Annotated in this window: 218 protein-coding genes, 1 tRNA gene and 3 pseudogenes (2 of these 222 cut by a window edge); 115 read left to right on the top strand and 107 right to left on the bottom strand. The window is 67.5% G+C overall.

The window, feature by feature from the left end; translation table 11 throughout:
• The 8 genes and pseudogenes from B9N97_RS02800 to B9N97_RS02770 all read left to right on the top strand — a co-directional run.
• A protein-coding gene (locus B9N97_RS02800) for a hypothetical protein (RefSeq protein ID WP_085083061.1) crosses the window boundary here: on the top strand, nt 1-455 show its 3' portion. Its footprint begins 19 nt before the window's first position; 455 of the gene's 474 nt are visible here — the last part of the coding sequence; the start codon falls outside the window, past its left edge; the stop codon is at nt 453-455.
• Nucleotides 452-817 (top strand): hypothetical protein, encoded by a 366-nt coding sequence (locus B9N97_RS36935; RefSeq protein WP_432264180.1) that lies wholly within the window; start codon nt 452-454, stop codon nt 815-817. Before B9N97_RS02800 ends, B9N97_RS36935 begins: the two co-directional genes overlap by 4 nt.
• Nucleotides 699-1,873 (top strand): annotated as a pseudogene (gene selA, locus B9N97_RS36930) (L-seryl-tRNA(Sec) selenium transferase). The gene B9N97_RS36935 and the pseudogene selA overlap by 119 nt, the downstream one beginning before the upstream one ends.
• A complete protein-coding gene (locus tag B9N97_RS02790; protein ID WP_244560517.1) occupies nt 1,870-2,379 on the top strand; it encodes a GTP-binding protein in 510 nt (169 codons plus the stop codon). Before selA ends, B9N97_RS02790 begins: the two are co-directional and overlap by 4 nt.
• A gap of 11 nt (nt 2,380-2,390) precedes the next feature.
• Nucleotides 2,391-2,564: a SelB domain-containing protein gene (locus B9N97_RS02785; protein ID WP_167393172.1), complete on the top strand. Its 174-nt coding sequence runs from the start codon at nt 2,391-2,393 to the stop codon at nt 2,562-2,564.
• A gap of 7 nt (nt 2,565-2,571) precedes the next feature.
• Nucleotides 2,572-2,664 (top strand) — tRNA-Sec (locus B9N97_RS02780).
• Between the two features lie 246 nt (nt 2,665-2,910).
• Nucleotides 2,911-3,105 (top strand): hypothetical protein, encoded by a 195-nt coding sequence (locus tag B9N97_RS02775; RefSeq protein ID WP_085083057.1) that lies wholly within the window; start codon nt 2,911-2,913, stop codon nt 3,103-3,105.
• Between the two features lie 211 nt (nt 3,106-3,316).
• Complete coding sequence (locus B9N97_RS02770; RefSeq protein ID WP_085083055.1) at nt 3,317-3,661, top strand: hypothetical protein; 345 nt, start codon at nt 3,317-3,319, stop codon at nt 3,659-3,661.
• 18 nt (nt 3,662-3,679) lie between these two features.
• Here the strand turns inward: B9N97_RS02770 and B9N97_RS02765 are convergent, their stop codons facing one another.
• Genes B9N97_RS02765 through B9N97_RS02740 form a run of 6 tightly spaced genes read right to left on the bottom strand, consistent with a single transcriptional unit; the run spans nt 3,680 to nt 9,253 of the window.
• Complete coding sequence (locus tag B9N97_RS02765) at nt 3,680-4,504, bottom strand: quinoprotein dehydrogenase-associated SoxYZ-like carrier (protein WP_085083053.1); 825 nt, start codon at nt 4,502-4,504, stop codon at nt 3,680-3,682.
• A 36-nt stretch (nt 4,505-4,540) separates the two neighbouring features.
• Nucleotides 4,541-5,476, bottom strand: coding sequence for a quinoprotein relay system zinc metallohydrolase 2 (locus B9N97_RS02760; RefSeq protein WP_244560516.1), 936 nt, complete (start codon nt 5,474-5,476; stop codon nt 4,541-4,543).
• The gene (locus tag B9N97_RS02755; RefSeq protein WP_085083051.1) at nt 5,473-6,327 is read right to left on the bottom strand and encodes a triphosphoribosyl-dephospho-CoA synthase; all 855 of its coding nucleotides are present in this window, start codon (nt 6,325-6,327) and stop codon (nt 5,473-5,475) included. Before B9N97_RS02755 ends, B9N97_RS02760 begins: the two co-directional genes overlap by 4 nt.
• On the bottom strand, nt 6,324-7,298 hold the full coding sequence (gene mch / locus B9N97_RS02750; RefSeq protein WP_085083049.1) for a methenyltetrahydromethanopterin cyclohydrolase: 975 nt from the start codon (nt 7,296-7,298) through the stop codon (nt 6,324-6,326). The genes B9N97_RS02755 and mch overlap by 4 nt, the downstream gene beginning before the upstream one ends.
• Nucleotides 7,298-8,203, bottom strand: coding sequence for an NAD(P)-dependent methylenetetrahydromethanopterin dehydrogenase (locus B9N97_RS02745; protein WP_085083315.1), 906 nt, complete (start codon nt 8,201-8,203; stop codon nt 7,298-7,300). The genes mch and B9N97_RS02745 overlap by 1 nt, the downstream gene beginning before the upstream one ends.
• 33 nt (nt 8,204-8,236) lie before the next feature.
• Nucleotides 8,237-9,253: a beta-ribofuranosylaminobenzene 5'-phosphate synthase family protein gene (locus tag B9N97_RS02740; RefSeq protein WP_085083313.1), complete on the bottom strand. Its 1,017-nt coding sequence runs from the start codon at nt 9,251-9,253 to the stop codon at nt 8,237-8,239.
• 298 nt (nt 9,254-9,551) lie between these two features.
• Here B9N97_RS02740 and B9N97_RS02735 point away from each other — a divergent pair, with 298 nt between their 5' ends.
• From B9N97_RS02735 to pqqA, 10 genes are all read left to right on the top strand, one after another.
• Nucleotides 9,552-10,808, top strand: coding sequence for a formylmethanofuran dehydrogenase (locus B9N97_RS02735; RefSeq protein ID WP_085083047.1), 1,257 nt, complete (start codon nt 9,552-9,554; stop codon nt 10,806-10,808).
• Entirely contained in the window at nt 10,802-12,469 is a 1,668-nt protein-coding gene (locus B9N97_RS02730; RefSeq protein ID WP_085083045.1) for a formylmethanofuran dehydrogenase subunit A, read from the top strand. The genes B9N97_RS02735 and B9N97_RS02730 overlap by 7 nt, the downstream gene beginning before the upstream one ends.
• Nucleotides 12,469-13,380, top strand: a complete 912-nt coding sequence (fhcD, locus tag B9N97_RS02725; protein ID WP_208621120.1) for a formylmethanofuran--tetrahydromethanopterin N-formyltransferase — start codon at nt 12,469-12,471, stop codon at nt 13,378-13,380. The genes B9N97_RS02730 and fhcD overlap by 1 nt, the downstream gene beginning before the upstream one ends.
• Nucleotides 13,377-14,132: a formylmethanofuran dehydrogenase subunit C gene (locus B9N97_RS02720; RefSeq protein ID WP_085083043.1), complete on the top strand. Its 756-nt coding sequence runs from the start codon at nt 13,377-13,379 to the stop codon at nt 14,130-14,132. Before fhcD ends, B9N97_RS02720 begins: the two co-directional genes overlap by 4 nt.
• Nucleotides 14,133-14,190: 58 nt before the next feature.
• The gene (locus tag B9N97_RS02715) at nt 14,191-15,369 is read left to right on the top strand and encodes an ABC transporter substrate-binding protein (RefSeq protein WP_244560515.1); all 1,179 of its coding nucleotides are present in this window, start codon (nt 14,191-14,193) and stop codon (nt 15,367-15,369) included.
• A gap of 13 nt (nt 15,370-15,382) precedes the next feature.
• The gene (locus B9N97_RS02710; protein WP_143266322.1) at nt 15,383-16,357 is read left to right on the top strand and encodes a PQQ-dependent catabolism-associated beta-propeller protein; all 975 of its coding nucleotides are present in this window, start codon (nt 15,383-15,385) and stop codon (nt 16,355-16,357) included.
• 117 nt (nt 16,358-16,474) lie between these two features.
• Nucleotides 16,475-16,654, top strand: a complete 180-nt coding sequence (locus tag B9N97_RS02705) for a hypothetical protein (protein ID WP_085083039.1) — start codon at nt 16,475-16,477, stop codon at nt 16,652-16,654.
• Nucleotides 16,655-16,691: 37 nt separating this feature from the next.
• Nucleotides 16,692-17,084 carry a hypothetical protein gene (locus B9N97_RS02700; RefSeq protein WP_085083037.1) on the top strand — a complete coding sequence of 131 codons (393 nt, stop codon included), beginning with the start codon at nt 16,692-16,694 and terminating at the stop codon, nt 17,082-17,084.
• A gap of 314 nt (nt 17,085-17,398) precedes the next feature.
• A complete protein-coding gene (fae, locus tag B9N97_RS02695) occupies nt 17,399-17,926 on the top strand; it encodes a formaldehyde-activating enzyme (RefSeq protein WP_280174727.1) in 528 nt (175 codons plus the stop codon).
• 458 nt (nt 17,927-18,384) lie between these two features.
• The gene (gene pqqA, locus B9N97_RS36880; protein ID WP_085083035.1) at nt 18,385-18,465 is read left to right on the top strand and encodes a pyrroloquinoline quinone precursor peptide PqqA; all 81 of its coding nucleotides are present in this window, start codon (nt 18,385-18,387) and stop codon (nt 18,463-18,465) included.
• Nucleotides 18,466-18,538: 73 nt separating this feature from the next.
• On the opposite strand, the gene B9N97_RS02685 is transcribed toward pqqA, so the two are convergent.
• The 3 genes from B9N97_RS02685 to B9N97_RS02675 are packed head-to-tail and all read right to left on the bottom strand — an operon-like array spanning nt 18,539 to nt 21,428.
• Nucleotides 18,539-19,375, bottom strand: coding sequence for a RibD family protein (locus tag B9N97_RS02685; RefSeq protein WP_208621118.1), 837 nt, complete (start codon nt 19,373-19,375; stop codon nt 18,539-18,541).
• Nucleotides 19,372-20,280 (bottom strand): RimK family alpha-L-glutamate ligase, encoded by a 909-nt coding sequence (locus B9N97_RS02680; RefSeq protein WP_085083033.1) that lies wholly within the window; start codon nt 20,278-20,280, stop codon nt 19,372-19,374. Before B9N97_RS02680 ends, B9N97_RS02685 begins: the two co-directional genes overlap by 4 nt.
• A complete protein-coding gene (locus B9N97_RS02675; RefSeq protein ID WP_085083031.1) occupies nt 20,277-21,428 on the bottom strand; it encodes an ATP-grasp domain-containing protein in 1,152 nt (383 codons plus the stop codon). The genes B9N97_RS02680 and B9N97_RS02675 overlap by 4 nt, the downstream gene beginning before the upstream one ends.
• A gap of 141 nt (nt 21,429-21,569) precedes the next feature.
• Between B9N97_RS02675 and B9N97_RS02670 the strand changes: the two genes are divergently transcribed.
• The 5 genes from B9N97_RS02670 to B9N97_RS02650 all read left to right on the top strand — a co-directional run bounded on the left by B9N97_RS02670 (nt 21,570) and on the right by B9N97_RS02650 (nt 27,392).
• On the top strand, nt 21,570-22,343 hold the full coding sequence (locus B9N97_RS02670; RefSeq protein WP_085083303.1) for an ABC transporter ATP-binding protein: 774 nt from the start codon (nt 21,570-21,572) through the stop codon (nt 22,341-22,343).
• A complete protein-coding gene (locus tag B9N97_RS02665) occupies nt 22,340-23,155 on the top strand; it encodes an ABC transporter permease (protein WP_085083029.1) in 816 nt (271 codons plus the stop codon). The genes B9N97_RS02670 and B9N97_RS02665 overlap by 4 nt, the downstream gene beginning before the upstream one ends.
• Nucleotides 23,156-23,557: 402 nt before the next feature.
• Entirely contained in the window at nt 23,558-25,396 is a 1,839-nt protein-coding gene (locus tag B9N97_RS02660; RefSeq protein ID WP_085083027.1) for a methanol/ethanol family PQQ-dependent dehydrogenase, read from the top strand.
• Between the two features lie 120 nt (nt 25,397-25,516).
• The gene (locus B9N97_RS02655; protein ID WP_085083025.1) at nt 25,517-26,044 is read left to right on the top strand and encodes a c-type cytochrome; all 528 of its coding nucleotides are present in this window, start codon (nt 25,517-25,519) and stop codon (nt 26,042-26,044) included.
• 7 nt (nt 26,045-26,051) lie between these two features.
• Complete coding sequence (locus B9N97_RS02650) at nt 26,052-27,392, top strand: quinoprotein dehydrogenase-associated putative ABC transporter substrate-binding protein (RefSeq protein ID WP_085083023.1); 1,341 nt, start codon at nt 26,052-26,054, stop codon at nt 27,390-27,392.
• 9 nt (nt 27,393-27,401) lie between these two features.
• Here the strand turns inward: B9N97_RS02650 and B9N97_RS02645 are convergent, their stop codons facing one another.
• Nucleotides 27,402-28,043: a hypothetical protein gene (locus B9N97_RS02645; protein ID WP_244560514.1), complete on the bottom strand. Its 642-nt coding sequence runs from the start codon at nt 28,041-28,043 to the stop codon at nt 27,402-27,404.
• A gap of 66 nt (nt 28,044-28,109) precedes the next feature.
• Between B9N97_RS02645 and B9N97_RS02640 the strand changes: the two genes are divergently transcribed.
• Genes B9N97_RS02640 through B9N97_RS02620 form a run of 5 tightly spaced genes read left to right on the top strand, consistent with a single transcriptional unit; the run spans nt 28,110 to nt 31,818 of the window.
• Complete coding sequence (locus B9N97_RS02640) at nt 28,110-28,640, top strand: DUF3280 domain-containing protein (RefSeq protein ID WP_085083021.1); 531 nt, start codon at nt 28,110-28,112, stop codon at nt 28,638-28,640.
• A 24-nt stretch (nt 28,641-28,664) separates the two neighbouring features.
• On the top strand, nt 28,665-29,135 hold the full coding sequence (locus B9N97_RS02635) for a dihydroneopterin aldolase (protein ID WP_085083019.1): 471 nt from the start codon (nt 28,665-28,667) through the stop codon (nt 29,133-29,135).
• Nucleotides 29,111-30,496, top strand: coding sequence for a DUF6513 domain-containing protein (locus B9N97_RS02630; protein ID WP_085083017.1), 1,386 nt, complete (start codon nt 29,111-29,113; stop codon nt 30,494-30,496). Before B9N97_RS02635 ends, B9N97_RS02630 begins: the two co-directional genes overlap by 25 nt.
• 3 nt (nt 30,497-30,499) lie before the next feature.
• The gene (locus B9N97_RS02625; protein WP_208621117.1) at nt 30,500-31,084 is read left to right on the top strand and encodes a DUF447 domain-containing protein; all 585 of its coding nucleotides are present in this window, start codon (nt 30,500-30,502) and stop codon (nt 31,082-31,084) included.
• Nucleotides 31,081-31,818 (top strand): (5-formylfuran-3-yl)methyl phosphate synthase, encoded by a 738-nt coding sequence (locus B9N97_RS02620; protein ID WP_085083015.1) that lies wholly within the window; start codon nt 31,081-31,083, stop codon nt 31,816-31,818. Before B9N97_RS02625 ends, B9N97_RS02620 begins: the two co-directional genes overlap by 4 nt.
• Here B9N97_RS02620 and fdhF read toward each other — a convergent pair.
• The 10 genes from fdhF to B9N97_RS02570 form a co-directional block, all read right to left on the bottom strand.
• Nucleotides 31,778-34,549: a formate dehydrogenase subunit alpha gene (gene fdhF, locus B9N97_RS02615; protein ID WP_085083013.1), complete on the bottom strand. Its 2,772-nt coding sequence runs from the start codon at nt 34,547-34,549 to the stop codon at nt 31,778-31,780. The genes B9N97_RS02620 and fdhF overlap by 41 nt on opposite strands.
• Nucleotides 34,550-34,559: 10 nt before the next feature.
• Complete coding sequence (locus B9N97_RS02610; RefSeq protein ID WP_244560513.1) at nt 34,560-36,335, bottom strand: NAD(P)H-dependent oxidoreductase subunit E; 1,776 nt, start codon at nt 36,333-36,335, stop codon at nt 34,560-34,562.
• Nucleotides 36,336-36,510: 175 nt separating this feature from the next.
• Nucleotides 36,511-37,548, bottom strand: coding sequence for a class II fructose-bisphosphate aldolase (gene fba, locus B9N97_RS02605; protein WP_085083011.1), 1,038 nt, complete (start codon nt 37,546-37,548; stop codon nt 36,511-36,513).
• A 17-nt stretch (nt 37,549-37,565) separates the two neighbouring features.
• Nucleotides 37,566-39,632, bottom strand: coding sequence for a transketolase (gene tkt, locus B9N97_RS02600; RefSeq protein ID WP_208621116.1), 2,067 nt, complete (start codon nt 39,630-39,632; stop codon nt 37,566-37,568).
• A gap of 38 nt (nt 39,633-39,670) precedes the next feature.
• Nucleotides 39,671-40,546, bottom strand: coding sequence for a phosphoribulokinase (locus B9N97_RS02595; protein WP_085083009.1), 876 nt, complete (start codon nt 40,544-40,546; stop codon nt 39,671-39,673).
• Nucleotides 40,547-40,560: 14 nt separating this feature from the next.
• Complete coding sequence (locus B9N97_RS02590; protein WP_085083007.1) at nt 40,561-41,673, bottom strand: class 1 fructose-bisphosphatase; 1,113 nt, start codon at nt 41,671-41,673, stop codon at nt 40,561-40,563.
• A 46-nt stretch (nt 41,674-41,719) separates the two neighbouring features.
• Nucleotides 41,720-42,640: a CbbX protein gene (cbbX, locus tag B9N97_RS02585; RefSeq protein WP_085083292.1), complete on the bottom strand. Its 921-nt coding sequence runs from the start codon at nt 42,638-42,640 to the stop codon at nt 41,720-41,722.
• Nucleotides 42,637-43,374 (bottom strand): ribulose-phosphate 3-epimerase, encoded by a 738-nt coding sequence (rpe, locus tag B9N97_RS02580; protein ID WP_085083005.1) that lies wholly within the window; start codon nt 43,372-43,374, stop codon nt 42,637-42,639. The genes cbbX and rpe overlap by 4 nt, the downstream gene beginning before the upstream one ends.
• Entirely contained in the window at nt 43,364-43,804 is a 441-nt protein-coding gene (locus B9N97_RS02575; RefSeq protein ID WP_085083003.1) for a ribulose bisphosphate carboxylase small subunit, read from the bottom strand. The genes rpe and B9N97_RS02575 overlap by 11 nt, the downstream gene beginning before the upstream one ends.
• Nucleotides 43,805-43,817: 13 nt before the next feature.
• On the bottom strand, nt 43,818-45,314 hold the full coding sequence (locus tag B9N97_RS02570) for a form I ribulose bisphosphate carboxylase large subunit (protein WP_280174726.1): 1,497 nt from the start codon (nt 45,312-45,314) through the stop codon (nt 43,818-43,820).
• Nucleotides 45,315-45,437: 123 nt separating this feature from the next.
• Between B9N97_RS02570 and B9N97_RS02565 the strand changes: the two genes are divergently transcribed.
• The gene (locus tag B9N97_RS02565; protein WP_244560512.1) at nt 45,438-46,385 is read left to right on the top strand and encodes a LysR family transcriptional regulator; all 948 of its coding nucleotides are present in this window, start codon (nt 45,438-45,440) and stop codon (nt 46,383-46,385) included.
• Between the two features lie 10 nt (nt 46,386-46,395).
• Here B9N97_RS02565 and B9N97_RS02560 read toward each other — a convergent pair whose 3' ends face one another.
• Nucleotides 46,396-47,163, bottom strand: a complete 768-nt coding sequence (locus B9N97_RS02560) for a DeoR family transcriptional regulator (RefSeq protein WP_085082998.1) — start codon at nt 47,161-47,163, stop codon at nt 46,396-46,398.
• A gap of 274 nt (nt 47,164-47,437) precedes the next feature.
• Here B9N97_RS02560 and deoC point away from each other — a divergent pair, with 274 nt between their 5' ends.
• The 8 genes from deoC (at nt 47,438) to B9N97_RS02520 (ending at nt 56,722) form a co-directional block, all read left to right on the top strand.
• Entirely contained in the window at nt 47,438-48,109 is a 672-nt protein-coding gene (gene deoC, locus B9N97_RS02555; RefSeq protein ID WP_085082996.1) for a deoxyribose-phosphate aldolase, read from the top strand.
• Between the two features lie 186 nt (nt 48,110-48,295).
• On the top strand, nt 48,296-49,342 hold the full coding sequence (locus tag B9N97_RS02550; protein ID WP_085082994.1) for an autoinducer 2 ABC transporter substrate-binding protein: 1,047 nt from the start codon (nt 48,296-48,298) through the stop codon (nt 49,340-49,342).
• A gap of 85 nt (nt 49,343-49,427) precedes the next feature.
• Nucleotides 49,428-50,930: a sugar ABC transporter ATP-binding protein gene (locus B9N97_RS02545; protein ID WP_085082992.1), complete on the top strand. Its 1,503-nt coding sequence runs from the start codon at nt 49,428-49,430 to the stop codon at nt 50,928-50,930.
• 12 nt (nt 50,931-50,942) lie between these two features.
• Nucleotides 50,943-51,920, top strand: coding sequence for an ABC transporter permease (locus B9N97_RS02540; RefSeq protein WP_085082990.1), 978 nt, complete (start codon nt 50,943-50,945; stop codon nt 51,918-51,920).
• Between the two features lie 12 nt (nt 51,921-51,932).
• Nucleotides 51,933-52,925: an ABC transporter permease gene (locus B9N97_RS02535; protein WP_085082988.1), complete on the top strand. Its 993-nt coding sequence runs from the start codon at nt 51,933-51,935 to the stop codon at nt 52,923-52,925.
• 38 nt (nt 52,926-52,963) lie between these two features.
• Complete coding sequence (locus B9N97_RS02530) at nt 52,964-54,049, top strand: aldose 1-epimerase family protein (RefSeq protein ID WP_085082986.1); 1,086 nt, start codon at nt 52,964-52,966, stop codon at nt 54,047-54,049.
• A gap of 15 nt (nt 54,050-54,064) precedes the next feature.
• The gene (rbsK, locus tag B9N97_RS02525; RefSeq protein ID WP_085082984.1) at nt 54,065-54,988 is read left to right on the top strand and encodes a ribokinase; all 924 of its coding nucleotides are present in this window, start codon (nt 54,065-54,067) and stop codon (nt 54,986-54,988) included.
• Nucleotides 54,989-55,069: 81 nt separating this feature from the next.
• On the top strand, nt 55,070-56,722 hold the full coding sequence (locus B9N97_RS02520) for an FGGY-family carbohydrate kinase (RefSeq protein ID WP_085082982.1): 1,653 nt from the start codon (nt 55,070-55,072) through the stop codon (nt 56,720-56,722).
• A gap of 3 nt (nt 56,723-56,725) precedes the next feature.
• On the opposite strand, the gene B9N97_RS02515 is transcribed toward B9N97_RS02520, so the two are convergent.
• From B9N97_RS02515 to B9N97_RS02500, 4 genes are all read right to left on the bottom strand, one after another.
• Nucleotides 56,726-57,712, bottom strand: a complete 987-nt coding sequence (locus tag B9N97_RS02515) for a LysR family transcriptional regulator (protein ID WP_085082980.1) — start codon at nt 57,710-57,712, stop codon at nt 56,726-56,728.
• Nucleotides 57,713-57,897: 185 nt separating this feature from the next.
• The gene (locus B9N97_RS02510; protein ID WP_085082978.1) at nt 57,898-58,593 is read right to left on the bottom strand and encodes a hypothetical protein; all 696 of its coding nucleotides are present in this window, start codon (nt 58,591-58,593) and stop codon (nt 57,898-57,900) included.
• Between the two features lie 146 nt (nt 58,594-58,739).
• Nucleotides 58,740-60,065, bottom strand: coding sequence for a solute carrier family 23 protein (locus B9N97_RS02505; RefSeq protein WP_085082976.1), 1,326 nt, complete (start codon nt 60,063-60,065; stop codon nt 58,740-58,742).
• A 475-nt stretch (nt 60,066-60,540) separates the two neighbouring features.
• Nucleotides 60,541-61,659, bottom strand: a complete 1,119-nt coding sequence (locus B9N97_RS02500) for a hypothetical protein (protein WP_244560511.1) — start codon at nt 61,657-61,659, stop codon at nt 60,541-60,543.
• 659 nt (nt 61,660-62,318) lie between these two features.
• On the opposite strand from B9N97_RS02500, the gene B9N97_RS02495 reads away from it, so the two are divergent.
• The 3 genes from B9N97_RS02495 (at nt 62,319) to B9N97_RS02485 (ending at nt 67,545) form a co-directional block, all read left to right on the top strand.
• On the top strand, nt 62,319-63,080 hold the full coding sequence (locus B9N97_RS02495; protein WP_085082974.1) for an alpha/beta hydrolase: 762 nt from the start codon (nt 62,319-62,321) through the stop codon (nt 63,078-63,080).
• Between the two features lie 5 nt (nt 63,081-63,085).
• Nucleotides 63,086-64,255 (top strand): efflux RND transporter periplasmic adaptor subunit, encoded by a 1,170-nt coding sequence (locus B9N97_RS02490; protein WP_085082972.1) that lies wholly within the window; start codon nt 63,086-63,088, stop codon nt 64,253-64,255.
• 101 nt (nt 64,256-64,356) lie between these two features.
• Nucleotides 64,357-67,545 carry an efflux RND transporter permease subunit gene (locus B9N97_RS02485; protein WP_085082970.1) on the top strand — a complete coding sequence of 1,063 codons (3,189 nt, stop codon included), beginning with the start codon at nt 64,357-64,359 and terminating at the stop codon, nt 67,543-67,545.
• Between the two features lie 112 nt (nt 67,546-67,657).
• Here the strand turns inward: B9N97_RS02485 and B9N97_RS02480 are convergent, their stop codons facing one another.
• From B9N97_RS02480 to B9N97_RS02470, 3 genes are all read right to left on the bottom strand, one after another.
• On the bottom strand, nt 67,658-68,353 hold the full coding sequence (locus B9N97_RS02480; RefSeq protein ID WP_244560510.1) for an RES family NAD+ phosphorylase: 696 nt from the start codon (nt 68,351-68,353) through the stop codon (nt 67,658-67,660).
• A complete protein-coding gene (locus tag B9N97_RS02475) occupies nt 68,350-68,745 on the bottom strand; it encodes an MbcA/ParS/Xre antitoxin family protein (protein WP_085083286.1) in 396 nt (131 codons plus the stop codon). Before B9N97_RS02475 ends, B9N97_RS02480 begins: the two co-directional genes overlap by 4 nt.
• 159 nt (nt 68,746-68,904) lie before the next feature.
• Complete coding sequence (locus B9N97_RS02470; RefSeq protein WP_085082964.1) at nt 68,905-69,993, bottom strand: LacI family DNA-binding transcriptional regulator; 1,089 nt, start codon at nt 69,991-69,993, stop codon at nt 68,905-68,907.
• A gap of 142 nt (nt 69,994-70,135) precedes the next feature.
• Between B9N97_RS02470 and B9N97_RS02465 the strand changes: the two genes are divergently transcribed.
• The 5 genes from B9N97_RS02465 to B9N97_RS02445 are packed head-to-tail and all read left to right on the top strand — an operon-like array spanning nt 70,136 to nt 76,272.
• On the top strand, nt 70,136-71,164 hold the full coding sequence (locus B9N97_RS02465) for a TRAP transporter substrate-binding protein (RefSeq protein ID WP_085082962.1): 1,029 nt from the start codon (nt 70,136-70,138) through the stop codon (nt 71,162-71,164).
• A 48-nt stretch (nt 71,165-71,212) separates the two neighbouring features.
• Entirely contained in the window at nt 71,213-73,108 is a 1,896-nt protein-coding gene (locus B9N97_RS02460) for a TRAP transporter large permease (RefSeq protein WP_085082960.1), read from the top strand.
• A 36-nt stretch (nt 73,109-73,144) separates the two neighbouring features.
• The gene (locus B9N97_RS02455) at nt 73,145-73,684 is read left to right on the top strand and encodes a VOC family protein (RefSeq protein WP_085082958.1); all 540 of its coding nucleotides are present in this window, start codon (nt 73,145-73,147) and stop codon (nt 73,682-73,684) included.
• A gap of 12 nt (nt 73,685-73,696) precedes the next feature.
• On the top strand, nt 73,697-74,977 hold the full coding sequence (locus B9N97_RS02450) for a ribulose-bisphosphate carboxylase large subunit family protein (protein WP_085082956.1): 1,281 nt from the start codon (nt 73,697-73,699) through the stop codon (nt 74,975-74,977).
• A 5-nt stretch (nt 74,978-74,982) separates the two neighbouring features.
• A complete protein-coding gene (locus B9N97_RS02445) occupies nt 74,983-76,272 on the top strand; it encodes a four-carbon acid sugar kinase family protein (protein ID WP_085082954.1) in 1,290 nt (429 codons plus the stop codon).
• A 172-nt stretch (nt 76,273-76,444) separates the two neighbouring features.
• Here B9N97_RS02445 and B9N97_RS02440 read toward each other — a convergent pair whose 3' ends face one another.
• From B9N97_RS02440 to B9N97_RS02410, 7 genes are read right to left on the bottom strand one after another with little or no spacing between them, the layout of a single operon-like run.
• A complete protein-coding gene (locus B9N97_RS02440; RefSeq protein WP_085082952.1) occupies nt 76,445-76,792 on the bottom strand; it encodes a RidA family protein in 348 nt (115 codons plus the stop codon).
• 31 nt (nt 76,793-76,823) lie between these two features.
• Entirely contained in the window at nt 76,824-77,591 is a 768-nt protein-coding gene (locus B9N97_RS02435) for a transporter substrate-binding domain-containing protein (RefSeq protein WP_085082950.1), read from the bottom strand.
• A gap of 26 nt (nt 77,592-77,617) precedes the next feature.
• On the bottom strand, nt 77,618-77,965 hold the full coding sequence (locus tag B9N97_RS02430) for a RidA family protein (protein WP_085082948.1): 348 nt from the start codon (nt 77,963-77,965) through the stop codon (nt 77,618-77,620).
• A gap of 19 nt (nt 77,966-77,984) precedes the next feature.
• Nucleotides 77,985-79,112, bottom strand: coding sequence for an NAD(P)/FAD-dependent oxidoreductase (locus B9N97_RS02425; protein WP_085082946.1), 1,128 nt, complete (start codon nt 79,110-79,112; stop codon nt 77,985-77,987).
• Between the two features lie 13 nt (nt 79,113-79,125).
• Entirely contained in the window at nt 79,126-80,601 is a 1,476-nt protein-coding gene (locus B9N97_RS02420) for an FAD/NAD(P)-dependent oxidoreductase (RefSeq protein ID WP_085082944.1), read from the bottom strand.
• Nucleotides 80,598-80,900: a (2Fe-2S)-binding protein gene (locus B9N97_RS02415; RefSeq protein WP_085082942.1), complete on the bottom strand. Its 303-nt coding sequence runs from the start codon at nt 80,898-80,900 to the stop codon at nt 80,598-80,600. The genes B9N97_RS02420 and B9N97_RS02415 overlap by 4 nt, the downstream gene beginning before the upstream one ends.
• A complete protein-coding gene (locus B9N97_RS02410; protein ID WP_085083284.1) occupies nt 80,881-82,014 on the bottom strand; it encodes an NAD(P)/FAD-dependent oxidoreductase in 1,134 nt (377 codons plus the stop codon). Before B9N97_RS02410 ends, B9N97_RS02415 begins: the two co-directional genes overlap by 20 nt.
• Nucleotides 82,015-82,360: 346 nt before the next feature.
• Here B9N97_RS02410 and B9N97_RS02405 point away from each other — a divergent pair, with 346 nt between their 5' ends.
• The 16 genes from B9N97_RS02405 (at nt 82,361) to B9N97_RS02335 (ending at nt 99,462) form a co-directional block, all read left to right on the top strand.
• Nucleotides 82,361-83,314, top strand: a complete 954-nt coding sequence (locus B9N97_RS02405) for a LysR substrate-binding domain-containing protein (protein WP_085082940.1) — start codon at nt 82,361-82,363, stop codon at nt 83,312-83,314.
• Nucleotides 83,315-83,562: 248 nt separating this feature from the next.
• Entirely contained in the window at nt 83,563-84,612 is a 1,050-nt protein-coding gene (locus tag B9N97_RS02400; protein WP_085082938.1) for an ABC transporter substrate-binding protein, read from the top strand.
• 63 nt (nt 84,613-84,675) lie between these two features.
• The gene (locus B9N97_RS02395) at nt 84,676-85,752 is read left to right on the top strand and encodes an ABC transporter ATP-binding protein (protein ID WP_085083282.1); all 1,077 of its coding nucleotides are present in this window, start codon (nt 84,676-84,678) and stop codon (nt 85,750-85,752) included.
• Complete coding sequence (locus B9N97_RS02390; RefSeq protein ID WP_085082936.1) at nt 85,749-86,678, top strand: ABC transporter permease; 930 nt, start codon at nt 85,749-85,751, stop codon at nt 86,676-86,678. Before B9N97_RS02395 ends, B9N97_RS02390 begins: the two co-directional genes overlap by 4 nt.
• The gene (locus tag B9N97_RS02385) at nt 86,675-87,475 is read left to right on the top strand and encodes an ABC transporter permease (protein ID WP_085082934.1); all 801 of its coding nucleotides are present in this window, start codon (nt 86,675-86,677) and stop codon (nt 87,473-87,475) included. The genes B9N97_RS02390 and B9N97_RS02385 overlap by 4 nt, the downstream gene beginning before the upstream one ends.
• Nucleotides 87,476-87,831: 356 nt before the next feature.
• Nucleotides 87,832-89,718 (top strand): right-handed parallel beta-helix repeat-containing protein, encoded by a 1,887-nt coding sequence (locus B9N97_RS02380; protein ID WP_085082932.1) that lies wholly within the window; start codon nt 87,832-87,834, stop codon nt 89,716-89,718.
• Between the two features lie 479 nt (nt 89,719-90,197).
• Nucleotides 90,198-90,587, top strand: coding sequence for a DUF983 domain-containing protein (locus B9N97_RS02375; RefSeq protein WP_085082930.1), 390 nt, complete (start codon nt 90,198-90,200; stop codon nt 90,585-90,587).
• 24 nt (nt 90,588-90,611) lie between these two features.
• A complete protein-coding gene (locus B9N97_RS35475; RefSeq protein WP_167393170.1) occupies nt 90,612-90,752 on the top strand; it encodes a hypothetical protein in 141 nt (46 codons plus the stop codon).
• 320 nt (nt 90,753-91,072) lie between these two features.
• Complete coding sequence (locus B9N97_RS02370) at nt 91,073-91,882, top strand: ABC transporter permease (protein ID WP_085082928.1); 810 nt, start codon at nt 91,073-91,075, stop codon at nt 91,880-91,882.
• A 112-nt stretch (nt 91,883-91,994) separates the two neighbouring features.
• Nucleotides 91,995-93,011 (top strand): ABC transporter substrate-binding protein, encoded by a 1,017-nt coding sequence (locus tag B9N97_RS02365; RefSeq protein WP_085082926.1) that lies wholly within the window; start codon nt 91,995-91,997, stop codon nt 93,009-93,011.
• A gap of 25 nt (nt 93,012-93,036) precedes the next feature.
• A complete protein-coding gene (locus B9N97_RS02360; protein ID WP_244560509.1) occupies nt 93,037-93,888 on the top strand; it encodes an ABC transporter ATP-binding protein in 852 nt (283 codons plus the stop codon).
• 158 nt (nt 93,889-94,046) lie between these two features.
• On the top strand, nt 94,047-95,402 hold the full coding sequence (locus B9N97_RS02355) for an enolase-like domain-containing protein (protein ID WP_085082922.1): 1,356 nt from the start codon (nt 94,047-94,049) through the stop codon (nt 95,400-95,402).
• Nucleotides 95,399-96,550 (top strand): Gfo/Idh/MocA family protein, encoded by a 1,152-nt coding sequence (locus B9N97_RS02350; RefSeq protein ID WP_085082920.1) that lies wholly within the window; start codon nt 95,399-95,401, stop codon nt 96,548-96,550. Before B9N97_RS02355 ends, B9N97_RS02350 begins: the two co-directional genes overlap by 4 nt.
• A gap of 75 nt (nt 96,551-96,625) precedes the next feature.
• Nucleotides 96,626-97,786 (top strand): dihydrodipicolinate synthase family protein, encoded by a 1,161-nt coding sequence (locus B9N97_RS02345; protein WP_085082918.1) that lies wholly within the window; start codon nt 96,626-96,628, stop codon nt 97,784-97,786.
• Nucleotides 97,787-97,800: 14 nt separating this feature from the next.
• A complete protein-coding gene (locus tag B9N97_RS02340) occupies nt 97,801-98,667 on the top strand; it encodes a sugar phosphate isomerase/epimerase family protein (protein WP_085083280.1) in 867 nt (288 codons plus the stop codon).
• A gap of 105 nt (nt 98,668-98,772) precedes the next feature.
• Nucleotides 98,773-99,462 carry a TetR/AcrR family transcriptional regulator gene (locus B9N97_RS02335; protein ID WP_085082916.1) on the top strand — a complete coding sequence of 230 codons (690 nt, stop codon included), beginning with the start codon at nt 98,773-98,775 and terminating at the stop codon, nt 99,460-99,462.
• Nucleotides 99,463-99,504: 42 nt separating this feature from the next.
• On the opposite strand, the gene B9N97_RS02330 is transcribed toward B9N97_RS02335, so the two are convergent.
• The 12 genes from B9N97_RS02330 to B9N97_RS02280 all read right to left on the bottom strand — a co-directional run bounded on the left by B9N97_RS02330 (nt 99,505) and on the right by B9N97_RS02280 (nt 112,482).
• Nucleotides 99,505-101,085: an MFS transporter gene (locus B9N97_RS02330; RefSeq protein ID WP_085082914.1), complete on the bottom strand. Its 1,581-nt coding sequence runs from the start codon at nt 101,083-101,085 to the stop codon at nt 99,505-99,507.
• Nucleotides 101,082-102,233 (bottom strand): HlyD family secretion protein, encoded by a 1,152-nt coding sequence (locus B9N97_RS02325; protein ID WP_085082912.1) that lies wholly within the window; start codon nt 102,231-102,233, stop codon nt 101,082-101,084. The genes B9N97_RS02330 and B9N97_RS02325 overlap by 4 nt, the downstream gene beginning before the upstream one ends.
• A gap of 187 nt (nt 102,234-102,420) precedes the next feature.
• Entirely contained in the window at nt 102,421-102,792 is a 372-nt protein-coding gene (locus B9N97_RS34690) for a hypothetical protein (protein WP_143266320.1), read from the bottom strand.
• Entirely contained in the window at nt 102,732-103,085 is a 354-nt protein-coding gene (locus tag B9N97_RS02320; protein WP_085082910.1) for a hypothetical protein, read from the bottom strand. Before B9N97_RS02320 ends, B9N97_RS34690 begins: the two co-directional genes overlap by 61 nt.
• Before the next feature lie 200 nt (nt 103,086-103,285).
• Entirely contained in the window at nt 103,286-105,943 is a 2,658-nt protein-coding gene (gene adhE / locus B9N97_RS02315; protein WP_244560508.1) for a bifunctional acetaldehyde-CoA/alcohol dehydrogenase, read from the bottom strand.
• 109 nt (nt 105,944-106,052) lie between these two features.
• On the bottom strand, nt 106,053-106,778 hold the full coding sequence (locus B9N97_RS02310; protein WP_085082906.1) for a helix-turn-helix domain-containing protein: 726 nt from the start codon (nt 106,776-106,778) through the stop codon (nt 106,053-106,055).
• 153 nt (nt 106,779-106,931) lie between these two features.
• Entirely contained in the window at nt 106,932-107,342 is a 411-nt protein-coding gene (locus tag B9N97_RS02305) for a response regulator transcription factor (protein ID WP_085082904.1), read from the bottom strand.
• A 140-nt stretch (nt 107,343-107,482) separates the two neighbouring features.
• The gene (locus B9N97_RS02300) at nt 107,483-108,181 is read right to left on the bottom strand and encodes a response regulator transcription factor (protein ID WP_244560507.1); all 699 of its coding nucleotides are present in this window, start codon (nt 108,179-108,181) and stop codon (nt 107,483-107,485) included.
• Nucleotides 108,171-109,742 (bottom strand): PAS domain-containing sensor histidine kinase, encoded by a 1,572-nt coding sequence (locus B9N97_RS02295; protein WP_244560506.1) that lies wholly within the window; start codon nt 109,740-109,742, stop codon nt 108,171-108,173. Before B9N97_RS02295 ends, B9N97_RS02300 begins: the two co-directional genes overlap by 11 nt.
• A gap of 73 nt (nt 109,743-109,815) precedes the next feature.
• Nucleotides 109,816-110,895: an apurinic/apyrimidinic endonuclease family protein gene (locus tag B9N97_RS02290; RefSeq protein ID WP_085082900.1), complete on the bottom strand. Its 1,080-nt coding sequence runs from the start codon at nt 110,893-110,895 to the stop codon at nt 109,816-109,818.
• 82 nt (nt 110,896-110,977) lie between these two features.
• Nucleotides 110,978-111,652 (bottom strand): hypothetical protein, encoded by a 675-nt coding sequence (locus tag B9N97_RS02285; RefSeq protein WP_085082898.1) that lies wholly within the window; start codon nt 111,650-111,652, stop codon nt 110,978-110,980.
• Between the two features lie 11 nt (nt 111,653-111,663).
• Nucleotides 111,664-112,482 carry a helix-turn-helix domain-containing protein gene (locus tag B9N97_RS02280; protein WP_085082896.1) on the bottom strand — a complete coding sequence of 273 codons (819 nt, stop codon included), beginning with the start codon at nt 112,480-112,482 and terminating at the stop codon, nt 111,664-111,666.
• Between the two features lie 725 nt (nt 112,483-113,207).
• On the opposite strand from B9N97_RS02280, the gene B9N97_RS02275 reads away from it, so the two are divergent.
• Nucleotides 113,208-114,380, top strand: coding sequence for a plasmid replication protein (locus tag B9N97_RS02275; protein ID WP_085082894.1), 1,173 nt, complete (start codon nt 113,208-113,210; stop codon nt 114,378-114,380).
• Between the two features lie 63 nt (nt 114,381-114,443).
• Here B9N97_RS02275 and B9N97_RS35470 read toward each other — a convergent pair whose 3' ends face one another.
• A complete protein-coding gene (locus tag B9N97_RS35470) occupies nt 114,444-114,680 on the bottom strand; it encodes a hypothetical protein (protein ID WP_167393169.1) in 237 nt (78 codons plus the stop codon).
• Between the two features lie 91 nt (nt 114,681-114,771).
• On the opposite strand from B9N97_RS35470, the gene B9N97_RS35465 reads away from it, so the two are divergent.
• Both B9N97_RS35465 and B9N97_RS02265 read left to right on the top strand, forming a co-directional pair.
• Complete coding sequence (locus B9N97_RS35465; RefSeq protein WP_167393168.1) at nt 114,772-116,133, top strand: sel1 repeat family protein; 1,362 nt, start codon at nt 114,772-114,774, stop codon at nt 116,131-116,133.
• 34 nt (nt 116,134-116,167) lie between these two features.
• Nucleotides 116,168-117,271: a TAXI family TRAP transporter solute-binding subunit gene (locus B9N97_RS02265; RefSeq protein WP_085082890.1), complete on the top strand. Its 1,104-nt coding sequence runs from the start codon at nt 116,168-116,170 to the stop codon at nt 117,269-117,271.
• 25 nt (nt 117,272-117,296) lie between these two features.
• Here the strand turns inward: B9N97_RS02265 and B9N97_RS02260 are convergent, their stop codons facing one another.
• The 6 genes from B9N97_RS02260 to B9N97_RS02235 form a co-directional block, all read right to left on the bottom strand.
• A complete protein-coding gene (locus B9N97_RS02260) occupies nt 117,297-118,100 on the bottom strand; it encodes an ATP-binding cassette domain-containing protein (protein ID WP_085082888.1) in 804 nt (267 codons plus the stop codon).
• On the bottom strand, nt 118,097-119,428 hold the full coding sequence (locus B9N97_RS02255; RefSeq protein ID WP_085082886.1) for a sugar ABC transporter permease: 1,332 nt from the start codon (nt 119,426-119,428) through the stop codon (nt 118,097-118,099). Before B9N97_RS02255 ends, B9N97_RS02260 begins: the two co-directional genes overlap by 4 nt.
• On the bottom strand, nt 119,428-120,486 hold the full coding sequence (xylF, locus tag B9N97_RS02250) for a D-xylose ABC transporter substrate-binding protein (protein ID WP_208621113.1): 1,059 nt from the start codon (nt 120,484-120,486) through the stop codon (nt 119,428-119,430). Before xylF ends, B9N97_RS02255 begins: the two co-directional genes overlap by 1 nt.
• 247 nt (nt 120,487-120,733) lie before the next feature.
• Nucleotides 120,734-122,056, bottom strand: a complete 1,323-nt coding sequence (gene xylA / locus B9N97_RS02245) for a xylose isomerase (protein ID WP_085082884.1) — start codon at nt 122,054-122,056, stop codon at nt 120,734-120,736.
• Entirely contained in the window at nt 122,053-123,504 is a 1,452-nt protein-coding gene (gene xylB, locus B9N97_RS02240) for a xylulokinase (protein ID WP_085082882.1), read from the bottom strand. Before xylB ends, xylA begins: the two co-directional genes overlap by 4 nt.
• Nucleotides 123,505-123,546: 42 nt before the next feature.
• Nucleotides 123,547-124,605 (bottom strand): LacI family DNA-binding transcriptional regulator, encoded by a 1,059-nt coding sequence (locus B9N97_RS02235; protein WP_085082880.1) that lies wholly within the window; start codon nt 124,603-124,605, stop codon nt 123,547-123,549.
• Between the two features lie 300 nt (nt 124,606-124,905).
• On the opposite strand from B9N97_RS02235, the gene B9N97_RS02230 reads away from it, so the two are divergent.
• Nucleotides 124,906-126,765 carry a DEAD/DEAH box helicase gene (locus tag B9N97_RS02230; protein WP_143266316.1) on the top strand — a complete coding sequence of 620 codons (1,860 nt, stop codon included), beginning with the start codon at nt 124,906-124,908 and terminating at the stop codon, nt 126,763-126,765.
• 66 nt (nt 126,766-126,831) lie between these two features.
• On the opposite strand, the gene B9N97_RS02225 is transcribed toward B9N97_RS02230, so the two are convergent.
• Nucleotides 126,832-127,797: a LysR family transcriptional regulator gene (locus tag B9N97_RS02225; protein WP_085082878.1), complete on the bottom strand. Its 966-nt coding sequence runs from the start codon at nt 127,795-127,797 to the stop codon at nt 126,832-126,834.
• A gap of 125 nt (nt 127,798-127,922) precedes the next feature.
• On the opposite strand from B9N97_RS02225, the gene B9N97_RS02220 reads away from it, so the two are divergent.
• From B9N97_RS02220 to B9N97_RS02210, 3 genes are all read left to right on the top strand, one after another.
• Nucleotides 127,923-128,762, top strand: coding sequence for a hypothetical protein (locus tag B9N97_RS02220; protein ID WP_085082876.1), 840 nt, complete (start codon nt 127,923-127,925; stop codon nt 128,760-128,762).
• Nucleotides 128,763-128,806: 44 nt separating this feature from the next.
• Nucleotides 128,807-129,391 (top strand): YceI family protein, encoded by a 585-nt coding sequence (locus B9N97_RS02215; RefSeq protein ID WP_085082874.1) that lies wholly within the window; start codon nt 128,807-128,809, stop codon nt 129,389-129,391.
• Nucleotides 129,392-129,655: 264 nt separating this feature from the next.
• Nucleotides 129,656-130,657, top strand: coding sequence for a glutathione S-transferase family protein (locus B9N97_RS02210; protein ID WP_085082872.1), 1,002 nt, complete (start codon nt 129,656-129,658; stop codon nt 130,655-130,657).
• A gap of 4 nt (nt 130,658-130,661) precedes the next feature.
• Here the strand turns inward: B9N97_RS02210 and B9N97_RS02205 are convergent, their stop codons facing one another.
• Nucleotides 130,662-131,756, bottom strand: a complete 1,095-nt coding sequence (locus tag B9N97_RS02205; RefSeq protein WP_085082870.1) for an NnrS family protein — start codon at nt 131,754-131,756, stop codon at nt 130,662-130,664.
• Between the two features lie 140 nt (nt 131,757-131,896).
• On the opposite strand from B9N97_RS02205, the gene B9N97_RS02200 reads away from it, so the two are divergent.
• From B9N97_RS02200 to B9N97_RS02190, 3 genes are all read left to right on the top strand, one after another.
• Nucleotides 131,897-132,613: a Crp/Fnr family transcriptional regulator gene (locus B9N97_RS02200; protein WP_085082868.1), complete on the top strand. Its 717-nt coding sequence runs from the start codon at nt 131,897-131,899 to the stop codon at nt 132,611-132,613.
• Nucleotides 132,614-132,701: 88 nt separating this feature from the next.
• Nucleotides 132,702-132,950, top strand: coding sequence for a DUF1858 domain-containing protein (locus B9N97_RS02195; protein ID WP_085082866.1), 249 nt, complete (start codon nt 132,702-132,704; stop codon nt 132,948-132,950).
• A gap of 253 nt (nt 132,951-133,203) precedes the next feature.
• Nucleotides 133,204-133,614: an ester cyclase gene (locus B9N97_RS02190; RefSeq protein WP_085082864.1), complete on the top strand. Its 411-nt coding sequence runs from the start codon at nt 133,204-133,206 to the stop codon at nt 133,612-133,614.
• 7 nt (nt 133,615-133,621) lie between these two features.
• Here the strand turns inward: B9N97_RS02190 and B9N97_RS02185 are convergent, their stop codons facing one another.
• The 3 genes from B9N97_RS02185 to B9N97_RS02175 form a co-directional block, all read right to left on the bottom strand.
• Nucleotides 133,622-134,101, bottom strand: a complete 480-nt coding sequence (locus B9N97_RS02185) for a MarR family winged helix-turn-helix transcriptional regulator (RefSeq protein ID WP_085082862.1) — start codon at nt 134,099-134,101, stop codon at nt 133,622-133,624.
• Nucleotides 134,102-134,436: 335 nt separating this feature from the next.
• On the bottom strand, nt 134,437-136,188 hold the full coding sequence (locus B9N97_RS02180) for a nitric oxide reductase activation protein NorD (protein WP_085082860.1): 1,752 nt from the start codon (nt 136,186-136,188) through the stop codon (nt 134,437-134,439).
• Between the two features lie 41 nt (nt 136,189-136,229).
• Complete coding sequence (locus tag B9N97_RS02175; RefSeq protein WP_085082858.1) at nt 136,230-136,472, bottom strand: CbbQ/NirQ/NorQ domain-containing protein; 243 nt, start codon at nt 136,470-136,472, stop codon at nt 136,230-136,232.
• Here B9N97_RS02175 and B9N97_RS02170 point away from each other — a divergent pair.
• Nucleotides 136,429-137,349, top strand: a complete 921-nt coding sequence (locus B9N97_RS02170) for a c-type cytochrome (RefSeq protein ID WP_244560505.1) — start codon at nt 136,429-136,431, stop codon at nt 137,347-137,349. The genes B9N97_RS02175 and B9N97_RS02170 overlap by 44 nt on opposite strands.
• 375 nt (nt 137,350-137,724) lie before the next feature.
• Here B9N97_RS02170 and B9N97_RS02165 read toward each other — a convergent pair whose 3' ends face one another.
• Both B9N97_RS02165 and B9N97_RS02160 read right to left on the bottom strand, forming a co-directional pair.
• On the bottom strand, nt 137,725-138,228 hold the full coding sequence (locus tag B9N97_RS02165; protein WP_085083274.1) for a hemerythrin domain-containing protein: 504 nt from the start codon (nt 138,226-138,228) through the stop codon (nt 137,725-137,727).
• A gap of 154 nt (nt 138,229-138,382) precedes the next feature.
• On the bottom strand, nt 138,383-139,045 hold the full coding sequence (locus B9N97_RS02160) for an FmdE family protein (protein ID WP_244560504.1): 663 nt from the start codon (nt 139,043-139,045) through the stop codon (nt 138,383-138,385).
• A 141-nt stretch (nt 139,046-139,186) separates the two neighbouring features.
• Between B9N97_RS02160 and B9N97_RS02155 the strand changes: the two genes are divergently transcribed.
• Nucleotides 139,187-139,636 (top strand): hypothetical protein, encoded by a 450-nt coding sequence (locus B9N97_RS02155; RefSeq protein WP_085082854.1) that lies wholly within the window; start codon nt 139,187-139,189, stop codon nt 139,634-139,636.
• Nucleotides 139,637-139,894: 258 nt separating this feature from the next.
• On the opposite strand, the gene istB is transcribed toward B9N97_RS02155, so the two are convergent.
• Both istB and istA read right to left on the bottom strand, forming a co-directional pair.
• On the bottom strand, nt 139,895-140,626 hold the full coding sequence (gene istB / locus B9N97_RS02150) for an IS21-like element helper ATPase IstB (RefSeq protein WP_085082852.1): 732 nt from the start codon (nt 140,624-140,626) through the stop codon (nt 139,895-139,897).
• The gene (gene istA / locus B9N97_RS02145; protein WP_085082850.1) at nt 140,613-142,133 is read right to left on the bottom strand and encodes an IS21 family transposase; all 1,521 of its coding nucleotides are present in this window, start codon (nt 142,131-142,133) and stop codon (nt 140,613-140,615) included. Before istA ends, istB begins: the two co-directional genes overlap by 14 nt.
• A 256-nt stretch (nt 142,134-142,389) precedes the next feature.
• On the opposite strand from istA, the gene B9N97_RS02140 reads away from it, so the two are divergent.
• From B9N97_RS02140 to B9N97_RS02125, 4 genes are all read left to right on the top strand, one after another.
• Entirely contained in the window at nt 142,390-143,025 is a 636-nt protein-coding gene (locus tag B9N97_RS02140) for a TetR/AcrR family transcriptional regulator (protein ID WP_244560503.1), read from the top strand.
• 314 nt (nt 143,026-143,339) lie between these two features.
• On the top strand, nt 143,340-143,609 hold the full coding sequence (locus B9N97_RS02135) for a hypothetical protein (protein WP_085082846.1): 270 nt from the start codon (nt 143,340-143,342) through the stop codon (nt 143,607-143,609).
• 208 nt (nt 143,610-143,817) lie between these two features.
• Nucleotides 143,818-144,333, top strand: a complete 516-nt coding sequence (locus B9N97_RS02130; RefSeq protein ID WP_085082844.1) for a DUF2249 domain-containing protein — start codon at nt 143,818-143,820, stop codon at nt 144,331-144,333.
• Between the two features lie 110 nt (nt 144,334-144,443).
• Complete coding sequence (locus B9N97_RS02125) at nt 144,444-145,346, top strand: SDR family oxidoreductase (RefSeq protein WP_085082842.1); 903 nt, start codon at nt 144,444-144,446, stop codon at nt 145,344-145,346.
• Nucleotides 145,347-145,394: 48 nt separating this feature from the next.
• On the opposite strand, the gene B9N97_RS35460 is transcribed toward B9N97_RS02125, so the two are convergent.
• Nucleotides 145,395-145,547, bottom strand: coding sequence for a hypothetical protein (locus B9N97_RS35460; RefSeq protein WP_158282005.1), 153 nt, complete (start codon nt 145,545-145,547; stop codon nt 145,395-145,397).
• A 209-nt stretch (nt 145,548-145,756) separates the two neighbouring features.
• On the opposite strand from B9N97_RS35460, the pseudogene B9N97_RS02120 reads away from it, so the two are divergent.
• From B9N97_RS02120 to ubiV, 5 genes and pseudogenes are all read left to right on the top strand, one after another.
• A pseudogene (locus B9N97_RS02120) lies at nt 145,757-146,179 on the top strand (VOC family protein).
• Between the two features lie 112 nt (nt 146,180-146,291).
• A complete protein-coding gene (locus B9N97_RS02115) occupies nt 146,292-146,738 on the top strand; it encodes a hemerythrin domain-containing protein (protein WP_085082840.1) in 447 nt (148 codons plus the stop codon).
• A 101-nt stretch (nt 146,739-146,839) separates the two neighbouring features.
• A complete protein-coding gene (ubiT, locus tag B9N97_RS02110; protein ID WP_085082838.1) occupies nt 146,840-147,517 on the top strand; it encodes a ubiquinone anaerobic biosynthesis accessory factor UbiT in 678 nt (225 codons plus the stop codon).
• A gap of 6 nt (nt 147,518-147,523) precedes the next feature.
• Complete coding sequence (gene ubiU / locus B9N97_RS02105) at nt 147,524-148,522, top strand: ubiquinone anaerobic biosynthesis protein UbiU (RefSeq protein WP_085082836.1); 999 nt, start codon at nt 147,524-147,526, stop codon at nt 148,520-148,522.
• Nucleotides 148,523-148,535: 13 nt separating this feature from the next.
• Nucleotides 148,536-149,447, top strand: coding sequence for a ubiquinone anaerobic biosynthesis protein UbiV (ubiV, locus tag B9N97_RS02100; RefSeq protein WP_085082834.1), 912 nt, complete (start codon nt 148,536-148,538; stop codon nt 149,445-149,447).
• A gap of 180 nt (nt 149,448-149,627) precedes the next feature.
• Here ubiV and B9N97_RS02095 read toward each other — a convergent pair whose 3' ends face one another.
• From B9N97_RS02095 to B9N97_RS02060, 8 genes are all read right to left on the bottom strand, one after another.
• Complete coding sequence (locus B9N97_RS02095; protein ID WP_085082832.1) at nt 149,628-149,792, bottom strand: twin-arginine translocase TatA/TatE family subunit; 165 nt, start codon at nt 149,790-149,792, stop codon at nt 149,628-149,630.
• Nucleotides 149,793-149,810: 18 nt separating this feature from the next.
• Entirely contained in the window at nt 149,811-150,821 is a 1,011-nt protein-coding gene (locus B9N97_RS02090) for an FAD:protein FMN transferase (protein WP_085082830.1), read from the bottom strand.
• Nucleotides 150,821-151,354 carry a nitrous oxide reductase accessory protein NosL gene (locus B9N97_RS02085; RefSeq protein ID WP_085082828.1) on the bottom strand — a complete coding sequence of 178 codons (534 nt, stop codon included), beginning with the start codon at nt 151,352-151,354 and terminating at the stop codon, nt 150,821-150,823. The genes B9N97_RS02090 and B9N97_RS02085 overlap by 1 nt, the downstream gene beginning before the upstream one ends.
• Nucleotides 151,354-152,178 (bottom strand): ABC transporter permease, encoded by an 825-nt coding sequence (locus B9N97_RS02080; protein WP_085082826.1) that lies wholly within the window; start codon nt 152,176-152,178, stop codon nt 151,354-151,356. Before B9N97_RS02080 ends, B9N97_RS02085 begins: the two co-directional genes overlap by 1 nt.
• Complete coding sequence (locus B9N97_RS02075; RefSeq protein WP_085082824.1) at nt 152,175-153,101, bottom strand: ABC transporter ATP-binding protein; 927 nt, start codon at nt 153,099-153,101, stop codon at nt 152,175-152,177. The genes B9N97_RS02080 and B9N97_RS02075 overlap by 4 nt, the downstream gene beginning before the upstream one ends.
• Nucleotides 153,098-154,462 carry a nitrous oxide reductase family maturation protein NosD gene (locus B9N97_RS02070; RefSeq protein WP_085082822.1) on the bottom strand — a complete coding sequence of 455 codons (1,365 nt, stop codon included), beginning with the start codon at nt 154,460-154,462 and terminating at the stop codon, nt 153,098-153,100. Before B9N97_RS02070 ends, B9N97_RS02075 begins: the two co-directional genes overlap by 4 nt.
• 78 nt (nt 154,463-154,540) lie before the next feature.
• The gene (gene nosZ, locus B9N97_RS02065; RefSeq protein WP_085082820.1) at nt 154,541-156,490 is read right to left on the bottom strand and encodes a TAT-dependent nitrous-oxide reductase; all 1,950 of its coding nucleotides are present in this window, start codon (nt 156,488-156,490) and stop codon (nt 154,541-154,543) included.
• A gap of 86 nt (nt 156,491-156,576) precedes the next feature.
• Nucleotides 156,577-158,922 (bottom strand): NosR/NirI family protein, encoded by a 2,346-nt coding sequence (locus B9N97_RS02060; RefSeq protein WP_085082818.1) that lies wholly within the window; start codon nt 158,920-158,922, stop codon nt 156,577-156,579.
• Nucleotides 158,923-159,241: 319 nt separating this feature from the next.
• Between B9N97_RS02060 and napE the strand changes: the two genes are divergently transcribed.
• Genes napE through B9N97_RS02030 form a run of 6 tightly spaced genes read left to right on the top strand, consistent with a single transcriptional unit; the run spans nt 159,242 to nt 164,045 of the window.
• Nucleotides 159,242-159,469: a periplasmic nitrate reductase, NapE protein gene (gene napE, locus B9N97_RS02055; protein WP_085082816.1), complete on the top strand. Its 228-nt coding sequence runs from the start codon at nt 159,242-159,244 to the stop codon at nt 159,467-159,469.
• 15 nt (nt 159,470-159,484) lie between these two features.
• Nucleotides 159,485-160,030, top strand: coding sequence for a ferredoxin-type protein NapF (gene napF, locus B9N97_RS02050; protein WP_085082814.1), 546 nt, complete (start codon nt 159,485-159,487; stop codon nt 160,028-160,030).
• Nucleotides 160,017-160,328 carry a chaperone NapD gene (locus B9N97_RS02045; RefSeq protein WP_085082812.1) on the top strand — a complete coding sequence of 104 codons (312 nt, stop codon included), beginning with the start codon at nt 160,017-160,019 and terminating at the stop codon, nt 160,326-160,328. The genes napF and B9N97_RS02045 overlap by 14 nt, the downstream gene beginning before the upstream one ends.
• 55 nt (nt 160,329-160,383) lie before the next feature.
• Nucleotides 160,384-162,876 carry a periplasmic nitrate reductase subunit alpha gene (gene napA / locus B9N97_RS02040; protein ID WP_109075756.1) on the top strand — a complete coding sequence of 831 codons (2,493 nt, stop codon included), beginning with the start codon at nt 160,384-160,386 and terminating at the stop codon, nt 162,874-162,876.
• Nucleotides 162,877-162,891: 15 nt separating this feature from the next.
• Nucleotides 162,892-163,377: a nitrate reductase cytochrome c-type subunit gene (locus B9N97_RS02035; RefSeq protein WP_085082807.1), complete on the top strand. Its 486-nt coding sequence runs from the start codon at nt 162,892-162,894 to the stop codon at nt 163,375-163,377.
• Complete coding sequence (locus B9N97_RS02030; protein WP_085082805.1) at nt 163,374-164,045, top strand: cytochrome c3 family protein; 672 nt, start codon at nt 163,374-163,376, stop codon at nt 164,043-164,045. The genes B9N97_RS02035 and B9N97_RS02030 overlap by 4 nt, the downstream gene beginning before the upstream one ends.
• A 103-nt stretch (nt 164,046-164,148) precedes the next feature.
• Here the strand turns inward: B9N97_RS02030 and B9N97_RS02025 are convergent, their stop codons facing one another.
• Both B9N97_RS02025 and B9N97_RS02020 read right to left on the bottom strand, forming a co-directional pair.
• Nucleotides 164,149-165,024: a ParB/RepB/Spo0J family partition protein gene (locus tag B9N97_RS02025; protein WP_244560502.1), complete on the bottom strand. Its 876-nt coding sequence runs from the start codon at nt 165,022-165,024 to the stop codon at nt 164,149-164,151.
• Nucleotides 165,014-166,027 carry an AAA family ATPase gene (locus tag B9N97_RS02020; RefSeq protein WP_085082800.1) on the bottom strand — a complete coding sequence of 338 codons (1,014 nt, stop codon included), beginning with the start codon at nt 166,025-166,027 and terminating at the stop codon, nt 165,014-165,016. The genes B9N97_RS02025 and B9N97_RS02020 overlap by 11 nt, the downstream gene beginning before the upstream one ends.
• A 321-nt stretch (nt 166,028-166,348) precedes the next feature.
• Between B9N97_RS02020 and B9N97_RS02015 the strand changes: the two genes are divergently transcribed.
• Nucleotides 166,349-167,101 (top strand): SDR family NAD(P)-dependent oxidoreductase, encoded by a 753-nt coding sequence (locus tag B9N97_RS02015; RefSeq protein WP_085082798.1) that lies wholly within the window; start codon nt 166,349-166,351, stop codon nt 167,099-167,101.
• A 13-nt stretch (nt 167,102-167,114) separates the two neighbouring features.
• Here B9N97_RS02015 and B9N97_RS02010 read toward each other — a convergent pair whose 3' ends face one another.
• Nucleotides 167,115-168,050, bottom strand: coding sequence for an IS110 family RNA-guided transposase (locus B9N97_RS02010; protein ID WP_085083272.1), 936 nt, complete (start codon nt 168,048-168,050; stop codon nt 167,115-167,117).
• Nucleotides 168,051-168,536: 486 nt separating this feature from the next.
• A pseudogene (locus tag B9N97_RS02005) lies at nt 168,537-168,722 on the bottom strand (transposase); the annotation flags it as partial.
• Nucleotides 168,723-168,995: 273 nt separating this feature from the next.
• Here B9N97_RS02005 and B9N97_RS02000 point away from each other — a divergent pair.
• Nucleotides 168,996-170,702, top strand: coding sequence for a methyl-accepting chemotaxis protein (locus B9N97_RS02000; protein ID WP_085082794.1), 1,707 nt, complete (start codon nt 168,996-168,998; stop codon nt 170,700-170,702).
• Between the two features lie 262 nt (nt 170,703-170,964).
• Here B9N97_RS02000 and B9N97_RS01995 read toward each other — a convergent pair whose 3' ends face one another.
• Nucleotides 170,965-171,291: a hypothetical protein gene (locus B9N97_RS01995; protein ID WP_085082792.1), complete on the bottom strand. Its 327-nt coding sequence runs from the start codon at nt 171,289-171,291 to the stop codon at nt 170,965-170,967.
• Between the two features lie 73 nt (nt 171,292-171,364).
• Here B9N97_RS01995 and B9N97_RS34665 point away from each other — a divergent pair, with 73 nt between their 5' ends.
• Complete coding sequence (locus tag B9N97_RS34665) at nt 171,365-171,646, top strand: hypothetical protein (RefSeq protein ID WP_143266315.1); 282 nt, start codon at nt 171,365-171,367, stop codon at nt 171,644-171,646.
• A gap of 79 nt (nt 171,647-171,725) precedes the next feature.
• On the opposite strand, the gene B9N97_RS01990 is transcribed toward B9N97_RS34665, so the two are convergent.
• Nucleotides 171,726-172,103 (bottom strand): type II toxin-antitoxin system VapC family toxin, encoded by a 378-nt coding sequence (locus B9N97_RS01990; protein ID WP_085082790.1) that lies wholly within the window; start codon nt 172,101-172,103, stop codon nt 171,726-171,728.
• Nucleotides 172,100-172,342, bottom strand: a complete 243-nt coding sequence (locus B9N97_RS01985; protein ID WP_085082788.1) for a type II toxin-antitoxin system Phd/YefM family antitoxin — start codon at nt 172,340-172,342, stop codon at nt 172,100-172,102. The genes B9N97_RS01990 and B9N97_RS01985 overlap by 4 nt, the downstream gene beginning before the upstream one ends.
• A gap of 590 nt (nt 172,343-172,932) precedes the next feature.
• Between B9N97_RS01985 and B9N97_RS34660 the strand changes: the two genes are divergently transcribed.
• The 4 genes from B9N97_RS34660 (at nt 172,933) to B9N97_RS01970 (ending at nt 175,146) form a co-directional block, all read left to right on the top strand.
• Nucleotides 172,933-173,136 carry a hypothetical protein gene (locus B9N97_RS34660; protein ID WP_143266314.1) on the top strand — a complete coding sequence of 68 codons (204 nt, stop codon included), beginning with the start codon at nt 172,933-172,935 and terminating at the stop codon, nt 173,134-173,136.
• Nucleotides 173,137-173,231: 95 nt separating this feature from the next.
• Nucleotides 173,232-173,594 (top strand): site-specific integrase, encoded by a 363-nt coding sequence (locus B9N97_RS01980; protein WP_085082783.1) that lies wholly within the window; start codon nt 173,232-173,234, stop codon nt 173,592-173,594.
• 41 nt (nt 173,595-173,635) lie between these two features.
• Nucleotides 173,636-173,914, top strand: a complete 279-nt coding sequence (locus tag B9N97_RS01975) for a helix-turn-helix domain-containing protein (protein ID WP_167393167.1) — start codon at nt 173,636-173,638, stop codon at nt 173,912-173,914.
• Nucleotides 173,911-175,146: a type II toxin-antitoxin system HipA family toxin gene (locus B9N97_RS01970; RefSeq protein ID WP_085082779.1), complete on the top strand. Its 1,236-nt coding sequence runs from the start codon at nt 173,911-173,913 to the stop codon at nt 175,144-175,146. The genes B9N97_RS01975 and B9N97_RS01970 overlap by 4 nt, the downstream gene beginning before the upstream one ends.
• Before the next feature lie 217 nt (nt 175,147-175,363).
• Here the strand turns inward: B9N97_RS01970 and B9N97_RS01965 are convergent, their stop codons facing one another.
• Nucleotides 175,364-175,708, bottom strand: a complete 345-nt coding sequence (locus B9N97_RS01965; RefSeq protein WP_085082777.1) for a TraK family protein — start codon at nt 175,706-175,708, stop codon at nt 175,364-175,366.
• Between the two features lie 367 nt (nt 175,709-176,075).
• Between B9N97_RS01965 and B9N97_RS01960 the strand changes: the two genes are divergently transcribed.
• From B9N97_RS01960 to B9N97_RS01950, 3 genes are all read left to right on the top strand, one after another.
• Nucleotides 176,076-176,369 carry a plasmid mobilization protein gene (locus tag B9N97_RS01960; RefSeq protein ID WP_085082775.1) on the top strand — a complete coding sequence of 98 codons (294 nt, stop codon included), beginning with the start codon at nt 176,076-176,078 and terminating at the stop codon, nt 176,367-176,369.
• A 72-nt stretch (nt 176,370-176,441) separates the two neighbouring features.
• Nucleotides 176,442-177,017, top strand: a complete 576-nt coding sequence (locus tag B9N97_RS01955; protein ID WP_158282009.1) for a transposase — start codon at nt 176,442-176,444, stop codon at nt 177,015-177,017.
• Nucleotides 177,018-177,119: 102 nt separating this feature from the next.
• On the top strand, nt 177,120-177,305 hold the full coding sequence (locus B9N97_RS01950) for a hypothetical protein (RefSeq protein WP_244560501.1): 186 nt from the start codon (nt 177,120-177,122) through the stop codon (nt 177,303-177,305).
• Between the two features lie 35 nt (nt 177,306-177,340).
• Here the strand turns inward: B9N97_RS01950 and mnhG are convergent, their stop codons facing one another.
• The 9 genes from mnhG to B9N97_RS01905 all read right to left on the bottom strand — a co-directional run bounded on the left by mnhG (nt 177,341) and on the right by B9N97_RS01905 (nt 185,965).
• Nucleotides 177,341-177,685, bottom strand: coding sequence for a monovalent cation/H(+) antiporter subunit G (gene mnhG, locus B9N97_RS01945; protein ID WP_085082769.1), 345 nt, complete (start codon nt 177,683-177,685; stop codon nt 177,341-177,343).
• Entirely contained in the window at nt 177,682-177,963 is a 282-nt protein-coding gene (locus tag B9N97_RS01940; protein WP_085082767.1) for a K+/H+ antiporter subunit F, read from the bottom strand. Before B9N97_RS01940 ends, mnhG begins: the two co-directional genes overlap by 4 nt.
• Nucleotides 177,960-178,448: a Na+/H+ antiporter subunit E gene (locus B9N97_RS01935; protein WP_085082765.1), complete on the bottom strand. Its 489-nt coding sequence runs from the start codon at nt 178,446-178,448 to the stop codon at nt 177,960-177,962. The genes B9N97_RS01940 and B9N97_RS01935 overlap by 4 nt, the downstream gene beginning before the upstream one ends.
• Nucleotides 178,445-180,076, bottom strand: a complete 1,632-nt coding sequence (locus B9N97_RS01930) for a monovalent cation/H+ antiporter subunit D (RefSeq protein ID WP_085082763.1) — start codon at nt 180,074-180,076, stop codon at nt 178,445-178,447. The genes B9N97_RS01935 and B9N97_RS01930 overlap by 4 nt, the downstream gene beginning before the upstream one ends.
• Nucleotides 180,073-180,417 carry a Na+/H+ antiporter subunit C gene (locus B9N97_RS01925; protein WP_085082761.1) on the bottom strand — a complete coding sequence of 115 codons (345 nt, stop codon included), beginning with the start codon at nt 180,415-180,417 and terminating at the stop codon, nt 180,073-180,075. Before B9N97_RS01925 ends, B9N97_RS01930 begins: the two co-directional genes overlap by 4 nt.
• A complete protein-coding gene (locus B9N97_RS01920; RefSeq protein ID WP_085082759.1) occupies nt 180,417-183,398 on the bottom strand; it encodes a monovalent cation/H+ antiporter subunit A in 2,982 nt (993 codons plus the stop codon). The genes B9N97_RS01925 and B9N97_RS01920 overlap by 1 nt, the downstream gene beginning before the upstream one ends.
• Before the next feature lie 50 nt (nt 183,399-183,448).
• On the bottom strand, nt 183,449-183,952 hold the full coding sequence (locus B9N97_RS01915; protein ID WP_244560500.1) for a PTS sugar transporter subunit IIA: 504 nt from the start codon (nt 183,950-183,952) through the stop codon (nt 183,449-183,451).
• On the bottom strand, nt 183,949-185,043 hold the full coding sequence (locus B9N97_RS01910; RefSeq protein WP_085082757.1) for a universal stress protein: 1,095 nt from the start codon (nt 185,041-185,043) through the stop codon (nt 183,949-183,951). Before B9N97_RS01910 ends, B9N97_RS01915 begins: the two co-directional genes overlap by 4 nt.
• 67 nt (nt 185,044-185,110) lie before the next feature.
• Nucleotides 185,111-185,965: a universal stress protein gene (locus B9N97_RS01905; RefSeq protein ID WP_085082755.1), complete on the bottom strand. Its 855-nt coding sequence runs from the start codon at nt 185,963-185,965 to the stop codon at nt 185,111-185,113.
• 167 nt (nt 185,966-186,132) lie between these two features.
• On the opposite strand from B9N97_RS01905, the gene B9N97_RS01900 reads away from it, so the two are divergent.
• Both B9N97_RS01900 and B9N97_RS01895 read left to right on the top strand, forming a co-directional pair.
• Nucleotides 186,133-187,746 carry an MASE1 domain-containing protein gene (locus tag B9N97_RS01900; RefSeq protein ID WP_085082754.1) on the top strand — a complete coding sequence of 538 codons (1,614 nt, stop codon included), beginning with the start codon at nt 186,133-186,135 and terminating at the stop codon, nt 187,744-187,746.
• Complete coding sequence (locus B9N97_RS01895; RefSeq protein ID WP_085082752.1) at nt 187,736-188,356, top strand: response regulator transcription factor; 621 nt, start codon at nt 187,736-187,738, stop codon at nt 188,354-188,356. Before B9N97_RS01900 ends, B9N97_RS01895 begins: the two co-directional genes overlap by 11 nt.
• Before the next feature lie 36 nt (nt 188,357-188,392).
• Here B9N97_RS01895 and B9N97_RS01890 read toward each other — a convergent pair whose 3' ends face one another.
• From B9N97_RS01890 to B9N97_RS01865, 6 genes are all read right to left on the bottom strand, one after another.
• Nucleotides 188,393-190,777 carry a xanthine dehydrogenase family protein molybdopterin-binding subunit gene (locus B9N97_RS01890; RefSeq protein WP_085082750.1) on the bottom strand — a complete coding sequence of 795 codons (2,385 nt, stop codon included), beginning with the start codon at nt 190,775-190,777 and terminating at the stop codon, nt 188,393-188,395.
• On the bottom strand, nt 190,774-191,271 hold the full coding sequence (locus B9N97_RS01885) for a (2Fe-2S)-binding protein (protein ID WP_244560499.1): 498 nt from the start codon (nt 191,269-191,271) through the stop codon (nt 190,774-190,776). Before B9N97_RS01885 ends, B9N97_RS01890 begins: the two co-directional genes overlap by 4 nt.
• On the bottom strand, nt 191,268-192,137 hold the full coding sequence (locus B9N97_RS01880; RefSeq protein WP_085082748.1) for an FAD binding domain-containing protein: 870 nt from the start codon (nt 192,135-192,137) through the stop codon (nt 191,268-191,270). Before B9N97_RS01880 ends, B9N97_RS01885 begins: the two co-directional genes overlap by 4 nt.
• 17 nt (nt 192,138-192,154) lie before the next feature.
• Nucleotides 192,155-193,654, bottom strand: a complete 1,500-nt coding sequence (locus B9N97_RS01875) for a CoA-acylating methylmalonate-semialdehyde dehydrogenase (protein ID WP_085082746.1) — start codon at nt 193,652-193,654, stop codon at nt 192,155-192,157.
• A gap of 63 nt (nt 193,655-193,717) precedes the next feature.
• Nucleotides 193,718-194,389 carry a CoxG family protein gene (locus B9N97_RS01870; RefSeq protein WP_085082744.1) on the bottom strand — a complete coding sequence of 224 codons (672 nt, stop codon included), beginning with the start codon at nt 194,387-194,389 and terminating at the stop codon, nt 193,718-193,720.
• A gap of 201 nt (nt 194,390-194,590) precedes the next feature.
• Entirely contained in the window at nt 194,591-195,289 is a 699-nt protein-coding gene (locus B9N97_RS01865) for a TetR/AcrR family transcriptional regulator (protein ID WP_158282010.1), read from the bottom strand.
• Nucleotides 195,290-195,684: 395 nt separating this feature from the next.
• Here B9N97_RS01865 and B9N97_RS01860 point away from each other — a divergent pair, with 395 nt between their 5' ends.
• Nucleotides 195,685-196,899 carry an MFS transporter gene (locus tag B9N97_RS01860; protein ID WP_158282011.1) on the top strand — a complete coding sequence of 405 codons (1,215 nt, stop codon included), beginning with the start codon at nt 195,685-195,687 and terminating at the stop codon, nt 196,897-196,899.
• A 67-nt stretch (nt 196,900-196,966) separates the two neighbouring features.
• Nucleotides 196,967-197,281 carry a DUF1330 domain-containing protein gene (locus B9N97_RS01855; RefSeq protein ID WP_085082738.1) on the top strand — a complete coding sequence of 105 codons (315 nt, stop codon included), beginning with the start codon at nt 196,967-196,969 and terminating at the stop codon, nt 197,279-197,281.
• A gap of 233 nt (nt 197,282-197,514) precedes the next feature.
• On the opposite strand, the gene B9N97_RS01850 is transcribed toward B9N97_RS01855, so the two are convergent.
• The 3 genes from B9N97_RS01850 to B9N97_RS01840 all read right to left on the bottom strand — a co-directional run bounded on the left by B9N97_RS01850 (nt 197,515) and on the right by B9N97_RS01840 (nt 200,850).
• Nucleotides 197,515-197,763, bottom strand: a complete 249-nt coding sequence (locus B9N97_RS01850; protein WP_085082736.1) for a thioredoxin family protein — start codon at nt 197,761-197,763, stop codon at nt 197,515-197,517.
• A 52-nt stretch (nt 197,764-197,815) separates the two neighbouring features.
• Nucleotides 197,816-199,276: a permease gene (locus tag B9N97_RS01845; protein WP_085082734.1), complete on the bottom strand. Its 1,461-nt coding sequence runs from the start codon at nt 199,274-199,276 to the stop codon at nt 197,816-197,818.
• Nucleotides 199,277-199,509: 233 nt separating this feature from the next.
• A complete protein-coding gene (locus tag B9N97_RS01840; RefSeq protein WP_085082732.1) occupies nt 199,510-200,850 on the bottom strand; it encodes a ferredoxin reductase family protein in 1,341 nt (446 codons plus the stop codon).
• A gap of 360 nt (nt 200,851-201,210) precedes the next feature.
• On the opposite strand from B9N97_RS01840, the gene B9N97_RS01835 reads away from it, so the two are divergent.
• Both B9N97_RS01835 and B9N97_RS01830 read left to right on the top strand, forming a co-directional pair.
• The gene (locus B9N97_RS01835) at nt 201,211-201,843 is read left to right on the top strand and encodes a 3'-5' exonuclease (protein ID WP_085082730.1); all 633 of its coding nucleotides are present in this window, start codon (nt 201,211-201,213) and stop codon (nt 201,841-201,843) included.
• 415 nt (nt 201,844-202,258) lie between these two features.
• Nucleotides 202,259-203,011, top strand: coding sequence for a FadR/GntR family transcriptional regulator (locus B9N97_RS01830; RefSeq protein WP_244560498.1), 753 nt, complete (start codon nt 202,259-202,261; stop codon nt 203,009-203,011).
• A 12-nt stretch (nt 203,012-203,023) separates the two neighbouring features.
• On the opposite strand, the gene B9N97_RS01825 is transcribed toward B9N97_RS01830, so the two are convergent.
• The 8 genes from B9N97_RS01825 to B9N97_RS01790 are packed head-to-tail and all read right to left on the bottom strand — an operon-like array spanning nt 203,024 to nt 211,190.
• Nucleotides 203,024-203,722, bottom strand: a complete 699-nt coding sequence (locus tag B9N97_RS01825; RefSeq protein WP_085082726.1) for a histidine phosphatase family protein — start codon at nt 203,720-203,722, stop codon at nt 203,024-203,026.
• A gap of 10 nt (nt 203,723-203,732) precedes the next feature.
• Nucleotides 203,733-204,494, bottom strand: a complete 762-nt coding sequence (locus tag B9N97_RS01820) for an SDR family NAD(P)-dependent oxidoreductase (RefSeq protein WP_085082724.1) — start codon at nt 204,492-204,494, stop codon at nt 203,733-203,735.
• Between the two features lie 35 nt (nt 204,495-204,529).
• Nucleotides 204,530-205,222, bottom strand: a complete 693-nt coding sequence (locus B9N97_RS01815; RefSeq protein ID WP_085082722.1) for a nitroreductase — start codon at nt 205,220-205,222, stop codon at nt 204,530-204,532.
• Complete coding sequence (locus B9N97_RS01810) at nt 205,219-206,847, bottom strand: acyl-CoA synthetase (protein ID WP_085082720.1); 1,629 nt, start codon at nt 206,845-206,847, stop codon at nt 205,219-205,221. The genes B9N97_RS01815 and B9N97_RS01810 overlap by 4 nt, the downstream gene beginning before the upstream one ends.
• Nucleotides 206,848-206,899: 52 nt before the next feature.
• Nucleotides 206,900-208,102, bottom strand: coding sequence for a CaiB/BaiF CoA transferase family protein (locus B9N97_RS01805; protein WP_085082718.1), 1,203 nt, complete (start codon nt 208,100-208,102; stop codon nt 206,900-206,902).
• Complete coding sequence (locus B9N97_RS01800) at nt 208,099-208,890, bottom strand: SDR family NAD(P)-dependent oxidoreductase (protein ID WP_085082716.1); 792 nt, start codon at nt 208,888-208,890, stop codon at nt 208,099-208,101. Before B9N97_RS01800 ends, B9N97_RS01805 begins: the two co-directional genes overlap by 4 nt.
• On the bottom strand, nt 208,887-210,068 hold the full coding sequence (locus B9N97_RS01795) for an acyl-CoA dehydrogenase family protein (RefSeq protein ID WP_085082714.1): 1,182 nt from the start codon (nt 210,066-210,068) through the stop codon (nt 208,887-208,889). The genes B9N97_RS01800 and B9N97_RS01795 overlap by 4 nt, the downstream gene beginning before the upstream one ends.
• 45 nt (nt 210,069-210,113) lie before the next feature.
• Complete coding sequence (locus B9N97_RS01790; protein WP_085082712.1) at nt 210,114-211,190, bottom strand: phosphotransferase family protein; 1,077 nt, start codon at nt 211,188-211,190, stop codon at nt 210,114-210,116.
• A gap of 372 nt (nt 211,191-211,562) precedes the next feature.
• On the opposite strand from B9N97_RS01790, the gene B9N97_RS01785 reads away from it, so the two are divergent.
• From B9N97_RS01785 to B9N97_RS01755, 7 genes are all read left to right on the top strand, one after another.
• The gene (locus B9N97_RS01785; RefSeq protein WP_085082710.1) at nt 211,563-212,729 is read left to right on the top strand and encodes an acetyl-CoA acetyltransferase; all 1,167 of its coding nucleotides are present in this window, start codon (nt 211,563-211,565) and stop codon (nt 212,727-212,729) included.
• Between the two features lie 63 nt (nt 212,730-212,792).
• Complete coding sequence (locus B9N97_RS01780; RefSeq protein ID WP_085082708.1) at nt 212,793-214,001, top strand: ABC transporter substrate-binding protein; 1,209 nt, start codon at nt 212,793-212,795, stop codon at nt 213,999-214,001.
• A 52-nt stretch (nt 214,002-214,053) separates the two neighbouring features.
• Nucleotides 214,054-215,220, top strand: a complete 1,167-nt coding sequence (locus B9N97_RS01775; RefSeq protein ID WP_085082706.1) for an iron-containing alcohol dehydrogenase — start codon at nt 214,054-214,056, stop codon at nt 215,218-215,220.
• 61 nt (nt 215,221-215,281) lie between these two features.
• The gene (locus tag B9N97_RS01770; protein WP_085082704.1) at nt 215,282-216,085 is read left to right on the top strand and encodes an ATP-binding cassette domain-containing protein; all 804 of its coding nucleotides are present in this window, start codon (nt 215,282-215,284) and stop codon (nt 216,083-216,085) included.
• Nucleotides 216,078-216,815, top strand: a complete 738-nt coding sequence (locus tag B9N97_RS01765; RefSeq protein WP_085082702.1) for an ABC transporter ATP-binding protein — start codon at nt 216,078-216,080, stop codon at nt 216,813-216,815. The genes B9N97_RS01770 and B9N97_RS01765 overlap by 8 nt, the downstream gene beginning before the upstream one ends.
• 18 nt (nt 216,816-216,833) lie before the next feature.
• A complete protein-coding gene (locus B9N97_RS01760) occupies nt 216,834-217,721 on the top strand; it encodes a branched-chain amino acid ABC transporter permease (protein WP_085082700.1) in 888 nt (295 codons plus the stop codon).
• Nucleotides 217,722-217,765: 44 nt separating this feature from the next.
• Entirely contained in the window at nt 217,766-218,689 is a 924-nt protein-coding gene (locus B9N97_RS01755; RefSeq protein WP_244560526.1) for a branched-chain amino acid ABC transporter permease, read from the top strand.
• 39 nt (nt 218,690-218,728) lie between these two features.
• Here the strand turns inward: B9N97_RS01755 and B9N97_RS01750 are convergent, their stop codons facing one another.
• Complete coding sequence (locus tag B9N97_RS01750; RefSeq protein WP_085082696.1) at nt 218,729-220,243, bottom strand: B12-binding domain-containing radical SAM protein; 1,515 nt, start codon at nt 220,241-220,243, stop codon at nt 218,729-218,731.
• Nucleotides 220,244-220,625: 382 nt separating this feature from the next.
• Here B9N97_RS01750 and B9N97_RS01745 point away from each other — a divergent pair, with 382 nt between their 5' ends.
• From B9N97_RS01745 to B9N97_RS01730, 4 genes are all read left to right on the top strand, one after another.
• Complete coding sequence (locus tag B9N97_RS01745; RefSeq protein ID WP_085082694.1) at nt 220,626-221,015, top strand: DUF4280 domain-containing protein; 390 nt, start codon at nt 220,626-220,628, stop codon at nt 221,013-221,015.
• A 582-nt stretch (nt 221,016-221,597) separates the two neighbouring features.
• Nucleotides 221,598-223,451 carry a hypothetical protein gene (locus tag B9N97_RS01740; protein ID WP_085082692.1) on the top strand — a complete coding sequence of 618 codons (1,854 nt, stop codon included), beginning with the start codon at nt 221,598-221,600 and terminating at the stop codon, nt 223,449-223,451.
• Nucleotides 223,452-223,512: 61 nt separating this feature from the next.
• Nucleotides 223,513-224,634: a ferritin-like domain-containing protein gene (locus B9N97_RS01735; protein ID WP_244560497.1), complete on the top strand. Its 1,122-nt coding sequence runs from the start codon at nt 223,513-223,515 to the stop codon at nt 224,632-224,634.
• Between the two features lie 11 nt (nt 224,635-224,645).
• On the top strand, nt 224,646-224,773 hold the 5' end (the start) of the coding sequence (locus B9N97_RS01730; protein WP_085082690.1) for a hypothetical protein. 1,003 nt of this gene lie beyond the right edge of the window; the window shows 128 of its 1,131 coding nt (coding positions 1-128); it begins with the start codon at nt 224,646-224,648; its stop codon lies beyond the right edge, outside the window.

The following is a 224,773-nucleotide window of genomic DNA, read 5'->3' as shown; positions in this document are numbered from 1 at the left end:
GCCGGCTGGTCGATGCCGTGGTCCGCACCCGCCGGGTTCTGGACGCGGCGCGTCGGAACACGACCGACCATTTCGGCGAGGGCTCCCGCGACAGCCGCAAGGTGACGATGCTGAAGGACATCCGCGACCTGCACGACCGCATCATCCGGCCCATCGCCGACTCCCGGCAGCCGATCGTCCGCGAGGTCGGCACGGTGTGGTTCCAGGAGGACATCGACCTCGTGCACGAGATGCCGCGCGCCATCGTCCATTTCACCTCGCTCGACACCGCGGAGGATGCTCCGCGTGCCTATATGACCTTCCATGTGGGAGAGGACGGAACGACATCGGTATCCGAGAATTTCCTGACGCCGGTGAAGACGACCGACGTGCGGACCTGCCGTCTGGACGATCTCGACAGCGAGACCGTCGCCGGGATGATCGACCGGTTCCTGGCCAAGGCGATGCAGGGATGAGCGCCGACCTGACCCTCTCGACATTGCGCAAGCTGCCGCAGGTGCAAAGGCTGATCGACGACGAACGGTCGGCGGCGCTGGTCGCCGCCCACGGACGGACGCCGGTGCTGCAGGCGCTGCGTGCCGAACTGGATGCTCTGCGCACGGCATTGCGCTCCGGCGCCGCTGAGGACGACGCCACAAACCCCGGAAGCCCTCATCGCCGCCGCGGCCGGCCGGCTGGAGCGGGAGGGCGCGCCGGTGCTGCGCCGCGTCGTCAACGCCACCGGAATCGTCCTGCACACCAATCTGGGCCACGCCCCGCTGGCGCCGGAGGCGATGGCCGCCGTCACCGCCGTAGCGGCGGGCTATATGAACCTTGAATACGACCTGGACAGCGGACGGCGCGGTTCGCGCTATCACGGCGTCACCGGCCTGATGTGCGAGCTGACCGGCGCCAAGGCTGCCCTGGTGGTGAACAACAACGCCGCCGCGGTCCTGCTGGCGCTGGCCGCACTGGCCGCGCCGGGGGAGGCGGTGGTCTCGCGTGGCGAATTGGTGGAGATCGGCGGCTCCTTCCGCGTGCCGGACGTGATCGCGCAGAGCGGCGCCCGGCTGGTCGAGGTCGGCACCACCAATAAGACCCGTGCCGCCGATTACGACCGTGCCATCGGCCCAGACACCCGTGTGCTTTTGAAGGTCCATCCAGCAACTACCGCATCCAGGGTTTCACCGCGGCTCCAGCCCGCCGGGATCTGGCGGCTCTGGCCGACGCCAATAGCCTGATCGCGATGGAGGATCTGGGCAGCGGCAGCTTGGTCGACCTCCCCGCCCACGGCCTGCCGGCGGAGCCGACGGTGCAGGAGGCCCTGCGATCCGGGATGCATCTGGTCACCTGCAGCGGCGACAAGCTGCTGGGCGGACCGCAGGCCGGGCTGATCCTCGGCCGCGCCGACCTGATTGCGCGGCTGAAGGCGCATCCCCTACTGCGGGCCCTGCGCACCGACAAGTTGACCCTGGCAGCCCTGGAAGCGACGCTGAAGCTCTATCGCGCGCCGGAACGGGTGGCGGGCAGCGGCCCCGGCCATGTGCCGGTGCTGTCGATGCTTGCCGCTCCTCTGCCGGTCCTGGTGGAGCGGGCGGAACGGCTGTGCGCCATGCTGGCCGAACTACCCGGCCTGTCCACCGACCTGCGCGACGGTGAGGGCTTCGCCGGGGGCGGCACCCTTCCAGAAGCGCCGATTCCCACATGTTTGGTCGCCGTCCACGGCGCGGCGGTGGCAGTTTCCGAACTGGCGCGGCGGCTGCGCACCCATCGCCCGGCCGTGGTCGGCTTCATCCGCGACGACCGGCTGATCTTCGATATGCGCACCGTCGCGGACGGCGAGCTTGCGGACATCGCAGGCGCCTGCCGCGCGGCACTGGCGGCCGGCCCATGAGCACAGCCCCCGGCAGCACCGCCCCCGGCAAGACCATCGTCGTCGGCGTCATCGGCCATGTTGACCACGGCAAGACGGCGCTGGTGGGCACACTGACCGGCGTCGGTACCGACCGGCTGGCGGAGGAGAAGCGACGCGGCATCTCCATCGCGCTCGGCTTCGCCCATCGCACGGCGGCGGCCGGGACATTGGCCTTCATCGACATGCCCGGCCACGAGCGCTTCGTCCGCACCATGATCGCCGGAGCGACCGGCATCGACGCCGCTCTTCTGGTGGTCGCCGCCAACGAAGGCGTCAAGCCGCAGACCATCGAGCATCTCGCCATCGCCCGCCTGATCGGCGTGCGGCGGGGTGTCGTCGCCATTTCCAAATGCGACCTCGTCGGCAAGGCGCAGGCCGCGGCGACCGCCCAGGCGGTTCGCCAACTGCTGGACGGAACGCCGCTTGAGGGGAGCTGGCGGCCGAACGGGTCGCAGCCGCGCTTTCAGGGAAGGCCGACGGGCTGACGCTGGGCGAGTTGACCAAGCTGCTGGGCATCACCCGCAAGTTTGGGGTGCCGCTTCTGGAACATCTGGACAGGATCGGCGTATCGCGGCGGCACGGCGACCGCCGCATTCTGGCCGCTGCACCGGCTCCTAAGGCCGATACCCAAAAGATCGATGGCGACGGAATCCCGGTGTCCACATCCTGAGCCTGCCGGAGGCGATAAGGGTCTGGTGGCCCTCACGGTCTTCAAAACCGCTGGTTCGCCAACAGCGAACGGTGGGTTCGATTCCCATCCGCCTCCGCCACTTCCTTTTCCTGAAGCCGCGAGGACGGTGCCGATCACCGGTCCCCTGCCCCTGAATCGCGCCGCGACGATCTGGACGGCTCCGGTGTTCACACAAAGTTGACTTTCCATAAACCTGCACCTTGACTCCGGCCCAGGATTTGTGTGCAGTGCAACATAAATCCCCGTGAATGAACCTGGACGGCCGCCGCCGAATTCGAGGCGCCCAACCGAGGTCGCCCCAACATCCATGACGGCTGGAGATGTCATGATCGAGTTGTTCCTTGTGGTCTGCCTCGTTTCCGACCCCGACCGCTGCAGTGTCGAACGCCCCGCATTCCAGGAGCCGTTCGTCAATGTGATGGCCTGTTCGCGCAACGGCATGTTCCGGGCCGCCGAATGGGCGGAACAGCACCCGAAATACACCGTCCGCCGTTGGAAATGCGGACCGCGCCAGATCTGACGCGATTGACCCGGCAGGGGGTGGGTGGAGTTCGACCGATGCCGCAAAGCGCCCGGGGACGGCGCCGCTCGGCCCACCCCGAAAGACACCCACCCCTTTTGAGTGGCCCAATTCCATCCGCATCCGTGATTGTTATATAGGGCAATCATTGCTGAACCATGGGACCGTCCTCCCGGCACGCCCCCATGGGTAAGATGGGAGATTTCCGGTCATGCCTGTTCGCATTGCGTTTGTCCTCGCGGCGGCCCTGCTGTCGGCGGGTCCTGCAGCCGCCAGCCCGGCGAACGACTATCCCACGGCGGCGCGGGCCGATTACGTGATCGCCTGCATGGCGTCCAATGGCCAGTCACACATCGTGATGGAGAAATGCGCCTGCAGCATCGACGCCATCGCCGACCGCATCACCTACGACGACTACACCGCCATCGAGACGGTGAAGGTGATGGCCGACCAGCCGGGCGAGCGCGCCGGGATCTTCCGCAGCTCGGGCTGGGCCAAGGACCTGATGGACCGCTTCCGTCAGGCCCAGGTCGCCGCCGACCGCCAGTGCTTCTAAGAGGATAACGTCCGGACGCTACAGCGCCGGCTCATCCTTGCCGCTTGCGGCTGCCAGTGGAACGGTGCGGGTGAATGTGGCGCCCTTGGTGTCGTGGGCGACCACCTCCAGGCTACCGCCTTCAACCGGAACGAAACTGAAGCGGAGATTCGGATCCTCGCTGATGGAGATGTCGGTGTCCGCCTCCAGCACCGTCTGCCCGCCGACGCGGATGGCGATGGATTGGACATAGTGGGCCGGGATGTAGGTGCGGCTGATCTGATCGAACTGCAGCCCGCTGCTGTTGGGATGGCTGATCATGACCTGGGCCGTGGCCGGGCTGCCGGGGGTCAGCGTCTCCGGCAATTTCACCTTGATGCGGCCGAGGCGCGCCATAGCCTCCTGCGGGTCCTTGACGGCAGGGGCGGAACAGCCGCCGGCCGCCTTGACATAGGCTTCCGTCATCAGCAACCGGCCGTCCTCGGTCTCTCCCACGGCATGGACGTTGGTGTATTCGTTGACGCGCACGCGGGTCTCGATGCCGCTGCCGGCGCTGGCCGGGCCGAAACGGAAGGTGGCCGCCAGCGGCACCGGGTTCTTGTCGACCAGCAGCGACAGTGTCTTCAGGCGAAGCGACGGTTCGACCTCGACCCGCACCGGCACCAGCGCCGCGTCATAGGCACGGGCCGGGGCGTCGATGCGGATGCGGTCGCCGGCCTCCTCGATCGGGCGATCCTTGAAATACATGTCGTGCAGCACGTCCCAGCGCACTCCGTCGTCCGCCGCATCGCCGGCGGCGAGCACAGGCGTGGAAAAGACGACCAAAAGCCCCATCAGCGGCCCCGATAGCGGATATCGCGTCATCGCTCCCTCCCTGAATTTGTCCCGTGTCGTCCGCTCCTATTCCCATTCCAGCTCGGCGAAGGTCGCCGTGACGTTGCGCGGGTTGTATGCATCGAACAACAGCCAGCGGTCCCGTTCATCCTCCGCCACACCTGCAACGGCATCCTGGATGCTGCCGCCGGCCTTCAGCACCCGCCGCACCCCGTCCACCAAAACCGTCAGGTAACGCCGCTCAGCGTCCAGCGCGCCCGGCCAATCGACGGCTGCAGGACCATGTCCGGGAACGGCACGCACCGCCGGCACCCGCTCCAGCCTGTCGATCACCCGCAGCCAGCCAAGCGCATTGCCGTCCACCGCCGGAAGATGGTCGACGAACAGCAGGTCGCCGGCGAACAGCGTCCCCGTATTGCGGTCGAAGACGGTCAGGTCGTTGTTGGTGTGCGCCGTGGGATAGGCCGTCAACACGATGATGCGGTTGCCGAGATCGATCCGCACCTCTTCGGAAACCGGCCGGTCCACCCGGACAGGGGCGATGCCGGCCGCCGCATCCGCCCCCAGTTCGTCGGCAAGCCGCTGCCGATAGACCTCCTGCCGGGCGGCCAGCGCATCCCGGAGATTGGCATGGCCGGCGATCGGCACGTCGGCGAAGGCGGCGTCGCCGAAGACATGGTCGGGGTGCATGTGGGTGTTGATGACGACCACCGGCTTCTTGTCGGTTCGGGCGGCGATGGCCTCGCGCAGGCGTCGCCCCAACTCCGGTGTGCCGCCGGTGTCGATGACAGCCACCCCGTCGTCGCCGACGATGAAGCCCATGTTGGCAGTGTCGCCATGGTTGTCCGGCGCCGGTTCGGCAATGACGCCCTGGTGGACGAAGACTCCGGGCGCCACTTCCGTCACCGCCAACGGCTCCGCCGATGCGGACGTGGTGAACGCCATGAGGCACAGCATGGCGGCCAGCGTTAGAAAACCGCCGATCTCCAGGCTGGTCGTCATGCCCGTGTTCCTGTCTGGTCTTCTTCGCGCTTCTCCAGCAGATGGGCGAAGAGGCTGGCGACGGTGAGGTCGGCGGAGGTGCCGGGGTTGATGCCCTGCCATTTCAACCGTGCATCGAAGACGAACATATGCTCGCGCCGAAGGGCTGCCGATGATGACCCTGCCACCTGCCTGCGCACCTCGCGGGCTTCGGTCAGCACGGCCGCCGCCAGCGTCTCGCCATGTTTGCGCAGGATGTGGCTGTCGAGGAAGGGGGTCAGGAATTCCAGGTAAACGGCTTCGGCGAGTGAGACAGCATCGGCGTCCGCCAGCGACCGGGCGCAGGTGACCCCGATGTCGAAGACGTCGCGGTAGCCGTCGGCATATTGGGCGGCGATGCGGTCGCGCGACCGGGCGGCGGCCATGGCCTCGCGCAGGTTCACCGTCGCCGGGCCGGCAACGTCATGCTCCGGCGCCTGGCCCAGCCCGCCGGGCGATGCAAGGCGGATCGCTTCGAATGCAGCCTTGGCATCGTCCACCGTCAGCACCGCCAGCACATCGCCTACCCTGTCTTGCAGAGGGCGCGCGGCCGGCAACTCGGCGGCGCGGGCCAGCGGGGCACACAGAAGCAGGATACCAAGGTTGGTGTTACAGCCCACCGCCGCGCGGGTCGCCTGCACCGACCGCAGGATGCGTTCACCAACCGGGGCATGCGCCCGTGCGATCTCCGGCGCCGCGGCCTCCGCCGACAGGAGGAAGTCCTCCACCGTCATGCCGTGGCCGGCGGCGTGCACATGGACGTTGCCGGGCTTCAACGCCATCACCTCCGCCCGGCACACGGTCATGAACAGCTCTGCAACTGCGGTGCTCATCCCCCGGTCCCGCTGAAGGAGCGGTCGAGCATGTCCGGTGCAAGGCGTCCGCCATGGAAGCTGCGCCCACTGTCGAGCGCCGTCACCACCACGCGGGCCGGCGCGAACAGCAGCGGATCGATCGCGTAGAAATCCTTGTTCACCGCCGCGAACACCTCGGCAAAGGGACGCCCGTAGTCGCGGGATTCCGAGCTGGGAAGGCGTTGCGCCAGATCGGCGGCGGCATCCTCCGGCCCGGTAACGAAAAGCTGAACGGTGCCGCCGAACAGGATGGCGTCGTTGGTCCGCCCCATCGCCTCAACGAAGCCCTTGCCGGGCGGCGGCAGGGGGGCCACGCCGACGCCGTCGGCGACATGCTCCAACGGGAAGCCCAGCGCGTGCACCTTGTGCATTGCCACCTCCAGCACGCGGGCGACGATCTGCACCGTGCCGGCGAGGCTTGCCGTCGGCGTCAGCACCAGCGTCAGCCGATCCGGCGCCACCCCGCAGTCGGCCGCGATCCGCTCGACCAACGGGGCCGGCGGGGCGGCTCCGCTTTCCAGCACCAGCACGGCGTGATCGCCGCTGTCGCCATAGCCCAGCTCGTCGAACAGCGTCTCCTTGCGGGCAAGGGCGCGGCCGGGGCCGGAGCCGAGCGCGAAGAAGGAACCGTCCTCGTCCTTGTGCGACAAGCTCCAGCCGGCATATTGGCTGCCCAGGCAGGCGAGCACCGGATCGGTGCTGTGCACCGCCACCTGGAATGGCCAGCGGTCGGACTGGGTGTCGGCCTGGAGCGTCACCCGGCCCAAACCGCCCATGCACAGCTCGGCGATGCGCCGACCGGCCTCCAGCCCGCCGGAGCGGGCGATCCCGCCATCGACGATCGTTGCGCCGGCCAAATTGTCGATGCCGAGCCGCAACTGTGCCGCATCGGCGACCAGGGCGGCGGCGAGCGGGCCGGCAAGGGCCGACAGGCTGGGGCGCTGCTGCATCACTTGGCCTTTCCCGCAATGGTCCGCGCCGCGTCCATCGCGTCCTGGAAATCGAAGGCGACGGCGGAACCGCCGGTCTGCATCCGCTCCAGCAGATGGTGCTGGACCTTGAACTTGACGTTGCCGATGGCGAGCGCGCCGATGCCGACGGCGCCGGAATGGCCGGGCACCGGTGTGCCGTCATCCTGCACGCCGACGCCCTCCACCCCGGCCGGCGGCACTGCGTTGATGTCGGCCGCCACGCGCAGGCGCCTGGCCGCCCGCAAATCGTCGGCCGTCAGCACCGTGACCCCGGCCTTGCCGCAGGCGAGCACGACCTCCGCGCGCTCCATCAGCGCCGCCTTGCCGCCGGTGGAGGTGTCGGCGCAGGACAGCGTGACGCCATAGCGCCGGCCGAACTCCTCCGCCTTGCCCTGCACGGCCGAAACGCCGCGGTGGCTGACCAGGGTGACGTTGCCGCCGGCCTGTGCGGCGATCAGTCCGGCGATGCCGCCGACGACGCCGGTGGCGCCATAGACCTGGACATCCAGTCCGGCGAGGCCATCGGCTCCCGACCGCCGCAGGGCGCGTTCGACCACGGCGACCATGGCGGCGGCAGTGGTGAAGGCGCCGGACGGGTCGGCGAAGACCGAGATCAGGAAGGGCGGGAACATCGCCTTGCGCGCGACGGCGAGCATGTCCAGCGCCATGGCCGCGTCGCGCCCGCCGATGAACAGGCCGGTGCGCACCGCGTTCTTCGGGTCGCGGGAGAACATGGCGTCCTGGGTCAGCGCCTCGACCTGTGCGGTCTCGATGCCGGTGTAGGGGACCACCGTGTCGATGCCGGCATCCACCGCCATGTTGACGTCGAACGGGCTGACATTCGCCAGCGGCGTGATCATGTGCAGCACGTAAGGGGCGCTCATGCCTGCCTCCATTTCAGTCGTTCAGCGGTCAGCTCATTCGCCTGCGGCGCGCCGGATCGGAGATGCCAGCTCCGCCTCGTCCGACAGGTTCCGCACCGTCGCGCCGACATTCCGCCCGCGGCAGACCATCACCTCCAGCGGGGAACCGGCCCAGCGCTCGCGCATCTCGCCGGCCAGCCGTTCCGCCAGCGCCGCATTGCCGACGATGGCGAAGCAGGTCGGTCCCCAGGAGCTTTGGCCCACTCCGGCAATCCCCTGCGCCTCCAGCCAAGCCAGCGCCTCGGCCACCAAGGGGCTGGTGAAGCGCCCGCCCTGGGCCGGGGCGAAATGGTCGCCGACCGTCCGCTGAAGCTCGCCGATGGCCTGCCCGAACCGCTCCACATCGCTTTCGGCCAGCGCCGGCAGTGCAACCATCAGCATCAGCCGGCAGAGATGCGCCGCGGCGTCGGGCGGAAAGGGCGGCAGCCGACGGAAGGCCTCCACTTCCGGTGCTCCGTGAAGCCCATGGCCGCCGCGATGGAGCAGCAGCAGGATGCGCCAATCGTCGGGGAAGGGCGCCCGCGCGATCACCGGCGGTGCGGCGTCCAGCCCGCCCCGGCCGCCGTCCAGCAGCACCCCACCCTGCTCGAAGGCGGCCAGTCCGATGCCGGAGCGTGCTCCACGCTCTAACGCGCGGGCCAGATCGCGGGCGGCGGTGCCCCGCCCCTCCAGACAGGTGAGCGCCGTGGCGACCGCGAGATCCGTTTGGGTGCCGGAGCCCAGGCCGACATGGGACGGAATCGCCTCCTCCACCGTCACGGCGACGGCATCCGGCAGGCCCGCCTCCCGGCCCAGCCGTTCGATGCTGCGACGGACGCGGTCGGAGGATGGCCCGCTGACCGTCAGCCGGTCGGCCGGGCGGACGCGCAGGACGATGGCCGGCCGGTCGATGGCGATGCCGAGACTGCCGAAGCGGCGCCCCAACCCACCATTGAGATCGACGAAGCCGGCATGCAGGCGCGCGGGCGCACTGACCCATACCTCCCCTATCCGATTGCGCTGGTGGCTCATCTGCATTCCCTTTGCGCGGCTCATCGCACAATGTTAGCGTTACGAACAAAATTGTCCGTAGCGCGAACGAGTATCCACGCGCGGTAACCCAAACGGGGCACGGATATACAGGGAGGAAAACGGGCATGACCGGACCGCTCCGCCTGTCAAAGATCAGACATGGCCGACGATCGTCGGCTCAATTCCGGGCTTTATGCTTGGACGTCTCCCGGCGAAGACCTCCGCTCTTCTCGAACCACCCGGATTGACTGCGTTTTCACGCGAAAGCGACTTTTCCGCTCAGCCGATTTGGGGGGCCATGACCTTCCACCCCGACATTCTCTGTCCATTCTGCGGCCTCGGCTGCGGTGACATCGGGATCGACCTGGATGATTCCGGCATCGCCCCCCGGCCCAGCGGCTGCCCGCAAGCCGACCGGCTGTTCCGCCGGTCCGCGGCGGTGCCGACCGACGCCCGCATGAGCGGAACCGCCGTTTCCATGGACGATGCCATCGCCGAGGCGGCCCGGCTGCTTGCCGAAAGCCACGCACCGCTGATCGCCGGGCTGGCAACCGATGTGGATGGCGTCCTCTCCGCTTTGACCCTGGCCGAACGCATCGGGGCGACGGTGGACCATGAGCGATCCGACGCGCTGTTCCGCAATCTGGCGGCATTGCGCCGCTTCGGCTGGTCGACCACAACGCTGGCGGAACTGCGCAACCGTTGCGACCTCGTCCTCGTCGTCGGCCCGGACCCGGCTGCCGCCTTTCCGCGCCTGTGGGAACGGTGGGTGGTTCCGGAACCGGCGTTCGTACCCGATGGAGCGCGAAGCGTCGTCTTCCTGGGTGGGGAGCCGCTGCCGGAGACGGCACAACTCCTGGGCGGACAAATCGAAACGGTCGATCCGGGGGCCAGAGACCTCGCCATGCTGGTCACCGGCTTACGGACGGCGCTTGCCGGTCGGGCAGCGGCCGGCGATCCGATGACCGAACTGGCGGCCCGCCTGCGTGCCGCCCGCTATACGGTGGTAATCTGGGCGGCAGGGCTGTTCCAGGGGCCGCAGCCGGACATGATCGTGGAGGGTCTGGTCCGGCTGATCCGTACCGTGGACGGCACCACCCGCTGTTCCGGCCTGCCGCTGTCCGGTGCCGACAACCTGATCGGCGCCAATCAGGCCTGTGGCTGGCGCACCGGCTTTCCTTTGCGCACCGGCTTCGACGCCGGGTTACCGCTGCACGATCCGGAACGGTTCGACTGGCGCCGCCGCCTGCAGGATGCCGACGTGACCTTGTGGATTTCCGCCTTCCGTCCGGAGATGCCGGAGTTCAGCACGAACGGCACGGTCATCATACTGGCGCCGCCGGAGATGACCATAACGCCGGAACCGGCGCTATTCATTCCGGTGGGAACGCCGGGCATCGATCATGCCGGCGACGTGTTCCGCGCCGACAGCGTGGTCGCCCTGCATGCCGGGATGTTGATCGACCGCGGCCTGCCCAGCGTTGCTGGGGTGATCGGCCGCATCCTGGCGGCACTGGACCAAACCGCGAAAGTCAAGGAGACCGCCGGATGCTGACGAAGCTTGCCGGCGGACGGCTGTTCGACCCGGCCAATGGCCGGCATGGCGAGGTCGCCGACCTCTGGCTGCGGGACGACCGCGTCACCGCCAATCCGGGGCCGGGAGCCACGCCTGACAGCGTGTACGATGTGACCGGCAAAGTGGTGATGGCCGGCGCCATCGACATCCACAGCCACATCGCTGGCGGCAAGGTCAACCTCGCCCGCATGCTGATGGGGGAGGAGCACGACCGGCACCGCTTCACCGGCAGCGCCTGCGGCTGCGGTGGGGGCAGCGGCATCGCCACCCCCTCCACCCACACCACCGGCGCCCGCTACATCGAGATGGGGTTCACCGCCGCCTTCGAGCCGGCGATGCTGGGATCCAACGCCCGGCACGCGCATCTGGAGATGAGCGACATCCCCTATATCGACACCGGCGGCTATCTGGTGCTGGGAAACGACGATTTCCTGCTGGACTTGATCGCCACCAACGCCGGGCAGGCGGCGGTCAACGATTATGTCGCCTGGATGCTGACGGCGACTCAGAGCCTTGCCGTCAAGGTCGTCAATCCCGGCGGCATCAACGCCTTCAAGTTCAACGCGCGCAAGCTCGACCTCGACGAGGCGGGGCCGCACTACGGCGTCACGCCGCGCACCGTCCTGACCGTGCTGGCCCGCGCGGTGTACGAGTTGGGATTGCCGCACCCGCTGCATGTCCATGGCTGCAACCTCGGCATCCCCGGCAATGTGGCGACGACGCTCGACACCATTCAGGCGGCGTCGGGCCTGCCCATGCACATGACGCACATCCAGTTCCACAGCTACGATACGGCGGGCGACCGCAAATTCTCCTCCGGCGCCGCGGCGCTGGCGGAGGCGGTGAACAGGACGCCGACGCTGTCGGTGGATATCGGGCAGGTCATGTTCGGACAGACCGTGACCGCGTCGGCCGATACCATGGCGCAGCGCCACACCGCCCCGCTGGCCCATCCGCGCAAATGGCTGGCGATGGACATCGAATGCGAGGCGGGATGCGGCGTGGTGCCCTTCCGCTATCGCGACAAATCCTATGTCAACGCCCTGCAATGGGCGATCGGGCTGGAGCTGTTCCTGCTGCTCGACGATCCGTGGCGGGTGTTCCTGACCACCGACCACCCGAACGGCGCGCCCTTCACCTTCTATCCGGAGTTGATCCGGCTGCTGATGGACCGCGATTACCGCTTGGCGAAGCTGGCGGAGATCCATCCCGACGCGCCGGCCCACACCACGCTGGGCTCGATCACCCGCGAATACACCCTGGCCGAGATCGCCATCATGACACGCGCGGCGCCGGCCCGCATCCTGGGGCTTGCCGACCGCGGCCATCTGGCGCCGGGCGCCTCTGCCGACGTGACCGTCTACAGCGACTTAGCAGACCGCCGCGCCATGTTCGAGCGCCCCGATCTGGTGTTCAAGAGCGGCAAGCTGGTGGTGCGCGACGGCGCGCTTGTGGCGATGGCGCAGGGCTCCACCCATGTCGTCCGTCCCGGCTTCGATGAACTGATCGAGCGCCGCATCGCCCGCTATTTCGACGAGCGCATCGGCTTGGCCATCAAGCATTTCCGCATCCAGGACGCGGAAATCCGCCACGGCGCCGGGCCGCAGCTTCACCCCTGCAAGCGGCGGGAGGTGCCGTGATGGCGGAGATGCGGATCAACGGCGTGCGCATCGAGGACACGTTTGCAGAAGCGTTTCCGATGACCTACACGCGGCTGGTCATCACCGCCGATACGCCCGCCTGGGTGGATGCGGCGACGTCCAGCCTGACCGGATTCGCCACCTCCGTCATCGGCTGCGGTTGCGAGGCGGCGGTGGAGCGCCTGCTGACGCCGGAGGAGACGCCGGACAGCCGGCCGGGTGCGGCGGTGATGATCTTCGGCATGTCCAGCGGCGACCTCGCCAAGCTGGTGGTCAACCGTGTCGGGCAATGCATCATGACCTCGCCGGGGTCGGCCTGCTATGCCGGGCTTCTCCAGGGGGCCAAGCGCATCCCGCTCGGCAATGGACTGCGCTACTTCGGCGACGGGCACCAGATCTCCAAGAAGTTCGGCGATCGCCGATTCTGGCGCCTGCCGGTGATGGACGGGGAGTTCGTCTGCGAGGACAGCGTCGCCGTGGCCAAGGGGATCGGCGGCGGCAACTTCCTGATCCTGGCCGCCAGCCACCGCCAGTGCCTCGCCGCGGCGGAGGCGGCGGTCGCGGCGATCCGGCCGCTGCCGGGCATCATCCTGCCCTTTCCCGGCGGCGTGGTACGCTCAGGATCGAAGGTCGGGTCGAAATACAAGGCGCTGATCGCCTCCACCAACACGCGCTTCTGCCCGACCCTGCGGGCGGTCGAACCGGAAACGCTGCTGTCCCCGGATGTCGAGGCGGTGCTGGAACTGGTGCTGGACGGCACCGACGAGGCCGCGATCCGCACCGGCATGCGGGCCGGCATCGCAGCAGCCGCAGCCGGCGGCCCGGCGGCCGGCGTACTGGCGATCACCGCCGGCAATTACGGCGGAAAACTCGGGCCGCACCACTTCCACCTCCACGAGGTGATGGCATGAGCGGTCTGACCCTGACCTTCCGCGGCGATGCCGGGACAATCGTGGACATGTCATCCCTGCTGCCGGACCGGCTGGCCGGCCAGACGGCGGAGGACATTGCCGGGCTGCCGCTTCCCTGCGGCGGGGGGGTGACGACGGTCGGCGAGATGTTCGAGCTTTCGACTGGCGACGCGGCTGAAGCAATGCTCATCCGGCCGGGGGAGGCCGTCCTGCACCGCATCGGCGCCGGCATGGCGTCCGGCCGCATCCTGGTGGAGGGAGACGTCGGCAGTCACGCCGGAGCCGGAATGAGCGGCGGCCTTCTGCGCATCACGGGCAATGCCGGCGACGCGCTGGGAGGCGCCCTGCCCGGCCTGCCGCTGGGGATGCGGGGCGGGCTGATCAGCGTCGGCGGCAGTGCCGGGGACCGCGTTGCCGAGCGGATGCGGCGGGGGATCGTCCTCGTCGACGGCATGGTCGGTGTCTATGCCGCCGGTTTCATGATCGCCGGGACGCTGGCAGCCGGCGGGGGATGCGGTCCGCATCCGGGCTTCGGTATGCGCCGCGGCACGCTGCTGATGGGCCGGCGGCAGGATGCGGTGCCCGACGGGTTTGCCGATGGCGGCACGCGTGACTGGCTGTTCCTGCATCTGCTGCGGCGCGGATTGGAGGGGACCGGAAGCTGGTTCGAACGTGCGGGCACCACCCGCGCCCATCGGTTCATCGGCGACCTTGCGGAAGGAGGGCATGGTGAGATTCTGGCGATGGTCTGAACGAAGAACCGACTTATGGAGGCGCCGCCTTGCGGCTTTGGTCCTGCCGGTCATCGGGTTGACGGCCCTTGCGGCACCAGCCACTGCCCAGGGGACCGGTCCGCAGGACGGCGGCGCCAAAGTGATGCTGATCGGCTATCTCGCCCGCCAGGAGGACCCGCGCACGCCGCTGAGTTTCCTGGAGCCGGTCGCGACCGACGAGGGGCTTCAGGGCGCCCGGCTGGCACTAGCCGACAACAACACCACGGGCCAGTTCCTCAACCAGAGCTACCGGCTGGTGGAACAGGCCCTGCCGCAGGACGGCGACATCTCCGCCGGCGTGAAGGCGCTGGCCGAAGAGGGGGTGCGGTTCGTGGTTGCCGACCTGCCGGCCGACGCGCTGCTCGCCGCCGCCGACCGGCCGGAAGCCAAGTCCATGCTGCTGTTCAACGCGCGCGCCACCGACGACGCGCTGCGCAACGAACAGTGCCGGGCCAACATCCTTCACACCGCCCCCAGCCGGCGCATGCTGGCCGATGCGCTGGCACAGTATCTCGCCTGGAAGAAATGGACGCGGTGGAGCCTGCTGGTCGGCCGCGATCCCGGCGATGCGCTCTATGCCGAGGCCGTCCGTCGCGCGGCCAAGCGCTTCGGCGGCCGGATCGTCGACGAGAAGTCCTGGACTTTCGACACCGGAAACCGGCGCACCGACACCGGCGTCACCACCATCCAGTCGGACATCCCGCTCGCGACCCAGGGGCCGGATTATGACGTGCTGATCGTCGCCGACGAAGCCGGCGATTTCGGCGACTATCTCGATGGCCGCACCTGGTATCCCCGACCGGTCGCCGGCACCCAGGGGCTGACCTCCACCGCGTGGTCGCGGGTGAACGAGCAGTGGGGCGGCACCCAACTGCAAAGCCGGTTCGAGAAGCTGGCCGGCCGCTGGATGACTCCGCGCGACTATGCCGCCTGGCTTGCCGTGCGCAGCATCGGGGAGGCCGCGGCCCGCACCAACGCCACCAGCTTCGACGACCTGACCGCCTACTTGCACAGCCCCGATTTCGAACTGGCCGGCTTCAAGGGCGAAGCGCTGTCCTTCCGCGCCTGGAACGGGCAGATGCGCCAACCCATCCTGATCGCCGGGCCAAGGATGCTGGTTTCAGTGTCACCACAGGAGGGATTCCTGCACCCGGTGACACCTCTCGACACGCTCGGCGACGATGCGCCGGAAAGCAAATGCCGTCTCAACCGATAGGGCGGACCACACCATGCGATTCCTGATGTCCTGCACCATGCTGCTTCTCGCCGGTCCGGTCCTGTTGGCCGAGCCCGTGTTTGCCGAAACCATCTTCGTGTCCAACGAAAAAGACAACCAGATCGCCGTGGTCGACGGCGACAGCCTGCAGATCAAGAACAAGATCAAGGTCGGCCGCCGGCCGCGCGGCATCACGCTGAGCGCCGACGGAACGCAGCTCTATGTCTGCGTCGGCGACGACAACCGCATCGACGTGGTGGACATCGCCAGCGGCAAGGTCGTCCACACCCTACCCTCCGGCCCCGATCCGGAGTTGTTCGTGCTGTCTCCGGACGGCAGGAAGCTCTATGTCGCCAACGAGAACGACAACATGGTGACGGTCATCGACGTCGCCGACCGCAAGGCGATCGGCAACATCCAGGTCGGCGTCGAGCCGGAGGGAATGGGAATCAGCCCGGACGGCAAGATCCTGGTCAACACCTCCGAAACCACCAACATGGCGCATTTCATCGACACGGAGAAACACACCGTCATCGGCAATGTGCTGGTGGACAGCCGTCCGCGCGTCGCCCGCTTCACCGACGACGGCAAACAGGTCTGGGTGTCGAGCGAGATCGGCGGCACAGTCAGCGTGATCGATCCGGCGGCGCTCAAGGTCATCAAGAAGATCAGGTTCGAGGTGAGAGGCGTCCGGCGCGAAGCCATCCAGGCCGTCGGCATCCAGATGACCAAGGACGGAAAACGGGCCTTTGTGGCGCTGGGACCGGCCAACCGGATCGCAGAGATCGACACCGACAGCTTCGAGGTGAAACGCTATTTCCTTGTCGGACAGCGCGTCTGGAACCTCGCCTTCTCGCCCGACGAGAAACGGCTCTACACCACCAACGGCATCAGCAACGATCTGTCGGTGATCGACCTGGAGCGCAACAAGGTGATCAAGAGCATCCCGGTCGGCGGCGCACCATGGGGAATCGTCGTCAAGCCTTGAGGCGGCCCAGGCGATGCGGAGCATGACGGAACCCACGGCCGGACCTGCCGGTTGAGGCAAGAGGCCGGGTGCGTCGGCGACCGTCGACGGCGGCCCGGCCTCTTGGGAGGTGAAATCATGGAGAAGCATCCAGAAGAACAGCCGCCGACGCCCGGCAAGAAGAGTGTTCTGAACGACAAGGCCGAGTTCGAGAAGGACGAGGGCAAAGACACCGTATCGCATATGGGCGATGAGAGCGGCAAGGACAGGGCCGACCGGCCGCCGGATGCCGCGCGCGGCACAACCAAGCGGTCATGACCTCCTTGCCACGATTGTCCATTTCCGGAGACATGCGATGAAATCCTTCAAGACACTGCCCCTGAACAGCCTTGCATGCGCCGCCGGCCTTGCCGTCGGCATCGCCATCGCCGCGCTGCCGGCCTCCGCCCAGTCGTCAGGGAACAGTTCGACAGGCAGCACTGCGACCGGCAACAGCGCGACCGGTACCAATTCGTCCGACAGCACCGGACAGCTGCCGCCCAACTCGCTTCCCGCCGAGCGCAATGGAGCTATCGGTGGTGCGCCGGTTCCGCAGGGCAGTTCCGGCTCCTCAACCGAGGGTGCCACGTCGCCCACCGGACAGCTTCCCAAAGACTCTCTGCAAAAAGAACGGCAGGGTGCGATCGGCGGGCATTCGGTCACCCAGGGCGGCTCCGGCCAGTCGGATGACAAGAAGGACAAGCAGTAACCGGCACCTCTCGCCCGGCTTTATGACATGATCGCGGCCGCTGCCACCGAAGATGGGGTAGCACTGTCCGAAAGGCCGTGCCATCCCGGCCAGGACCAGGGAAGCGGGAAGGCGGCGGCTGCGATTTCAAGTTACTCCGAACCTCTTTTGAGAGTTTGTTGGCAAAACAAACAAGATGCCATAATGGCTGCCGTGACCGACGCCGTGCCCGCAGGTATCCAGTGATCAGTCATGCTGGATCGGCGCGACCGGCGTGCCCCGCATGACCTGCGGCGGTCCTCCAATGATTTCAAAATGCATGGGAGAAAGCGGCGATGGGCATGTGGCAGGGGTCATCCCCGAAAATCAATCGTGTGCTGGTGGGCGAATCGCTGGTCGGTGACGGCAATGAGGTCGCCCATATCGACCTGATCATGGGACCGCGCGGCAGCGCCGCGGAGACCGCCTTCTGCAACGCGCTGACCAACAACAAGGACGGCTTCACCAGCCTTCTGGCGGTCATCGCCCCCAATCTGCAATGCAAGCCCTCGACCATCCTGTTCAACAAGGTGACGATCAAGGGTGCCGAGCAGGCTGTGCAGATGTTCGGCCCGGCCCAGCATGGCGTCGCCAAGGCGGTCGCCGACTGCGTCGCCGCAGGAACCATCCCGCAGGACGAAATCGACAACATCTTCATCTGCGTCGGCGTCTTCATCCACTGGGAGGCCAAGGACAACGCCAAGATCCAGGATTACAACTACCGGGCCACCAAGGAAGCGATCGAACGCGCGGTGTCGGGATACCCGACCCTCAAGGATCTGCAGAACCAGAAGGACTCGGCGAAGCATCCGTTCGCCGCCTGACCGGGGCCGATGCCCCGCCTTGCCGGATGTCGGCAGCGGCCGGCGGTCGTGACGCGACCGCCGGCCGCTGTCCGTCGTGATCGACCTGAAAAACGGGGTGGATGCGGCGCCCGACCGACCGACGGGGAAGGACGGAATACCTTCAGCCTTCCAAGCATTTGACAGTCCGTAACGTGGCAGGCAGCGTTACGGACGATCCGCAGCACGCTGGATAGACTTTTAGGAAAATAAATCTTTCTTTCAATACCGCGCCAAATCAGCAGCCATTGCGTAGAATTATTCCAGTTCTAAGAAACACCGCTTCCGGCATTCCTTTTGCGCCGCACAAAGAACTAGCCATAATTATCACGACGCTATCCGTTCGGGTTATGGTCGCTTCGGCGCGGCACGGGTAGAATTTCCTAATGGGCTTCCCCGGCAATCCTGCCTGATCGCCCATTCCAGCGGAGGAATCGGACATGAAGACTTGGCGCAAGCCGACGATTGTCGAGATTTCGGTCGGCACCGAGATCAACGCCTACGCCTGTGCCGGTTTGTAACCGGCGCATTTGAACGGCAAGGGTGACCCTTCCCTCAAACATCCGTCCACGCTTTCCACTCAGCATCTTCCACTCAGGCCGGCTGCGGCTCGAAATGGGCGAAGAACTGCCCGGTTCCGTCAGGAGCGCTCGCATCATAATGCAGCGCGCAGAGCCGCAGCCGGCCGGCATCGCCCAATTCCGGGCCTGACAGCATGCTGTGAAAGCTCTCCCCACCAAGCAGGCGATGCGCGGTGGTGAGATACAGCCGCGAAAGCCGTCTGTCCCGCACCATGGTGTCGAGCATCCGCGGTCCGGTCAGCAGATAGAGGCTGCGGAAGCCCATGTTGCCCAGTTCGCGGACCAATGGTCCACCCTCCACAGACATTCCGGTTCCTGCGATCAGCACCTCGTATCCGGCAGCGCGCCAGCGGGCGACCCGGTCGGGCGGCGCCCCGCCACCGGTTGCGATGAGCACGCGCTGACCATGGCGCGCCGGCGAGTCCGGCATCGAGAATTCCAGGCTGGCGCTGGCGACGACCACGGCCGGCTGCGGCGGAAGGCCGTTGTCGGCACGCCATTGCGCAAGCTCCCGCGTTGCCTCCTGTGTGCCGACCTGCAGAACATCATCCAGCCGCCCAGCCGCGAGGTCGCGCAGATAGCCGCCATGGGTGACGAGACAATCCGCCTGCGCCTGAAGTTCGAGGAACAGGCGGAAGTCGTTGCCGCTGACCAGCCCGGCCGGCAGCCGGCTTTCCCCGGTCGCGGGATCGCGCAGCGCGATGCGTCCGTCGAGACTGCCGACGAAGCTGGCATAGACGAAGGGGGCGGCGGCACTTCCCCGCTCATGCAGGCGGTGGGCGAGATAGGTGCCGGGAAGTGCGATCTCCTCCGGTTTGCCGGGATAGAGCCGAAGCATGCGTGCGGTCACCGCAGCCCTCCCGACGCGCCGGCATCGACCCGGCGAAGGAAATCGGCGGCAAGCGCATCGGCGATATCGACCTTGCTGACCGACTGCAATCCCTGCCATGCGGGCATCGAGTTGACCTCCAGCACCAGCCAGCGGCTTTCGTCGCCGGGGGCGGGAATGAGATCGACGCCGGCATAGTCCGCGCCGACCGCGGCGGCGGCCCGCACCGCCAGATCGGCGACGGCGCCTTCGGGGATCAACGCCTCGCAGCTGGCACCCTGATGGACATTGGTGATCCAGCTGCGGCCATGGCGGATCATCGCCGCCACCGCAACACCGCCGACCACGAAGACCCGGCAGTCGCGCCATTCGCCCTCCCGGTGAGGCGGCACGAAGGGCTGCAGGTAATAGACGCCGGCGACGGCTTCTGGCTCCGGCACCTCGTCCGGCCGCGACAGGCGGCGCAGGCCGCGCCCCTGGGCGCCGAACAGCGGCTTCAACACGCAATCCGGCGAGTCCGCCACCGCGGCGCGTGCCAGTTCGGCGGACTGGACGGCCACGGACAGCGGCGTCGGCAGGCCGGCATGGGACAACAGGAAGCTGGTGGTGCTCTTGTCCACACAGCGTTCGATGGCGCCCGCCGCGTTGTAGACCGGCACTCCCAGACGATCCAGCGCATGGAGCACCCCCAGCCGCATGGTCACCTGTTCGAAGCTGCCCTGCCCGACCACGCGCACGAAGGCCCCGGACGGCAGCGCATCGCCGAAGCCCGGCAGCAGAAGCCCCGTCTCGGTGCGTCCTACGGCGAAGCCGCAGCCGTTCAGCGGGACGCGCCGGCATTCGACTCCCCGGCGCGTGATCGCCCGCTCCAGCCGCGCCGCATGCCAGTCGGCCCCGTCGGTGAACAAAGCGACCACACCGGTCATGCTGCCTCCGCCAAAGCATGGTGCAAATACAGCTCACGCGCGCGCCGGCCGGCAAGGCGCCTGGCCTCCGGCAGGTCGGCCGCGTCGGCAATCACGGTGCAGAGCGGAGCGCCCGCAGGAATGCGCGCGGGCGTGCGCGGACGGTCGGCAGCCCAGTCCGGCCAGCACAAGCCGTCCTGCAGCAGGATCGGCGCGGTGCTGTAAACCACCATGGCGGCACGGCAGCCGGTGAGCGGCGGCAGTTTGGCCGGCAGCCTCCCGGCACAGGCGGCCAGATGCAGACCGAAAAGACTGGGCATTGGCGGCCGGTCGAACAGGTCGAGCGTCGCACCCGGCCGCGGATTGATCTCCAGCAGGCACCAGCCGGCCGGTCCTGCCAGGAAATCGGCGCTGTTGAGCCCGACCAGCCCCACCGCGGCAGCGATCCGCGACACTGCATCGATCATCGCCGCGGCGGTCCCGCCGGAAGCCGGCATGGGGCCGACCGCTCCACCATAGCGGTAGGGTTGGCCGGGAGCCGGCGCCACCCATTGCCGGCTGAAGCCGATTGGCAGCACACGGTGGCCATTGGCCAGGAACAGCAGGGACGCCGGACGCCCGGCGCTGCGGCGCTGAGCATAATGGCCGGCCGTCAATCGCGAGGAGGCCGGCCGGATGTGAGCACCACCGCTAGCGCCCGCACGCTTCATCAACCAACCCCCGGCGTCGGCCGGCGGCGCCGTGGCGACCTCCGGATGCGGAATACCGAGGCTGGCGAGCAGGTCTGCAAAGGCGAACGGATCCTTCAACCGCGCCACCGTTTCCGCCCGGTTGCCGATCACCGGCCGGCCGCGTGCAAGTGCCGTCAGCAGTTCAGGCCTATCTTCGAACCCGGTGCCATAGACAAGCGGCAGCCTGCAAAGATCCGGCGCGGCCAGCGCCCGTTGCAATGCCGCGGCGGGAATGCGCAGTTGCCGTGACGGCAACGTCAGGCACGGGTCGGCCAGGGCGGTTGTATCGGTATCGGCAAACAGGTCCACCGCAGCGACGCGCAGCCCGTCGCGGCAAGCGCTGGCCACCAGCGCCCGCGCCGACAGCGCCACCACCACGAATTCCGGGACTGCCGTCGCGGTCAAGCTCCGCTCCCCTTGCGAAAGCATCTTGAACATTCATTCGCAATCCCAACAATCATGCGCAGCAGCCATATTTGCAATGACCCTTCCGAACAACGGCCCGTGCCGTCCACCTGACGCTGTTCGGGTACGGGGCAGGGCACCCGCCTGGGGGAAGACTGGATGTATGAAGCCGCAATGCCTGCGGACCCTCCGTCGATTCCCGCGATCCACGGCCCTCCCGCCCTGGCCGTGGAGGAATTGAGCCACAGTTTCGGCAAGCGGGTGGCGCTGGACCACGTGTCCTTCGCCGTGCCGCCTGGCGGCTTCACAATGCTGCTCGGCCTCAATGGCGCGGGAAAGACCACACTGTTTTCGCTGATCACCCGGCTCTATTCCAACCGCACCGGCGCCATCCGCATCTTCGGCTTCGACCTGCGGCGCCAGCCGACCCGCGCGCTGGAGCGGATCGGCGTGGTGTTCCAGCAGCCGACGCTCGACCTCGACCTGACCGTCCGTCAGAACCTGCGCTACCATGGTGGCCTGCACGGAATGGCGCCATCCGACTGCGAAGCCCGTGCGCGGGAGGAGCTGGCCCGCATCGGACTGGCCGAGCGCGCCGACGACAAGGTCCGGGCATTGTCCGGCGGGCAGCGGCGACGGGTGGAAATCGCCCGCGCGCTGCTGCACCGGCCGAACCTGCTGCTTCTTGACGAGCCGACGGTCGGGCTGGACACCGAGTCGCGCCGCCAAATCCTTGGCCATGTCCGTGCGCTCTGCCGTGAGCAGGGGCTGGCGGTCCTGTGGGCCACCCATCTGCTGGACGAGGCGAGGGACGAGGATTCCGTCGTCATCCTGCATCAGGGACGGCTGCGCGCGTCCGGCAGCGTGCGCGCGGTCTGTGCCGAGTCGGGCAGCGCCACTCTGCCCATCGCCTTCGCCGCCTCGACGACCGGGGAGCGCCGGCCATGAGCGCCGCCACCTATTGGTGCTGCCTGCGCAGCATCATCGTGCGCGAGGGGCTGCGCTTCCTGCATCAGCGCGAACGCTTCTTCGCGGCGCTGGTCCGGCCGCTGGTCTGGCTGGCGATCTTCGCCGTTGGCTTCCGCGCCGTGCTGGGCGTGTCGATCATCCCGCCCTACGAGACCTACATCCTCTATGACGAATATGTCGTGCCCGGCTTGGTCGCGATGATCCAGCTGTTCAACGGCATGCAGAATTCCCTCTCGATGGTCTACGACCGCGAGATGGGGAGCATGCGGACGCTGCTGGTCAGTCCGCTGCCGCGCTGGTACCTGCTGGTCGCCAAGCTGCTGGCCGGCGTCGCGGTGTCGATCGCACAGGTCTATGTCTTCCTCGGCATCGCATGGCTGTGGGGGGTGGAGCCGCCGCCGCTGGGCTATCTCGCGGCACTGCCGGCATTGCTGCTCAGCGGGCTGATGCTGGGGGCGCTCGGCCTGCTGCTGTCGTCCTTTGTGAAGCAGCTGGAGAATTTCGCCGGGGTAATGAACTTCGTGATCTTCCCGATGCTCTTCGCTTCCTCAGCCCTCTATCCGCTCTGGCGCATCAGGGAAGGCAGCCCGACGCTGTACCAGATCGCCGCCTGGAACCCGTTCACGCAGGCGGTGGAACTGATCCGCTTCAGCCTGTATCTCCGAGTCGACGTGACGGCGTTGCTTTGGGTGACCGGCTGTCTGGTGCTGTTCCTGGGCGCCGCGGTTCTGGCATACGATCCCGGTCGCGGCTTCTGGGCACGAAGGGGCGGCCCGGCCGAACAGGCCTGAACTTCGGAACGGCAGCTTCACAGCATATCAACTTTCGAAGTAATCCTTTTCCTCATACCTGCCCTCTATTTCGATTCTTCCAAAAACTTTCGCACGGCGGCGGAAAATAATCTTCACAGCCTGTCTTTGTTTGAGCACACTGAATATCAGTTTCGCCAACATAGTGCGGGGCAGTTTAGAACCCCGCCAACGCCCGTGCTCCGGCATTTTGATCCGGCGCACCCGCGATGCCGAAGCAGTGTGAAATCGGAGCGTCGGGAGCCCATACCGCCCGACGCCCGCCGGTTGACGTCACGCATCGATTATCGAGGGAGAATACCCTCTCGAAGACCGCACTTACACAAGCAGCTGCCTGCCGCCGCAAAGTCCCTGGGACCACCGCCAAAAAACGGGAGGAAACACATGAACCCCTTTGTGCGCTGTCTGCTCGTCACCGCCGCGATCCAGGCGGCCACCGCCACGGTCGCCGTCACCGGCGCTTTCGCCAACGACGACACCATGAAGAACCAGAAGGATCCGGCCAATTGGGCGCTGCAGCTCGGCAACTATGCCGGCCAGCGCTACAGCACGCTCGACCAGATCACCCCCAACAATGTGAAGAACCTGCGGCCGGTGTGGCAATTCTCCACCGGCGTGCTCCGCGGCCACGAAGGCGGTCCCATCGTCGTCGGCGACACGATGTACATCTCCACCCCGTTCCCCAACATCGTCTATGCGCTCGACCTCAACGACAACGGCCGTATCAAGTGGAAGTATGAGCCCAAGCAGGATTCGTCGGTCATCCCGGTGATGTGCTGCGACACCGTCACCCGCGGCGTGGCGGTGGCCGGCAACAAGCTGTTCCTGGGACAGGCCGACAACACGCTGGTGGCGCTGGACACCGAAACCGGCAAGGTTCTGTGGTCGGCCAAGAACGGCGACGCCACCAAGGGCGAGACGCTGACCGCCGCCCCGCTGGTGGTGAAGGACAAGGTCTATGTCGGCATCAGCGGCGGCGAGTTCGGCGTGCGCGGCCACCTGACGGCCTACGACATCAACACCGGCAAGCAGGTGTGGCGGGCCTATTCGACCGGTCCCGACAAGGACGTGATGATCGACCCGCAGAAGACGATGATGCTCGGCAAGCCGATCGGCGAACCGGATCTCGGCATCAAGACCTGGCCGGCGGACCAGTGGAAGATCGGCGGCGGCACCACCTGGGGCTGGTACACCTACGATCCCGAACTGAACCTGATTTATTACGGCACCGGCAACCCGGGAACCTGGAACCCGACGCAACGCGCCGTCGACAAGGACCGGGCCAAGAGCGACAACAAATGGTCGATGACCATCTTCGCCCGCGATGCCGACACCGGTCAGGCGAAATGGGTGTTCCAGAAGACGCCCTTCGACGAATGGGACTATGACGGCGTGAACGAGAATATCCTGGCCGACATCAACATCGGCGGCCAGCAGCGCAAGGTCCTGGTCAACATGGACCGCAACGGCTTCGGCTACACGCTCGACCGCAACACCGGCGAGCTTCTCGTTGCGAAGAAGTTCGATCCGACCGTCAACTGGGCGAGCGAGATCGACATGAAGACCGGCCGCCCGAAGGTGAACGACAAATACAGCACCTTCGCCCAGGGCGAGGACCATAACTCCACCGGCATCTGCCCGGCGGCGCTGGGATCCAAGGACCAGCAGCCGGCGTCCTACTCGCCGGACAGCGGCCTGATCTATGTGCCGACCAACCACATCTGCATGGATTACGAGCCGTTCAAGGTCGAGTATTCCGCCGGCCAGCCTTATGTCGGTGCGACGCTCAGCATGTATCCGGCTCCGAATTCGCATGGCGGCATGGGCAACTTCATCGCCTGGGACCCGGCGGCCGGCAAGATCGTCTGGTCGAAGCCCGAACGCTTCGCGGTGTGGAGCGGCGCCCTGTCGACCAAGGGCGGCGTCGGCTTCTACGGGACGCTGGAAGGCTATCTGAAGGCGTTCGACCTGAAGGACGGCAAGGACCTGTACAACTTCAAGACCTCGTCCGGCATCATCGGCAACGTCAACACCTACATGCACAAGGGCAAGCAGTATATCGCCGTGCTGTCGGGTGTCGGCGGCTGGGCCGGCATCGGGCTGGCGGCCGGACTGACCGGCGAGCAGGAAGGCCTGGGCGCGGTCGGCGCACACAAGGCGCTGGGCGAATACACCCAGCTGGGCGGCACGCTGACCGTCTTTGCCCTGCCCGACAACCAGTGATGTACCGGCAGTGATGAGCAGGCAGTGATGCACAGGCGGGCGCCGGCTCCCAGGAGGGCCGGAGCCCGCCCTTTCCAAGCTGATGGTGCCTACGCAAAGGCAGTGGGGAGAAAGAGCAAGATGCCCAAATACCTGATCGGGCTGTGCGCCGCCGTCGGGTTCACCGCGACCCTGACCCTCGGTACCGCATTCGGCCAGCAGGATACCGCACAGAAGACAACCCAGAACCAGACATCGCCGGATGGAAAATCGACCCAGGAGGCGAAGGTCGCCAATCCGGAAGACCTCGTGGATGACCAGGGCGTGCCGCTCTACATGGTCAAGGACGGCAAGGTGGATAAGGGGACCTACAACGGCTATCGGCGCTATGCCTCGTCCTGCCATGTCTGCCATGGACCGGACGGGCTCGGCTCGTCCTTCGCGCCGGCGCTGGTCGATTCGCTCAAGCGGATGGACTATTGGCAGTTCACCGACGTGGTGACCAACGGCCGCACCAACATGGGCGCCACCGGCGACAAGGTTATGCCGACCTTCGGCTCCGACCCGAACGTGATGCTGAACCTCGCCGACATCTACCGCTATCTCAAGGCTCGTTCCGACGACAAGCTCGGCCGTGGCCGGCCCGAGCGGATCAAGTCGGCATCGTGAGCCCGGCATGACCCGCCGCCCTGCCCTTCCCCCCTATGCCCTGCTGCTGGCCGTCGCGCTCTGCGCGGCGGCTGTGCCCGCCCGGGCCGCGGCTGTGCCGGCGGAGGGCATTCCGACCGACGTGCTGCGCGTCTGCGCGGATGCCAACCTGCTGCCCTTCTCCAACGACCGTGGCGAGGGGTTCGAGAACCGGATCGCCCGGCTGATCGCCGACGATCTGAAGGTAAAGCTGGCCTTCACATGGTGGCCGCAGACCATCGGCTTCGTCCGCAACACGCTGCGCACCCGCCAGTGCGATCTGGTGATGGGGACCGCGGTCGGCGAAGAGCTGATGCAGAACACCAACCCCTATTACCGGTCCACCTATGCGCTGGTCTACCGAAAGGATTCCGGGATCACCGCCAAGTCCCTGGCCGATCCGTCCCTGCAAGGGGCGCGGATCGGCGTTGTCGCCCGCACGCCGCCATCCACCGTGATGCTGCGCCATGGGCTGACCAACCTGGAGCCCTACCAGCTCGACACCGATACGCGCGCCCACCATCCGGCGCAGCGGGCGGTGGAGGACGTTGCGGCGGCACGCACCGACGCGGCTATCGTCTGGGGCCCCATCGCCGGCTATTTCGCCGCCCGGCAACAGGTGCCGATGGCGGTCGTGCCGCTGATGGACGAGCCGGGAACCACGCCCTTCCAATACATGATCTCCATGGGCATCCGCCCGGACGAGCCGGACTGGCGGCATTGGCTGAACGACTTCATCATCCGCCGCCAGGACGACATCGACCGCATCCTCGCCGAATATCATGTCCCGCTCGCCAATGCCGACGGCACAATCCGGGCGGAGGTGGCCGAGCCGGACGGCTATCGCATGGCCGATTACCGGGCTCCCACCCCGCCTGGTCTGCGCGGCGCAGAAACGGTGGGTCCGGCGGAGGTCGAGCAGCTGGCGAAGGACGGCGCCATCCTGATCGACGTTCTGCCGACACCGCCGAAGCCCGAGGGGCTGACGTCCGAAAGCCGCTGGGTGCCGCCGCCGCATCGCAGCCTGCCCGGCACGCATTGGCTGCCGAATGTCGGCTATGGCGCGCCGTCTGCGGAGCAGGAAACCTATTTCCGCACGAACCTTGAGAGGCTGACCGCCGGCGACCGCAAGCGCCCGCTGGTGGTCTTCTGCCAACCGGATTGCTGGATGAGCTGGAACGCAGCCAAGCGCGCGGTCGCCCTGGGGTATCAGGCGGTCAAATGGTATCCGGCCGGCACCGAAGGCTGGAAGGCGGCGGGACACGAGCTGGTCACTGTCGAACCGGAACCCCCGCCGGATTCGCAGCCGATATCCAAGGTGGCGAACTGAGCAATGGGCTCAGGACAGAAGCGCCGACAGCATCCGGGCGATCTGGCCGAGCCGCTGTTCGATCAGGGCCGGCTGCTCGCACACCGCGCCCTGCGCCCGCCGGCGGTCGTCAAGGATGCGGCGGTCCCAGGCGATGGCATCCTTGATCTCCTTCGCCCGGGCCGGATCGTCCGACGCGGCATCGAGATCGCGCAAGGCCACGGCAATGCGCTCGCGCAAGGCCCGCTGGTGCTGGGCATAGCGCTCGATGGATGCGATGGCGGCGCTGCGCCGGCGGTCCAGCGTCTGAAAGGTGCCGGCGAAAGCCAGGGTGATCCGATGGTCCCGCTGTTCCTGCTCAGCCCCCTGCTTCTCCGGACCGGCAAGGGCCTCTGCCTCCGGCTCCAGGGTGGCGGGGTCGACGCTGTCGTCGGACGCCCGCCGGACCAGCGTGGCGACCGCCGGATCACGCTGCCACACGTCCCCCAGCCCGTCGATCGACGGACCGTCCCAGATGGACGCGGGCGACAGGCTCGGGACCAGGATCTGCTGACAGGGCCAATCGGGATTCTTCGGGTCCTGCGCCCAGCCGGCGGCAGGCAACCCGACGATCACGGCCGTGGCCAGAACCGCGGCGAGGGCGGTTCCAAGGGTGGAGGAATATCGTTGCATGGCAAGAATGATGGCCTCGCCAACGATTGGACGCAATCGGAACCGGTGCGCAAAAGGGGATGCCCGATGGATCATGTGGGGAGGTGGACCGGAGCCGCTATCATCGCACTGGTGACACTGGTTCTGGCGGCATTCGCGGCTGCGGCACCCGCATCGGCACGGACGCTGGTCCTGGATCTCGAACTGGAGGACAGCAGCGGCGAAGCGCCGTCGGCGGATCATGCGGAACGGCTGAAGCGGGTCAGCGCCGAATTGCGCCACGCGCTGGACGCCAAAGGTTACGACGTGATCGGCGATGCCGCCACGGCGCAGTTGACAGCGAAGCTGGTGCCGCCGGGGACGGCGATCCGCTCATGCAACGGCTGCCAGTTGGACATCGCGCGTGCCGCCGGTGCCGATCTGGTCGTCCATGGCATCGTCCGCAAGGTCAGCAGCCTGATTCTGTGGATCGGACTGGTCGTCGAGGATGTCGCCACCGGGCGCGTGGTGACGACGGCACGCGGCGACATCCGCGGCGACAACGAGACCTCCTGGTCGCGCGGCATCGGCTGGCTGGTCGACCATCGGCTGGCGGACCATGCGCCGGGAAAACGCTGAGCAGGCGGCGGGGAGGAGCGAGAAATGCCTGACGAGTCCCAGAGCGGCTACAGCAGCATCATGAATGTCCTGCGACCACCGCCGCCACGTACCGCCGCGGTGATGCGACGCTACGATCTGGTGCTGCGCGACTATGTCGGCGAGTTCCGCATCGGCGTCTGGGATCACGAGAAGACCCGGACCCAGCGCGTGCGCGTCAGCCTGACCGTTACGGTGGAGGTGCCGAACCGGCCCTTCGTCGACGACCTCGACGCCGTCGTCTCCTACGAATACCTGATCCAGGGGGTCGAGGCCTTCACGCGAAGCCCCCACATCCAGCTTCTGGAGGTTTTGGCCGAAAAGCTGCTGGCGCTGTGTCTGTCGCCGCCGCAGGCGGTGTTCGCCCGGGTTCAGGTGGAAAAGCTGGAGATCGTCCCCCAGGCGGCCGGTGTCGGGGTGGTGCTGACCGGCGCGCGGGACCCGGAGGCGGCATGGCACGGCACATCCTGTTCCTGACCGGCTCGCTGGCGGAGGACCGGCTGCGGCAGGTGCTGGATTCGCTCGCTCCCCTGCCCTTCGAGGCGACCATCGTCAACCTCGGCGTCAAGGTCGCGGCCCTCGCCACCACGGAGATCGTCCTGCGTCGGCTGGAGTCCGCGCAGGGGGCCGACCTGCTCCTGCTGCCGGGCCGCTTCCGCGGCGATCTTGACGTTCTCGCCGCCCATTTCGGCACAGCGGTTGAGCGCGGCCCCGATGAGCTTGAGGATCTGCCGCAATATTTCCAGCGGCAAGCCCGCCCACTCGACCTCAGCCACCACGACACCCGTATCTTCGCCGAGATCGTGGATGCGCCGTCGCGCGACACCGGCGCCATCCTCGCCAAGGCGGCGGAGCTTCGCCGTGACGGCGCCGACGTCATCGACCTCGGCTGCCTCCCCGACACTCCCTTCCCGCATCTGGAAGAGGCGATCGGCGCGCTGCGGGATGCCGGCTTTACCGTCAGCGTCGATTCCCTGAATGCGGACGAGTTGCGCCGCGCCACTCTGGCCGGCGCCGATTATCTGCTCAGCCTGACCGAGGAGACGATCCCTCTCGTCGACGAGGGAGACGCCGTGCCGGTGCTGATCCCCACCACGCCGCCGGACCTCGACAGCCTGGGGCGCGCCATCGACGCCATGAGCAGCCGCGGTCGACGTTTCCTGGTCGATCCAATCCTGGAGCCGATCCACCACGGCTTCACCGACTCCCTGCTGCGCTACCGCACGGTGCGCGAGCGCTGGCCCGGCGCCGAGATCCTGATGGGCATCGGCAATGTGACCGAGCTGACCGACGCCGACACGCCGGGCGTCACCGCCGTGCTTATGGGCGTGATCTCCGAACTGCGCATCGGCAATGTGCTGGCGGTGCAGGTCAGCCCGCATTGCCGGCGCGCCATCCGCGAGTTCGACGCGGCGCGGCGCCAGTTCTTCGCCGCCCACGCGGCGCACAGCATGCCGCGCGGCTTCGGCACCGGGCTGCTGTGCCTGCGAGACCGCCGGCCCTTCGTCCGCAGCGCCGAACAGATCGCCGAGACCGCGGCGCAGATCCGCGACCCCAATTACCGGGTGGAGGTCAGCGATAGGGGCATTCACCTTTACAACCGCAACGGCCACCATCGCGCCACCGATCCCTTCGACCTGTTCCCGAAGCTGGATCCGGGGATCGATGCCGGCCATGCCTTCTATCTTGGGGTGGAACTGGCGCGGGCGCAGATCGCGTGGCAGCTCGGCAAGCGCTATGCCCAGGACAGCGAGTTGCGCTGGGGGGTGGCGACCGACGAGCCGCAGGACGATCCCACCGGCTTTCACGCCGCCGGCCCGACCAAGCGAAGCAATTGAGCCATGCCCCTGATCCGCGAGACCATCATCACCACCACCGGCGCAGACGGGCAGCCCCATGTGGCGCCGATGGGGGTGACCGTGGAGCCGGACAGCGGCGGGGAGCGCTTCATCTTGGCCCCCTTCCGGCCGTCGCGGACACTGGACAATCTGTTGGGCCGGCGCTGTGCCGTCGTCAACCACACCGACGACGTGCGGGTGTTCGCCGGCTGCATCAGCGGACGCCGCCGCGACTGGCCGACCGTTCCGGCAGAGCGGATCGACGCGCCCCGTCTGGCAGACTGCCTGTCGCACGAGGAGATCACCGTCGTGAGCGTGGAGGACGACCCGGTACGTCCTCGCTTCCACTGCCGCGCCGTTCATGCCGCGGCGCATACCCACTTCCGCGGCTTCAATCGGGCGCAGGCGGCGGTGATCGAGGCGGCGATCCTGGTCAGTCGGCTGCACATGCTGCCCATGGACAAGATCGCACGGGAGGTCGACTATCTGTCCATCGCCATCGGCAAGACCGCCGGCCCGCATGAGCTTGAGGCCTGGGATTGGCTGATGGCCCGCATCGCCGCTCACCGCGCGGGAGAGGACACATGACCGGATGGCTGGCCAGCGTCGCGGACGCGGCGGAAATCGCTCTGATCCTGCCGGCGGGACCCGACATCCTGGACCTGAAGGACCCCGCCGCTGGGGCGCTTGGCGCCTGGGATGCGGAGGATATCACCCGCGTGGTGCGGGATCTGGAAACCATGCCGGGGCGGCCACGGCTGAGCGCCACCATCGGCGACCAGCCGATGCGGCCCGACGCCGTGGTTCCGGCGGCACGCCGGATCGCGGAAACCGGCGTGGATTTCGTCAAGATCGGCTTCGCGCCCGATGGCGCTCCCGACCGCTGCATCGATGCGCTGGCATCGCTGGCGGCGGAGGGGGTCAAGCTGGTCGCCGTGCTGTTCGCCGACCTGTGGCCCAGCGATCCCTGCTGCCTGCCCGTCGACAGGCTCGCCGCCGCCGGTTTTCGCGGGGCGATGCTCGACACCGCCGGCAAGCGCCATGGCCTGCGCCACCATTGGCAGGATGACCAGTTGGGATCCTTCGTGTGCTGCGCACGGGCGCACCGGCTGCTGACCGGGCTGGCCGGGTCGCTGCGGGTCGCAGACATCCCGGCGCTGAAGGCCCTGTCGCCCGACTATCTCGGCTTTCGCGGTGCGCTCTGCGGCGGGGAGCGGACCGCCGGCATCGACCCGCAGGCGGTGACGCGGGTCGCCGCCTGCATGGTCGGTGCTCCTGCAGCTACTCCGCCGCCTCGGCAACCTGAGCCCGTTCGATCTTGATCGCGCAGTATTTGAACTCCGGGATCTTGCCGAACGGGTCGAGCTGCGGGTTGGTCAGCACGTTCGCCGCCGCTTCCGCATAGGCGAAGGGGATGAAGACCAGCCCAACCGGCATGCGGTCGTCGATGCGCGCCTTCAGCCGGATCGTGCCGCGGCGGCTCGACACCAGCATATAGTCGCCGCTCCTCATCCCGGCGCGGGTGAGGTCGTGCGGGGAGACATAGGCGACCGCCTCCGGTTCAACTGCATCCAGCACGCTCGACCGCCGGGTCATCGACCCGGTGTGCCAATGCTCCAACTGGCGCCCGGTGGTGAGCACCAGCGGGTAGTCGAGATCCGGCGTCTCCGCCGGGTTGATCGGCCGCGCCGGCACGAAGCGCCCGCGGCCGGTCTTGGTGGGGAAGCCGTTGCCAAAGACGATGTCGTGGCCGGGCTCGTCCGGACCATCGACCGGATAGGTGACGGAGCCCTCGCGCTCCACCCGCTCCCAGGTGATGTTGGCGAGCGACGGCATGGCGCCGACCATCTCCGCGAACACCTCCGACACATGGCTGTAGTTCCAGTTCAGACCGAGCCCGCGCGCCATGTCCTGGATGATCCACAGATCCTGCCGCGCCTCGCCCGGCAGCGGCACCGCCGCACGGCCCATCTGGACCTGCCGGTTGGTGTTGATGACGGTGCCGTCCTTCTCCGGCCAAGCCGAGGCCGGAAGCACCACGTCGGCGTATTTCGCCGTCTCGGTCAAGAAGATGTCCTGCACCACCAGATGATCCAGCATGGCCAGCGCCTCGCGGGCGTGGGTCACGTCCGGATCGGACATCGCCGGGTTCTCGCCCTCGATGTAGAGGCCCTTGATCCGATTGTCATGGATGGCGTCCATGATTTCGACCACGGTCAAGCCGCGCTTGCCGTCCAGCTTGGTGCCCCAGTAGTTCTCGTAGAAGGACTGGACCTCCGGATCCTCGACCGACTTGTAGTCGGGGTAGAACATCGGGATCAGGCCGGCGTCGGACGCGCCCTGGACGTTGTTCTGGCCGCGCAGCGGGTGCAGGCCGGTGCCGGGGCGGCCGATCTGGCCGGTGACCAGCGACAGCGCGATCAGGCAGCGGCTGTTGTCGGTGCCGTGGATGTGCTGCGACACGCCCATGCCCCAGAAGATGATCGATGCCTTGGACCGGGCGAACAGCCGCGCCACCTCGCGCAGGGTGGCGGCGGGGATGCCGCAGACCTTCTCCATCTCCTCCGGCGGATAATCCTTGACCGTCTCGGCCAGCGCCTCGAAATCCTCGGTGTTAGCCTGGACATACTGGCGGTCGTACAGCCCCTCCGCGATGATGGTGTGGAGGATGGCGTTCAGCATCGACACGTCGCGGCCCGGCGTGAACTGCAGCATATGCGTGGCGTGGCGCGCCATGGCGAGCCCGCGCGGATCCATGACGATCAGCTTCGCCCCGCGCTCCGCCGCGTTCTTGAAGAAGGTCGCGGCGACGGGATGGTTCTCGGTCGGGTTGGCGCCGATGATGACGATGACCTCGGCATCCTCCGCCGCCATGAAGGGCGCCGACACCGCCCCCGACCCGACACCCTCGATCAGCGCCGCCACAGACGAGGCATGGCAGAGCCGGGTGCAATGGTCGACGTTGTTGGTGCCGAAGCCGGTGCGCACCAGCTTCTGGAACAGGTACGCCTCTTCGTTCGACCCCTTGGCCGACCCGAAGCCGGCCAGCGCGTTGCCGCCGCGCTCGTCGCGGATCTTCTTCAGACCCCCGGCCGCCACCGCCAGAGCCTCGTCCCAGCTCGCTTCGCGGAAATGGGTGAAGGGGTTCATCGGGTCGATGTCGACGTCATGCTTCGACACGCCCTCCTTGCGGATCAGCGGCACGGTCAGGCGGTCGCCGTGATGGGCGTAATCGAAGCCGAAACGACCCTTCACGCAGAGCCGGTTCTGGTTAGACGGGCCATCGCGGCCATCGACCGCAACGATTTTGTGGTCCTTGATCTTGTAGGTCAGCTGGCAGCCGACGCCGCAATAGGGGCAGACCGAGTCCACCTCGCGGTCGGGCGCATTGGTATAGACACCCTTCTCGTCCACCAGCGCCGCCGGCATCAGCGCGCCGGTCGGGCAGGCCTGCACGCATTCGCCACAGGCGACGCAGGTCGATTGGCCCATCGGGTCGTCGAAGTCGAAGATGATCTTTTCCAGATGCCCGCGCGCCGCCATGCCGATGACGTCGTTGACCTGGACCTCGCGGCAGGCGCGGACGCACAGGTTGCAATGGATGCAGGCGTCGAGCTGGACCGCCATCGCCGGGTGCGACATGTCGTCGGTCTTGTTCGGCCGGTCCACGGTGGGGAAGCGGCTGCCGGCGATCTCGACCTTGTCGGTCCATTTCCAGAAGGTGGAGTTGGGATCGTGCGCGGTCTCCCGCTCCGGCTGGTCGGCCAGCAGCAGTTCGAAGACCAGCTTGCGCGAGGACTTTGCCCGCTCCGACGCGGTGCGCACGGTCATGCCGGGCTTGGGCTTGCGGATGCAGGAGGCGGCGAGCACGCGCTCCCCCTCGATCTCCACCATGCAGGCGCGGCAGTTGCCGTCCGGGCGATATCCCGGTTCCGGCCGGTGGCAGAGATGCGGGATCTCGGTGCCGACACGGGTGGCGACCTGCCAGATCGTCTCGCCGTTCCGTGCCGTGACCTCGGTGCCGTCCAGGGTGAACGTGATGCCGTTGGACATGTCGGTCTCCTTACCCCTGGGCCCCGGCCGCGCCTTGGGCAGTGCCCCGACGCGACACGAAGTCCTCACGGAAATGCTTCATCACCAGCTTGATCGGATTCATCGCCGCCTGCCCCAGGCCGCAGATCGAGGCATCGCCCATGACGGTGGCGAGCGCCGCCAGCAGCTCCTCGTCCCATTCGGGCTCGCTGATCAGGCGCACGGCCTTCTCGGTGCCGACGCGGCAAGGCGTGCATTGGCCGCAGCTCTCATCCTCGAAGAATTTCAGCAGGTTGAGCGCCACGTCGCGCATGTTGTCCTTGTCGGACAGCACGACGACGGCGGCCGAGCCGATGAAGGACCCATGCGGTTCCAGCGTGCCGAAATCGAGCGGGATGTTGGCCATCGATGCCGGCAGGATGCCGCCGGATGGGCCGCCGGGCAGATAGCCCTTCAGCGTGTGGCCGTTGGCCATGCCGCCGCAATACTGGTCGATCAGTTCCAGCAGGGTGATGCCGGCCGGGGCCAGCTTGACCCCCGGCTCCTTGACTCGGCCGGAGACCGAGAAAGTGCGCAGCCCCTTGCGCCCGTTCGCGCCATGGCTGGCGAACCACGCGCCGCCCTTCTCCAGGATCTCGCGGACCCAGAACACCGTCTCGATGTTGTTGATCAGGGTCGGACGGCCGAACAGGCCGACCACCGACGGGAAGGGCGGCTTGTGGCGCGGAAGGCCGCGCTTGCCCTCGATGCTTTCCAGCATCGCCGATTCCTCGCCGCAGATATAGGCGCCGGCGCCGCGCCGCAAATGGATGCGGGTGTGGCGGGCCAGGCCGGCGGCCTCGACCTTCGGGATCTCGCGCAGCAGGATCTCCCGGCATTGCGGGTATTCGTCGCGCAGGTAGATGTAGACGTCGGTCGCCTCCACCGTCCAGGCGCCGATCAGCATCCCTTCCAGGAAGCGGTGCGGGTCGCGCTCCAGGTGGAAACGGTCCTTGAAGGTGCCGGGCTCGCCCTCGTCGCCGTTGATCGCCATCATGCGCGGTCCCGGCTCCGCCCGGACATAGCGCCATTTCAGGCCGGTGGGGAAGCCGGCGCCGCCCAGGCCGCGGATGCTGGAATCCTCCAGCATCTTCAGCACGGCATCGACATCGCGCGCGCCGTCCAGGCATTCGGCCAGCATCTTGTAGCCGCCGCCGCGGATATACTCGTCGAAGCCCAGATAGTTGGGAATTTCGGGGTGGGTATGGCCGTGGGCGACGGCGTCGAGCACGCTTTCGACCGTGGCGTTCTCGTGCGGGGCGTGGCCGATCGCCACTACGGGCGCGTTGTTGCAGCCGCCCATGCAGGGGGCGCGCACGACGCGGACCTCGCTCTCGTCGACGCCGGCCTTCAGCGCATCATGGAGCTGTTCAGCCCCGGCAAGCGCGCAGCTCAGCGAGTCGCAGACGCGGATGGTGAGTTTCGGCGGTGCCGGCTCGCCGTCCATCACGATGTCGAAGTGGGCGTAGAAGGACGCGACCTCGAACACCTCGACCAGCGCCAGCCGCATCTCCTTCGCCAGTGCGGCGAGGTGACGGGCATGCAGGCAGCCGTAATGGTCCTGCAGCAGGTGGAGATGTTCGATCAGCAGGTCGGCCTGACGGGAACGGTCGCCGAGAAGCGACCGCACTTCCTCAAGGCTGACGGGATCGACCTGACGGCCCTTCTGCTGGTCGCGGGTCTTGCGCCGGCCGGAGCCGGGGTGGATACTGCGGGCAGGAACGCCGCCCGGCGGCTTTGCGCTGATGATCGGAGGGAATGCGGTCACGGCGTTTCTGGCCTCTGCTGGATGGTCCGCGCTTCTGGTTGTCGCGATCCGAGTTCCTGGTGTCTCGTATACCAGATGCCACGGTAACGCATCCTTTGCTGAAAGTCAGCATACTAAATCATCGTCGCTTTCCGCTGGATGGGAATGTCGGGTGGGGTGACGGGATGATGGTGGATCAGGCGGCGCGGGCGGCCATGCGTTCCAGCGGAAGCGGGATGATCCGCTCTGCCTGCCCGGCCGTCCCGAAGGCCTCGAACCGCTCGCGGCAGAGGGCGCGGGCAGCCTTCGTCGCTTCGGCCAGGAACTTGCGCGGATCGAACTCCTCGGGCCGCGTCATCATCGCGCGGCGCAGGCTGCCGCTCATGGCGAGGCGGATGTCGGTGTCGATGTTGACCTTGCGCACCCCGTTGCGGATGCCTTCGCGGATTTCCTCCACCGGCACGCCATAGGTCTCGCGGATGCAGCCGCCATAAGCGCGGATGATCTCCAGCCATTCCTGCGGCACGCTGGAGGACCCGTGCATCACCAAATGGGTGTCGGGGATGCGGTCGTGAATGGCACGGATGCGGTCGATGGCCAGCACCTCGCCGTCGGGGCGACGGCTGAACTTGTAGGCGCCGTGGCTGGTGCCGATGGCGATGGCGAGCGCGTCCACCCCCGTCCGCGCCACGAAGTCCGCCGCCTGCTCCGGATCGGTCAGCAATTGGTCGCGCGACAGCGTACCCACGGCGCCGGAGCCATCCTCCTCCCCCGCCCGGCCGGTCTCCAGCGAGCCGAGACAACCCAGCTCGCCTTCCACCGAAACGCCGACGGCGTGCGCCTGCTCCACCACCTGCCGGGTGACGCGGATGTTGTAGTCGTAGCTTGCCGGCGTCTTCATGTCGTCCAGCAGCGAGCCGTCCATCATCACGCTGGTGAAGCCGGAACGGATCGCCTGCTGGCAGACGGCCGGGCTGGCACCATGGTCCTGGTGCAGACAGACGGGGATGTGCGGCCACATCTCCACCGCCGCCTGCACCATATGGCGGAGGAAGGGCTCGCCGGCATATTTGCGCGCGCCGGCGGAGGCCTGGAGGATCACCGGGCTGGCGCAGTCGTCCGCCGCCTGCATGATCGCCTGGATCTGTTCCATGTTGTTGATGTTGAAGGCCGGCACGCCATAGCCATGCTGGGCCGCATGGTCGAGGAGCTGTCGAAGGGAGATCAGGGCCATCGCGGGAGGTCTCCGGTTCAGAATTTGGAGGAGAGGAGGCGCTGGGCGCGGTCGGCAACCGCGTCCGCAGTGATGCCGAAATGGTGGTAAAGGTCACCGGCGGGGGCGGATTCGCCGTAGCGGTCGAGCCCGACCACGTCGCCGTCCAGCCCGACGGTGGCTCGCCAAAGACCGGTCGCTCCGGCCTCAACCGCCAGCCGGGGAACGCCATCGGGCAGCACAGCCCGGCACCATGCCGAGTCCTGCCGGTCGAAGACTTCGCAGCAGGGCATGGAGACGACGCGGGCGGCGACGTCGCGGCCGGCGAGCAAGCGACGCGCCTCCATCGCGATGGGCACCTCAGATCCGGTGGCGATCAGCACCACATCGGGCTTCTCGTCATCGGCCAGAATATAGCCGCCACGGGCCGCATCACAGGTCCGGTCCGTGCCGGATTGAGCCGGCAGGGTCTGGCGCGACAGCAGCAGGGCGGTCGGTCCGTCCGCCCGCTCGACCGCCGCCCTCCAGGCGACGGCGGTCTCCAAAGCGTCGCAGGGGCGCCAGACATCGAGGTTCGGCATCAGGCGGAGACTGGCGGCCTGCTCCACCGGCTGGTGAGTCGGGCCGTCCTCGCCCAGGCCGATGCCGTCATGGGTGAAGACGTAGACAACGCGCAGCCCCATCAGCGCCGACAGGCGCAGGCCGTTGCGGGCATAGTCGGAGAAGACCAGGAAGGTGCCGCCAAAGGGAATGACGCCGCCATGCAGCGCCATGCCGTTCATCACCGCGGCCATGCCGAACTCCCGCACGCCGTAATGAAGATGGCGCCCGCCGCTGCCCGGCCAATCGGTGAGATTGGAACCGGTCAGATCCGCCGATCCGCCAAGCAGTTCGGGCAACAGGCCCGCGAGAGCCTGGATGGCCTGCTGGGACGCCTTGCGCGTCGCCATTGGTTCCGCCCGTTCCGCGACGGCGGCGATCCAGGCATCGGCCGACACGGCGAAGCTTTCCGGCAGCTCGCCACGCATGCGCCGCAGGAACTCGGCCGCCGCCTGCGGGTGGGCCTCGGCATAGGCGTCGAAGCGGGATTGCCACTCCGCCTGCGCCGCCGCGCCGCGCCGCCGGGCATCCCAGCCGGCGCGCACCTCGTCCGGCAGCTCGAAGGGTGGGGACGTCCATCCCAGCGCAGCCCTGGTCGCCGCGACCTCGCCGGCGCCCAGCGGTGCGCCGTGCACGTCGGCGGATCCCGCGCGGTTGGGCGAGCCGCGGCCGATCACCGTCCGGCAGCAGATCAGCGTCGGCTTGCCACAAGGGGTCAGCGCCTCGTCGATGACGGCATCCAGCGCGTAAGCGTCATGGCCGTCCACCTCGCGGAGCACCCGCCAGCCATAGGCCTCGAACCGCCGCGGCGTGTCGTCGGCGAACCAGCCGGTGACGGGACCGTCGATGGAGATGCCGTTGTCGTCATAGAACACCACAAGCTTTTCCAGCCCCAACGTGCCGGCCAGCGAACAGGCCTCGTGGCTGATCCCCTCCATCAGGCAGCCGTCGCCGACGAAGCAGAAGGTCCGGTGATCGACGATCCGGTGCCCCGGCCGGTTGAACTCCGCCGCCAGCAACCGCTCGGCCAAGGCCATGCCGACGGCATTGGCGAGGCCCTGCCCCAGCGGCCCGGTGGTCGTCTCCACCCCAGGCGTCACGCCATATTCCGGATGGCCTGGCGTGCGCGAGCCAAGCTGCCGGAAGCGCCGCAGTTCCTCCATCGGCAGATCGTAGCCGGTCAGGTGAAGCAGCGCGTAGAGCAGCATGGAGCCGTGCCCGTTCGACAGCACGAAGCGGTCGCGGTCGGGCCAGCGCGGGTCGGCCGGATTGTGGCGCAGATGGCGGCGCCACAGCGCCTCGGCAATGTCGGCCATCCCCATCGGCATGCCGGGATGGCCGGAATTCGCGGCTTCCACCGCATCGATGGCGAGAATGCGTAGTGCATTCGCCAGCAGGCAGCGGCCGGAGCCGTGGCCCGGGCTGTCGTTGGGATTATCGGCTGCCGGCAAGGCAAGCCGATCCTGTTCGCGGACCTCTTGGGCCGCGGTCCTCGACGCAGTCATGGCTGGTGTCCTCCCCGGTTTCGGTTTCCCGGCGCTGCTCAGAACGCCTTCTTCTTGCGGTCGGCGAGTTGCCAGATCATCGGCGTGAAGATCAGCTGCATGGCCAGCGCCATCTTGTCGCCCGGACAGACGATCGTGTTGGGCCGGGTCATGAAGCTGTCCTTCAGCATCGACAGCAGATAGGGAAAGTCGATGCCCTTCGGCCGGGTGAAGCGGATGACCAGCATGCTCTCGTCCGACGTCGGGATGTCGCGGGCGATGAAGGGATTGCTGGTGTCCACCGTGGGAACACGCTGGAAATTCACGTCGGTACAGCTGAACTGCGGGCAGATGTATTTCACGTAGTCGGGCATGCGCCGCAGGATGGTGTCGACGATGGCCTCTTCCGAATAGCCGCGCATGTTGCGGTCGCGGTGGATCTTCTGGATCCATTCGAGGTTGACGATGGGGACCACGCCGATCTTCAGGTCGGCATGGCGGGCGAGGTCGAAGCGGTCGGTGCGGACGCAGCCGTGCAATCCCTCGTAGAACAGCAGGTCGGTGCCGGACTCGATTTCCTCCCACGGTGTGAAGGTGCCGGGATCCTGGCCGTAGGGTTCGGCTTCCTTCTCGTCATGCAGGTATTTGCGGGTCCGGCCGCCGCCGGTCTCGCCATAGCTGCGGAACAGGTCGTCCAGCTCTTCGAACAGGTTGGCGTCGGGGCCGAAATGGCTGAAGGTGGAATGGGGCTCCTCCTGCGCCTCGGCGACCTTGGCGCGCATCTCCCGCCGGTCGTAGCGGTGGAAGCTGTCGCCCTCGACGATGGCGGCGGAAACACCCTCCCGGCGGAAGATCTGCTGGAAGGTGCGGGTGACGGTGGTGGTCCCGGCGCCGGAGGAGCCGGTGACGACGATGATCGGATGACGGACCGACATTATATGTTCCCCCCTCAACCAAGTGCCGCGGACTCGGGCGCCAGGAACAGCGACCGGCTGCCGAACAGCGGTGCATGGAAGGACAGCTCCTCCCCCCGGTCATAGGCGGCGTGGTAGGCGACCAGCCGCTCCACCTCCGTCTTCGAGCCCAGGATCACCGGCACGCGCTGATGCAGGGCCATCGGCTTGATATCGAGGATGCGCTGCCGTCCGGTGCTTGCCGCCCCGCCCGCCTGTTCCACCAGCATGGCGATGGGGTTCGCCTCGTAGAGAAGGCGCAGCCGTCCCGGCTTGTGGGTGGGGCGGGCGTCGCGGGGATAGAGGAAGACGCCGCCGCGGATCAGGATACGGTAGACCTCCGCCACCAGGGACGCGATCCAGCGCATGTTGAAATCGGCCTCGCGCGGGCCGGAGCTGCCCTTGATGCATTCCTCGACATATTGGCGCACCGGCGGCTCCCAGAATCGGGCGTTGGAGCTGTTGATGGCGAATTCGCAGACATTGTCGGGAATGCGCATGTCGGGATGGGTCAGGGTATAGGCGCCGATCTCGCGGTCCAGCGTAAAGCCGTGCACGCCCTCGCCGAAGGTGGCGATGATCATGTCGGCCGGGCCGTAGAGGGCGAAGCCCGCCGCCACCTGCTCGGTACCGGGCTGGAGGAAATGCTCCACCTCCGGCTCATCGACTCCGTCGGGCGCCTTGAGGATGGAGAAGATGGTGCCGACCGTCAGATTGACGTCCACGTTCGACGAGCCGTCCAGCGGATCGAAGGCCAGGAGATAGCGGCCGCGCGGATATTCGCGGGGGATGCGGTAGGGCTCCTCCATCTCTTCCGACGCCATGCCGCAGAGCTTGCCGCCATACTCGCAGGTGCGCAGCATGATCTCGTTGGCGATCAGGTCCAGCGGCTTCTGCGTCTCGCCATGGACGTTGACGCCGGGTTCGGGGGCTGGAGCGGCAGGCCGGCCGGCGGACGGCGCAAGCGACCCGCGGGCGGCGGCGCTGGCGATGAACTTACACGCGGTCTGCACGTCGTTGAGCAGGGCGGTCAGGTCGGTGTCGGCCCCGCCGCGGCGGCGCTGGTCCTCGATGATGAATTTGCTGAAGGTCGTGTGACGGTGCGGCATCGGTTCCCCCTCTCTCGGTGTTTTGTGCGGCCGGCTTTTTGCCAGCCTATTGTGTGAAGACGCGGCTTTGGCGGATGTCCTCCTCGGCGATGGTCAGCAGGTCGGCGGCGGCAATGGCGCTGCCGCGCGCTTCGAACAGGCGGTTGGCCTGCCGCAGGCGGGCGCGATCGAGCGCGTTGCGGATGGAGCGGGCGTTGGCGAAGCGCGGCTGGGCCATGCGGCGGCGGATGTAGTCGCCCATTGCCCGCTCCGCCTCCGGCGCAAAACGGTACTGCATGCCGGCCGTCATCAGCCGGGCGATCTCCAGCAACTCATCCGCCTCATAGTCGGGGAAATCGACATGGTGGGCGATGCGCGACGCCATGCCGGGGTTGGAGCGGAAGAAGATGTCCATGCGGTCGCGGTAGCCGGCGAGGATCACCACCAGGTCGTCGCGATTGTCCTCCATCACCTGCAGCAGGATTTCGATGGCCTCCTGGCCGTAATCGCGCTCGTTCTCCGGCCGGTAGAGATAATAGGCCTCGTCGATGAACAGCACGCCGCCCATGGCGCGCTTCAGCACCTCCTTCGTCTTGGGTGCGGTGTGGCCGATATACTGGCCGACCAGATCATCGCGGGTGACGCTGACCACATGATCGCGCCGGATATAGCCCAGCCCATGGAGAAGCCCGGCCATGCGCCGCGCCATCGTCGTCTTGCCGGTGCCGGGATTGCCGGTGAAGCACATGTGCAGCGATGGCGGTTCCGCCCGAAGACCGATGCTGCGGCGGGCCCGTTCCACCAGCAGCAGGGCGGCGATCTCGCGGATGCGGGTCTTCACCGGCGTCAGCCCGACCAGTTCCCGGTCCATCCCCGCCAGCATCTCGCCGATGCCGGAGTCATGGTAAAGCGCGTCGAGATCGACGGAGGGGGCATCGGCCGGACAGTCACAGGCCTCCAGGTCGAGAAGGTCGGCCGCCTCGCTCATGCCGCCCTCCATTCCGGTTCGGTCATCAATGCGGCGCGCATCCGACCCACCACGCCGCGATAGCCGCCGTCGGCGTCCGCCGCGCCGAAGATGGCGGAGCCGGCAACGAAGATGTCAGCCCCGGCATCGGCGACGGCGCGGATGTTGTCGGGCTTGATGCCGCCATCCACCTCCAGCCGGATGTCGCGGCCGGTGCGCTCGCGGTGGCGGTCGATGCGGCGACGAACCTCGGCGATCTTACCGAACGCGGACGGGATGAAGGACTGGCCGCCGAAGCCGGGATTGACTGACATGACGACGATCAGGTCCAGCCGGTCCATCACATGGTCGAGATGAGCCAGAGGTGTGGCCGGGTTCAGCGCCAGTCCGGCGCGGCAGCCCTGCTCGCGGATCAGCGCCAGGGTCCGGTCGGGGTGGTCGGATGCCTCGGGGTGGAAGCTGATGATGTCGGCGCCCGCCTTGGCGAACAGCGGTACCAGCGCATCGACCGGGCGCACCATCAGGTGAACATCGATGATCGCACTGGTGCGCGGACGGATGGCGGCGCAAACCAGCGGACCGATGGTCAGGTTGGGGACATAATGGTTGTCCATCACGTCGACATGGACGACCTCGCACCCGGCCTCCACCACCCGCTCCACCTCCTCGCCCAGCCGGGCGAAGTCGGCGGACAGGATCGAAGGAGCGAGAAGGTGTCCATGTCCCAACTCACGCTCCGCCGGTTCACGCTCCATGACGGGTCTCCCCGCCATAGCGCTCGCCGGGCGGGCGGCCAGTGGCATAGCTGCGCACCGTGTAGCCGATGCGCCGCCCCGGCCCTTCGGCACGCAGCAGCTCGAAGCCGGGCTCCGCCGCCGGACGGTTGACGAGGTAGGACATGCGCACCGTCTCGAAACCATGCGAGCTGTCGAAGGCGAGAACCTTCACATACTGGTCGGGTTGGGCCGTGCGGCAGGCGTCGATCTCCATCATCACACCCTTGGCGTCACGCAGGTCGAACATGGGATTGCCCCACATCGTCCAATAGCTGTTGCGCGGGTGCGGATCGTCCGTGAACTCCACCGCCACCGCCCAGCCCTGGTCGAGGGCGTATTGCACCTGTTTCGTGATCTCCTCGTCCGTCAGGTCCGGCAGGAAGGAGAATTGGCCCTGAGAAAGACGCATGGGAATCGCTCCTTCACATCGCTGCGGTGGGGGTGGGGACGTAATCGACGCTGTCGGTGGAGGCGTAGTCGAAGGTGACGTCCTTCCAGGTGTCGAGCGCCGCGCGCAGCGGGGCGCACCAGCGGGCGGCGTCGCGCAGGATTTCCGGCCCCTCGTTCCAGATGTCGCGGCCTTCATTGCGGGCTTTGACCATCGTCTCCAGCGCGACGCGGTTGGCGGTGGCGCCGGCCTGGATGCCGTCGGGGTGGCCAATGGTGCCGCCGCCGAACTGCAGGATCACGTCTTCGCCCAGATAGGTCAGCAGCTGGTGCATCTGCCCGGCATGGATGCCGCCCGACGCCACCGGCATCACCCGCTTCAGGCCCGCCCAGGGCTGGTCGAAGAAGATGCCGTGCTGCAGGTTCTGCGGGACATGGGTCTCGCGGCAGGTGTCGTAGATGCCGCGGATGACGTTGGGATCGCCTTCCAGCTTGCCGACGACGGTGCCGGCATGGATGTGGTCGACGCCGGCCATGCGCATCCACTTGGCGATGACGCGGAAGGACACGCCGTGGCTCTTCTGCCGGGTGTAGGTGGAATGGCCGGCTCGGTGCAGGTGCAGGATCATGTCGTTGCGCCGCGCCCACTTCGCCATCGACTGGATGGCGGTGTAGCCGATCACCAGATCGATCATGATGATGACGCTGCCCAGCTCCTTGGCGAACTCCGCCCGCTCGTACATGTCCTCCATGGTGGCGGCGGTGACGTTCAGGTAGGTGCCCTTGACCTCCCCGGTCTCGGCGGTGGCGCGGTTCACCCCTTCCATGCAGTAGAGGAAGCGGTCGCGCCAATGCATGAAGGGCTGCGAGTTGATGTTCTCGTCGTCCTTGGTGAAATCGAGCCCGCCCTTCAGCGCCTCATACACCACGCGGCCATAGTTGCGGCCCGACAGGCCCAGCTTCGGCTTCATGGTGGCGCCCAGCAGCGGCCGGCCGAAATTGTTCAGCCGCTCGCGCTCCACCACGATCCCGGTCGCCGGTCCCTGGAAGGTCTTCAGATAGGCGACGGGGATCCGCATGTCCTCCAGCCGCAACCCTTTCAAAGGCTTGAAGCCGAAGACGTTGCCGATGATCGACGCGGTCAGGTTGGCGATCGACCCTTCCTCGAACAGGTCGAGTTCATAGGCGATGTAGGCGAAATATTGGCCGGGCGTGCCGGGCACCGGATCGACGCGGAACGCCTTGGCGCGATAGCGCTCGCAGTCGGTCAGACGGTCGGTCCACACCACGGTCCAGGTGGCGGTGGAGCTTTCGCCGGCGACCGCCGCCGCCGCTTCCTCCGGATCGACGCCGTCCTGCGGCGTGATGCGGAAGACGGCGAGAACGTCGGTGTCCTTCGGCTCGTAATCCGGTTCCCAGTAGCCCATCTGGCGGTATTTCAGCACGCCGGGCCGATAGCGCGCCTTGGGGTCGCTGACCACACCGTTGCTGGCTTCCTGGCTGCTGGGGAGCGTCGTCGATACGTAATTCATCGTCTTCACCTCGCCGGTGGCGTTCGGTTCGTTCCGATGAAAATGTTAGACACACGCACTGTTGAGGAAAATTCAAATATACAGCACAGTATGGCTAGGGATTCCTGATGAGTGGGCCTGCCAATGACCATCCAGCACGCCACGCTTCGCCAACTCCAGATCTTCTCCGCCGCCGCCCGCAGCCTGTCCTTCGCCCGTGTGGCGGAGCAGTTCGGCCTGACCCCCGGCGCGGTCTCGTTCCAGATCAAGCAGGTGGAGGGTCATTGCGGCTTTCCGCTGTTCGAGCGGGTGGGCCGGCGCGTCGTGCTGACGGAGGCCGGGCGCGACCTGCTGGAGCACGCGACGCTGATCCTCCAGGCGCTGGAGAACGCCGACCGGCGGATGCAGGCGTTGAAGGGGGTGACCGGCGGCAACGTCACCATCGGGCTGGTCAGCACCGCCAAATACATTGCTCCGCACATGGTCTCCCGCTTCCAGGCGGAGCGGCCGGGCGTGTCGATCCATCTCCAGGACGGCAACCGGCGGGAGGTGAACGTCATGGTCACCAAGGGCGAGGTCGACCTCGCCATCATGGGCCGCCCACTGGACGGAGAGGAGTTGCTGGCCGAGCCCTTCGCGCGCCATCCCAGCATTATCATCTGCGCGCCGACCCACCCGCTGGCAGACGCCCCGAACCTGCACCTGTCCGATCTGGCCGACAGCGGTTTCATCGCACGGGAGGAAGGCGCCGGCACGCGGGCGCTGACCGACGCCTACTTCACCGGTCGCTGCTTCACCCCTCGCATCGTCATGACCTCCAGCAGCAACGAGACGATCAAGCAGGCGGTCATGGCCGGCATCGGCGTCGCCCTGCTGTCCCGCCACACCGTGGACCTGGAACTGGCACTGGGCATGCTGCGGGAGTTGAAGGTGGAAGGACTGCCCTTGATGCGGTCCTGGTACATCGCACACCGCCGCAGCCTGCCGCTGCTGCCGGTGCATGCGCAGTTGCGCAGTTATCTGCTGGAACGCGGGCAGGCGATCATCGACAGCATCCAAGCCGGCCACCGGGCGCTCGCCTCTGGTGGTTGAATGCAGCGCCTCAAGGTGAGACAACGCGCACCCCTGCTGCCGCCAGCCGCTCCGCCCTTGCGGCTTCCAGTCCGCAGTCGCAGCACAGAACGTCGAAGCCGTTGAGCTTGGCGAAAAAGGCCGGCTTGACCTGATCGAACTTGCTGCTGTCGACCACCAGCGCCTTGGTCACGGCGTTGGCGATGGCAGTCTGCTTGATCTCGACCTCGTGGAAGTTGGAGCAACTGATCCCCAGCGACTCGTGCACGCCGCCGGCCGAGATGAAGGCGGTGTTGATGCCGATGCCGCGCAGCATCTCCAGCGACTCCGGACTGGAAAAGGAGGCCGAGGACGCGTGATAGAGCCCTCCCAGCATGACCACGCGCACGCCCGGCTTCTTGCAGACGATCTCCGCAATGTTCATGGCGTAGCAGACCACGGTGATCTGGCTGTCGGCCGGGATGCGGCTGGCCAGATGGGTGGTGGTGGTGCCGCAATCGATGAACACCGTCTCGCCGGGCTTCAGCAGGGTCGCCGCCGCCTCGCAGGCCGCCCGCTTCATTTCGATATGGGCGTCGCGCTCGCGGTCCAGGATGTAGCCCATGCCGCCAGCGCTCTCCAGCCCGCCGGCGATGTAGCCGCCAAGATAGGCGAACCGCCCACCGCAGGACGCGATGTCGCGCCGCACCGTCATTTCGGAGACGCCCAGCAACTGCGCCGCATCCTTCAGCCGGAGATAGCCGCCGGCATCCAGCGCGGACTGCAACCGGTTCAGACGCTCGGCCCTTCTCATCGACATGTCCGCATCCCGCACCGTTTCCGCCCTTCCTGCGCGCGACCGCACCATAAGATCCAGACGAGGTAATCCCAATGGCGCGAGCCGGTAAGCGGGATCGCCGTCGCCAAGATCACGATGGCATGCATTGATCTTGACACAGTGCGCGCCGACGTGAAACTATCCTTTCAGAAAATGTTAGGATGTTAACATCGCGACGATCTTCGAAGCGGTGTCGGCATTCCGGTGACAAGGAGGAGAAGCCCCAAGGGACAAGGGGCTCCCCGGGAGGACCAAGATGCCCATGCCCAGTGTTCCGACCGATCCGGCCGGTCTGGCTCCGTTCATCGATCACACCCTTTTGCGCCCCGACGCGCAGCCGGCGGATGTCGAACGGCTGTGCGACGAAGCGCGCACGCATGCTTTCAAAGCGGTCTGCGTCAACCCCGTCTTCATCCCGCTGGTGACCGAGCGGCTGGCCGGATCGCCGGTGGCGCCATGTGCGGTGATCTGCTTTCCCTTCGGCGCCGATCCCACGGCGATCAAGGCGGACGAGGCGGAGTGGGTGGTGCGCCACGGCGCCAGCGAAGTTGACATGGTGATCCCCATCGGCCTGCTGAAAGCCGGACGGACGGCGGAGGTGCGCGACGACATCGCCGCGGTCAAGCGGGCCTGCGGCGACGCCCTGCTGAAGGTCATCATCGAGACCAGCCTGCTCCGCGATGAGGAGAAGGTGCTGGCCTGCCGCCTGTCGCAGGAAGCCGGGGCCGATTTCGTCAAGACCTCCACCGGCTTCGCCGGGGGCGGCGCCACCGTCGAGGATGTGGCGCTGATGCGCCGAACCGTCGGCGACGGCATGGGCGTCAAGGCGTCGGGTGGGGTGCGGACCACCGAGGATGCCCGCCGCATGATCGCGGCCGGTGCCTCGCGCATCGGCGCCAGCGCCAGCGTGACCATCGTCGGCGGCTGACGCGGTCGGCGGCGCGCACGCCGCACAGCGTGTCGGTTGGGCGGGAGTTCCGTCCGTCCCGACCGGCACGGCATCACGAAAAACGGAACGCGGAAGGGGTGGCAAACACCCCGGCGCCGACGGTGGGTTGCGGAGTCCCGCCTCTGCCGTGCTGCGCGAATCGCCTCTCATGGGAGTCACGCCAACATGAAGAAGTTGCTGTCTTCGCTCATCGTCGCCGCGTCGCTGGTCGCCGGACCGGCGATGGCCGCCGATCCGGTCCCGACCCCGGATGCCGTCAAGACGCTGAAGTCCGACGCCACCAAGAAGAAATACACCATCGCCACCGTGGTGAAGGTCGACGGCATCGCCTGGTTCGACCGCATGCGCGAAGGCGTGAAGCAGTTCGCAGCCGACACCGGGCATGACACCTGGATGGTCGGGCCGAGCCAGGCCGACGCCGCGGCGCAGGTCCAACTGGTGGAGAACCTGATCGCCCAGGGCGTCGACGCCATCACCATCGTCCCCTTCTCCGTCGAGGCGGTGGAGCCGGTGCTGAAGAAGGCGCGCGACCGCGGCATCGTGGTGATCGCGCATGAGGCGTCGAACATCCAGAACGCCGACTATGTGCTGGAGGCCTTCGACAACTTCGCCTACGGCGCCAAGCTGATGGAAGTGCTGGGCAAGGCGATGGGCGGCGAGGGCAAGTATGTCTGCACGGTCGGCAGCCTGACGTCGAAGTCGCAGAACGAGTGGATTGACGGCGCCATCGCCTATCAGAAGGAACATTTCCCGAAGATGCAGTTGGCGACCAACCGTCTGGAAACCTATGACGACGCCAACACCGACTACAACAAGCTGAAGGAAGTCCTGACCACCTATCCGGACCTGAAGGGTATCATCGGCGGCCCGATGCCGACCTCGGCCGGCGCCGGCCGGCTGATCGCCGAACGCGGGCTGAAGGGTAAGCTGTCCTTCTCCGGCACGGGGCTGGTGTCGGTGGCCGGCCAGTATCTGGCTCAGGGCGACATCCAGTACATCCAGTTCTGGGATCCGGCCGTCGCCGGCTATGCCATGAACATGATGGCGGTGATGGCGCTGGACGGCAAGAAGGACCAGATCAAGGCCGGCCTGAACCTCGGCCTGCCCGGCTATACCGATCTGACCACCCCGAAGGGCGCGAAGCCGAACCTGCTCTACGGCCAGGGCTGGGTCGGCGTCACCAAGGAAAACATGGACGACTACAACTTCTGATGCCCCCGGGGGCGGGCGCAGATGGCCGGCAACGGCTGTCGGCGCCCGCGTCTTCATCCTTTCCTCGAACCGCCGGGCGGAAGACATGTCAGACGGTTTCATCGAACTCCGGGACATCCGGAAGGTGTTTTCCGGCGTCGTCGCGCTGGACGCCATGTCGCTGGTCATCAAGCCGGGCGAGATACATTGCCTGGCCGGAGAGAACGGATCGGGCAAATCCACCGTCATCAAGATCATGTCCGGCGTCTATCAGCCGGACGGCGGCGAGTTCCTGATCGACGGCAAGCCGGTGACGGGCATGACGCCGATCGAGGCCATCGCCCATGGCGTGCAGGTCATCTACCAGGACTTTTCCCTGTTCGGGAACCTGACGGTCGCCGAGAATCTGGCGATGAACGTCCATCTGGGCGAGAAGCGCCGCCTGATGAACTGGCGGCGCACCCGCACCATCGCCCGCGAGGCGGTCGACCGGCTGGGCGTCGAACTGGATTTGGATGCGGAGGTCGCCTCGCTGCCGACCGCCGGCAAGCAGCTGGTCGCCATCGCCCGCGCGCTGATGTCCGATGCCCGCCTGATCATCATGGACGAGCCGACAACGGCGCTGACCCGCAAGGAGGTCGAGACGCTGTTCCGCATCGTCCGCGACATCCAGGCGCGCGGCATCGCCATCCTGTTCGTCAGCCACAAGATGCGCGAGATGCTGGAGATCAGCGAGCGCATCACCGTCATCCGCAACGGCCGCAAGGTGGCGGAGGGGCCGACCGGCGACTTCGACGAGGCGCTGATCACCCGCCACATGACCGGCGGCGACATCCTCAACGAACCCTATGTCTGGACCCCGCCCCCCGGCACACAGGTGCCGCCGCGGCTGGAAATCCGTGACCTCACCGTCCCCGGCAAATGCGAAGGTCTGAACCTCGCCATCCGGCCGGGCGAAATCGTCGGGCTGTCGGGCCTGCTGGGGTCCGGGCGCACCGAACTGGCGCTGGCGCTGTTCGGCATGGTCCCGAACCACCGGGGCGAGATCCTGATCGACGGGAAGCCGGCGCGGCTGCGCACGACCCAGGAGGCCATCGACGCCGGCATCGCCTATGTGCCGGAAGACCGGCTGACCGAAGGGCTGTTCCTGCCGCAGAGCATCAAGCGCAACATGCTCGCCACCTCCTATGAGCGGCTGGCTCGCAATCTGGTGATCGACCGCAGCCAAGCGGAGGAGATGACGCAGGGCATGGTCCGCGCCATGCAGATCGCCACACCCACCGCCGAGAAGCCGGTGATGCAGCTGTCGGGCGGAAACCAGCAGCGCGTGGTGCTGGCCCGCTGGCTGCTGACCGACGCCCGCGTGCTGATCCTGAACGGCCCGACGGTTGGCGTCGATGTCGGATCGAAGGCGGAAATCCACGCCAAGATCCGGGAACTGGCGCAGCATCACGGCCTCGCCGTTCTGATGATCTCCGACGACGTGCTGGAGCTGGTGCAGAACTGCAACCGCATCGTGCTGATGCATCGCGGGCGCTTCATCGACGATCTGCCCGCCGCCGACGTCACCGAAGAGACGGTCAGCGACCGGCTCAAGACCTTTACCTGAGGGGAGGAACCGATGGCCCTGCTCCGCCGGTCGGAAACGGTCATCGCGGGCATCCTGCTGCTCGCCATGGTCCTCATCGGCACGATCAACCCTGCCTTCTGGCAACTCGACAACCTGTTCAGCCTGATGCGCAGCAACGTCATCATCGGCATCATGGCCTTGGGCGTGCTGCTGGTGCTGATCTCGGGCGGCATCGACGTGTCGTTCCCGGCCTTTGCCGTCGCCGCCATGTATCTGACGATCAAGGGCATGCTGGCGCTGGGATACAACGGCGTCGTCCTGCCCTTGCTGGCGGCCACCGTCATGGGGCTGCTGTTCGGCGCGGTGAACGGCTTCTTCGTCTATAAATTCCGCATGATCCCGCTGATCGTGACGCTGGGCACCAGCGCCATGGTGCGCGGTTTCCTGCTGGGCGTCGTCGGCACCAGCATGATCAACATCAACAAGATGCCGACCGCGCTGATCGACTTCGCCCGCACCGAGGTGGTCAGCGTGACCAAGGCCGACGGCACCACCTACGGCCTGACGGCGATGGTGCTGATCTATGTCGGGCTGGCGCTCGCCATGCATCTGGTGCTGCGCTACACCATGATCGGCCGCAGCGCCTACGCGCTGGGCGGCGATCCGGAAGCAGCGCGGCGGGCCGGCTTCGACCTGCGCAAGACCATCTTCTTCATCTATTGCGCCGCCGGCGCGCTGGCCGGCTTCGCCGGACTTCTGCACAGCGGCATGATCTGGCTGGCCAACCCGCGCGACTTCGTCGGGCTGGAACTGGACGTGATCGCCGCGGTGGTTCTCGGCGGGGCGTCGATCTTCGGCGGCCGGGGCAGCGTTCTCGGCACCATGCTCGGCGTCTTCATGCTGGTGATGGTCAAGAACAGCCTGATCATCATGAGAGTGGACACCACCTGGCAGCTCGTCGTCGTGGGATCGATCGTCATCGTCGCGACCGCCCTGTCGGCTTGGCGCGACCGTCGCCGGACGGCATGAGGAGGCGGGAGCATGAAGGCACAAATGAACATCCGCAGCCTGGTCAACCGCGACAACAACATCGTCCAGCTTCTGGTGATGACGGTGCTGATCTTCGTCGTGATGACGGCGCTCAGCCCCGACAAGTTCCTGCGCTATTACAACTTCGAATCCCTGACTTACATCTTCCCGGAGCTTGGCCTGCTCTCCATCGCGATGATGATCGCCATGCTGACGGGCGGCATCGACCTGTCGGTGGTGGGGGTGGCCAACCTGTCGGGCATCCTGGCCGGCGTGCTGTTCCACAAGATGGCTGGCGCCGCCGGAATCGCCGACACCGGCGTCATAACGGTCCTGCTGGGCGTGGTCATCGCACTCGGGACCGGGCTGGTGGCGGGGACCGTCAACGGGCTGCTGATCACCCGGCTGGGCATCACGCCGATCCTGGCGACGCTGGGCACGGGACAGGTCTTTACCGGGCTTGCCATCGTGCTGACCGGGGGGCCGGCCATCGTCGGCTTTCCCGCCGCCTGGGCCTTCCTCGGCAACGGCAAGATCCTGGGGCTGGCGACGCCCTTCGTGCTGTTCGCGGTGATCGCGGTCCTGATCGCCTTCCTGCTGAGCCGCACGGCCTTCGGCATCAACCTGATGCTGATCGGCACCAACCCGAAGGCGGCGCTGTTCGCCGGGCTGAAGCGGGAGCGGATGGTGCTGTACAGCTATATGCTGACCGGCGTGCTGGCCTCGGTCGCCGGGATCATCCTGTCGGGACGGACCAACGCGGCGAAATCGGACTATGGGACCTCCTACCTGCTGCAGGCGGTGCTGATCGCGGTGCTGGGCGGGACAAATCCGGCCGGCGGCCGGGGCACGGTGCTGGGCATCACCATCGCGGTGGTGGCGCTGATGCTGCTGTCGAGCGGTTTCCAGATCCTGCGCTTCTCCAATCACCTGATCGACTTCATCTGGGGCGCGTTCCTGCTGCTGGTCATCGCCATCAACGCCTACAAGAACCGCACCCGCTAGCCGCCTTCCAAGCCGGCTTTAGATAGTGAGGACATCACATGAGCGTCCGAACCGCCATCCATTTCCGCAAAAGCTTCTTCGGCGAGGCGGAGCGCCCGATCGCCGAGGCGCACGGCATGACCGCCAGCCTGTTCCGCTATGACAGCGGGATCGAGGCGGTGCGGCTGTCCAACCGGCGCGGGCATCTGGTGGTGCTGCCCTATTACGGCCAGATGGTCTGGGATGCCGTGTTCGACGGCGTCGACCTGACGATGGCGAACATGTTCGACATGCCGCGCCATGCTGCCGAGATCGTCGGCACCTATGGCTGCTTCGCCTTCCATTCCGGGCTGCTGCGCAACGGCTGCCCCGGCCCGCAGGACAGCCATCTCCTGCATGGCGAGATGCCCTGCGCGCCGATGGATGCCGCCGGGCTGGAGGTGGGGGAGGACGACGAAGGCCCTTATATGGCGGTGACCGGCCGGCGCGAGTATGTGATGGGCTTCGGCGCCCATTATGTCGCCCGCCCGCGCGTGGTGCTGCGTCCCGGCGCCGCCCTGTTCGACATCAGGATGGAGGTGGAGAACCTGTCGGGCGCGGCGATGGACCTGATGTACATGTGCCACGTCAATTTCGCCTTCGCCGAGGGTGCCCGCATCGTCCAGCCGGCCCCCTTCACGCCGGAGGCGACGGCGGTGCGCACGGTGGTGCCCGCCCATGTGCCGCGCAGCCCGGACTATGACGCGCTGCTGTCCGACCTCGCCCGCGATCCCGCGGTGATGGAGGTGCTGGACGAGCCCGAGCGCTATGATCCGGAGCAGGTCTTCTACATCCGCGGCCTGCGCACCGACGAGGAGGGCGGCACCGCCGTGATGATGCGGCGGCGCGAGGGCGACGCCTTCCACATCGCCTACAGCACGCGGGAGTTCCCCAAGACCGTGCGCTGGGTGCTGGTGAACAGCGACCAGAAGGTCTGCGCCTTCGCCCTGCCCTCCACCTGCGAGCCGGAGGGCTATAGTGCGGAAGCGATGAAGGGCAATGTCCAGACGCTGGCGGGCGGGGAAACCCGGCGCTTTTCCGTGCGGCTGGGCTATCTGACCGCCGACGAGGCCGAAGCCGAGGAATGCGCCATTCGGGCGTTTTAAGAGGAGTATCCGAAGATGGGCAAGATCGCCGTGGTCGGCAGCAACATGGTCGACCTCATCACCTACACCGCCCGCATGCCCGGCCCCGGCGAGACCATCGAGGCGCCGCGGTTCGAGATGGGCTGCGGCGGCAAGGGCGCCAACCAGGCCATCGCCGCCGCCCGGCTGGGGGCAAAGGTGATGATGGTCACCAAGGTCGGCGACGACATCTTCGCCGACAACACCATCCGCAACTTCGAGGAGTCCGGCATCGACACCCGCTATGTCGAGCGGGTGCCCGGCACCTCCAGCGGCGTCGCCCCGATCTTCGTCGAGCCGTCGGGCGAGAACAGCATCCTGATCATCAAGGGCGCCAACGCCCTGCTGTCGCCGGCCGACGTCGACCGCGCGGCTGAGGATCTGAAGGGCTGCGACCTGATCGTCATGCAGCTGGAAGTCCCGCTGGAGACGATCTACCACACCATCGAGTTCGGCGCCCGGCACGGCATCGAGACCCTGTTGAACCCGGCGCCCGCGCCCGCCGACCTCGACCCCAAGCGGATCGGGCAGGTGACCTTCCTGGTGCCGAACCAGACGGAGCTGGCGACCATCTCCGGACTGCCAGTCTCGTCGGAGGCGGAGGCCGAGACGGCGGCGCGCTCCCTGATCGACCGCGGCATCCGCACCGTCATTGTCACGCTGGGCGCGCGCGGAGCGCTTCTGGTGACCAAGGGCGAGGAGACGCGGCGGGTCGAGCCGGTGCGGGTCACGCCGGTCGACACCACCGGGGCCGGCGACGCCTTCATCGGCAGCTTCGCGCGCTACTATGTGGAGAACCGCGACCTGGATGCGGCGCTGCACATGGCAGTGCGCTATGCCGCCGACAGCATCACCCGGCCGGGCACGCAGAAATCCTATGCCAGCCGCGAGGCGTTCGAGGCCTTCTGCACCAGCCTTTAGCTTTTTTGATTTTCCGTGCGATCGCTTCAGACGATTCCGTCTGAAGCGATCGCACTCCAAGCGTCGGACGGAGGACACGCCATGACACGCGCCGTGATCGGGGTGGATGTGGGGACCGGCAGCGCCCGCGCCGGCATCTTCGACCTTGCCGGGCGCCGGCTGGCCGCCGCCTCCCGCCCGATCCGGATGTGGAAGCCCGATCCGGAATGGGCGGAGCAGTCCTCCGACGACATCTGGGCCGCGGTCTGTGCTGCGGTGCGCGAGGCGCTGGAAGCCTGCGCCGAACGGCCCGAGGTGGTCGGCATCGGCTTCGACGCCACCTGTTCGCTGGTGGTGCTGGACGCCGCCGGGCGGCCGGTGACGGTCGATCCGGAGGGCGACGATTCCCGCAACGTCATCGTCTGGATGGACCACCGCGCCATCGGGCAGACCGACCGCATCAATGCCGGCGGTCACGAGGTTCTGCGCTATGTCGGCGGGCGACTGTCGCCGGAGATGCAGACGCCGAAGCTGCTGTGGCTGAAGGAGAATCTTCCCCAAAGTTGGAGCCGGGCGGCGCATTTCTTCGATTTGCCGGACTTCCTGACCTGGCGGGCGACCGGGGCGACGCGGCGGTCGCTGTGCTCGCTTGTGTGCAAGTGGACCTATCTGGGGCATGAGGGGCGGTGGGACGATGGCTATCTCCGCGCCATCGGGTTGGGGGATCTGGTGGATGAGGGGCATGCTCGCATCGGCACCGACGTCGGCGAGGTCGGCAGCGCCATCGCCGGTGGGCTGACGGCGGAGGCCGCGCGCGAGCTTGGGCTGACGCCGGGTATAGCGGTCGGCACCTCGCTGATCGACGCCCATGCCGGCGGGATCGGGGTGATCGGGGTGCCGCTGGAGGCGTCGGACGGCGTCGACTTCGACCGGCGGCTGGCGCTGATCGGCGGCACGTCGAGCTGCCATATGGTGATGAGCCCCGGAGCGCCGCGCTTCATCCCCGGCGTCTGGGGCCCCTATCATTCGGCCATGCTGCCGGGGCTGTGGCTGAACGAGGGCGGGCAGTCGGCGACCGGGGCGCTGATCGACCATGTCGTCCAGGGGCATCCCCGCCATGCCGGGCTTGCGGCCGAGGCGCAGCGGCGCGGCACCACGGTCTACCAGCTGCTGAACGAGGAGCTGGCGGATCTTGCGGAGCGCAGCGGTGGGCCGGTGGCGATGCTGACGCGCGACCTGCATGTGCTGCCCGACTTCCACGGCAACCGTTCGCCGCGGGCGGATGCCGGTCTGCGCGGCGCCATCAGCGGGCTTCGGCTGTCGGACGGGCTGGAGGATCTGGCGCTGCTCTATCTGGCGACGGTGCAGGCGGTGGCCTATGGCACCCGGCACATCGTGGCGGCGATGAACGAGCGGGGCTATGCCATCGACACCATCCTGGCCTGCGGCGGCGGCACCAAGAATCCGGTGTTCCTGGAGGCGCATGCCGACGCCACCGGCTGCACCCTGGTCCTGCCGGAAGAGCCGGAAGCCGTGCTGCTGGGGGCCGCCGTGCTGGGCGCGGTGGCGGCGGGAGCCTTCACGGACATCGCCGCCGGCATGGCCGGGATGAGCCGCGCCGGCCGCAGCATCCGGCCGGCCGGGGGGCGGATGCGGGACTATCACGACGCCAAATACGCCGTGTTCCTGCGGATGCACGAGGACCAGATGGCTTACCGGGCCCTGATGGAGATGGGGATGGAGACGGCCGGCTAGACCTCACATCACGCACTCGCAGGCGCCTTCGCGTTCCATCACGGGCGCCTTCTGCTTTTCGCACAGGTCGCCCGGCAGTTCCTCGCCCTGGAGCAGGGGGCAGCGTTCGAACAGTTCGGCCAGCCAGTCGACGAAGACCCGCACCTTCGGCGACAGGTGCCGGTTGTGCGGGTAGACGGCGGAGATGGGAATGCGCGGCGGCCGCCAGTCGCGCAGGATCTCGCGCAGGGCGCCGCTGCGCAGGTGCGGCAGCACCATGAAACGGGCGGGTTGCAGGATGCCCTGCCCTTCCAGGCCGCAGGTGACGTAGGCGTCGGCGTCGTTGACGGAGACGACGCCCTTCATGGCGATCTCCTCCACCGCGCCGTCGCGCTGGAAGCAGAGCTCCATGTTCCGCCCGGTGCGGTTGCTGAAGTAGTTCACCGCGATGTGGCGGTCCAGATCCTCGATGGTCTTCGGCTCGCCATGCTCGGCGAGATAGGCCGGGGTGGCGCAGGTGATCTGCTGCATGGCGCCGATGCGCCGCGCCAGCAGGCTGGAGTCCGCCAGCTCGCCGATGCGGACCACGCAGTCCACCCCCTCCTGCACCAGATCGATGGGACGGTCGCCCAGACCCAGCATCAGCTCGATGTCGGGATATTTGGCGTGGAATTCGTGGATCGAGGGGATGATGACCAGCCGGCCGATGGAGCCCGGCATGTCCACCCGCAACCGGCCGCGCGGCGTCTTGCGGGCGCTGGTGAAGGTGGATTCGATCTCGTCGATCTCCGACAGGATGCGGGTCGCCCCCTCCAGATAGGCGGCGCCGTCCATCGTCAGGCTGAGCTTTCGCGTGGTGCGCTGGAGCAGGCGCACGCCCAGCGCCGCCTCCAGATTCTGCACCGTCGTCGTCACCGAGGCGCGCGGCAGCCCCAGCGTTTCCGCCGCCTTGGTGAAGCTGTTCGCTTCGACCACCCGGATGAAGACGCGCATCGCATGCAGCTTGTCCATACGGATCCCGTCCTTTCCAACCACGGCCACCGCCGAGCGCGGCCCCCGTCAAGCACCCCCTGTATAGCGCAGAGAGTGTCGACCGATGATAGGCGAATAGCAATCGCGCGGGCACGGTTCAAGGGTGGTGGGGCGGTTGCGGGGACGATGGAACGGCGTGGAACGCTTTCCGGCGGGTGTTCCGTCTAGCGGCGATCGGAGAAGGCGCCGGCACCGCGGCGGGGCACCGGGCCGGGGTTGAGGTTGGGGTAATGTTCGTACTGGTTGAGGGTCCAGGGGAAGACGCCTTTCGGCCCCTCCGCCTCCGGTTGGGCCAGGACGGCGGCGACCATGGCGGGATCGGGCGACATGCGCTCGCGCAATTCACCGGGAAGGTCGTCGTCCAGTTCGGGGACGGTGACGGCGGGCGGGTCCTCGGGACTGGGGGCGGGCTTGGGGGCACGACTCTCGGTCGCCGCTGCGTCCCGGTTGGCGTCCCGGTTGGCGTCCAGGCCGGCGAACAGGCCGAGGCGTTCGGCCAGCCAGCGCACGGTGGACGGGTCGCCGGCGGAAACCAGCCGTTCGATCTGCTCGGCCACCAGGGCGCGCAGCGAGGAGAGGCGCAGTTCGGCCTCGCGGTTCAGCGCCTGCCGCTCCCACCAGACCCTATGACGGAAGTCCTTGGATCCGTAATAGGCCCGCCACAGGGTGGTGCGGCTGCAGCCCATGGCGCGGGAGACCTGGAGAAAGCTGTTGCCGCGCGCCAGCATGCCGGCGGCCATGATCCATTGTTCCTCGTGGAACTGCGATCCGGGAACCAGCGAGCCTTCGGACGGCGTCGGCGGCTCCTCCGCCCAGCGGGGGAAATGGTCGTTGGTGAAGCTGCGGGGATCGAGAGGCATGGCAGGGCTCCGCAAGTGATGAAACAAATGCGGAGAGGGTATGGGACTTTAGTCCTTTATTGGAGAGTTTTTGAAAAATGCCGGTGGCGAACGGGTGCGCCGCCGCCGGCAGTGCCGGGAAGGCGGCGGCGCGGGATGGTCCGGCGTCAGTGCAGCGTGGTGGCTGCCGGCTGGGAGGCGGTGCGGGCGGTCTCGCGCGCACGGCCGATGCCGAGCAGCTGATAGAGGCCGATCGCCGCGATGGTGGCGGTGCCGATGCCGCCGATGGAGAAGCCGCCGGTGGAAATGGTGAAGTTGCCGGCGCCGAGCACCAGCGTCACGCCGACGGTGATGAGGTTGCGCGGATCGGAGAAATCGACGCGGTTGTCGACCCACAGCCGCACCATCGCCGCGGCGATCAGGCCGAAGACGACGGTCGCCAGCCCGCCCAGCACCGGCGCCGGGATCGTCCGCAGCAGGGCGCCGAACTTCGGCGAGAAGCCCAGCAGGATGGCGGCGATGGCGGCGACGACGAAGATCAGGGTGGAGAAGACGCGGGTGACCGCCATCACGCCCATGTTCTCGACATAGGTGGTGACGCCGGTGCCGCCGCCGCTGCCCGAGACGATGGTGGCGATGCCGTCACCGATGAAGCCGCGGCCGATGAAGCGGTCGAGGTTGCGCCCGGTCATAGCGCCGATGGCCTTGATGTGGCCGAGATTCTCGGCGACCAGGATGAAGGCGATGGGGGCGACCAGGGCCATGGCGCCGGCATCGAAGGTCGGCGTGCGAAAGGCCGGCATGCCGAACCAGGGGGCGGCGGCCAGCTCGGCGAAGCTGACCGGCGGCAGCAGGCCGAAGCCGTTGGCGAGGATGAGATAGAAGACATAGCCGGCGGCGATGCCGGCGAGGATCGAGAGCCGCCGGATGGCGAGCGGGGCGTAGACCGCGATGAGTGCGGTGGCGACCAGCGTGAACAGGGCGACGAGGGTGTGGGGGCCGCTGCCCTCGATGCCCTTGACGGCGACCGGCGACAGGTTGAGGCCGATGGCCGCGCCGACGGCGCCGGTCACCGCCGGCGGCATCAGCCGCTCGATCCAGTTGGTGCTGGTGTAGCTGACCAGCAGGCCGATGAGGACATAGAGCACGCCGGCCGCGATGATGCCGCCCAGCGCCGGCCCGATGTTCGGGTTGGGACCCTGGCCGGTGTAACCGGTGACCGCGATCACCACGGCGATGAAGGAGAAGGAGGACCCGAGATAGCTCGGCACCCGCCCGGCGGTGAGCAGGAGGAACAGCAGCGTGCCGATGCCGGAAAACAGCACCGCGAGGTTCGGATCGAACCCCATCAGCAGCGGCCCGAGGATGGTCGAGCCGGACATGGCGACGAGATGCTGGATGCCGAGCGTCAGCGTCGAGCCCCAGGGAAGGCGCTCGTCCGGCTGGACGACGGGGCCGGCCGCGAGCGGCCAACGCGGGAAGTAATCTGCCATGAAGGTTTGGTCCGAAGAGGGGAGGAACGGCGCTGCGGCCGGGGGGTGACGCAGGGGGTAAACGGGCGATACCCAGCCAGAAAAAATTGATCAGGCGATTAACTTTGACGGGCAGGACGCCTTCGTTGTGGGAACGACGGCTGCTTTTTGGCCCCGTCGATGCCGTTGCGCTACATTTTTGTGCGGACTGGGGTGGTTTGGGGGGCCGGGACGATGTTATATCCAGTCGCCCGGCCCCAAAGTGCCCTCAATCCCGAAGTGTCGGGAGCGGCAGCGTGGACAGGTGGCCCGGCGGCAGAGCCGGCCCCTGGACCAAACTCACTTGCGGTGAAGAGGTCGGCAACACCAGGATGATGGACAGGCCGACCCGGCAATCCATGGCAGCGGCAACGCGCGGAGTGCGGCGATTGCTGTCGCAGGACCGGGCGTGGTCAGGCTTGCCGAGCGGTCTTCTCCATCGATTATGCGGAGGACATCAGGCGGTCTGATCGTCGGGACCGACTTTGCCGGCACCAGACTTCAAAGCCTCCAACAGGCTGTCGGCAGCCGCCTTGCCGGTATCGGCGGATCCACCCGAAAGCGCCCCGAGAATCCCGCCGCTTCCGCTCTTCTCCGCGCCCGACGCCATTGCCGATTGCAGCATGGACAGGGCCGCCTGCGCGTTCCCGCGATCGGCGGCGGCGGGTTTGACTGTGCTGGCATTTTCCACCGGAGCGGTCCGCGCCGACTCGGCCGGTTCCGCGCCGGCCATTGCGGCGGGAGCGGACAGTGCGGCGGCAGGCGGGGCCGCCGGTTCCTCTTTCGGGGTTGCGGCACCGGCTTTCGATCCGATGCCAGGAATATCTACGGTCGCCGCGAAGTTCTGGAAGGCGTTTCCAAACACCTTGGCATCAAAGCCGAGCTGCTGAAGTTTTTGCGCGGCGCCATTCGCCTTTTCCGAGAAGGCCTCGGTGAAGCCGTCCTCCGAGATCATCGGCGCCATGGCGGCGTTGAAGCCTTTCACCGTCTTTTGGTAGCCGTATTCCAACGAGGGTGCCTCACCAAGCGTTGCCCGCTCTTTATCAATCCCAGCCATAGCGGCTTTGAATTTCTCCTCGGCCGGCCTCATCGTCTCTTGGAACTGTTCAGTGGTCAGTTCGCCCCGCCCGAACGCCTCCATGGATGCCTTGTTGGCTTCATTGTTGTCATGAAGTGCATTTTGCATCCGTTTACCCAGTTCCATGGACTTGTCGTGGTGAGCCTCCGATGCTGCCAGACGCTCGATATCCTCCTGATCGCGCGGCCGCTCCCGGCCATAGCGGTTGAACGTGGCTTGGGTGGCCATCGAGCGCAGCCCGAGAACCGCGTCATCGGCGCTGATCCGGCCGGAATTCACCAGAGTCTCCAGCACACCCCGCGCCTTCGAATCCAGATGCTTGAATGCATCGGCCGCCACGCCGGAAAGCGCCTGACCGAGCTTGCTCACCGATACGCTGTCCTTGGCGGTGCCGGTTGCCTGGAAAACTCCGGAATTGCTTGCCGTAACCTGCGGCTTCCACTGGGTGGGCCCTGACGACGATAAGACATTCAGAGGCTTGGTCTGGCCGATCATCATGGCACACTCCCATTGGAATGGACTGTCCTGGCTTTGATAGCCGATTCGGTTCAGCATAAGCGCGCTAGCAGTAAATGAGAGGTTAATATTCAACTAGAGGCGCTTATTTTGGCGGTTTCTTATTGTTCCAATTAGTTCCTTTGATGTCTAATCTTTAGCAATCTACATTCTTCCCGAAGATATATTCGGCTTTCTCTGGAAATCAGCAAACTGCCAGAACTTGATCGGAAACGTCCAAATTTTTACAATCCCTCTCCGAGGCAGGAGAGGGAAGGCGCCCATGCGGAGCATGGGAAGGGTGAGGGGTGATCCCAGGAACCATGCGGTTCGGGATTCTTGGGTTGCCCCTCACCCTCCCCACTTCGTGGGTCCCCTCCCTCTCCCGGGGCTCTCAGCGGATCTTCGATCCGCCTGACGCCGTCAGCACAAACGAAGTTTGTGCGAGAGGCGGGAGAGGGCGTTTGTCGCCACATGCGACTGCCACGCCTATACCCCGCTCCGTACTGGACCATCCTCCGCGAACGACCACCACCACCCCGCCGCGATTGTTCGTCCCGGCTGAATTCTGTTCCCAGCCGCAGCGGCTTTATCCCACCCGGGCGCTTGCACATTATCCCTCTTGCCGCATTGCAGGAGGGGCGCCAGGGCGCCGGATCGGGATGGAACGTTCACGCACGTCGCTGAAAGTGGAGGGTCGCGAGGTCCCGCTGTGCCTGTATCGGCCGGCGGTTTCCGGGCCGCTGCCGGGCGTGCTGTATTTCCACGGCGGCGGCTTCACCTCCGGGTCGGTCGAGGATGTCGAGGTGCCGGCGATGGCGCTGGCGGAGAGCATTCCGGCGCTGGTGGTGGCGGTCGGCTATGCGCTGGCCCCCGCCCATCCCTTTCCCGCCGCCATCGAGGATGCCCATGCCGCGGCCCTCTGGCTGGCGGAGCGGGCCGGGCCGCTGGGAGTCGCCGGGCATGATGCCGGCGGGCATGTCGCGGTGTCGCTCACCCTGCTCGCCCGCGACCGCGGCGGGCCGGAGATCGCGGCGCAGGCGCTGCTCGGGCCGATGCTCGATCCGAGTTTGACGCGCGTCGGCGACGGAGAGGGCAGCGTGACGGACTGCGCGCGCTGTTACCGCGCCTATCTGCCGGAGGCGGCGCTGCGGCTGCATCCCTATGCGGCGCCCCTGGAATCGCGCCGGCTCGGCCGGCTGCCGCCGATCATGATCGCAACGGCGCAGAACGACGTGCTGCGGCCGGAGGCGGAAAGCTATGCCGCCCGGCTGATCGACGCCGGGGTGCCGACCGAGGTCACCCGCTTTGCCGGCGTCAGCCATGCCGGCCTCGCCCAACACGCGCCGGCGCTGGCCGCCGCCGCCGATTTCTTCCGGCGCCGCCTGACCGGCGCCCATCCCGACACTTCGAGCCACAGGTAAAGCCCATGTCCCGCAAGACACTTTCACTTCTCATCGCGGCCGGCGTTTCCGTGGCGGCACTGACCGGCGCCGTCACCCTGCGCAGCCCGGCCGAGGCACAGACGGCCTCCGAATCCCCTGCCCCGCCGCCGGCGGAGGTGGATGTCGCCACCGTGCTGGCCCGGCCGGTGACGGACTGGCAGTCCTATTCCGGGCGGCTGGAGGCGGTGGACCGGGTGGATATCCGGCCGCAGGTTCCCGGCACCATCGTCGCCGTGCATTTCCGCAACGGCGCGCTGGTGAAGAAGGGCGACGAGCTGTTCACCATCGACCCCCGCCCCTATGAGGCGGAGGTGGCGCGGGCCGAGGCGCAGGTCGCCGCGGCGCAGGCTCGGGTGAAGCTGACCGCGGCCGACCTCGACCGCGCGCAGAAGCTGGTGCGCGACGACACCATCTCGCGCAGCACCATGGACCAGAAGGACAATGCCGCCCGCGAGGCGACCGCCAATTTGAAGGCGGCGCAGGCGGCGCTGGAGATCGCGCGGCTCAATCTCGGCTACACGCGGGTGACGGCGCCGGTGTCGGGCCGGGTGTCGCGGGCGGAACGGACGGTCGGCAATGTGGTCGCCGCCGGTGCCGCCGCGGAGCCGCTGACCACGCTGGTGTCGGAATCGCCGATCTACGCCTCCTTCGACGTCGATGAGCAGACCTATCTGCGCCACATCGCGCCAATGCGCGATTCCGGGACGATCCCGGTCCGGCTCGGCCTCGCCAACGAGGAGGATTACTCGCGCGACGGCATGGTGGAGTATGTGGACAACCGGCTGGACAGCGTGTCCGGCACCATCCGCGTGCGCGCCCGCTTCGACAATGCCGACGGCGTGCTGGTGCCGGGGCTCTATGCGCGGGTGAAGGTGGGGGGCACCAAGCCCTACGACGCGCTGCTGGTCGATGACCGCGCCATCGGCACCGACCAGGACAAGAAGTTCGTCCTGGTGGTGACGCAGGAGAACAAGGTGGAGTACCGGCCGGTGAAGCTGGGCGCGCTGCAGAACGGGCTGCGCGTGGTGACCGACGGGCTGCAGGCCGGCGAGCGCGTGGTCGTCAACGGCACCCAGCACGCCCGGCCGGGCATGGCGGTCACGCCGAAGATGGTCGCCATGGGGACTGAGAAGACCCAGACGGCGGCGCGGTAAGACACAAATCCAGGAAAGACGAACAAGGGGCATGCGCGTTGGCTGGCCCTCCTCGCTTCCTGCGGGGAGGGACGGGGAGCGTGCACCCTGGGAGACCCCAGATGAACATCTCGAAATTCTTCATCGACAGGCCGATCTTTGCCGGCGTGCTGTCGGTGGCGCTGTTCCTGGCGGGGGCCATCGCGCTGTTCCGCCTGCCGATTTCCGAATATCCGGAGGTGGTGCCGCCGTCCGTCGTGGTGCGCGCGCAGTTCCCCGGCGCCAACCCCAAGGTGATCGCCGAGACCGTCGCCTCTCCGCTGGAGGAGCAGATCAACGGCGTCGAGGGCATGCTCTATATGCAGTCGCAGGCGAACAGCGACGGCAATATGGCGCTGACCGTGACCTTCCGGCTGGGCACCGATCCGGACAAGGCGCAGCAGCTGGTGCAGAACCGCGTGGCCCAGGCGATGCCGCGGCTGCCGGCCGACGTGCAGCGGCTGGGCGTCACCACGGTCAAGAGTTCGCCGACGCTGACCATGGTCGTGCATCTGCTGTCGCCCAACGACCGCTATGACATGACGTATCTGCGCAACTACGCGGTGCTGAACGTCAAGGACCGGCTGAGCCGCATCCAGGGCGTCGGCGAGGTGCAGGTGTGGGGCGCCGGCGACTATGCGATGCGGGTGTGGCTCGACCCCGGCAAGGTGGCGCAGCGCGGGCTGACCGCCACCGACGTGGTGAATGCCATCCGCGAGCAGAATGTCCAGGTGGCGGCCGGCGTGATCGGCGCGTCGCCCTCGCTGCCCGACGTGCCGCTGCAGCTGTCGATCAACGCGCGCGGCCGGCTGAAGACCGCCGACGAGTTCGGCGACATCGTGCTGAAGACCGGCGAGGACGGCGGCGTCACCCGCCTGCGCGACGTGGCGCGGGTGGAGCTGGCGGCGGCGCAGTATGGGCTGCGTTCTCTGCTCGACAACAAGCCGGCGGTGGCGATGGCCATCACCCAGACGCCGGACGCCAACGCGCTCGCCATCTCCGACGAGGTGCGGAACGTGATGGCGGAGCTGAAGGCCGACATGCCGGAGGGGGTGGACTATTCCATCGTCTACGACCCGACGCAGTTCGTCCGCTCCTCCATCGAGGCGGTGGTGCACACGCTGCTGGAGGCGGTGGCGCTGGTGGTGCTGGTGGTGATCGTCTTCCTGCAGACCTGGCGGGCGTCGATCATTCCGCTGCTGGCGGTGCCGATCTCCATCGTCGGCACCTTCTCGCTGCTGCTGGCCTTCGGCTTCTCGATCAACGCGCTGTCGCTGTTCGGCATGGTGCTGGCCATCGGCATCGTCGTCGACGACGCCATCGTCGTGGTCGAGAATGTGGAGCGCAACATCGCGTCCGGCCTGTCGGCCCGCGACGCCACCATCCGCGCCATGCAGGAGGTCAGCGGGCCGATCATCGCCATCGCGCTGACGCTGGTCGCCGTCTTCGTGCCGCTGGCGGCGATGACGGGGCTGAGCGGCGAATTCTACAAGCAGTTCGCGATGACCATCGCGATCTCCACGGTGATCTCCGCCTTCAACTCGCTAACGCTGTCGCCGGCCCTGTCGGCGGTGCTGCTGCGCGGCCATGACCAGCCGCAGGACTGGCTGACCCGCGCGATGAACCGGGTGTTCGGCGGCTTCTTCCGGCTGTTCAACCGGGTGTTCCACAAGGCGTCGGACGGTTACGGGCGCGGCGTCGGCGGGGTGGTGCGGCGCAAGGGCGTCATGCTGGCGGTCTATGCGCTGCTGATCGGCGCCACGGTGCTGCTGGGCCGCACGGTGCCGTCGGGCTTCGTGCCGATGCAGGACAAGGAGTATCTGATCAGCTTCGCGCAGCTTCCCAACGGCGCCTCGCTCGACCGGACGGAGGCGGTGATCCGCGAGATGACCGACATCGCGCTGAAGCGGCCCGGCGTGCAGAGCGCGGTGGCCTTTCCGGGGTTGTCGGTGAACGGCTTCACCAACTCGTCCAGCGCCGGCATCGTGTTCGTGACGCTGAAGCCCTTTGCCGAGCGCCATGACCCGTCGCTGTCGGCCGGCGCCATCGCCATGGATCTGCAGAAGCGCTATGCCGGGCTGAAGGAGGCCTTCGTCGCCATCTTCCCGCCGCCGCCGGTGATGGGGCTGGGGCAGCTGGGCGGCTTCAAGATGCAGCTGGAGGACCGTGGCAACCTGGGCTACGAGGCGCTGAGCAATGCGGTGAACGCCTTCGTCAAGCGGGCGGCGCAGACGCCGGAACTGGGGCCGACCTTCTCGTCCTACCAGATCAACGTGCCGCAGCTGGACGTCGATCTCGACCGGGTGAAGGCCAAGCAGCTGGGCGTCAACGTCGCCGACGTGTTCGACACCATGCAGATCTATCTGGGGTCGCTCTACGTCAACGACTTCAACGCCTTCGGCCGCGTCTATCAGGTTCGGGTGCAGGCCGACGCGCCGTTCCGCGACCATGCCGACGACATCGGGCTGTTGAAGACCCGCAATGCCGCCGGGACCATGGTGCCGCTGTCGTCGCTGGTCACGGTGCAGCCGAGCTACGGGCCGGAGATGGTGGTGCGCTACAACGGCTTCACCGCCGCCGACGTCAATGGCGGGCCGGCGCCGGGCTATTCCTCCGGACAGGCGGAAGCGGCGGCGGAGCGCATCGCGGCGGAGGTGCTGCCGCGTGGCGTCAAGCTGGAATGGACCGACCTGACCTATCAGAAGATCCTGGTCGGCAATGCGGGCCTGTGGGTCTTCCCGATCAGCGTGCTGCTGGTGTTCCTGGTGCTGGCGGCGCAATACGAGAGCCTGACCCTGCCGCTCGCCATCCTGCTGATCGTGCCGATGAGCGTGCTGTCGGCGCTGTTCGGGGTGTGGCTGACCGGGGGCGACAACAACATCTTCACGCAGATCGGCTTTATGGTGCTGGTCGGCCTGTCGGCGAAGAACGCCATCCTGATCGTCGAGTTCGCCCGCGAGCTGGAGCATGAGGGACGCAGCGTGGTGCAGGCGGCGATCGAGGCGAGCCGGCTGCGGCTGCGGCCGATCCTGATGACCTCCATCGCCTTCATCATGGGCGTGGTGCCGCTGGTCACCTCCACCGGCGCCGGCGCCGAGATGCGGCACGCCATGGGTGTGGCGGTGTTCGCCGGCATGATCGGCGTGACGCTGTTCGGTCTGGTGCTGACCCCGGTGTTCTACGTGCTGCTGCGCAAGCTGGCCGGAGCGGAGCGTCGGGTGGAAGCGCCGGTGCATGGCGAGGTGCAGCCGGCGGAGTGGAGGATGGGCTGAGTGCACCTGATTTGAGTACACCACCGGGCCGCAGAACGAAGCGGCCCGGTTTTGCCAAGCGGTTTCGGGCCCCAGCGGTTTCAGACGCGTCCGACCGTGGGGGTCCTGCGTTTCAAAGCGTCGACCATGTGTTCGCCTCATAGTCGAAGACCTTGTCGATTCGGGTTCCGTCCCAATGGTATTCCAGGTGTTTCGTCTGCACCGGGATGCCGACCGCCTTGGGACGGAATGCGCCGACGCAGGCGCCGCCGGGATGGCGAACGCTCGGGTAATGGACGCCATTCGCCCCTTCCTCCCGAAGCGCCGACGCCAGCGCCTGCCCAGCGCTGTAGTCATCCGGATCGAGGACGCGGCCACGTTCGGCCTCGTCCAGGCTTTCGACATCGTGGAACTCGCCATTGATCGTTCCGACCAGAACCCGCATCGTCTCGGAACGGATGAGGCCCTGGTCGGCGTCGGCGTAATACTGCTCGTAATGGAAGACCGTCTCGCGCAGCGCCGTTTCGAATGCGCGTGCGGCGTAATAGACCCCCTGGCGTCCGTCGGAAAAGCGCGATCCTTTGGGGTTGACGTGGGTGAACGCGCCCATGACGTAGCTGGCCCCGGGTCCGGCAATGCGCTCCTCCGGCGGAACCAGCGCGATTTCTCCGGCCTCCTGGCGCAAACGCGGGTTTACCAAGCTTTCCAGGGCGATGAAGGCCTCCCAATCACGCGGGTCGCCGGACAGACGCTCGAACAGATCGATGGGTGGAAAGCGCGACGCGATGATGCGCGTCGCCGCGGTCCAGGAAACGGCCAGCCGCTTCACGACCAAGCGCCGCGGTATGCATCGAGATACTGGTGGACCGCCGCCAGATCGGTCACGTCGCCGCCCGCCATCCGCTCCAGCGGCGCCTGCCCGCCGAACGCCCGGTTGGGGCGCGCCGGCCAGCCGTCCGCCTGCTGCGGGTTCGCATACAGGATCTGCAGCGACTTGTAGATGCCCAGCACATAGCCCAGCCGGCGCACCGTGTCATGCGGCACCGCGCCGACCCTGCCCGCCTTCCAGGCGTAGAAGGTGCGCTCCGCCGGTGAACCAAGGATACGGCGCGCCTGCTCGTTGCTGGCGCCCCAAGCTTTCAAGATGGTGAAGACCCCGGCCATGCCCCGCGCGACGGTATCGTCGGCGGTGCCGGCCTGCTGCCGAGCTGTGGCGACCATGGCGACCTCCTGCTGCACGCATGCAGTATGCGTCCTAAAACTGCTTGATTGCAACAAGGTTCCCATGGTGCCGGATGAGCGCCGCCGAAAGCATCGGACCTTTCCAGGCAGACGGAGGGGGAGAGAGGCGGTGAGAGGGTGTCATGCCGCGCGTTCGGGTCACTCGTCCGGCAGCATATTTTTCGGCAGGTTTTCGCGGAAGATCACTTCCGCCCGCGGCGTTTCCACCCCCTGCATGGGCGGCCGGCCGGCGCGGAGGTTGGTGAAGATGCCGACGCAGGCCGACAGGGTGTTGCGCGGGTCCTGGGTGATCACCGCGTCCAGCGTGCCGTCGATCAGCAGGCCGCGCGTCTCGTTGGTCAGGCCGTGGCCGATGAAGACCATCTCGCGCTCGCGCCGCGTCTCCTTCAGGGCGCGGGCCACCCCCTCCGCACCGCCGCCGATGTTGTAGACGCCGGCGAGGTCGGGGTGCAGGCCCAGCAGCATGCGGGTCTGGCGGTAGCTTTTCCCCTCGTCGTCATGGCCTTCGCGCAGGCCGACAACCTCGATGTCGGGGGCGGTTTCCTTCAGGACGTTGAAGAAGCCCATCTCGCGGTCCTCGTGCGCGCGGTAGCTGAGGCTGCCGGCGATCATCGCCACCTTGGCCGGGCGGTGCCGGAGGAAGCGCGCGATCAGGTAGCCGGCGGTGCGGCCGGCCGCGCGGTTGTCCAGCCCGACATAGCCGGCGCGCCGGCAGTTCAGGATGTCGGAGATCAGCGTCACGCTCGGCACGTTGCGGTCGGCCAGCGCGTCCACCGCCTCGCGCACCGCCGGGTGTTCCAGCGCCATGAAGGCGACGCCGTCGGCGCGGCGGCCGTGCTGGAACAGGCTGCGCGCCAGCAGTTCCGGATTGAAGCTCTTGATGAATTCCACCTGCGCCTTGACGCCGTGCGGGGCGAGGGTGGCATCGGCGCGGCGGATCATCTCGCCCAGGCCGGTCAGGAAGCGGTTGTTGCCGGCGGGCAGCAGGAAGGACAGCCGCATCGGCTTCTGCCCCGCCGCGGCATAAAGATCGCTGTCCGGCAGATAGTCGAGTTCGGCGGCAGCCTTCAGCACGCGCTGCACAGTGGCGGCGCGCACCCCCGGCCGGTGGTTCAGCACGCGGTCGACCGTGGCGGTGGACACGCCGGCGGCCTGCGCGATGTCGGCCACCCGCGGCAGGCCGCGCGCGGCAGTGCCGGCGTCCGGCTCGTCATTCAATGAGTCCATCAAAAACCATCAATTTCGGCGTTTGACACCTGTCGGTGCTGGACATACCGTCCATCCAACAATCATCAATTGACATCAGATCACATCAGAAACGCAAGGCCGGAAACAGCAACGTCGGCCGGTAATCCATGGGAGGTTTGAAATGACCAGTCTGACCCGCCGCACGATGCTGAAGGCCATTGCCACCGCGCCAGCAATCGGGGCGGCCGGCGCCGTCATCGGCATGCCGCACATCGCCCGCGCCGCCGAATATGAGCTGAAGTACGGCAACAACCTGCCGCTGACCCATCCGCTGAACATCCGCGCCCAGCAGGCGGCGGAGCGGATCGCCAAGGAGTCCAACGGCAAGGTCGAGGTCAAGATCTTCCCGAACAACCAGCTTGGCGGCGACACCGACATGCTGAGCCAGGTGCGCAGCGGTGGTTTGACCTTCTTCACGCCATCGGCGCTGGTGATCGCCACGCTGGTTCCGGTCGCCGCGATCAACGCGGTCGGCTTCGCCTTCTCCGATTACGATCAGGTGTGGAAGGCGATGGACGGCAAGCTGGGCGCCCATGTCCGCAACGCCATCTCCAAGGTCGGGCTCTATGCCTTCGACAAGATGTGGGACAACGGCTTCCGCCAGATGACCAGCGGCGACAAGCCGATCACTTCCGCCGCCGACATGAACGGGCTGAAGATCCGCGTGCCGGTCAGCCCGCTCAGCATCTCCATGTTCAAGGGTCTCGGCGCCGCCCCGACCAGCCTGCAGTTCAGCGAGGTCTATTCGTCGCTGCAGACCCGGATCGTCGATGCGCAGGAGAATCCGCTGCCGATCATCCAGGTCGCCAAGCTGTTCGAGGTGCAGAAATACTGCTCGCTGTCGAACCACATCTGGGACGGATTCTGGTTCATCGCCAACGGCCGCACTTGGAAGGGCCTGCCGCCGGACATGCAGACCATCGTCGCCAACGCCATCAACGATGCCGGCATGGCGCAGCGCGGCGACATCAAGGCGCTGAACCAGTCAGTCAAGGCCGACCTGGAATCGAAGGGGCTGACCTTCAACCAGCCGTCGCCCGACAGCTTCCGGTCCAAGCTGCGCGACAGCGGCTTCTACGGCGAATGGAAGGGCCGTTTCGGCGACGAGGCCTGGGGCCTGCTGGAAGAGGCGGTCGGCAAGCTCGCCTGACCGCATCCCTGCCCTTTCAGGTCTTCCCGCATGAAGGAACCCCCCGCCATGTCCCACATGTCCGAACCGGTCCACGGCTACGTGGACGCTCCCGGCGGCGTTGCCGGCGGAGGCGCCTCGCTGCTGCGCCGGATCGACCACGGCCTGTCCGTCGGAGTCGAGGTCGTGGCGGGCCTTCTGGTGCTGGTCGAGATCGTCGTGCTGCTGGCCGGCGTCACCGCCCGCTATCTGTTCCACACCCCGCTGGTGTGGTCGGACGAGCTGGCCTCCATCCTGTTCCTGTGGCTGTCGATGCTGGGCGCGGTGGTGGCGCTGCGCCGGGGCGAGCATATGCGGATGACCGGTCTGGTCAGCCGTGTCGGCCCGCAGGCGCGCAGCCTGCTGGAATGCATCGCCATCACCGCCCCGATCGCCTTCCTGGCGCTGGTGCTGTACCACGCCGTCGATTACGCGATGGAGGAGCAGTTCATCACCACGCCGGCGATGGAGGTCTCCAACGCATGGCGGGCGGCGGCGCTGCCGGTCGGGCTGGGGCTGATGCTGGTGGCGGCGCTGTTCCGGCTGCTGCGGGTGGCCCGGCCGCTGACCGCGCTGGCCGCGGTGCTGGTGACCGGCGCCATCGTCGCCGGTTTCTGGGTGGCGGGGCCGGTGTTCAAGCCGCTTGGGCAATTGAACCTTGTCATCTTCTTCGTCGGGCTGGTGGCGGCCAACGTCTTCGCCGGTGTGCCCATCGCCTTCTCCTTCGCGCTCGCCACCTTCGCCTATCTGGCGCTGACCACCTCGACGCCGCTGCTGGTGATGGTCGGCCGGCTGGACGAGGGGATGAGCCACCTGATCCTGCTGGCGGTGCCGCTGTTCGTCTTCCTCGGTCTGCTGATCGAGATGACCGGCATGGCCCGCGCCATGATCCAGTTCCTCGCCAGCCTGCTCGGCCATGTGCGCGGCGGCCTGTCCTATGTGCTGATCGGGGCGATGTATCTGGTGTCGGGCATCTCCGGTTCGAAGATCGCCGACATGGCGGCCATCGCGCCGGTGCTGTTCCCGGAGATGAAGAAGCGCGGCGCCCCTCCCGGCGATCTGGTGGCGCTGCTGTCGGCGACCGGCGCGCAGACCGAGACCATTCCGCCCAGCATCGTGCTGATCACCATCGGTTCGGTCACCGGCGTGTCCATCGCCGCCCTGTTCACCGGCGGCATGCTGCCGGGCGTGGTTCTGGGCGCCTGCCTGTGCTTCGTCGTCTGGCGGCGTTATCGGGCTGAGGATCTGAGCCATGTCGAGCGCACCCCCGGCCGCGAGATCGCCCGGTTGGCCATGGTGGCGCTGCCCGCCATCGCCCTGCCCTTCGTCATCCGCGCCGCGGTGGTCGAGGGCATCGCGACGGCGACCGAGGTGTCGACGATCGGCATCGCCTATTCCACAATCGTCGGGCTGCTGATCTACCGCCAGTTCGACTGGCGCCGGCTGAAGCCGATGCTGATCGAGACGGCATCGCTGACCGGGGCCATCATCTTCATCGTCGGCTGCGCCACCTCGATGGCCTGGGGCCTGACCCAGTCCGGCTTCTCGTCCGATCTCGCGCGCTTCATGGCCGGCATCCCCGGCGGCGCCTATGGCTTCCTCGCCATCTCCATCGTCGCCTTCATCATCCTGGGCAGCGTGCTGGAGGGCATCCCCGCCATCGTGCTGTTCGGCCCGCTGCTGTTCCCCATCGCCCGCGCCGCCGGGGTGCACGAGGTGCACTATGCGATGGTCGTCATCTTCGCCATGGGCATCGGCCTGTTCGCCCCGCCCTTCGGCGTCGGTTACTACGGCGCCTGCGCCATCAGCAAGGTCAACCCCGACGACGGCCTGAAGCACATCTGGGGCTATGTCGGCGCGCTGCTGGTCGGGCTGGTGATCGTTGCCGCCATTCCCTGGATTTCGACCGGTTTTCTGGCGCGCTGACGCCAACCGTTTTCCCTCTTATCCGGAGTTCCTTCAATGAGCCGATTCTTCGGCCAGATCCGTCAGGCTGGCTACGTCGTGCGCGACATCGAGGCCGCCATGGACTATTGGAGCCGCACGCTCGGCATCGGGCCGTGGTTCTACAACGAGCGGGTTCCGATCCGGAACTACAGCTACCGTGGCGAATCCTACGAGGTTCACAATTCGGTGGCGCTGGCCAACTCCGGCCCGCTGCAGATGGAGCTGATCCAGACCCGCAACGACGCGCCGTCGATGTATCGCGACTTCCTGCAGGCCGGGAACACCGGGCTGCAGCATGTCGCCTACTGGACCGAGGATTACGACGCCGACCTGGAACGTCTTCTGGGCCAGGGCTTCAAGCCGGTGATGAGCGGCGAGGTCGGCGAGAAGGGGCGGTTCGTGTACTTCGATACGGAGTACCATCCCGGCACGGTGATCGAGCTGTCGGAGGTCGCCGGGCCGAAGGGGCGGATGTTCGATCTGATCCGCGAGGCGTCGATGGGCTGGGACGGCAGCGATCCGGTGCGGCCGTTTCCGGATTTGAGCAAGTTGTGAGGGGCGGCCATCATGCACGCCGACCGCATCGAAGCCACATACCTGATCGAAACCCCCCTCGCCCCGGCCAAGGTGGCGGAGGTGATGGCGGGGGAGCAGTCCTGCGGCACCTTCACCCGCGTCCATGGCGAGACCGACGATTTGCGGGCCCGGGCCCGCGCCATCGTCGAATCGGTGGAGAAGCTGGACGTCGCCGAGACCCCCGCCCTGCCGAATACCTGGCTGGAGCGGCAGCGCAATCCGGGGCCCTGGCAGCGGGCGCGCGTCACCATCTCCTTCCCCACCGCCAACATCGGCGCCAACCTGCCGACGCTGGCGGCCACGGTGGCGGGCAACCTGTATGACCTGGGCGAGGTGACGGGGCTGCGGCTGGAGAGCTTGCGCATTCCGCAGGCTTATCGGGCGCAGTTCGACCTGCCGCGCCACGGCGTCGCCGGAACGCGGCGGCTGACCGGGGTGGCGGACGGGCCGCTGGTCGGCTCCATCATCAAGCCGAATGTCGGACTGTCGGCGGAGGAGACCGGCGAGCTGGTCGGCACGCTGTGCGCCGCCGGGCTGGACTTCATCAAGGACGACGAGATCTGCGCCGATCCGGCCCATGCGCCGCTGGCCCAGCGCATTCCCGCGGTGATGGACCGGGTGCGCCGGCATCAGGACCGCACCGGCAAGCATGTGATGGTCGCCTTCAACATCACCGACGAGACCGACGCCATGCGCCGCCACGCCGATCTGGTGGAGCGCGAGGGCGGGTCCTGCATCATGGTCAGCCTGAACTGGTGCGGCTATTCGGCGGTGCAGACCCTGCGCCGGCACAGCGGGCTGGCGCTGCACGGCCACCGCAACGGTTTCGGCGCCCTGTCGCGCCATCCGCTGCTGGGTATCGGCTTCGACGCCTATCAGGCGCTGTGGCGGCTGGCGGGGGTGGACCATATGCATGTCCACGGGCTGAACGGCAAATTCGCCCAGCCGGACGAAGAGGTGATCGAGGGCGCGCGGGCCTGTCTGGCGCCGCTGGCAGAGGATGCGTCCGGTGCCGCCGACGCCGTGATGCCGGCCTTCTCGTCGGGGCAATGGGCCGGGACGGTGCCGGTCACCTGGGAGGCGGTGGGGACGGCGGATCTGATGTTCATGTCCGGCGGCGGCATCATGGCCCATCCCGACGGGCCGGCGGCCGGCGTGCTGAGCATCCGGCAGGCCTGGGACGCCGTGCGGGCCGGGCGCAGCCTGGATGACGCGGCGAGGGAACTGCCGGAGTTGCGGCGGTCGCTGGACTTCTTCGGGAAGAAGGGCTGAGGGCGATGGCGGCGGGACCGAGGCTCGGCTGGTACGGCGACGACTTCACCGGGGCGACCGACACGCTGGCGGCGCTGGCGAAGGCCGGGCAGCGGGCGCTGCTGTTCCTCGACGTGCCGGACGTCGCCCGGTTCGGGCAAGCCGGGCCGCTCGATGCGGTCGGCATCGCCGGGGCGGCGCGCAGCATGGCGCCGGAGGCGATGCGGGCGGAGCTGGAGCCGGTGGGGCGATTCTTCGCCGGGCTGGGCGTGCCGGTGATGCATTACAAATGCTGCTCCACCTTCGACAGCGCACCCAATGTCGGCAGCATCGGCGAGGCGGTGCGGACTCTGGGGCCGCATTTTCCCAACCGTTTCCGGCCGGTGGTGGGCGGGCAGCCGAACATCGGGCGCTATTGCCTGTTCAGCACGCTGTTCGCGGCGGCTGGGACCGGCGGCACGGTGCATCGCATCGACCGCCACCCGACGATGAGCGTCCATCCCGTCACCCCGATGGCGGAGGCCGACCTGCGCCGGCATCTGGCAGCGCAGGGGTTGGAGGGGATGGCGGCGCTGCATTTCCCGGATTATGGGCTGGACAGCGAGGCGCTGGACGGGCGGCTGGATGAGAGAGCGCCGGCGGTGCTGCTGGACGTGTCGCGCGGCGAGGATCTGGCCGTCATCGGGCGGCTGATCTGGGAGCGGGCTGCACGCGAGCCGCTGCTGGCGGTCGGGCCGAGCAGCGTGGCGCAGGCATTGGTCGCGCATTGGAACGCCGGGTCCGACGCTTCAGTGACGGAAGAGGCGCCGCTTGCGGCGGCGGACACTCCGGTGTTCCTGATGGCGGGCAGCCTGTCTCCGGTGACGCGGCGGCAGGTCGAGGCGGCGGGGTCCTACACGCGGATTCAGGCCGATGCGGCGGCGCTGTGTGCGGATGCCGGCTATGCCGAGGCGTTGTTGGGGGAGGTGGCGGCGTCGCTGCGCGCCGGGCGCCATACGCTGGTCTGGACCGCGCCGGCGGACGCGGGAACGGCGGACACCGCGCAGGCCGGGCGGGTCGCGGCGGCAACGGCGGAATTCGTCGCGGCGGTGCTGCGGGCGGTGCGGTTGCGCCGGGTGGGGATCGCCGGCGGGGACACGTCCAGCCTTGCCGTGCGGGCGCTGGGGTGCTGGGGGTTGTCCTATCGCTGCACGCTGGCGCCGGGAGTCACCGTCAGCCGCACCCATGCCGACGACCCTTCGGTCGATGGGCTGGAGCTGATGCTGAAGGGTGGGCAGATGGGGGGCGAGGATCTGTTTGAGCGGTTGCTGGGGTAGCCCTCTCCCGCCCCGGGAGAGGGAGGGGACCCGCGCCGCAGGCGTGGGGAGGGTGAGGGGTGATCCGGACATGGATCCCCTTATCCTTGGATGACCCCTCACCCTTCCCAAGCTCCGCTTGGGCCCCTTCCCTCTCCCGGGGCGGGAGAGGGAGCCTTCCGCGCTCAGCGCATCAGACCGCGGCAGTCACCACCACTTCGATCTTGATCTCCGGGGCGCCGAGGTCGGCGACGCCGATGGTGGCGCGGGCGGGGAGATCGTTGCCGTCGAGCCAGGACAGCCAGGCGTCGTTCATCTCGTTCTTCAGGCTCATGTCGGTGATGAACAGCTGGGCGGACAGCAGCTTGGTCTTGTCGCTGCCGGCCATCGCCAGCACCTGGTCGAGCTTGCCGCAGATCTGCGTGACCTGGCCGCCCATGCCGACGCTGACGTCGTCGGCGATGATGCCGCCGAGATAGGCCGTGCCGTTGTTGACGACGACGCGGTGCATGATCTTGGTCTTCTCGATGCGCTTGATCACGGGGAACTGCTCCTTGGTTTTTTGAAAGAACTCAGGGGGTGATGGAGAAATCGACGTAGCGGGCGGCGATGCGCGCCAATGTGCCGTCCTGCACGACCGCGCGGATCGCCTCGTCGAAGGACTGCTTCAGCGCGGTGTCCTCCTTGCGCAGGCCGACGCCGATGCCGGGGCCGAACACCTCGGCGTCGATCACCGGCTGGCCGACCAGCTTGACCGACTTGCCGCCGTCGCCCTTCACCCAGTCGGACGCGGTGGCGCCGGTGGTGATGGCGGCGTCGAGCCGCCCGGCCTTAAGGTCGGCCAGCAGGTTGGAGGCGGTGTCGTAGGTCTTCAGCGTCGCCTCGCTGCCGAGATGCTTCTCGACATAACGGGAATGGGTGGTGGAGACCTGGGCGCCGATGGTCTTGCCGCGCAGGCTGGCCGGCGAGCCGTCGATGGTGGAGTTGGCCGGCGCCACGAAATAGGCCGGCACCACCATGTAGGGGATGGAGAAGCCGATCGCCTTCGCCCGTTCCGGCGTGATGTTCATCGTCGCCATGATGGCGTCGTACTTCTTCGCCAGCAGGCCCGGAATGATGCCGTCCCACTCCTGCGCCACGACGGTGCAGGGGCGCTTCATCCGCTCGCACAGCGCGTTGGCGAGATCGACCTCCAGCCCCGCCACCTTGCCGTCGGGCTGGGTGAAGTTGAAGGGCGGGTAGGCGCCCTCGGTGGCGATGCGGACGGGGTCCTGCGCAGCGGCGATGCCGCCGGACGCAAGCAGAAGAAGGGCGGCAACGCCCGGAATGAGGCGCTTCATGGCAGGCTCCGGCAGGGGGGAAGGGGTCAGCGGGCGGCGACGACGACGATCTCGACCAGGATCGACGGATCGGCCAGCCTGGCCTCCACCGTCGCGCGGGCCGGCGGGTTGGCCTTGTCGACCCAGGCGTCCCAGGCGGCGTTCATCTGGGGGAAGGTGGCGATGTCGGCGAGATAGACGGTGGCGGTCAGAATGCTGCTCTTCGACGTGCCGGCCTCGGCCAGCAGGGCGTCGATCTGGCGCAGCACGTCGCGGGTCTGCGCCTCCACTGTGGTCGATCCGTCGTCGACGATCTGGCCGGCGAGATAGACGGTGTCCTTGTGGATGACCATGTCGCAGAGGCGCGGGGTCGGGTGGAAGCGCTGGATCGTCACGGGATGATGCTCCAAAGGGTCAGGCGGCGAAGCGGCCGATGCGGAAGGGGTCGATGGGCAGATCGGTGGACCCGGCGGTGATGAGGTCGGCGGTGATGCGCCCGACGATGGGGCCGAGCTGGAAGCCGTGGGCGGAGAAGCCGAAGGAATGGTAGAGGTCCGGTTCGGTGCCGCTGGGGCCGATCACCGGGATCTGGTCCGGCATCCGCGCCTCGATCCCCGCCCAGGAGCGGACGATGGTGGCGCCGCGCATGCAGGGGAACAGGTCCCACACCGTACGGGCGTTCACCGAGACCTGGGAAAAGTCCAGCTCCGTCCGGTTCTCGTCGCGCACCGCCCGGCCGAGCAGGCCGCCGCCGATCAGAACGGTGCCGTTGGGGAACTGCTTGAAGGACAGGGTGCGGCCGGTGGCGCCCACCACCGGCTTGATGAAGGGGGCGACGCGGGCGGTGATCATCAGCATCGGGGCGATGACCTCCAAGGGCACCGGTTCGCCCACCTGCGCGGCGATGCGGTCGGCCCAGGCGCCGGCGGCGTTGACCACCACCGGGGCCTCGTACTTGGCGCCGTCGGCGGTTTCCACGGTCCACAGGCCGCCGTTGCGGGCGAGCCGGGTCACCGCGCCGCCCTCCTGAAAGCGGGCGCCAAGCGCGATGGCCTTGCGGCGGAAGGCGAAGGTCGTGCGGAAGGGGATGGCGGCGCCGTCGCCGCGCGACACCAGCGCGCCGACACAATGGTCGGCGATGGCCGGCACCAGCGACCGCAGTTCGTCCTGTCCGATCACCTCCTCGTGGGTGAAGCCCAGCGCGTTCAGTACGGCGACGCGGGCGCGCACCGTCTCAAGCTCCGCCTCGGTCTCCGCCACCTTGATCTGGCCGTGGCTTTCGAAGCCGCAATCGTCGTCCACCAGATCGCGGATGCCGTGCCACAGCGCCATCGAGGCGACGGACAGCGGCACCTCCGCGACATGGCGGCCGAGCTGGCGCACGCCGCCCGCATTGACGCCGGAGGCGTGGCGGGCGACATGGTCCTTCTCCAGCACCAGCACGCGGACACCGCGCATCGACAGGTGCAGCGCGGCGGAGCAGCCGTGCAGGCCACCGCCGATGACGATGACGTCCGGTTTTGGGGAAGCGGTTGCGGTCATCGCGGGCCTCCGCTCAGTGCTTGAAGACGGCGTCGATGTCGGCGTCGGTCTTCGGCAGGGCGGCCAGTTCGGCCAGCGTGATCGGCTTCACCGGCGGGCGCAGGCGGTAATAGCCGACCTCCGCCGGGGAGACGTTGCGCTCCGCCGCGATGACCTCGGTCACCGTCGGGCCGCAGAGCCGGCCCTGGCACGGCCCCATGCCGCAGCGCAGGAAGCTCTTGGCCTGATTGGGGCCGGAGCAGCCGAGCCGCACCGCCTCGCGCACCGCGCCGGCGGTGACCTCCTCGCAGCGGCAGACGATGGTGTCGTCGGCCGGCACGCGGAAGGCTTCCGCCGGGGTGTAGAGCGTGTCGAGGAAGGCGCGCCCGGTCAGCGCGCGGTCGAGCGCGGCGCGGAAGGGGGCGGCGGACTGGTCGCGCTGCTCCCGCCCGATGCGGCCGAGCCGGTACAGCGCGTCGAGCGCCGTCAGACGCCCCGCCTCTTCCGCCGCGCGGGCGCCGCCGATGCCGGCGCCGTCGCCGGCCAGCGACACGCCCTCGACCGAGGTCGCGCCCCATTCGTCGGTGGTCGGGCGCCAGCAGCGCTGCTGCTCGTCCCAGCGCTGGGCGCAGCCGGTGGCGTTGGCGAGGTTCAGGTTGGGGATGACGCCGTGATGCAGCAGGAGCGTGTCGGCGGGCAGCCGGTGTTCGGTGCCGTTGCGGGTGTAGACGACGCTCTTCAGCACGCCCTCGCCCCCTTTGCCGCCGGCAAGGCCGCTTTCGGCGCGCAAGCTCGTGACGTTGCCGATGACGGTCAGCTTGCGCCGCACGTCGAGCATCAGCTTCATGCCCTTGCCGAGATAGGGCGAGCGCAGGAATCCCGGCAGCAGCGGCAGGGCGGCGCGCCAGTTCTCACGCGGCGTGGTGTCGAGAATCGCGTCGATGCGGGCGCCGGCCTGCAGATACTGCCAGGCGAGCAGCCAGAGCAGCGGGCCGCTGCCCGCCATCACCGTGGCGCCCGACGGCACGAGTCCGGAGGTCTTCAGCAGGACCTGCGCCGCGCCGGCGCCCAGCACGCCCGGCAGGGTCCAGCCGGGGATCGGGAAGGGACGTTCCAGCGCGCCGGTCGCCAGGATGACGTGGCGCACGGTCAGCATGGAGGCCGCACCGTTGCGCGACAGGCCGATCTGGATGGGACGGGAGCCGTCGGCGGCGTCCTCGCGCGGGCGGGCGACGCTCCAGACGGTGGTGCCCGGCCAGTGGGTGGCGCCGCTGTCGCGCAGCGGACCCAGCAGTTCGGCGCCGTGCCAGTAGTCGGGACCGAGCACCTTGCGGTCGCGCACCGGGGTTTCGGTGACGGCGCGGTAGATCTGGCCGCCCGGCTCCGCCTGCTCGTCGAGCAGGACGACCGATGCGCCCTTGGACGCCGCGAGCGCCGCGGCGGCGAGGCCGGCCGGGCCGGAACCGACGACGGCGATGTCGAAATCGAACTTGCTCCCCTGGGCGCTCATCGCTCCACCTCGCGCTTGCCGTTCTGGGTTTCCACCGCCATGCCGGGGGCGACCCGCACCTGGCAGCCCTGGCGGTTGCCGGTGCCGTCGATGGTGACGAGGCAGTCGAAGCAGACGCCCATCATGCAGTAGGGGCCGCGCGCCGCGCCGCTGACGGGCGTGTTGCGGCAGACGGTGACGCCGTTCGCCAGCAATGCGGCGGCGACGCTGTCGCCCGCCCGCGCGCTGGCCGGGCGGCCGTCGATGGTGAAAGCGACCGTAGAGGATGCGGTCTCGATCTCAGGCAGCCTGCGGAACATGGAACCTCCGGGCGCTGAAGGGCTTGAAGCGGTCGCCGAGGCCGCCGGCCGCGATCAGCGGCGCCAGCGTCAGCGCATGGTTGGCGGCGAGGGTCACGCCGCTGTGGCAGGTGGCGACGAAGGCGCCGGGCGCGGTCGTCGATTCCTCGTAGATCGGGAAGCCGTCCGGGGTCAGCACGCGCAGCGCCGCCCAGCTGCGCACCACGTTCAGCTTGCCCAGCAGCGGGAAGAAGCGGATGGCGCGCTGGGCGATGGCCGACGACACGCCGGGCTGCAGCGTGGTGTCGAAGCCGACTTCCTCGAAGCTGTCGCCGATCATCACCCCGCCCTCGTCGGTCTGGCGGACATAGACGGTGGGGTGGTGCAGGAAGGGCGCGGTCTTCTCGGTGACGATGACATGGCCGCGCTGGGGGCGGACGGGAGCGGACAGCCCGACCATCGGCGCCAGCCGGGCGCTGTCATGGCCGGCGGCCAGCACGATCTTGCCGGCGCGGACCTCACCGCCTGCAGTCGCCATGCGGAAGCCGCCGTCGCGATGCTCGATGCTCTCCACCCGGTGGTTGGGGCGGTAATCGACGCCGAGCAGGCCGATGCCCTTGTGCAGGGTGCGCAACAGCCGCAGCGAATTGCAGTGGCCGTCCAGCGGGCAATAGGTGCCGCCGACCACGTCGGGGCCGATGAAGGGCAGCTCCTTGCGCAGGGTCTCGCGGTCCATCACCTCGTAGGGATACGGGATCATGTCGGGCTGGTTGTGCAGCCGCATCATGGTGTTGGCGCGGGCCTGCAGATCCTCTTCCGACAGCATCGGCATGAAGCCGCCGGGGCGCCGGTAGGCGACGTCGAGCCCGGTCTGCTCGCGCAGCAGGTCGGCGAAACCGCTCCAGTCGTCGGATGACTGCTTGGTCCAGCCGGCATATTCCGCCATGCCGAGACCCTTGCCCTGCACCCAGACCAGGGCGAAGTTGCCGCGCGACGGACGGACGGCGATGTCGCCCTCGTCCAGCATCGCAACCTTCTGGCCCGACCGGGCGAGGCCCCAGGCCAGTGCCGATCCGACCAGCCCGCCGCCGATCACGGCGACGTCGTATTCTCCGCCCCGACTGGGCTGCGTCATCGTCTCCACTCCCGCCGCCGGCGCGCACCATTTTTCGTGCGCACCGGCCGCCGCCGTTATCGTTTGGCGCGTATCGCAGAATTTGGCACACCCATCTGGTGCCGAATACTTATGAATGTCGCGCATATCATTTCAGGCACGCCGGATCTGCCGGCGTTACACATGGATGGATTGCGAAGTGCAGGGTTTTCTTTGGCGGAGCGCCGCAGGATTCTGCCCGGCGGCACACCGCCGCTCCTCGATCCTTGCGACAGCATCGGCAGCCAACCTATAACTGTCAAATCAGATCGAAGGGGTGTTTCATGACCGAATGTTATGTTTCCGCCGGGACCATGGGACGGGCGCCATGATCAATCCGCGCCAGATCGAGGCCTTCCGCGCGGTGATGCTGACCGGCGGCATCACCGCGGCGGCGGAGCTGCTGAACATCTCGCAGCCCGCGGTCAGCCGGCTGATCGGCGACCTGCAATATGCGCTGAAGCTGACGCTGTTCGAACGGCGGGGCCCTCGCATCGCACCGACCAGCGAGGCGATCTCGCTGTATCAGGTGGTGGACCGCGCCTTCGTCGGGCTGGAACTGATCGAACAGACGGCGCGCGACCTGACCTCGCGGCGCAGCGGCACGCTAAGGGTGGCGGCGATGCCGGCGCTGGGGGTGGGATTCCTGCCGCGCTACGTCGCACGGTTCCTGACGGAGCGGCCACGGGTGGACATCGCGCTGCGCGGCAGCACCTCTCCCATCATCCTGGACTGGGTGGCGACCGGCCAGTGCGAGCTGGGATTCGCCCACACGCCGATCGAGCATGCCGCGGTGCTGACCGAGAAGATTCATGGCCTTCCCGCCGTCGCCATCCTGCCGCCCGGCCATCCGCTGGCGGCCAAGGAGGTGCTGGTGCCGAAGGATTTCGAGGGGGAGAGCTTCATCTCCACCACGCCACCGACCCTGCTGCGCTATCGCATCGACACCATCTTCGCCGACCATGACGTGTCGCGGGTGATGCGGGTGGAAACCCAGCTGACCATGAACGCCTGCGCCATGGTGGCGGCCGGCCATGGCGTGTCGATCGTCGATCCCTTCACCGCCCAGGATTATGTCCCGCACGGGCTGGTCGTCCGACGGTTCGAACCGCGCATCGGCTTCGACATCGCCATTTTGCGCTCCGCCCAGGTGCCGCTGTCGATGATCGCCGAGGACTTCCTGGCTGGCTTCATGGAGGAGGCGACACGCTTCCGCGACAATTTTTATGGGCCGGACGACACCGGCATCGGCGCTCAACTCGTTCGCGGCACGGAATTATAACATTATCGGATGAATGATGGCGGGAATTCGATTTGACGGTTATGTGACTGCGCCATCACCCTTGGCCCAAGTCCTGACCGCGACCTTTACGAAAAACAGCCGGCGGAAATGCGCACGGCAAGACGAAGGACGGTAAAAGCGGCGATCCGGACCGGCAGTGCGACCGGCTTTGAAGATCAGGCTCGGATGTCCCCCAGGATCGTGAACAGGACCGCAAACAGGGAAACAGGCTCTAGAGGAGAATGACGATGCGCTCCGTGATGTGCGGGTTGATGGCGACGGCGGCCCTGTGGTGCGGCATGGCCGCGGTCCAGACGGCCCAAGCCCAGGAAAAGACGCTCTATGTCGCCGCCTATGGCGGTTCCTTCGAGCAGACCATGCGCAAGGACATCATCCCGGCCTTCGAGAAGGCGACGGGGGTGAAGGTCGAGTATGTCGCCGGCAACTCCACCGACAACCTCGCCAAGCTGCAGGCCCAGAAGGGCAACCAGCAGATCGACGTCGTCATCCTGGACGACGGCCCGATGTACCAGGCGGTGGCGCTGAACTTCTGCGCCGATCTGCAGAAGGCGCCGGTCTACGACCAGCTCTATGATCTGGCGAAGATGCCGTCGGGCAAGGCGATCAACTTCGGCGCGGTCGGCACCGGCATCGTCTACAACAAGGCCTATTTCGACGAGAACAAGATCCCGGCTCCGACCTCGTGGAAGGACATCGAGGATCCGCGCTACAAGAAGAAGCTGGTGGTTCCGCCGATCAACAACAGCTATGGCCTGCACGCCCTGGTGATGATGGCCCGGCTGAACGGCGGCGGCGAGACCAACATCGAGCCGGGCTTCAAGGAATTCAAGGACAAGATCAACCCGAACGTGCTCGCCTATGAGCCGTCGCCGGGCAAGATGACCGAGCTGTTCCAGAGCAACCAGGCGGTGATCGCCGTGTGGGGGTCGGGCCGGGCCAAGGCGCTGGCCGACACCGGCTTCCCCGCCGCCTTCACCTATCCGAAGGAAGGCGGCATCGTGCTGGGATCCGCCGCCTGCCAGGTCGCCGGCAGCGACAAGGCCGCCGAGGCGCAGAAGTTCATCCAGCACATGCTGGGGGTCGAGGCGCAGACCGCGTTGGCGGTCAATGCCGGTTTCGGCCCGGTGAACAAGACGGTGGAACTGCCGGCCGAGAAGCAGGTCGGCATCCCCTATGGCCCGGAGCAGGTCGGCAAGCTGCTGGTGGTGGACTGGGACACCATCAACAAGAACCGCGAGCAGTGGAACCGTCGCTGGACCCGCGAGATCGAGCGCTGAGGAAGTGAGCCGCATCCCCTCTCCCCCCAGGGAGAGGGGATGAAGGGAGAGGGAGACGACGGCATGGCTTATCTGGTTCTCGACCAACTGACCAAGCGCTTCGGAAACTGGACGGCGGTCGATCACGCCTCGCTGACGGTGGAGAAGGGCGAGCTGATTTCGCTGCTGGGGCCGTCGGGCTGCGGCAAGACCACCACCTTGCAGATGATCGCCGGCTTCCTCGACGCCGACGGCGGGCGGGTGACGCTGGACGGCAAGGATCTGCTGGCGAAGAAGCCGAACGAGCGCGGGCTGGGCATCGTCTTCCAGAGCTATGCCCTGTTCCCGCACATGACCGCGGCGGAGAATGTCGCCTTCGGGCTGGAGATGCGGAAGATCAATCGCGCCGACCGCGAGCGCATGGTGGCGGACGCGCTGAAGCTGGTCGGGCTGGAACAGTATGGCGACCGCCACCCCCGCCGCATGTCGGGCGGCCAGCAGCAGCGCGTGGCGCTGGCGCGGGCCCTGGTCATCAAGCCGAGCCTGCTGCTGCTGGACGAGCCGCTGTCGAACCTGGACGCCAAGATGCGCGAGGAGATGCAGATCGAGCTGCGCCGCATCCAGCGCACCGTCGGCACCACCATGATCCTGGTCACCCACGACCAGTCGGAGGCGATGGCGCTGTCCGACCGCGTGGTGGTGATGAACAAAGGCCGCATCCAGCAGGTCGCCACCCCGCAGGACGCCTACGACCGGCCGGCCAACGCCTTCGTCGCCAACTTCCTCGGCCGCACCAACCTGCTGCCGGGAATGGTCGGCGCCGGGGCGGGCGGCGGCACGGTCATCACCGTGGCGGACAGCGTCTGGCCGGTGGCTCAAGAGGTGCCGGCGGGTCCGGGGGCACTGGCGGTGCGGCCGGAGAAGATCGGCTTCGTCGATGCCGGTGGTCTCAGCGGAACCGTGCTGGCCCGCGTCTTCCAGGGCACGCAATGGCTGTTCGAGATCGAGACCGCCGCCGGGCGCCTGATGGTGATCCGCCAGCATGACGGCTCCCCCCTGCCCGCCGAGCGCGAGCGGGTGATGGTCGGCTGGCGCCCGCAGGACATGGCGGTGATGCCTGCCGATCCCGATACGGCATCCGGCGTGCGGGAGGCGGCATGAGCATGGCGGCTTCCACCGAAACCCAGGTTTCCGGCGCCCAGGCGTCCGCGCCTCCGCCGCCGCGCCGCCGGCGCCGCTGGCCGCTGGCGCCCTATCTGTTGAGCGCGCCGGGGCTGGCGCTGTGCGCGGTGCTGCTGCTGGTGCCGCTGGTCATGACCTTCCTGTTGTCGCTGAACAGCTTCAGCTTCTATGGCGGCATCCAGAATGTCTGGCAGCTCGGCAACTATGCCGACATCATCGCCGACGACTATTTCCACGAGGTGTTCCTGCGCACATTCCGCATCGCGGCCCTGGTGACGCTGCTGTGCGCGGTGTTCGGCGCGCCGGAAGCCTACATCCTGCGCCGGATGAAGTCGCCGTGGCGCGGGCTTTGCCTGCTGATCGTGCTGGGGCCGCTGCTGATCTCGGTGGTGTCGCGCACGCTGGGCTGGGCGCTGCTGTTCGGCTCCACCGGGCTGGTCAACCAGGGGCTGATGGGGCTGGGGCTGATCGCGACGCCCATCGAGTTCATGTATACGGAGACCGGCGTCGTCATCGCGCTGACCCATGTGCTGGTGCCCTTCATGGTGCTGTCGGTGTGGGCGTCGCTGCAGCGGCTCGACCCGCAGGTGGAGAATGCGGCGCTGTCGCTGGGCGCCGGGCCGCTGACGGTGATGCGCCGGGTGGTGCTGCCGCAGATCGTGCCGGGCATCCTGTCGGGCTCCATCATCGTCTTCGCGCTGGCGGCCAGCGCCTTCGCCACCCCGGCGATCATCGGCGGGCGGCGGCTGAAGGTGGCGGCGACTCTCGCCTATGACGAGTTCCTGAACACGCTGAACTGGCCGTTGGGCGCCACGGTGGCGGTGCTGCTGCTGATCGCCAACATCGTCATCATCGTCGGCTGCAACCGGCTGGTCGAACGTCGCTACAAACAGGTGTTCGAATGAACCGCAACGGCCCGATCGCGCTGATCTTCCACTGCCTGTTCCTGGGCTTCCTGCTGGCGCCGATTTTGATCGTCTGCGCGGTGGCCTTCACCTCGCAGGGCTATCTCTCGCTGCCGACCGAGGGGCTGTCGCTGCGCTGGTTCCGCGCCATCGGCGACAATCCGGAATTCATCCGCGCCTTCAAGGACAGTTTGCTGCTGGGCGCGGTGTCGTCGACGCTGGCGATCCTGGTGGCGGTGCCGGCGGCGCTGGCCATCGCGCGCCACCAGTTCTTCGGGCGCGAGGCGATCCAGGCGCTGTTCCTGTCGCCGCTGATGGTGCCGCACATCGTGCTCGGCATCGCCTTCCTGCGCTTCTTCACCATGATCGGGCTGGGCGGCACCTTCGCCGGGCTGGTTCTGAGCCATGTCATCATCATCCTGCCCTTCGCCCTGCGGCTGATCCTGGCGGCGTCGACCGGCATGGACCGGGCGGTGGAGAATGCGGCGGCGTCGCTGGGCGCCTCCTCCTGGACCTGCTTCCGCCGGGTGACGCTGCCGCTGATCCTGCCGGGCGTGGCGAGCGGATGGGTGCTGGCCTTCATCAACAGCTTCGACGAGGTGACGATGACGGTCTTCATCGCCTCGCCGGAGACGACCACCCTGCCCGTCCGCCTGTTCCTTTATATCCAGGACAACATCGACCCGCTGGTCGCGGCGGTGTCGGCGGTGCTGATCTTCCTGACCGTGGCGGCCATGCTGGTGCTCGACCGCGTCTATGGGCTGGAGCGGCTGCTGGTCGGCAAGGGCCGCGACTGAGGCCGGTTTTCGCCACAGGGTTTCCTCCCTAGACTGAGCGCCCCGCACGTCCGCGTGCGGGGCGTTTTTCTTTTCGGTGAATGATTCTGTCTTCTGGGAAAGACTTCGTGACAGATGAGGTCGTGTAACGGCGCATTGTCCTGAGCAATCAACCGGTATCGGGAGAGTTACCCCTACACCAATCGTGGGGGCAGCCGCTGCTTATGCTGGGTAATCAGTTTCAGATATTGCCAAGTGATCGCAGGAAAGTAACAGGAATTACCACCTATTCGCTGAATCCCGGAAAAATGCCTCACCAATGCCCCAGCCGTCTGGCCATGGTGGCGCCGCATCGCAACCGCCAAGGATACGGACCAATGGCCACGACCTCCGGGAACTCGACCATCACCGTGAACGCGAAGGGGACCCTCGACGCGCATTTCAATCTGCTGGTCGACGGCAAGCAGATCGGTGAGGGCACCACGGGTGCCACGGCCAAGGACTTCGTCTTCAAGACGGACATCGCCGAGAACCAGGACCACAAGATCCAGGTCCAGTACGACAATGACGGGGTCTTTAACGGCACCGACCGCAACCTGATCGTCAACGAGATCACCATCAACGGCAAATCGGTCCTGCCGACCGCCGACCATGTCACCTACGACAAGGGCGCGCTCGACGGCCATGACGTCGCCGACGGGCAGTCCGGCATGTGGTGGAACGGCGCGCTGGTCGTCGATGCCGACAAGAGCTATTTCGCCGCGGACGGCGTGACGACTCCCACCACGCCGACGCCCGTCCCGCCGGCCCCCATTCCACCCGTGAGCGAGGCGCCCGATCCGACGCCGAGCACCCCCAGCCCGAGCGTCCCGCAGCCGAGCGGTCCGGGCTTCTACGTCGCCACCAACGGCAAGGACAGCTGGTCCGGCAAGCTGGCCGCTCCGAACGCCGACGGCACCGACGGTCCCTTCGCCAGCCTGGCCAAGGCGCAGACCGCGATGCGGGCCGACCCGAACATCGACACCACCTATGTCCGCGGCGGCGATTACCACCCGAACAGCCCGGTCTGGCTGACCGGCCAGGATTCCGGTGTCACCTTCACCGGCTACGGCAACGAGAAGGCGGTGATCCATGGCGGGTCGCAGGCGTCGGTGTCCTTCGGCGTCAGCGGCGCCCAGAACGTCACCATCGAGGGGCTGAGCTTCACCGACGGCGTCACGAGCGGACATTATGTCTTCGCCGACAAGGCGTCCGGCCTGACCTTTGCCAACAACGAGGTGAAGGGCGGCGGCTACGGCATCACCGTGCAGAACAGCGCCAACAGCAAGGTGGTCGGCAACCAGTTCGAAAGCACCGGCGCAGAATCCATCTTCGTCAAGGCCGGCTCGAACTCGACGGTCGTGTCCGACAACCACATCACCCGCCCGAACGCCGCCGACCGTGGCGATGCCGGCATCTGGGTCAACGGCAGCTCCGACGTCCAGGTCACGCACAATCTGGTCGAGGACTCGCCGGAGAAGGCCATCGCGGTCGGCTCGGTCCAGACCGACGGCAGCGACGCCTCGCACCGGGTGACGGTCGCCTTCAACAAGGTCGTCGACGCCAATCTGGAATCGAACGACGGCGGCGGCATCTATCTGATAAACCGCCAGCAGGACCTGACCGGCCACACCGTCGTCAACAACGAGGTGACCGGCACCACGGCGACCAACCCGACGGGTCAGGTGGCGAGCTGGGGCATCTATCTGGACGACTGGACCAGCGGCGCCACGGTGAAGGGCAACCTCGTCCACGGCAATATCGGCGGCGTGTTCCTGCATGGCGGCTGGGACAACAAGGTCACCGAGAATGTGATCGCCGACAACAGCGGCGCCCAGATCGGCCTGCAGCAGCCGGTGGCCTGGAGCGGCTGGAAGGGTCACGCCATGACCGGCAACGACGTTTCCGGCAACGTGGTCGACGTCAGCGACGGCACCGCCGTCCACATCTATGGCCCGGCCAATGTCGGCAACATCCACGACAACTTCTATAGCCACCTGAACACGTCGCAGGACATGTTCGACGTCTGGCCGCAGGTGCTGGCCGGCGGCGGCAAGGGCAATCTGGCGGAATGGCAGGCGGCCGGCTACGACAAGGGCTCGACGATGGTCGATCCGGGATTCGTCAATCCGGGCGCGCACGATTACAGCCTGTCGGCGGATTCGTCGGTTTACGCCCATGGCTTCGACCAGATCCCCACCCACGACATCGGCCTGATCGGCTGATCCGGCTTAACATCGCGAGCTGATTGCGGGCCGCCCGGCGACGGGCGGCCCGTTCGCATTGGAGGACCGCGCGATCGGCGGCTACGACCGTGACTGCAGCCTTGCCACCAGCGCCGCGAGTTGGCGCGTGAGAACATATATTTTCTTTGACTGCTTACAGGTAAGAGCCGCAATGCCGCATTGTATGGAGATGAGGTCGCGGCGTGTCGCGCTCCGCTGACGATCCGGCTTGGGTGCCAACAATCGATCGCTCGGCCGGCCCGCGATCGCTCGGCAGGCCCGCCGTGCCGCTCCATCGCCGCGAGACATTGCGGCAACTGGCCGACCTTATGACCGAGGCACCCACCACCCCTTCCCTGGTTGCATGGATACCGGCGGCATATTGCATGCATTTAGGTTGACATTGTAGGCCTTATTGGAGCATACGGTCACACATTGCATGCAGACAATGCCTGCCAATGCCTCCGAAGGACCATGCGATGTCTTCCGAACAGGAGTGGCCGCCTCTTTCCCCGCTCAGCACCGGCCTGCGTGGCCGTTGCCCACGCTGCGGCCAGGGTCATCTGTTCAGCGGCTTCCTGACGCTGCGCTCCCATTGCGAGGTCTGTGGCCTGGACTACTCCTACGCCGATCCGGCTGACGGCCCCGCCTTCTTCGTCATCTGCTTCGCCTGCATTCCTACGGTCATCCTGGCTCTCTGGATCGAGGTGAAGTTTGAATCCCCTTACTGGGTACACCTCGTCACGACCCTGCCCTTCCTGTTGCTGACCTGTATTCCGCCCTTGCGGCCGTTGAAGGGTTGGCTGGTGGCCAGCCAATACTTCTACAAGGCCGAGGAAGCCCGTTTCAGTTCTTCTGACGATAGATAGTGCCATAGCCTGGAGATGTTCAGAATGTACGACTGGTTCCCTTTGGTCTTCTTCCCGTTCAAGATCATCGTGCTGGGCACGGGCATGTTCTTCGCCATCAAGTGGCATCACGATAAGGCGAAGGCGGAGCGAGCGAAGAAGAACAACGAGAGCAGCGGACGGTAAGCACCCGCCGAACACACCCTTGAGCCACGGTCGAGACCTCGGATATCGAGATCTTGTTGCCATCACTTGCTGCCATGACTGGACCGGGCCCTGGCGAGGCCCGAGGCGGGCCGGTACCGCGCGTTCAGGAAGGCATGACGCCCCCGGAAAACATCCATCGCGACGCCCTCCATCGGCCGGCCGCATCGTCGCTGCCACGAACCATCCGGTACCACCATTTTCTGTGTTGACCGCAAGGGGCAGGCAGCCGTACTTTTAACCAGCCGGTTAAAACATCGCGGCCGCCCCGCCGCTCCGAGCCCGCCGGCCGGAGGAGACGCATGGAACCCCGCTCCCGCTCGGGCGCAGCGTTGCGCCTGCTGAATTCCGATTTGGTCCGCCCCATCCTGCTGATCGTGATCCTGCTTGTTCTGTGGGATCTGGCGGTCCGGCTGTTCGGGGTGCCCGCCTATCTGGTGCCGAAGCCCGGCGACGTCGTGATGGCGATGATCGACGAGTGGCCGCGACTGCTGTCCGAATCCGTGCCTACATTCACGGCGACGCTGGGCGGCTTCGCGCTGTCGGTGCTGTTCGGCATTCCCATCGCGATGCTGATCGCCGGATCGCGCACGGTGGAGGCCTATGTCTACCCGCTGCTGGTCTTCTCGCAGTCGATCCCCAAGGTCGCCATCGCGCCGCTGTTCGTGGTGTGGTTCGGCTTCGGCCTGATGCCGAAGGTGATCGCCGCCTTCCTGCTGGGCTTCTTCCCGGTCGTCGTCTCGGCGGTCCAGGGCTTCAAGTCGGTGGACGGCGAGATGATGGATCTGGCCCGGTCGATGAAGGCGTCGCGCCTGCAGACCTTCCAGATGGTCAGCCTGCCGCATGCGCTGCCGGCGATCTTCGCCGGGCTGAAGGTGTCCATCACGCTGGCGGTGGTGGGGGCGGTGGTCGGCGAGTTCGTCGGCTCCAACTCCGGCATCGGCTTCGTCCTGCAGCGCTCCATCGGCAATTTCGAACTTCCCCTGATGTTCGCGGCGCTGACAGTGCTGGCGCTGATGGGCGTCGTGCTGTTCTGGGTCATCGACGTGGCCGAACGCTTCGCCATCCCCTGGCACGCCAGCCAGCGCAACAAGTACGGCCCCACCGCCTGACGACAGTTTGCCTGACGCCCTTTTCAAACACCCGTTCATCGACAAGAACCCCGGTGCCGGACACCGCCGGCCGACGGGGCGATCCACCACCCATGGGAGGACACCGGTCGTGATGAAGAAAGCCATCGTCGCGGCGCTCTGCGCCTTTGCCGCCTCCACCCTGCCGGCGCAGGCCGCCGACAAGGTGACGCTGATGCTGAACTGGTATGTCTATGGCGAGCACGCCCCCTTCTATTACGGCAAGGACAAGGGTCTGTACGAGGCCGAAGGCATCGACCTGGAAATCCAGGAAGGCCGCGGATCGGCGGTGACGACGCAGCTGGTCGCCAGCAACGCGGTCACCTTCGGCTATGTCGACGTGCCGACGATGATCAAGGCGGCGATGAAGGGCGCGCCGGTGACCTCGCCGGGCGTGCTGCTGCAGACCAGCCCGATGTCGGCGATGGGCTTCACCGACAAGAACATCCGCAAGCCGGAAGACATCAAGGGCAAGATCGTCGCCATGACGCCGGGCGACAGCATGTCCCAGATCTGGCCGCTGTTCCTGAAGAAGACCGGCTTGAAGGAGCGTGACTTCGAGGTGGTGTCGGGCGACGCCCAGACCAAGCTGAACGCCGTCATCAACGGACAGGCCGACCTGCTGCTGGGCTATGTCATGGACCAGAGCATGAAGATCAAGGACGCCACCGGCAAGTCGGTGACGCCGATCCGCTTCGCCGATTACGGCGTCAACATGGTCTCGTCCGGCATCATCGCCAACACCGGCACGCTGAAGGAGAACCCCGACCTCGTCCGCCGCTTCATGGCCGCCACCACCAAGGCGGTCGAGGAAGCGGAGAAGGCGCCGAAGGAGGCCGCGGCGGCGATCCTGAAGGCCAACCCGAAGGGCGGCAAGCCCGACACGCTGCAGGAAGGCTTCGAGCTGACCATCCCGCTCTACCGCACCAAGGAGACGGAGAAGATGCGGCCCTTCCAGGTCACCGACGCCAACATGAAGGAGACGGTGGACCTGCTGGTCGAATATGGCGGGCTGGACAAGGCGGCCAAGGAGAACCCCAAGCGCTTCTACACCCGCGAGTTCCTGCCGCCCGACCCGGCCGCCAAGGCGATGAACGCCGCCGCCAAGTGATTTGACCGCCCCGGTAAACGATCGCATGTCCGCACGGAGCGACGAGGAGAGCATGGCACAGCCACAGTTGAAACTGGTGGGCGAGGCGGAAACGCAGCGCCTGTCCGGCGAGCCGCTGATCCGCATCGACGGCGTGACCAAGACCTACCGCACCCGCGACGGCGAGGTGCCGTCGCTCCGCCCCATCACCTTCGACGTGCGGCCGGGCGAGTTCCTGGTGGTGGTGGGTCCGTCAGGCTGCGGCAAGTCCACCCTGCTGAAGATGCTGGCCGGGCTGCTGCCGGTCACCAGCGGGACCATCAAAATCGAAGGCGATACGGTGACGGAGCCGCACGACGACACCGGCATCGTCTTTCAAAGTCCGACTTTGCTGGCCTGGCGGTCGGTGCTGCGCAACATCATGCTGCCGGTGGAAATCCGCCGCCTGCCGCGGGAGCGCTATCTGGAACGCGCCCACAAGCTGGTCGAGATGACCGGGCTGAAGGGGTTCGAGCACAAATACCCGTGGCAGCTGTCGGGCGGCATGCAGCAGCGCGCCGCGCTGTGCCGGGCGCTGGTGCATGACCCGAAGATCCTGCTGATGGACGAGCCGTTCGGCGCGCTCGACGCCATGACGCGGGAACGGATGAATGTCGAGCTGCAGCGCATCCAGCATGAGACCGGCAAGACAGTGATCCTGATCACCCACTCCATCCCCGAGGCGGTGTTCCTGGCCGACCGGGTGATGGTGATGTCCGAACGGCCCGGCACCATCGCCGCCACCTACGAAGTGCCGCTGGAGCGCCCGCGGACGCTGGACGTGATGGGCGACCCGGTCTTCATCCAACTGACCCAGACCATCCGCAAGCATTTCGCGGCGCAGGGGCATTTGGATTAAGCGGCAACGTTAGACCCCCACCCTAACCCTCCCCCGCTGGGCGGGGGAGGGAACTCCGCCGCCCAGCGACCAACTCCCTCCCCTGCCCAGCGGGGGAGGGAAGGGGCCCATGCGTCAGCATGGGAAGGGTGGGGGCAAGACTCAAAAGGAACTTCACCATGCCCGCCCCCCGTCTCCGCATCCGCGCCATCGAGCTGTACGAACGGCCCGTCCGTTTCGTGAAGCCGTTCCGCTTCGGCGCGGTGACGGTGGAGGCCGCGCCGCAAGCCTTTGTCCGCGCCCTGGTCGATGTGGAAGGGCATGGCGAGGCCTGGGGTGCGACGGCCGAGATGATGATGCCGAAATGGTTCGACAAGCGCCCCGACCGCAGCCCGGCCGACACGGTGGACGGCCTGCGCCGCTCGCTGATCGAGGCGCGGGAGGGGTATCTGGCGGACGGACGGCTCGACACGGCCTTCGGGCATCATGCCGCCTTCACCCCGACGATGGAGCCGAAACTCGCCGCCGCCTTCGGGCCGGCACAGATCGACAAGGCGGTGCTGGACGGGCTGCTGCGGGTGCTGGGGCTGAATGCGTTTCAGGGGCTGGGCGCGAATGTCGCCGGGCTGGATGCGCGGTTGGCGCCCGATCTCGGCGGCTTCGATCTCGACGGGTTTCTGCGCGGCCTCTCTCCGCTTGGCGAGGTGGAACTGCGGCACACGGTCGGCCTGCTCGACAAGCCGGAAGACTTGGCAAGGCACACGCATCTGCGCTGGTTCAAGATCAAGCTGGGCGGCGACGTGTCCGCCGATGTCGAGCGGCTGTGTGAACTGGCCGGCGTGCTGGAGACGGCGGTTCCCGGCTACCGCGCCACGCTGGACGGCAACGAGCAGTATCGCGATGCGGACCATGTCGCGGAACTGCTCGACCGGATCGACGCCTCCCCTGCCCTCGCCGGCTTCCGCAAGGCGCTCGCCTATCTGGAGCAGCCCATCGCGCGGGAGGCGGCGCTCGCCCGGCCGCTGGGCGCGGTGGCGGAGCGGGTGCCGGTCATCATCGACGAGTCCGACGACGGCTACGACGCCTTCCCGCGCGCCCGCGCCCTGGGCTATCGCGGCGTGTCGTCGAAATCCTGCAAGGGTGTCTACAAGGCGATGCTCAACCGCGCCCGCTGCGCGGCGTGGGGGCCGCCGCACTTCATCTCCGCCGAGGATCTGACCTGCCAGGCCGGGCTGTCGGTGCAACAGGACACGGCGCTGGTCGCCTTCCTCGGCATCCCGCATGCCGAGCGCAACGGGCACCAGTATGGCGAGGGGTTCGGCAACCCCGCCGAAGCCGACTCCTTCCTTGCCGCCCATCCCGGTTTCTACGAACGCGAGGCCGACGGGTCGGTGCGGCTGGCCACCGGCAGCGGGCGGCTGCCAACGGCGCCGCTGTCCGGCCCCGGCCTTGCCCATATCGCCGACCCCGACTGGTCCGGCCTGTCCCCCCTTTCAAACCCGACATCAGCGCTTTCCGAAGGAGTCCACCCATGAGCACCAAGCGCCTTGGCCTCATCATGCACGGCGTCACCGGGCGGATGGGCATGAACCAGCACCTGATCCGCTCGATCCTGGCGATCCGCGCCCAGGGCGGCGTCACCCTCTCCGACGGCTCGCGCGTCATGCCCGATCCGATCATCGTCGGCCGCAATGCCGAGAAGATGCAGGAGCTGGCCCGCCGCCACGGCATCGAGCGCTGGAGCGACAATCTGGACGCCGCGCTGGACAATCCCGACGACGTGATCTTCTTCGACGCCGGCACCACCCAGATGCGCCCCACCCTGCTGGAAAAGGCGATCCGCGCCGGCAAGCATGTCTATTGCGAGAAGCCCATCGCCACCAACCTGGACGAGGCGCTGCGCGTCGTCCGGCTGGCGGAGGAGGCCGGGGTGAAGAACGGCACGGTACAGGACAAGCTGTTCCTGCCGGGTCTGGAGAAGCTGCGCATGCTGCGCGACAGCGGCTTCTTCGGCCGCATGCTGTCGGTGCGCGGCGAGTTCGGCTATTGGGTGTTCGAAGGCGACTGGCAGCCGGCGCAGCGCCCGTCCTGGAATTACCGGGACGAGGATGGCGGCGGCATCATCCTCGACATGATCTGCCACTGGCGCTATGTGCTCGACAACCTGTTCGGGCAGGTCAAGAGTATCTCCTGCCTGGGCGCCACCCACATTCCGGAACGCTGGGACGAGAAGGGCAAGCCCTACAAGGCCACCGCCGACGACGCCGCCTATGCGATGTTCGAGCTTGAGGGCGGGGTGATCGCCACCATCAACTCGTCCTGGTGCACGCGCGTCTATCGCGACGATCTGGTGACCTTCCAGGTGGACGGCACCAACGGCTCGGCGGTCGCCGGCCTGACCGACTGCGTGATCCAGCCGCGCCAGGGCACGCCGCGCCCGGTGTGGAACCCCGACCAGAAGCAGACCATCGACTTCTACGACACCTGGCAGCCGGTGCCGGACAACGCCGTGTTCGACAACGGCTTCAAGGTGCAGTGGGAGTCCTTCATCCGCCATGTGGTGGAGGATGCGCCCTACCGCCATGGTCTGATCGAAGGCGCCAAGGGCGTCCAGCTGGTGGAATGCGCGCTGCAGAGCTGGCGCGAGCGCCGCTGGGTGGATGTGCCGGCGATCGGGGGGTGAGGCGTTCGACGGGGAGGGATGCGGATCGCCCCCTCCCCCAACCCTCCGCTGCGACTTTTCCAGGAATATTGAACCATGCCGACCATCCGCCTCCCCCGCCCCGACCGCAGCATCGAGAGCTACACGCTCGCCCCGCCGCGCGGCTTTCCCGCCCGCACAGACCGGCCGCTGAGCCGCGTCGCCTTCGCCGCCGCCCATATGGTCGCCGACCCGCTGGCCGAGGGAGATCCGTGGCTGGCGCCGGCCATCGACTGGGACCGGACCATCGCCTTCCGCGAGCATCTGTGGGACCTGGGGCTCGGCGTCGCCGAGGCGATGGACACGGCGCAGCGCGGCATGGGGCTGGACTGGCCGACCTCGCTGGAGCTGATCCGGCGGTCGCAGTCGGCGGCCAAGGCGCGCGGCGGCATCATCGCCTGCGGCGCCGGCACCGACCATCTGCCGCCGGAGAACGCCCGCGGCATCGACGACGTCATCCGCGCCTATGAGGAGCAGATCGAGGCCATCGAGGATCTCGACGGCCGCATCATCCTGATGGCGTCGCGCGCGCTGGCCCGCGTCGCCAAGGGGCCGGAGGATTACGTCCGCGTCTATGGCCGCATCCTGTCGCAGGTGAAACAGCCGGTGATCCTGCATTGGCTGGGCGACATGTTCGACCCGGCGCTGGCCGGTTATTGGGGGACGAGCGACATCGACGCGGCGATGGACACCGCGCTGTCGATCATCGGCGCCTATGCGGCCAAGGTGGACGGCATCAAGATCTCGCTGCTCGACAAGGACAAGGAGATCGTCATGCGGCGGCGCCTGCCGGCCGGCGTGCGCATGTACACGGGGGACGATTTCAATTACGCGGAGCTGATCGCCGGCGACGGGCAGCATCATTCCGACGCGCTGCTGGGCATCTTCGACGCCATCGCGCCGGCCGCAGCCGCCGCGCTGGCCCATCTGGCCGACGGCGACGAGGCGGCGTTCCACGACATCCTGGCCCCCACCGTGCCGCTGTCGCGCCACATCTTCAAGGCGCCGACCCGCTTCTACAAGACCGGCGTCGTCTTCATGGCCTATCTGAACGGCCATCAGGACCATTTCACCATGGTCGGCGGGCAGGAAAGCACCCGCTCCACCCTGCATCTGGCCGAGCTGTTCCGGCTGGCCGACAAGGCCGGGCTGCTGTCCGATCCGGAGCGGGCGGCACAGCGGATGGCGGCGGTGCTCGCAGTGCGGGGGATTTCGTGATGCCAGATTTCAAGATGAGAGACTTTTCGGGGGATCACCGCTGGCTGTCGATCAACACGGCCACGGTGCGCAAACAGGGCAACTTGGTGGAGATCCTCGACGCCTGCGCCCGGCGCGGCATCCGCGCCGTGTCGCCCTGGCGCGATCAGGTGGCGGCGGTGGGGCTCGACGCCACGCTGCGGGCGGTGCGGGCGGGGGAACTGGCGCTGTCCGGCTATTGCCGCGGCGGCATGTTCCCGGCCGACCCGTCCAGGGCGGCGGAGGTGCGCGACGACAACCGCCGCGCGGTGGACGAGGCGGCGACGCTGGGGGCGGCCTGCCTCGTGCTGGTGGTCGGCGGGCTGCCGCAATACTCCCGCCCCGGATCGGCGGCCAGCAAGGACATCGCGCTGGCGCGGTCGCAGGTGGAGGACGGCATCGCCGAGCTGCTGGACTATGCCCGCAAGGCCGGCATGCCGCTGGCCATCGAGCCGCTGCACCCGATGTATGCCGCCGACCGCGCCTGCGTGAACACGATGGCGCATGCGCTCGACATTTGCGACCGGCTGGACCCGGTTGGTTCGGGGGCGCTGGGGGTGGCGGTGGACGTCTATCACGTCTGGTGGGATCCGGATCTGGAGGCGCAGATCCGCCGCGCCGGCAAGGAACGGCTGCTGGCCTTCCATGTCTGCGACTGGCTGGTGCCGACCACCGACCTGCTGCTCGACCGCGGCATGATGGGCGACGGCGTCATCGACATCCCGCGCATCCGCGGCTGGGTCGAGGCGTGCGGCTTCGCCGGCTATTCGGAGGTGGAGATCTTCTCGCAAGCCAACTGGTGGGAGAAGCCGATGGGCGACGTGCTGGACACCTGCATCGAGCGCCACCGCAGCGTGGTTTGACATCGGCGTGGTTTGACATGGCCCTGGTTTGAAATTTCCGGCCGACGCTCTACCATGGGGGGCAGACCACCCCCCTTCCCCGGACCGCAGGAGCCGGCTTCCCGCATGGACAGCCTGACCGACGCACCCGAACCGGTGCCACCCGCCCCCTCCGCCAGCCGAAACACCGCGCCGGCCAAGGCGACCCGCGATCCGGAGGGCACGCGGGCGCGCATCATGGCCGCGGCGACGGAGGAGTTCGCGCGCTATGGGCTGGGCGGCGCCCGCGTCGACCGCATCGCCGAGCAGGCCGGCACCAACAAGCGCATGCTCTATTACCATGTCGGCAACAAGGAGGAGCTGTATCTTGCGGTCCTGGAGGATGCCTATGCCCATATCCGCGAGACCGAACGCACGCTGAATCTCGATAAGCTGGCGCCGCCCGAGGCCATCGCCCGGCTGATCGGCTTCACCTGGCAGTATTTCATCGACCATCCCGAATTCATGGCCTTGCTGAACATCGAGAATCTGCACCGGGCCGAGCTGCTGAAGAATTCCGGGCAGGTGCAGTCGATGCACTCCCCCTTCGTGCAGATGATCGCCGACGTGCTGGCGCGCGGGGTGAAACAGGGGGTGTTCCGGGCCGGGGTCGATCCGGTGCAGCTCTACATCTCCATCGCCGGGCTGTCCTACTTCTACCTGTCCAACGTCCACACCCTGTCGGTGATCTTCGGCCGCGACCTGCTGGCCGACCCGGCGAAGGAGGAACGGCTGGCCCATATGGTGGAGCTGGTGCTTCAGTCGCTGCGGCCGTGAGGGCCGGAACGGGTGGTCAGATTCTGACCACCCCGCACGGCTTCATTGCTTGGGCGCCGGACGCAGCAGGGTGATCAGCAGCAGGCCGCCGACGATGAACCAGGCGATGACGACGAAACCGTCGATGTAGGCCAGCACATAGGCCTGCTTGCGCACCGCCGCCGACAGCAGCGATAGGGCGCGGTCCGTCGCCTCCTCAGCCCCGGTGGAGCGGGCGGCGACCCGCGCGACGGTGCCGGCCATCCGGTGGACGGTGTCGGTGCTGCCGGCCACCACGTCGGACACCAGCCGGAAGCTGTGGAACTGCTCGCGCACGCGGACGAAGGTCTGCATGAAGGCGGCGCCCAGCTCGCCCCCCAGCAGGCGCGAGGTCTGCAGCAGGGCGCCCAGCGCCAGGATGTGGGCCTGGGACAGGTTCTTGATGTTGAAGTAGATCAGCGAGGTCATGGCGAAGGACTGGCCGAAGGCCTGCAACATCTGCGACGGCAGGAAATCGGCGCCGACCCAGTCGGCCGTCAGGTGCGAGGCCAGCCAGCAGGCGATCCCCACCGCGGCGAAGCCGGCCGCCATCACCACCCGCGGATCGGCATGGCGCAGCAGCGTGCCGACCAGCGGCGCCAGCAGGAACTGCGGCAGCGCGATCAGCAGCAGCGTGTCCCCCACCTCCAGCGCGCGGTAATCATTCACCGTGACCAGGAATTGCGGCACCAGGTAGGCGGTGGACAGCATGATCAGCCGCAGCAGCACCAGCAGCAGGCACAGGAGCGGGATGTTGCCGCGGAAGAGCGCGCTGAAGGTGATCCACGGCTTGGAACAGGTCAGCTCCTGCACGACGAAGGCGATCACCAGAAGGCCGCCGGCCAGGAACAGTCCGGTGATCAGGCCGGAATTGAACCAGTCCAGCCGGTTGCCCTGGTCGAGCCCGGCATAGAGCAGGGCAAAGCCGATGCTGGCATAGGCGATCCCCCACCAGTCGCCGTCCTTCAGCAGGTCGCGGCGGACCGGCTCCGCCGGCATGCCGAAATGGACGCACAGCGCCATCAGCGGAGCCAGCAGAGCCGTGTCCCAGAACAGCCAGCGCCAGTCCAGATGCTCGATCACCCAGCCTTCGACCGAGGCGGCGAAGTTCAGCGACAGCTCGACATTCATCGCATAGACGGCAATGCCGTAGACGACGTAGCGCGGCGGCAGGTTGCGGACGATGAAGCCGATGGTCAGCGGGATGAAGGTGCCCGAGGACAGGCCGGCCAGCAGCTGGAAGGTCAGCACCCCGGTCAGCGTGCCGGTCAGCGGCAGGGCCAGCATCGCCAGCCCGTAGGTGAGGGAGGACACCAGCAGCACCCGCCGCGGCCCGAACACCACACCGAGGAAGGCGGCGGCCGGGGCGACCAGCATCTGCGCCACGGTGTAGGCGGTGGTGATCCAGGCCCCCTCGTCGAAGCCGGCGCCGATGGCGCCGCGGATGTCGGCCAGGCCGAAGGTGGTGATGCGCGAGGTCAGGGTGGAGATCAGCGCCCCCAGCATGACGCCGAGCAGGCCGATGATCGGATGGGGGGTCAGGATCGGCTGGGCCGGGCGCAGCAGGATCCGGGACAGGCGCCAGCCGGCCGGACCGACGCTCACGTCCCGTTCTCCTGGCCGCCCTCCTTCACGTCTCCATCCGTATCGGCCCTATCCGTATCAATGGTGACGACGACGGACATGCCGGGCCGCAAGCGGTCCTGCAACGGGTTGGGGCCGTCGAGGACGATCTTCACCGGGATGCGCTGGACGATCTTGGTGAAGTTGCCGGTGGCGTTGTCGGGGGGAAGCAGGGCGAACTGGCTGCCGCTGGCCGGCGATTGGGCGGTGACCCGGCCGGCCAGCGTCACGTCGGGGAAGCTGTCGATGCGGATCGTCGCCGGCAGGCCCGGCCGGATCCGCGTCATCTGGGTTTCCTTGTAGTTGGCGATCACCCACACCGCCGGCAGCGGCACCAGCGTGATGATCTGGCTGCCCTGCCCGACATACTGGCCGGGGCGGACCTGCCGCTGGCCGACCATGCCGTCGGCCGGCGCGCGGATCGTCGTGCGGTCGAGCATGATGCGGGCGATATCCAAATCGGCCTGCCGTTGCAGCCGGGTGGCCTGGGCCTGGCGCACCTGCACGTCGATGCCGTCGAGCGCCGCCTTCTGCTGGTCGACCTGGGCTTGGCCCGCCTCCAGCGCCGCCTGGGCGCGGCGGGAGGTCGCCTGCGCCTGCTGAAGCGCCTGGAGCGTTCCGGCCACGCCCTGTTCGCTCAGGGAACGCTGCCGCGATTCCTCCAGCCGCGCCCGCCACGCCTCCGCCTCCAGCCCATGGACGTTCGCCTCGGCCTGATCGACCAGGGCGCGCTGGGTGCGTTTCTGGATGTCGAGCTGGGCAATGGCGGCGTCGGCAGCCTCCAGCGCCGCCTCCGCCTGCTGCACGCGGGCGCGGTAGTCGTCGTCGACGATCATCGCCACCGGGTCGCCGGCCTTCACCCACTGGAAGTCGCCGACCGGCATGTCGCGGACGACGCCCGACACCTGGGCCGACAGCGGCGTGATGTCGGATTGGAGATAGGCGTCGGTGGTGGTCTGGCGCGCGGCGGAACCGATCCAGCGGTCCCAGCGCGTCGCGAAGGCCACCACCAGCACCACCGCCAGCCCCAGCACCGCCAGCCGCACCACCCACGGGCTCCAGGCCACCGGCGGCGGGGCGGCCGGGGGCGGCGGAAGCGGTTGCTGGGGTTGCGCTGCGGCATCGGTCATGCGGGGGGTCTCCATCGGAAGTGGCCTGCCGGAACGGCCCGGCCGGACCGCTTCGACAGGCCGACCCTACGCGATGACCCGCGGAAAAACGCCTTGCACCAAGGTGTAGCTCCGCATGGGACGGGCCGGCGGGACGGGCGGCGGCGCGATGCCCTTCACAGCGGAGAGCGCTCGCGAGCGCAGTTCGTTACAGTGAATCGAGAAAGGCGTCGATGACGCTGCGCTGCGCCTCCGGGACCATCATGTCGATCAACAGACGCCTGACGTGAGCACGGTCGAGGTGGCGGACGCGATGGTACTCGCGGATGAAGTCCTTGTCGCGTAGCGCCAGCAGCTTCGAAACGATCAGGTCGGTCATCGCCGGCGCAATGATTCGCGCGTTCCCCGGGTAAGCGTCGATTTCAGGCGAGGTGCGAAATAGGACCGGGGCGTCAGGCCACCCGACGAGGGTCGCCCGACTGCCGACGATGACCGTGGTGTCGCACTTGAAGTGGGTCGCTAAAGCGCGGACGGCGCGATCAAGGTCGTCGAGCGTCCGTGCTTCCTGGCCTTCCGCCACATCCGTCTCCTCGTCTGCTCGTCCTGTACCGAAAGCTCGGGCAGCATAGGAAAGGGGGATGTGATGCGCAAACGCGTGGCGTCCTCGTTCCGCGAAACGATGAAATGCCGGACCTTTTCGCTGGGCTGCGACAGCAGGGCCTTCCATTCGGAAACATACGAGCGCTGGTTCGGCCCGGCCGACAGCTCCTCGACGATCTTGCGGGCACGCTCGATCAGTTCCGGGTCACGCCTGATTTGGCGTGCTACCAGACGGTGATACATCAGCTTGACGCGGTCGTCGGTCGTTTCCATGCCAAACACCAGTTTTCGCCCAAGCAGGATAGCTACGTCCCGCAGCCGCCTCAACTGCCGCAGCCAAGAGAGACATGGCCCGTGAGCTGTAACAGCGGCTTCAACATACTGACGGCGCCCCAAACGGAAATCGCCGGGCCGGGAGCGCTTGCCCCGACCCGACGGTCCCCGATGCTTGGTGTCGATCAGTGTACGGCCGGTTACTCGGCGGCGGTCTTCTGGCCGACGACGGTCAGCTCGGCCGGCGTCCGGTCGCCTTCGGCCTCGGCATAGGCGCGGCCATAGTAGCTGTCGATCAGCAGTTGCCTGATCTCGGCGACCAGCGGGTAGCGCGGGTTGGCGCCGGTGCACTGGTCGTCGAAGGCGGCTTCGGCAATCGCATCGACCCGCGCCAGGAACGCCGCCTCCGGCACCCCCGCCGCCTGGATCGAGGCCGGGATCTCCAGCGCCCGCTTCATCTCCTCGACCCAGCCGATCAGCTTCTCCACCCGCTCATGGTCGCGGCTGCCACCCAACTCCAGATGACGGGCGATCTGCGCATAGCGCGCCACGCCCTTGGGACGGTCATACTGGCTGAAGGCCGTCTGCTTGGTCGGGATGTCCGCCGCGTTGTAGCGGATCACGTTGGCGATCAGCAGCGCGTTGGCGATGCCGTGCGGGATGTGGAACTCGGCCCCCAGCTTGTGCGCCATCGAATGGCAGACGCCGAGGAAGGCGTTGGCGAAGGCGATGCCGGCCAGCGTCGCCGCGTTGTGCACCAGCTCCCGCGCCTTCGGGTCCTGCGCCCCGTTGCGGTAGGCCGAGGGCAGGTTCTCCTTCAACAGCTTCAGCGCCTGCAAGGCCTGACCGTCGCTATACTCGTTCGCCACCACCGAGACATAGGCCTCCAGTGCATGGGTCACCGCGTCGATGCCGCCGGCCGCCGTCAGGCCCTTGGGCATGTCCATCACCAGATTGGCGTCGACGATCGCCAGCGTCGGCGTCAGCTCATAGTCGGCGATCGGGTATTTGGTGCCGGTGCGCTCGTCGGTCACCACCGCGAAGGGCGTCACCTCCGATCCGGTGCCGGACGTGGTCGGCACCGCCACCAGCTGCGCCTTCACCCCCAGCTTGGGGAAGGTGTAGATGCGCTTGCGGATGTCCATGAAGCGCAGGGCGAGATCCTCGAACGCCACTTCGGGCGCCTCGTACATCACCCAGATGATCTTGGCCGCGTCCATCGGCGAGCCGCCGCCCAGCGCCAGGATCACGTCGGGCTGGAAGGCATTGGCCAGAGCCACGCCCTTGCGCACCACCGCCAAGGTCGGGTCGGCGCTGACCTCGAAGAAGGTCTCCACCTCAAGGCCCAGCGACTTCAGCACGCGGACGCTGTCGTTGACATGGCCGTTCTCGAACAGGAAGCGGTCGGTGACGATCAGGCAGCGCTTTTTGCCGCGCAGTTCCTCAAGCGCGAAGGGCAGGCAGCCGCGGCGGAAGTAGATCGACTTGGGCAGCTTGTGCCACAGCATGTTCTCCGCCCTCTTCGCCACCGTCTTCTTGTTGATCAGGTGCTGCGGCCCGACATTCTCGGAGATCGAGTTGCCGCCCCACGACCCGCAGCCCAGCGTCAGCGACGGCGCGAGGCGGAAGTTGTAGAGGTCGCCGATGCCGCCATGCGACGACGGCGTGTTGATCAGGATGCGGGCGGTTTTCATCTTGTCGCCGAAATGGCGGATGCGGTCGGCCTGCTGGTCCTGGTCGGTGTAGAGCGCCGAGGTGTGGCCGATGCCGCCCAGCGCCACCAGCGCGGCGGCCTTGTCGCAGGCTTCCATAAAGTCCTTGGCGCGGTAGAGCGCCAGGGTGGGCGAGAGCTTTTCGTGGGCGAAGGGTTCGCTGTCGTCGATGTCGGTGACCTCGGCGATCAGCACCTTGGTGGCGTGCGGCACGGTCAGGCCGGCCATGGCGGCGATGGCGTGGGCGGGCTGGCCGACGATGTCGGCGTTGAGATGACCGTCGGTCAGCAGCACCTTGCGCACGGCGTCGGCCTCGCGGGCCGACAGGATGTAGCCGCCATGGTGGGCGAAGCGGTCGCGCACCGCGTCATAGACGGCATCGACCACCACCGCCGACTGTTCGGACGCGCAGACCACGCCATTGTCGAAGGTCTTGGACATCAGGATGGAGGCCACGGCGCGCTTGATGTCGGCGAACTCGTCGATGACGGCCGGGGTGTTGCCGGCGCCGACGCCGATGGCGGGCTTGCCCGAGGAGTAGGCGGCCTTGACCATGCCCGGCCCGCCGGTGGCGAGGATCAGGTTGATGTCGGGATGGTGCATGACGGCGTTGGACAGCTCCAGCGAGGGCTCGTCGATCCAGCCGATGATGTCGTCGGGGGCGCCGGCCTCGACCGCGGCGGCGAGCACCAGGCGGGCGGCCTCGCAGGTCGATTTGCGGGCGCGGGGATGGGGGGAGAGGACGAGGCCGTTGCGGGTCTTCAGCGCGATCAGCGCCTTGAAGATGGCGGTGGAGGTCGGGTTGGTGGTGGGGACGATGCCGCAGATCAGGCCGACCGGCTCGGCGATGGTGAGGATGCCGGCGTCGTGATCCTCGGAGAGGACGCCGCAGGTCTTGTCGTCCTTGTACTTGTTGTAGATGTATTCGGCGGCGAAGTGGTTCTTGATGACCTTGTCCTCCATCACGCCCATGCCGGTCTCCGCCACCGCCATCTTGGCGAGCGGGATGCGGGCGTTGGCGGCGGCAAGGGCAGCGCTGCGGAAGATCAGGTCGACCTTCTCCTGCGGGTAATCGGCGAAGCGCGCCTGCGCCGCCTTCACACGGGCGATCAGGGCGTTCAGGTCGGAAAGGGTCGTGACGGTCATGGTCAGTTTCCACTTGCTGTCCGGAGGGCGCCGTTCGGGCGCGCCGCTGCGCTCCGCGACGCTGAAACGTCCGGTGCGCAGCCAGGATTTCGAAAGGAGGCGGTAAGGGTCAGAAGCCGCCGGCGAGGTCGGCCAGGGCGTCGCGGTCCAGCAGGTCCAGCTTGCCGCCGACGAGGATGCGGATCAGGCGGGTCGACTTCAGCTTGGTCAGGGTGCGCGAGACGGTTTCGGTGGTCAGGCCGAGATGGTCGGCGATGTCGCTGCGGCCCATCGGCAGGTCGATGGTGCGCTCGCCGCCCTTGCGGTCGCTGAGGCGCAGCAGGAAGGTGGCGACCTTCTCCGCGGCGGTCTTGCGGCCGAGCAGCACCATCTGGTCCTGCGCCGCCATCAGTTCCGAGGTGGTCGCCGACAGCAGCTTGCGGGCGAAGGCCGGCTGCGCGTCCATCAGGGCGTCCAGCTCCAGCCGCGGGATGCGCTGGATGGTGGTCGCCGTCACGGTTTCGGCGGTGTAGAGATACTGGGCGGCGAAGGCCAGACCCATCATGTCGCCGGCCTGCAGGAAGCCGATGATCTGGCGCCGGCCGTCGGGGAGCATCTTGTAGAGGCGGACCATGCCGCTCATCACGCGGAACACCGAACCGGCGGCGTCGCCTTCGCTGAACAGCGTGGTTTCACGCTCGTAGACCTTGGCATGGCCGAGGCCGGCGAGCGGGTCGGCGGGGTTGCGCGGCTGGACGGCACCCAGGCCGGAGGCCGGCGACATCGCCAGGGCGGAGACCAGGTAACCAGGAACGGCGCGGTTGGCGTGGGCGGCAATGGCGGCGTGCGTGGACATGGCGACCTCGACCTTGACGGTGCGATGCGGTCCGGTTCGTTCCGGGGTGCATCCGATGTCCCGAAGCTAACCGTCCCCCGCCGTGCTGTGCAGTTCGGTGATGTACCTAAGGAAGTTTGCGTAGGTAAGTGTACGTACGTAGACGGCCGTATCTCAGGCGGCGGCCTGGGACGGCATCAGGCCGTTCAGCATGTCGATCAGCTGGTCCTCGTCGAACGGCTTCTCCAGCACGGCGACCACGCCGGCCTCCTTGGCGCGGGCGAAGGTGGCGGGATCGCCGCGGCCGGAGACCATGATGACCGGCATGCCGTGCAGGTCGCCGCGATGGCGCTCCAGGAATTCCAGCCCGCTCATCACCGGCATGTGCAGGTCGAGAACGAGGCATCCCTTGGGGTTGCCGTCATAGCCGTCAAGGAATTCCTGGCAGGAGGAGAAGTCCCGCACATCGAAGGAGAAGGCTTCGAGCAGGGCCTTCAGGGAGTCGCGGACCGGCTCATCGTCGTCGACAATGTGGACGATTCCGGCGCCAGGGGCCCTCCCCGGTCCGTTGTCCAAATGATCCATGACGGCCTCCGAACTTCCATGCAGATACAACAGCGCCGACGGTGCGGCGCGTCATGGAAGATAAAATGCGACAGGGGGCGCCGATATACGGACCAATGCGTATGCGGCGCGCTTTTGATGCAGATCAGGCCTGATGGAGATCACAGGCCGCCGGGAACCACGCCGGCGGCGATCGCCATGCGCACCAGGGTCGGCAGGCTGTCGGCCTGCATCTTCTCCATCACCCGCGCCCGGTGGATTTCCACGGTGCGCGGGCTGATCGACAGCTCGAAGGCGATGACCTTGTTCGACTTGCCGGCCACCAGCCAGCGCAGCACGTCGAGTTCCCGCGGCGTCAGGGCGGAGAGGCGGGCCAGCACCTCCGGCGATGCGGAGGCGGCGGGGGGCGGCGCCGGCTGTTCCGGGGCCGCGGCCGGCGGGGCGGAGGCCGGCGTCCTGCTTTCCGCCGCGCGGGCCAGGGCGGAACGGACGGCGGCGAGCAGCGACTCCTCCTCGAAGGGCTTCTCGACGAAGTCGACCGCCCCCGCCTTCATGGCGCGCACGGCGAGCGGCACGTCGCCATGGCCGGTCATCACCACCACCGGGATGGCGTGGCCGTCGCGGGCCAGCCGTTCCTGAACGTCGAGGCCGCTCATCTGCGGCATGCGGACGTCGACCAGCAGGCAGCCCGGCCGCGACGGCGCGTCGGACTCCAGGAAGGCCAGCGGGGTGGAGAAGCTTTCCGCGCGGAAGCCGGCGCATTCCAGAAGGATCTGGAGGGAATCGCGGATGGCGTCGTCGTCGTCGACGATGAAGACGGTGAGGTCGGCGGTCATGTCGGGCACGGCGTCAGCTGGCATCGTCGGCATCCGACGTAGATGTGGGGGAGGATAAGGGGACGGTGAAGGCGAAACTGGCGCCGGTCGCCGGCGGTTCTGCCGCCGGTTCCAGCCACAGGCGGCCGCCATGCGCCTCGATGATCGAGCGGCAGATCGACAGGCCCAGCCCCATGCCGCCGGTCTTGGTGGTGACGAAGGGCTGGAACAGCTGGGCACGCACCGTCTCCGGCACGCCGGGGCCGGTGTCGAGAACGGCGACGCGGCGGAAATCGGGCTCGTCCGGATCGGGGCCGGTGCGGACGGTCAGCACGCGCCGGTCGCTCTGTACTCCGCCCATGGATTCGATGGCGTTGCGGACGAGGTTGAGGATCACCTGCTGGACCTGCACCTTGTCGATCAGCACCTGCGGATCGCCGGCGTCGAAGTCGAAGCGCACATGCAGGCCGCGCTCCTTGGCGCCGACCAATGCCAGCGCGCTCGCCTCCTCCACCACCTTGTTGAGGGATTCGACGGAGCGGTGGGTCTGGCCCTTTTCGATGAAACTGCGCAGATGGCGGATGATCTGGCCGGCGCGGGTGGCCTGGGCGCTGGCCTTGTCGACCATGTCCATCGCCTTGGTCACCGTTTCCGGACGCTCCATCAGCCGCTTGGCGGCCTTGGCATAGTTGATGACCGCCGTCAGCGGCTGGTTCAGCTCATGGGCGAGGGTCGAGGCCATCTGGCCCATGGCGCTGACCCGGCTGACATGCAGAAGCTCCGACTGCAGTTCCTGCAGGCGCCGTTCGGTCGCCTGCCGTTCGGTCAGATCGCGGACGAAGCCGGTGAAGCAGCGCCGGCCGGCGAGCAGCACCTCCCCCACCGCCAACTCCATCGGGAACACCGACCCGTCGCGCCGCTGGCCGGAGACGATGCGGCCGATGCCGATGATCCGCCGCTCCCCCGTCCGTTCGTAGCGGTCGAGATAGCCGTCATGCTGCTCGCGGTAGGGCGAGGGCATCAGCATGTTGATGTTGCGGCCGATGACCTCGGCAGCCGTCCAGCCGAACAGGCGCTCCGCCGCCGGGCTGAAGGATTCGATCAGCCCCTTCTCGTCGATGACGATGATGGCCTCCGGCACCGTCTGCAGGATGGAGGTCAGCCGCGCCTCGCGCTCGCGCAGCGCCGTCTCCGCCTGTTTGGCGGCGGTCAGGTCGCGGATGATGCCGATATAGACGGGAACACCGTCCTGGGCCGCCTCGCCGATCGACAGGTCCATGGGGAAGCAGGAGCCGTCCTTGCGCTGGCCGGTCACCTCGCGGCCGATGCCGATGATCCGCCGTTCCCCGGTGCGGTGATAGCGCTCCAGATAGCCGTCATGCTCCTCGCGATAGGGGGACGGCATCAGCATCTTGACATTGCGGCCGACCACCTCCGCCGCCGTCCAGCCGAACAGCCGTTCGCAGGCGGGGTTGAAGGACGTGATCCGGCCATGGCCGTCGATGATGACGACCCCGTCGGGCACGGTGTCCAGCATCGCCTGCAACTGCGACAGGGCACCCAGGTTGTCTTCCCGGTTATCGGGTCCGTTATTATTGTTGGTCACGTCCCAACCCTCGACCTCTCATCCCTCTTCAGTCACAGAGTAGTTGAGTGCAACCGTGGGTCAAGGCCGGCAATCAGGGGAGCACGCCGCCATCGGCGGCGGCCACGGCACCGCTGCGCAGGGCGTCCTGCTCCAGATCGTCGACGGCAAGGTTCTTGGCCTTGGCCTCCACCTCGAAATCGGCCCAGGAGAGGTGGTCGGCCACCAGCCGGTTGACGGCACGGTTCCACATGCGCTGGGAATGGGCGCGCAGATCCTTCGTCGTCAGCCCGCGCGCCGCCAGCGCGGCATAGTCCGGCAGGCTGTCGGCCGGCCAGTCCGCCAGCAGATCCTCGCGCGACACGCTGATGTGGGCGACCGGCCGCACCCCGCGCCAGGAGCCGATCACGGTGGCGATTCGCGGATCGTCGGGGCGCAGATACTCGCCCTGGCTGCGGACCCAATGATGGTGGAGGTCGAGCACGATCGGCACCGCATCGGCCAGCGGCAGCAGGTCGTCCAGGCCGAAGGACATCTCGTCGTTCTCGACGGTCAGCAGGTTGCGGGCATCCTCCGACAGCAGGGCAAGGCCGCGGCGGAAGCCGGCGATCCCCTCCCCGCGCCCGCCGCCATGGATGTTGACGTGCGACCCCCGCGGGTGCCAGCCGCCGGCCAGACCCATCATCCGCAGGATGTCGGCATGATATTCCAGCTCCTCCACCGAATTGGCGAGGGTGGCGGGGTTGGCGCTGTTCAGCACGCAATACTGGTCCGGATGCAGCCCGATGCGGATGCCCGCCTCCATCGCCTTGCGGCCGGCATGGTCCAGCCCGCTTTGCACCAGCGCCTGGACGCCGGGCTGGCGGTAGAGCGGCCGTCCGACTTCGTGCGTGTAGGCCGGCAGCAGCCCGCTGTTGACGCGCAGCAGGCGACGGTAGGCCGGATGGCGGGCGACCTCGTCCAGCTGCAGGTGCAGGGCCTGGAGGTTGCGGCGCAGCACCTCCGTCAGTTTTTCCTCGGCACGGGCGGGGCTCAGCCTGCTCAGCGTCGCAATGGTGACGGTGCCGGGATTCATGCGCTTGGCAAGGGCGGCATCGCCATCGGGCGGGACGAACTGGCAGCACCAGCCGAAACGGACGGCGGACGGGGGCGGCAGGGAGGAGCTGTCGGGCATCGGGCGGCATGATGAAGCGGACGGGCCGCTTAATATGGACCGCGGATCCGAGGCTTCCACCGTAAGCCAGTCCTGAACGGACTCACCCCATGCGGCGCAGCGCTCCCGTCGCCAATACCCTCGGATCCGGGGCGGCAGCCTCGCGCGGGGCGGCGTCGGCGAGGGCCTGCAGCCGGTCGGCCAGGGCGCGTTCGGGGGCGCAGATCTCCTCGCACAGGGCGCGCATCTCGGCGATGGAGGGACGCCATTTGCGGCTGCGGCGCCAGTTGCGGGCGGCGGCGTCGATCACCCAGGCCGGGTATTCGCCGAGATCGTCGGCCCAGTCGAGCGCCATCATCCGCTCCACGTCCGGGGACAGGCCCTTGGCCGGGAAATGGCTGAGCAGGGTCAGGACGCGGCCGAGCAGATGGTCGCTGTCGGCGGGAGCCAGCACGGTGGCGGACAGTTCCTCCAGCGTCTGGCGGGCGAGCGCCGCCTGGGCGGCGGTGACGCCGGCAGGGGGAGACCACTGCTCGATCATGCCGTCGAAGCCATCCTCGCCGAAACGCGGGCGGCGGTCGGTGCGGCCCCGGGCCAGGAGATCCTGAAGCGGCGCCGGCAGTGCGGCGGTCAGCCGGATCCGGCGCTGGGGAGCGGGCAGAGCCGGGTCGAAGGCGGCGGCCGGCGAGGCGGCGGCGGGGGCCCGTGGCAGGGCGGTGACGGTGGCGCTGCCAGACGGGGAGTTTCCAGCGCGGGCGCCTGCGGATCTTGCGGTCATCGGCTTTCCCTTCAGGACCAGGAGGGGGTGGAGCGCTGGCGCAGTTCGGCGGCGGCGGCGCTCCAGGCGGTGAGACGCTGTTCGGCAGCGGTGGCGGAGGGGCGGCCGGACGGGGTTATCGGCGAGCGGTCGCGGGAAACCGGCGCCTTGCCGACGGCGGCGTCCTGCGACAGCCACGCTCTCCAGGCCGAGGAGACGTCGCGGTAGCGGTAGCCGTGGGCGCGGCAGCGCAGGATGAAGCCCTCGACATGGCGGCCGAGGTCGATGTCGGCATGGCGGGCCTTGGCCCAGGAGAGGTCGGCGGCGGTCGGCATCCAATCCTCCGGAACCGGTTGTGCCCGCGCTTGTGTGTCCATGGGCTCGCGGGAAGCGTGCGAGTCCGGAATCTGTTTGGAATGGACCTGTTCCTGACTCGCCGGCGGACAGGGGGTGTTTGTGGCCGAGTCATCCCTGTCGGCGGCCGGAACAGGGCGGGTCGTGGCGGCGAGGTCCGGCGATTCCGCGTCCGCCGGGGTGAAGCGCAGACGGTAGAGGCAGGACAGGCGGGCGCCGTCACGGCCGCGGCGATGCTCGATGCCGACCAGCCCGAGGTCGCTCAAACCCTGGATGATGCGGTTGATCGTGGGGCGCGACCGCTTCAGCTTGGCGGCGAGCGTCGATTGCGACGGCCAGCACAGGCCGTCCTCGTCGGCGAAGGTGGCCAGCGCCGCCAGAACGGCGAACCCGTCGGCGTCGAGGCCGGGGTGGTCGAGCCACCATGCCGGAATCCGTCCCCAGCGCCGGGTGTCGAGGGGGTGGCCGTCGGTCGGGTGTGGTGTCGGGTGCGACATGGGAAACTCCGCAAAGCATCGGGACCGGCTGGCGGCAAGCTGGAATGGTCCAACTGGACGGCCGGTGAACATGCCGGGAGGATTCCGCCGGTCGGCGCGGGCGTCGAATCGCGGGCAAATGGGACCGAGTCCGGTGTGTCCCCTTCGCCCGCAGCTGTGTCCCATCAGCCCGCGCCTGTGTCGCCTTTGGTCGCGGAGCGGTCCCATTTGGCCGCGGCAGGCTTGCGAATCGGATTCGATCCCGTTTGCCCGCGTTTGGCGGGGGCGGGTTGTCCCGCTTGCTCGCGGTTGGGCGGGCGGATGGTCGCGTGGGCTCGCGGTGGAGAGAAGAGAGTCGGTCCCATTTGCCCGCGTTTGCGCCGGCTGCCACAGCTTTTGCGGTCAGGCCTGTGTCCCCAATGCTCGCGGTTTGGAGTCCGCTGCGATCCGGGCTGTCCCATTTGCCCGCGTTTCGTCGTTCCGGCGGAGGAATGGGGCCGCCCGAGTCTCTGTCCCATATGCTCGCGCTTCGCCGTTCCGCTGCCGATTCGGGGCGGACGGGGTGGTTCCAGGACCGTCGGGCGGCGACGATCCGGACGAAGCGCGGGCATTCGGGACACAGGCGCGGGCGATTCCTACACAAGCGCGGCCAAATGGGACACAGGGCTTGGCGGCGATGCGGACCCGCCGGTTGCGTCCGTCCGACGCCAGCCCCTATCGTGGCGGTTGGCGAGGAGGGATGAGCCATGAGCAAGGCGAACGCGGTCCAGCTGACTCTGTTCGAGATGGAGGACCGCAGTCAGTCCCATATGATCGCGCTTTACGACACGGCGCCGCGATTCGTCTTCGTGTCGAAGGGCCGCGGGACCGAGCCGGAGCTGCCGGCCGCCAATGCGTTCGTCCAGTCGGTGCACAAGGAGTTCCCCTTCAAGGACGCCCTGTTCTCGCTGACCCTGCAGCCCGCCCGCATCTACCGCCCGGCCAAGCCCGGACCCGGCGAGGATCCGGCCGACAAGCGCATGGTCGAGTATGAGGTGTTCCCGTCGGAGCGCGAGCAGATCGTCGAGCAGGTGGTTCGCCGCCTCGCCATGGACCGCTCGCGCCTGTCGCTGATGGGCGACAAGCAGGACCGGGTGCGCGTGCATTTCTCGCTGTACGAGATCCGGCGCGAGCTGCGGGCGGTCAACCGCACCATGGACACGGCGGAGATCCGCGAGGCGCTGGAGATCCTGGCCCGTACCCGCATGATCATCAGCAAGGTGCCGGAGAACGGCCGCAAGTCGGCGCGGCCGGTGCTGGAATCGTCGGTCTTCCCCACCCTCTACATCCGGCCGCGCACCGGCGAGGGCGGCGAGGATGACGAGAACGACACCTATCTGGAGTTCAACGCGCTGGTCGCGTCGGCCATCCGCAACCTGGAATTCAAGCCGATCTCCTACCAGTGGATCATGCGGCTGAAGAGCCCGGTGGCGCGCTGGCTCTACAACCGGCTGTCCATCGAGTATGGCGACCTCGACCTGACGCGGATGCCGGACGGCGTGCCGCCGATGATCCTGTCGGCCGACGACATCATCAACAACAGCGGCATGAACGAGTGGAGCCGGCGGCGCGACACGCTGCGCACCGTGACCTTGGCCGTGGATTCGCTGGTGGAGGAGGGAATCCTCGACCATGTCGAGAAGACGGTGTCGAAGGACGGCCGGCGCATCAACGATATCGAATACATCATGATGCCGAGCAGGAAGTTCCTGGATCAGGTGCGCCGCGGCAACGACGTGCAGGAGGCGAACGCCGCCACCTATCGTGCCCTGGCCGGCAGCGACGAGCGCCCGCGGGAGTTCCTGCCCATCACCCCCGGCCAGAGCGTCGAGATCCGCCGCCGCCGCGGCAACCTGCTGGGCGCCCAGGGCGAAGGCTGATCCTCAACCTTTCGGATTGAAGCCCTACCGGCCGGCATGGTTGCCGCCCGATCGGCTTCGGATTCATATCGAAGGAAGTAATCCACCCTTTGCCGTAAAACGGGAAATGCCCTCTACGGGATGGTTGTTTTTCCCCCGCCACTCCATAGAATAAAACGATCCTGAGCGGTCGGTAAGATAATAAAGAATTCGAAACAACTGACGGCGTAAAAACATCGCCGCATATCTTTCAAAAGTCCCGAAATTCGATCCGGCTGCGAGGCTGGTCTTGAGGGATTTTGTCTGGGAGGATGCCGCCATGCGCGAGATGCGGTCCGGTTTTCTGCGCCCTTTTCTGCATCGTGCCGATTGGCCGCGCGGTCTTAAACGTGATGGAGCCAGACCGGAGAGTTTGGGCTCCTTACGTCCCTGTCTGGCCGTGCTGACGGTCCTGGCGCTGCCGGTGCAACTGGACGGCGTTCCTTGGCGGTCGGGCGTGCTGCTTGCCGGAACGGTGCAGGGGGAGGAAGGTCGGGAGGATGGCGGGGCGGACAGCACGCTGGATTCCTGGCTCGTCGTGCGCGAGAAGCCGCCGGCCATCGCCCAGCCGGCGGACGCCGTCGCCACGCGCACGATGGTGATCCCGAAACGGGACGAGGCCAAGGAGGCCGAAGTCAAGGGAACCGGGGCCAAGGGCGGCGGGGCGGAGACCGACTGGCGGCTGATGCCGTTCGTTGCCGCCCAGGCCTCCGGCGGCGAGGCGGGGCAGCCGATCCTGCTGTCCATCGCCGTCACCGCCCCCTACGGCCAGCCGAACCCGCAGCATGAAGCGATCACCTATGTGCTGATCGACAATCTGCCGGCGAAGGCCAGCCTTTCGAACGGCGAGCGTGGGGCGGACGGTGCGTGGAAGGTGCAGTTGGAAGGGCTGCGCGACCTGACCATGACCTTGCCGCCGGAACTTTCCGATCCGGTGTCGCTGCGCATCACGGCGGTGACCGACCATGGTGGCGGCGTGGTCGCCAGACAGGCGGTGAACCTGGCGATCCCGGTCTCCGCGACCGTCGCAGCCGCCGAACCGCCGGTGCCGGACACGCCGCCCGCGCAAGGGGGCTCCTCCCAGGCCATGGAGCCGACCGTGGCGGTGACCGGGCCGGACACGGAACCGGTGGGATCAGGAAGCGCCGCCTCACCGCCGCCGCAGGACCCGCCGCAAAGCGAAGCCGTGGCGAGCGGGGCCACGGCCGATCCGGCACCCGTCGAATCGCCGGATCGGGAGATCGACGCCGCCCCCGAGGCGACGGTGCAGGCGGCCGTTCGGGAGGCTGTCGCCGCGCCGCCCATACCAGAGCCGCCCGTGCCGGAGCCGCCGGTCGCCGTCGCCGCCCTTCCGGCCGCGCCGGCGGTGGCCGCCCCACCCTCGCCGCCGCAGCAGCAGCCACGCGAGGCGGCGGTGCAGCGTCCGCCCAAGCTGCCGTCCGGCGTTCCCGAGGCGGCGCTGATGAAGCGGGGCGACGACCTGTTCGCCCAGGGCGATCTGGCGGGGGCTCGGCTTTATTACGAGATGCTGGCCGCGACCGGCAATGCGAAGGCGGCCTTTGCGCTGGGCCGGACCCACGATCCGCTGGTCCATGAGCGGCTGCATGTCCGCGGGCTTCCGCCCGATCCGGAGCAGGCGGCCTCCTGGTACCGGCGGGCGGTCGCCGCCGGCAGCGGCGACGCCGAACAGCAATTGAAGAAACTGACCGACTGGCTCGCCGGCAAATCCAGATAGCCGGTCACGGGCGGAGCCATCGAGGGGGAGCATCATGAAGGCATCGTTCTTTCACATGCTTGTGTTGGGAGCCTGCATCGCCGGAAGCGCGATGGCGGGCGCCGGCACGGCATCGGCCGCCGATCCGCGCGGCGTCAACGCCAACAGCGGGACCGTCGGCATCGTGTCGGGCGGGGTCGAGGGGACCTATGTGCGGATCGCCGCCGATCTGGCGTCGGTGCTGGACGACGGCGACACGCTGCGCGTCCTGCCGATGCTGGGCAAGGGCTCGGTGCAGAACCTGAAGGACATCGTGCTGCTGAAGGGGATCGACGTCGGCATCGTGCAGTCGGACGTTCTCGCCTATGCCAAGCGCGAAAGGCTTCTGCCCAATCTCGACCGCCGAATCAAATACATCGCCAAGCTCTACAACGAGGAAATGCACATCCTCGCCGGCCCGGACGTGACGCGGATCGAGGATCTGGCCGGCCGCAAGGTCAATGTCGACGTGCAGGGAAGCGGGACCAGCATGACGGCCTCGCTGGTCTTCGACATGCTGGGCATCAAGGTGGAGCCGCAGGCGGACGACCAGGCCCTGGCCCTGGAGAAGCTGCGCCGGGGCGAGATCGCGGCGATGGCCTATGTCGCCGGCAAGCCGACCCGGCTGTTCCGCGACCTGAAGGGGAATGACGGGCTGCATTTCCTGTCGATCCCGATGAGCGCCGCCCTGCTCGACACCTATCTGCCGTCGCGGCTGACCAGCGCCGACTATGAGGGGCTGGTCAAGCCCGGCGAAGAGGTCGACACCGTGGCGGTCGGCGCGGTGATGGCGGTCTATGGCTGGGACCGCGATGTCGACCGCCACCGCAAGGTCGCCCGCTTCGTCGACGCCTTCTTCAGCAAGTTCGACGAGTTCCTGAAGCCGCCGCGCCATCCGAAATGGAAGGAGGTCAATCTGGCGGCCGACGTGCCCGGCTGGACCCGCTTCGAGCCGGCCGAGCAGTGGCTGCGCCAGGCGTCGGCGGCGAAGGAGCCGCAGACCGCCGCCGCGCGGAAGGAGGAGTTCCGCAGCTTCGTCGAACAGCGCGGAATCCCGCCCCAGCAGGCGGAGAAGCTGTTCGAGCAGTTCCTGCTGTGGCAGGCGCGATCGCCGCAATAGCGGGGCAGCCCCGGCGCCCGGGGGGTCAGCCCGCCGCCCCCGGTCCGGGAACCGCGCCCGGCGGGCATTTGCCGAGGATGATCATGCCCAGCACCTCGTCCTTGGTCACGTCGGATACGCGGGCGGTGCCGACCAGCTTGCCGTTCTTCATCACATGGATGCGGTCGGCCAGATCGAACACGTCGTGGATGTCGTGGGAGATCAGGAAGATGCCGATGCCCTCCTGCTTCAGCTGCTTCACCAGTTCACCGACCTGCCGGGTTTCGGCGGGGCCCAATGCCGCGGTCGGTTCGTCCATGATGAGGACGCGGGCGTCGAAATGGATGGCGCGGGCGATGGCGACCGACTGGCGCTGGCCGCCGGACAGTGCCTTGACCGGTTCCTTGAAACGGCGGAAATGCGGGTTCAGGCGGCCCATCACCTTGCGCGCCTCCGCCTCCATCGCGTGGTCGTCCAGCGTGCCCCAGGGGGTCAGCTTCTCGCGGCCGAGGAAGATGTTGGCGGCGGCGTCGACATTGTCGGCCAGCGCCAGCGTCTGGTAGATTGTCTCGATGCCGCAGCGCTTGGCGTCGCGCGGGCTGGCGATCTGGACCGGCTCGCCGTTCACCCGGATCTCGCCATGGTCGGCGGCATAGGCGCCGGACAGGATCTTGATCAGCGTCGATTTGCCGGCGCCGTTGTGGCCGAGCAGACCGACCACCTCGCCGGGATAGAGGTCGATGCTGACGCCGTCCACCGCCTTGATGCCGCCGAAGGCGATGGAGACGTCGCGCATCTCCACCAGCGGGCGGGTTGCGGCCCGGGGTTCCGCCATGGCAAGGCCGGTCATTTCATCCCCCTGCGATAGAGCGTGTCGATATAGACCGCGGCGACCAGCACGACGCCGACGACGATGTTCTGCATCGGCGCGTCCACCCCCAGCAGCACCATGCCGGACTGCAAGGACTGCATCACCATGGCGCCGAGCATCGCCCCCAGGATGGTGCCGACGCCGCCGGCCATCGAGGTGCCGCCGATGATCGCCGCGGCGATGACATACAGCTCGTCCAGCGTGCCGTTGGCGTTGGTGGCGGCGTTCAGCCGGGCGGTGGCGATGCAGGCGGACAGGCCGCACAGCGCCCCCATCAGCCCGAACACCATCACCAGGACCCGTTTGGTGTTGATGCCCGACAGCTCCGCCGCTTCCGGATTGCCGCCGAGCGCGAAGACATAGCGGCCGAAGCGGGTGCGCCGCGACAGGAAGGTCACCGCCACGCCGACCGCCAGTGCGATCAGCACCGGGATGGCGAAGCCGTGCGCGACGAAAGGCAGCGTGCCGTCGGTGGCAAGGCCTTGCGCCTCCATCATCCGGCGCACCACCGGCATGGGCAGGGGATAGGCATTGACCACCAGCACGGCGCCGGTGATGGCGGCGGCGACCAGCAGGATCACCACCCCTTCCGCCCACAGCGGCCGGACGGGGAAGCCGAAGCCGGCGCGGCGCCGTCGCGTCATCACGATGGCGGCAACCGACAGCAGGATGGCGGCGATGCCGACCGCCCAGCTTGGCCCGGCGCCGATGGCGCCGTCGAAGCCGCCGCCCAGCCGCTTGAACAGCCCGTCCATCGGCGCCACCGTCTGGCCGGTCGTCACCCACCATGCCGCGCCGCGCCAGACCAGCAGCCCGCCCAGCGTGACGATGAAGGACGACACGCCGAGATAGGCGATGACGGCGCCCTGCAGCGCCCCCACCGCCCCGCCGACGGCGATCGCCGCCAGCACCGCCACCACCCAGGTCAGCGGATTGTCGAAGCCCCAGATCTCCGGCAGGATGCGGGCCTGGAGCACGCCGACCACCATGCCGGTGAAGCCCAGGATGGAGCCCACCGACAGGTCGATGTTGCGGGTGACGATGACCAGCACCATGCCCGTCGCCATCACGGCGACCGACGCGGTCTGCACCGACAGGTTCCACAGGTTGCGCGGGGTCAGGAAGGCGCCGCCGGTCAGGATGTCGAAGCCGATCCAGACGACGGCGAGCGCCCCGATCATCCCGACCATGCGGGTGTCCAGCTCCAGCGCGCGCAGGGCGTCGCCGATGCCGGCCCGCCGTCCGGCCGGCGCCCCCGATGAGGAGTCGGAAGGCGCCGGGGACAGGGTGGTGGACGGCTCCGCCATCAGTTGCAGGCCTTGACGCTGCCGGGCTTCACGCCCTGGCACACCACGTCCTTGGTCACCCAGCCGGCGTCGATGACCTGACCCAGATTGTCCTTGGTGATGGCGATGGGGGTGAGGAACAGGGAGGTCATCTTCTGCTTCTTCGGGCCGCCGTCGAAGCTGGTGGCGCCGGGGATGTCGGTCATCTTCTTGCCGCCGGCCAGCTCCATGGCGATCTCCGCGGCGCGGCGGCCGAGTTCGCGGGCGTCCTTCCACACCGAGACCGTCTGGGTGCCGAGCGCGATGCGGTTCAGCGCCGCCTTGTCGCCGTCCTGGCCCGACACCGGCACGGTTCCGGCCAAGCCCTGCGCCGCCAGCGCCGCGACGGCGCCGCCCGCCGTGCCGTCGTTGGAGGCGACCACGGCATCGACCTTGTTGCCGGTCTTGGTCAGGATCTGTTCCATGTTCTGCTGGGCGATGGCCGGCAGCCACTTGTCGGTGTAGGCCTCGCCGACATTCTTCACGTCGCCGCGGTCGATGGCGGCCTTCAGCACCTCCATCTGGCCGGCGAACAGGAAGTCGGCGTTGGGATCGGTGGAACTGCCCTTGATGAAGGCGTAGTTGCCCTTGGGCTTCAGCGCGAAGACGCTGCGGGCCTGGAGCCGGCCGACCTCCTTGTTGTCGAAGGTGATGTAGAAGGCGGACGGGATCTCGATCAGACGGTCATAGCCGACGACCGGAATGCCTTCGGCCGCCGCCTTCTCCACCGCCGGGCGGATGGCGTCGCTGTCCTGCGCCAGGATGATCAGCGCGTTGGCGCCGCGGGAGATCAGCGATTCGATGTCGGAGAGCTGCTTGGCCGGCGAGGACTGGGCGTCGGCGGAGAGGTATTTGCCGCCGGCCTTCTCGATCACCGCCTTGATCGCGGCCTCGTCGGTCTTCCAGCGCTCCTCCTGGAAGTTGGACCAGGAGACGCCGACGGTGGGGCCGGCGGCGAGCGCCGTCGTGGAGGTCATGGTGGTCACGGCGGCCAGCGTCAGGAACAGGCCGGCGGCGGTTGCGGCGAGGCGGTGCTTCATCGTGTTTCCTCCCTGTGTGCCGCATCGGGGCGGCGGATTTGTTGATCGACGAAAGCAGTGGAGTCGGCATCGCCTCCCTCTCCCGTCCCGGGAGAGGGAAGGGGCCCGCCGCGAAGCGGTGGGAAGGGTGAGGGGTGGTGCAAGGAACCATGCGGTTCGGGATTCTTGGAATCCCCCTCACCCTCCCCGCCTTCGGCGGGTCCCCTCCCTCTCCCGGGGCGGGAGAGGGCTTGTGATGCGTCCCCTCTCAAACGTACCGGTTGACGACGTTCTCCAGATATTCCTGCCGGCCGGAGCGCGGCTGGGGGTTGACGTTGCCGGTCAGCGCGCGGTCGGCCAGCGTGGCGAGGTCGCGCTTGCCGGACAGGATCGCCTGACCCTCCGCGCCGTCCCAGCCGGCGTAGCGGTCGGCCAGCGGCTTGGTCAGGACGCCGTCCTCCAGCATTTGGGCGGCTTGCAGCAGGGCGCGGGCGCAAGAGTCGATGCCGCCGATGTGGCCGTGCAGCAGGTCGGCGGGGTCGAGCGACTGGCGGCGGATCTTGGCGTCGAAATTCAGGCCGCCGGTGGTGAAGCCGCCGCCCTTCAGGATGTCGTGCATCACCACCGTCAGCTCGCCGATGTCGTTGGCGAACTGGTCGGTGTCCCAGCCCAGCAGCGCGTCGCCCCGGTTCATGTCGAGCGAGCCGAAGATGCCGAGCGCCAGCGCTAGCGCCACCTCGTGCTGGAAGCTGTGGCCGGCGAGGATGGCGTGGTTCTGTTCGATGTTCACCCGCACGTCGGCCAGCAGGTCGTAGCGCTCCAGGAAGCCGTAGACGGTGGCGACGTCGAAGTCGTACTGGTGCTTGGTCGGCTCGCGCGGCTTCGGTTCGATCAGAATCGGGCCGTTGAAGCCGATCCTGTGCTTGTGCTCCACCACCATCGCCAGGAAGCGGCCCATCTGGTCCAGCTCCCGCTTCAGGTCGGTGTTCAGCAGGGTCTCATAGCCCTCGCGGCCCCCCCACATGACGTAGTTGGCGCCGCCCAGCGCATGCGTCGCCTCCAGCGCCGCGCGCACCTGCCCGCAGGCGTAGAGGAAGACGTCCGGGTCGGGGTTGGTCGCGGCGCCGGCCATGTAGCGGCGGTGGGAGAACAGGTTGGCGGTGCCCCACAGCAGCCGGACCTTGGCGGTCTCCATCTTGGCCGCGAACAGCTCGGTGATGGCCTTCAGGTTGTCGGTGCTCTCGGCCAGCGTGGCGCCTTCCGGGGCGGCGTCGAGGTCGTGGAAGCAGAAGAAGGGGATGTCGAGCAGGCGGAACATCTCGAAGGCGACGTCGGCCTTGTCGCGCGCCGCCGCCATCGGGTCCTGGCCGGGGCGCATCCACGGGCGCTGGAAGGTCTCGCCGCCGAAGGGATCGCCGCCGGGCCAGCAGAAGCTGTGCCAGTAGCAGGCGGCCAGCCGCAGATGATCCTCCATCCGCTTGCCCAGCACCATGCGGTCCTTGTCATACCAGCGGTAGGACAGCGGGTCGCGGCTGTCCGGCCCGCGATAGGTGACCGGGGACAGGTCGCCGAAGAAAGAGGCGGTGCTCAAGACGCGAACTCCTTGGCAAGGGGGTAGAGCCGGCGCCAGCGCAGCCAAGCCTGGCTGTACGCCTCGGCGCGGGCCGGATCGGGGGTGAAGGTTTCCAGACGGCGGGGCTTACGGCAGACGGTGGCGGGGGATTCCCCCGTCGCCGCCATGCGGCCGAGATGGGCGGCGCCCAAGGCTGCCCCGACCTCGCCATCCTCGATGCGGTGGATGGTGACGCCGATCGCGTCGGCGCAGATGCGTGCCCACAGCCGGGAGCGGGAGCCGCCGCCGGCAAGATCGAAGACGGTCGGGGCGCCCGCCCCCAGCGCCACGAGGTTGTCGCGGGAGGCGAAGGCGACGCCTTCGAGAACCGCCTGGACCATGGCGTCGCGCGTGGTCTCCGCCGACAGGCCGGCGAACAGGCCGCGCACGGTGGCGTCGTTGTGGGGGGTGCGCTCGCCCGACAGGTAGGGCAGGAAGGCGACCGGCGACGGGCCGTCCACCGCATCGCCGAGCGGGGCCAGCAGCTCCGCCTCCGGCGCGCCGAGGGTGGAGGCCGCCCAGGCCAGCGAGGCGGCCGAGGACAGCATGACGCCCATCTGGTGCCAGACGCCGGGCAGCGCGTGGCAGAAGGCATGGACCGCCATCGCCGGGTTGGGCAGGAAGCGGTCGGTCGTCCGCCACACCACGCCGGAGGTGCCGAGGCTGAGGAAACCGTCGCCGGGCGTGATGGCGCCGAGGCCGACGGCGCTGGCGGCACAATCCCCTGCCCCGCCCGCCACCACCGGCGGCGTGGGCATGCCCCAGCGGCGGGCGAGGTCGGGCGACAGCCGGGCTACGGCGTCGGAGCCCTCGGCCAGATCGGGCATATGGGCGCGGGTCATGCGGGTGGCGGCCAGCAGTTCGTCCGACCAGTCGCGCTTTGCCACGTCGAGCCACAGCGTGCCGGAGGCGTCCGACATCTCCTCCACCATCGCGCCGGTCAGGCGCCAGCGGACGTAAGCCTTGGGCAGCAGCACCTTGGCCAGCGCGGCGAAGATCTCCGGCTCCTCCTCCGCCACCCACAGCAGTTTGGGCGCGGTGAAGCCGGGCATGGCGATGTTGCCGCTGATGGCGCGGAGCGTCGGGAGGGTTTCCTCCAGCGTCGCGCATTGGCGGTGGGAACGGCCGTCGTTCCACAGGATGGCCGGGCGCAGCACCCGGTTGTCGGCGCCCAGCAGCACCGCGCCATGCATCTGGCCGGAGAAGCCGATGCCGATGACGGCGGCGAGGTCTGTCGGTTGGCGCTCCCGTAGTTCGTCCACCGCGGCGATGGCGGCGGCGACCCAGTCCTCCGGCTCCTGTTCCGACCACAGCGGGTGGGGGCGGGAGACGGTGCAGGGGCGGGACGCGCTGCCGGCGACGGCACCCTCGGCGTCGGTCAGCACCGCCTTGACGCTGGACGTGCCGATGTCGATCCCGAGAAACATGACTGTCGACCTTTTCTGATGCCCGTCGGGCTTTGATGTCGTTCAGGGCAGGTTGTCGCGCAGGATGACCTGGACCCGAATGTGTTCCTGTGCCGCGACGATCTCCTGGCCCGTAACCAGGGCGTGGAGCACCCGCGCCGTCGAGCGCGCCTCGTGCCCCGGATCCTGGGCGACCAGGGCGGCGAAGGTGCCGTCCAGCAGCATGCGGCGGGTGGCGGGGGTCAGCTCGTGCCCGACGCAGAGGATCCTGCGGGCGAGACTGGCCTCGGCCAGTGCCTCGCCGATGCCGACCGAGCCTTCGCCGGTGTTGTAGATCGCCACCAGATCGGGGGTGTCGGCCAGCATGCGGCGGACCAGATCGCGGTTGCGCTCCGGGTCGTCGCGCCCCTCCACCGGGATCAGGCGGGTGAGGTGGGGATATTCCTCCGCCAGCACCTGCCCGAAGCCGAAGCGGCGTTCGGCATGGTCGCGCAGGCTGCCCGATCCGGTGACGATGCCGACGGAGCCGCCCGGTTCCCCATTCCGTGCCGGGCCGAGGAAGCGGCCGACCAGCGACCCGGCGGTGCGGCCGGCGGCGATGTTGTCGATGCCGACATAATGCTGGCGCCGCGACGACGGGGCATCCGACACCAGCGTAACCACCGCCATGCCGGCTTCCACCAGATCGTCGATGGCGGCGCGGATGCGTGGATGGTCGAGCGCCACCAGCGCCACCGCGTCGAAGCGGCCCGGCAGGGTGGTCAGCTCCGCCGCCAGGGTATCGGCGTCGAACACGTCGGTCTCGACGATCTCCACCCCGATGCGGCGGGCGCGGAACCAGTCGGCCTGGGCGCGGATGTTGTCGGCGATGTCCATCATGAAGCGGTTGCCGCCGCCGGGCAGCACCACGGCGAAGCGCCAGGAGCGCGCCCGCGCCAGCTCCGCCGCGGCGGCCAGCGGACGGAAGCCCAGCCGCTGCACCGCCTCCTGCACCTTGGTCGCGGTCTTGGCGCTGACACCGGGGCGGCCGTTGATCACCCGGTCGGCGGTGGCAAGGCTGACGCCGGCGGCGGCGGCCACGTCGCGCAGGGTCAGGGGTGCGTCGTTGACTTGATTGTTCATGTGGCGAACATATGCCGGTGTTTTGAGGTGCGCAACTCAAAAACTGAGATGCTACTGTCGCCCCGCCTTTTGGCTGACCTCCGCCGGCATTGGGTTGCATGCTGTGCAGGGCGTTAAGGTGCGTACGTCAGTATGCTGCGGATGGCCGTGGTCATAGGGCTTAGACGGCGCGAATCGCTGCCCCCGACCGGAGACCGCGCTACTCCCGATGGGGTTCGACACCTTCGATTGCACCCATGACTGGGGGACTCGCGGGAATTTAGGCTTGCTCCTCCCTCGTGCCACAGCCAGCAGGGTGGAATGCCGCAGCTGAGAACCCATCAGCAACTGGTCAGCGCCATCGCCAACGCCATCGGCCAGCAGCAGACGGAGGTTCGCGACGTTCTGGCGGCGGTGACGCCCGGCGGGGGGAAATCGCTGCTGCCGGTCATCATGGCGGCGGCGCTGCACAAGGCGGGGCGGATCGACCGCGTCTGCTGGATCGTGCCGCGCGACAGCCTGCGCCAGCAGGCGGAGGAGGCCTTCGTCGATCCGCGCTGGCGCGAGCTGTTGGGACACAATATCGCCCTGCGGGCGGCGGAGAACCGGCGCGACCTCTGCCGCGGGTTGCAGGGCTACGTCACGACCTATCAGGCGGTGGCCGCCGCGCCGGACCTGCATCTGCAGGAGTTCCGCCGTCATCGCTATCTGCTGGCGGTGGACGAACTGCACCATCTGCCGGCGGTGTTCGACACCGACCGCATGGCGGCGGTGGAGGAGGAGACCGCCTGGAGCCGGTCGATCCTGCCGCTGCTGGAAAATGCGTCGGCGCGGCTGCTGATGAGCGGGACGTTGGAACGCGCCGACGGGCGGCCGATCCTGTGGCTGCCCTACCGCGCGCCGCAGGGGACGCGGAAGGTGCGGGAGATCGACTTCAAGGCGCCGGGCTGGGCGGTGGTCGGCTATTCGCGGCGGCAGGCGCTGGCGGAGAAGGCGATCCTTCCCGTCACCTTCGGCGCGATGGACGGCTCGGCCTCCTGGCTGGATGCGGAGCGGACCAACCGCTGGGTCGACGCGCTGTCGAAAGCGGGGGAGAACACGCGCGACGCCCTGTTCACCGCGCTGCGCACCGGCTTCGCCCAGGCGATGCTGCGCGAGGCCTACCGCTCCTGCCGGGAACATCGGGCGAAACGGCGGGCGGAGCTGAAGCTGCCGCGCGGGCGCGACGATCCCGGGCTTGGCAAGCTGCTGGTGATCGCCCCGGACCAGGGGACGGCGCGCTTCTATCTGGAGACCCTGCAGGGCTGGATGCCGAAGGAGCAGGCCGGGCGCATGGCGCGGCTCGCCATTTCGGACTGCCGCGATGCGCAGGAGGTGGTCGCCGCCTTCCGGCTGCGGCCGGAGCCGGCGGTTCTGGTCTCCGTCGCCATGGCCTATGAAGGGTTGGACGCGCCGTCGATCACCCATGTCGCCTGCCTGACGCACATCCGCTCCCGCCCCTGGCTGGAGCAGGCGATCGCGCGGGCAACGCGGGTGGACCCGCATGGCGGCCCCTATGACCGGCAGCAGGCGCTGATCTACCACCCGTCCGACGCGCTGTTCGAGCAGTTCCGCACCATGGTGGAGACCCAGCAAGGCACCCGCGCCATGGTGAAGACCCGGCGTCCGCAGCAGGAGCTTCCGTTCGAGCGGTCTTCGGAGCGGGAGCCGGAGATCATTCCGCTGGAATCGAATGCCACGGCGCTGAGCTTCGCCGTAGTGGCGCCGGGGCCGGACTTCGGGGCGCAGTCTCGTGACACAGGCGAGCTGCCGCTGACGCCGAGCGCGGCGGAGCATCACCTGCGCCAGCGCATCGGCCAGCTGGTCGCCGCGCAGGTGATCGAGGACGAGGACAACAACCTCGTCGCCGAGGGACCGACCGGCTATCACATCTACAACGCCGTGCTGAAGCGGCTGATGAAGAAGGCGCGTTCGGAGATGACGCTGTCGGAGCTGGAGGCGACGGTCGGCTGGCTGGAGCGCAACCGGCTGTCGGACCACCGACATTTGATCGTCGATGATCCGCAGTTTACGTGGTCGACCCGGCGGCGGGGATCGCACCGGGCGGGGCGAGCGGGCTATGGGATGCCTGCGGCCCGCGGCGCCGGCGGAGTCCCCTCTCCCCCCCGGGGAGAGGGTTAGGGTGAGGGGGATGCGTGGCGAGGATTTTCAAGCATCGCGTATCCCTTGTTCCCCACGGAATCCACCCTATGCATCCCCCTCACCCCGACCCTCTCCCCGGGGGGGAGAGGGAGATATCGGGCGGGAGAGGGGGATTGGACAACGCCCCTCCAGCAGGTTGCGCTCTCGGGTGAGCGCGTCGGCCATGAAATCCAGGAAGGCGCGGACGCGGCCCATGTGGCGCAGATCCTCGTGCGTCAGCAGCCAGAGCTTGGCGTCGGCCTCCGGCACCGGGTCGCCGATGCGGCGGAAGGCGGGGTCGCGGTCGACCACGCCGCAGGGCAGCAGGCCAAGGCCGATGCCGGCCCGCACCGCCTCCACCGCTCCCGCCACCGAGTTGACGCGGTAGCCGATGGAAGCCGCGGGCACGGTCCGCTTCATCCAGTGGGCGAGGTTGGTGTGGTCGAAGGACTCGTCCAGCCCGACCCAGGGGTGGCGGTCGAGATCGCCGGCATGGTCCGTCGCGTCCAGCCAGGCGGCGGCGCCGTAGACGGCGAAGGCGAGGCCGGACACGGCACGGCCGACCAGATTTTCCGGTGGGCTGCTGGTGGCGCGGATCGCCACGTCAGCCTCGCGCCGGGTCAGGCTGAGCGAGGCCTCCGCCGCAACCAGATCGACGCGCAGCTCGGGATGCAGCCGGCGGAAGGCGGCGATGTGGCGCGGCAGGATGTAGAGGGTCAGGATGTCGACGGTGGTCACGCGCAGGCTGCCGCTGATCCGGGTGTCGCGGCCGGACAGCAGGCGGTTGGCGGCGGCCAGATCCTCCTCCATCTTCTGCGCCACCCGGTGCATCTCGTCGCCGGCCGCGGTCAGGACATAGCCGCCGGGCAGCTTGTCGAACAGTTGGGCGCCCATCGCCTGCTCCAGCGCGGTCACCCGGCGCAGAACGGTGCTGTGGTTCACCCCCAGGACGCGCGCCGCTGCCGACAGGGACCCGTGCCGCGCCACGGCCAGCAGGAAGCGGAGATCGTCCCAATTGCTGCTACTCAGCATTTATTCCCGCTCGTTCATGCAGATGCTTTTTGCAAATCTCCCGAATTCGCGCTTACCAGAGCACAGGTTAGGGTCTCAGACCAAGCGCAACCTGCGCCACCCAATCGAGACCCGGCTGTTTCCAGATGTCCGAGCTGCTTCAAGACCCCTTCGTTCAATCCAGCGTGCTGCCGCTGCTGGTCGGGCTGATCCTGGTCGGCGTGCTGCACCTGCTGCGGCGTTCGCTGGCGGCGGCCGGCATCGCCGCCGGGTTTCTGGTCGTCTTCGTGCTGGTGATCGGCCTGCCGGCCCTGCCGCCGCCGTCCAGCATGGGCAAGCTGTTCTGGGCCTCGGCGCTCGGGCTGCTGCTGGGTGTGGGTGCCGATGCGGCGGGGCTGCGCGGGCGGATCGCTTCGGCGGTGCTGGCGGTCTGGCTGGCGGCCTCGCTGCTGTGGATCGCCCTGCCGGCGCTCGATTCCGTGGCGGCAGGCGTCACTGTGCTGGTCCTGCTCGGCACCGCGGCGTGGGTCGCTTTTGCCCGCGGTTCGGAGAAGATCGAAAGCCCGACGGCGCCGGCCGCCTCGCTGCTGGCGCTGGCGCTGGCGGTCGGCGGCACCGCGCTGATCGGCTCGTCGGCCTCCATCGCCCAGATGGCGCTGGCGCTGGCGGCGTCGGCCGGCGGGTTCCTGCTGTGGAACTGGCCGGTGGAGCGCCATGGCTGGGGCCTGTCGGGCCGCGTGGCGACCGGCATCGCTTTGCTGCTGGCGGCCGTGCTGGCCCTGTTCACCCAGACCCAGGCCGCGGTGCTGCTGCTGGCGTTGCCCGCATTGCTGGCCGGGCGGGTGCGCCGAGTCATTCCCCAGGGCGACGGCCTGATCGGCCGCGCCGCTTCGTCGGCGGCCGTCACGGTGGTCGCGGTCCTTCCGGCGCTGGTCGCCATCGGTGCGGCCTATGCGCTGACCGGCGGCGAGGCGTCGCCCTACTGATCCCCTCTTCCCTCCATTCATCCTGTTTTTTCGGAGTTCCGTTCATGAAGAAGACCCTGTTCGCCGCCGCCCTGTTCGCCGCGACCGCCGTCGGTTCGGTTGTTCCCGCCTTCGCCGCCCCGGTGAGCTACAAGATCGATCCGGCGCATACGGCCGTCGTCTTCATCGTCAACCATGTCGGCTTTTCCAACGTCATCGGCCGCTTCGACACGGTCGGTGGCGACGTGACCTTCGACAAGGACGCCGTCGAGAAGAGCGTGGTCAACGTCACCATCGACACCACCAGCGTCGACACCAACCACGCCAAACGTGACGAGCATCTGCGTTCGCCGGACTTCTTCAATGCGAAGGAGTTCCCGAAGATGACCTTCAAGAGCACGAAGATCGAGAAGACCGGCGACAAGACCGGTAAGCTGCATGGCGACCTGACCATGCTGGGCGTGACCAAGCCGGTGGTGCTGGACGTCACCTTCAACAAGGACGGCGTCAGCCCGGCCAGCAAGATGGAGACCGCCGGCTTCTCCGCCCGCGGCACGGTCAAGCGCACCGAGTTCGGCATGAAGTACGGCGCCCCGGCCATCGGCGACGACATCCAGCTGCTGATCGAGGTCGAAGCGGTCAAGAGCTGATCGCCGGCGGATTTCGGCTGTTGCATATGTCTCCCTCTCCCGCCCCGGGAGAGGGAAGGGGCCCGCCGCGAAGCGGTGGGAAGGGTCAGGGGTGCTCCAAGGAACCATGCGGTTCGGGATTCTCGCCTTACCCCTCACCCTCCCCACTTCGTGGGTTCCCTCCCTCTCCCGGGGCGGGAGAGGGCCATTATCACTTGTTGTAGGATGGAGGGGCCGGTTCGCCGGCCCCTTCGCATATGGGCCACATCGACAGGAGAGACCGCGATGCCGCAGCTTGTGAACGGCGTTTGGGTGAAGGGCGACATCGCGGCCAGCGAGATCAAGGGCGGCGCCTTCCACCGCGAGCCGACCCGCTTCCGCAGCTGGATCACGCCGGACGGCGCGCCGGATGCGGAGGGGAACCCCACCCTGCCGGCGGTGGCCGGGCGCTATCACCTCTATGTTTCCTACCTGTGTCCCTGGGCCTCGCGCACGCTGATCTTCCGCGTGTTGAAAGGGCTGGAGGGGGTGATCGGGCTGTCCGCCGCCGAGCCGGTGCTGAGCGAGGATGGCTGGGTCTATGCCGAGGAGCAGGACGGAGGCCCGCGCATCGACCGCTTCCGCCACCATTACAGCCTCTATACGGCGAGCGACCCGACCTACACCGGCAAGGTCTCGGTCCCGGTTCTGTGGGATCGGCAGGAGGGGCGGATCGTCAACAACGAGTCGGCGGACATCATCCGCATCCTGAACAGCGCCTTCGATCATCTGACCGGCAACCGGCTGGACCTCTATCCCGAGCTGCTGCGGCCGGAGATCGACCGCTGGAACGAGGCGGTCTATGCCAGCGTCAACAACGGCGTCTACCGCTGCGGCTTCGCCAAGTCGCAGGCCAGCTACGACGAGGCGTTCGACGGGCTGTTCGCCACGCTCGACCGGCTGGAGGGGCATCTGTCGGCCAGCCGCTATCTGGCCGGGGAGCATCTGACCGAGGCCGATTGGCGGCTGTTCGTGACTCTGGTGCGCTTCGACGCCGCCTATTTTGGTGCCTTCAAGTGCAACCTGCGGCGGATCGAGGATTACCCGAACCTGTCGGCCTACCTGCGCGAGTTGTACCAGTGGCCGGGCATCCGCGACACGGTGAAGATCGACGATATCAAGGCCGGCTATTACACCAATCCCGCCATCAACCCGACGCTGATCGTGCCGAAGGGGCCGGCGCTGGACTTCGACCGTCCGCATGACCGTGAGCGGCTGCCCGGCAAGGGGATCTGGCAGCGGGGGTGAGGGGTCATCGCCTTGCCCGTCTGGGACGGGTGAGCAGCACGCCCGCCGTTAGAAGCTGGGCCAGCGTCCAGGCGGTCGCCGCGGCGGTCAGCAGGGGCATCGACGGTATCCAGACCGCCGCCACACGGAGAGCGGCGGCGCTGGCCATCAGCGCGACGGCGACGGTGGCGGCGGGGGGAAAGCGCTCCGGCTCCGCCTCCCGCTGCAGGGTGGTGCGGATGGTCATGGCGCTGGCGAGGATGCCGAGCGCGCCGATCCCCAGCAGGTGCCAGCCGGCGGCGGGCGGCAGTTCGAACAGCGCCGCGCCAGCCACCAGGAGCCAGCCGGCGCCGAGGCAGAGATAGCCCAGATGCAGGCTAGCGATCTCCGGCTGGCGCAGCAGGCGATGGGGCTTCCAGCGGGCGAGGCGGAGGAGCGCGCTCGTCCCCGCCAGCGCGGCGCCGGCGCCACCCAGCAGCGGCAGCAGGCCGGTGGCGGCCGACAGCAGGCAGAGGGCGGCGCCGGCGATGCCCATCGCCTCCAGCCTCGGTTGGACTCGCTGCGTCAGGGTGATCCCCTGGCGGCGCAGGGCGCCGGCGGTGGCGGCGGGGATGACGCGCCCGCCCATGGTCAGCAGCAGCGTGGCGATCAGCAGCAGGCCGACCGGCTGGCCGACGCCTTGGACGAGGCCCAGTTGCGACGCCCAGAACAGTGCTTCGGCAAGCAGGAAAGCTCCGATCAGCGGGCCGAACACCGCGTTGTGGCCGCTGCGGCTGGTGCGCAGGAACGGCAGGCCGGCGACAATGAACAGCAGAACGGGATAGGCGAAGGCGAGCGGCAGGGCCAGCGCCGCCGGCAGTCCGGCCAGCAGCGCCAGCCGTCCGGCGAGCCAGGACAGGAATGCCGCCGCCAGCATCGGGCGCGACAGCCGGGTCATCAGGAAGCCGCCGACCACCGCCAGCGCATAGCCCAGCGTCATCTCGTGGGCATGGATCGCCGGGGACCAGCCCAGCGGCAGCAGGCCGCCGATCTGCGCCAGCCACAGCGGAACGGCCAGCGCGGCGAAGAGGGACGCGGCCGGATACATCAGCCGGTGGGCGCTGGCGACGGGAGCGGGCATGGTGTGGGGGCTTTCAATGGTGCTGTCAGGCGGTGGTGTAGCGCGTCATTCTGGCGGCGGCCGGGATTTCGCGCTTTGAGCCGCAACAAAGTCGTGCACGAATGGATACAGATCACGCACAGCGAGCCAGGACGACCGCCATGCCCCCGCCCCCCGATCCCGCCGTTCTGCGCGGCATGCCGCTGTTCGCCGGCCTCGACGCCGGTGCGCTGGCCGACGCGGTGGCGCTGGCGCGGCCCCGGCTGCATCCCCGCGGCACCGCCGTCTTCACCCAGGGGGAGCCGGCGGCGGCCGGCCATGCGCTGATCGACGGGCGGGTGAAGATCGTGCAGACCGGCCCCGACGGGCAGCAGGTGGTGATGCGCTTCATCGGCCCCGGCGAGATGTTCGGGACGCTGGCGATCTTCACCGACGGGCTCTATCCGGCCGATGCGGTGGCGGTGGCCGATTGCGTCGAGCTGTCCTGGCCGGCGGCGACGATGACCGAGCTGATGGACCGTCATCCCGCCATCGCCCGCAACGCGCTGTCGATCATCGGCGGCCGGCTGCGCGAGTTGCAGAACCGCCTGCGCGAGGTGGCGACGGAGCGGGTGGAGCGCCGCATCGCCCATGCCCTGCTGCGGCTGGTGCGGCAGGCCGGACGGCGGGTCGAGGCGGGGGTGGAGATCGACTTTCCGCTGTCGCGCCAGGATGTGGCGGAGATGACGGGGACGACGCTGCACACGGTCAGCCGCACCCTGTCGGCCTGGGAAAGCCAGGGCATCGTCGAGAGCGGCCGGCAGCAGGTGGTGATCCGCAAGCCCCACGCGCTGGTCGTCATCGCCGAGGATCTGCCGCCGGTGCCTGGGCGGGGGTGATCTCCGGCAGGGTTGCTGTGGCGCAAAGATCGCTTGCGGCGTGGTGGCTATGGTGGCGGCCTGTCCCCCTGTGCCGGAGCATGCGGAAATGACGGTCGCCGATATGAAGCTCGCCGATCTGACGATGGCCGAGCTGATGAGCACGCGGCCGGCGGTGGTGCCGGTGCTGCTTCGCCATGGCCTCGCCTGCCCCGGCTGCGCCATGGCGCCCTTCATGACGGTGCGCGAGGCGGCCGAGGCCTATGGGCTGGAGCTTGACGCTTTCCTGGCCGATCTTGCCGCCGCGGACGGGCGGCCCTGCCATTCGATCGAGGTCCATTCGACGGAGACCCGGTGATGCAGTACCTGGAGGACGCGGCGGCCGACTGGCCGGGCCGGTGCTGGCCAACTTGTCCGCCGCGATACTGGCGAGATGGCCATACCGCCCTTTTCGCGACACCTTCAACCGTCCGCATCTGACCCGAAGCGGTCATCGGGGATGGCGATATCAGGTGTTTCAGCCTTCGAGATCGCTTGCAATCGGGCGTCGGAACGGTTAACGAATATACAGTTGGACTGTACATCCGGTAACCGTTCTTGAAAGGCCGAGCATGACGATTGACAACAAGGAGTTGGTTCGCCGCTTCAACATCGAGGTCATTCAGAACGGCAATGAAGCCGCATTCAACGCATTGATGGCGCCGGACTTCGTCAATCACGCCGCACCCCAGGGCATGCCTAACGGTCCGGAAAGCATGTGGAACACCTTCCAGAACATTCTTCGGCCCGCCCTGTCGGGCTTGAGGGTGATAATCCATGACCAGATCGCCGAGGGTGACAAGGTCACCACCCGCAAGACAATCAGCGGGGTTCACTCCGGTACACTGGCCGGGATTCCTGCGACAGGACGTGACGTTGCCATCGACGTTATCGATATCGTGCGTGTTCAGGACGGCAAATATGCTGAACATTGGGGCGTGAACACTCTGTCGAATGTTCTTGCTGCACTGTCAAAGGCGTGATTTCAGCCTAGCAAAGCCGTTCGATAATGGGAATTGCGGCTTCAAGCGTCCGTCTATCCTCTTCGGACAGACGTTCCTCTATCAGAGCGGCGATCTTCGATGTCCGAGCTTCGCGGGAGCGAGACAATCCCTCTCGCCCCTTTTCGGTGATCGATAGAAGTTGGCTGCGCCCGTCCGCTGGATTGGGCAATCTGCAAACCAAGCCCTCGGTTTCAAGCTGAGCGGTCACCAGTCGCATACTTTGATGTCGGACATTACGGCAGTTCGCTAGTTCGGCGACACTCAACGGACCGCGTTTTTCAAGAAGCAACAGGGTTTCAGACTGAGAGGTCGTTGGCGTATCTGTCTCATTCCTCACGCTGCGTATGAATCGGCTGATAGTATCGCGCAGCCATTCTGCAAGTGCCAGCGCAGTGGCATCTTCTTCGGAGAGGGCTTTGTCGTTAATCAATTGCTTTCTCTGTCCTTGCGGAAATGCGTTGTACATTCCCAATAACCCGGGCGCAACGGAAGTGAAACAGCATCGGCCGTTATGACCGCTCCTGGCGCTTTGCGGACGTTCGGAGGCGCACGGCCGGAAGCCTGCCCCGTCCGACCGGCGCCGGTCAATACTGGTCAACCCGATCCGTGGGGCTGCGGCAACTGACAGGCTGATTGACCCTCTCCCAACTCACCGGCGTCAACCAACTCGGTCGTGTTCCTTGAAGTGGTGTAGGAGCTGCTGTGGCCGCCTGACCATCTGGCCAGACCGGCCGGAGAATCGGATGGGCGACCCGGCTCCTACACCTCGCTCAGGGGCACGATCCACCATGGCCGGTTTATTTATGTCGATAGCCGCAGGTAGAAAGTCGGCAGCACCTCCGGCAGCTTTTCGGCGCGGTCGATCACCATGACGTTGCGCGCCCCGAACATTCGGGTCAGGTAATCGCGGCCCTGCGGATCGAGCCCGATCACGAAGCAGTCGATCCCCCGCGACGCCAGCCCCAGCACGGCACGGCGGGCGTCGTCCAGCAGATAGCGGCGGTCGGCGACGTCGATGTCCGACGGTTCGCCGTCGGTCACCACCAGCAGCAGGCGGCGATGGGTCAATTGCTGCTCCAGCAGCCGTCCGGCATGGCGCAGAGCGGTGCCCAGCCGGGTGGACAGGCCGGCCTTTAATCCAGCCAGCCGCCCCTTGGCCGCGGCATCGTAGGGTTGGCGGAAGGCCTTGATCCGGTAATAGCTGACGTCCTGCCGCCCGTTGGAACGAAAGGCATGGATGGCGAAGGGATCGCCCAGCTCGTCCAGCGCCTGGGCGAACAGGGTCGCGGCCTCCCGCTCCACCGACAGCACGCTGCGTCCGACCCCGGCGATCGGATCATCGGTCGAGGCGGAGACGTCGAGCAGCAGCAGGACCGACAGGTCGCGGTTGCGGCGGACCAACACTTCGTGCACCCGCGGATCGGGAGCCTCGCCGCGGCGGTGGCTGACCATCGCGTCGATGCAGGCGTCCAGATCCATGCGGTCGCCCTCGGGCTGACGGCGCAGGCGCACCGGCCGGCTGACCTTGGCCGAGCGGACCAGCGCGGTCAGCCGGTCGGCGGTCGCCTGATGACGTTCGACGATGCGGGCGATGGCGGCGGGGTCGCCGGTCTCGGTCCGGCGTTCGTTCAGCACGACCCAGTCGGGACGGTCGATGCCGACGCGGTAGTCCCATTCCGGGTAGCGCACCGGCGGGGCGGTGATCTCCTCCTCCCCCACCGCGCGGGCGGGGACATCGGTGGCGGACAATCTGGCCGGGGTAGCGCCCTCCCCCACCTGATCGTCCGGGCGGCCGTGGTCACGCTCCTCCTGCTCGGTGCGGAAGGCCTCGAACACGGTTTCGGCATCGCTGGGCGGGGTCGGCGGCGCCTCTCCATGGTCCCACAGGCCGAGATTGTCGTCGCGGTAGGCAGGCTCGACGACGTAATCCTTGGAATTGAACTGCACCCGCATCTGGCCGAGGTCGTTGCCCAGCAGCCCGCCGATCCGGCGGCTTACCGCCGGGCTGTCCCACTCAGACTCCGCCGCGAAGAACAGGCGCCTGCCCTTGGCGACCCAGGCGTCGTCGTCGCGGTAGTCGGGGTCGATCAACGCGTGGGCCAGCCGTGCCATCAAAGCGAGCGCGGTGCCGGCGCCATTCGGCTCGGCGACGTGGAAGGGCCGCCAGACCCGCAGCAGGCCGGGATGCTCGCGCATCGCCAGATGCTCGACCCGCGCATCCTCGATCAGCGAGACCAGCGCCAGCTGCATCGGCTTCAGCCCGGCGGCCGGGAAGCGCGGTCCGGTGAAGCGCAGATGCGCCCCGGCATGAACCAGGGCGGCGCGGAACAGTGCGCCGGAGCGGCGGCCATCGACGCCGCGGAAGGTTCCGGGCATCCAGATCAGCCCGTCCGACAGGCTGACCCGCCGCGGCGGGTTGCCGGCGGCATCCGGTTTGGCATGGCGGATCGGCACCCGCAACCGCCACAGGGCGACCAGATAGGCGACCAGCCGGCGCTCGACGGAGGAGAAGGCGGTGTCTGTGGGAAATTGGCGCGACTGGTCGTCGGGCATTTGGGCTCCAGTCCTCTTTCCTCTCCCTGAAGAGGGATGGGTCAGGCAATCGCCGCGGACACGGCGGCGGAGAAGGCATCCCGCACGTCGGCATCGTCGGTGATCGGCAGCACCAGCGCGATCCGGCAGGCAGTCTCCAGCGCGATCCCCTGCGCCACCAGCCGGCCGGCATGGATCAGCATGCGGGTGGAAACCCCCTCCTGCAGTCCATGGCCCTTCAAATTGCGCGAACTTGCGGCGATGCGGACCAGCAAGGCCGCGGTGTCGGCGGCGACGCCCGACATGCAGGCGCTCTACGCCTACATGATGACGCAGCAGCCGGTGCGCAGCGAGACGCCGGCCAACACCATGCGCTTCCCCTTCAACCTGCGCCCGATGATGGCGGGGTGGAACACGCTGTTCCTCAACCGCGAGACTTACAAGCCGGACCCGCAAAAGACTGCGGAGTGGAACCGCGGCAACTATCTGGTCAACGGCCTCGGCCACTGCGCCGCCTGCCACAGCCCGCGCAACGCGCTGGGGGCGGAGAAGCTGGGCGAGGCCTTCCTGGCCGGCGGTACCGTCGATGGCTGGGAGGCGCCGGCCCTGAACGGCCTGTCCAAGGCGCCGAAGCCCTGGACGGAGGACGACCTGTTCACCTATCTGCGCACCGGCTTCTCCCAGCGCCATGGCGTCGCCGCCGGCCCGATGGCCGCGGTGGTGCATGAACTGTCCACCGTGCCGGAGGCGGATGTGCGGGCGATGGCGGTCTATCTCGCCTCCCTGGGCAGCGAGGTGGGCGGTGATGCGGTGGAAGCGCCTGCAGCCACCCCCGCCCCCGTCAGTTCCGCCAATGGAGAGCGCATCTTCAACGGCGCCTGCCAAGCCTGCCACAGCGACGGCGAAGGGCCGACGCTGTTCGGCGTCAGCCCCTCCATGGCGGTGAACAGCAACGTCCACAGCGACAGCCCCGACAATCTCGCCCGCGTCATCCTGCACGGCATCCAGAACCCGGCGACCCGCGACCTCGGCTATATGCCGGCCTTCCGCGACAGCCTGTCCGACCGCCAGATTGCGGATCTGATGGCGTATCTGCGCGGCCGCTTCGCACCCGACAAGGCGGCCTGGACCGACGTGGCGAACGCGGTGACGAGGGCGCGGGCCAATCCGGGGACGCATTGACGGGGAGGCGAGCGCCTTACGTTGGGTACGATCCACTGCCAGCCGAGCCGACCACGCTCGTTGATCATCTGGATGTGGCGGCCGCGTTGGCTGGGGGTGCTCCCGGTCGTGTCGCTCGCCACCGCGCTCGAGCGCGGCGGGACGATCACCTTGGCGTACGGGCCTTAGGCGGTTACGGCGCGGTAGACCGCTTCGCCGTCGTAGGCGCCGTCCGCCAGCATCTCGCCGGTATCGGGATCGACGGCCGCGCATTCACTTGGTTGGAAGCGGCCGGGGAAAGAGCCGAAACCCGGTGCGGTTCGGAGACCCAGCCAAACACCGCTTCACGCTCCCTGAACATTCAGCGATGGCGTGTGATCACCCAGATCGGCAAACCTATCCTTCTCCCTGGCTGTAAGCCGACGCAAGGGTGACGTCCTGCGCCGGCGTGAGCACGTCATCGACGGCGCTGAGCAGTGCGGTCTCTTCCTTCTGGATATGGAGAACGAGTCCGTCGATCAGTTGGTGTCCGAAATGGCGGAAGACCGGCCAACTTTCCTCATCGAAACCCTCACGCAGAGCCAGGGCGCACAGTCGGGCGAGGCGGCGGACAAGTGGGCGCAGAGCTTCATGGTCGGCCTCCAGGTCAGCCGTCATCTCGTAGGCGCCGGCGGTGGCGATGGGCGGGAAGAGTCCCTGTTCCTCCAATATGAAATGCCGTTCAAGGTCTTGGCCCAGTTCCTTGCCAAGGGTGGCCAGCAGAGCGCGGCCGTCCACGTCGAGAGTTGGGACGTCGTCCTCCGGAGTGCGTTGGAGGTAGGCCTCGAAAACGTTCAAGAGATCGATGGTCCGGTGGTGATCGTCGTGCAGGAGTTGGCCGGTCTGGCTATTGGTGTGCATGTCCGAAACCTTGTGAAAGGAGATCACGCGCCGGGGCGAGCCCATCCGGACTGGCGCCAGCGCTGAGGGGCGAAGCGGTCAGCGTCGCCAAGGGGAGGAGGTCATGTCGTTGCCGATGTGCCATCGCCGCTCTCATCCGCCGTTACGCGCCGGGTCAGGAATTCCAAACGGTAAGGCTGACCAAACGTGGGTCGTCGGCGTGATCCACCAGCATGCGTCGGACCCGCTCCTGCCATAGGCTGCGGAACTGCGCCGCGTCGTCCGCTGTGGCCGCGTCGGACAACACGCGCTGCAGAAGGCGAGGCATCGCTGGATCCACCGGAACGACACTCATGTCGAGCGTCGCCTGCAGGCCCACCCCCGTGTCGGTGCGGACGAAGGCCATTGCGCCTTGCATGCCGACGCTGAAGGACAGGAGGTTCCGGCGGTCGAAGCGTCCGGCGATGCCTTTAAAGCCGGTGTCTTTCGTCGCTCCGGTCAGCAGCGTGGCGACGCTGGCCATCACGCCGGCCACACCCTCGTCGGCGGCCTCACGAACGGAGACTGCAACAGCCCCGCGTTCGGGCACTTCATCGGGATACAGCTTCTCCAATGACCGTACAGTCATCAGGTAAGATCCCGCGACGGTCGGACAGGAATGGCCGGCAAGCCGCACAGCGTCGGCATATCCGTAGTGAAGCAGGCCGCCCTCGGCCGCGCCGAGGAACTCGCTCAGCGGATCGCGCACAATGAGCCGCGGCGCCGCATCGTAAAATGATGGAAAGGTCATGGTCGGACCATGCCACGACAATGCCGGCTCCTCTTTGTGCTTGCGCAAACTCCGCGCCATTCGGCGTGGACGAGACATGCGGCCGCCTGTGGCCAAGCTCACATCGGCGACGGGCGGAGTTCGTTAGGGTGATGTCATCGAGACCACCGGCCGGATGCAGAGCACCGGCCCCACCAAGGAGACCGCACCATGATCCGCACCTCCCTGCTCGCCGGCTTCGCCACCCTTGCCCTGTTCGCCGCTCCCGCCATGGCGCAGAATGTGTCCAACCTGTCGAACACCGCGGCCGGCATCGGCAATGCCGCCACTCAGAACGTCACGACGTTGCAGCGTAGCGGCGGGTTGTTCGGCGGCCCGAACATGGCGAACGTTTCGAACCTCTCGGCCGGCGTCGGCAACACCGCCAGCCAAGGCGTGTTCGTCGGCCAGCGCAGCGGCGGGCTGTTCCCCGGCGGCTCGATGGCCAATGTGTCGAACACTGCGGCGGGTATCGGCAACTCGGCGTCGCAGGACGTGACGGTGCTCCAGCGCTCCGGTGGCCGGACGCCTTTTGGCCCTCCGAACCTTGCCAACGTGCAGAACCTCGCCGCCGGCATCGGCAACGTCGCCGGCCAAGGCGCCCTTGTTCGCCAGCGCTGAGTAGCGAGTTACCCACCTCCCATCCCATGATCTTGGCCCCGCCTGGTTCATCCGGCGGGGCCGCCCTTTTGTCTTCCTCCGTCTGCGGCCGCTTTCCCCAAGGTGCGGGCAAAGCAGCAGTGATCGAGGATGTCGTGTTAGAAAGGGTGTCAACCGGCTTCCAATTTCCAGCCGGCATCGGCTTGCAATTTCCAGCCACGCTTGCGGTTGCAGAACCTGTGGGCCCCCCTGGGCAACGGACGGGGGGAGGGCTTTGGATCAGGAGCGGTTCTTGAACCGCCAGCTCTCGTTGCCGGTTTCCAGGATGTCGCAGTGATGCGTCAGCCGGTCGAGCAAAGCGGTGGTCATCTTGGCGTCGCCAGCGAACACCGTTGGCCATTCAGCGAAGCTCAAGTTGGTGGTGATCAACACCGAGGTCCGCGAGTACAACTGGCTGAGCGCGTGGAACAGCAGTTGGCCGCCACTCTGTGAGAACGGCAGGTAGCCGAGTTCGTCCAGCACCACGAGATCAACGCGGGTCAACTGGTCAGCGAGCTTGCCCGCCTGCCCGATCCGGGCTTCGGCCTCCAGCCGGTTCACCAGGTCGATGACGTTGAAGAACCGGGCACGGGCGCCGCGGCGCACGCAGTTGGCCGTAATGGCGATGCACATGTGCGTCTTGCCGGTCCCGGTTCCCCCGATGAACACGGCGTTGCGCTGGGTTTCCAGAAAGCCGCCATCGTGCAGGTCGCGCACCAGCCCCTCGTTGAGGGGACTGGCGGTGAAGTCGAACTCGGCCAGCGTCTTGGCCAGGGGCAGCTTGGCGGCGCCGAGCTGGTAACGGATCGAGCGCGCCTGCTTCTCCGCCCGCTCCGCCGCCAGCAGATCGCCCAGGATCTGCTGGACGGTGCGCTGCCGCTTCAGCCCGTCGCTCATCACCTCGTCGTAGGCGGCACGCATGCCGGCCAAGCTGAGCTCGGCCATCAGCGCCATCAGCTCATGCCGTTCCATGGCAGCCCTCCCGCACCGCGCGCAGGCGGTCGTAGCGCCCGCAGTCGGCGGCCGGCTCGATGGACAGCGTCAACGCCGTCGGCACCGCCATGGCCGGTGCCGGTGTGACGTCGTGGCGCCGGGCGAGGATGTTCAGGATCACGTCCCGGCTGTGCGTACCGCTCGCCAGTGCCTCGCGGCAGGCGACCTCCACCGCCTCCAGGCCATCGGTGAGGATGGCGGCGAGCACGCCAACGAACTGCCGGTCAGCGTCGTCGCCGCGGCCCAGGCGGGTCCGCACCGTCGCCAGGGCTGGCGGCAAATCCCAGTCCCGGAACGGCGCCCCGTTGCGCAGCGCCCCCGGCTTGCGGACGAGAACCGGCAGGTAGTGCAGCGGATTGTACCGCGTGTGGCCGTGCCCGAAAGCTCGTGGGTGCTCGGCGACGATCGCGCCGTTGAACCACACCACGATCCGTGTCGCGTAGGCGCGGACCTGCACCGGCTTGCCGGCGGCGATCGCGGCCACGCTGTAGCGGTTGCGGTCAAAGTGGATCAGGCAGGTTTTCGAGACGCTGAGCGTGGCCTCGTGGAAGCCGTCGAAAGGATCGCTCACGGTGATCAACGCCGGCCGCTCCGCCTGGAACACCTCCCACACCGTCCGGCTCCTATCCTCTGGATGCGGCGTCTGTTGGGCCCAGACGATCACCTCGTCGTGCAGGCGGTCGTTCACCTCTTCCAGCGTCTTGGCGCGCAGGCGCGGCGTGAACAGCCGCTGGCGCAAGGTGCCGACCTGGTTCTCGACCTGGCCCTTTTCCCAGCCCGAAGCCGGGGTGCAGGCCACCGGCTCGACCAGGTAATGCGAGCACATCTGGGCGAAGCGGCGGTTGAAGCGGCGCTCTTTGCCGACAAACACGGCGTCCACCGCCGTCTTCATGTTGTCGTAGATGCCGCGCTCGCACAGGCCGCCGTAGAAGGCCGCGGCACGGGCGTGGGCGTCGAACACCATCTCCTGGGTCTGGCGCGGGTAGACCGCCACGAACGGCATGCGGCTGTGGCACAGGCGGGCATGGGCCACCTGCACCTTGGTCGTCACGCCGTCCAGGATGATCCACTCTTCCGCCCAGTCGAACTGGTACGCCTCGGCCGGGGCAAAGGTGAGCGGAACGTAGGCGTTCACCGGCCCACTCGGCGGCTGGCGCTGCTTGAAGCGCTTGATGTAGCGCCGCACCGTGTCGTAGCCGCCCTGGAACCCGGCATCCTTCAGCCGTCCGAAGAGCCCCAGATAATCGAGCCGGTCACGCACCGGCCGCCGCTCGTTCTCCGTGATCAGCCGTTCCAGCTCCTCCTGGAACCCGGCCAACTTCGGAAGCGGCTGGTGCTGGCGTTCGTAGCGCGGCGCCGTCTCGCCCGAGCGCAGGTATTTCGTCACCGTCTCCCGCGACACCTTCAGCGACCGGGCAATGGCCCGGATGCTTTTCCCCTTCGCGTGCTCGCGTCGTATCCGTGCGATCGTCTCCACCGTCAACATCCCTGTCCGCCACCCTGTCGTCCAAACCCAGGGTGGTAGTCTGCCAGATCAGGGGTGGCTGGTTATTGGACGCCGATCACCCCTGAAACTGGCCCAGTGTTGCAGGCCGATGCACATCGTAATTTAGGGCGTTTAGCTTTTCCGGACGGTTGAGCGTCAACGTCGCAATCGCTCCGTTGATCTGCTTAAGGACACACTCGGTCATGATCGGACTCCTCCTCGCTGGTAAGGAGGACATGATCGTCGTCGAAGTTGCTTGAGTATACTCACTGTACGGTATACTTTTGACGCCATGCCACGATATGCGGATACGCGCGGACGGATCATCCAAGCCGCCTCCAAGCTCTTCTATGCGGAAGGCATCGGCCGCGTCAGCGTCGATGCCGTCGCCGAAAAGGCGGGCGTCACCAAGCGCACGCTCTATTACCATTTCGAGAGCAAGGATGACCTCGTTGCCGCCTATCTCGACGCGCGCGACCAGCCCAACCTGACCCAGATGGCACGCTGGTTCGCCGACGCCGAGGGCGGGACCGGGGAGAAGGTCGCGGCCATCTTCGTCAGCCTTGCACGCAGCGCGCGCCACCCGAAGTGGAAGGGCTGCGGGTTTCTGCGGACCACAGCGGAACTTGCCGCTATGCCGGGCCATCCTGCGGTGAAGTTCGGCGCACGCCACAAAAGCGCCTTTGCCTCATGGCTTGCGGAGGAACTGGAGCTTGGAGGCTTCGAAGATCCCCAAGCCCTTGCACGCCGTATCCTACTGCTGCTCGACGGCGCCTTCTCAGCATCGCTGGTGCACCGCGATGCCAGCTGGTTCGAGGACGCCGGATTCGCCGCCCGCGCTTTGGTGGAGAGCCATCCACGGAAACAAGGGGACCAGCAGGGCCAAGCCTGATCGGCGCCGGGGCTCCCCGTTCAGCGCAAGAAGGCGGGAGCCCAGGTGCGGGCAAGCCGTTTCCAGGAAAAACGCCGGACACCCCACCGCCCACGCCGCGGGCACTCGGGTTGCAGGATGCCGCTCATTAACGACCTCTGGCGGAAGCGATCCTTTTGAGCCCCGAGTCGCCATGTTGCGTGGATGCGGCGGGTGTCGTAGGTCACGCCCCCGTCTCCGATCTGGCTGCCCGCTATGCCGCACAAGGCCAGTGCCGCTCGTCGCCATCACATTCCGCGAACGAAGCGCACCGTGACGAATTGGTCTGAGATGCTGTGCTAAGCGACACGACCGAGACCGCTCCCACCCAACGCGACCGTCACATCCAGATGATCACCCAGACCGGGCGGATGAGGGGGCAGCAGACCAGCGGCTACAGCAAGAGGGCTGGCGTGGAGAGCCAAATGGCGCGCTGGAAGGGCGTCCTCGGCAAGGCGCTGCACTTCCATTCCGATCAGGCGCAGATCACCGAGGTCGCCACTGGCGTCAAGGTCCTCAACCGCATGCTCGACCTCGGACGCCCGAACTCCGTCCGCGTCGCTTGATCGCAAACGGAAATGAGGCGTCTCTTGCACCGCTCGCCTCGCCGCAACAGGGCGGACCGGGCTTTCGCCTCCGCACTGGCAGGGGAGGGGGCCGGCTGAGCGCCCCACCCTCTCCGGCGTTTGTGCTGGAGCAAAGAAGGGGGCGGTGATCCGGAGTACAGGGGGGCATGGCGATCCTGCCGCTCCCCCACAGACCAGACGGACGACGATGCCGACCACCAACTCCCACGCCACCGCCCAGGCCGAACCGGTTCTCGATCTCCGCGCCATCCCGCCCTATCAGCGCCACCAGCTGATCTTCCAGTCGGTGCAGGACCTGACGCCCGGCGACGGTTTCTCGCTGGTCAACGACCATGACCCGCGTCCGCTGCACCACCAGCTGCTGAGCCTGTTCGGCGCCGGCTTCGCCTGGGAGTATCTGCAGCAGGGTCCCGAGGTCTGGCAGGTCCGCATCTCCCGGCCCGAAGGCGCGGTGGCGACCAGCCTGCGCGTGTGCATCGACCGCAACGGCGATGTGGCGGTCACGGCGGCGGATGCCCGGCTGGGGCCGGACGGCAGCGGCGCCTCGGTTTGCGAGGTGACGGACATCCCGCCGGGCACGCTGGAGGCCGACGTGCTGTCGCTGCTGCAGGGCGTGATCCCGCCGGCCGGCGTGGTCAGCATCGCGTATGAGCGGCTGCTGGCCCGGCGCAACGGCTCCTGCTGCGGCGGCATGTGCGGCTGAGGACCTCGTTTGGCTGACGGTCAGGGTTGCGGCAACCATTCCTGTTCCGACCGGTTCTGTGTGGGGCGCTTCACCGCGTCGCACACAGAGTGCCGAATCAGGAGACAGGTATGGACCGCAAGGACGACACCGTCACGCCGCAGGACCCCCGCAGCAAATACCCGCGCCCGCCCTTCAACGGCCAGTCGCAGCCCTGGCCGGGGCTGGCCCGCGACATGGATCCGCCGCCCGACCATGGCGAGACCAGCTACAAGGGCTCCGGCCGGCTGGCCGGGCGCAAGGCGCTGATCACCGGCGGCGATTCCGGCATGGGCCGGGCCGCCGCCATCGCCTATGCCCGCGAGGGCGCCGACGTCGCCATCAACTATTTCCCCTCCGAAGAGCCGGACGCCCGTGAGGTCGTCGCGCTGATCGAGAAGGCTGGCCGCAAGGCGGTGGCGATTCCCGGCGACCTGCGCGACGAGGGCTTCTGCCAGAAGCTGGTGGCCGATGCGGTCGCGGGGCTTGGTGGGCTCGACATCGTCGTCTGCAACGCCGCGCGGCAGCAGGCGTTCCCGTCGATCCTCGACGTCAGCAGCGAGGAATTCGACGCGACGATGAAGACCAACATCTACGCCCCCTTCTGGATCATCAAGACCGCCCTGCCCCACCTGAAGCCGGGGTCGGTCATCATCGGCACCACGTCGGAACAGGCTTATGACCCGACGCCGGATTTGTATGCCTATGCCCAGACCAAGGCGGCGACGATGAATTACGTGAAGTCGCTGGCCAAGCAGCTGGCCGACAAGGGCATCCGCGTCAACGGCGTGGCTCCCGGCCCGATCTGGACCCCGCTTCAGGTCAGCGGCGGTGCCAGCCAGGAGAAGCTGAAGCAGTTCGGCAGCCAGACCCCGTTCGGCCGTCCGGGCCAGCCGGCGGAGCTTGCCAGCATCTATGTCCAGCTTGCCGCGGAGGATGCCAGCTTCACCACCGGCCATGTCTTTGGCGCGGCGGGCGGCAGCGGTCAGCCGTAAGGGGATCGGACGGGTCTGCCGGCGGCGGATTGATTGCTGCGGCGGAGCCTATCCCATGATGTCTTCGCCGGACCGACGGCGGTTGGATGGGGCGGTCCTTATTCCGGCGATGTCCGATGTCAGTTCGAAGCAGAGATCGCACCCGACCAGCAGACCCAGGCTCAGGATCGACGTGGCGGCGGTGATGCACAGGATGGTCATGGGATCGCTCCGTCCGGCGAGGTTCGGCGCCGTCCATCCGACCGGGGGTGGTTTGCGGCGTTGGAGCGATCCTGGGCGCATCCGGAGTCCGGCGCTGTGAGTGGGCCCACATTCGGGTTCAGTCCGGATCATTCCTTGAGCAACCGACGCGGTCGCAGTAAAATTCCTCCCTCGATAAGGAATTTCCTTAAAAATGAGGGATTTTTACTGTGGATACTGCACCAGTTCTAAACGGTGTGCTTGAGACCGGCCTTTATGTGGATGACCTTGCGAAGGCCCGCGCTTTCTATGAAGACGTCATGGGCCTGCAGGCGATGTTCATGGACAACCGGCTTGCCGCCTATCCGGTGGGGCCGAACAGCGTCTTGCTGTTGTTTTAGAAGGGGTCGACAGACCGGCCCCTCGAAACGCCCGGCGGGACGATTCCTCCCCATGGCGGGGGTGGAAAGATCCATTATGCCTTTGCCATTTCAGCCGATCAGCTGGAGGGCTGGCTGGCGAAACTCGCCGAACACGGCATTGCGGTCGAAAGCACCGTGTCCTGGCGAAAGGGCGCGCGCAGCATTTACTTCCGTGATCCGGACGGTCATCTCGTGGAACTCGTGACGCCGGGCCTGTGGGCCAATTACTGACAGTAGTGCGAATAGGAGTTGTTTGCGGTGGCGCAACGATGCCGCGGCCGCTCGTCGGCATGCTGGCTTCAACGCGGCCCAATCAAGGGCGGCCCCGGTTGGAGACAGCATCATGTCCAAAGTCACCGTCAGCACCGCGCTCTACCGCGATCATCATGCCAATGTCGGCCAGTTGGTCGGGCGCATCGAAGCGCTGCTCGCCTCGCGCACCGTGGAGGCGGATCCGGCGGCGCTGATCGCCGCAGTGCGGGAGTTGTTCGGCACCTTCGCCGTCCATCTGTCGCTGGAGGACAGCGCGCTCTATCCCCGGCTGCTGGCCCATCCGGATGCCGCGCTGCGCAGCACGGCGGCGCGGTTCCAGACGGAAATGGGCGATCTGCGGGGGCGTTTCGACCAGTACCGCACGCGCTGGCCCGGCCCAGTCGCCGTCGCCAAGGACCCGGCCGCCTTCATCCGCGAGACGCGGGAGGTGGTCGCCGCGCTGAAACACCGCATCGGCCGCGAGGACCGCGAGCTGTACGACCTGATCGACCGCGCCGGGCTGGCGAGTGCGGCCTGACGGCGGAGCCTTTCAAGCTTGAACTTGACCGAGGTCAATGACGTCAGGCGGTTACCGGCTTTCATGGGCGGCGGAATGACCGATGAGGAGGGAAGCCGCCCATGCGCGATCCCGATGTCGCACCGAATGTTTTCGCCTCCGATGCCCCTGCCTTCCACGAGCGCGCCCGCCGGTTCGAGACCGGGTTGAGCCGGGCCGGGCTGGGGCTGGTGCCCAAGCTGGGGCGGCGGGCCAGCGATGCGCTGCTCGCCCGGCTGCTGCGGCTGCTGGCCGAGCGGCATCCGCGTGCCTTCGAGGCGCTGCGCGAGATGCCGGACGCCCGCGTGCTGATCGAGCCGGTGGACGCGCCGGTCGCCCTGCTGATGCGTGTCGGGCATGATCTGTCGCTGCATGCCCTGCCCCGTGGGGTTGACGGTGTGGACGAGACGGGAGCCGACGCGGTGGTCCGGGGGCCTTATGCCCGGCTGCTCGACCTGCTGGAGGGGCGGATCGACGGCGATGCGCTGTTCTTCCGGCGCGAGCTGAGCATTTCCGGCGACACCGCGCTGATCCTGGCATTGCGCAACACGCTGGATGGCGAGGAGGAGATGGATCTGGTGGCCGACGCCGCCTCCATCGCCGGGCCGCTGGCCCGCGCCCTGCCGGTGCTGCGGCGCAATGCCGGGCCGGTGCTGGACCGGATCGAGGCGGCGCGCCGGCTGCTGCCGCCGCCGTTGCGGCGGGGGATCGAGCGGGTGGAGGCGCGCATCACCGGGGTGCTGCCGGGCACGAGGGCCTAAGGAATCATGGACAATTTCGAGCTGATCTGCCCGGCGGGGACGCCGGCCGCGCTGCGCGCCGCCGTCGATGCCGGGGCCGATGCCGTCTATCTCGGCTTCCGGGACGAAACCAACGCCCGCAATTTTCCGGGGCTGAACTTCACCCGGCAGGATGTCGCCGATGCGGTGGATTACGCCCATGCGCGCCGCGTCGAGGTCTATGTCGCCATCAACACCTATCCGCAGGCGGGCAATCTCGGCCCCTGGCAGAAGGCGGTGGACGATGCGGCGCGGTTGAAGGTGGATGCCGTCATCCTGGCCGATCCGGGGCTGCTGGCCTATGCCGCCAAGCGGCATCCCGACCTGCGGCTGCACCTGTCGGTCCAGGCCTCCGCCGCCAATGTCGAGGCGATCCGGCTGTACCGCGATGCCTTCGGTGTGCGGCGCGTCGTGCTGCCGCGCGTGCTGACGGTGCCGGAAATCGCCAAGCTGAACGCCGAGATCGACATCGAGACCGAGGTGTTCGTCTTCGGCGGGCTCTGCCCGATGGCGGAGGGGCGCTGTTCGCTGTCCTCCTACGCCACCGGCCTGTCGCCCAACAAGCAGGGCGTCTGTTCGCCGGCCAACCATGTCCGCTACGAGCAGCGGGGCGGCGCGCTGGCCTCCACGCTGGGCGGCTTCACCATCAACGTGTTCGGCGAGGGCGAGCAGGCCGGCTATCCGACGCTGTGCAAGGGCCGCTTCGTCGCTGGTGACGGCGCCGGGGAGGGGCCGGCCTATCTGTTCGAGGAGCCGACCAGCCTGAACGCGATGGACCTGCTGCCGGAACTGAAGGCGGCCGGCGTGCGGGCGCTGAAGATCGAGGGACGGCAGCGCGGCAAGGCCTATATCGCCGCGGTGGTGCGTGCCTATCGCGAGGCGCTGGAGAGTTTCGCCGCCGGGCGGCCGGTGTCGCACATCGATCTGCAGGCGATGGTCGAGGGCGGAACCCAGACCACCGGTGCCTATACCCGCGGATGGCGGTGAGGAGTTTTACGGAATGACTGCTTCACTCACTTTGGGGCCGGTGCTGTTCAACTGGCCGGTCGACCGCTGGCGCGACTTCTACGCCCGCATCGCCGACGAGGCGCCGGTGGACACGGTGATCGTCGGCGAGATCGTCTGCTTCAAGCGGGCGCCCTTCTTCGCCGAGGCGATGGGGGACGTGATCGAACGGCTGAGCGCCGCCGGCAAGACGGTGTGGCTCGCCAGCCCGATCCTGGTCGGCAGCGAGCGCGAACGGGCGGCGATGCGCGATCTGGTGGAGTCCGATGCCGGGCTGCCCGACGGCGGCCTGATCGAGGCGAACGACATGGGGGCGCTGGCCCTGCTGGCCGGGCGGCCCCATGCGGTCGGGCCGACGATCAACGTCTACAACGAGGCGACGCTGGGCTGGATGGCCGGGCGCGGCGCGGAGGCGGTGTCGCTGCCGGCGGAACTGCCGGCTGCCACCGTCGCGGTGCTGGCCAAGGCCGGCCGGGAACTGGGGGTGGAGACCGAGGTGCAGGTCTGGGGACGGGCGCCGCTCGCCATCTCGGCCCGCTGCTATCACGCGCGCGCCCATGGGCTGCACAAGGACGGCTGCCAGTTCGTCTGCGGCAACGACCCGGACGGCATGCCGGTGACGACGATGGACGGCCAGCCGTTCCTGACCGTCAACGGGACGCAGACGATGTCGCACGGCTGTTTGTGCCTGGCGGCGGAGATGAATGAATTGGTGGAGATGGGGGTTTCGCGCTTCCGCCTGTCGCCGCAGGCGATGGACATGGTGCGCGTCGCCGAGGCGTTCCGGGCGGTGCTGGATGGGCAGCGCGACGGGGCGGAGGTCGCCGCGGAACTGGGCGGGCTGATCGACGCGCCGCTGGTGAACGGGTTCTACCACGACACCGCGGGGGCGCTGCGGGTGGCGTGAGGGGGCGGGGGGTGCTGCGGTGGGTGCGGTGCCCCCTCCCTAACCCTCCCCCACCTTCGGTGGGAGAGGGAACTGCCGCCGCTTTGGCAGATAAGTCACGCTGACAAGCATCCTGCCCCCTCTCCCACCGAAGGTGGGGGAGGGATGGGGAGGGGGCACCCGTCGCATGCGCTCAAGCCATCACGCGATCGGCTTGCGATCCTCGTCCTCGTCCTTCAGGCCGGCCTTGAAGCTCTTGATGCCCTTGGCGAAGTCGCCCATCACGGACGGCAGCTTGCCGGCGCCGAACAGCAGGAGGACGACCAGCAGCACGATGGCCCAGTGGAACAGGCTGAAGCTTCCCATGACAATGATCCGATCTCTTTAGGCCGGCAGCCGCAGGATGCGGCCGTCGGGATGGGTGAAGCGGGCGGTGACGCCGGGATAGGCGGCCAGGATGGCCGAAACCCGATCCGCCGGCACCACCGACAGCGCGGTCGACAGCGCGTCGGCCGTCGTGGCGTCCGGTGCCTGCACGGTAACCGCCAGCCACTGGGCGGCGCAAGTGCCGCTCGCCGGGTCGAACAGGTGGGTGAAACGGCCCGCCGTGTCGAAACGGGTGCCGTATCCGCCAGAGGTCGCCATCGCGCCGTCGGTCAGTTCGACCGTGGCGGTGGTGCGGTCCGGGTTGCCGGGATCGGCGAGGCCGACGGTCCAGGGACGGCCGGAGGGGTGATGCCCCAGCGCGCGCAGCTCGCCCATGTCGACCAGCACATGCTCCAGACCTTCTGCCTTCAGCCGTTCGGTGACGCGGTCGGTGATGTAGCCCTGCGCGATGCCGTTCAAGGTCACCGCCATGCCGCCGGCGGCGAAGGCGATGCGGTCGGGCTCCACCAGCAGGGCGCGGACATCGACCAGCGCGCGGGCGGCGCGGACGGCGCCCTCCGGCGGGCCGGCGGGGTCGGCGTCCGGGCGCTCGAAATGGCCGGCATAGAGCTGCCACAGCGGCTGCACCGTGGGATCGAAGGCGCCGCCGGTGTTGCGGGCGGCGGCGGCGGCCTCGGAGAGAAGCCGCACGAGGTCGGCGGGGGGCGAGTCCAGCACGCCGTCGCGGTTGAGGCGGCGCAACGCGGAGTCGGCGCGGTAGAGGCTGAAGACACGCTCCAGACGGGCGACTTCCTCCAGGCTCAGCGCGATCAGGCGGTCGGCTTCGGCCGGGTCGGGATGGGCGATGCTCAGGCTGGCGTCGGCGCCGAGCGCCACGCCGCGCCAGACGCGGACGGGAACTCCTTCAGCGCGCAGCAGGCGGTGCGGCAGCAACGACAGGCCGGCTGCGACGGCGCCGATGGCGAGGAAGCGGCGTCTGGCCAGTGGACGGGTGAAGACGGTCTGCATCAATGCTCTCCCTCGGCCATGGTGGCGGCGGGCGGGGCGAGGATCTGGTCCTCGGGCACGTCGGCGAAGCGCAGGACCTTGCCGCCGTTGGCCTGGGCGAAGCGCTCGGCCGCCGATTTGTCGGAGAAGGGATAGGGTTCGGCGTCGCCCATGCCACCGCGGAGCTTGCTGCCGAGGACGTACCAGGCCTGGCGCGCTTCGACCCAGGCGGTCATGTCGGGGGCGGCGGGATCGGTCGCCTTGGCCACGTCGGTGACATAGATCGCGCTGATCTCCTTCGGCTCCTCCGGCAGCATGGTGAAGGCGAAGGTGTCGCGGACGGAGGACAGCCAGATCGGCCGCGCTTCCCCCTTCACCAGGATCTGGCCCTTGGGACCGGGATGGTCGGCGAGGTTCATGCCGCAGTAATGGCCGACGGCGTCGGCGGTCAGGGTGACCGGCGGCGGCGGAGCGATCTCCGCCTTCTCCTGCTTGCAGGCGGCGAGCGGCAGCAGCAGGGCGGCGGCGAGAAGGGCGGTTCGCAGGGTACGCATCAGATCTGCTTCCTCGAAAAGAGGGCGGCGGCCAGCGCCAGCGGGGCGGCGATCCAGCCGGCCATCACCGCCAGCAGAAGCGGGACCGACAGCTGGACATGGGCGGCGAGGCCGGCGGTGCCGGCGAAGGCGCTGACGCCCTTGAAGCCGGTGAGGTTGAACAGGCGGTAGGCGTCGGCCGGGTTGGCGAGCAGCAGCCAGTTCAGCGCCTCCACCCCCAGGCCGCTGCCGCTGGCGAGGATGCCCAGCAGCGCCATGTCGTAGAGCAGGACGAAGCCGAGCCACACCGCCACGGCGATGCCGGCCGCCGTGCCGCGGTCGCGGACGATGGTGGAGGCGAGATAGCCGAGCGCGGTGAAGGCGGCGCCCAACATGACGCTGGACCCGATCATCGAGGCGAAGGCGCGCCAGCTTTCCGGACCGATGGCGGTGTTGCCCATGGCGAGCGCGACGCCGGCGGCGCCGTAGCCGACCACGGTCGCCAGCGCGATCACCGCGGCATGGCCGAGGAACTTGCCGAGCAGCAGCTGCCAGCGCGCCACCGGGTAGGACAGCAGCAGGGTCATGGTGCCGCGGTCGATCTCCCCCACCACGGCGTCGAAGGACAGCAGCAGGGCGATCAGCGGCAGGAGGAAGATGGTCAGGCTCGACAGGCTGACGATGGTGACCTCGACCGGGCCGACGCCGACCGTGCCGGTGGGGATGGACCCCAGGAAGCTCAGCGTCAGGGCCAGCGCGGCCATCAGCAGGGTGGTGGCGACGACCCAGCGGTTGCGGGTCGCCTCGCGCAGTTCCTTGCCGGCGACGATCAGAAGCGTGTTCATTCGGCGGCCTCCCGGCGCAGGAAATGGGCGTACATCTCGTCAAGGCTGGGCTGGACGATTTCGATGTCGGCGACCGTGGGACCGTCGCAGGTGATGCGGCGGACCAGACCGACCTTGTCGTCGTTGGCGCAGGCCAGTTCGACCACGCCGCCGGCCAGACGGGTCAGGGCGGCGCCCTCCCCCACCCTGGCCGCGAGTGCGTCGATGTCGTCGGTCGGCAGGGTCAGGCGGATGCGCACCGGAAGCTGGGCGAGGCTGCGCAGGGTGGCGAGCGAGCCGTCGGCGACCTTGCGGCCGCGGTTCATCACCACGACGCGGTCGGCCTGCCCTTCCAACTCGGTCAGGGCGTGGCTGCACAGCAGGATCGTGGTGCCCTGGTCGCGCAGTTCGGCGACGATGGCGTAGAAGCTCTGGCGCAAGGCCGGGTCGAGGCCGGTGGTCGGTTCGTCGAGGAACAGCAGCTTCGGGCCGCCGAGCAGGGACTGGGCCAGGGCCAGACGCTGGCGCATGCCCTTGGAATAGGTGGAGACGCGGCGCTTGATCGCGGCGGGTTCCAGCCCGACCTTCTCGAACAGGGCGTCGTTGCCGCGGCGCGGGGCGCCCTTCAGCCGGGCGTAGAAGTCCAGCGTCTCCCGCCCGGTCATGTTGGGGTGGAAGGCGACGTTTTCCGGCAGGAAGCCGATTTGGCGGCGGATGTGGGAGCAGGCGGCGCTGGCCGGGTCGCCGCCCAGCACGCGGATGCGCCCCTCCGTCGGGGTGGTCAGGCCGAGCATCAGCTTGATGAGGGAGCTTTTGCCGGCGCCATTGTGGCCGACCATCGCCACGCATTCGCCGGGCGCCAGCGTCAGGTCCACGCCGCGCACCGCCTCGGTCTCGCCATAGCGCTTGGTGACGCCCTGCACCTCTGCGGTGAAGTCGGTCATGGCTGTTTCCTTTCGGCAGTCTGGACGGAACTTGGCATTGGAGGAGGCGCCATCAGCGGGGCGCTGTCGATCACGCCGCCGGGATGCAGGGCTGGGAACTGCTTCTGCGCCCAGCGGATCACCTGGACGCCGGGGCTGTTCATCAGCAGCTTGGCCGCCGGATATTCCCACATCACCCGGTCGACCACGTCGTTGGGGCGATAGGGCTCGTCGGAGATGCCGTCGCCGTTCAGGTCGAAGGCCGCATTGTCGGACCAGTAGTTGCCGCGCCCATTCTCCGACCAGTCGAGATAACGGGTGCCGACATATTTGACCTGGGTGCGGTTGCCGATGAAGGCGTTGCCGGTCAGGCTGTTGCGTTCCGACCCGGCGGTGAAATGGACGCCGATCTCGCAGCCCTCGAACCGGTTGCCGGTGAAGCGGTTCTTGTTGGCGTTGTAGATGAAGACGCATTTCCAGGTGCCGCTGCGCAGACGGTCGCTCATCGCCTCGCTGTCGCGGGGGATGTCGTTGTCGGGCAGCGCCTCGCCGCTGTCGGAGACCGCGCCGGCGAAGCTGCCTTCGATCACGTTGCCTTCGATGCGCGAGCCGTTGGCGCTGTTCAGCATCAGCCCATGTTCGCGGTCGGCCTTGGAGCGGTTGTTGCGGATCAGCAGGTTGTTGGAGAACATCACCGCATAGCCGACATTGTTCCCGATGGAGACGTTGTCGGTCAGCTCGGAATCGTTCGTGTACATGTAATGGACGGCGAACCGGACACGCTCGAACCGGTTGCCGGAGAAGATGTTCTTGCGGGACGAGGTGGTGAACAGCCCGTCGCGTCCCTCGCGCACGCTGTTGTCGAGCACGCGGGTGCCCGGCGCGTTCCACAGCTGGATGCCGTTGCCGCGTTCCGACACGCGCAGGTCGGTGCGGCCGACGATGTCGTTGCGGCGGATCAGGCTGTCGGCGGCGCCCCAGATATAGACGCCGATCAGGTTGTCGCGCAGCCGGTTGTCCTCGACCACGGCGCCGCGCGCCTCCTTGCCGAGGAAGATGCCGGAATTCTGGTCGATCAGGCTGAGGCCGGAATTGCGGATCTCGAGGTTCCGCACGGTGACGTCGGGAGCGAGCACGGTGAGCGTGCTGTCCTTGCCGTTGCCGTCGATGACGGCGCCCGGTTCGCCGGTCAGGGTGACCGGGGTGCGGACCGTCAGCGGCCCGGGATGAACGCCGGTGGCCAGCACCAGCGTATCCCCCGGAGCCGCCGAGGCCAGCGCCGCCTGCAAACTGCCCGGTGCCACCGTCACCGTGGCGGCGGCCAGCGGTTCCGTCACCAGGGCAAGTGTGACACCGAGCAGGATGGAGAGGCGGTGACGCATGGGGTGCTCTCGGAACTGTGACGAGTGCCCCGCCCGCCCCCGCCCCTGGAGGGGTGGAGGCGGGTGGAGCGTCGCGGGTCAGGTGGAGGACGGCTCGACGATCATGCGGCCGGCCATTTCCATGTGCAGAGCATGGCAGAACCACTGGCAATAGTACCAGTGCACGCCCGGACGGTCGGCGGTGAAGGTGACCGAGGCGGTCGCCTGCGGGCCGACTTCCATGCAGACGCCGTAGTTGGTGATGCTGAAGCCGTGGGTCAGGTCGTCGATGTCGTCCATGTTGGTCACATAGACGGTCACCTCGTCACCCTGCTTGACCGTGAACTCCTCCAGCCCGAAGGCCGGGGCACGCTGCCACATGTAGACGCGGACCTTCTTGCCGTCGCGGATGACCTTGGTGTCATCCTCCAGCACTACGCCGTCCTTCTTGGCCTGCTGGCGCGCCTCTTCCCACATCGGGTCGTTGCGGTCATAGACCGAGCGCGGGTTCACCTTGGAGCGGTGGACGATCAGCGTGTCGTGCGGCTCGGCGAAGGTGGGGCCGTCATGCACCAGCTTCATCTCGTCGCCGGAGATGTCGATCAGCTGGTCGTTCTCCGGCTTCAGCGGGCCGACGTTGAGGAAGCGGTCCTTGGAGAACTTGTTCAGCGACACCAGCCACTTGCCATCGGCCTCCTTGGTCTCGCCCATGGAGGTGTGGTTGTGGCCGGGCTGATACTGGACGTCCAGCTTCTGGACGATCGGGTCGACCTTCTCGCCCTTGTAGGCACGCCGCGCCTTGTCGATGTTCCACTTCACCAGCTGGCTGTCGAGGAACAGGGTGGTGTAGGCGTTGCCGCGGCCGTCATAGGCGGTGTGGAGAGGCCCGAGGCCCAGCTGCGGCTCGGCGACGACGACGTCGCGCGGCTTGATCTTGTCGTCGAACAGATCATCCAGCAGGCGCACGTCGAACACGGTGACGGTCGGCGACAGCTTGCCGTTCACGGTGACGTGGATGCCGTCCGGAGCGGCGTTGATGCCGTGCGGGTTGGCGGGCACCGGGATGTAGCGGGTGAAGGCGCTGCCGTGGCGGCCGTCGACCACCGGCACGCCGTTCACCAACGGGATCTTGCCGGACTTCACCGCCTCGTCGATGCGCTTCAGGTTGAAGACGACGACCCAATCCTGCTCGGCGCTGGTCATCTCCGCCGCCGTGACGCCCTCTTCGGAGTCGTAGCAGGTGGAGAAGGCGTATTTGCCCTGATAGTCGGCGTCGGTGTTGTCGAGGTTGCCGTCGACCCAGACCTGCCACGCGATCTTCATCGTGTCGCCGTCGATGGCGGTGAAGTGCGACTTGTAGGCCTTCGTGTTGGTCAGGTCGCGGCCATCATTCGGGGTCGGCACGCGCTGTTCGCCGTTGGCGAAGACATAGCCGGTGCGCGGGTAGCGCTGCGGACGCAGACCGTGGATGGCGGCGGCGTTCGGGATCTCGATGATGGTGTCGGTCTTCATGATGTCGCAGCGGATGCGCGCGACACGGGTATTGGCCTTGTCGTTGATGAAGATGTAACGGCCGTCATAGGTGCCGTCGGTGAAGGACATGTGCGGGTGGTGGGCGTCGCCGTTCAGATAGATGCCGCCGCGCGTCTCCAGGAACTTCTTGGTTTCCGGGAGCATGTGCTCGGTCAGGATCTTCCGGCTTTCGTTGGTCATGCCCCAGCCGGTGGCGGAGCAGCGGTTGAACACCGGAATGCGCATCAGTTCGCGCATCGACGGCAGGCCGAGGATGCGGACTTCGCCCGAATGCCCGCCGGAATGGAAGGCGTAATATTCGTCGAGATCGCCCGGCTTCACCTCGGCGTTGAGGTGGCCGGCCTGGGCGTTGGCCGCCAGGGCTTCGGTGGCACCGAACAGGGCGCTGCCCGCGATGCCGCCAGCGGTCGCACCGCCGACCGCGCCGGTCAGCCCGGCAAGCGCCGCGGCCTTCGCCGTTCCGCCCAGTAGAGCACGGCGGTTGACGCCTGCCGTGTTGTTGGTCTCACTCGACATAGTCTGCTCCTTCGCTGACCCCGCTTTTGGGGTTGTCATGAGACCCGTTGCGACCGGGTCCCGTTATGGGGATGAGGGGATGGCGGTCAGGACTGGTGCGGCCGGATCGTCAGCCGGCCGGTGGCCGGATCGGCGGTGGACACCGTGCTGCGGGAGGCGGCGCCTGCGGGGGCGGGCTGGGCCGCAGCCGCGGCCGCGGCTTCCTTTTCCGCCGCCAGCCGGGCCTCGGCGGCCTGCCACTTCTCGCGCTTCTGCCGCTTCTGGATCATGACCGGGCATTTGTGGTCGTGGTGGTAGAGCATCTGGCAGTGCAGGCACTGGATGCATTCGTTGGGGTTGATCGAGCCGTCGGGGTGGATGGCCTGGACCGGGCATTCGTTGCCGCAACGCTGGCAGGGGCTGCCGCATTCCTTGTAGCGGCGCAGCCAGTCGAACATCCGCAGCCGGCCGGGGATCGCCAGCGCCGCGCCCAGCGGGCAGAGATAGCGGCAGAAGAAGCGTTCGATGAACAGGCCCGCCGCCAGCAGCGCCACGGCGAAGGCGACGAACCACCAGTCGCGGACGAAATGCAGGATGATGGCGGTCTTGAACGGCTCGATCTCCGCCGCCTTCTCCGCGGTGCCCAGCGATTGCAGCGACAGGGCGAACAGCATCAGGAAGATGATGTATTTGATCGGCCACAGGCGCTGGTGCAGGCCGAAGGGCACGGTGATCTGGCGGATGCCGATCTTCTTCGCCGCCTTCGACAGCAGTTCCTGCAGCGAGCCGAACGGGCAGAGCCAGCCGCAGAAGGCGCCCCGGCCCCAGAACAGCAGCGACGCCGCCACCGAGAACCACAGGATGAACACCAGCGGGTCCATCATGAAATAGTCCCAGCGGAAATCGGTGCGCAGCGCGTTGGCGAAGGTCAGGACGTTGACAACCGACAGCTGGGCCGTGGCGTACCAGCCGAGCCAGACCAGGGTGAAGACCAGATAGGCCGTCCGCACCCGCTCATACAGCGCCGGACGCTTGGTCAGCTGGTCCTGGAAGAAGAAGATGCCGGTCAGCAGAAGGATGGCGACGGACAGGATGGCGACATCGACCTTCCGGTTCTGCCAGATGCGCTGCCACAGCGGCGTTTCGGCGGCTTCCTCCGCCTCCGCCGCACCGGCGGCCTGGATGGCGGCGCTGTGGCTGGCGGATTGGGCGGACGCCGGTGCGGCGGCCGATGCCGGGGCCGGGGCCGGAGCGGCCGGCTTTTCGGTCTTCAGGAACTTGTCGGGCGGCTGGTAGCCGAGGTCGAAGGTGACGAACACCTTGTCGAGCGCCGCGATGGCGCGCTGGACCAGCAGCTGCAGGCGCCAGGAGTCGGCCGGGTTGAACTCCGCATTCTCCGGCAGGACGAACAGGCCGATTTCCGGGAAATCGGGGGCGCCGGCGGCGGCGACGCTGCCCAGGCGCTTGTGCATCTTGTCGCGGAAGCGGACGGAGCCCTCATGCTGCACCAGTTCGATGCGGTCGAAGATGCCGCCGCGGACATAGCCCGAGCCTTTGAAGGAATAGCGCCCCTGCCCAGCCACCAGGATCGCCTGCTGGCCCGGCTTCAGCTGCTTGGTCAGGGTCTCGTACTCCGCATCGCCCAGCAGCGAGCGGCCGATGGTGGGAATGGTCACCAGGGCGGCATAGAGGTCGATGAAGGTCTCGTCGGGGCTGCCGGCCTCGGCGCGGGCGATGGCCTCCGCCTTGCCGGTCTTCTCGAAGGCGGCGTTCACCTCCCCCACCGTCAGGGTCAGCCGGCGCACCGATCCGTCGCCGATCAGGGTCGCCCAGTCCTCGACCCCGGTCTTCGACAGGTCGATGGCCTTGGTCACGACCGGTTCCGCGTCCGTCCCGCCCTGCCCCAGCGACTGCATCACCTTCTTGCCGGAGCGGATGATGGAATCGCCGATGACCATCACGGTCACCGTCGCACCCGACACGATGTCGACCGGCGGGCTGGCGGCGCTCTGGCTGGCGAGCTGCAGCACGTTCTTGCCGACATAGCCGTTGATGAAGCCGTTGATGCGGGCCGGCGGGATGCCGATCAGCACGATGGGCTCGTGATGGTCCATCAGCCGGGCGCCGGTCACCGTGCCGTCCGCCGCCAGCCCGACCACCACGTCGATCGGCCGGCCCGAATAGCCGGTGGTGTTGACATAGTCCGACGTCAGAAAGGCGTGGCCCACCACGGCGTCGCCCTTGTAGACGGGGACGGTGGGGGCGTTCGGGGTGGGCTTGCCGAAGCGGTCGGCGCCGGGGACGAGATCGGAAGGCTGCAGCTTCGCCAGATAAGGCAGCAGCCGGCCGCTCTCGGCCGCCTCGGCCGCGGCAATGCCGGTCAGCAGCAAAAGGACGGCGACAAGTGCCGATCCCACCCAACGTTGCAAACGCGTGAACCTCACGACGGCCATCCTCCGGCTTTTGCCAATTGGCTTCGGTGTTTCCGGCGGATCAAATACCCAGCCAGCGCGTAAGGACTTGACCAAGGTCAAGAGTTCGGCGGATCGCCGTACGAATTGCGCCAGATCAACAACTTTTGGCTGGGGTTGTGATTTGGCCCGAGAAATACCCTCTCTGGCTGTGTGGCTTCCTTTCTCCCCAGAAGTGGAGGGGGATGGGGAATTACTCGCCTGATGGCATACTCCCTAGGGGCAGTGGGCTGCTGCGAGACGTTTCCAGCAATTTGCGGTTGGAACGGTCAGCCCGAGATAAAGCGGAAGGCCACATCCCATGAGCGCAGCCCGGCAAGGCAGCCCAGCCCGCAATGTCGATGCCTCCACCTCTGCCGACCCGCGCCCGCCGGTTGACCAAGGCACCCGCCGGCGCGAGATCGCGATGTTCCTGCTGCTGGCGGTGTTCATCTGGCCGGTGCTGTCGATCGCCGTGGTCGGCGGCTATGGCTTCATCGTCTGGATGTCGCAGATGATCCTGGGTCCGCCCGGTCCGCCGCCGGTCTGACGGAGGGACCGTCCCATGGCCGATGATGGCTTAGATGGTCGATCCATAGACCGGGGAAGGCGGGGCCTCCTGCGCGGTCGGCCGGCGGCAGGGCCGGCGCCGATCCACCCCCCCTGGTCCCGTCCCGATTATTTTACCGCGCTCTGCACCCGCTGCGGCGCCTGTGCTGCGGCCTGTCCCGAGGCGATCCTGCGGCCCGGCGACGGCGGCTATCCCGAGGTCGATTTCACGCGCGGGGAATGCAGCTTCTGCGGCGCCTGCGCCGATGCCTGCGCCGAGCCGATCTTCGACCGGACGGCGCCGCCCTGGGCGTTGCGGGCGAGCGTCTCGCCATCCTGCCTTGCGGTGCAGAGGGTGGTGTGCCGGAGCTGCCAGGACGCCTGCCCGGAAGGGGCGATCCGTTTCCAACCGGCGGCCGGCGGGGCCGCCCATGCCCGCATCGACGAGGCGGCCTGCACCGGCTGTGGCGCCTGCGTCGCCGCCTGCCCGTCCGGCGCCGTCACCCTCACCCACCAGACCGCCCCTCACAAGACCGGGAGCCCAAGCCATGCCGTTCGATGACATCACGGGATTGGGGACGAGCGCCGAACGGCATCTCGCCTCGCTGCTGCTGCATGTGCGGCCGGACCGGCAGGCGATGGTGCGCGCCGCCATCGCCACCCTGCCCGGCACCGAACTCCACATCGAACAGGCCGGCAAGATGGTGGTCACCGTCGAGGGACCGCATGAGGGCTGGATCGCCGACCGCATGACCGCGCTGCACCTGCTGGACGGCGTGTTCTCCGCCGTCATGGTCTTTCACCACATCGACCGGGGGCACATCGACCGCACGGAGGTGGAGGCCGCCGAAGGGAGCTAGCCCTGCCCTGCCCTGCCAGCCGGATCCGAACACCAGAAGAAGAAGGGGGATGCCCATGTTGGACCGTCGCGACTTCATCAAGGCCCAGGCGGTGGCCGCCGCTGCCGCCGCCGGGGGCATCAGCCTGCCGGCCGCCGCACAAAGCTCGCTGGTGGCGGGCGAGGACACCGCGCTGAAATGGTCGAAGGCGCCCTGCCGGTTCTGCGGCACCGGATGCGGCGTGATGGTCGCGACTAAGGACAACCGCGTCGTCGCCACCCACGGCGACATGCAGGCGGAGGTGAACCGCGGCCTGAACTGCGTGAAGGGCTATTTCCTGTCGAAGATCATGTATGGCGAGGACCGGCTGACCCAGCCGCTGCTGCGCATGCGCGACGGGCAATATCATAAGGAGGGCGAGTTCCAGCCGGTGTCGTGGGACCGCGCCTTCGACGAGATGGCCCGCCAGTGGAAGCGGGTGCTGAAGGAGAAGGGGCCGGAGGCGGTCGGCATGTTCGGCTCCGGGCAATGGACGATCTGGGAGGGCTATGCCGCGACGAAGCTGATGCGCGCCGGCTTCCGCACCAACAACCTTGACCCCAACGCCCGCCACTGCATGGCGTCGGCCGCCGTCGCCTTCATCCGCACCTTCGGCATGGACGAGCCGATGGGCTGCTACGACGATTTCGAGAATGCCGACGCCTTCGTCCTCTGGGGCTCCAACATGGCGGAGATGCACCCCATCCTGTGGACCCGCGTCACCGACCGCCGGCTGGCGCACCAGCATGTCAAAGTGGCGGTGCTGTCGACCTTCGAGCATCGCAGCTTCGAGCTGGCCGACATCCCGATGATCTTCACGCCGGGGACCGATCTGGCGATCCTGAACTTCATCGCCAACCACATCATCCAGACCAACCGGGTGAACAGGGAGTTCGTCGAAAAGCACTGCAACTTCCGGCTCGGCCAGAAGGACATCGGCTATGGGCTGCGGCCGGAGAATGTGCTGGAGGTGCGGGCGGCCAACGCCAAGGACCCGACCGATTCCAAGCCCATCGATTTCGACGCCTTCGCCAAGTTCGTCAGCACCTACACGGCGGATTACACGGCGGAGCTGACGGGAGTGCCGAAGGAGCGGCTGACCGCGTTGGCGGAACTGTATGCCGACCCGAAGACCAAGGTCATGTCGCTGTGGACCATGGGGTTCAACCAGCATGTCCGCGGCGTCTGGGCCAACCACATGGTCTACAACATCCATCTGCTGACCGGGAAAATCTCCCAGCCGGGGAACGGTCCTTTCTCGCTGACCGGGCAGCCGTCGGCCTGCGGCACCGCGCGCGAGGTCGGGACCTTCGCCCACCGGCTGCCTGCCGACATGCAGGTCACCAACCCGACCCACCGTGCCCATGCGGAGGAGGCGTGGAAGCTGCCGAAGGACCTGCTGCCGGGCAAGATCGGCTATCACGCCGTGCTGATGGACCGGATGCTGAAGGACGGCAAGCTGAACGCCTACTGGATCATGGTGAACAACAACCTGCAGGCGGCACCGAACAGCGCCAACGAGACCTATCCCGGTTACCGCAACCCGGACAATTTCATCGTGGTGTCGGACGCCTACCCCACCGTCACCGCGTCCGCCGCCGACCTGATCCTGCCGGCGGCGATGTGGGTGGAGAAGGAAGGCGCCTACGGCAACGCCGAACGCCGCACCCATTTCTGGCACCAGCTGGTCACTGCACCGGGGGAGGCGCGGTCGGATCTGTGGCAGCTGATGGAGTTCTCCAAGCGCTTCACCACCGACGAGGTGTGGCCGGCGGCGGTGCTGGACGCCAACCCGTCCTATCGCGGCAAGACGCTGTTCGACGTGCTGTACCGCAACGGCACCGTCGACCGCTTTCCGCTGTCGGACGTCGATCAGGACTATGCCAACGACGAAGCCAAGCATTTCGGCTTCTACGTCCAGAAGGGGTTGTTCGAGGAGTATGCCGATTTCGGGCGCGGGCACGGCCATGATCTGGCGCCCTTCGACACCTATCATCAGGTGCGCGGCCTGCGCTGGCCGGTGGTGGACGGCAAGGAGACGCGCTGGCGCTACCGCGAGGGCTACGACCCCTTCGTGAAGACGGGCGAGGACGTGCGGTTCTACGGCAACCCGGACGGCAAGGCCAACGTCTTCGCCTTCCCCTACGAGCCGCCGGCGGAGGCGCCCGACCATGACTTCGACCTGTGGCTGGTGACGGGGCGCGTGCTGGAGCATTGGCACAGCGGGTCGATGACCATGCGGGTGCCGGAGCTGTACAAGGCGATGCCGATGGCCCTGGTCTTCATGCATCCCGACGATGCCAAGGCGCGGGGCTTGCGCCGCGGATCGGAGGTGAAGGTGGTCTCCCGCCGCGGCGAAATGCTGACGCGGGTGGAGACGCGCGGGCGCAACAAGCCGCCGCGCGGCGTGGTGTTCGTGCCGTGGTTCGACTCCGCCCGGCTCATCAACAAATGCACGCTGGACGCCACCGACCCAATCAGCAAGCAGACCGACTTCAAGAAGTGCGCCGTCAAGATCGTCGCTGCCTGAGGGAGGAGTTGAGCCATGCGACCCCATCACCTTGCCGCGCTGGCGGCTCTGCCCTTCCTCGTGCCGGCGGTTCTGTCGGCGCAAGGTACGCCCGCGCTGCGCCTGGACTCGCCGTTCCGGCCGCCGGTCAATTTCGTCGAGCAGAACCCTGCCCCGCCGATCCCGCCGGACGTCACCGACGACCGCCGCGTCGCCCGCAATTACCCGGAGCAGCCGCCGGTGATCCCACACAATGTCCGTGATTACCAGATCACGCTGAACAACAACCAGTGCCTGACCTGCCACAGCCGCCGCTTCACCGAGGCGGTGCAGGCGCCGATGGTCAGCATCACCCATTACGTCGACCGTGAGGGCCAGACGCTGGGCGCCGTGTCGCCGCGGCGGTATTTCTGCATGCAGTGCCATGTGCCGCAGACCACGGCCCAGCCCATCGTCCCGAATACCTTCAAGGATCTCGACAGTCTGGTCAGCCGGCCGTCGGACCGGGGGGATCGTCGATGAAACCGCGGGTTCCGGTGTCGCTGAAAAAGGCGTGGCAGACCTTCTCCCGTCCCAGCCGGACCTTCAGCCTGGGCTTCCTGACGCTGGGCGGCTTCATCGCCGGCGTGATGTTCTGGGGCGGCTTCAACACCGCGTTGGAGGCCACCAACAAGGAAGCCTTCTGCATCGGCTGTCACGAGATGCAGGCGAACCCTTATGAGGAGATGAAGCAGACCATCCACTTCACCAACAGGTCGGGCGTGCGGGCGACCTGCCCCGACTGCCATGTGCCGCATCAGTGGACCGACAAGATCGCCCGCAAGATGCAGGCGTCGAAGGAGGTCTGGGGCAAGATCTTCGGCACCATCGACACGCGCGACAAGTTTCTGGCGAAGCGCCGCGAACTGGCCGAGCATGAGTGGGCGCGGCTGAAGGCGAACAACTCGCTGGAATGCCGCAACTGCCACAGCGCCGATTCGATGGACATCACCAAGCAGGGGGCGCGGGCGGCGCGCATCCATGAACAGTACCTGTTCACCGGGGAGCGCACCTGCATCGACTGCCACAAGGGCATCGCCCACCGCCTGCCCGACATGCAGGGCGTGCCGCCGGGTTGGAGCGAGGCGTCCGACAACCCGCAGAAGCCGATCGGGCATTGGCTGGCGAATGCGGGCGGGGAGGGGAGGTGATCTGAGATTCCCTCTCCCGGGGCGGGAGAGGGCGATTTTGGAAGAGTTCAATCCTGGTCGGAATCCGACCACCCTTCGCGCGGTGGTCGGATTCCGACCAGTCTTACTTTCCGGCTCCGGCCAGGATGGCGTCGATGGCGGTGCGCATGTCGGCCAGCGCCTGCCGGTCGGTGTCGGACAGCGGCTGCGGCTTGGCCTGAAGTTCCTGCAGCATGTCGCGGGCCTGGAAGACCGGCTTGGAGACGCGCTTGGGCAGGGCGCTGGACGCGATGCCGGCGGGGACGCTGACCGGTTCGCGCCTGGGCTGGGCGGCGGCCGGGGAGGGCGGGGAACCGGCCTCGGCGCGCTTCAGCTTTTCCCAGGCGCGGAGCTGCTCGTCCTGGTCGTCGATGGCGGCCAGCGCCTCCAGCTTCGCCTTGGTCGGGCGGAGCAGGGGATAGTCCTCGCGGATCGCCGGGGCCAGACGCTGGAAGGACAGCATCATGGTGACGTAGGTCTTCTTGCGGCCGAGCGCCTCGGCAAGCTGGCGGTGGGAATAGCCGTGCCGTTCGGCCAGTCGGGCCAGCGCGTCGGATTCCTCCAGCGGGTTCAGGTCGCTGCGCTGGAGGTTTTCGACGATGGCGATCTCCTCGTCGTCGTCACCGGTGAACAGGATGCCGAAGATGGTCTCCCGTCCCAAGAGCCGCATCGCCCGCAGCCGCCGCTCGCCATAGACCAGCTGCCAGCTGTCGTCGGCCGTCTGGCGAACGCCGATCGGTTGTTGCAACCCGTGACGCTCGATGGAGGCGGACAGCCCGCGCAGTTCCTCCTCGTCGAACTCGCGGCGCGGCTGGTTCGGGTTGGGGGCGATGCGGTCGACCGGCACCTCGACCAGATGCGGCGCGTGGCGGCTGAGGCCGAACAGCGCGTCCTTCATCCTTGCGGCTGCGGTGGCGCTCTGCGCCGGCTTGGTTGCCTTGCCGAGAAGACTACGCGACACGGTCGACCTCCTTGATGCGGGCGGTGCGTTCCTCGACCAGGGCGGAGGCGACGTCGCGATAGACGGCGGCGCCGGCCACGTCCGGCATCGCTTCCACCGCCGCGCGGCCGACCGAGGTCGCCTGGGCATAGACCGACGCCTTCGGCACCGGATCGAACACCCGCAGATGCGGGCCGTACTGTTCCTGGATCTGCTCCAGAACCTCGCGGTCGTTGCGTTCCCGCTGCTTGAAGATGGTCGGCACGATGCCGAGCACGCCGAGCGCGGTGTTCATCCGCCGGCGGATCTTCGCGACGTTTTCCAGCAGGAAGGCCATGCCGAGCAGGCTGAACTTCTCGGTCTGGCAGGGGATGATCGCGGTGTGGGCGGCGACCATGGCGTTCTTGGTCAGCTCGCCGATGTTGGGCGGCGTGTCGATGACGATGAAGTCGAAGCTGCGCTTCGCCGCGGCGATCTTCTCCTTCATGATGAAGTCGCCACCGGCTTCCTTGCCCAGCTCCACCTCCGTCTCGGCAAGCCGGATGGAGGAGGGGGCGACGCGCAGGCCGCTTTCCGGCACGGTGACCAGGATGTCGTCCAGTTCCAGGTCGCCATGCATGACGTAGTAGAGGGTCTTGCCCTCCGTCTCCATCGTGTAGGAATCGATGCCGAGATGCTGGGTGGCGTTGGCCTGCGGATCGCAGTCGATCAGCATGGTCGAATAGCCCTTCAGTGCCAGGGCCGAGGCGATGTTCACCGCCGACACCGTCTTGGCGCAGCCGCCCTTCTGGTTCGCCACGACGACGACCAGTGCAGGGCCGCCCAGCCTTTCCGGCTCCGGCCCGGCGATCTCGCGCGTCATCAGCGCATCGACGGCCGCCGGGATGCGCTCCGCGTCGTTTTCCCAGCGGCTGATCTTCTGCTTGTCATAGCGGCGCTGCAGCCGCCCGTTCAGCCAGACGGCGAATTCGGACTGCGACAGTCCTTTCGCTTCCCGTTGGGTCCGCAACTCCTCGCCCTTCACCGTCCCCTCCCCAGCATGAACAGGGCCGGAGGGTAGGGGTAGATGCTACAATGGTCAAGGAGGCCGTTGGGAGAGCGTGGCGGCAGACCTTCCAGAAGACGTGGTCCGGCCGGCACGGAGCGCCTCCACGGGGCTTATCCCGTCGAACTCGCCGTCCGCGATCTGCCGCCAGGCCCTGAGCATCCAGGGTTTTCCACCGGCAGGGTCGCCCACGCACAATTGTTTGACCAAGATCAAGACTCTCGGACCCGGTTTCTCCGATGCTTCCGACGTCGGGACCCACACGGCTCCCGGTCTCGATTTCGAACAGGGAGACCCTTCATGGCGAAGCTTCTGGACGGCAAGGTCGCCGTCGTCACCGGCGGCAGCAGCGGCATCGGCGCATCCATTGTCGAGCGCTATCTGGCCGAGGGTGCCAAGGTCGCCGTCTTCGCCCGCAGCGTCGGGGCGCTTCAGGACCTCGCCGCACGGAACCCCGATCAGGTGCTGGCCGTGCCCGGCGACGTCACCGTGCGCGCCGACCTCGAGCGACTGGTCGCGGCGACGGTCGAGCGCTTCGGCGGGGTGGACGTGGTGGTGCCGAACGCCGGGGTCGCCAAGGTGGTCTCCTTCGCCGACAGCGACGAACAGGCCATCCAAGAGCAGTTCTCGGTCAATTTCGTCGGGGCGCTGCAGACCGCGCGGCTGTTCCTGCCGCACATGCGCCGGGGCGGCTCGATCGTCTTCGTCACCACATTCCTGGTGCAGGTCGGCTTCCCCGGTCTGGCGATCTACAGCGCCAGCAAGGCGGCGCTGACCTCGGCGACCAAGACACTGGCGGCCGAACTGGCACCGCAGGGCATCCGGGTGAATGCCGTCGCCCCCGGCCCGATCGCCACGCCGATCTGGAGCAAGGTCGGCCTGCCCGAGGACGTGCTGGGCCAGGTCGCCGCCACCGTCACGGCCCGGTTGTTCCCCGGTGCGTTCGGCGCCCCGGAGAGCATCGCCGACGCGGCGCTGTTCCTCGCCTCCGATCAGGCAAAGAACATCTACGGCCAGGAGCTGGTGGTCGACGGCGGCTATACGGTGGGATGAGCAACTGTCTTGTTCATGTGTTGGTGGGAATGGCTGCCAGTGCGTCACGGACCCGAGCGTTGAGAATTGTCAGCATTTTGTGGATGACAGCGACGACGGCGACCTTTCCCGGCTTTCCGGCGGCTCTGAGGCGCTCGGAGAAGGCTTTGAGGGTTGGATCATATCGCATGGCGGTTAGTGCGGCCATGTAGAGTGCGTTGCGCAGTCCAAGGCGCCCACCGCGGATCATGCGCTTGGCGTCGCTCTTGCCGCTTTGGCGGGTGTAAGGGCACACCCCAACCAATGCGGCGATCTTTCGCCGGTCGAGCCTGCCCAGTTCAGGCAACTCGGCCAGCAGGGTGGCGACCGTGACCGGGCCGACTCCCTTGATCGAGTGGATCGGCTTGGTCACGGCGGTCCAGGCCGGATTGGCCTGGATCTGCTTGGCGATCTCGTCGCTGATCCGCTCGATCAGCGTTTCGAGCCGGGTCAGCAGGCCGCGCGTGGCACGGCGCAGGGAGGTGCTGGTCAAGCCACGCAGTTGATTATCCAGCGCGGTCTTCTGCTCGATCAGCTGGCGGCGCCAGCGCACAGTCTCAGCCAGCCGCTCGGTGGCTTGGTCGAAGACCGCCGGGGTGGTGGTGAAGGTCTGGGCGAAGCGGGCGATGACGCGGGCGTCGATGGCGTCGGTCTTGGCGAACTGACCGGCGGCCTCGGCGAAGCGGCGCACGCGTACCGGATCGAGGATGGAGACGGTATAGCCCGCCTCGGCGAACTTGCGGGCGCAGCCCTTCTCGAAGCCACCGCTGGCCTCCAGGGCGATGGTGATCTGGGCCGGCTCGCCGTGGCGTTCCAGCCACGCCATCAGTTGTTTCCAGCCCTGCTCGGTGTTGTCCACGCGCCAGGAAGCGTTGCCGGGCAGGAGATGGACATCGAGAGCGTCTTTGCTTACATCAATGCCGACAAATATGAGAAGAAGTGCCATTCTTCGGATCCCTTCCTTGCCTGTTCGGCGGTCGTGCCAGGCAACTGTTCGGGCGTGGAAGACGGCGGAGCGGTCCCAAGCTCATCCGCGGCCGGCCAGGGCCAAGGGTTTAGCGGGTGCCGCTCCACCCTGGGGGGTGGGGCATGCCCCACCCCCCAGGGCTTCTTCTCTAGCAAAATTCAAAGACACAAGGGTTCCTCGGCCCGCAGCGCCACGCCGGCGGTGCTGACGCCCTTTTGGAGCGAAATGCGGTAGACCGAATCCGGCGCGCACCCCGTCTCGGCGGCGATCGCGGCTTCGGTCTAGCCGCGGTCGTCCCCACGGGGCACCAGCCCGCCGGAGCGCGCGCCGAATGGTCTGCTCCGAGCACCCCGTCCGGGACCCGCCTCTCCGTCCCGACCGGTCAGACTTAACAGCGCCGCGCGGTGCCGGACAAGGCCGGCGCCACGATCGCGACATTCACCGGCCGACGCCGTGCACCAGCATGCGGCGTAGATAGCCATCCCCAGAATTGGAGATGCCGCCCAGGCGCTCCTTGCCACCGCTCGAATTTTGCCGCGGCTCCAATCCGAGCCAAGCCGCCAAGTGGCGCGCTGAGGTGAAAGTCTTCGTATCACCGATGGTGGCCACCGGCGCCGTCGCAACGATCGGGCCGATGATCGTGGGCTGCATGGGAAGGAACTCCGTATCCAGAGGGGCGATCCCCTTCAGCTGGTGTCACTCACCAGAAACGGGGAGCGTCTATCCCATCTAGCCTTTCAGAACAATCGACCATCCACCGCAATCGCAAATAAATAAGTTTTCTAAATATTTTCGATAAACAGGGAAATATTTGCAACCCCATGAAATACCTTTAAACCATTGATTAAGTTATAATGTGTCAATTTTCTTCAGATGCTCCAAGCCGTGACTCACAGGATGATACGAGTGATGCAGTTCAGTAATGTGAAAATTTTTGCCAAGATTCTTGTCCTGGTGATTCTGATGTCAGCAGTTACTGCTGTGATCAGCGTGATGGGCGTACGAGCGCTTACGACACTCGATCGGGACGCCGGTGAGATCGAGCAGGCTGGCCGTGAGGCGCTTACTGGCGCGCGCGCCAACCGCAACGTGGTTGGTCTGAATCGCGCAGAATACTACATTGCCGCCGATCCCTCACGCGCTGGGTTAAGTGAGGCGGAGAAGGAGGTCGCCGCTCAGCGGCGCGAACTCGAACAGCGGCTCACCGTTCTGAAGAAGACCGCCGACACGCGACAAGCGGAGTTGCTCAGCGTCATCGATGGGGCCTATGCCTCCTATCTGAAGGAGCTGGATGATACAATCGTCCAGGCCCGCAATGTCGGGGACCAGATTAGTATGGATGCGGCGCGCAAAACTGTTCTCGACTCTGTTACGACGTCGCGAACTGCCGCCAACCAACTTCAGGCTGCCATCAACGCTTACAACAGATACACCGACGACAAGGCAAGTGCCGTTTCGCAGAACGCCAGCATCAATGCCCAATCTGTCCACAACATGCTGATTGCAGTGGCGGTGCTGGGCATTCTCAGCGGTATCGTCGTCGGTTTGCTAATCGCCCGATACGGCATCAGCCGTCCGATCAGCGCGTCGGTCACCAGTCTGCGCGGCCTCGCCGACGGCAACCTGAACGTCGATATCTATGGCGTTGGGCGCAAGGATGAGATCGGCGATATCGCTGGCACGATGCAGGTCTTCAAGGAGAACCTCCAACGTGCCCGCACCATGGAAGAGGAAGCCAAGCAGGCCGAGCAGCGCGCAATGGCAGAGAAGAAGCGCGCCATGAACGAGTTGGCCGACAGCTTTGAAGCCAGCGTGCAGGGCGTGGTCAGCACCGTATCGTCCTCTGCCACCCAGCTTCAAGGAAATGCCCAGAGCATGTCCTCGATTGCTGAGGAAACGACACGTCAAGCCTCCTCTGTGGCCGCGGCAACCGAACAGGCGTCCAGTAATGTCCAAACCGTCGCGTCAGCGGCCGAGGAGTTGTCCAGTTCGATCGCTGAAATCGCTCGGCAGGTAGAATCCGCCGCACACATCAGCCGCACTGCGGTGGATGAAGCGCAACGTACCAACGCCACCGTGGAGAGCCTCGCCCAGGCTGCCGAGAAGATCGGTAGCGTGGTGCTGCTCATCCAGCAAATTGCCAGCCAGACCAACCTTCTGGCGCTGAATGCTACAATCGAGGCGGCTCGTGCTGGTGAAGCGGGCAAGGGCTTCGCCGTCGTGGCGTCCGAGGTGAAGAGTCTCGCCAACCAGACCGGGCGTGCCACCGAGGAGATCGCCAGCCAAATACAAGCGATCCAAAAGGAGACGCAGGGTGCTGTCAGCGCAATCCGGGGCATTGCCGACACGGTTCTGCAGGTGAACCAGATCGCCGCGACCATCACCTCGGCGGTGGAGGAGCAGACCGCCGCCACCGGCGAGATATCACGCAATGTCCAGCAGGCGGCACAAGGCACCTCTGAGGTCTCCCGCAGTATTGTTGGTGTCAATGAAGCCTCCAATCAAGCCGGTCAATCGGCCTCGGAAGTCTTGCGAGCCGCCAGCAACCTCGGACTTCAGGCGCAGACCCTGCAGTCGTCCGTAGATGAGTTTGTCAAACGCATCAGAACTGCATGAAGTTTGTCAAAGGATTAGAGGTGTGATGCTCGACCGCCTTTAGGCGGTCGATGCTCTGTAATGTAGGCGAAACATAAGCTTCCGCGCTGCCGAAGAGTCTGGTTATAATCAGGCCACAGTCACGTCGAGGCGTTGATTCTTCTCTCGTGCTTTACGAAGAAATTTAAGAATGTCTTTTTTACTGAACTGCTCTGCCGCGGCGCTTACGTATAGGATATAGTAGATCTGCCTTTTTTCCATCGATACACGCCCCCTTTCTTACTCATTCACCATCTTCCAGACACTTGGCGACACCGACTCGCAGGGCGTTGAGAGCCTCGTCGAAAGCGAAGTCTTCAATGAGCCGTGCGACGGCGTCGGCATGGTGGCCGAGAACCGAACGCAATTCACCCTCATGTGCGTGAAAGAGGGTGCTCGCCGCCATATCATCAGCCGCAAGCAGTGCCTCAAGGTCCTTGATGACCACACGCATGCGTGATCGGTCGACCGACGACACCATGGCTTCCTGCCCGGACGCCGCCGACAGCGCCAGCGCGATCGCGGCTTTCAGCGTCTCTACGCTCTGCCCGACGGCTCGAGCGCGCGCCATGAGCTCGTTCTGTGAACCGGCACGGGGTTTGGACGCCGATCGGCACGGTAATCTACTGAAAGTATGAGATCCCTTGGGGTCCTACCTGCGTGCTGTTTCACATCCTGACAGCTTTGCGAGCACCCAGCGCAATTATCACAATGGCATCGGTAACATGAATCCACGACTTGCGCTGCGGCAGCAACCAGCCGTCGAGCTTTCAAAGGAGGGGTATGCTTGGCTCATCCAGCATCTTGAGAACGCCTTCAACCAGCACGGCACCATATCGGCTGAGGAGATGGCGCAGCTTGATTGGCCGGAGATACCGGGCAACGGTGCGGTACCAATGTGGCGCCCTGCTGGGGTGGATGACTGAGGATCATGAGGCCCCACGAGCTGTAGAGGCCCGTCTCCCCGAACTGTGATGCTCCTTGGCGGAGAAATCTCTATTACGATTACGCGATTACCGGCACCCCATAACGGACAACAGCCTGATCGGCCGACACAAGCGTCATCCCCTCGATCTGCGCCTGCGCCACCAAGGCGCGATCGAACGGATCGTCATGGTGGCGCGGCAAGCCCCCCGCGGCGACCCCATGGGCAGCTGTCAGATCGAGCACCTCAATGCCCATCTCCGTCAGCAGGGCGTCCAGCCGCTCGAGGGGAAACGGAAGCCGTCCCAGGGCACGCTTGATCGAAATCTCCCAGACGCTGATGGCGCTGAGGAAAACCTCGTTGTGGGGGTCGACCACCGCGACAGCGGCGGCCGTAGACAGGCGTTCGGGCTGGCTGGTCATCCAGACGAAGATGTGGGTGTCGATCAGCAGTCTCACGGCTCTTCACCTCTGAAGGCCCGCGCCATGCTTTCGGGCAGCGGGGCGTCGAAATCCTCGCCCAGCACCACCTCGCCCTTCAGCAGGCCGAGCGGCCGGGGCGTCGTCCGACGGCGCAGCGGAACCAGACGGGCCATCGGCCGGCCAGCCTTCGCGATGACGATCTCTTCGCCGGCGGCAGCGCGGTCGACCAACTGCGACAGGTTGGTCTTGGCCTCATACAGGTTGACGGGGTCCATGACACATCTCCTTGGTCAAGACTGACCAACCATAAGGCATGTTGCTGGTATTGGTCAATCTTGACCAATACCGGAGCGGGTGTGGATCGGCGTCCAACCCTAGCCGTGCGGACCAAAAAGTTATGTCATTGACTCGGTGAGATAATTTCTTGTGGTAGGTGCCCCTACATAGACACCTGCGGAACGATTTCCTTCAGCAAACCAATGGAATAACCGAATACGAATGCCGGCCGAGATTGAACGCTGATCCACAGGGGATAGAAGTGAAGAGCCGGGATTGAGATGTCAGAGCGGGTCGATGATCACGCCATGGCGCGGGAGTCATTCCAGCCGGTGGTAGAGTCATGTCAGAACCCGGATGGCGGATATGACATTCCGATACGATATTGTACGCCTACGTGAGAGTCGAACGGCGTGCTATCTACCTTGGAGAACCATGCCGTTAGGGGGAACTATGCGTACGTTAGCCGCCATCGTCGTTGCACTCGTCTTGTCTGGATGCGCGGTCGCGTCTGGCACCAAGATCACGGACGGTGAACTCTCAGCACTCAAGCAGCAGAACGCGACCGTCGAGCAGGTGATCGCGCAGTTTGGACAGCCCGCTTCGTCTTCAACGCTGCCTGACGGCTCAAAAGATGCTGTCGTACAGCTATAGTGAAACCAATCTTGTCGGCAACCAGTTTCCTGGGAAAATGGCGTTCGCGCATCTTCGTTTCTCAAAAGGCGGAAAGCTGGTGAGCTTCCAGACCAACGAGATGAACACCCGTCAGCCGAATCAGCGGATCGTGTACTGATTGTACTGGCCGGAGCTGCTCTCTCCGATCGTCACTGCGTCGCTGGCAGTGGCACTTGATCTCCTCGGAGACTCAGTAGCGGAAGAATCGACGCTATGGTGCGCCGCCGCGTCGTGGGCATCGCCATGCCGCTCGGGTGCCACAGCGTCCGCGCCCGTGGGATCACCGCCGATCTGGTCAAGGACGGCACGCTGGAGACCACTGCCGTCCTGACCAACCACACCTCCACCCGCACCACCCAACTCTACGACCGCCGCGGTGGTCGGGTCAGCCTGGACGAGGTCGAGCGTATCCGGCAGATCCTGGGGATGCTGGCTGGACTGGTCCGAGGCCGACACAGCGGCCCCTTCAGGAGGTTCGGTCGCCACGGTTCGCTGCAGACCGCTTTGAGCAGACACTGCCTTGTGTCCAGATATAAGTTGGATCACAATCCAACTTACAGCGAATTTCTGGAATAAGTTGTCTCATGATCCCACTCAGCCTCATGACCCCTGGGGATGTGACACGGACCGTGGCCGCCCGCGCTCGCGCCCGGCGGGTCGCCCTTGGGCTCACCCAGCAGGAGGTTGCCGACCGCAGCGGGGTCAACATCTGGACGCTGCGGCGGTTCGAGGCCAGCGGCAAGCTGGCGTTCGACGCGCTGATCCGCGTCGCCGTCGTGCTCGACGCGATCGAAGAGTTCGGCGCACTGTTCTCGGAACCGGAATTCCGCAGCCTCGATGAGGTGATCGAGCGGCCGAAGCGCCAGCGGGGCAAGCGCCGGACGGTGGTTCGATGAAGCATGTCGGCGTTCTGGCGGTGTCGCTGCGTTGGGGGGAAGGCGACGAGGAGGCTGTCGGGCGCTTGGCCGCCCGCGACGGGAAAACCTATGTCGAATTCGACGATGCCTTCCTCGCCTCCGGCCGGGTGCTGTCCTGGTTTCTGCGAACCCCGCGCCCAGGCGTTCTGCAGGGGCCGGACGCGCCGTTCTCCGGCCTTCATGGTGTGTTCGACGACAGCCTGCCCGACGGGTGGGGGCGGTTGCTGATCCATCGCCGAGCCGCTGCCAGCAAGATCAATCCCCTCTCTCTGACGCCCCTCGACATGCTGGCCTGCATGGGGGAGTGGGCGATGGGAGCCCTGGTCTACCGGCCGGAGACCGAGGAGCCCGTGGATACTGGCGCCATCGATCTCGACCGGATCGCCGCACAGAGCCGCCAAGTGCTCAAAGGGGCGCCCGAGGCGCTCTTCCCCACCTTGCTGCGGGTGGGCGGCTCCCCCGGCGGCGCCCGGCCGAAGGCGGTGGTTTGCCACGACGATCGCAGCGGCGATCTGATCCATGGCGCCCTGGTGGCGCCGGAGGGCTGGTCGCACTGGCTGGTAAAGTTCCGCGGCAAGGAGGATCCGGCGGACATCGGTCCGATCGAGCAGGCCTATGCCGAGATGGCGCGCACCGCCGGTTTGACCCTGCCGCCCACCTGTCTGCTGCCGAGCGGAAGCCCAAAGACGCCCGCCTACTTCGCCGCGCAACGGTTCGACCATGTCGGTCCGGCCGGCCGGCTCCACCTCCACGCCGACTTTCGGCAGCCGAGCCTGGACTACAAGACGCTGATGATCCTCACCTTCCAGCTCACCAAGGATCATCGGCAGGTGGTCGAGATGTTCCGGCGCGCCGCCTTCAACCTGTTCGCCCACAACCGGGATGATCACGGCCGCCAGTTCGCTTACCTGATGGACCGGACGGGCCGCTGGTCGCTGGCGCCGGCCTACGACCTGACCTATGCGGACGGCCCCGGAGGCGAGCATTCCACCGCCATCCTGGGCGAAGGGCGGGATCCCGGCGAGCGGCAGCTGCGGGCGATGGCGGCGGAGTTCTCCCTTCCGCCGGCCGACGTCACCGGCATCATTGACCAGGTGCGCGGCGCGGTGGACCGCTGGCGCGAGTTTGCCGAGGACAGCGGGGTGGGGCGCACGTCACGCAGCCGGATTGGGTCTGTGATCGCGCCGCGGCGGACCGGTCGGAAACCCTGACCGGAGGTGCCGCGACAGGCAGTCCCGCTGTCCTGCGGTGTCGACGCAGGGGACGAGCCGGCCGTTGGCGATGAGGTCCTGGGCCAAGCCAGATGAGATCATCGACTTTCCGCCCCCCGTTTTTCCTCGGAGTATCCTGTGAATTCAAACAGGCGGTTTGGGGAACGCCGGCACCTCCTCTGCGGCCTGTTTGACCTTCAGAGTCATCCGTCGCTTCTTAAATCAGGTCTGCAGGGTTCTTCGCGCGAGGATTGTAGGTGAACTGCTTGATTTTGGGCTCGCCAGCGTCCGGTTTGGAGACCTGCGGCGCGTGTGCTGGCGGGTCGGGCAGCGGTGCCACAGGGGGCGTGCGCAGGCGCTCCTTCGGGTCCCTGGCCAGGATCAGCGAGGACACGTAACGCCAGAATTGTGAATAGGACATATCCAACTTTGACGCGTGTCTGCTGTAGACGGTCTTCACCGGCCAGCCCTGCTGCAGCTCAGTGCGGATCGCGTCGATCCTGGCTAGGAAGAGGGCGCGTCGATCACCCTTCCGCCGCTTTGCGGACTGCTGCTCAGCCATTCTTGCCTCGTCATTGTGCCGAGGAGGAGAACGCTAGCAACCCATGAAACTGTCTGCAACCATAAGAAATTTTCTGCAGTTATATGAAATCGTATGAAATTATATGAAATGGAGTCTGCGAAACTCTGCGAACCTTTGCGAATGTCTGCGATTTTGCCTCGGTTGGGATATGCCTTCGCAGAGTTTTGCAGAGGATTGCGGATAATTTCACTTTTGCGGATGGCAAGATATGTGGTGTAGGCCTACACGGCGAAGCCGTGTCGTCCCCCACCACCCGCGCTTACTCGCCCTTCGGGCTCGACACTGCTCTTGCTCTGCGAGGCCTACGGCGGCTGCCGCCGCTTTGAACGCCAGGAGGGAAATCCCGATGACAGCACCGACTGCGGGCGAGACCCGAGACCGGCAACGGCCCTTGAAGGTGTGGGTGAATGCGGCCGAGCGGGCGCGCATCGAGGCGCAGGCGGAGGCGGCCGGATTGTCGGTGTCGGCCTATCTGCGGAGTGTCGGGCTGGGGTATCAACCGCGCAGCGTGGTGGACCTTGAAGCGGTCGAGCGGCTGGCGAAAGTGAACGCCGACCTTGGCCGGCTGGGCGGCCTCTTAGAGCTTGTTCGTGGCAGGCGCATCCCTGGGAATGCTGATCAGGATGCCACTTTAAGCTGAATAGGGGTGTTGCGGCGGGGCGCGGTCTGGTAGGTCTGCGGCCCTTGCTCTGACCGCCTGGATATGCACTCTATGGGCACTGCAGTTCGTCTCGCATGCACCACACCAGCGTCCTGGGACGCGTTCTCGGATGTCGATGCTTTTGTCGAGGAGGTGCTGAGCGAGCTGACAGCGATGGCGGCCGACAGCAGTCACCCAACCCGTTCCGGGCCCAAGCCGGCGCTCACCGGAGCAGCGTTGCGCAAGGCGATCATGGCGATCTGGTGCGTGTGCTTTTGTGGCATGCAATGGCGCGCCATCGGTCAGCTCTCCGGCATGCCCTTCGGCACGCTGTACACCCTCTTCGCCCGCTGGACCCGGCTCGGGCTGTGGCGGCGTTTGCTCGACCGGCTGCGCCGCACGTGGCGGCTGGCCTGCGGCGATATGGCGGAACCGAGTGCCATCGTGAGCGACAGCCGCACCTGCCCGTCTGCTTCGAGCTGTTTTGCCCGCGGCGTAGACGGCGGCAAGAGGATCCGCGGCATCAAGATCCATCTCGCAGTGGAGAAGTACGGCATTCCGCTGGCAATCGATGCTGCGCCAGCCAACGTGCACGACACCAAAGGCATCGTGCCGGTGCTGCGGGAGATCGCTGGGCGCGGTTTCTAGGGACCGGCTATCGGCGATCTCGGTTATCGTGGCGAGCGCCTCGCCGACGCCGGGGAGGCGCTCGGCATCCCCGTCCAGCCGATCGCCCGCGGCCGCGACGGGATGTTCATCCCCACCGAAATCGCCTGGGTGGTGGAGCGCTCCTTCAGCTGGATCAGTCGCTACCGTCGATTGAACATTATCATCGACTGGACAAAGGACCATCTCGTTGCCTTCGTCCAGATCGCCTTCATCTCCATCCTCTCCAGGCGTCTGAAGCGGCTCATTCCCCAGGAAGTCAGCGCGTAATGCTAAGAACAAGCTCTTAGCTCGGGGGACCGCCCTCAAGTCGACGGCGGCACGTCGTCGTTGCCTTCCGTGCGGTCGCGATACAGCGCCGCGCGGGCCAGCAGCATCAGGGTGATGGGCGTCGTGACAACCATCAACACCGTGATCAGCACCTCATGCAGCACGGGGCGTGACTGCAGAACCGAGAAGAACAGCATGGACGCGATCAGCACGAAGCCGATGCCCAGCGTCGACCCCAGCGTCGGGGCGTGGATCCGTTCGTAGAAGCTGCCGAACCGCAACAGTCCGAACGAACCGATCAACGCCAGGGCGGCGCCGAGCAGGAGGAGCAGGGCGGTCAGCAGCGCTGCCCATGACGGGAGTTCGGCCAAGTGCGTCATTCGATCACCTCTCCACGCATGAGGAACTTGGCGATCGCCGCCGTCGAGACGAACCCCAACAGGGCGATGATGAGCGCCGCCTCGAAATACAATGTGCTTGTCGTGCGGATGCCGAAGATCAGCAGCAGCATCGTCGCATTGACGTAAAGGGCGTCGAGCCCGACCACCCTGTCCTGCGCCCGCGGGCCCCGGAAGATGCGGACCACCGCGCAGCCCATGGCGAGGACCAGCAGGATCTGCGCTATGAGGATGGACCAGATCAGAATGGTCGTGATCATTCGAACACCTCGATCAGGCGTTTTTCGTACCGTTCCTTGATGGTTTCGATCCACACGCGCTCGTCGACGAGGTCGAGGATGTGAAGGAGCACGGTGTTCCCCGCGGAATCGTACTCTACCCAGATCGTGCCCGGCGTGGCCGTGATGATGCAGGCGAGCGCCGCCAGGCCATAGGGCGCGCGAAGGTCGAGCGGAATGCGCACGAAGCCCGAGGTCCGGTTCCTGATGCCGGGCCGCAGGATGATCCGGGCGACCGCGTTGTTCGACCGGACGATGTCGCCCAGGACCACCAGCGTGAGCGTCAGCGCCGCCAGCGGCCGCCGGAAGCGCCCCTCCGGCGGCTCGAGCGGCATCAGCATCCGGACCGCGGCAATCGACAGGACGCCGCCCAGGATGACCGCGCCCGGCGACACACTCTCGTTCAGGATCAGCCACACGGCCAGCAGCGTTGCGGTCAGCAGGGGAAAGGGCAGCCACCGCGTCATCGGACGTCTCCTTCCTGTGGCCTAGACGGCCAGGGCGTCGGCAGGACGCCGCCGACATAGCCGTGCGGCGCGTGCATCGACCGGGCCGTGGCCTCCATGTAGCGCATCACGGGTCCGGCCTGGACGGAGAGCGCCACGCACATCGCCAGGAGCAGCATGACCGGCGCGAGTTCGACGACGCGCACGCGCGGGACGGTGACCGCCGGCGACGCCCAGAAGACGTCGATGCCAGTGCGGGTCATGGCCACAACCGTCGCCAGCCCGGACAGCACGAACGCGGCCAGCAGCGCCCAGGTCGTCGCGGACACGCCGGCGCCGCCCGGAGACAGCAGGGGACCCAGCATGGCGAACTTGGCCAGGAAACCGGACAGCGGCGGCAGCCCCGCCAGGAGAATGGCGCAGGCGATGAAGCTGGAGCCGAGGATCGCCATCGTCGCCGGTATGGGGACGCCGACTTGGTCATCCTCGTCCGCCTCCTCGTCCTCGCCGAACGCCTCGCGCGTAACGGCCAGCACGTCGGCGCCCAGCTCCCGCCCGCGTTCGACCAGCTCGATCAGCAGGAAGAAGCCGGCGATCCCCAGGACCGAACCGGTCAGGTAGAACAGCGCGCCCCCGGTCACCGCGACCTGCCCCGTCCCCACCGCCGCCAGCAGCGTGCCGGAGGAGACCAGCACGCTGGCCCCGGCGAGCCGCGCCATGTTCTGCGTCGCCAATACCGCCACGGAGCCGAAGGCGATGGTCAGCAGCCCCCCGGCCAGCAGCCAGACACCGCCGAAACCCGCCGAGGCCCCGCCGCCCTCGCCGAACATCAGCAGCCACAGCCGCAGAACGGCGTAGATGCCGACCTTGCTGAGGATCGAGATGATGGCCGCCGACGCGGCGTTGACCGTGGCGTAGGTGTTCGGCAGCCAGAAGCCCAGCGGCCACATCCCCGCCTTGATCAGGAAGGCAATGCCCAGGATCGCCGCGCCCGCCTCCAGCAGCGCCCGGTCCTCGTTGGCGACGACCGCGATGCGGCTTGCGAGGTCGGCCATGCTGAGGGTGCCGGCCACGCCGTAGATCATGCTCACCCCGATCAGGAAGAGCAGGGAGGCCGCGAGGTTGATGACGAGATAATGCAGCCCGACCCGGACACGGGCCAGGCCGGAGCCATGCAGCGCCAGGCCGTACGACGCGGCCAGCATGATCTCGAAGAAGACGAACAGGTTGAAGAGGTCGCCGGTGAGGAAGGCGCCGTTGAGCCCCATCAGCTGGAACTGGAACAGAGAATGGAAATGCGCCCCCGCATTCTGCCAGCGCGCCAGCGAGAACATCAGCGCGGCGACCCCGAGGATGGCGGTCAGCACCAGCATCAATGCGGCGAGACGGTCCAGCACCAGCACGATGCCGAAGAGCGCGGGCCAGTCGCCCAGCCGGTACACGCGCACGGCGGCCTCACCGCCGCCCGCGGGCATGCCGTCGGCCAGCAGAAGCAGAAGGATCGCCAGGACGAGCAGAGCCAGGGCCGACGCGAGGCCGATGGCGGCCTTGAGCGTCCGCCGCCGCTCGTCGATCAGCATCATCAGCGCCCCCGCCAGAAGCGGGATGATGATCGGGGCGATCGTCAGATGGTCCATCCAGCCGCTCATCGGTCCTTCTCCCGGCCATCCACGTGGTCGGTCCCCGTCAGGCCGCGCGCGGCGAGCAGCAGGACGAGGAACAGCGCCGTGGTGGCGAAGCTGATGACGATGGCGGTGAGCACCAGCGCCTGGGGCACAGGGTCAGCGTAGGTGGCGAGGTGGCCCATGGTTCCCCGTTCCAGCACGGGGACCGCCCCCGTGCGCAGCCCGCCGGTCGAGAAGATGAACAGGTTGACGGCGTAGGAGAGCAGCGAGAGGCCGATGATCACCTGGAAGGTCCGCGGCCGCAGCAGCAGCCACACGCCCGACCCCGTCAGCACGCCGATCCCAAGGGCGAGGATGAGTTCCATCAATCGTCTCCCATCGCTGTCGCGGCAGGTCCTGCCACGGGGGCGGCCGAGGGGGCGGCCAAGGGGGCGGCAAGCTCGTCGGCGGGGCGCGGCGCCGCGGCGCGGTGTCCGCGAACCGACTGGCGGGCGAGCGCGATCAGGGTCAGCATCGTGGCGCCGACGACCAGGGCGAAGACGCCGATGTCGAAGATCAGGGCGCTCGTCACCGGAACCGTGCCGACGAGGGGCAGTTCCGCGTAGCTGAAATAGGTCGTCAGGAAAGGACGTCCGAACGCCCAGGCGGCGAGGCCGGTGCCCGTCGCCAGCAGGAGGCCGAGGCCCATCCAGCGCAGCGGAAGCACCCGCAGGCGCGCCTCGACCCACTGGGTCCCACCCAGCATGTACTGCAGGATCAGGGCGATGGACGCGGTCAGGCCAGCCGCGAAGCCCCCGCCGGGCAGATCGTGGCCGCGCAGCAGGAGGTACACCGCGACCAGACCGATGACCGGGAACAGCAGCCGGGCGATGATGGACGGGATCAGCAGCCAGTCGGCAACGGTGTCGCCCTCCCGCCGTCCGGGCCGGGCGATGTCGTGGGCGCTCTGGTCGCGCTGCTGTTCCGGAACATCTACGCTGTCGGGGGCCGGGCGGAAGCGCCGCAGCAGCGCATAGGCGGTGAGCGCCACCACGCCCAGGACGGTGATCTCGCCCAGCGTGTCGAAGCCGCGGAAATCCACGAGGATGACGTTAACCACGTTGGTGCCGCCCCCTTCCGTGTAGGAGCGCTCCAGGAAATGCTCCGCCAGGATCTCCGGCGGGAACCGGGTCATGACGCCGAACGCCAGCGCCGCCATGCCGAGGCCGGCGGCGACGGCGATGGCGAGATCGCGCAGGCGGCGCGTCGCGGTGATGACCTCCGGCGGACGCGCGCCGGGCACGTCCAGGCGCTTGGGCAGCCAGCGCAGCCCGAGCAGGAGCAGGATGGTGGTGACGACTTCGACCAGCAGCTGGGTGAGGGCGAGGTCGGGCGCCGAGAACCAGACGAAGGTGACGCAGGTGACCAGTCCCGTGCCGCCGAGCAAGATCAGGGCGACGAGCCGGTGGTACTTGGCCTGCCACGCCGCGCCGACGGCGCAGGCCGCTCCGATCGCCCAGATCAGCGCCAGAACGGGATCGATGCCGGAGGGAATGAGGTTGCCGGGGCCGAGCCCGCGCAGCCAGACGGTCCAGCCCGCGGCCAGTACCGCCACGCACACCACCAGCCGCAGCTGGGGTTGCAGGCGCCGGGTGCCGAGCAGCCCCTCGAGCGTCCGCGCCAGACGCCAGGACAGGAAGACCATGGTGCGTTCGAACATGCGCTGGCCCTGCAGGCCGCCGATCAGCGGCGCCCCTTCCACGCCCTTTTTGAGATGCCGCTGGAGCATGAGGTAGAGCGAGACGCCGGCGACCAGGGCGATCAGGCTCATCAGCAGGGGAAGGGAGAAGCCGTGCCAGACCGCGAGGCTGTAATCCGGCGTGGCGGCGCCCAAGGCCGCATGCGCCGCCATATCCAGATACGGCCCCACGGTGGCCGCCGGGAGAAGGCCGATGATGATGCAGGCCAGCACCAGGATCTCCACCGGGAACCGCATCCAGGTCGGCGGCTCGTGCGGCGTGAGCGGAAGGTCCACCGGGTCGGGGCCGAAGAAGGCGCCGTGGATGAAGCGCAGCGAGTAGGCCACGCTGAAGGCGCTCGCCACCGTGGCGGCGGCCGGAAGGACATCGAGGAGAAACGGCAGCGGCCCCTCGGCCGACAGCGCCTCGGCGAAGAACATCTCCTTGGACAGGAAGCCGTTGAGCAGCGGCACGCCGGCCATGGCCGCCGCCGCGACCAGGGCCAGCCGCGCGGTGAACGGCATGAAGCGGTTCAGGCCCGACAGGCGCCGGATGTCGCGCGTGCCGGTCTCGTGGTCGATGATGCCCGCGGCCATGAACAGCGACGCCTTGAACGTCGCGTGGTTGATGATGTGGAAGATCGCCGCCACCATGGCGAGCTTGCTGTTGAGGCCGAGCAGAAGCGTGATCAGTCCGAGATGGCTGATGGTCGAATAGGCCAGCAGGCCCTTCAGGTCGTGCTGGAAGATGGCGATGTAGGCGCCGAGGATCAGGGTGGTGACCCCGGCCGTGCCCACGATCCAGAACCAAGCGTCGGTCCCCGCCATCACCGGCCAGAGACGCGCCATCAGGAAGACCCCCGCCTTCACCAGCGTCGCCGAATGCAGATAGGCGGAGACCGGCGTGGGCGCCGCCATGGCGTGCGGCAGCCAGAAGTGGAAGGGGAACTGCGCGCTCTTGGTCAGGGCGCCCAGGAGGATGAGGACCAGCGCCGGAAGATAGAGCGGATGGGTACGGATCCGGTCGCCCGAGGCCAGCACGGCGTCGAGGTCGTAGCTGCCCACGATGTGGCCGAGCACCAGCACGCCGGCGAACAGGCAGAGCCCGCCGGTGGCGGTGATGGTCAGCGCCATGCGGGCGCCGTCGCGCGCGGCCGCCAGATGATGCCAGTAGCCGATCAGCAGGAAGGAGAAGAGGCTGGTCAGTTCCCAGAAGAAGGCGAGCTGGATCAGGTTGCCGGAGATGACCACACCGGTCATCGAGCCCATGAAGGCAAGGAGGAAGGCGAAGAAGCGCGGGACCGGGTCGTCCTCGGCCATGTAATACCGCGCGTAGACGATCACCAGCGCGCCGACGCCGGACACCATACCCGCGAACAGCCAGGCGAAGCCGTCCATTCTCAGGACGAGGTTGAGCCCGAGGGACGGCATCCACGCGATCTCGTGGCGGAGCACGCCGCCCGCCGCCACTGTCGGATAGCCGGCCCACACCAGCGCGACCCCGGCCGCGGCGATCCCACCGGCCAGCCACGCCGCAGCGTTGCGGGCGTGCGTCGGCAGCAGCCCGGCAGCAATTGCGCCGAGGAAGGGAAGACCGACGAGGGTCAGGAGCAGGAGGGCGTCGGGCATGCGTTCTTACACTTGATCGTCGTTGCGGTGGGGGTGGTCGACGACGGCGGTCATTCCCCGGGTGGCGTATCGTCCTGGGCCGCTTCGGGAGGAACTGCCTGGAGCACCAGCTGGACCACATCCTCGGCCGTCTCCGCGGCGCGCAGCCGGCGCAGCGTCTGCGGTTCGCGCAGGGCACGACAGATTTCCGACATGGTGGGCAGCAGGCCCTTGCGGGCCGCAGCGGGCCAGAGCACCAGGAAGACGAGATCCACGGGCTCCTCGTCGCGGGCGTCGAAGTTGACGGCGCGGCGGAGCCGGGCGAACAAGACCAGCGGCGCCCGGGCATCCTGGATCTCGGCATGGGGAAGCGCGACCCCCCGGCCGAGCCCGGTGGAGCCGATCTTCTCGCGCGCCTGAAGCGCGCTGAGGACCTCCGGCTTGGGAAGTCCAAGCCGCTGACCGGCTTCCTCCGCCAGAAGGTCGAGCAGGGCCGCCTTGTTGGGCGGCTCGGCGTCGAGAATGACGTTGGGTGCCGGTAGCAACTCCGGGATGCTCATCGCCGTCTCCATCATGGCGGACTGTCCGCGGTTTCCATTGGCTGGCCTCCGCCGTCAGTCCCTTCACGGACATCCGACATCTGCTGGACGACCAGAACATCGCACGGCACATCGTCCATGATCGTCTTGGCGACACTGCCGGCGATCAGTTCAACAATGGCGTTGCGCCTGTGCATGCCGAGGACCACCAGATCAACGTTTAGATCGCGGACGTAATTCCGCAAGAGCAGCTCCGGCGATCCACTCTCGACCACGACGCGCTCCGGCCACCGGGCGGCCGGCCGCCGCCCCCTCGCGAGAAAGGCCCGGCACTGTTGCACGGCGATGTCCCGATACTCCTGCCGGCGCGCGCGCGGATCTGCGGCCAGCCCGGAGAACGGGGTCTCGTAGGCGTGGAAGACCGTGGGCGCCTGACCGGGAAACATGCGGGCTGCCGCTTCCAGCGCCTCGCGCGACGCGTCGGAGAAGTCCGTGGCGACGACGATGTCGCGATACGGCCCGCGTGGGCGCTCCTTCACGACGAGGAGGGGCAGGCGGGACCGGCGCAGCAGACGGTCTATGGTCCTGCCCAGGAATAGGCGGTCGAGAACGGCGTCACGGGTGATGCCGAACACGATCAGGCCGCAATGCTCCGTTTCCGCCGTGTGCGCGATCGCTTCGGCCGGATCGCCCTCCCGGATCAGCAAGGTGGCCTGCTTGGTGACGGCACCGACGTCGGCGAGCAGCCTCTTCCATGCGAGGTTGCGCGGCGCGACGGGAGACCATGACGGCCGGCGGTCGGGCTCCGGAAGACAGGAGGCGGGCGTGTCGAGCACATGCAGCACCACGAGCGTCGACTGCCACTGGGCGGACAGCGACGCCGCCCGCTCCAGCGCGCGTTCACAGCGGAAGCTGAGGTCGGTGGCCAGCAGGATCCTGTGAGGCGGTCCCTCCGACCGGTCCGGCCGGCCGCCCGTGCGGCGGGCGCCGGGCGGTGTCCGCCGCACAGCCGGGCGCCGTGCGAGCGCGCCCGTCTCGGACTCTGGCCTGAGCGGTACGACGTTGTCCCCCGCCGGCTCATTCTCCATGCGCCATCCCGGCGGCCATGGTTCACGGTCTACGTCCATCGGTCATCTCCGGTGTTTCTGCCCGCGGTGGAAGCGGGTGGCATCGCGGCTCCCGCAGCGCCGGGACTCAACGCTGAAGGTCCCCGACCGAATCGCCTGCCAGCAGGGCGTCGCAGGGCAGGTCGGCGAGCACGTCCTGGGTGACGCTGCCCAGGAAGGCGCGCATCAGACCGTCGCGCCGCGCCGATCCCATCACCACCAGATCGTAGTGCCCGTACCGTGCAGCCCGGACGATCTCCGGAACCGGGTGACCGATCCGCACCTCGCGGGTGACTGCGGGACCGTCGGGAGCCATTCCCCTCAGCATCTTCCCGAACTCGCCGGCGAACTCATGGGTGATATCGCCGGCCGTGGACCGCCCCGTCGGGGAGCGGGAGGCGAGCGGGAGGTCCGCAACATGCAGCAGGTGGAGGTTGCCGTCGCTCAACAGCCGACGCGCGGTCTCCACCGCAGCGCGCGACCGTTCCGAGAAATCGACGGGAACCAGGGCACGGGCATAGGGGCCGTGCGGCTTGTCGCGCACGATCAGCACGGGGGTTTCGTCGGCGATGGCAATCCTTTCGACGGTGGGCGGCAGGAACACGTCTGCCAAGCCGTCATGCGCGTGGACGCCCACCACGACCAGATCGGGCCACCACAACCCGGCATAACCGGCGACCTGCGGTTCCACCGCAGCACCCCGTACGGCGACCGCCCGCATCGTGAGGCCGGCGGCGCCCGGGACCGCGAGCAGATGGCGATGCAGTTCCGCCTCGATATGGTGGAGCGGCAAATGGGCGTACGGACCGTCCCCGTCATGGACGACGTGCAGGGCGGTCAACTCGGCGCCGGACTGGCGGGCGAGTTGCGCCGCGCGCTCCATCGCCCGATCCGATTTCGGTTCGAGGTCCGTGGCCAGCAGAATTCGTCGCAGGTTCTTCATGGCTGTACTCCCCGCCCCAAACGGGCGTGCTGCATTCGGGCGTTCATGTTCAGGACATGATCGGGAATGGCCGCCGGCCCTGTCTATGCCGGCTAATACGGATTGCATCGCGCCCGGCCGTTCCTATCGTTACAGGCGGGATCACCACATCGATCAGGCGGGAGGACATGCCGAAGGATCTCCGGGGCCGCTGGGTCTTCGTGCCGGCCTATCTGGCCGCTCACCTGGCCTTGGACTGGATCAGCTTCATCCACGAGGTCGCGCCGCTCAACATCACCCCATGGAACCCCCCTGCCGGGCTGATGATGGGAATGCTGATCGTCGTCGGCTTCCGCGCCGTGCCGCTGGCGTGGCTGGGATTGATGGTGGCCGACCTGATGGTGCGCGACCTGCCCGTCGCCCTGTGGGTGACGGCGGTGGCGAACGGCATCCTCGCCGCCGGTTACGGCGGGGCGGCCTGGGTGCTGCGCCGGCGGCTCGGTCTCGACCCCCGCCTCGCCAAATTGCGCGACATCGTGCTGCTGCTCGTCGGCGCGGCGATGACGCCGCTGGCGGTGGGGGCGGGTTACATCGCTCTCCACACACTGATCGGCCTGTTCCCCTGGTCGGATTTCGCCGGGGCCCTGTTGCGCTACTGGGTCGGGGAGGTCATCGGAATCGCGGTGCTGACACCCGTCGTGCTGGTCGCCCTGCGCGGCACGGTGCCCCGGGCGTCCTGGAGGGGGGCGGCCGAGATGGCGGCGTACGGCCTGCTCATCGGTGTGACGCTGTGGCTGGATTTCGGACCGCTCGCCTCGGCCCAGTACGAGCACTTCTACCTGTTGTTCCTGCCGGCGGTGGCGGTGGCCGTAAGGCACGGGCTGGCGGGGGCGGCGCTCGCCTCGGCCGTCACCCAGGGCGGGCTGATCGTCGCCATCCAGGTGACCGGGGTGGAGACGGCGCGGACCACCCATTTCCAGCTTCTCATGCTGACCCTGGCGGTCACCGCGCTGCTGCTGGGCGCCGTGGTCAGCGAGCGCCGCCGGGTCGAAGCGGTGATCCGCGAGCGCCAATCGGACCTCGACCGCGCGTCGCGCCTGACCGAAGCCGGCGAGATGGCGGCGGCCCTGGCGCACGAACTGAACCAGCCGCTGTCGGCCGCCATGAGCTACGCCCGTGCCGCCCGCAAGATCGCCAAGCTCGAGCAGGCCTCGCCCCGCCTGAATGAGATCCTCGACAAGACCGTGGTGCAGGCCGAACGGGCCGACAGGGTGATCCGCAGCCTGCGCGATTTCGTGCGCAAGGGGCGCAGCGACCCTGCGCCGCTGTCGGTCGGTGCGCTGATCGCCGATTGCCTGGCGTTGGCGGCCCCCGTCGCCGGACAGCATTCCGTGTCCATCCAGGCCGAGGTGGCGCCCGGCCTGCCGGCCGTCAGCGGCGACGCGGTGCAGCTGCAGCAGGTGATCCTCAACCTCGTGCGCAACGCCGCCGAGGCGATGGACTCCCCCGACCCCCGCCTGCGGCGCATCGTCGTCTTCGCTCACCCCGCAACCGAGGCGGGCTTCGTCACGGTCGGCGTGCGCGACAGCGGGCCGGGGCTGTCGGATGTCGTGGAGCGGAACCTGTTCGCCCCGTTCGTCACCACCAAAGCCACGGGCATGGGGCTGGGCCTGTCCATCGCCCACAGCATCGTCGAGGGGCACGGCGGCACCCTGACCAGCGAGCGCCTGCCCCACGGGGAGACGGTGTTCCGCTTCACCCTGCCCATCCACGGATCCGGGACCGACTTCGATGACGCCTGATGTTCCCGTCATCTTCATCGTCGATGACGACGAGGCCGTCCGCGACGCGCTGGCGGTGCATTTGGAACTGGCCGGGCTGACCGTTCGCCTCTGTGCGTCGGCCGCCGAGTTCCTGGCCGCCGCCGATCCCGACCAGCCGGGCTGCGCGGTGATCGACATTCGGATGCCGGGCATGGACGGTCTGACGCTGCAGCAGGAGATGATCCGGCGCGGCCTGAGCCTGCCGGTGATCGTCATCACCGGACATGGCGACGTTCCCGCCGCCGTCCGTGCCTTCCGGGCCGGCGCCGTGGACTTCCTGCAGAAGCCGTTCGACGAGGACCTGCTCATCGAGCGGGTGCGCGAAGCCTGCGAACGCGACCGGATCGAACGGCAGGCGGGCGTCGAGGCGGCGGAGATCCGTCACCGGATGACCCTGCTCACCCCGCGCGAGCGCGAGGTGGTGGAACTGGTGGCCCAAGGCCTTCCCAACAAGATCATCGCCCGCCGGCTGGACATCGGGATCCGCACGGTGGAGACCCACCGCGCCCGCGTCCTGGAGAAGATGGGCATGCGCAACGCCTCCGAACTTGCCCGCGCGCTGACGCGGCTGGAGCAGGGAAGCGCCTGATCCTCTGTCGCAGGCGCCGGACAAAACCGCTCCGGGTCAGCCGGCGAGGTGGGGGTGCAGGGCGTGCAGGATCTTCTCCGGGGTGATCGGCTGCGCGGTCAGGCGGACGGCGAAGGGCCGCAGGGCGTCGTTGATCGCGTTCATCACCGCCGCCGGCGCCCCGGCGGTCCCAGCCTCGCCGGCGCCCTTGGCGCCCAGTTCGGACGAGCGCGTCGGCGTCTCGACGTGGGCCACCTCGATGTCGGGCATCTCGCCGGCCATCGGCACCAGATAGTCGGCCATGCTGCCGTTGCGCATCACGCCGTTCTCGTCATACAGGCATTCCTCGAACAGCACGCCGCCCAGCCCCTGCATGACGGCGCCGCGGATCTGCTCGTCGACCAGCAGGGGGTTGAGCACCCGGCCGCAATCCTCGACCACCCAGTGCTTGAGCAGCGTCACCACGCCGGTCTCCACATCCACCTCGACATGGGAAACCTGGATGCCGTTGGTGAAGATGAAGGGATAGTCGCGCTGGGCGTAATGGCGGGTGACCACCAGTTCCGGCTGGAAGCCGGCGGGCAGCAGGTCCGGGCGGAAATGGGCGAGGCTGCCCAGCTCGGCCAGATCCATCAGGGCGACGCCCTCGGCGGTGTCGATCACCGAGCCGCCGGCGATGCGCAGCCGCTCCACCGGCAGGCCCAGATGGACGGCGGCGAACTCCAGCAGGTTGGCGCGCAGCTGCCGGCTGGCCTGGAGCACCGCCTCGCCGCCGATCCCGGCGCCGCGCGACGCCCAGGTGCCGCCGCCATAGGGGGTGGCGGCGGTGTCGCCGGTCAGCACCCGGACCCGGTCCATCGGCACCCCGACCTCGTCGGCGACGATCTGGGCGAAGATGGTCTCGGTGCCCTGGCCCTGCTCGCCGACGCCGCTGGCGCAATGAACGATGCCGGTCGGATCGAGCCGGACGGTGGCGCCGTCCTGCGAGGCGATGCGCGCACCGCCGGTGCCGTAGAAGGCGGCGCCGGGGTTGGTCAGCTCGATCAGCACGGCGATGCCGATGCCGCGATGGATGCCCTTGGCGCGCAGCTCTGCCTGTTCGCGGCGGAGCGCGGGGAAATCCACCATCTCCTCCAGACGGGCCAGACAGCGCTGGTGGGACAGGCTCTCCAGCAGGATGCCCGACGCCCCCTTGCGGGGGAAGCTGTCGTCGGCCATCAGGTTGCGCCGGCGCAGCTCCAGCGGGTCCATCCCCAGCGTCGCGGCGGCCAGATCGACGATGCCCTCGGTCACGGCGCAGGCGATGGGGTGGCCGACGCCGCGATACTGGCTGGTCTGCACCTTGTTCTGGAACACCACGTCCAGCGTGGCGCGGTAGTGCGGATGGTCATAGGGGCCGCCGCACAGGTTGATGACCTGGTTGCCCTCCACCGCGCTGGTGCGCGGGTACATCGAATAGGGGCCGATGCCGGTCAGGTCAGCGATGTCGAATGCGAGGAAGCGGCCGTCGCGGGTCAGCGCCAGCCGGGCCTTGACCCGATGCTCGCGGGCGTGGATGTCGGTGACGAAGGATTCCAGCCGGTCGGCGACGAACTTGACCGGCCGCCCCAGCAGCACCGACAGGGCGACGGTGGCGAAATCGTCGGCGTAGGCGTGGACCTTGATGCCGAACGACCCGCCGACATCCTTGCAGAGCACCCGCACGTCGGCCTCGAGAATCCCCATCAGTCGGGCGTAGAGGTCGCCCATCATGTGGGGCGCCTGATGCGAATGATGGACGGTCAGCCGCCGTTCGGCCGGGTTGTAGTCGGCCAGGATCGAGCGCGGCTCCAGCGTGACGCCGGTGTGGCGCCCGAAATCATAGGTCTCCTCCACCACGACATCCGCCGCGGCGAAGGCATCGTCCACACCGCCGCTGTCGACCTCGCGGTGGAAGCACAGGTTGTCGCCCAGCTCGGGGTGGATCACCGGGGTGCCGGGGTCGAGCGCGGTGTCCATGCGGGTCACCGCCGGCAGCACCTCCCACGTGACCTCGACCGCCTGCATGGCGTCCTCGGCCTGGGCGCGGGTCTGCGCCACCACCGCCACCACCGCCTCGCCCTGCCAGCAGGCGCGGTCGACGGCCATGGCGTGCTGCGGCGGCGAGCGCATGCCGGCCAGATGGGACAGCGCGCCAACGAAGGGCGCGCAAATCTCCGCCAGTTGGCGGCCGTCGACGATGGCGACCACCCCCGGCATGTCGAGCGCCGCGGCGGCGTCGATCCGCAGGATGCGGGCGTGGGCGTGCGGGCTGCGCAGATAGGCCACATGGACCATCCGCGGCAGCTCGACATCGTCGACATAGGTGCCGCGGCCTTCGACCAGCCGGCGGGCATTGGGGCGCGGCACGGCTCGGCCGACGATTTTTTCGACGGTGGCGGCGCGGGGGGTGATGCTGTTCATGGCTGTGCTCCCCTTGCGCCGGCCCGGCGGCGCTCGCCCACGGTTTCGATGGCGTCGACGACGGCGTGGTAGCCGGTGCAGCGGCAGTAGTTGCCGGAAATATGCTCGCGGATGCGGGCGCGGTCGGCCTCGGGCTCGGCCTGCAGCAGGGCGTCGGCGGTCAGCAGCAGCCCCGCCGTGCAGAAGCCGCATTGCAGGGCGTTGCGCTCCAGGAAGGCGTCCTGCAGGTCGCGGATCGCGCCGCTTTCGGACTTGCCCTCGATGGTCTCCACCATGGCGCCGTCGGCCTGGACCGCCAGCGTCAGGCAGGAGCGCACGATCTCGTCGTCGACCACCACGGTGCAGGCGCCGCACACCCCGTGCTCGCAGCCGAGATGGGTGCCCTTCAGCCCCAGTTCCTCGCGCAGGAAGTCGCCGAGATGCAGGCGCGGTTCGATCCAGCGCTCGTACACCATGCCGTTGACGGTGATGTTGACCAGGATCCTGTCGGTCACGATTGTACGTCCTCCGCCATGAGAGACTGGATGCCGCGGCGCAGCAGCACGCCGGCGAGGTGGAGCTTGGTCGCGGCGGCGGCGTAGAGATCGCCGGCCGGGGCCAGCTCGCCGCCCAGTTCGGCCACCGCCCGGTCCAGCGCCGCAGGCTCGGCCCGGCCGCCGGCCAGCGCCGCTTCCGCCGCCCGCGCCCGCACCGGCGTGCCGCCGATACCGAAATAGACGATCCGCGGGTTGTCCAGCCGTCCGTCCGTCACGTCGCCGGCCAGCGCCACCCCGACCGTGGCGTAGTCGCCGTGGCGGCGGGCCAGCTCGGTGAAGGCAAAGCGGCGCTGCGGGCCGGGCAGGGGGAATTGCACGGCGGTGATGAGTTCGTCCGGGCGCAGCGCCGTCTGGTACAGGCCGAGGAAGAAGTCGGTCGCCGCCACCGTCCGGCTGCGGGTGCCGTCGCTCAAGGTAAGCGCGCCGTCGGCCGCCACGGTGCAGGCCGGCCATTCCGCCGCCGGATCGGCGAAGGCGATGGACCCGCCGAAGGTGCCGCGGTTGCGGATGGCGGCGTGGGCGATGTGGGGGGCCGCCAGCGACAGCAGCGGCAGATGCCGGGCGACCAGGGCGGAACGCTCGACATCGACATGGCGGGCGAGCGCCCCGATGCGCAGATGCCCGTCGGCCACCGCGATGCCCTGCATCTCGGTGATGCCGCGGATGTCGATCAGCAGCGACGGTTCGGACAGCCGCATCCCGAGGGTGGCCAGCAAGGTCTGCCCCCCTGCGATCAGCCGGGCCTCGTCGCCGTGCTCGCGCAGCAGGGCGGCGGCGGCGGCGACGCTGTCGACGCGCCGGTATGCGAAGGGGGGCGCCTTCATGGCCGTTGGTCTCCTGTTCAGCCCAGGGTGGGCATCACGAGGGTGGGGGCGGTGGCGTTGCCGACCCGCCACCGCGCGGTCACCGCCTTGGTCCGGGTGTAGAACTTGATGCCCTCGGTGCCGTGGACGTGCAGGTCGCCGAACAGCGAGTTCTTCCAGCCGCCGAACGAGAAGAAGGCCATCGGCACCGGGATCGGCACGTTGATGCCGACCATGCCGACCTCGACGGTTTCCTCGAACAGCTGGGCGGCGGCGCCGGAGCCGGTGAAGATCGCCGTGCCGTTGGCGAAGGCGTTGCCGTTGATCAGCGCGATCGCCGCCTCCAGCGTCTCCACCCGCACCACCGACAGCACCGGGCCGAAGATCTCGTCGCGGTAGATGCTCATCGACGGGTCGACCTTGTCGAACAGCGTCGGCCCGACGAAGAAGCCCCGCTCGCCGCCGGAGACCTCGACGGTGCGGCCGTCCACCACCAGGGCGGCGCCCTCGCGCTCGCCGGCGTCGACGTAGCCGCTCACCTTGTCGCGGTGCGCGCCGGTGATCAGCGGTCCCATGTCGATTCCGGGCTCGATGCCGGGGCCGGTCTTCAGCGCGCGGGCGCGGGTGGCCAGCCGCTCGACCAGGGCGTCGGCGACGTCGCCCACCGCCACCGCCACCGAGATCGCCATGCAGCGTTCGCCGGCCGAGCCGAAGGCGGCGCCGATCAGCGCCTCGGTGGTGAAGTCCAGGTCGGCGTCGGGCATGACGACGGCGTGGTTCTTGGCGCCGCCCAGCGCCTGCACGCGCTTGCCGTTGCGGGCGCAGGTCTCGTAGATGCTGCGCGCGATCGGGGTGGAGCCGACGAAGGACACGGCCGCCACGTCGGGGTGCTCCAGCAGGGCGTCGACCGCCGCCTTGTCGCCATGGACCACGTTCAGCACGCCGTCGGGCAGGCCGGCCTGGGCGAACAGCCGCGCCAGCATCACGCTGCAGGTCGGCACCTTTTCGGACGGCTTCAGCACGAAGGTGTTGCCGCAGGCGATGGCCATGGGAAACATCCACATGGGCACCATGACCGGGAAGTTGAACGGCGTGATGCCGACGCAGACGCCGACCGGCTGGCGCAGGGAATAGGCGTTGATGCCGGTGCCGACGCCGGCGTGCTCGCCCTTCAGCAGGTGGGGGATGCCGCAGGCGAACTCCGCCACCTCGATGCCGCGGCGGACCGAGCCAAGCGCGTCGTCCAGCGTCTTGCCATGCTCCTGCGAGGCCACTGCGGCCAGCTCGCGCTCGTTCTCGCGCAGCAGCGTCAGATAGGCCTGCAGGATGCGCGACCGGCGCAGCGGCGTCGTCGCGCGCCAGCCCGGCAGGGCCCGCTTGGCCGCGGCGACGGCGGCATCGACGTCGGCGGCGTCGGCGAAGCCGACGGTGCGCACGACCTCGCCGGTGGCCGGGTTGAAGACGTCGCCCCGGCGGTCGCCGGTGCCGCGATGTTCGCTGCCACCGATCCAGTGGGGCACGGCGTCATGGATGGTCATCGTCGTTCCTTTTCGCGTCGAGCGATCGGTAAGGGCCCGCAGTAAGGGCCCGATGTGGGCGTGTCAGATGTGGATGAGGTAGCCGATGACGCCGCCCAGCACCGCGCCGGTGGCCAGCCAGAAGAAGCGCTGGAACTCGCCGCCCCAGCCGCCGGTATGGACCGGCGCGGCGGCGGGCGCCGCCGGCCGCCGCGGCGCATCGGCCCGGAGGCCGGGCTGGGGCAGGGGTTGGTTCTGGGGCTGGCTCTGGATGTCGGCGGGTGCGGCGGGCGTTCCGTCGGCGGCAGCGTCGGCCGGACCGGTGAGGCGGTCGTTGAAGGCGCGGAAGAAATCGTCGGCCATCTTGCGGGCCGAGGCGTCGATCAGCCGGCCGCCGATCTGGCTCAGCTTGCCGCCGATGGCGGCCTCCGCGGTGTAGCGCAGCAGGGTGCCGTCCGGCGCCTCCTCCAGCGTCACCCGCGACTGGCCGCGCGCCATGCCGACCGACCCGGCGCCGCCCTCGAACCGGAGGGTGCAGCCCGCCGGGGCGTCGATGTCGCACATCTCCACCTGTCCGGAGAAGCGAGCGCGAAGCGGGCCGACCTTGGTCAGCACCCTGGCCTCGAACGCGGTGTCGCTGTGGCGGATGACATCCTCGCACCCTGGAATGCAGTGCTTCAGGACCTGCGGGTCGTTCAGCGATTCCCACACGCGCAGGCGCGGCGCGGCAATCCTCTGTTCGCCGGTGAGTTCCACTGGCTTCCTCCGATCTTATGGGGCGGGTGCCCTTGCTTGCCGGGCAGTATTTACCACGTGGTCAATACGGGTCAAGCTATTTTCCGCTTGGTCAATAATCAATCGCGCGTGCGGTCGCCCAGGCGGGTTTTACCGGCTTGCGGCCCGGCAGGCCGCGCCGCCGGCGCTGGAACGGTCAGGACTGAAGGACGGGGAGGGCGGTCAGCCGGCCGGCTTGCCGGCTTCGCGCGGGAAGATCTCGCGGGCGGCAAGCACGAAGGCCCGCACCCGGTCGGTGACGACCTGGGGCAGGTTCTCCGGGAATTTGTGCCCGTAGATCCAATGGCGCACGCCGATGTAGAAGATGCCGCCGTGCAGGCCCCAGATCAGCTCGTTCTCTGCCTCGGTCGGCTCGCGGTCGTCGTCGAGGCCGAGTTCGATGCGGGTTTCGCCGATGATCGGCCGCAGCAGCCGTTCGCCGACCAGGGTCAGGTAGTTGTCGTTGATGTAGCCGTCGGCCAGGGCGGAATGGATCAGGATGCGCACCCACTCCTTGGTCAGGATGGTGCGGGCGTAGTCGATGTAGACCCGCGTCACCCGCTCCTCGAACGGTTCGCTGCGGTCCTTGACCCGATGCTCCCATTCCGGCTTCCAGCGCCCGAGATAGACCTCGGCGTAGACCCGCTCGATCAGCGCCTTCTTGCTGGGGAAGTAGTGGAACACCAACGGATGGCTGACGCCGATCGTCGTCGCCAGTTCCCGCATCTGTCCGGCCAATCCATGTTCGGAAAAGAACTGGATGGCGCCCTCGATGATCTGGCGCTCCCGCTCCTCGGTCGACAGGCGCTGGCGCCGGCGCGGTGCGGCGGTGCGGGGGGCGTCGGCGGGAGTCTTGGAGGAGGGCGGCGAGGAGGGCGACACGAGGGCCCGGCGTGGTTGTGAGCGGATGGTCCTGCTTAGGCGATGACGCCGGTGGCGTCAAACCCTACCTTGCGGCCGCCGCCGTGGGGCGGCCCCAACAGTCAGGCCCCAACATTCCATTCGTTGGCCCACACATCGTTATTGACAGGCTGCCGGGGCCATCCTAACAATTTACCAGTTGGTCAAAAGCGGATCGTCAATTCTCCGCTTCCAGTGCATGAACGTCAACCCACCGGCTGGTGGGAATCCCGCTGATGGGCACCCCCGGTCGTGGGCGCGCCGCATCGCGGGTCGGGTGAACGTTGCTCAAAAAAACCAAAGCCGCATCAGATACGGGAGGTCCGCACATGCATGCAAGCGCGAGTGGCAGCCAGCACCGCTGGAAAGTCCTGATCATGACGTTCCTGGCCTATCTCTATGATAGCCTGGACTTGCAGATCCTGGCGATCTGCATGCCCGTCATCATTGCGTCCCTGAACATCTCCCTGACCGACGCCGGCCTTCTCGCCTCGGCCACCATGGTCGGCACGGCGCTGGGCGGCGTGCTGTTCGGCTGGATCGCCGAGAATTTCGGCCGCAAGAACGCGGCGGTGATCTCGCTGATCGAATTCGGCGTGTTCACCCTGGCGGTCTACTGGTGCACCTCCTGGGAACAGCTGATGGTCCTGCGCTTCCTCCAGGGCATCGGCATGGGCGGGCTGTGGGGACCGATCGTCGCCCTGATCGCCGACCATTGGGCGCCCAAATACCGGGCGCGCGCCGCCGGCTTCATGCTCAGCACCTTCGCGCTGGGCGGCATCCTGGCCTCGGTCATGGGCCGCTTCCTGCTGACCGAGGTCGGCTGGCGCATGCTCTTCGCCCTGACCGGCACCGCCATCGTGGTCGGCCTGCTGTTCTGGGTGGTGGTGCCGGCCGATGAGAAGCCCATGGTCCGCCAGGACAAGCCCCGCATCAACCTGGGCCAGCTCTTCCAACCCGGCGTCGCCAGCCTGACCATCGGCGCCACCATCGCCGCCGCGTGCCAGATGGGTGGCTTCTGGGGCGTCAGCGCATGGATCCCGACCTATCTGGTGACGGTGCGCGGCCTCAGCATCGAATACATGAGCGTGTTCAGCATCGTCATCTTCACCGGCGCGTTCCTCGGCTATTTCCTGTTCGCCGCCCTGGCCGACCGGATCGGCCGGCGCAAGGCGCTGATGCTGGCCTTCCTCGCCGACTCGATCATCGTGCCGCTCTACGTGCTCATCCCCGACGGCATCCTGCTGTTCTGGATCAGCCCGATCATGGGGCTCAGCTTCGGCGGCGTGTTCGGCCTGTTCGGCTCCTACTTCGCGGAACTGTTTCCCGTGCACATCCGCGCCATGGGCAGCGGCTTCGCCTTCAACATCGGGCGCGGCATCGGTGCGGTGGTCACCCCGGTGACCATCGGGGCCATGGCCAAGACCTACGGCCTGGGCTTCGGCATCGGTGCCTGCTCCGTCATCTTCTTCATGGGCGTGGTCATCCTGTTCTTCATGCCGGAAACGCTGGTCGCCAAGACTGCGCAATCGGCCCATGCCGGCAACGGAGCCCTGGACAACGGAACCCGGACCAGCGCTGCCGAGGCGTGAGTCCCCCCGCGTGACACCGGCCTTCGGGCCGGCGTCGACGGAACCCCTTTTGAGGCGGAAACATCACATGCCCAAGACCTACTGGGTCGCCCAGGTCCAGGTTCACGACCCCGATCGCTACGCGCTCTACGCCAAGGGCGCGGGAGACGCCTTCGCCAAGCACGGCGGCCGGGCGCTGGCCCGTGGCGGCCGGCTGCACTGGCTGGAAGGCGTCGAGCGGCCCCGCGGCGTCATCATTGAGTTTGATTCAATGGAGGCTGCGCAGGCTTGCTATCAGTCGCCTGAATACCAGGACGCGCGGCGCCATCGCGAGGGCGCAGCCGACTTCCATCTGGTGCTCGTCGAAGGCCTGGAGCCATCACCCTCCGAACAGGCCGGGTGACACTCTGCGTGAACCCGTGTCCAGCGAACCGGTTCCGGCGGACGTCGGGAATTTGTTTGTAGCCGGCGTGGTCGACCAGGGTGCAGCGGCAGGCTGCCGGCATCGTCCTCCTCAACACCCAAGCCGGTCCCGCCATCGGCCTCAACACCCAAGCCGGTCCCGCCATCGGCCGTCCACGACACCGATGGCGGATTCCGAAACGGCAATCCGGAGGGCTTCGGCGTTGGACTTCCTTATTGCCCGCCGGCGGCTTCCTTCAGCCACGCCACGATCTCTTCCCGGCGCGGCAGCCGGCCGGACATCTTGACCTGCTCCTCGACAACGAGGCCCGGCGTGGTGATGACCGAGTAGTCGATGAAACGGGTCGGGTCGGTGAGGTGCTCGATCTCGACGGGGATGCCGGCCTCCTGCGCCGCCTCCCGTGTCAGTTCCTCCAGGCGTTTGCAGCGGGCGCAATCCGGCCCAAGGACTTTGACGTGCATGGCTCGATCCTCCTTCCCGGTAAATGATTGGCGATAGAAGCGGTTTGCTCGGTCAGGCGGCTTTCGCCATCGGACCGCTCCGGCGATGGATGGCGTAGAGCGCTGCGGCAAGGGCCACCAGGAAAAGGAAAAGCCATCCACCGAGCAGCCACAAACTGGTTCCGTCCTTCCACGCTCCGAAGGTCAGGCCCGCCGCCGTGCTGAACAGCGCGACCAGCCCCACATAGGCCCACGCCTTCGTGCGACCGATGATGGTGGCGGTGATCAGGATGCTCTGCAGGCTCAGCTCGGGATCCGCCATCAGGTAGGCGAGCAGCGGCCCCGGGTGCATGCCGAGCGACAAGAACATCTGCGCGACCGGCACCTCGACCAGGGTCGGGAAATACATGAACACACCGAAGACGACGCCCACCAGATTGGCGAGCACGCTGTTGGCACCGGCCATCGTTTCCACCCACTCTGGCCGGATGAAGACGCGCAGTACGCCCACCGCGAAGACGCCGACGATCAGCAGCTGGAAGATCTGCCGGACAAAGCGCCAGCTTTCCCACAGCCATTGCTGCACCTCGAACCGATCGATGGACCGATGCGCGATCCAGGCGATCGCTGCCATTGTCGCCAGGACACCGGCCAGCTTGCCGGTCATGTGCAGCGTGACGCCATTGGCGTGCGGCTGCATGCCCATCGCCGCGACCGCCAGGGTCAGCATGACCAGCGCCAATGCCGCCCAAGTCCAGCGGTTGAAGCCCTCGTCCACCCGTCCCAGGCCGCGCGGCGCCACGGCCGCAATGATACCGAGCAGCAGGACAAGGATCGCCCCCTGCGCGCCAATTCCCTCCTCGCCTTTCGCGGGGTCGAAGGGCACCAGCCGGTGCAGCGTCGCGTCGAACGCGTCCATGCCATGGATCGGCAGTGTGACGCTGGCGTAGCTGTCGAGCAGGAAGCCGACCTTCAGTGTCCCGGCGATGAGCAGCGCCACCAACAGCATCATCAGCAGGAGGGAGGCGGGTTGCAGGCGATCGCTCCCGGCGAAGCTGCTGTCGGCCTCGCCGGCGTGGGCGCGGTCGTCCTCGCTGAAGATCAGCGCCATGATCATCCCGATGCCCACGCCGAAGGCCAGAGACAGCACGAGGCGCGCCACCGCGAACTCGGCGCCCAGCGCCGCGCCCGTGTAGGTCAGCGCCAAGATGTTGGCGGCGGGCGCGAAGAACAGGAAGGTGACGGCCGGTCCCAGCCCGGCCCCCTTCTTGTAGATGCCGGCGAACAACGGGACGATGGTGCACGAACAGACGGCCAGCAGGCTTCCCGCCGCGGCCGCCGCCGGATAGGCGACGGCTTTTGGCGCGCCGCGCCCCAGATAGCGCGTGATCGCCGATTTGGGTATCAGTGCGGCCAAACCGCCTGCGATGAAGAATGCCGGGACGAGGCACAACAGCACATGAGCGGCCAGATAAGCGGCCAAGCTGCCAAGTCCACTCTGAACAATCTGAACAGGAAGGGCGGATGTCTCCATGGTACCCTCCTTCCGTGTAGCAAGGTCCGGAAATCAGTATGCCGTGGTGGAGCGGTAACCGCCCTGATGCACGTCAATCACGGGGGGCAACCAGGATGGTTATTTCGGATGACGGGTCCGAGTCGTGGCAAGTCCTGCCGGCGAATTCCGAAACGGAGATCAGAAGGGCTTCGGCGAGCAAGGCATCCCGCTCCGGACGATTTCGCAGGAAGCCGTGACTGGTGGCTGGGAGGTCACCGCATGGCGAAAAGTTCCTGGTGGAAGCGCAGGTCCACCGGCATGCCCTGGGTCGCGAAGTCGTGCCGCAGCGCCTGCCCGAAGCCCGCTGGGCCGCAGAACCAGAGGCTGGCGTCACGCCATTCCGGCACCGCCGCGCGGATGCGTTCCCCGTCCAGGCGGCCGTCGCGGGCATCGACCAGGACATGCAGGCGTACCCCCGCCGCTGCCGCGTCGGCGGTGAGCTTGGCGATCGCCTCCTCGTCGTAGTCGCGCGTGGTGTGGAAGAAGTGGATCGTCTGCGGCCGCCGCTCGGGGCTCGCCGCCAGGTACTTCATGCGGGCGATGAAGGGCGTGACACCGATGCCGCCGCCCACCCAGATCTGGCTGGGGCAGGAGTCATCGAAGGTGAAGCAGCCGTACGGCCCCTCGACCGTCACGGCCTGTCCGACCTGCAGCGTCTCCCGCAGCCGCTGGGTGTGGTCGCCCAGTTCCTTGACCACGAAGGTGATGCGGCGGTCGGTGTCGTTCCAAGCGGAGGCGATCGTGTAGGGATGGGCACCCTCCGCGGCGTCCGAGGTGGCGAAAGCGAACTGGCCCGCCTTGTGCCCCGGCCAGCCCCGCGGCACCTCGATCGCGGCCTCGAGCACGCGCACACCCGGGTAGTAATGGATGGCCGAGATCCGGCCCGGAACCCGCCGGTCGGCGGCGACCCGCCGGAGCAGGACCACGACGGCGGCCCAGGTTCCGCCGGCGAGCAGCGGCGCCATCGCCCAGCCAACGGGCGCGGTCCAGTAATCGAACTTGATCAGCACGACGGCGTGGAACACCAGCACCAAGTAGGCGACCGCCAGCAGACGGTGCGTCTTGTAGAACAGCCAGTAAGGGAAGCGCTTGAGCAGCGCCAGCGCGATCAGCAGAACGGCGGCGTAGAACGCCCACTCGCCGATGCCTTCAGCGGCGCCGCGCAAGTCCATGAACAATTGCGCGATCGGGTTCTCCGGCACCGGTCGTGGTCCCCGTTGCGGCCGGTCCAGCCAGCCCCAGCCCACCGCCCACTTGGTTCCCTGCGCCCAGAACCAATGGATGACCGCGACCACGAGGGCGGCAATGCCCAGCCACTTGTGCAGGCGGTACATCTTGTCCAAACCGCCGAACCATTCTTCGGGCCAGCGGGGACGCAGCGCCAGGATCATGGCCACGCTCATGCAGCCCATGGCAATCACACCGCTGTACTGGACCATGCTGCCGCGGAGCGTAAAGTAGCCGGCCCACCGAAACACCGAGGGCTCGGCCGCGAACCACAATACGGTCAGCAATGCCAGCAGACCCCACAGGGAAATCTTGATCGTCCGCATGGCGACCTTCTCCGTGCCGCACCGCCGATGAAGCGGTCTTGTGTCGATGCTTCTCCGAAGGGGGGCAGGCGGCAAGCCGATTTGCGACAATGCAGCCATTCAACCCAGGAGACGTTCGAAGCTCGTGATCACAGAACGGGATTCATCGAAAGCAACGGTGCGTGGCGGGCGGCAACAGGTTTGGACGTCTCAAATGCGATCAGCCCTGGCTGAGTGAGCTGCCGGCTGTCTGCCCCTATGCGGCCGACCAGCTGCTGCAACAACGTCACTCGCCATGCTACTCTGAGCGGTGTGACGGAGCATTGTCCTCGTTTCACATCTGTGCCACGGGCGGCTCCACCGACGAAAGATTGGATCTCAATGAGCACGCAGCCATGGGAAGGCCGTGACCGGCTGGTCGCGATCGACATCGAGACGACCGGACGGCGCATGCCGAGCCTCCTGGACATCCGTAAGGCGCCCAAGGGCCTGCGTCAGCCCGGCATCATCATCGAGATCGGGTGTCTTGAGCTCGTCCGTGAGGGCGAGTCCTGGCGGAAAGCGCGCAGCTGGGAGGTCCGGGTCAACCCCGACGCCCCTCTCCATCCCGACGCCATCAAGGTGCACGGCATCAAGCCCGCCGACCTGAAGGCGGCGCCCCGCTTTCCTGAGGTGGCCGACGCGCTTCTCGCCTTTCTGGGCGAGGATCTTCTGGTGGCGCATGCCTATGAGAACGAGATGGACTTCCTGAACTACGAGTTCGCGCGCTGCGGACGCGCGGCATGGGGTGCCGACACGTTCCCGGCGGACCGGTTCATCTGCACCAAGGAGATGTCGCACGCGGCCTTCCCCGGCGCTTCCGGCTCGCTCGATGCGCTGTGTGATCGGCTGTGGCTCGACCGGAGTGATCGCTTCGCCCACCATGGCGCGCTGCTCGACGCGGACCTGACGGCTGACGCCTTCGTCAAAATGGCGTTGGGAGATACCGGCCCGCGTGGCGCCGTGTATGAGTGAGGCACAGCGCAGGGCACTCGGATGCAAGGCATTCGGATATTGTGCCGTGCGCCCCCTGAGCAGTGGAAAGGGCTAAAGTCGCAGCTCTGTTACCTGGCTTGGAAGCGGGACCCCTTCAAAACCGATACTTTCCGTCACGACGTGGGGTCCGGGCCTGCGCGCTCGAGCTTTGCCCGCCCGGACGGTCGAGGCCGCCTTCGGTTGCAAGGGCCCGGACACCATGACCAACGTGGGAATGCGTCAAGCCACCAATCCGGCCTTTTTGCACCGATGTCAGGCGAGCATGGATCGATCAGGCAGCAGCCGTTAACACTGGTCGCCGATCGGCGAACAAGGTACGATAGTCCGACTACCCGACACTGCCCGATCCGCCGACTGGGTCGATGCCGAGACTTGGTGCCAAAAGGACGCATCCTTGACCGAACACAACCCAATGATCTTCGAGAAAGTCGAGGTTCAACCGGCTTATCAGCTGGTGGCTTCGAACATCGAAAAATGCATCATGCAGGGCGTTTACAAAGTTGGACAGCAGCTGCCCTCCGAACTGGATCTCGCCAGACAGCTTGGGGTCAACCGCTCCACCGTGCGCGAAGCGATTCGCGTGCTGGAGCAGAACGGGCTGGTGTTCCGTAAGAGCGCCCGCCGTCTGGTCATCAGCCTGCCGCGGGAACAGGATCTGGCCTCCCGCGTCAGCCAGGCCATGATCCTGCACGAGATCACCTTTCTGGAATTGTGGGAAACCATGCTGCCGCTGGAAGTCCGTGCGGCCGAACTGGCGGCCACACGCGCGACCGAGGAGGAGATCGAACGGCTCGAGGCCAATCTTCGGGAGACCGCCGACTGCCTGGAGCATGAACAGAAACTCGTCGCCCTCGACATCGAATTTCATCTCCTCGTCGCCAAGGCATCCCGCAATCGGGCGCTGCTGTTGGCGCGGGAGCCGATCGGTTTGCTGTTTTACCCCGCCTTCTATCAGGTGATGTCGCGGCTGAATGCCAAGGACCGCCTGCTCTCGGCCCATCGGGAGGTGGTGGACGGAATCCGCAACCGCGATGCCAAGCACGCGGCGCAATGGATGGAAAAGCACATCAGGGATTTCCGGCGGGGCTACGAGCTGGCCGATCTCGACATGAACAAGCCGGTCGACAACAGCCGCTATTTCGAGTGACCGGGGGCGCTGTCAAACGCGTCGGCGGCTGTGGACCACCTGTTCCATCGACGTTGCGTGAAGGCGCTCCTTCACGGGGTCATAGGCGGTCATGTTCACGGTGCGGACCAGCGGTCGCCAGCCGCCGGAACCGTCCGGTTCCAGGTCGATGATGTTGAGGCAGGCATAATCCTGCTCCAGCGTCGCCAACGCGGCCGGGCCGCAGCCGAGGGCGTCGCACAGGATGGCGCGGTTCACACCGTCATGCGCGACCAGCAGCAAGGACCGCCAGTCCGGCGCGGCGACCAGCCGGTGGAAGGCCGCCGACACCCGCCTGGCGAAGACGGCGAAGACATCTCCGCCAAGGAACCGCCCTTCCTCCTCTCCGCAAGCCGCGTAGGCGTGGGCGAGCCGCTCCTCGATGGCGTCCGCCGGCAGGTCCCGCAGCCGACCGCCACGGATCTCGCGGAAACCCTCATCCTCCTCCAGCGGCAGCCCGCGTCCGGCGATGAGGATCCCGGCGGTCTCCCGCGTGCGGGGCAAGCCGGAGCACACCGCCCGGTCGATGGTAACCGCGGCGAGATGGTGGGCGAGCGCCTCCACCTGCTTCAGCCCGGCCGGCGTCAGCGGGACGTCGCGCGGGTTGTGCGGCTGCCCCGACCGGTCAAAATACGCCACCTCCCCATGCCGCACCAGATGGACCCGGCGCCGGACAGTCCCTTGCCCCTTCATCGCTACCGCCTTATTTCGGCTGCATGCGCAACGCGGCGTCGAGCCGGATGACCGACCCGTTCACCATCGGATTTTCGACAATCGACAGGACCATCCGGGCGTACTCCTCCGGCTTGCCGAAGCGGTGGGGGAAGGGGATGTTGGCGACGATGGCGTCCTGGACCTCCTGCGGCATGGCGGTGACCATCGGCGTTCCGAACAGGCCGGGCGCGATCGCGGCCACCCGCACCCCGTAACGGGCCAGTTCGCGGGCGGCCGGAAGGGTCATGGACGCGACGCCCCCTTTCGACGCCGCGTAGGCGGCCTGTCCGATCTGCCCCTCATAGGCGGCGATCGACGCTGTGTTGACGATCACGCCGCGTTCGCCGTCCTCCAGCGGTTCGAGCGTCGTCATGGCCGCAGCAGCAAGCCGCATCAGGTTGAAGGTGCCGATCAGGTTGACCGACACGACCCGGGCGAACTCGTCGAGCGGCTGCGGCCCGTCGCGGCCGACGATGCGGCCGGCCGGAGCGATGCCGGCGCAGTTGACCAGGATGCGCGCCGGTCCGTGCGCCTCGGCCGCCATGGCCACCGCGCGCTCGGCCGAGGCGGCGTCGGTGACGTCGCACGGGATGGCGAGGCCGCCGGTCTCATCGCCGATCGATGCCAGACGTTCGGCGGACAGGTCGAGCAGCGCGACCTTGGATCCGGCGGCGGCAAAGGCCCGCGCGGTGGCGGCGCCCAGGCCCGAGGCGGCACCCGTGACGATGACGGGATGGGTGGACGGAGTCATGGCTGATGTCCTTGAAGAAGAAATGCAGCAGGGGGTCAGAAACCGACGAAGCGCGCGAAGCCGTCCACCGGCTCGCGGTCGGTGTCGAAGCGGTTCTCGGGAGCGGCGGGGTCGGCGTGGCCGAGTGCCATACCGCTGACCAGGATCTCCCCGTCCGGAATGCCGAGGTGGCGGCGGACGATGCGGTGATAATTGCAGAAGGCTTGCTGCGGGCAGGTGTCCAGGCCGACCCCGCGGGCGACGATCATGACGTTCTGCATGAACATGCCGAGGTCGAGCCAGCTCCCCCGTTCCATGGCACGGTCCAGCGTGAAGAACAGCCCGACCGGGGCGCCGAAGAAGTCGTAGTTGCGGCCGTGCTGGCGCGCCATGCGCTCCCGGTCGCCCTTGGCGATTCCAAGGGCACCGTACAGGCCCCAGCCGACCTTGCGGCGACGCCCCAGGTAAGGTTCGCGCCACGTCGCCGGGTAATAGGAATATTCAGGGTCGGGCGGAATCCCGGCGTCATGCAGGACCATAAGTTCCGTCGTCAAAGCCGCTCGCGCGGCCCCGGCAACGGCATGGACCTTCCAGGGCTGGATGTTAGAACCGCTCGGCGCGCGGGCGGCCACTTCGAGGATGTGCTCGACCAGGGCGCGTGGAACCGGCCGGTCCAGAAAGGCGCGGACGCTCCGCCGGCTGCGAACCGCTTCGGTCGCCGACAGGCTGGAAACCTGCACGGCCGTCATGGGACGGCGCCATGGGCCGCAAACTCGCGCGCTTTCAATTCCCGGCGCAGGATCTTGCCGCTGGCGTTCTTCGGCAGCTCGTCGACGAACTCGATGCGGCGCGGGTATTTGTAAGGGGCAGTCAGGCCTTTGACGAAATCCTGGAGTTCCTTGACCAGCTCGGGCGAGCCGGACTGGCCGGCGCGCAGCACGACAAAGGCTTTGACCACCTCGCCGCGCTCCTCGTCCGGACTGGGCACGGCGGCAACCTCCTGCACGGCCGGATGCTCGATCAGCGCGTTCTCGACCTCCAGCGGGCCGATCCGGTAGCCGGCCGAGTTGATCAGATCGTCGTTGCGGCCGAGATAGTGAAAGTAGCCGTCGGCATCCAACGTCGCCCGATCCCCGGTGAGGAACCAGGTGCAGTCCGGCCCTTCCAGCCGGCAGTCGGCGGTGCGCTCCGGATCCTTCCAGTAGCCCAGCATCACCTGCGGATTGGGCAGCCGGACCGCGAGCAGGCCGGGTGTGTCGGGCGGCAGCCGGCGGCCCTCCTCATCGATCACCGCGATGACGGTACCGGGCGAGGCGCGGCCCATCGAGCCCGGACGCGGCTCGTCCGCCGCCATGGTCAGCACCGTCATCAACGTCTCGGTCTGGCCGTAGGCCTCGCGCAGCGGCACGCCGGTCAGCGCGGTCCAGCGCTTGACCACCGCCGGGTTCACCGACTCGCCGGCGGAGATCGCCTGGCGCAGCGCCGAGAGGTCGAAGCCCGAAACATCCTCCTGCACCAGACGGCGGAATTCGGTGGCTGCGGCACAGAAGACGTTCACCCGGTGGCGCGCCATCCGTTCGAAGCGGGCGCGCGGGTCGAAGGGACCGTCGTGGAAGACCACCGCCGCCCCCCGGCTCCAGGGGCCGAACAGGATGCTGGTGCCGGCCTTGCTCCAGCCGGTGTCGGCGGTGCACCACATCACGTCGCCGCGCTGGAGCCCATGCCAGTGCTCGGCCGAGACCCGCCAGGCGTAGAGCGCGCGGGCCGCATGGGTGACGCCCTTGGGATGTCCGGTCGAGCCGGAGGTGTAGAAGAGGATCGCCGGATCCTCGGCCCGAACCACCGCCGGGGTGAAGTCGTCCGGGGCCTCCGCCATCGCCGCCGCCCAGCCGGTCCAGCCCGCCGGCGGGTCGCCCACGGCGATGCGCAGGGCCGGCATATCGGCGATGGCGGCGAATTTCGGCGCCGAGGCCGCGGTCGTCACCACGGCCCGGGCCTCCGAATGGGCGAGACGGTAGGCGACGTCCCGCTCGGTCAACATCTCGATGCAGGGGATCGGCACGGCGCCCAGCTTCAGGCAACCGACCAAAGCGATCTGCCATTGCGGAATGCGCGGCAGCATGACCAGCACCCGATCGCCCTTGACGATGCCGCGCGCCGCAAGTGCGTTGGCGATGCGGTTGGTCAGGCGCGCCATGTCGGCGTAGCTGTAGCGCTCCTCCCGGCCGGCGGCGTCCGACCAGAGCAGGGCGGTCAGTGCCGGGTCGGCGGCGTGGCGGTCGACGACATCGGCCCCGAAGTTGAAGGTTTCCGGGACGTCCCAGGCGAAGGGCTCGCCGGATGAGGCGGTGGTGATGTCGGCGGTGGCGGGCATGCTGTGTCTCCCCCTTGTGCGTTCCTGTGGGTTTCTTGGTTCCGATCCGCGGTCACAGGACCTTGTCCGAGCGCAGCCGTGCGATGTCCTCGCCGTCATAACCGAGCGTGGCCAGGATTTCATCGGTGTGCTCGCCCAGCAGCGGCGGCGGTGTGCGCAACCGGCCCGGCGTGCCGGAGAATTTGATTGGGAAGCCGAGCTGCGGGATGCGCCCTTCGACCGGGTGGTCCATGTGCAGAAGCATGTTCCGGTGCTTGAGCTGGGGGTGCTCGAACGCCTCGCTCATGCTGTTGACCGGAACGACCGGCAGGTCGGCGGGGCCGAGCAGCTCCATCCACTCGGAGCAGGTCCGACTGGCCATATGGTCGGCGACGCGCGCCATCTGGGCGGCGGCCTCGGCCCCCTCGGGCCATTGTCGGTCCTTCAGATCCTCCAGCCCGGCCAGATCGCAGAAGCGGTGCCAAAAGTTCTCCTCGATGCAGCCGAGCGTGATGCAGCGGCCGTCGGCGCAGCGAAAGACGTTGTAGCAGGGCGCCTGCCCCAGGAAGCGGCGCTCGCCTCCCCGGGGCTCGATGCCGGCGAAGAAGCGGTCGGCGGCATGGTAGGCCAGCCAAGCCACCACCCCATCGGTCATCGAAACGTCGACGAACTGCCCGCGACCGGTGTGCTGCCGGCCGAGCACCGCCGCCAGGATGCCGAAGGCCGCCATCAGCGAGCCACCACCCTGGTCGGCGATCGACAGGCCCGGCACGATGGGATCCTCTCCGGCCTTGCCGAACAGCGGCAGGGCGCCGGCGATCGCCATGTAGTTGAGGTCGTGGCCGGGCGCCTTGGCGAGGGGACCGTCCTGCCCGAAGCCGGAGATCGCGCAATAGACCAGGCGCGGGTTCTCGCGGGCCAGCGTCTCGTAGCCGACGCCCAGCCGGTCCATCACGCCGGGGCGGAAGCCCTCGACCAGCACGTCCGCCTTGGCGGCGAGGCGCTGGAGGATCGCCTTGCCCTCCTCGGTCTTCAGGTTCAGCGTAACGCTCTTCTTGTTGCGGTTCAGCAGCAGGAAGGAGCCGGATTCCGCGACGTTCAGCGGTTCGAAAGCGCGGTTGTAGTCGCCGCGTCCGGGCTCCTCGATCTTGACGACCGTGGCCCCGAGATCGGCGAGGAGTTGGGTGCAGAAGGCGCCCGGCAGCAGGCGGGTCAGGTCGAGCACGACCAGACCGGCCAGCGCATCGGCGAAGGGGGTGTTGGGGGAGGTCGTCATTGCGCGGTCCACCCGCCATCGACCAGAATGCTGTGCCCGGTGACGTAGGCCGAGGCGGCCGACGCCAGGAACACGGCGGCGCCGATCAGCTCGTCCGGTCCGCAGAAGCGGCCCATCGGGGTTTGGCCGAGCAGGCGGCGGGAGAGTTGTTCGTGCTCGCGCATGCCGGCGGTCAGGTCGGTCTCGACGAAGCCGGGGGCGATGCTGTTGACGCGCACGCCGGAGGCTGCCCAGTCGACCGCCAGCGATTTCGTCATCAGCTCCACCCCGCCCTTGGCGGCGCAGTAGGGCAGCGTCTTGCGCAGGCCGACATGGCCGCCGACAGAGCTGATGTTGATGATGCTGCCCGCCTTGCGCTCCACCATCGCGGCACCGAAATGGCGGCAGCAGTGGAAGACGCCGCCCAGATTGATGTCGATGATCGGCTGCCAGTCCTCGCTGGTCAGCGTTTCCGCCGCCTTGTAGATCGGGTTGATGCCGGCGTTGTTGACCAGGACGTCGGTTCGGCCGTGGCGTTCCAGAACGGCGGCGTGCAGGGCCGCCACCTCCTCCTCGCGCGAGACGTCGGCGGCCTGCCACCAGACCTTGGCGCCTTGCGCCGCCATCGCCTCGGCGGTGGCGGCGAGGACGGCGCTGTTGCGGCCGCTCAGCACCACCTCGGCTCCGAAGCCGGCCAGCCCTTCGGCGATCGAGCGGCCGATGCCGCGCCCGCCGCCGGTGACCACGGCCACCGTCCCGGTCAGGTCGAACAGGCCGGCCGTGCGCTGTTGCAGGGTGGGGGCGCTCATCGGGCCTCCTCCCGCGCCAGCTTGCGCGCAATGCTCCAGCGGTGGACCTCGGACGGGCCGTCGTAGATGCGGAAGGGCCGCACCTCGCGGAAGATGCGCTCGACCACAGTGTCGCGGGTGGTGCCGAGTCCGCCGAGGACCTGGAGGCTGCGGTCGACCACGCGCCAGATGGCTTCGGAGCAGATCACTTTGGCGACGCTCGATTCATGGCGCCCCTTGCCGCCCTGGTCGAGCACCCAGGCGGCGTGCGCCACGACCAGCCCGCAAGTATGGAGATCCAGCTCGTTGTCGGCGAGCTGGAAGCCGATCCCCTCATGGTCGATCAGCGCCTTGCCGAAGGCGCGGCGTTCGCGGGCGTAGGCGGTGGCGACGTCGTGGGCGCGGTGCGCGGCCCCCAGCCAGCGCATGCAGTGGGTCAGCCGGGCCGGGGCCAGCCGGACCTGGGCATAGCGGAACCCCTCGCCCTCGCGGCCCAGCACATCCTCCTCCGGGACGAACAAATCGTGGAAGGAGACCACGCAGTGCCCGCCGGGGAAGCTCTGGTCCAGCGTGTCGAGCGTGCGCTCGATCACGATGCCGGGCCGGTCCATGTCGGCGAGGAACATGGTGGCGCGTGGTTCGCCGTCGGGGGAGGCCTCGTCGCGCGCCATGATGATGCAGACACCGGCCCCCTCGGCGCCGCTGATCAGCCATTTGGTGCCGTTGATCACATAGCCGCCTGCGGTCCGGCGGTAGCTGGTAAGCAGCAGGGACGGGTCGGAGCCGGCCCCCGGATGCGGCTCGGTCATCGCGAAGCAGGAGCGGATCTCGCCGGACGCCATGGGAGCGAGCCAGCGGCGCTTCTGCCGCTCGTCCGCCACCTGCTCCAGCAGGTGCTGGTTGCCCTCGTCGGGGGCGGCGATGTTGAGCGCCAGCGGCCCGAGCAGCCCGTAGCCGGCCGCCTCGAACACCACCGCCTTGCCGCGGTGGTCGAGCCCCAGCCCGCCCCACTCCCTGGGCATGTGCGGGGCGAGCAGCCCGGCGTCGCGGGCCAGCGCGTTCAGCTCGCGGCGGAAATCGTCGGTCGGCCCGTGTGGACCCTGGCGCGGGTCGTTCTCCAGCGGGATGAGGACGTCGCGCACGAAGGACCGGGTGCGGTCCCTCAGCGCGATCAGGTCGGGCGGCAGCGAGAAATCCATCGGGGTTCCTGTCCCTGGCAGTGAGCGTCGAGGGGAGGGGGCGCTTCAGAAGCCGCGCCCCTGGGCGATGTCGTGGGTAAAATCGAAGAGGCCGCGCGCGATGGCACCGAAGCCGGCGTAGCGCGGGTCGCTGGTGGTGCCGCTGCGGTAGCGGTCGTGGAGCTGCTGGAAGACCACCGCCAGCTTGAACAGGGCGAGCACGCGGTGGAACCGGAACTCCGACAGGTCGCGGCCGGTGCGGGCGGCGTAGCGTTCGGCCGCCTCCCTGCGGCTCGGGAAGCCGAAACCGGCCGTCGGCATCTGCGCCAGATCGTGCATCACCGGCGGGTCGCCGGCCTCCGTCCAGTAGCTGAGCAGGGTGGCGAGATCGAACAGCGGGTCGCCGCGCGTGCCCTGGTCCCAGTCGAGGATGGCGACCGGCTCCAGCCGCTCCGGGTCGAGGATCAGGTTGTCCAGCTTGAAGTCGTTGTGCAGCAGGGTCGCCGGGCCGGGTCGGACGCGGGTCAGCTGGTCCGCCAGCCACTCCGTCAGCTCGACGGCCGGCGCCGGGGAGCCGTCCGGCCCGGCGGAGAGATGGGCGCGCTTGCTCCAGCCGGCGACCGCACGGTCGAGGAAGCCGTCCGGCCGCCCGAAGTCACCGAGCCCGACGGCGGCCGGATCGACGGCGTGGATGTCGGCCAGGCAGTCGACCAGCAGCGGTCCCAGCCGCGCCCCCGCATCCGGGTGCTGTTCCAGCAGCGGCGGTGCGGAACCGGCCAGCGTCACGCCCGGCCGGTGCTCCAGCAGGATGAAGGGATGGCCGGCGACCCCGGCATCCTCGCACAGATGCAGGCTTTTCGGCGCCAACGGCAGGGTGCGCCACAGCCGGCTGAGGATGCGGTGCTCCCGTGCCATGTCGTTGGCGCCCGGCGGCAGCGGTCCCGGCGGCGGCGAGCGCAGGACGGCTGGTGTCCCATTGACCGACACCAGGAAATTCAGATTGGCGAGCCCGCCGGTGAATTGGCGGGGTGGTGTTTCGCGGTCGAGCCGCAGCCCGTGCGCCGCGAGATGACCGGCGATCGCTGCCCAGTCCAGCCGGGCGGTGTCCTTGGGAGCGCGGAACATCGAATTCTCAAGCGGCATGGTCGGTCCGGGAAAGGGGCTGGGAAAGGGTGGCGGAATGGCGGGTGGGTCGCCGCACCGGCCAACTTATAGTCCGACTATCGGATCGTATGTGCAAAATCGGACGTCCGTCAATAGGCTCCGACATGGCGCCCGAACCGGAAAATTGCGATATTGCCATCCGTGGCGCAAAGAACGCTGCGGTTGAAAGCGGCGATCGCTGCTTGAAAGGTGATTGACAGCGCCGGTGCGGCGAATCAATAGTTCGATTGTCAGACTATAAATGCGGAACGACGGCGCCCCTGCGGTTGCTGAATGGTCCTTCCGCTCTGGCGCGGCTCCGGAGCCCCGTGGTCCCTGCCACGCCCCTCTCCCCGATACGAAGGTCAGACCATGCTGGGACACATCATCGGTTGGGCACATACCCGCTTCGGCAAGCTGGACGACGAAACCCTTGAATCGCTGGTGGTGCGCGTCGCCGCCGAGGCGATCGCCGACGCCGGGCTGGCACCCGCCGACATCGACGAGATCATCGTCGGCCATTTCAACCAAGGCCTCGACCCGCAGGGCTTTCCCGCCTCGCTCGCCTTGCAGGCGGCCGACGCCCTGCGCTTCAAGCCGGCAACCCGCGTCGAGAACGCCTGCGCCACCGGGTCGGCCGCGATCCGTCAGGCGGCGATGGCCATCGGTGCCGGGCGGGCGCGTTCGGTGCTGGTCGTCGGGGTGGAGAAGATGACCGCGGCGCCGGCCGGGCAGGTGCAGGCGTCACTGGCGTCGGCCAGCTATCTGGCGGAGGAGGACGGCAGCGATCTGTCCTTCGCCGGGATCTTCGGCCGCATCGCCCAGCTCTATTTCCAGCGTTACGGCGACCGGTCGGACGCGCTGGCGCTGATCGCCGCCAAGAACCACCGGAACGGTGCCGCCAACCCGCTTGCCCACATGCGCAAGGATCTCGGCGTCGAGTTCTGCCGGACGGTGTCCGACCGCAATCCGCTGGTCGCCGGGCCGCTGCGACGGACCGACTGTTCGATGGTGTCCGACGGGGCGGCGGCGCTGGTGCTGGTCCATGGCGACGTCGCGATGGGGGCCGCCAAGTCGGTTGGACTGCGGGCGCAGGCGCAGGTCAACGATTTCCTGCCGATGGGCCGGCGTGACATGACCCGCTTCGAGGGCTGTTCGGTTGCCTGGCGCAAGGCACTGGAGCAGGCCGGGCTGACGCTCGACGATCTCGATTTCGTTGAGACGCATGACTGCTTCACCATCGCCGAGTTGATCGAATACGAGGCGATGGGGCTGACGCCGCCGGGTGAGGGACACCACGCCCTGCTGGAGGGCTGGACCGAGGTCGGCGGGCGGTTGCCCGTCAACCCGTCGGGCGGGCTCAAGGCCAAGGGACACCCGATCGGCGCGACCGGCGTGTCGATGCATGTGATGACCGCCATGCAACTCATGGGCACGGCCAGCGGTGTCCAGATTCCGGGGGCGACCAAGGGCGGCATCTTCAACATGGGCGGTGCCGCGGTCGCCAACTACGTCAGCGTGCTTGAGCGCGTGCGCTGAGACGGCAAGCCGGTCGAACGGCTGAAGACGACTTTGAAAAACAACGTTCTGGGAGGACACGAAATGCGCATTGCGTTCATCGCCGCCTTGGCGGCCGGCATTGCTGCGGGCGGGCCGGCGGCGGCACAGATCTCCGACGGCACCATCAAGATCGGCGTGCTGAACGACCGCTCGGGGCTCTACGCCGATCTCGGCGGCGAGGGCTCGGTCGTCGCCGCGAAAATGGCGGTGGAGGAGTTCGGCGGCAAGGTCGCCGGCAAGCCGGTCGTCCTCGTCAGTGCCGACCACCAGAACAAGCCCGACGTCGGGTCGGCCATCGCCCGGGAATGGATCGACCGCGACGGGGTGGACGCCATTGTCGACGTGCCGCACTCCGCCACCGCGCTCGGCGTGCTGAGCGTGACCCGCGAGAAGAACCGGATGCTGATGCTGTCGGGTCCGGCCTCGACCGATTTCACCGGCAAGTCCTGCGCGCCGACGACGATCCACTGGACCTATGACAGCTACGCCATGGCCAACAGCACCGTGCGCGGGCTGGTCAAGCAGGGCGCCGACACCTGGTTCTTCCTGACCGGCGACAACGCCGGCAGCCATTCGCAGGAGCGCGACGGCATCGCCTTCGTCGAGAAGGCCGGCGGCAAGGTTCTGGGAACCGTGCGCCATCCGCTGAACACCCTCGATTTCTCGTCCTATCTGCTTCAGGCGCAGGCGTCCAAGAGCAAGATCATCGGGTTGGCGAACGCCGGCGGCGATACGGTGAACGCGATCAAGCAGGCCGCCGAGTTCGGCATCGTCCAGAGCGGGCAGAGGCTGGTCGGGTTGCTGATCTTCATCACCGACGTCCATTCGATCGGCCTGAAGGACGCGCAGGGGCTGGTGTTCACCGAGTCCTTCTATTGGGACCAGGACGAGAAGACCCGCGCCTGGTCGCGCAAGTTCATGGAGCGGTTCGGCGGCCGTGCGCCGACGGCGGCGCAGGCCGGCGTCTACGGTGCGGTGCTGCATTATCTGAAAGCGGTCGAGAAGGCCGGGACCGACGACTCCCTGACCGTGTCGAAGACAATGAAGGAGATCCCGGTCAACGACATGTTCAGCGACAATTTCAAGATTCGGGCCGATGGGCGCGTCGTCCGTGACATGTACCTGTTCCAGGTCAAGAGCCCGGCGGAATCCAAGGGCGCCTGGGACTATTACAAGATCCTGGGCCGTGTGCCTGGCGACGAGGCTTACCGCCCGATGTCGGAAGGTGGCTGCCCGCTGGTCGGGCAGTAACCGGGCGGTAACGCCGGCCGGCGCGAGGGGACCAGCAAACGGGGGAACGGCGATGCAGGTAGGAGTCTATGAGTTTCTGGCGCAAGACCGAGTCATCTACGGCCGGCCGGCGGCCGAGGCCGTTGCGGCCACCGTCGCGACGCTGGGCAAGCGGCGCCCGCTGATCGTGGCGAGCCGGACGCTGAGCCGTTCCACCGATGTCGTCGCCGCCATCCGTGTGGCGCTGGGCGACGCCTGCGCCGGGGTCTTCGACGGCTGCGTCGAGCATGTGCCGCGCGCCTCCGTCCTCGCTTTGGCCGGGGAGGTGCGGCGGCTCCAACCGGACCTGATCGTCACCGTCGGCGGCGGAACGCCGATAGACACGGTGAAGGTGGCGCTGGTGGCGCTGGCCGAGGGGATCACCGACGCGGCCGGCTTCGACACCGTCCGCATCCGGGTCGCTGAGGACGGAAGCCGCATCGTCCCGGTGGTGAAGGACCCGCCGCTGCGCCAGATCATCGTGCCGACCACCCTGTCGGGGGCCGAATTCTCCAACCTGGGCGGCGCCACCGACCCGGAGCGCCGGGTCAAGGATCTCTACACCGGACGGCACATCGGTGGGCAGGTGGTCATCCTCGATCCCGCCGTGACGGTCCACACGCCGGAGCGGCTGTGGCTGTCCACCGGCATCCGCGCCGTCGACCATGCGGTGGAAACGGTCTGCTCGCGCCGGCCGCAGCCCTTCACCGACGCGACGTGCCTGCACGGGCTGACCATGCTGGCGCGCGCGCTGCGGGCCAACCGGGAGCGTCCGGACGATCTCGACGCCCGGCTGGAGAGCCAGCTCGGTGTCTGGCTGGCCACGACCGGGCTCGGCCGGGTGGAGTGGGGCGCCAGCCACGGCATCGGCCACCAGCTTGGCGCGGTCGCCGGCGTGCCGCACGGCCATTGCTCCTGCGTGATGTTGCCCAGCGTGCTGCGCTGGAACCATGCTGTGAACGCTGACCGCCAAGCGCTGGTGGCCCGCGCGCTGGGATGGGGGGACGGCGACGCAGCAGCGGCGGTCTCCCATCTGGTGCACGATCTCGGCCAGCCGGGCAGCCTGCGGTCGGTCGGGGTGACGCGCGGCCATTTCGCAGCCATCGCGGCAGGGGCCATGCAAAACATGATGGTGCGCAGCAACCCGCGTCCGATCACCGGGGAGGATGATGTCCGGGAGATCCTCGAATTGGCATGGTGAACGCCGCAAATGTGAAACAGGGCGTGTTCGGGGCTCATCGACGCGGGGGCTCTCAACAAAAATGTTCGCACAACAAAAAGTTGAATTCAATGGCGCGAGCGGAGGAAATGTGGTGTCAGACGTCATCCTGGAAGCGCGCAACCTGACGAAGGAGTTCAAGGGGTTCGTGGCGGTGAAGGAGGTGAACCTTCAGGTTCGCCGCGGCACCATCCACGCGCTGATCGGCCCGAACGGCGCCGGCAAGAGCACGGTGTTCAACCTGCTGACCAAGTTCCTCACCCCCACGCGCGGCCAGATCCTCTACAAGGGCCGCGACATCACCCGCACCAAGCCGGCCGACATCGCGCTGATGGGGCTGGTCCGCTCCTTCCAGATCTCGGCCGTCTTCCCGCACTTGAGCGTGCTGGAGAATGTCCGCGTCGCCTTGCAGAGGCCGCTCGGCACCAGCTTCCATTTCTGGAAGTCCGAGTCGTCGCTCTACGACCTGCACGACCGGGCGCTGGAACTGATCGAGGCGGTCAACCTCACCCCCTGGGCCGGCCACACCGCCGCCGAGCTGCCCTATGGCCGCAAGCGCGCCCTGGAGATCGCCACCACCCTGGCGCTCGACCCGGAGGTGATGCTGCTCGACGAGCCGCTGGCCGGCATGGGCCACGAGGACATCGAGGGCACGGCGGCTCTCATCAAGCGGGTCGCCGCCGACCGCACCGTGCTGATGGTGGAGCACAATCTTTCGGTCGTCGCCCACCTGTCGGACACCATCACCGTTCTGCGCCGCGGCGAGATCCTGGCGGAGGGACCCTACGAGGTCGTCTCCAGGAACCCGCAGGTGATGGAAGCTTATATGGGGACCGGACATGCCTGACGGCGCGATGACCAAAACCGCCCACACCGGAACGGCGATGCTGGAGATCGCCGACCTGCACGGCTATTACGGCGAAAGCCATGTGCTGCACGGCGTCAGCCTGGAGGTGCGGCAGGGCGAGGTGGTGACGCTGCTGGGCCGCAACGGCGCCGGCAAGACCTCGACCATGCGCGCCATCATGGGGATCATGGGCAAGCGCACCGGCTCCATCCGCTTCCAGGGCACCGAGCTGATCGGCATGGCCCAGCACAGGATCCCGCGCCTTGGCATCGGTTATGTGCCGGAGGAGCGCGGCATCTTCTCAAGCCTCAGCGTCGACGAGAACCTGACGCTGCCGCCGGTGGTGAAGGACGGCGGGATGACGGTGCCGCAGATCCACGACCTGTTCCCCAACCTGAAGGGCCGCGGCTCGACGCAGGGCACGCGGCTGTCGGGCGGCGAGCAGCAGATGCTGGCGATCGCCCGCATCCTGCGCACCGGCGCCACCCTGATCCTGCTGGACGAGCCGACCGAGGGTCTGGCCCCGGTCATCATCGAGCAGATCGGCGTGGCGGTGCGGGCGCTCAAGGCGCGCGGCTTCACCATCGTGCTGGTGGAGCAGAACTTCCGCTTCGCCGCCACCATCGCCGACCGCCATTACGTGATGGAGGAGGGCCATGTGGTGGATATGATCCCCAACGACCAGCTCGACGCCAACATGGACAAGCTCCACACCTATCTCGGCGTGTGAGCGGGAGAGAGACGCCCGATGTCCCAACTGCTCGGCATTCCGCCGCAAGCCCTGTTCGGCCAGCTTCTGCTCGGCCTGATCAACGGCTCCTTCTATGCGCTGCTCAGCCTGGGGCTGGCGGTGATCTTCGGCATGCTCAACGTCGTCAACATGGCGCATGGTGCCTTGTACATGGTCGGCGCCTTCGTGGCGTGGCTTCTGCTGAGCCATGCCGGCATCGGTTACTGGGGGGCGCTGGTGCTGGCGCCGCTGGTGGTCGGTGCCGTCGGGCTGGTGCTGGAGCGCACCATGCTGCGCCGGCTCTACAAGGTCGACCATCTCTACGGACTGCTGCTGACCTTCGGGCTGGCGCTGATCTTCGAGGGCGCCTTCCGCCACCAGTATGGCGTGTCGGGCCAGCCCTATCCCATTCCCGACCTGCTGAAGGGCGGCACCAACCTGGGCTTCATGTATCTGCCGACCTACCGCGGCTGGGTGGTGGCGGCGTCGCTGCTGGTGTGCCTGGGCACCTGGTTCGCCATCGAGCGGACCAAGCTGGGCGCCTATTTGCGGGCGGCGACGGAGAACCCGACGCTGGTGCAGGCCTTCGGCATCAACGTGCCGGTGATGGTGTCGCTGACCTACGGCTTCGGCGTGGCGCTGGCCGGTCTGGCCGGCGTGCTGGCGGCGCCGATCTATCAGGTGTCGCCGCTGATGGGGTCGAACCTGATCATCGTGGTGTTCGCGGTGGTGGTGATCGGCGGCATGGGGTCGATCCTCGGCGCCATTGTCACCGGCCTGGGGCTGGGGCTGCTGGAAGGGCTGACCAAGGTCTTCTATCCCGAAGCGTCCAACATCGTCGTGTTCGTGATCATGGCCGTGGTGCTGATGGTGAAGCCGGCCGGCCTGTTCGGACGGGAGAGATAGCCATGACCATGCAAACCCGCGACACACTGCACGAAGGCCTTGTCATGTCCGGCGGCTCGCCGAAGATCCTGCTGACCGGAGCCGGGCTGCTGCTGGCGGTCCTGGCGCCCTATGTCCTGTATCCCGTCTTTCTGATGAAGGTGCTGTGCTTCGCACTGTTCGCCTGCGCCTTCAACCTGCTGATCGGCTTCGCCGGGCTGCTCAGCTTCGGCCATGCCGCCTTCTTCGGCGGGGCGGCCTACGTCGCCGCGCATGTGGTGAAGGAATGGGGCTGGGCGCCGGAGGCAGGCCTGCTCGCCGCCACCGTGGTGGCCGGGCTGCTGGGGCTGGTCTTCGGGTTGATCGCCATCCGCCGGCAGGGCATCTATTTCGCCATGATCACGCTGGCGCTGTCGCAGATGGTGTTCTTCCTGGCGCTGCAGCTGCCCTTCACCCATGGCGAGGACGGCATCCAGGGCGTGCCGCGCGGCCTGCTGTTCGGGCTGTTCGACCTCAGCCAGCCGCTGACCATGTACTACGCCGTGCTGGCGATCTTCGTCGCCGGCTTCGCCCTGATCTGGCGCACGGTGCATTCGCCCTTCGGCCAGGTGCTGAAGGCGATCCGCGAGAACGAGCCGCGCGCGGTGTCGCTCGGCTACCGCACCGACCGCTACAAGCTGGTGGCCTTCGTGCTGTCGGCCTCGCTGGCCGGGCTGGCCGGCGGGACCAAGGCGCTGGTGTTCCAGCTCGCCAGCCTGACCGACGTGACGTGGCAGATGTCGGGCGAGGTGGTGCTGATGACGCTGTTGGGCGGGATGGGCACGCTGTTCGGGCCGGTGGTCGGTGCCGGGCTGGTGGTGACGCTGGAAAGCTACCTCGCCTCCACCAGCCTGCCGGTGCCGGTGGTGATCGGCTGCATCTTCGTCGTCTGCGTCCTGCTCTTCCGCCGCGGAATCGTCGGCGAACTGATGGCACGGGTACGGAAATGACCCGCTCGGCCGTGGCAACGCCCGGTCCCGGAGGCGCGATCACCCGGCGGCGGTGCTCCCGGCGGTGGCGCCGAGCATGTGCCGGATCTGTGCATAGCGACCCAGCGCTCCCATCACCTCCATCTGGGCGTCGGGTCTGAAGCGGGCGGCGGTCATGGCGTCGAGGATCATCTGCTTTTCGGCGGGGCCGAAGCCGGACAACCGCTTCAGCACGCTGCGCAGCAGCGGCGACAGCGGGATCGGTTGCGGTGCCTGCGCGGGACGGTTTGCTCCGCCGTAAGCGTCCAGGAATTTCGCGATCCGGCGGCCGTAGGCGGCCGGGCTGTAGATGTCGGCGCACAGCCGCGCCAGCCCGTCGAGCAGGTCGCGCCGGCTCATCCGCGCCGGGTGGATGTTGGTGGTGAAGGGGTTGGCCGCACTCTGCGCGTCGTCGCCGGCCAGCCGCCCCTCGGCGGCGAGCCTGTCGTGGAGCGGGGTGCCCGGCGGCGCCACAAGCGCGCCCACCGACAGCACCGGCACCGGGCAATCCTCAATGAAGCCGGCCAGCCGGTCGAAGATGTCGGGCCCGTCGGCGTCGAAGCCGACGATGATGCCGCCGGACACCGCGATGCCGTGCGACAGGATGGTGGACAGCGCGTCAGAGGTCGACTGGTAGAGGTTCTGCAGCTTGCCGGACTGGCGCAGGCTGTCCTCGTTGATCGTCTCGATGCCGATGAAGACATTGTCCAGCCCGGCCGCCTTGCAGGCCGCCATCAGATCGGCGTCGCGGGCGAGGTCGATCGACACCTGGGTCATGAAGCGCATCGGCGCATCGGCATGCGCCTCGTTCCACCGCCGCAAGGCCGTCAGCATGTCGTGCGCGCGGCTGCGGTAGACGGTGAAGTTGTCGTCGGCCAGGAAGACGCTGCGGTAGCCGTGGCGGTGCAGGACGTCCAGTTCGGCGATCACCTGATCGGGATCCTTGTGGCGCTGCTTGCGGCCGAGATATTGGATCACATCGCAGAAATCGCACTGGAAGGGACAGCCGCGGGAGGTCTGGATCGCCCCCATGTTGGCGCTCTCGTTGGGATAGAGGTCCCAGCGCGGCAGCGGAGAGCGCCGAAGGTCGGGCCGCGTCCCCTCGTAGCGGTCGCGCGGCCGGCCGGCGGCCAGATCGGCGAACAGATCCGCCGCGATGTCCTCGATCTCGCCGGTGACCAGCACGTCGGCGTGGGGGCGCACATCCTCCGGGCTGAGCGAGGCGTAGGAGCCGCCGATCACCACCCGCCGCCCCATCGCGCGGTAGCGGTCGGCCAGCTGCAGCATGCGGTTGCGCTGGGACGACTTGCCGGTGATCGCGACGATGTCGGCGTCCTCGGTGGCGGGGCGGTCCGGCAGCGGCGTGATCGCCTCGTCGGTCAGGCGGATGTCCCAGTCCGGCGGCACGAAGGCGGCCAGGGTTGTGGTCGACAGGTCTGCCACCGAGCTGCGCCCGCCAAGTCCCCAGGCCGCGAAGAAATCGGCCGTGTGGTAGCCGGGGAAATCCGCCGCCGGGTTGATGATGTGAATGCGCACCAGCGCTCGCTCCTGTCCGGCCTGAACCTGCTTCGTCTGTTGGATAAGGAGCTGAACAATCACCGGCAGGCAAGGCTTTGCTGTGCCGCCCGGTTTGTCCGGAGGCCGCGAATGCACCGTATTGGGGCCGACGGCGGGGCGGCGTGGAGCATGTTGACTCCCGCGCATCGGCAGGCTTATTCAAATCCGTAAGGAATTCGGCATGGATTGTTATCGATGGCCGCAACAGGGACGGTGTCGATCCCAAGAAACGATCCGATGCGGAAAATGCTGTACGATTTGAGTGAAGACCATGGGCATTCTGGCAAATCGCAATATGCCCCGGTATGATTTGAGTCGATGCAGTCATGCCGACAGCGGTGATTTGGAAGGATAAGCACGCATGCCGATGCAGGTGGTGAACGGCGCGACGCTTCAATGCAGCTTCGGGATGGCCCCGTCGACCTTCGTTGTGCTTCCCGTCCATGGCGTCATGGACGGCAACCAGCCGGCGGCGAACATCACGGACCACAAGCCGATGGTCAACATCATGCCGTTCGGTATGTGCACCAGCCTCGCCAACCCGACGGTGGCTTCGGCGACGGCGGCGGCGATGGGCGTGCTGACGCCGATGCCCTGCATTCCCGCCACCCTGACGCCCTGGGTGCCGGGCGCGCCGACGGTGATGCTGGACCATATGCCGGCGCTGGACAACGTGTCGAAGTGCTTGTGCAACTGGGGCGGCGTGGTGTCGGTGATCAATCCGGGGCAGACGACGACCGTCATTCCTTGAAACGGACGGCCGTGATGCGGATGGCCTGAGACGGACGGCGTCGGTCTTCGCCGCACCGGTACAGCCGCGTCACCATCCGCGCCGCGGGCTGGAAACCGGCTTCGCAGTTTCGGACTTTGGGCATCCTGAACGGATCAGTGGCGTCGATGGTCGGATTCCGACCGTGAACCAAGACACATGTGAAGGGCAGGGGTGTGACGGCAATTGCGGTGATGCATTGCCGCTGCGCTCCATCGCACCACCTATGCCCGCCGGTGTCCTCGCAGGAGGTTGGCAACCGGCTGAGCAAACATGCGCATCTGACTGTGTATATCTGAACATATTCAATTTTTCGCGCCCATTGATATCCAGCAATACCCATGGCGTGTATTTGTGTTTTCATTAATCCATTTTCGTGATATGGAAGATGATGAAAATGGAGCAGGCACGCTGAAGCAGCAGCCGGACATATCCGGCCGTAATGCAATGTATATCCGTGTAAATTTTGCGTGATGGGGGCGGGTAAGCCGATCCATAGGCGTCCGCATGTCTTCAAAATTCAGATTTCATCCAGTGTTATCATGACGAAGCGGGGGAAGCGCGATGGCATATTTGACTGGGCCGCGGCTGAATTTCACCGGCAAGTTCATCGCCGACGTTTCGACCGTCAACAACTTTCCGTCCAACTATGACGGGACGAACTATACGGCGGCCGATTATGCGAACTGGGACATCGGCTATTGGAATCCCTACGGCACCGGTGTCTGGCGTCTGACCGACTGCGCGGTGACCGGTGCCGTGCGCGGCGACGGCAGCACCGTGTCCGGCGACCCCGTGCTGTCGATGACCCTGGCCGATGCCGACGACCAGCCGCCGGCCAAGATGGTCGATCTGGACAGCGAGCAGCAGATGGTCTCGGCCATCTGGGGTCTCGTCGTCCGGTTGGTCGGCGGTGACGGGCAGGCCGCGCTGCGCAGCAACTTTGCCGTTGCGTCCTTCACCGACCTGTGGAAGCGCAGCCTGACGCCGGGGTCGCTGCCGCAGCACAAGCTGCATCCCGCCTGCATGTACGGCGCCGCCTGGCAGTCGGTTCTGTCCGATCTCGCCTGGGGCGACGTCGCGGCATCGCCCTTCCTGCAGGAATTGCAGGCCGCTGCCGGGCCGGGTGGGCTGCTGTCGATCAAGTTCAATGTGGTGGGCTACAACGCCGGCTATTGGATCGGCGACGACGGCACCCGCTATCCGCCGCTGCCCGACTTCACCATGGGCCTGATCACCGGCAGCATCGGCGTCGCCCGCGCGGACGAGCCGCGCTTCTTCACGCTGGGCCGCAAGCTGCAGCCGAGCCAGAAGCAGAGCCAGTCGGCCCCGACCCTGTTCTATTACGCCACCGCGGTGGTGGACGAGGCGCGCAAGGCGCTGGCCATCGACCTCGGCAACTCCATCCCCTTCAAGGAATGGCGCGGCGACATCGTCGGCGAGACGCTGCAGGTCGGCTATCTCGATGCGGTGCAGGGCTTCCAGCCGCTGGGCGAGGTGACCCCCGACAACGGCTGGTACCGGCGCACCGCCGGCATCGCCGACATCGCCCTGACCGATGCGCAGCTGTCGGCCGTTGCCGCGAACCCGCTGGCCGTGCGCAAGGCCGGCGCCGACACGTTGCTGGGGCAGGAGCCGGCCGACGGCAAGGCCCTGCGCGCCGACGAGTTCGTCTTCCGCATGGCTCCCGGCGACAGCGCCGAGACCACGGTGTGGGCGACCGTCTTCGGCAAGCCGCTGGCCGATGCCGAGGTCGCGCTGGCCTTCGACAACAGCTCGCTCGGCGGCGAGGGCGACCCGCCGGTCGGCGTGCCGGCGGGTGCGCTGGGCTTCCCGCCGTCGGTCCGGACCGATGCCGCCGGCAAGGCCGCCGTCACATTCTCCGCCGGCGATCCGGGTCAGCCGCGCGCGGTGGACGACATCGACGGGCAGGTCTATGGCGTGCGGCCGACGCTGAGCGACGCCAACGCGGACACCTACAGCAACCCCTGGGACTTCATCAGTTTCCTGGTGTGGAGCGGCTACGAGATCCCCGAGGAGCCGAACTGGGAAGCCGACATCAAGCCGATCCTGGCGCAATACGCCGCGCTCTATCCGGTGATGCTGCCGGTGCTGAACATGGGCGACTATGACAGCGTGTGCAAACACCTGTATTCGCTGCAAACCGCCCTGTCGCTTCCGGAAGAGAACCCGAACTACATGCCGGCGGTGCGCGACCTGTCGCCGAACAAGAAGGCCGCGATCCTGAAATGGGCCGCCAATCCGGTGCGCGGCACCGCGCCGGCGAAGCCATCTTCTGCCGGGCCGGTCGCCGAGGAGCCGGCCGCACCCGCGACGGAGTCGATGATGTGGGCCGCCGTCCAGGCGCCGCCGGCCGCGGACACCGCGCCGCACCCTGCCACATATTTGAAGAAATAACGGGCCGAGCCTCCGCCCCAACCATCCCGCCCCAACCATCCGATTGGTGGAGAGATCCCACATGACGACCCAAACCATGGCGGCGACCCGCTCGGTCCCGGCCGCCGGCGCCAAGGCCACCGACCTGCCCAAGCGCGGCCCCTCGCTCGTCGTCCAGGCCAAGACGCCGCGGACGCTGGACGAGGTGCGCGCCAACCTCCAACTCGCGGTGGAACTGGAGCACGCGACGCTGCCGGCCTATCTCCAGGCCGCCTATTCGCTGGACGATGCGAAGAACGGCGTGATCGCCGGGATGATCATCGACATCGCCATGCAGGAGATGGAGCATTTCTGCCAGGCCGCCAACATCCTGGTGGCCATCGGCGGCCGTCCGGCCATCGACAATCCGGCCTTCGTGCCCTCCTATCCCGGCGGCCTGCCGAAACACATCGGCACCCAGCCCGGCCAGCCGGAGTTCATCGTGCATCTGCGCGGCTTCTCGCTGGATCAGGTCGAAAACTGCTTCATGGTGATCGAGGAACCGGCCGACCCCATCGACATTCTGGAGTCGGCACCCAGACTGGCGGCGTCCGATATCAAGGACAATTACCGGACCATCGGCGAATTCTACGAGGACATCTCCAAGGCGCTGGGCGACCTCGGCAACGGCTTCTTCTCCGGCACCGCCGACGGGCAGGTCTACGGCATGTTCGGCATCAAGCCGATCCTGTCCCTGGCCGACGCGCAGGATGCCATTGCCCGCATCGTCCGCGAGGGCGAAGGCACCCCGACCTCGCCGGAGGAAGGGACCGAGGACGGCGACGACAATGGCATGGCGCACTACTACAGCTTCTACGAGATCTACAAAGGCCGGAAGATCGCCAAGGCCGGCGACGGCAGTTGGTACTTCACTGACGAGGTCGTCCCCTTCGACCCGGCCGGCGTCCAGACCCTGATCGACGATCCCAAGCAGGCCGACTACGCCGCCGGCTCGGTCGCGGCGGTGCAGTCGGAGGCCTTCAACACCTACTACTCCAACCTGCTGAAGGCCCTGCACCAGAGCTTCAACGGCAACCCGGACAAGATCAACGACGCCATCGGCCTGATGTTCGACCTGAAGATCCAGGCCAAGATGCTGATGCAGCTGCCGATGGACGGCCACCCCGGCAAGTTCTGCGCCCCGACCTGGCAATACGTCCCGTGAGGAGGCTCCGCATGACCGGACATTCCCGCCATCCGGGCCTGCTGGGCGCGGTCGCCGCCCTGGGGCTGATCGCCGCCGCCGACACCGCCTGGGCGCAGGCCAGGAACATCTACCCGACCTTCGGCGTCCACAACCCGCC

Origin of the sequence: Azospirillum oryzae, assembly GCF_900177515.1 — a bacterium.
Lineage (GTDB): Bacteria > Pseudomonadota > Alphaproteobacteria > Azospirillales > Azospirillaceae > Azospirillum > Azospirillum oryzae_A.
The sequence above is the reverse complement of the archived record's forward strand: the minus strand, read 5'-3'. Positions and strand labels throughout refer to the sequence as shown.

Coding starts and splice junctions, on each gene's coding strand:
- B9N97_RS36935 (WP_432264180.1), top strand. CDS start 452: ATGAGCGCCGACCTGACCCTCTCGACATTGCGCAAGCTGCCGCAGGTG.
- B9N97_RS02790 (WP_244560517.1), top strand. CDS start 1,870: ATGAGCACAGCCCCCGGCAGCACCGCCCCCGGCAAGACCATCGTCGTC.
- B9N97_RS02775 (WP_085083057.1), top strand. CDS start 2,911: ATGATCGAGTTGTTCCTTGTGGTCTGCCTCGTTTCCGACCCCGACCGC.
- B9N97_RS02770 (WP_085083055.1), top strand. CDS start 3,317: ATGCCTGTTCGCATTGCGTTTGTCCTCGCGGCGGCCCTGCTGTCGGCG.
- B9N97_RS02765 (WP_085083053.1), bottom strand. CDS start 4,504: ATGACGCGATATCCGCTATCGGGGCCGCTGATGGGGCTTTTGGTCGTC.
- B9N97_RS02760 (WP_244560516.1), bottom strand. CDS start 5,476: ATGACGACCAGCCTGGAGATCGGCGGTTTTCTAACGCTGGCCGCCATG.
- B9N97_RS02755 (WP_085083051.1), bottom strand. CDS start 6,327: ATGAGCACCGCAGTTGCAGAGCTGTTCATGACCGTGTGCCGGGCGGAG.
- mch (WP_085083049.1), bottom strand. CDS start 7,298: ATGCAGCAGCGCCCCAGCCTGTCGGCCCTTGCCGGCCCGCTCGCCGCC.
- B9N97_RS02745 (WP_085083315.1), bottom strand. CDS start 8,203: ATGAGCGCCCCTTACGTGCTGCACATGATCACGCCGCTGGCGAATGTC.
- B9N97_RS02740 (WP_085083313.1), bottom strand. CDS start 9,253: ATGAGCCACCAGCGCAATCGGATAGGGGAGGTATGGGTCAGTGCGCCC.
- B9N97_RS02735 (WP_085083047.1), top strand. CDS start 9,552: ATGACCTTCCACCCCGACATTCTCTGTCCATTCTGCGGCCTCGGCTGC.
- B9N97_RS02730 (WP_085083045.1), top strand. CDS start 10,802: ATGCTGACGAAGCTTGCCGGCGGACGGCTGTTCGACCCGGCCAATGGC.
- fhcD (WP_208621120.1), top strand. CDS start 12,469: ATGGCGGAGATGCGGATCAACGGCGTGCGCATCGAGGACACGTTTGCA.
- B9N97_RS02720 (WP_085083043.1), top strand. CDS start 13,377: ATGAGCGGTCTGACCCTGACCTTCCGCGGCGATGCCGGGACAATCGTG.
- B9N97_RS02710 (WP_143266322.1), top strand. CDS start 15,383: ATGCGATTCCTGATGTCCTGCACCATGCTGCTTCTCGCCGGTCCGGTC.
- B9N97_RS02705 (WP_085083039.1), top strand. CDS start 16,475: ATGGAGAAGCATCCAGAAGAACAGCCGCCGACGCCCGGCAAGAAGAGT.
- B9N97_RS02700 (WP_085083037.1), top strand. CDS start 16,692: ATGAAATCCTTCAAGACACTGCCCCTGAACAGCCTTGCATGCGCCGCC.
- fae (WP_280174727.1), top strand. CDS start 17,399: ATGGGCATGTGGCAGGGGTCATCCCCGAAAATCAATCGTGTGCTGGTG.
- pqqA (WP_085083035.1), top strand. CDS start 18,385: ATGAAGACTTGGCGCAAGCCGACGATTGTCGAGATTTCGGTCGGCACC.
- B9N97_RS02680 (WP_085083033.1), bottom strand. CDS start 20,280: ATGACCGGTGTGGTCGCTTTGTTCACCGACGGGGCCGACTGGCATGCG.
- B9N97_RS02675 (WP_085083031.1), bottom strand. CDS start 21,428: ATGTTCAAGATGCTTTCGCAAGGGGAGCGGAGCTTGACCGCGACGGCA.
- B9N97_RS02670 (WP_085083303.1), top strand. CDS start 21,570: ATGCCTGCGGACCCTCCGTCGATTCCCGCGATCCACGGCCCTCCCGCC.
- B9N97_RS02665 (WP_085083029.1), top strand. CDS start 22,340: ATGAGCGCCGCCACCTATTGGTGCTGCCTGCGCAGCATCATCGTGCGC.
- B9N97_RS02660 (WP_085083027.1), top strand. CDS start 23,558: ATGAACCCCTTTGTGCGCTGTCTGCTCGTCACCGCCGCGATCCAGGCG.
- B9N97_RS02655 (WP_085083025.1), top strand. CDS start 25,517: ATGCCCAAATACCTGATCGGGCTGTGCGCCGCCGTCGGGTTCACCGCG.
- B9N97_RS02650 (WP_085083023.1), top strand. CDS start 26,052: ATGACCCGCCGCCCTGCCCTTCCCCCCTATGCCCTGCTGCTGGCCGTC.
- B9N97_RS02645 (WP_244560514.1), bottom strand. CDS start 28,043: ATGCAACGATATTCCTCCACCCTTGGAACCGCCCTCGCCGCGGTTCTG.
- B9N97_RS02640 (WP_085083021.1), top strand. CDS start 28,110: ATGGATCATGTGGGGAGGTGGACCGGAGCCGCTATCATCGCACTGGTG.
- B9N97_RS02635 (WP_085083019.1), top strand. CDS start 28,665: ATGCCTGACGAGTCCCAGAGCGGCTACAGCAGCATCATGAATGTCCTG.
- B9N97_RS02630 (WP_085083017.1), top strand. CDS start 29,111: ATGGCACGGCACATCCTGTTCCTGACCGGCTCGCTGGCGGAGGACCGG.
- B9N97_RS02625 (WP_208621117.1), top strand. CDS start 30,500: ATGCCCCTGATCCGCGAGACCATCATCACCACCACCGGCGCAGACGGG.
- B9N97_RS02620 (WP_085083015.1), top strand. CDS start 31,081: ATGACCGGATGGCTGGCCAGCGTCGCGGACGCGGCGGAAATCGCTCTG.
- fdhF (WP_085083013.1), bottom strand. CDS start 34,549: ATGTCCAACGGCATCACGTTCACCCTGGACGGCACCGAGGTCACGGCA.
- fba (WP_085083011.1), bottom strand. CDS start 37,548: ATGGCCCTGATCTCCCTTCGACAGCTCCTCGACCATGCGGCCCAGCAT.
- tkt (WP_208621116.1), bottom strand. CDS start 39,632: ATGACTGCGTCGAGGACCGCGGCCCAAGAGGTCCGCGAACAGGATCGG.
- B9N97_RS02595 (WP_085083009.1), bottom strand. CDS start 40,546: ATGTCGGTCCGTCATCCGATCATCGTCGTCACCGGCTCCTCCGGCGCC.
- B9N97_RS02590 (WP_085083007.1), bottom strand. CDS start 41,673: ATGCCGCACCGTCACACGACCTTCAGCAAATTCATCATCGAGGACCAG.
- cbbX (WP_085083292.1), bottom strand. CDS start 42,640: ATGAGCGAGGCGGCCGACCTTCTCGACCTGGAGGCCTGTGACTGTCCG.
- rpe (WP_085083005.1), bottom strand. CDS start 43,374: ATGGAGCGTGAACCGGCGGAGCGTGAGTTGGGACATGGACACCTTCTC.
- B9N97_RS02575 (WP_085083003.1), bottom strand. CDS start 43,804: ATGCGTCTTTCTCAGGGCCAATTCTCCTTCCTGCCGGACCTGACGGAC.
- B9N97_RS02570 (WP_280174726.1), bottom strand. CDS start 45,314: ATGAATTACGTATCGACGACGCTCCCCAGCAGCCAGGAAGCCAGCAAC.
- B9N97_RS02565 (WP_244560512.1), top strand. CDS start 45,438: ATGACCATCCAGCACGCCACGCTTCGCCAACTCCAGATCTTCTCCGCC.
- B9N97_RS02560 (WP_085082998.1), bottom strand. CDS start 47,163: ATGTCGATGAGAAGGGCCGAGCGTCTGAACCGGTTGCAGTCCGCGCTG.
- deoC (WP_085082996.1), top strand. CDS start 47,438: ATGCCCATGCCCAGTGTTCCGACCGATCCGGCCGGTCTGGCTCCGTTC.
- B9N97_RS02550 (WP_085082994.1), top strand. CDS start 48,296: ATGAAGAAGTTGCTGTCTTCGCTCATCGTCGCCGCGTCGCTGGTCGCC.
- B9N97_RS02545 (WP_085082992.1), top strand. CDS start 49,428: ATGTCAGACGGTTTCATCGAACTCCGGGACATCCGGAAGGTGTTTTCC.
- B9N97_RS02540 (WP_085082990.1), top strand. CDS start 50,943: ATGGCCCTGCTCCGCCGGTCGGAAACGGTCATCGCGGGCATCCTGCTG.
- B9N97_RS02535 (WP_085082988.1), top strand. CDS start 51,933: ATGAAGGCACAAATGAACATCCGCAGCCTGGTCAACCGCGACAACAAC.
- B9N97_RS02530 (WP_085082986.1), top strand. CDS start 52,964: ATGAGCGTCCGAACCGCCATCCATTTCCGCAAAAGCTTCTTCGGCGAG.
- rbsK (WP_085082984.1), top strand. CDS start 54,065: ATGGGCAAGATCGCCGTGGTCGGCAGCAACATGGTCGACCTCATCACC.
- B9N97_RS02520 (WP_085082982.1), top strand. CDS start 55,070: ATGACACGCGCCGTGATCGGGGTGGATGTGGGGACCGGCAGCGCCCGC.
- B9N97_RS02515 (WP_085082980.1), bottom strand. CDS start 57,712: ATGGACAAGCTGCATGCGATGCGCGTCTTCATCCGGGTGGTCGAAGCG.
- B9N97_RS02510 (WP_085082978.1), bottom strand. CDS start 58,593: ATGCCTCTCGATCCCCGCAGCTTCACCAACGACCATTTCCCCCGCTGG.
- B9N97_RS02505 (WP_085082976.1), bottom strand. CDS start 60,065: ATGGCAGATTACTTCCCGCGTTGGCCGCTCGCGGCCGGCCCCGTCGTC.
- B9N97_RS02500 (WP_244560511.1), bottom strand. CDS start 61,659: ATGATGATCGGCCAGACCAAGCCTCTGAATGTCTTATCGTCGTCAGGG.
- B9N97_RS02495 (WP_085082974.1), top strand. CDS start 62,319: ATGGAACGTTCACGCACGTCGCTGAAAGTGGAGGGTCGCGAGGTCCCG.
- B9N97_RS02490 (WP_085082972.1), top strand. CDS start 63,086: ATGTCCCGCAAGACACTTTCACTTCTCATCGCGGCCGGCGTTTCCGTG.
- B9N97_RS02485 (WP_085082970.1), top strand. CDS start 64,357: ATGAACATCTCGAAATTCTTCATCGACAGGCCGATCTTTGCCGGCGTG.
- B9N97_RS02475 (WP_085083286.1), bottom strand. CDS start 68,745: ATGGTCGCCACAGCTCGGCAGCAGGCCGGCACCGCCGACGATACCGTC.
- B9N97_RS02470 (WP_085082964.1), bottom strand. CDS start 69,993: ATGGACTCATTGAATGACGAGCCGGACGCCGGCACTGCCGCGCGCGGC.
- B9N97_RS02465 (WP_085082962.1), top strand. CDS start 70,136: ATGACCAGTCTGACCCGCCGCACGATGCTGAAGGCCATTGCCACCGCG.
- B9N97_RS02460 (WP_085082960.1), top strand. CDS start 71,213: ATGTCCCACATGTCCGAACCGGTCCACGGCTACGTGGACGCTCCCGGC.
- B9N97_RS02455 (WP_085082958.1), top strand. CDS start 73,145: ATGAGCCGATTCTTCGGCCAGATCCGTCAGGCTGGCTACGTCGTGCGC.
- B9N97_RS02450 (WP_085082956.1), top strand. CDS start 73,697: ATGCACGCCGACCGCATCGAAGCCACATACCTGATCGAAACCCCCCTC.
- B9N97_RS02445 (WP_085082954.1), top strand. CDS start 74,983: ATGGCGGCGGGACCGAGGCTCGGCTGGTACGGCGACGACTTCACCGGG.
- B9N97_RS02435 (WP_085082950.1), bottom strand. CDS start 77,591: ATGAAGCGCCTCATTCCGGGCGTTGCCGCCCTTCTTCTGCTTGCGTCC.
- B9N97_RS02425 (WP_085082946.1), bottom strand. CDS start 79,112: ATGACCGCAACCGCTTCCCCAAAACCGGACGTCATCGTCATCGGCGGT.
- B9N97_RS02420 (WP_085082944.1), bottom strand. CDS start 80,601: ATGAGCGCCCAGGGGAGCAAGTTCGATTTCGACATCGCCGTCGTCGGT.
- B9N97_RS02415 (WP_085082942.1), bottom strand. CDS start 80,900: ATGTTCCGCAGGCTGCCTGAGATCGAGACCGCATCCTCTACGGTCGCT.
- B9N97_RS02410 (WP_085083284.1), bottom strand. CDS start 82,014: ATGACGCAGCCCAGTCGGGGCGGAGAATACGACGTCGCCGTGATCGGC.
- B9N97_RS02405 (WP_085082940.1), top strand. CDS start 82,361: ATGATCAATCCGCGCCAGATCGAGGCCTTCCGCGCGGTGATGCTGACC.
- B9N97_RS02400 (WP_085082938.1), top strand. CDS start 83,563: ATGCGCTCCGTGATGTGCGGGTTGATGGCGACGGCGGCCCTGTGGTGC.
- B9N97_RS02395 (WP_085083282.1), top strand. CDS start 84,676: ATGGCTTATCTGGTTCTCGACCAACTGACCAAGCGCTTCGGAAACTGG.
- B9N97_RS02390 (WP_085082936.1), top strand. CDS start 85,749: ATGAGCATGGCGGCTTCCACCGAAACCCAGGTTTCCGGCGCCCAGGCG.
- B9N97_RS02385 (WP_085082934.1), top strand. CDS start 86,675: ATGAACCGCAACGGCCCGATCGCGCTGATCTTCCACTGCCTGTTCCTG.
- B9N97_RS02380 (WP_085082932.1), top strand. CDS start 87,832: ATGGCCACGACCTCCGGGAACTCGACCATCACCGTGAACGCGAAGGGG.
- B9N97_RS02375 (WP_085082930.1), top strand. CDS start 90,198: ATGTCTTCCGAACAGGAGTGGCCGCCTCTTTCCCCGCTCAGCACCGGC.
- B9N97_RS35475 (WP_167393170.1), top strand. CDS start 90,612: ATGTACGACTGGTTCCCTTTGGTCTTCTTCCCGTTCAAGATCATCGTG.
- B9N97_RS02370 (WP_085082928.1), top strand. CDS start 91,073: ATGGAACCCCGCTCCCGCTCGGGCGCAGCGTTGCGCCTGCTGAATTCC.
- B9N97_RS02365 (WP_085082926.1), top strand. CDS start 91,995: ATGAAGAAAGCCATCGTCGCGGCGCTCTGCGCCTTTGCCGCCTCCACC.
- B9N97_RS02360 (WP_244560509.1), top strand. CDS start 93,037: ATGTCCGCACGGAGCGACGAGGAGAGCATGGCACAGCCACAGTTGAAA.
- B9N97_RS02355 (WP_085082922.1), top strand. CDS start 94,047: ATGCCCGCCCCCCGTCTCCGCATCCGCGCCATCGAGCTGTACGAACGG.
- B9N97_RS02350 (WP_085082920.1), top strand. CDS start 95,399: ATGAGCACCAAGCGCCTTGGCCTCATCATGCACGGCGTCACCGGGCGG.
- B9N97_RS02345 (WP_085082918.1), top strand. CDS start 96,626: ATGCCGACCATCCGCCTCCCCCGCCCCGACCGCAGCATCGAGAGCTAC.
- B9N97_RS02340 (WP_085083280.1), top strand. CDS start 97,801: ATGAGAGACTTTTCGGGGGATCACCGCTGGCTGTCGATCAACACGGCC.
- B9N97_RS02335 (WP_085082916.1), top strand. CDS start 98,773: ATGGACAGCCTGACCGACGCACCCGAACCGGTGCCACCCGCCCCCTCC.
- B9N97_RS02325 (WP_085082912.1), bottom strand. CDS start 102,233: ATGACCGATGCCGCAGCGCAACCCCAGCAACCGCTTCCGCCGCCCCCG.
- B9N97_RS02320 (WP_085082910.1), bottom strand. CDS start 103,085: ATGGAAACGACCGACGACCGCGTCAAGCTGATGTATCACCGTCTGGTA.
- adhE (WP_244560508.1), bottom strand. CDS start 105,943: ATGACCGTCACGACCCTTTCCGACCTGAACGCCCTGATCGCCCGTGTG.
- B9N97_RS02310 (WP_085082906.1), bottom strand. CDS start 106,778: ATGTCCACGCACGCCGCCATTGCCGCCCACGCCAACCGCGCCGTTCCT.
- B9N97_RS02305 (WP_085082904.1), bottom strand. CDS start 107,342: ATGGATCATTTGGACAACGGACCGGGGAGGGCCCCTGGCGCCGGAATC.
- B9N97_RS02300 (WP_244560507.1), bottom strand. CDS start 108,181: ATGCCAGCTGACGCCGTGCCCGACATGACCGCCGACCTCACCGTCTTC.
- B9N97_RS02290 (WP_085082900.1), bottom strand. CDS start 110,895: ATGCCCGACAGCTCCTCCCTGCCGCCCCCGTCCGCCGTCCGTTTCGGC.
- B9N97_RS02285 (WP_085082898.1), bottom strand. CDS start 111,652: ATGACCGCAAGATCCGCAGGCGCCCGCGCTGGAAACTCCCCGTCTGGC.
- B9N97_RS02280 (WP_085082896.1), bottom strand. CDS start 112,482: ATGTCGCACCCGACACCACACCCGACCGACGGCCACCCCCTCGACACC.
- B9N97_RS02275 (WP_085082894.1), top strand. CDS start 113,208: ATGAGCAAGGCGAACGCGGTCCAGCTGACTCTGTTCGAGATGGAGGAC.
- B9N97_RS35470 (WP_167393169.1), bottom strand. CDS start 114,680: ATGGCGGCATCCTCCCAGACAAAATCCCTCAAGACCAGCCTCGCAGCC.
- B9N97_RS02265 (WP_085082890.1), top strand. CDS start 116,168: ATGAAGGCATCGTTCTTTCACATGCTTGTGTTGGGAGCCTGCATCGCC.
- B9N97_RS02260 (WP_085082888.1), bottom strand. CDS start 118,100: ATGACCGGCCTTGCCATGGCGGAACCCCGGGCCGCAACCCGCCCGCTG.
- B9N97_RS02255 (WP_085082886.1), bottom strand. CDS start 119,428: ATGGCGGAGCCGTCCACCACCCTGTCCCCGGCGCCTTCCGACTCCTCA.
- xylF (WP_208621113.1), bottom strand. CDS start 120,486: ATGAAGCACCGCCTCGCCGCAACCGCCGCCGGCCTGTTCCTGACGCTG.
- xylB (WP_085082882.1), bottom strand. CDS start 123,504: ATGTTTCTCGGGATCGACATCGGCACGTCCAGCGTCAAGGCGGTGCTG.
- B9N97_RS02235 (WP_085082880.1), bottom strand. CDS start 124,605: ATGAACAATCAAGTCAACGACGCACCCCTGACCCTGCGCGACGTGGCC.
- B9N97_RS02230 (WP_143266316.1), top strand. CDS start 124,906: ATGCCGCAGCTGAGAACCCATCAGCAACTGGTCAGCGCCATCGCCAAC.
- B9N97_RS02225 (WP_085082878.1), bottom strand. CDS start 127,797: ATGCTGAGTAGCAGCAATTGGGACGATCTCCGCTTCCTGCTGGCCGTG.
- B9N97_RS02220 (WP_085082876.1), top strand. CDS start 127,923: ATGTCCGAGCTGCTTCAAGACCCCTTCGTTCAATCCAGCGTGCTGCCG.
- B9N97_RS02215 (WP_085082874.1), top strand. CDS start 128,807: ATGAAGAAGACCCTGTTCGCCGCCGCCCTGTTCGCCGCGACCGCCGTC.
- B9N97_RS02210 (WP_085082872.1), top strand. CDS start 129,656: ATGCCGCAGCTTGTGAACGGCGTTTGGGTGAAGGGCGACATCGCGGCC.
- B9N97_RS02205 (WP_085082870.1), bottom strand. CDS start 131,756: ATGCCCGCTCCCGTCGCCAGCGCCCACCGGCTGATGTATCCGGCCGCG.
- B9N97_RS02200 (WP_085082868.1), top strand. CDS start 131,897: ATGCCCCCGCCCCCCGATCCCGCCGTTCTGCGCGGCATGCCGCTGTTC.
- B9N97_RS02195 (WP_085082866.1), top strand. CDS start 132,702: ATGACGGTCGCCGATATGAAGCTCGCCGATCTGACGATGGCCGAGCTG.
- B9N97_RS02190 (WP_085082864.1), top strand. CDS start 133,204: ATGACGATTGACAACAAGGAGTTGGTTCGCCGCTTCAACATCGAGGTC.
- B9N97_RS02185 (WP_085082862.1), bottom strand. CDS start 134,101: ATGTACAACGCATTTCCGCAAGGACAGAGAAAGCAATTGATTAACGAC.
- B9N97_RS02180 (WP_085082860.1), bottom strand. CDS start 136,188: ATGCCCGACGACCAGTCGCGCCAATTTCCCACAGACACCGCCTTCTCC.
- B9N97_RS02170 (WP_244560505.1), top strand. CDS start 136,429: ATGCGGACCAGCAAGGCCGCGGTGTCGGCGGCGACGCCCGACATGCAG.
- B9N97_RS02175 (WP_085082858.1), bottom strand. CDS start 136,472: ATGTCGGGCGTCGCCGCCGACACCGCGGCCTTGCTGGTCCGCATCGCC.
- B9N97_RS02165 (WP_085083274.1), bottom strand. CDS start 138,228: ATGCACACCAATAGCCAGACCGGCCAACTCCTGCACGACGATCACCAC.
- B9N97_RS02155 (WP_085082854.1), top strand. CDS start 139,187: ATGATCCGCACCTCCCTGCTCGCCGGCTTCGCCACCCTTGCCCTGTTC.
- istB (WP_085082852.1), bottom strand. CDS start 140,626: ATGGAACGGCATGAGCTGATGGCGCTGATGGCCGAGCTCAGCTTGGCC.
- istA (WP_085082850.1), bottom strand. CDS start 142,133: ATGTTGACGGTGGAGACGATCGCACGGATACGACGCGAGCACGCGAAG.
- B9N97_RS02130 (WP_085082844.1), top strand. CDS start 143,818: ATGCCGACCACCAACTCCCACGCCACCGCCCAGGCCGAACCGGTTCTC.
- B9N97_RS02125 (WP_085082842.1), top strand. CDS start 144,444: ATGGACCGCAAGGACGACACCGTCACGCCGCAGGACCCCCGCAGCAAA.
- B9N97_RS35460 (WP_158282005.1), bottom strand. CDS start 145,547: ATGACCATCCTGTGCATCACCGCCGCCACGTCGATCCTGAGCCTGGGT.
- B9N97_RS02115 (WP_085082840.1), top strand. CDS start 146,292: ATGTCCAAAGTCACCGTCAGCACCGCGCTCTACCGCGATCATCATGCC.
- ubiT (WP_085082838.1), top strand. CDS start 146,840: ATGCGCGATCCCGATGTCGCACCGAATGTTTTCGCCTCCGATGCCCCT.
- ubiU (WP_085082836.1), top strand. CDS start 147,524: ATGGACAATTTCGAGCTGATCTGCCCGGCGGGGACGCCGGCCGCGCTG.
- ubiV (WP_085082834.1), top strand. CDS start 148,536: ATGACTGCTTCACTCACTTTGGGGCCGGTGCTGTTCAACTGGCCGGTC.
- B9N97_RS02095 (WP_085082832.1), bottom strand. CDS start 149,792: ATGGGAAGCTTCAGCCTGTTCCACTGGGCCATCGTGCTGCTGGTCGTC.
- B9N97_RS02090 (WP_085082830.1), bottom strand. CDS start 150,821: ATGCAGACCGTCTTCACCCGTCCACTGGCCAGACGCCGCTTCCTCGCC.
- B9N97_RS02085 (WP_085082828.1), bottom strand. CDS start 151,354: ATGCGTACCCTGCGAACCGCCCTTCTCGCCGCCGCCCTGCTGCTGCCG.
- B9N97_RS02080 (WP_085082826.1), bottom strand. CDS start 152,178: ATGAACACGCTTCTGATCGTCGCCGGCAAGGAACTGCGCGAGGCGACC.
- B9N97_RS02075 (WP_085082824.1), bottom strand. CDS start 153,101: ATGACCGACTTCACCGCAGAGGTGCAGGGCGTCACCAAGCGCTATGGC.
- B9N97_RS02070 (WP_085082822.1), bottom strand. CDS start 154,462: ATGCGTCACCGCCTCTCCATCCTGCTCGGTGTCACACTTGCCCTGGTG.
- nosZ (WP_085082820.1), bottom strand. CDS start 156,490: ATGTCGAGTGAGACCAACAACACGGCAGGCGTCAACCGCCGTGCTCTA.
- B9N97_RS02060 (WP_085082818.1), bottom strand. CDS start 158,922: ATGGCCGTCGTGAGGTTCACGCGTTTGCAACGTTGGGTGGGATCGGCA.
- napE (WP_085082816.1), top strand. CDS start 159,242: ATGAGCGCAGCCCGGCAAGGCAGCCCAGCCCGCAATGTCGATGCCTCC.
- napF (WP_085082814.1), top strand. CDS start 159,485: ATGGCCGATGATGGCTTAGATGGTCGATCCATAGACCGGGGAAGGCGG.
- B9N97_RS02045 (WP_085082812.1), top strand. CDS start 160,017: ATGCCGTTCGATGACATCACGGGATTGGGGACGAGCGCCGAACGGCAT.
- napA (WP_109075756.1), top strand. CDS start 160,384: ATGTTGGACCGTCGCGACTTCATCAAGGCCCAGGCGGTGGCCGCCGCT.
- B9N97_RS02035 (WP_085082807.1), top strand. CDS start 162,892: ATGCGACCCCATCACCTTGCCGCGCTGGCGGCTCTGCCCTTCCTCGTG.
- B9N97_RS02030 (WP_085082805.1), top strand. CDS start 163,374: ATGAAACCGCGGGTTCCGGTGTCGCTGAAAAAGGCGTGGCAGACCTTC.
- B9N97_RS02015 (WP_085082798.1), top strand. CDS start 166,349: ATGGCGAAGCTTCTGGACGGCAAGGTCGCCGTCGTCACCGGCGGCAGC.
- B9N97_RS02000 (WP_085082794.1), top strand. CDS start 168,996: ATGCAGTTCAGTAATGTGAAAATTTTTGCCAAGATTCTTGTCCTGGTG.
- B9N97_RS01995 (WP_085082792.1), bottom strand. CDS start 171,291: ATGGCGCGCGCTCGAGCCGTCGGGCAGAGCGTAGAGACGCTGAAAGCC.
- B9N97_RS01985 (WP_085082788.1), bottom strand. CDS start 172,342: ATGGACCCCGTCAACCTGTATGAGGCCAAGACCAACCTGTCGCAGTTG.
- B9N97_RS01980 (WP_085082783.1), top strand. CDS start 173,232: ATGGTGCGCCGCCGCGTCGTGGGCATCGCCATGCCGCTCGGGTGCCAC.
- B9N97_RS01970 (WP_085082779.1), top strand. CDS start 173,911: ATGAAGCATGTCGGCGTTCTGGCGGTGTCGCTGCGTTGGGGGGAAGGC.
- B9N97_RS01965 (WP_085082777.1), bottom strand. CDS start 175,708: ATGGCTGAGCAGCAGTCCGCAAAGCGGCGGAAGGGTGATCGACGCGCC.
- B9N97_RS01960 (WP_085082775.1), top strand. CDS start 176,076: ATGACAGCACCGACTGCGGGCGAGACCCGAGACCGGCAACGGCCCTTG.
- B9N97_RS01955 (WP_158282009.1), top strand. CDS start 176,442: ATGGGCACTGCAGTTCGTCTCGCATGCACCACACCAGCGTCCTGGGAC.
- B9N97_RS01950 (WP_244560501.1), top strand. CDS start 177,120: ATGTTCATCCCCACCGAAATCGCCTGGGTGGTGGAGCGCTCCTTCAGC.
- mnhG (WP_085082769.1), bottom strand. CDS start 177,685: ATGACGCACTTGGCCGAACTCCCGTCATGGGCAGCGCTGCTGACCGCC.
- B9N97_RS01940 (WP_085082767.1), bottom strand. CDS start 177,963: ATGATCACGACCATTCTGATCTGGTCCATCCTCATAGCGCAGATCCTG.
- B9N97_RS01935 (WP_085082765.1), bottom strand. CDS start 178,448: ATGACGCGGTGGCTGCCCTTTCCCCTGCTGACCGCAACGCTGCTGGCC.
- B9N97_RS01930 (WP_085082763.1), bottom strand. CDS start 180,076: ATGAGCGGCTGGATGGACCATCTGACGATCGCCCCGATCATCATCCCG.
- B9N97_RS01925 (WP_085082761.1), bottom strand. CDS start 180,417: ATGGAACTCATCCTCGCCCTTGGGATCGGCGTGCTGACGGGGTCGGGC.
- B9N97_RS01920 (WP_085082759.1), bottom strand. CDS start 183,398: ATGCCCGACGCCCTCCTGCTCCTGACCCTCGTCGGTCTTCCCTTCCTC.
- B9N97_RS01915 (WP_244560500.1), bottom strand. CDS start 183,952: ATGATGGAGACGGCGATGAGCATCCCGGAGTTGCTACCGGCACCCAAC.
- B9N97_RS01910 (WP_085082757.1), bottom strand. CDS start 185,043: ATGGACGTAGACCGTGAACCATGGCCGCCGGGATGGCGCATGGAGAAT.
- B9N97_RS01905 (WP_085082755.1), bottom strand. CDS start 185,965: ATGAAGAACCTGCGACGAATTCTGCTGGCCACGGACCTCGAACCGAAA.
- B9N97_RS01900 (WP_085082754.1), top strand. CDS start 186,133: ATGCCGAAGGATCTCCGGGGCCGCTGGGTCTTCGTGCCGGCCTATCTG.
- B9N97_RS01895 (WP_085082752.1), top strand. CDS start 187,736: ATGACGCCTGATGTTCCCGTCATCTTCATCGTCGATGACGACGAGGCC.
- B9N97_RS01890 (WP_085082750.1), bottom strand. CDS start 190,777: ATGAACAGCATCACCCCCCGCGCCGCCACCGTCGAAAAAATCGTCGGC.
- B9N97_RS01880 (WP_085082748.1), bottom strand. CDS start 192,137: ATGAAGGCGCCCCCCTTCGCATACCGGCGCGTCGACAGCGTCGCCGCC.
- B9N97_RS01875 (WP_085082746.1), bottom strand. CDS start 193,654: ATGACCATCCATGACGCCGTGCCCCACTGGATCGGTGGCAGCGAACAT.
- B9N97_RS01860 (WP_158282011.1), top strand. CDS start 195,685: ATGACGTTCCTGGCCTATCTCTATGATAGCCTGGACTTGCAGATCCTG.
- B9N97_RS01855 (WP_085082738.1), top strand. CDS start 196,967: ATGCCCAAGACCTACTGGGTCGCCCAGGTCCAGGTTCACGACCCCGAT.
- B9N97_RS01850 (WP_085082736.1), bottom strand. CDS start 197,763: ATGCACGTCAAAGTCCTTGGGCCGGATTGCGCCCGCTGCAAACGCCTG.
- B9N97_RS01845 (WP_085082734.1), bottom strand. CDS start 199,276: ATGGAGACATCCGCCCTTCCTGTTCAGATTGTTCAGAGTGGACTTGGC.
- B9N97_RS01840 (WP_085082732.1), bottom strand. CDS start 200,850: ATGCGGACGATCAAGATTTCCCTGTGGGGTCTGCTGGCATTGCTGACC.
- B9N97_RS01835 (WP_085082730.1), top strand. CDS start 201,211: ATGAGCACGCAGCCATGGGAAGGCCGTGACCGGCTGGTCGCGATCGAC.
- B9N97_RS01825 (WP_085082726.1), bottom strand. CDS start 203,722: ATGAAGGGGCAAGGGACTGTCCGGCGCCGGGTCCATCTGGTGCGGCAT.
- B9N97_RS01820 (WP_085082724.1), bottom strand. CDS start 204,494: ATGACTCCGTCCACCCATCCCGTCATCGTCACGGGTGCCGCCTCGGGC.
- B9N97_RS01815 (WP_085082722.1), bottom strand. CDS start 205,222: ATGACGGCCGTGCAGGTTTCCAGCCTGTCGGCGACCGAAGCGGTTCGC.
- B9N97_RS01810 (WP_085082720.1), bottom strand. CDS start 206,847: ATGCCCGCCACCGCCGACATCACCACCGCCTCATCCGGCGAGCCCTTC.
- B9N97_RS01805 (WP_085082718.1), bottom strand. CDS start 208,102: ATGACGACCTCCCCCAACACCCCCTTCGCCGATGCGCTGGCCGGTCTG.
- B9N97_RS01800 (WP_085082716.1), bottom strand. CDS start 208,890: ATGAGCGCCCCCACCCTGCAACAGCGCACGGCCGGCCTGTTCGACCTG.
- B9N97_RS01795 (WP_085082714.1), bottom strand. CDS start 210,068: ATGGATTTCTCGCTGCCGCCCGACCTGATCGCGCTGAGGGACCGCACC.
- B9N97_RS01790 (WP_085082712.1), bottom strand. CDS start 211,190: ATGCCGCTTGAGAATTCGATGTTCCGCGCTCCCAAGGACACCGCCCGG.
- B9N97_RS01785 (WP_085082710.1), top strand. CDS start 211,563: ATGCTGGGACACATCATCGGTTGGGCACATACCCGCTTCGGCAAGCTG.
- B9N97_RS01780 (WP_085082708.1), top strand. CDS start 212,793: ATGCGCATTGCGTTCATCGCCGCCTTGGCGGCCGGCATTGCTGCGGGC.
- B9N97_RS01775 (WP_085082706.1), top strand. CDS start 214,054: ATGCAGGTAGGAGTCTATGAGTTTCTGGCGCAAGACCGAGTCATCTAC.
- B9N97_RS01770 (WP_085082704.1), top strand. CDS start 215,282: ATGTTCGCACAACAAAAAGTTGAATTCAATGGCGCGAGCGGAGGAAAT.
- B9N97_RS01765 (WP_085082702.1), top strand. CDS start 216,078: ATGCCTGACGGCGCGATGACCAAAACCGCCCACACCGGAACGGCGATG.
- B9N97_RS01760 (WP_085082700.1), top strand. CDS start 216,834: ATGTCCCAACTGCTCGGCATTCCGCCGCAAGCCCTGTTCGGCCAGCTT.
- B9N97_RS01755 (WP_244560526.1), top strand. CDS start 217,766: ATGTCCGGCGGCTCGCCGAAGATCCTGCTGACCGGAGCCGGGCTGCTG.
- B9N97_RS01745 (WP_085082694.1), top strand. CDS start 220,626: ATGCCGATGCAGGTGGTGAACGGCGCGACGCTTCAATGCAGCTTCGGG.
- B9N97_RS01740 (WP_085082692.1), top strand. CDS start 221,598: ATGGCATATTTGACTGGGCCGCGGCTGAATTTCACCGGCAAGTTCATC.
- B9N97_RS01735 (WP_244560497.1), top strand. CDS start 223,513: ATGACGACCCAAACCATGGCGGCGACCCGCTCGGTCCCGGCCGCCGGC.